This window comes from Acinetobacter sp. TY1, from assembly GCF_048551395.1.
GTDB lineage: Bacteria > Pseudomonadota > Gammaproteobacteria > Pseudomonadales > Moraxellaceae > Acinetobacter.
Genome location: NZ_JBLYZK010000003.1, coordinates 1 through 203,401, shown reverse-complemented (window position 1 = coordinate 203,401; position 203,401 = coordinate 1). Strand labels below are relative to the sequence as shown.

Genomic DNA, 203,401 nt, shown 5'->3' with positions numbered 1-203,401 from the left:
CCATGTGAGAGTAAGTCATCGCCAGCTTTTAAATCTAAAACACCCTCTGTCATAAGACAGAGGGTGTTTTTTATTGCTGATTAATAAAAGAAAAAAATAATAGTGATTAATAAAAATTAATAGGAAAATAAAAAGAAGAGCAAAGGATCTGCTTTTGTTATTATTGAAAGAAATTAAATGGCATTTAATTGGCGTCTAGCATGTTTAAGGGCTGTCCGAAGACCTTCTTCAAGTGTCGGATGATAAAAAGGTTTTTGTAAAATTTCATCAATGGTAAGGTCTTCTGAAATGATCCATGATAATAAATGAGCTAAATGTTCAGCAGCATCTACAAATAATTCGGCACCAAGAAGTTTGCATGAAAATTTATCTACGTAAATTTCAACAGCACCTTGATTTGTAGCACTGACTATAGCTCTACCTTGTTTTTCATAAGAAACAAAACCTGTAATAAAATCAATATTGTCATTTAAGAGTTGCTTATTACTTTGTCCAACAGTTGCCATTTGTGGCTGACTGAATAATATGCCAAGCGGTGTTAAAGTTTTAAGTGATTGAATATTTGGATAATTAAGACAATTATAAACAGCTAAACGGCCTTCATTTGCTGCTTCATGTTGAATAGGTGTAGCTGTATAGGCATCACCGACCACAAATATAGGGTAGTTAGCAAGCTGTTTATTTTGAGCATTGATAGGGAGTTGCTTTAAGTCTATAAATTTTTCATCAATATTCTTAAGATTCAATGTATTTAAATTACTTTGTCGTCCTGTCGCAGCTAATACATACTCAACAGTAATATTTTCATTTATATCATTTTGGAGATATTGAATATTAATGGTATCACCTGATTTTTTAATTGAATCGGGTAGAATTTCAAATTTGATATTTAACTCTTTTGATAGTTCTTCTTGAGCTAGTTTTTGTAATTGAGGGCTTGTTAATGAGCCAACTTTTCGGCTACGTGCAAATATTGTTGTTTCAACATTGAGGCGTGTAAGTGCTTGAGCTAATTCTAGGGCAATCACGCCACTGCCAATAACTGCAATCGATTTAGGGAGTTGTGGTAACTCAAAGATTTGATCTGATGTAATGAGTTTATTTGCAATTTCATCTTTTACTTGTTGATCAAAAATAGGTGTTGTTCCTACAGCGAGTATAAAACTTTTTGCTTGATATTTTTTATTATTTACTTGAATAGTATTTGGATCAATAAATGTTGCTTTACCTGAAATGCGATGTTTAGGATTCCATGAGTTGACATCTTTTAATGTTGCTTTTGTAAAACGATCACGCAGTTTTTGGACATGTTGCATTACTGCTGATGTGTCGATTTGACTTTCTGTGATTAAAGATAAATTATCGGCATGCTGAATATCATGCATTCGATTTGCTACAGAAATAAGGATTTTACTTGGCATACATCCGACTCGTGCACAGGTCGTATCCCAATCCCCATCATTAATAATTAAAATATTATCTGTTTTTTTGATGGCCTCTTTATAGGCCGCTATTCCTGCTGTGCCTGCACCAACAATAATGATGTCATACATAATTTAATCCATAATTTAGAAACATTTTTTAAACAGTTTTATGTTGAATATTTACACAGCATACGAACTGTGGTTACATAGCAGATATTTTACAAACTTCATTAAAACAAATTTATTGGGAACGAGCATAGCTGTTTGGGAATTTTTATGAAAAAAAAATTAGCGTTAAAATTATCTGCTATAGCAGTATCCACCGTTTTAGCTAGTTGTGGTGGTGGGGGAAGTGATGGTTATTTTGGTCAAGATAATAATACAGGTGGAAATCAAAATCCAGGTTCAACAGATGCTGTGGTTGCTGAACTCTTATCAATTGGTCAAAGTAAAAGTAGTTTAAATGCGGGTACTGAGGATAGCTTAGTTCTTACAATTCGTACACTTGATAAAAGTGGCGGTATTATACCGAAGTCGAATATAAAAGTAGAAATTGTTGATGCTCAAAATGCAGGTGCGAGTTTGAGTACCCCTACAGCTTTAGTCAGTGATGAAAATGGTATCGTTACAACTAATCTTGGGTTGGTGAGTGCAAATCTTAATTATAAAATGAACCGAACCATAACTGTAATTGTTACATCTGGTACGGTTAAGCAAGAAATAGTTATTCCTGTGAATGGTACGGTAGTTGATATTTCTTCTGATGTAAATCTTCTTGAAGAAGGACAAAATGCAGCAGTAACTGTTAAGGCTGTAGATGCAGCAGGTAAAGCTCTTGTTGGAGCAAAAGCATCATTAGTTGATGCGACAGGCGCAGAAGTATATTCTGCTGTTACAACTGGTCAAGATGGTAGTGCAACTTTTAAAGTTCCTTATGATAAAGTACGAAACTCTCCGAATCAGAAACTTGAGTTACTAGGTAAGATTACTGTTGATGGTAAAAATTTGTCAGTTTCTAATTTGTTGAGTGCAGGAGGTGTTACTTTAGCTGCGAACATTGCGAATAATGTTATTCAAACTGTATCTGACTCTAGTCCAGTTGGTGTGGGGATTAGTAAAAATATTATAGTTAAAGTTACAGCAGCAACTCAGGCAGAGCTTATAGGTAAAACGGTAAGTTTTGAAACAACCAATGGTACTATTACTCCATCTTCTACGATTACCAATATTCGTCAAGAAAGTGGTAAATGGGTTGGTGATGCTACAACGACTTTAAAAGGTTCAATTGCTGCTGTAGCAACAGTTTCAGCTCAATTTGGTAATGATATTGTTTATATTTCACAACAAATTAGTGCTGGTGCACCAAAAACAGTATCTATTCAGTCTGAGGCAAGTGTTTTAGCACCAGGTGCAAGTACTAAGGTAATTGCGCTTGTAAAAGATGCAAATGGCACTCCTATTCCAAACACCAAAGTAAATTTTACTGTTTTAAAAGATACTTCTTCTAATGGTAGAATTTCTCAACCATCTGCAATGACAGATTCAGCGGGCCGTGCAACCGTAATTTATACTGCTGGTTCTGCACAAACTCTTGGTGATGGCGTTGAAATTCAAGCAATCGCAAGCAATTCTTCAGCACCAGCCCCTGTATATTCTGAAAACTTATTATTAACAGTTTCAACACAGTCGGCATTTATTACAGTCGCTCAAAACCATGAAATTATAAAAGTTACAGGTGATAATACTTATTATTATAAAGAGTTTTCAGCCTCTGTTGTAGATACAGCTGGTAATCCAATTGCAAATCAAAAAATTAGTATTTCACTTGGCCTAAATAGTTTCTTAAAAGGGCAGTTCAAGTGGGTACGTGATTATAATTACGGTCAGGATGGCAGTGGTTCTTGGGCTTGGTTAAGTTCGCTTCAATGGTCTCGCGATTATATGACTTATGTTAATGGTATTTCAAAGCCAGTAGTAACTTATGTTGAATGTCCGAGTAATGAATTCCCAAATCCTGTTTCTATTTTAGCGGCAGATAATTCAATATTGGGTACAACAGGAAGCTTTGTGACCGATTCTCAAGGGAAGTTTGATTTTAAAGTTAGGTATAATCGAAATTACTCGAGTTGGTTACGTGTTAATTTGACTGCTTCCACAATTGTTTCAACGAAAGATAACAAGACAGCATTATCCTTTATGCCACCAGTTGCAGCAGATGATGTAGATGATATAGATGGTAAATGGCGTCCTGATATGGAAAGTCCATATGGCACAGATATTACAACGTGTTTAAATTATAAATAAGTTGAGTTGTATTAAAAAACAGCGCTTCGGCGCTGTTTTTTTTGGTAATACTCAAGGCTTAAAGTGCCGTACCCATACTAACACCTACGGTTGGACGTACATTCATACTGCTACACGCACTCAAAAGAACAATACTAAACATCACTAAAATTAACTTATTCATGGAGTAGACCTGCATTTTTTGCTTGATTGAATAATGTTGTTGATCTTGAACCACTTTTACAAATCATTAAAATAGGTTTCGGTAAGCTATTGTAATATTTTGCAAATTCAACCACATCTTGTTGCTGAACTCGTCCTGAAATCACAGGTTGATAAATTAAACTAATATGTGATTGTTCAGCAATATTACGCAATTGATGGGCTGTAACCAAATTACCCGCCTCATCATCAGGGCGGTTGACAATCACGGACTTAAACCCTTGTGACAGTAAACGATTAAATTTTTCATCCGTCATTTGTCCCGATACACTCACTTTTGTTGTGAGTGCGGTACTTTCATCGACATTTGCAAATATAGGTACAGTGTTAAATAGACTAAGACAAAGTAAGCATTGAGTCAGATGCTTAGTCATCTAATAGATCCATTTGTTTCGCTAGTTGGTATAAGTTATTTGAGCGATTTCCTGAACGGCAAAACATTAAAATAGGTTTTGGAAGCTCATTGAAATGATTGGCAAATGTGCGTACATCAACTTCACTGATCTGACCAGCAATAACAGGTTGATACACATAATCTAAACCTGCTGCACGAGCGGTTGTTTCAAGTTCTGCACTCGTTGGTTGTTCAGGTCCACCTTCCATGTCAGGACGATTATTAATAACCGATTTAAAGCCTTTTTCAACCACTTGAGAAATATGTTCAGGACCAATTTGACCTGCAAAACCGACTTGTTCGCTCATTTCATCACTCCAAAGTATGCATAAAACAATTATCTCTATATCATAACACTATGCCTTGAATTACATAGAACAGGCTAGGCAATCACAACTGAAAATAGACAAAAAATAATGCATGGAGTGCGTATGTATGATTATACGGTAGAGCCACTTTATATCGACAGCGGAAATGATGTGATTGCTGCAGATGTTTACCAACCGAAACAGATGAAAAGTCATGCTGTTATTCTCATGGCGCATGGATTTGCCGCACTCAGGCAGTTTAAGTTAATTCATTTTGCAAAGCGTTTTGCACAAGCTGGTTATGCTGTTGTCCTTTTTGATTATCGTTATTGGGGAGGCAGTACTGGACAACCAAGGGAGTTGATTTCTCTTGGTCGACAGCTTGATGACTGGCGTGCGGTGATCACAGCAGTAACAACTAAAAAACAACTTCATCATAAACAAGTGATTTTATGGGGAACGTCACTCAGTGGTGGCTACGTACTGAATCTTGCCGAGGAAACAAAAAGCGTCTGTGCTGTAATTGCTCAAGTGCCATATGTCGATGGTGCTGCAAGTGCCAAGGTTTACCCACTTCAACATCTTGCTAAAGCCTTAAAGCTTTCGAGTCAAGACTATATGGGGAGTAAAATCGGACTGAAGCCTGTGAGTTTACCTGTCGTACATCCCTATGATTTATGTTGTATTCCAACTAAGCAAAGTTTCAATGGCTTTATGTCGATTGTACATCCTGATTATTTTTGGAGTGGTGAAGTCCCTGCTCGAGTTTTGTTTAAATTACTACGCTATCGACCGATTCAGTTAGTTAGGCAGATCAATATTCCGATACTAATGATTGCTGCGCAGCAAGATAGTTTTATCCCCATCGAAGCAAGTCGTGAAGCTGCAACAAATATGGCACCTTTTGTGGAGTATCATGAATGGAAGATGAATCACTTTGATATTTATCATGGGCAATGGTTGGAAAAATCAATTTTGACCCAATTAGAATTTTTAGATCAGCAAACTGGAGTAAGCAGATGATTATTGTATGTCCTTCTTGTGGTGCCAAAAATCGTATCCCTGAAGATAAAATTGCATCAAGTCCAACCTGTGGACATTGTCATCAAGCCCTGATCCCATTAGCACCGATTGAGCTAAATGAGCAAAATTTTAGTCATTTCATTAGTAACAGCGATTTACCTGTCATTATTGATTTATGGGCAGAGTGGTGTGGTCCATGTAAAATGATGGGACCGCATTTTGCTGAAGTTGCTAAGCATAATCCGAATGTGGTTTTTGCTAAAATTGATACAGAGGCTAATCCACGTTTGAGTGGTGCTTTTAATATTCGTAGTATTCCAACATTGGTTTTAATGAATAAAACGACTGAAGTTGCTAGAATAAGTGGTGCGTTACGTGCTAACCAATTACAAGAATGGTTAGATCAACAATTGAATGCCTCTCATTAAGACCGGCTTGGAGTTATTGTGTCAGATTCTCATGAAAAACCCGAAGGTACATTGTCTTTACAGACAATTGCTATGCCAGCAGATACCAACTGGAGTGGTGATGTATTTGGGGGATGGATTGTTTCACAAATGGATTTGGCAAGTGCAATTCACGCAGAGCGTTTCAGTAAAGGACGTTGTGCAACAATTTCAATCAATGAAATGACTTTTCTTGTTCCTGTAAAAGTCGGTGATGTGATTAGTTGTTATACAAAAATTTTAAAAGTGGGCAATACTTCAATTCAAATGCAAATTGAAGTTTGGGATAGCCATGATGATTCTCGCCCTGCAAAACGTGTTACAGCAGGAGTATTTACCTTTGTTGCTGTAGATGTTGCGGGTAATAAGCGTCAAATTCCTGAAGCATCTAAACAAAGTTTTTTAGCATCACAAAATGTTTAAAAGCTGATGATTAAACATAAAAAATCCCAATATTGTTTGGGATTTTTTATGTGTCTTAATTTGAATTAAAACATTGTATTTTTATTTGCAGCTTCTACTGGAACCTCTTGTTGAACATCCCAATGTTCGACAATTTTGCCATTTTCAATTCTAAAAATATCAACAACAGCAACACCAGGATCTTGTGCATTTTGTGTCGAATGTACATGTAAAAAGACCAAATCACTTTCGGCTACTGCACGTTTAATGACACTTTTCGCGTTAGGATTTTCCTTAAAATAGCCTGTAAAATATTCTACAAAAGGTGCTTTACCATCGGGTACATGCGGATTGTGTTGAATATATTGCATACCAATATATCGATCAGCATAGTCTTTCACTTGATGTTTGAGAAAGACGCCTTCATAAAAATCTGTGACTATTTTCTTGTTCTGCTCAGCCAATTGTGTTGCGGAGATTGCATTTAATGTTGTCGTTGTGACCGCTGTTGCTGATTGATTAGGGGTTTGGCTACAAGCCGTCAGCATTAAAAAAGGACTTAAAATAAGACCAAGTGTAAGCCATTTTTTAGAATATTGGATTGACATGAATATGCTCAAAATGATGTAAATTTAGCATCATTTTGAGTGAATCAAGTATATTTCTATAGTGAAGAAACGTCACTGATTTTAAGTAATTTGGTAATTTTTACACTTACTTAAAAGTAAGTTTTATTTACATTTATTCATTTTTAAGATGGTTATTTATTTTTTAAACGGTCTTTTGACACCCAAGCCCAAACCATTTCACCTTTAACTGGTTCTTGACCTGATTCATCAGTAATGGTTACAGCAACAATCGTTTCACCTTTTTCTGAGGTTTGCATATCTTTGATCTGTTCTGCTGTAAGTGTCGCAACGGCTTGCATATCACCTTTAGATGGGCGTTTATAGTCCATGTGTAGGCTTTTGATCAGGACAATTGAGGTATCAGGGACATTCATTGCAGCAACAAAACCTGTAGCGGTTTCTGCAATTAAAGCCATTGCAACGGCATGCAATTGACCAATATGGTTTTGCATAGCACGATGATTCTTAATTTCTACAACAACTTTAGAAGAAGTGACTTCTATATATTTAATATTGGCTGAACCGACCATAGGTACGACTCGACCAAACGCTTTACTCCACAGTGTACTACGTACACCTTTTGGAAATTTTGAAGTTGCCTTAACAAGTTTGGCTAAACGATTGGTCTGAGTCATATTTGTACCTATGCGATCATTAAGATCTTAGTCCTTAAAGTTATTGAACTGTAATGGCACACCAAATTGTTGCTCTCTTAAGAAAGCCATTACTTGTTGTAAGGTATCGCGTTTTTTATCAGTTACACGAAGTTTATCCCCTTGAATAGAAGATTGCACTTTGATGCCGCTTTCTTTAATGGCTTTATTAATTTTTTTTGCGGTATCAGAGTCAAGACCATCTTTAAGTTTGATGACTTGAATCACATTTTTACCTGAAGCGGTCATTTTTTGTGGATCAAGCGCTTGAATATCAATTTTACGTTTAAAGAAATTATTTTCTAGCATGGTATACACCTGCTCACACTGAAATTCACTTTCAGTGGTAATTTTAATTTCTTTGTTTTTCTCATTGATATCAATAGAAACATCCTGACCACGGAAGTCAAAACGGGTTGCAATCTCCTTTTGAGTGTTTTGAACCGCGTGATTAACTTCAAAAATTTCCAATTCTGAAACAATATCCATAGAAGGCATGATTTTGACCTTTGCAAAGTGAAAGAATATCTGAGATGCTAGGGATGTTTTCTTCATTTGCCAAGTGTTGTTTACATCAAAGGAGTGCACAATGATCCGCAAGCAAGAAATTACAACATTTGAGTTCCCAGAAAATGCGATTATTTGGGATGTTCGTGACGCAAAAGCCTATGCTGAAGGTCATATCAAAGGTGCTGTTCATCAGCCTATTGATAGCTTGAGTTCAGATAGCTTGACTCAGGTGGAGGCGGATCAGTCAATTTACATTCTGTGTGGCGGCGGCAGTAAAGCGCCCCGTGCAGCTGAAAAATTAGAAACGATAGACGCTTCACGTGATTACGTGATTTTGATGGGTGGCACACGTGCAGCACGTGATGCAGGATTACCCCTCGAATCATAAGTATGAAAAAAAGCGCCGAAAGGCGCTTTTTTATGGTCAAAATAAAAAATATTTATTGTCTAATTGCCTGACGCATTTTTTTAAAACGAAACGGTGTTAAATATTTCCATAATTTTTCAGGTATAGGGCAAGCTTCATTTAAAATCATTGTTGCCAAAACCTCACTACATAAGGGTGAGTAGAGAAAACCTTTTGATCCTAAGCCAGCCAAAGTATAGATTTCATTATCGCTGTTGAGTTTTCCTAATAAGGGGAAATAATCAGGTGTTTGTGCTCGTATGCTTGCACGCCCTTGCCATTCAGAGATTGGTGTCAGTGTTTGTGCATAGTCAGGAAAGACAGTATGCAGAAGCTCATAGTTGTGTAGGTGGTCATTTTCAAGTACATCCGTATCATCACGACCAGGTGAAAAGGATGCACCTAAAATCATTTGTTGATCATTCATTTGCATGCAATAACCACCATAGCTATATGTGGTATGCATCTTTAATGATTGCTTTGTATTATTGAACCAACTGACCTGACCACGAATTGGTTTTAACGCAGGATAATGTTCAAAGAAGATTCCACTTTGATGGGCTGTACAGACAATTACGTGATCGGCAAGCGGATAATCTACAGTGCTGATGTTATCAATATTTTTTGCTTTTAATTTGAGTTGAGTATTATCTTGTTTCTGTATGCCAATAATTTCAGCTTGAATTAGTGTGATATTTGGATGGCTCAGAATCTCATCTCGTAGCAGATACGGAGAAATTGCACCTGCTTGATGGAATGTGACATTTGCATAGTCAGTTTTTAAATCAGACGGTTCAACATGTAATACATCATCGGGATAGTCATTTGCGATTGCCACAGCATCTTCATGATTTTTGAGTGAAATTTGATGAATAGACAATGGGCGAAATGCTTTGAAGGTTGCATAGTGGCATAAGGCATATTGCCAACTCACGGTCATGAGATGCTCATCAATATTTTTAATATTGCCAAGTTTTGGATTCAGTATCGCCATTGGATTACCAGATGCACCTGCTAATGCTGCAGTTTGCTCGTAAATGCGTACCTGATGTCCACGTTGTGCAAACACCCATGCACAGCTTAAACCTGCAATGCCTGCGCCTATAATCGCAATATGGCGTTGTTTCGGTTGAACTGATATTTGGTGATCTTGAATGAAATCAGTATTTAAGTTTTCTGGTTTTTGCCAAATGGCTTTGAGCATTTCACGTTTGTGTTTAAAACCACGAGGACGACTAACGGTAATACCATGATCACGCAAACCACGTTTGACGACACCTGCAACGCTAAAGGATGAAAATGTCGTACCATAGCCCGACAAACGAACAATCTGCATGAGTATATTTTCTTCCCAAAGATCAGGGTTGCAGGAGGGGGCAAAACCATCGAGAAACCAAGCATTGACCGTTGTCGTCTTAATCATTTGTGGAAAAACATCATGTGCATCGCCCAACCATAGATCAATTGAAAAGCGATGTTCAGGGAAATTTAGGCGATGGCAGCCTGCAAGTGGTAAGGGGTATTGTGCAATAAGTTGATCTGCGAATGGTTTGAGTTCAGACCATACATTTAATGCACGAATCAAATCATCTTTATTCAGTGGAAATTTTTCTACAGAAATTACATGTAGATGACTATTATTGTTAGGTTTGAGCTGTTGCCACATTTGCCATAAAGCCAAAATATTTAAGCCTGTGCCAAACCCTATTTCTCCAACACAGAAATAATCGAAAGACTGAAGTTGTGTTAAACGTTCAGCAAGATCATTGCCATTGAGAAATACATGGCGACTTTCAAGTAAACCATTGTCTTTAGAAAAATAAATATCGGCAAACTGACGAGAATAAGGAATATCAATTCCATCGATGGTTTGCCAATCGAGCTCGGCAGTTTGAATGGGATGTGACAACGCAGATTAACCTTTTAGAAGATGTGTCGCCGTGGATTTACCACTGACGACGACGTTTGGTATAAACATAACTTGCAATGAGGAAACCGAGTACAACACCAACAACAATGGTTGCTGCGCCGTACAAAAACATTTGCGCACTTTGTTCACTTTGCAGTACTTGAACTTGTACGCCTAAATTATCATTTTTCAGTTGTAATTCTTGATTCTGAGATAAAGCTTCGAGGTTGGCTTTTTCGAGTTGTTGTAAGCGTGTTGCTTGATCTTTAACTAAAGCTTTGGCTTTGGCCTCGATGGATGCTTTTTCCCGAATAATCTGTTCAGCAGTTAGGGGTTTATTTTCTTGTGTTTGAGCCTGTTGTTGCGTTGAACTTTTTGCTCCTGCAACCGCCGGTAAAATTTCAGGTTTATAAACTTGCTGTGTGACTGTGGCAGGTGGAGCAGTTGCAGTCGTCGCTTGTGGAGCGGGTGCTGTATTTTGCGCAACGGGTTCTGCCCAAGCAAATGAACTGATCAGCGCAAAGCCGATAATACTTTTGACTACGAACTGCATTACTTTTTATCCTTTAGGAAGCGCTTTGTTGAATGGCTTAACATCAACATGGCTATAAATGCCTTCTTTAACAAAAGGTTCATCCTGTAACCAAACATCGAGTGCTTCACGACTGTCAAAATCAAGAATCATCGTACTGCCATAAAAACCTGCTTGTGGGTTTTCACGGTCTTTTGGCATTGCACCTGCAACAATCACACGACCTTCAGCATCTAATTTTTCTAGACGAGCAAGATGTTGTGGACGAACTGCGAGGCGCTTTTCAACAGTACCTTCTTGATCGGTACAGGTAATTACAAATAAAGGCATCTTTTTTCCCTGAATCTTATTGTCAACGGATTATTCTTCAGAAACTTTGAAGTGTTTTCTGAGTAAAACAAACTGGATAATGATAAAGGAAAACATCACCCCCATGTCACCAAATGTTGTGAAATTTACCCATATAGCATGGTCTTTTGATGGGTCAGGATAAATAAATCCGAAAAAGCAATGTAGGAATGCCATGAAGCTGAATAATCCAACCCATGCCCAATTGAGTTTTTTCCATCCTGTTGCGGAAAGATTAAGCACAGTTCCCATCATGCGTTGCACAAGTGGTTTCTTTTCCTTACCAATCATCGGGCTGATCATAAAGGCAAGTGAAAAGGCTAAATTGAGAAAAATTGCTTTATAAATCATGAAATCACCATCACGTAAAGCGAGGGTCAATCCACCAAAAATAAAGGTACTGACTAAAATCAATAATTGTGGTTTTTCAAGTTTAAATTTTTGTGACACAAATAAATAAAGGTAAACAATTAATGTAGTGACCATTAATGCGAGGGTTGCTACCAAAATATTCTGATTGTCGACAACACCTGTAATGCCGACTTGCGCCAAGATGGCATGGCTTTGTTCGGGCTCTATTAACTTATAGACGGTAAAGAATATGATTATTGGTAAATAATCTAAAAATGCTTTCATGTTAAAATATCAAACTGTCCAGGTGAATAACGTAGTATAGAAGATGCAAGGCGTAGATTTACATACACATAGTAATATTTCTGATGGAACTTTGACTCCTGAGTTACTCGTTCAGGCTGCAATCGAAAAAGGTATTCATACCCTTGCTTTGACTGATCACGATACCATGGATGGCTTAAAAATCGCTGAACAGGTTGCAAAAAATCAACCAATTCAGATCATTTCAGGGGTTGAGATTTCAAGCCAGTGGTCACGACCTGCGACCCAAAAAAGTTATGGTGTGCATATTGTTGCCTTAAACATTAAAAATCCTGAGCCATTACAAGCACTTTTAGAAGAACAGAAAAAAATTCGTGCTGAACGTGCAAAGCAGATTTGTGATTTATTGACTCCTTTAATTGGTTTCGATATTTATGCAGATGTGATTGCTAAAGTAGATGGTGAAGCAGATCGGATTACTCGAACACACATTGCAAAAACCTTGGTAGATAAGGGGGTTGTGGCACGCCCACAACAGGCTTTTGATAAATATATTAAAGAAGGCAAAAAAGCCTATGTAAAGTTTGATGGTTTAGGGTTAGAAGAAACCATCAAAATCATACATGAAAGTCAGGGTTTTGCTGTTTTGGCACATCCAACGCGTTATGATTTATCTGCAACCAATATTCGTTATTTGATTGAAATTTTTGCTCAATTTGGCGGAGATGCAGTTGAACTTCCACCTTATATAGAAGCTGCTTCAACTCGTCAAATGGTCGATCGAATGATTGAACAGTTTAATTTAAAAGTTTCAGTTGGTAGTGATTTTCATGGTGACAATATGCCATGGATTAAATTGGGAAATATTCCCAAAGTCAAAGAAGGTCAAGTGGGAATTTGGGAGAGTTTTAGTTAAGTAACCAATATTACGCATATCGCAAAATATATTTCTATAAATATTTATTCTTGTAAATTTACTTGGCAGAGTCTTACATCAACAATTTAAATTTAGGAATTAGCCTTTCGCAGAAGGTCATTTTACGAAACGGTCTTTCTGATTCGGCAAAATGAGCCGTGAAACTAAGCAAGGAAACCATCTGGCGAAGTTTCACGGCTCAACTCATGTCTTAAACAAATTCGGATGCCCTTATCTCTTATCTAAATTCATCAAGTAGCAAAACATAAGCTCTCTATTACTGCATAACATTATTTATAAAAGATTATGGTCTTGCGCTTGAATAGGTGGCGGTGTTGGTTTACCTAAAGTACCGAGCAACTCAATTTCAATAGTACGAACCATTGCATCAAGTGGTAAGTCATTACTTTGAGTACCAAAAGGCTCTTCAATTTCTGAACTGAGTGCATCTAGACCTAAAAATGTATATGCCAAAATTCCAACCAATAAGGGCGTTGCCAGCCCAAGTAATGATCCTAAGCTAAATGGCAACATAAAGCAGAAAAAATACACTGTTCTGTTGAGCAAAACAGAATAAGCAAAAGGTAAGGGGGTGGTTGCAATACGGTCACAACCTGTTTGTACTAAACTTAATTCAGAAACATGATTATTCATTTGAGTATAAATAATATCGGAAATTTCACCTTCTTTGAGTGCTTGCATTAACTCCCAATGAATCAGACTGAGTGTGTATTGTGGTGCATTATTTTGTTGATATAACTGCACTAAAGCTTGACGACTCATGCCACTGGTTTCAAGCAAGACATCTGAGCTCACCGTTTGATGGCGTAAGCGATCGCGTAAAACATTGGCAAAAACAATAACATGTTGGATTACCCGCTCACGACGACCTTGCGGTAAAATACGACAATCACGGTCAAAATGGCGTGCATTGGCAATGAGTAAACCCCAAAGTTTACGAGCCTCCCACCAACGGTCATAGCATGCTGTATTTTTAAAACCGAGAAAAATTGACAGTACAACACCAATCAGAGTAAATCCTGCTAGTGGGATCTCTGGAAAACGGTATAAATTAATGTACTCAATTCCGCCGACAATTGCAGAAATCAGCATGACGACACCAAGTGGCGGTAGAACTTTTGGAAGAATCGTTCCACGCCATGAGAATAATAGTTTTAAGGTGTCGTTTTGATCACGAACAATCATGGGTCTTGAATCTTTGAATTTTAGCTGATCTTCACCGCTTCATTACGACTTGTCAATATCATTTACTTAGAAATACTTATGTCGCGATTAAGTTATGTTCGGCAAAAGAAAAACTATGTTCACGGCTGATAATCAGATGATCAAGTAAATTAATTTCAGTCAGATGACAAGCCTTAAGAATATGTTGTGTCAGAACTAAATCTTCCTTTGAGGGGACAGCTAAACCTTGCGGATGATTATGTGCGATCACGATATGCGTAGCATGTTGCGAAATGGCATAACGCAAAATTTGATTGATAGAAATATTGCAATAATTTACTGAACCAAAAAATAGCTTCTTAAAGTGTAGTTTACGCAATTGGCTGTCTAAGCATAAAACAGCAAAAACCTCTTGTTGTTCACCTAAAAGCTCATACCGTAAATAATCGGTAATCAGGTCTGAACGGCTTAAATCAGTTGGTTGATTTAAATGATGTTGTAAATAACGTCGACCTAATTCTTTGACTGCCATCAATTGCGAATATTTTGTGGCAGCAATACCATGAAATTGGCTGATATCTTCAAGTGAAGCATCAAAGACGGCATTGAGCGAACCAAAGTGTTGAATCAAAATACGTGATAATTCCACTGCAGAATGTTGTTTTGAACCCGAACGTAGAAATATAGCAAGAAGTTCGGCATCTGAAAGGCTATTTGCACCTTGTGCCAATAAACGCTCACGTGGGCGTTCCTGTTCAGGCCACTGTTTAATAGATTGGTGTTCTGTATTGCTCATTGAATTATTCATTATTATTCACTGTTTTAATTTATTTTACTTTTTAATTTTCCCAAGTGAATGTCTTGGGCTAAGCTATATTTAATGATATTGTGAGCGCCACTGCAACAGAAAGGTAGCCTGATCGTGAGTTTCGATCTCAGTGTATTTGCAAATAAAAATATTATTTTAGCTGTTACAGGCGGTATTGCAGCGTATAAAAGCGCAATTCTTGTACGACGATTAAAAGATTACGGCTTTAATGTACGTGTGGTCATGACACAAGGTGCACAAGCCTTCATCACGCCCTTAACTTTCCAAGCTTTGTCAGGTAATCCTGTACATACGACGCTACTCGATCCTGAGGCTGAAGCAGGCATGGGGCATATTGAGCTTGCTCGTTGGGCAGATTTGGTTTTGGTTGCACCTGCGAGTTGCGACACGATTGCAAAATTTGCAGCAGGCTTGGCGGATGATTTACTCAGTACGTTATATTTAGCCACCAAAGCACCGGTTTGGGTTGCTCCTGCAATGAATCAACAAATGTGGGCGGCAAAACCAACACAGCGCAATTTGAATACGCTGATTGAAGATGGTGTACATGTCATTATGCCAGAAGCAGGTTCACAAGCCTGCGGTGATGTTGGATTGGGGCGTATGCCTGAACCTGAACAATTGGCAGATCAAGTAAAAGATTATTTTCACCAAGCACAGCGTGCCATTGCTGAAAAATTTGGTTTACTTGCAGGTAAAAAAGTGACCATCACGGCAGGACCGACCCGAGAAGCGATTGATCCCGTACGTTATATTTCCAATCATAGTACAGGGAAAATGGGCTTTGCGATTGCTGCAGCATGTTATGCTGCAGGTGCAAAAGTTACGTTGCTAGCAGGGCCTGTCAGTTTAGATACACCGAATGGCGTACGCCGTGTCAATGTATCTTCAGCGATTAAAATGCTTGATGAAAGTCTGCATCAGCTAGAAGATGGTTGTGATATCTTTATTGCAACGGCAGCAGTTGCTGATTATCGTGTGGCTGAAGTTGCAGAGCATAAAATTAAGAAAGCGGGTGATGAGTTAGCGGTTTCTCTCATTAAAAATCCTGATATTGTCGCAACGATTGCACAACAAGAAAAACGTCCATTTATGGTCGGTTTTGCCGCAGAAACACGCAATGTTGAAGAATATGCTGCAGGGAAATTGGTGGCAAAAAAACTTGATATGATTGCGTGTAATGATGTTTCACGTAAAGACATTGGTTTTGCTTCAGATGAAAATGCAATGACGGTCTTTTTTGCTGAACAATATCAGATGGAAAAACGTGATCTAGAAAAAGCCTCTAAACAAGAGATTGCACAGCAATTGGTTGAAGCCATTCATGATGCCTTACATCATGAAATTGACCCTGTTTAAGGCAAAGTTTATGATCGGATAATGTTTGATTAAAAATGCAACGATTTCGTTGCGTTTTTAATGTGCTATACATTATGTTTATAGCCTAAAATTGAATGTGAAAAAGAATATAAACCCACTTAGGATATAGTCCGCCGAATTCTTTATAAGAGAAAATTGGTACTGATCAGGAAGAATCTAAAATGATTAAAAAGACATTCATCACAGCAATATTATCAAGTTCATTATTTTTAAGTAGCTTTAGCTTTGCAGCAAGTCTTGAACATAATATGGAAACCTTGGCGAAAAACTATAAAGCATTTAACAAGGCTGAAAATTCAGTAGATGCCTCAAAAGCATTAGATAATATGCGAGTAGCAGCAGTCGACTCAAAGAAAGTGAAACTAAAAACACAAGATAAAAAAGCAGTGACTTCAGATGCGCTATATGACCAAATTGTCACACAGATTGATAAAACGAAAGGCTTTGTCACAGCAGGGCAGTTGGAACAAGCTAAGGTTGAAGGAAAAAAGATTGCTGCAATTCGTGATCAAGGACATCATATTTATCACAATCATTAATATATAAATCACTATTGATCGGAAGTATACGATTCATAGTTTAGGCATCTAAACTGTGAATTTTTCTTTTCAGCATTATTTTTTATAATTAGTAAAAGCTATTAACTGTAAACAAGCAATCGCACTATCAATTATGAGCATAAAAATAGAGCTCCAAAATAATTGTGGGTATTCGATGGAGTGATAAAGCGTATTGAGTGGGCTCAATTGGAAAAATGGATACATATCTATATGCACAAATGCATCGAATAAAATGTGACTGAAACTTCCAATGAGTGCACTAAAATATGCAATTCGCCATGAAATTTTGCAGTTGGTATTTAAAAAGCCTTAGAAACCATTTGGAAATTGGCTTAATGATAAGGGGAGAAATACTTCAAATAAGCAATGTACCACTAAATGATGCGTATATAGATGTAAATATTGCCAATTATAGACTATCCCCAATAAAGGCTCTATATCCATGAGCACTTGTGTACTAGCAAAAATCATTAAGCTGAAATGATGTTTTACAACAGTTTTATGCAAGTTCTAGTTCCCAAGTGCAGTGGTGTAAAAGGCATGATCATTCATATTTTGTGTAGTTAAATAGAATATAGGATGAATGTACGATGTGGGTTGTGAACTCTAAATGAAGTTTACATATTCATGTTTCATTAACAGATTTAGTTATTTTTTATTTGATGATTTACATTCAAAAAGACCGCAACAAGTGCGGTCTTTTCATTTTCGGCTAGGTCACTGTGAACTGAATCTAGAGCTTAAAATTAAGCTTGACCTTCAGCAGCAGCGCCTTGAGCACGTTCCATATTTGCTTCGAACTCAGCATCAAAATTGATTGGTGTCAAAAGCAATTGAGGGAAGCTACCTTTAGTCACAAGATCATTTACCGCTTCACGAAGGAATGGGAATAAAATGTTCGGGCAGTAAGCACCAAGGATGTAAGGAAGACGCTCTTCTTCTACACCATCAACCAAGAAAATGCCGGCTTGAGTTGCATCAACAATAAATGCAGTCTCACCGCCATTGTTTGCTTGAACCACAACTTTCAAAGAAACTTCAAAGTGTGTTGGATCAACTTTTTCAGCAGCTGAAGATAAGTTGATGCTTAACTCTGGTTGCCATTCTTTGGTAAAAACATTTGCGCCTGGAACTTCAAAAGATAAGTCTTTTGCATAAATACGTTCTAAAGCTAATTGTGGTTGTTGCTCTTCACTCATTATTTAATCCTTAATATTTTACAAAGTGATTTTTGTGGCTTAAGCCAATAGATCGTTGAGTTTGCCTTCTTTTTCTAAAGCATAAAGTTGGTCAAACCCACCAATGAACTGATCATTAATAAAAATTTGTGGCACAGTACGATGATTGGTTTTTTTCGTCAATTCAAGGCGTACTTCAGGCTCTTCCTTATCCAAATTGATTTCGGTATAAGCAACACCTTTACGCTCAAGGAGCTGTTTTGCACGAACACAGTATGGGCAGAAAGTTGTAGAATACACTTTTACTTCAGCGGTCATGTTTTGACTCCTTAATTATGCTTTTTTGGCTTTTACTAAAGGTAAACCTTGAGCTTTCCAATTACTAATACCACCATCAAGACGGTAACTGTCAGCATGACCAACTTGTTGCAAAGCTGTGCCTGCAACTTGTCCCATATTGCAAATAAATACAAGTGGGCGTTCAGCTGACTTTAACTCTTCAATATGACTTGCAATTTGGCTGTAGGGAATATTACGGCTGCCACTAATATGACCTTCACGGAAATCTTTAGCATCACGTAAATCAATCAGCATGGCATTTTTAGCTTTAACTAAAATACCCAGAGATTGTGCGGAAATTTTACGACCATTACGTTGTCCTTCAAAAACGAAAAACAAAACAATCAATACAGCTAAAATACCAAACAGAAAGGGGTGATTCCCCATAAATTCGAACCAACGTTCCACAATTCACCTAAATTACAATTCAAAACTGCGTTGAGTATAGCGTATATATATGGTGATCAAAAACTTTGCTTCAAGGTCACCACATAAGAAAATTAATTTTTTTGTTGCGCTTCTGCAATTTCATCAATCAGTTTCAGATAACTGTCTAAACGTCTTGGTAAAATTTCATGATTTGCAACGGCTTGTTTGATCGCACATTGTTTTTCATGTGTATGCGTACAATTACGATATTGGCAATGCCCAAGCAAGTTGGTGATTTCACGAAAACCATTGTTAATTTTATCGGTATCTAAATGCCACAAACCAAACTCACGGATTCCTGGTGAGTCAATGAGCGCACCATTTTCACCAAAACGAATGAGTCGTGTCGATGTTGTGGTGTGTTGTCCAAGTGCTGAGTTTTCAGAAATAATATTGGTTTTCTGATCGGCATTAGGGATGATGGTATTAATCAGTGAGCTTTTACCTACACCTGACTGTCCAACAAAAGCAACAGTTTCACCATCAATACGCTGTTGAAGTTGACTTAAATCACCATTGGACTGTGTCAGCATAACTTCATAACCCAAATCTCGATATTCCTGTACCAATTGGAGGAGAGGATCTTGATCTTTGAGTAAGTCGGTTTTATTGAGGACTAACAATACAGGAATATCTGCATCGGCACATGCCACTAAATAGCGGTCAATCAGCGTGGGTGCAGGGTCAGGTAGTACAGCAAATACAACCACAATTAGACTGATATTTGCTGCCACTGGTTTGACTTTATGGTAACGGTCGGGGCGAGTCAGCAAAGATGTCCGTGAGTGAATGGCCGTAATAATACCGAGTCCCGTGTTTGGGTCTGCTTGCCATGTGACACGGTCACCTGTTACCAATAACTCAAGATTGGTACGGGTGTGACAACGCCAAACGCTGCCTAGCTCAATCGGTTTCCAAAATGGTTCAGGTTCACCCTCAGCAACAACAGGTTTAAGTGGATGTTCATCGGGCACAGACAAGGCTTGAACCTCAAGTTGTCGTCCATAATGTTGTACCACCAAACCTTCCAAATCGTTGGATGTATCGACATCTTCTTGGCGGTTTTTCTGCTGTTTTTGAATGCGTCGTTGCTGCTGTTCTGTCAAACGACGCTTACGAATTAAAGCCATTCATACCCTGATTAAAGCGTGAAAATCAAAGGGCAAAATAGCATGATGGGCGAATGAATTACAGCGAAGATACAATAAATTTGCTACTATTACGCTTTATCGTTGAATAAGATTGCACAATATGAGCAGCACTCCAGATACCCGCTTGATTTGGATTGACCTTGAGATGACAGGTCTAGATACTGACAATGATCGAATTATTGAAATTGCGACTATTGTAACGGATGATAATCTAAACATCCTTGCGGAAGGTCCTGTGCTTGCAGTGCATCAATCTGACATTATTTTAAATGCCATGGATGAGTGGAACACACGTCAACATGGTCAGTCAGGTCTGATTGAACGTGTACGCCGTAGTAAATTGAAGGCTGAAGATGCTGAACAACAAACGATAGAATTTTTGAAAAAATGGGTCAGCCCAAAATCATCACCAATGTGTGGTAATTCAATTTGCCAAGACCGCCGTTTCATGCATCGTTTAATGCCTGAACTTGAACAATTTTTCCATTATCGTAACTTAGATGTTTCTTCTGTGAAAGAGCTTGCAAAACGCTGGCGTCCAGAAATTATGAGTGGTTTGAAGAAAAATGCATCACACTTAGCGATGGATGATATTCGTGATTCAATTGCTGAATTAAAATATTATCGTCAATATTTTTTTATTACAAATGATGACTAAAACTTGATTTGGTAAAGAAAAAGAGGCGCACAGCGCCTCTTTTTCTTTACATTTTTCAATTCAAATTTTTAAGTTATACTCGTGTATATCTTTAAACAGCTATTTAAAAAGTGGCGGTGAAAATGACCGTTACAAAAAGAAGCAAGCTCTTCATGAGTTTGCCGAATATTCGATTTATAATCCTTCTATATTTTAATTATTACAAAGAGTTGAGATATGCAAAGTAATAACCCTATTTTAACCCGATCGGAAACTTATGCTGATTATAGTCAGCCAATGACCGTGCAGGGTGCTATACAAAAATCTATTTTACTCACTGTGATTGCAGCAATTGTGGGTATCGCATTTTATGTGTACTGTTTTGCAACAACCAATGTCGGTATGGCAATGACAGGTGCAATTGTTGGTGCTGTCGGAAGTTTGATTTTAGGTTTAATCACAACTTTTAAGCCCAATACTGCACGTATGCTTGCGATTCCTTATGCATTATTTGAAGGTGCATTTTTAGGTGGTATTTCAATTTATTTTCAAATGAAATTCCCAGGTGTACCTTTACAAGCATTACTTGCAACATTTGTAACGAGCTTGGTGATGTTTGGTCTGTATAAATTTAAGATCATTCGCGCGACTGCTAAATTTAAAGCAGTCATTATGTCTGCATCAATCGCCATCTTTATTGTGTTCCTTGTACAAATGGTCATGCGTCTTGCATTCGGTTCAAGCATTCCTTATTTGTTTGAAAGTAATTTGCTAGGTATTGGTTTTGCTGCATTTGTTGCAGTGATTGCATCATTTAGTTTGATTTTAGACTTTGATTTGATCGAATCTGCGGCTGCACAACGAGCGCCAAAATCATATGAATGGTTATGTGGTATTGCACTGCTCGCAACACTCGTTTGGATGTACTATTCATTCTTACGTTTAATTGGTTTATTGAGTAGTAATGACTAATCCATTGTACTAGTGTAGATATTTAAAAAAGCTTTCCTTGGAAGGCTTTTTTTATGGGTGTAATACAGGAACTTTGATGTTTTTAGTAAACTTTTGAAAAAAGATGCATTATGCAATTTTGTTCTGTGTCTAGACTTGGCATTATGCATGCAAACTTTTTCGAGTGAAAATTTCATGGCACAAGGACTTTTAGCGGGTAAGCGCTTTTTAATCGCAGGCGTTGCAAGTAAATTATCTATTGCATTCGGTATTGCACAAGCATTACACCGTGAAGGTGCAGAGTTGGCATTTACCTATCCAAATGAAAAATTAAAAAAACGTGTCGATGATTTTGCTGAACAATTTGGTTCAACATTGGTTTTCCCGTGTGATGTTGCCAATGATGCAGATATCGATAATGCATTTTTAGAACTTGCCAAGCATTGGGATGGCCTAGATGGTGTCGTGCATTCAATTGGTTTTGCACCTGCGCATACACTTGATGGTGATTTTACCGATGTTACAGATCGTGAAGGCTTCCGAATTGCACACGACATTAGTGCATATAGTTTTGTTGCTATGGCACGTGCGGCAAAACCATTATTATTGGTTCGTCAGGGCTGTTTATTGACATTGACTTATCAAGGTTCAGAAAGCGTGATGCCAAATTATAACGTGATGGGCATGGCGAAAGCATCGCTTGAAGCAGGCGTACGATACCTTGCATCAAGCTTGGGTGAAGAGGGTATTCGTGTCAATGCAATTTCTGCGGGGCCAATTCGTACTTTGGCAGCATCAGGCATTAAATCGTTCCGTAAAATGTTAGATGCTAATGAAAAAATTGCACCCCTTAAACGCAATGTCACCATTGAAGATGTGGGTAATGCTGCGCTTTTTCTTTGTTCACCATGGGCAAATGGCATTACAGGTGAAATTTTATATGTCGATGCGGGCTTCAATACCGTGGGCATGAGCGTATCAATGATGGATGCAGATTAAAGTTTATAAAGCTTTAGCTGTATAAAACCCGATTTAGACTTTATAGTTTAATTCGGGTTTTCTTTTACGTGAATGTAAGCCAAATTTTATAAAAAGATGTATACAGCACTTTAAAAATAAATCATTCACCCAATAAAAACTATATTCAAACCGCCGTGACACAGTTACTCTATTCCTCATCAGTTTTTACTTTGCTCAACCTACTTGGCTTAACTTGCTTAGTTCAATTTACTCAGCTCAATGCGATTGAACGTTGTATTTTTTAGTTTTTGAATTTGCAAGTGTGAGCTGTTGAAATCTGTCTTAGCTGTGCCGTTCTTTTTAAGTTGTATTGCGCTTTATTTAAGGAAAAATCATGACCCGTGTAGCACGCTATCATGCAGATCGTACCAATCAAAAATTGTATTTTGCACGACTCGCATGCCAACAAGCAGAGCAGAGTGAGCATGTACAACAGGTGCAGGCTTTTCGTGAATCGGCTGTATTTCACTTGCATGGTGCAGTTTTAGCATTTTTACAAGAATTGGTACGCTACTATCGTTTAAATGATACGGCACCGACTTTAAAATCGATTGAAGAACTCATGGCTGTTAAAGGTCAAATCTCACCTGAAGTCGCTGTTATGCAACAATTGGCAAAATCAGGTTTTATTGCAGAATTAAAACGTGCATATCGCATGTGCCAATATGCACCTGAACCGAGTGCACCTGAACCTGAAGATGATACATCATCAAACTTAATTATTAAAGTGACACAAACACCGCAAGCATGGTTGCCCGATACTAAAATTTTACGTGAGTGGCATCGTGACTTGACGCAACTAATTGACGGTTTTCGTAACGAAATGGTCGAATTCTAAACTTTCTGTATGCTAGACTTGAAAAAGACCAAGCAGCACCGATATAAAGTATTCACACAGTGCAAAGTGCATTTGGTACTTTGTCCCATGTTGAGCATGGAGGGACTATGTCTATAGAGCAGTTAAAAGAGTTATTTGGCAGTCAGGAAGCAATTCTTGAGCTTGTTCAGCTAGAAAGTGGCGAATTGGCTCTACGTAATTCTGGCTCTGAAAGCACACCTTTAGTGACCATACAATTTAATGATGACATCAAGGCATTATTGGGTGATCAGACGCCTGTGATTGCTCAGCAGATGATTCAAGCTGCATTGTATGCACTCATGGAAAAACAGACAGGGCAGTGGGAAGCAGAAGTTGTTGATGAGCAACCCATTCACTTTAGTTAATCGATAGAATAAAAAAACGCATCAGATGGTGCGTTTTTTATTGAACAATATATTTATTTGAGCTTAATGCGTTGGCTCATGATGGTGGGCAATTTGAATTTGATTCAAAATATAATTGCTCATATTTTTTGCCATTTCCTCTTTTGCATAATACACATCCCCAATATTTTCCCGACGAATGACTTCTGCCTCTTCCTTACTTTCAGCGCAGACCAAAACTTGAATTTTGGGATTGAGTAATTTAGACGTATCGACAATTTTATGAATATCTAAAATATCCATTGGCGAGATAACCAAAAGGCGAGCGTGTTGAATATGGGCTTGAATGAGTACACCAGGTTCAGTTGCACGGCCCGAAACCGCAGCAATTCCTTTTTCACGTAGAGCTTCAACTTTTTCACGGTTTTCTTCGGCAATGACCACTTTGATACCATCATCCATGAGCGTCTTGGTCACACGACGACCGACTTCACCATAGCCAATCATGACCACCTGATCACGTAGATAATCTTGAGAAACTTCATCAGGTAACATGGCTAAAGGATCACCACTACGTTCAAGTAAACGTGCTAAGTGTGAACGCTCACGAATCCAGTTTTGTACAGGCTCAATTGCTGAAAATAAGAATGAATTGAGGGTGATAGAAAATAATGCACCTGCAAGAATCAAATTTTGTCCATCAAGACTGAGTAAGCCTAAAGAAACCCCCAATGTTGCCAAAATAAAGGAAAATTCACCAATTTGCGCTAAACTCGCACCAACGGTTAAGGCTGTATTGAGCGGATAGCGAAAAAATAAGACCAATGCCATTGCAGCAAGTGTTTTACCAATCATAATGATGGCAATTACAGCGATAATATGAAGCGGTTGCTCAATTAAAATTCTTGGGTCAAACAACATGCCGACTGAAACGAAGAATAAAATCGAAAAAATTTCACGAAGTGGTAGCGTTTCTTCTTCTGCACGATGGCTGAAATCTGACTCTTTGACGACCATACCTGCAAAGAATGCCCCCAAAGCCATCGACACGCCAAAAACGGCATAAGAGCCATAAGCAATCGATACAGCAGCGGCAACAACGGTGAGAGTGAAAAGTTCTCTTGAGCCTAAGCGTGCGACATATTGCATGATTAGAGGAACAAGTCGTTTACCGATAATCAACATAAAGGCAATGAAGCCTGCCACTTTAAGCAATGTTATACCAAGTGTCAGCCAAATATTTTCATTACTGCCATGACCTTCAAGCGCATGACCACCTAAAAGTACCGCAGTCGCAGGAAGGAGTACTAAGACTAAAACCATCACAAGGTCTTCGACAAGCAACCAACCGACAGCAATTTTACCATTGACCGAATTGAGTAACCCTTTGTCGCCTAGTGCTTTAAGAAGAACAACAGTACTCGCACACGATAAGCTAAGTCCAAAGACCAATGCTGAGCCGAAACTCCAACCCCAAAAATGCGAAACTGCCATACCTAATAGGGTTGCAACTGTAATTTGTAAAATAGCACCAGGTAAGGCAATACGCCGAACTTGCATTAGATCGTTCAGTGAAAAGTGCATACCAACACCGAACATTAAAAACATCACGCCCAATTCGGCAAGCTGATTGGCGAGGGCAATGTCTGCAACAATACCAGGAGTATTGGGGCTGATGATGATCCCTGCAACAAGGTAACCAATCAGTGGGGGGAGGCGTAAACGAGCAGCGATATAGCCAAAAATGAGGGCAATACCAAAACCAACTGCAAGCAAAATAATCAGATCTACATCATGTGGCACTAAACGCTCCTTAAAAATAGGTAGGAAAAGTGAAAGATAAGAACTTTAAGCATAGAAAATGCCAAAGGAATGCTAGAATTTTAACAAGCTGAGTAAAAAAAGTGCAAAAAAAACGACCCAAAAGGGTCGTATTTTTTAAGAAAACTAAAATTATTTAATTTTAGCTTCTTTGAAGATCACGTGTTGACGGATTTTTGGATCAAATTTTTTGATTTCCATTTTTTCCGGCATAGTACGTTTGTTCTTAGTGGTAGTGTAGAAATAACCAGTACCAGCAGAAGAAACTAAGCGAATTTTATCACGCATGGTTCAGACTCCTTAGATCTTTTGACCTTGAGCACGAAGGTCAGCAAGAACCTTTTCAATGCCCAATTTGTCGATAATACGCATACCTTTTGGAGTTAAACGAAGACGTACAAAACGTTTTTCGCTTTCTACCCAAAAACGGTGGTGGTGCAGGTTCGGCTCGAACCGGCGCTTAGTTTTGTTGTTGGCGTGTGAGACGTTGTTACCAACGACTGGACGCTTGCCGGTAACTTGGCAAACCTTAGACATGGTGTAACTCCATTGATTGAGCCAACAGCAATTCTGTGTGGCCAGTCAAAAATAAACGGATGATTTCATTCAGGGGCGTTTTATACCAAAATTCCGCTTAAAAGACAAGCGGAATCGGCTAAAAATTAGCATGACCTTATTCAATAGATCATACCTTGATCAAGTTAGCGCAGGAAGGTTTTCTCTAAAATACGATTTAGAGGTTTGTCATACGGCGGCAAAATGAACTTTAAGCTAAAAAGCTTAGGAATGGACATTACAGAACGTTCGTGCGATAAACTAAAGAAACCTTCAGGACCATGATATTTACCCATACCTGAAGCACCAACGCCACCAAATGGTAGATCGTCTTGTGCAACATGAGTGAGTACGGCATTTTGACCAAAGTGCCCCGAATGCGTGCGTTGCGATACATAATCGGCGCGCGCATTATCAAAGTCGAAGTAGTATAATGCAAGTGGACGCGGACGGCTATTAATAAAGTCAATTACATTGTCAATTTGATCATATTCCATGATTGGTAGAATTGGACCAAAAATTTCATTCTGCAAAATTTGCATATCAGGAGTCACACCTGTGAGCAACGTTGGCGCAATTTTCCGCACAGTTTCAAGATTTTCATTTTTAGGATTGATTGATGTAATTTCAGCACCTTGCGTTTGTGCATCTTCTAAATAACCTTGAATTCGCTTGTACTGTTTATCATTAATAATAGACGTATAGTCATTGTTATCACGTAGGCTTGGATACATGCTACTTGCAATATTTTTAAACTGTCGCATAAATTCGGCAGTTTTACCTTTTGGTAAGAAGATATAGTCAGGTGCAACACAAGTTTGACCTGCATTCCAAAGCTTGCCAAAAGCAATACGCTGAGCAACTTCTTTCATATCGCTTGATGGGTGCACGATAACAGGTGACTTGCCACCGAGTTCCAAAATGACAGGCACGAGGTTTTCAGCCGCCGCAGCCATGACAGTTTTACCGACATTGGTTGATCCTGTAAAAATAATTTTGTCAAAAGCCAAATGACTAAAAGCATCGGAAATTATGCCACCACCTGTCACCACAGAAACGAGTTCTTGTGGGAATGCTTCAGATAAAATATTTTCAAGCACATAACCAAAGTTCATTGATGAGCTTGAAATTTTGATCATGGCATGATTACCTGCAGCCAAGGCACAAATGAGAGGGCCTACTGAAAGTAGAAGCGGATAGTTCCAAGGTGCAATAATGCCAATAACACCCAGAGGTTGATATTGTACCCATGCTTTTGCAGGCTGATGTAAAATACCAACATGACGCTTAGATGGTTTCATCCAATCGGTTAAATGCTTGCTATAATATTTAACCTGTTCTAAACATGTTAGTAGTTCACCAATTTTGGTTTCATTGACTGAACGGTTTCCATAGTCCTTATTGATTGCATCTGCAATCTGGTCTTGATATTTTACCAAAACTTTTTTTAGTCTTGCTAAACGTTCAATACGTTCTTTGGCTGTCGGGACAGGATATCGTTGATATGCTGATTTCTGTTGAGCCAATAAATCATGCATACGCTGGATTTCTGGCGCAAAGGGAGTCATTGAGTTTGTTTTTGTTTGACTGTTCATGACAAACACCATTTACTAATAGATAATTTAATATATTTTTTAGAGTAAATACTCTAATTAGTCAAGTCACTTTAATGTTAGCAAATGCTGACGATTGAAAATGGTATCAAGATGTCAAGCTCCAAAACATTGAAAACGAAAGATCGAATTTTGCAGATTAGTCTGCAACTTTTTAATGAGCGTGGCGAGCGCTCGGTCACCACAAACCATATTGCTGCTGAGTTAGGCATTAGTCCGGGCAATCTGTATTATCACTTTCGTAATAAACAGGAAATTATTAAAGAGTTGATGTCGCAGTACCAAATGGAAACGATGGAGATGCTTTCATTGCCTGATGACCGGGCAGTCAACGCAAATGATAAGATTCGTTATTTTCAGGTATTGAGTAGTCAGTTGTGGGCATATCGTTTTTTACATCGTGATGTTTATCACCTTGTTGAAAATAACGAAGACTTTCGCAAAATTTATCCAAAATTTGCAGGTCAGGTCATGCAACAAGGGCAAAAGATTTATTTAGCTTTTGTTGAGGCGGGATTAATGCAAATGACCCATTCTGAAATTGAAGCTTTAATTATCAATATTTGGATTGTGCTGACCAATTGGACCAATTTCCTTTATATGTCTGGGCATTTAAATGATTCAAATCATTTGGATGAAAAATGGGCATGGCAAGCATTGCGTCAAATGGTTTTCCTCGAAGGCCCGTATTTACGAGGTGAAAGCCGTGCAACTTATGAAAGATTGCTCGATAGTTTTGGTACTTCTGATCTTTTTGCGAGTCTATCAACCTCGAAAGAAGACTGAAATGTATTGTAATATTGAAAGCTGGTAAAAAAGCGTTAGAATAACCGGCTGTTTTTAAATTTATATATAAGTGATATTTAACCAAATGAACATGACCACTGCCAATACTGCACGTTTACTCATTACTTGTGAAGACAAGCCGGGCATCGTACAGGCTGTATCGAGCTTTTTGTATCATCAGGGAGCAAATATTACTGCGCTTGATCAATATGCAACAGAAGCTCAGGGCGGACGTTATTTCATGCGCGTTGAGTTTGAACTTGATGGTTTACAAACTCGTAGAGAAAGTTTGACGCAAACGTTTGCTGCTAATGTAGCAGAGCGTTATGCCATGCAATGGCGTTTAGCTTTGGTCAGTGATGTGAAAAAAGTCGGCATTTTGGTGTCGAAAGTTGATCATGCTTTACTTGAGTTATTGTGGCGTCATTCTCGTGGCGGTTTACCGTGTGAAATTACCAAAGTAGTTTCGAACCATGAAGCTTTACGTGAATCTGTAGAGAACTTCGGAATTCCATTTGAAGTTGTTGCAGTGACCAAAGAAAATAAACGTGAAGCTTATGCGCAAATTGACGAATTAATGCAAGGTAATGATTTACTTGTACTTGCGCGCTATATGCAGATTCTTGATGAAGAGTTTGTACAAAAATGGGAAATGAAAGTCATCAATATTCATCATTCATTTTTACCTGCATTCGTGGGTGCTAATCCATATAAGCAAGCGTATGAAAAAGGTGTAAAGCTTATTGGTGCAACAGCGCATTATGTTACGGCTGATTTAGATCAAGGTCCAATCATTGAACAAGACGTAGAACGTGTAAACCATGATTTTACTGTTGAACAATTACGTGAATTAGGTCAAGACGTAGAGCGTAATGTGTTGGCACGCGCTGTGAAATGGCATCTTGAAGATCGTATTATTGTAGATGGTAATAAAACAGTTGTTTTTCAGTAGTTTGTAGTTTTTTGATGTGAAAAAGGGATGCATAAAGCATCTCTTTTTTTGTTTTTAATTTGGAAAAACAATACAAAGTATTGTAAAAAGTAGTTGCAAATGAAAACACTTCTCATTTATCATTAGCGTAGTTTAATTGTTCAAACCGATGATTACGATTAGCAAAAACATTTGCTGATATTCTCAGATTTAGGTATTCAGATTCATATGAGTCAATCTTCCACAGCAAATCTTCATTCCTCACAATTGTTGAAGAAAAAAGTGTTGCCTGCGCTTATTGCCGTTGTAATCGGTCATATGGGCGTATTATGGGCAGTCGGTCAGTTAAAAACAGTTGACTTAAAACCTGTGGACAAGAAACCCATTAGTGTTAAATTATTAAAAATTCAAGAAGAAGCACCGCCGCCTCCGCCCCCACCACCGCCAGTACAGCAAAAGGTGAAGCCTGAGCCGAAACCAGAGCCTATTAAGCCGCAACCTGTGATCAAGCCAAAAGTGATTGCACAAAAACCACAAGAAAAAGTGGAAAAGGCGATTCATCAGGAAGATCCTCTAAAGAAACAGCGTGAGTTAGAGAATCAGCGGTTGCGCGATCAACAGATTCAAGATAAACAATTACGTGACCAGCAAATGCGTGATCAGGCTGAACGAGATCGTTTAAAGCGTGAGCAAGACGATAAAGCTCGTCAGCAACGTGAACAAGATGAAAAAGCCCGTCAACAACGTGAACAAGATGAGAGAAATCGCCAGAGCCAAAACCAAAGCCGTTCAGTCGGAAAAGGTGATATTTCTTGGCGTTTTAAACCAAAAATTGACCCTGCGGCATTAAGTAAATACTTAGCCAAGGGGCAAGTGGTAAGCGTAGAACTACATTTCTATGCCAATGCCGATGGTTCTGTGAAGAATGTGAAAATGGTGAAAGGTTCGGGAGATGCAGGTTTAGATGCATACATTCTTGGACAAGCACGTAAAGCACAATTTTCACCGTATAAAGTTGATGGTGTAAAAGTACCGTTTGATGTCGGCCAAGACTATACGTTGAAAGGTCAGTAACAGATTAAAGATTTTTAAAAATCAGGAAATGAATATGAATTTTTCAGTTTATTGGCAACATGCGGATGCAATCAGTAAGACACTGTATTTTGTACTGTTGGCGATGTCGATTGCGACTTGGACGATCTTTGTTCTACGTCTAATGGGAACACGTCAGTTAAAACAGGTTGCTCAAACACAATTGACTCAAGCGGTCAGTAAGTTAAAAGCAAAACTTGCACCATTAAGTTTTGATCAACGTAAAGCCGTTGCAGAACAAGCTTTGTTACGTCAAATTTCGACTGAAAAAGCATCGGCTGAAAAAGGTGTTTCTGTACTAGGTACAATCGCATCACTTGCACCCTTTGTAGGACTATTTGGTACAGTTTGGGGTATTTTTCACGCCCTTGTTGCTGTCGGTAAAAGTGGTCAAGCAGGCTTAGCACAAGTGGCAACGCCTGTCGGTGAAGCTCTAATTATGACTGGTCTAGGTCTTGCAGTTGCGATTCCGGCTGTATTGGCTTATAACATTTGTATGCGCTTCAATCGTTCATTGGCGATTGAATTACAAGATCATGCACATGGCTTGCTTATTGATACTATGTTGCAACAAGATTCTTCAGCACAGAAAGCTGAAACAGTAAGTACTGAAAAAGGTTTAGTTGGGGGTCAAGTTTAATGGCTTTTCAATTGGGTGATGACAACGATGCAGGTATGAATGAGATGAACCTTATTCCCCTGATCGATATTATGCTGGTTTTGATGATTATCTTTCTGGTGACTGCAACCGTTGCTAACCCATCAATTCCATTAACTTTGCCGAAAACAACAGCAGATATTGTTGATCAGCCTCAAGAGGCGGTGACCATTAGTATTAATGCTAAAGGTGATGTGGCTTGGGGTGAAGAAATCATTACGCTTGATGAATTACAAAAGCGTTTTGATGAAGCAGGAAAACAAGCAAGTAAACCACCTATTCAATTACGTGCAGATAAAGAATCTCGTTATGATATGGTTGCACAAGTAATGTCACGTGCAAGTGAAGCTGGTTTAACGGATATTGCATTTGTAAGTGAATAATTTGTTAATGAATAATTGAGTGCCATAAACCGTAACTAAATTCATATAAATAAAAAAGCAATCCATTTGGATTGCTTTTTTATGGCTTAAATAAAGCGAATTATTCTTTGAATACTTATTAAAAAGAAAACTTATTCATCATTCTTTAATAAGTCATTAAATTTACTTCGTAACTTCATCAGTTTAGGTGGAATTGCAAAATTACAGTAACCTTGTGAAGGATTACGTGCATAAAAATTTTGATGATAATCTTCCGCAGGATAGAAGGTCGGTACAGGGCTGAGTTCGGTCACAATGTTTAAGCCATCAGCTTTGAGTGAATCAATATAATCGCTTGCTTGTTGCTGTTGTTGGGCATTTTCAAAATAAATCACAGAACGATACTGTGTTCCGACATCATTACCTTGACGGTTAAGTGTAGTTGGGTCATGGGTGGCAAAGAACACATCGAGTAGTTGTTTAAAATCAATTTGCTGATCATCAAAATTGATTTGAATGACTTCAGCATGTTCTGTATCGCCATTACAGATTTGTTCGTAGCTTGGGTTTTCGATACGACCACCAGCATAACCACTGATTACGTTCTCGACACCTTTCAGTGACAGAAAAACGGCTTCGGTACACCAAAAACATCCACCACCAAAAATTGCTTGTGCCATGCTTAAATCCTACTTTATATTTGGTTTTATCTTATAAAATACTGTGATAAAAAAACCTGAATCATCAGGTTTTTTTATCAATACGATTAGTTTGTGTTTGACTTGAATTGAAGTACAGGGTTGCCATGTCGATCAAGCAATTTTAATGTTTGACCATAGACTTGATAGCCTGCAACTTTATTTAAGGCTTCATTAAATTTGCTTGAAAGTTCTACCGTGTTTTGACACATCATTTTTGTAGATGCGAGCTGTCCTAGATTAATCTCATGTTTTTTGACGACATAGCTACCCATAATACGGTTACAACCATCTGCACCACTTAAGCGCTGTGTTGTCGCATCAAATTGTAAGCTCGGGCTGTTATGTGCTGTAGGGTCTACTTTGTATTCGGTTGCACCGATATGAGTCAGCGACCAATTTTTATTTTGCAATAATTCAAGGTTTTGTTGTTGAATGGTACTTTGTGATGTTACGCAACCTGTCATCAATAATGTCGTGGTGATTACTGTTGCAAGGGATATTTTTTTCAACATATTCATCTCGATTTAAAGTTGTATGTGTTTATATAACCATAAATATAGAACAAGTCACTTACTTTTTTATAGGCGGATATGTTGCATTTTATCTGTAACGATTAAAATGTGAGCTTGATCAATCCATTCAATGCAAATTTAATGTTCAAGCGAAATCAGGGGAAGCTGATTTACAGGTAAGCCTAAGCGTATGACTTTCGAAAAATTTTGGCTACTTGGATATTTAAAATGGCTAAATTCTTGTGTCCTAGGATTAAGATATGCGTGTTGATACCATTGTTTCATATCCCATTTTTTATCTAGCGCACCTAAGTCATACAAATAATTTGGTAAATAGCCTGAAACAAGCAAGCGATAATCACGTGGTAATTCATGTGGCTCAATGGCTTGAATCATATCAAAAACAAGCGTAGTACAATTGCTGGTAAGCGTATTATACCATTTAGGTTTTTCTCGTAATTCATCCGATTTTTTGAGATATTCTAAAAATAATTCTTTACGTTCTTTTTCTGCCATTTTGATTGGGAAAAAGTAAACTTGCTCACCGCGTACATTGGTACGTGTGTAAACAATATCTTTTTCATCTGCTGCGATGAGGCTGAGTTCAAATTGTCGAAAGAACCCGCCAATTGCAGAAAAACTTTCAGATTTCTCTTTACGAATTTCAAGTGAAAAGACCAAAGGTTTCTGATTTTTAAAGTCAAAGCTGACTAATGTATGGGCAATTTGAGGTCCCATCCAATAGGATGTCAAAATGTTAATCCCTTCAATTTCATTTAAATTGAAAGTTCGGGTATCCCATTGTTCATCAAATTCAGTTTCAGATTTCCAATTAAAATTACGAATGTTATGTAGCGTGACTACATCGCCATGTCGTTCATAATTGAGAATACGAGAGCCATCAGGACTCCAGTCTAAATTCTGATGAGCAGGAATGTTGAAATACCAAACTAAGCTAAGTGCAAAAGTGATGAGATAAATCAGAATATCTTTACGGCGACTAATAAAATGGGTGAAATAAACACCTAAAATACTCAGAGAAAAAACGATCCAAATGCCGATAAATATACGGCTCAGTAACCAACCACAGGGCTGTTGAACCCAGATGGCAAGACATAACCAAATAGAGGAAAGGACGACAAAAATACTAAAGAGAAAGTGCATGAGGCTCATGCCTAATGCACGAAGAAATATAGCTTTTCCAATGTGATTCATGTCTGTTTATTTTAATTAAAATGTGAGGCTATTTTCGGTAAGTTGCAAACTCAAAAGCAATAGCTGTTTTGTCATCAATATGCGACTCAGATGCAACTTTTTTAAATTCGGCTGGAATACTTGGATAAAAAACATCGCCATCAACATTTAAGTCTACATGGGTTAATTCTAAGCGATCGGCAAAGTGAATTGTTTGTTTAAAGATTTCACCACCACCAATAATAAAAATACTTTCAGGTTTTTCAGAGGCTAAAACATCGGGAATGGCTTGCTCTAAAGCATCTTCAATACTAGGTGCTGTTTTGACACTATCGAAAGTCCAATTTTGATCACGCGTAATGACCCAATTCACACGTTTAGGTAAGGCACGCCCCATTGACTCTAGGGTTTTGCGTCCCATAACGACAACGCCACCTTGTGTGATTTCTTTAAAGTGTTTGAGATCGGCAGAAATATGCCAAGGGAGATCATTATCTTTGCCAATACAATGTTGCTGATCCATTGCAACAACATGAACGATTTCAAAATTTTTAAAGGTCATATTTAGCTCGATTTTAATTCTAAATACCAACGGTGATCATTTGGTAGAAAGTCCCCCTTTTATAAAAGGGGGATTTAGAGGGATTATTTGATTTCGTAAATGAACAATCAAACCGCAACAGGGGCTTTAATACCTGGATGTGATTCATATCCGACAATTTCAATATCTTCAAATTTGAAATCGAAAATATCTTTAATTTCAGGATTTAGCTTTAATTGACAGAGTGACATCGGCTCACGAGTCAATTGTAATTTGGCTTGTTCAAAATGATTAACATATAAATGTGTATCGCCACCTGTCCATACAAAGTCACCAACGCCCAAGCCACATACTTGTGCAATCATGTGTGTTAAAAGGGCATAGCTTGCAATGTTGAACGGCACACCTAGAAAAACATCGGCACTACGCTGATATAGCTGGCAAGATAATTTGCCATCTTGCACGAAAAATTGGAACAAGGTGTGGCATGGTGGCAATGCAACTTGACCTGCTTCTTGTGGATTCCAACCTGACACAATTAGACGGCGTGAGTTAGGATTGGTCTTGATTTCATTGATCAGCCATTGAATTTGATCGAAACCATTGTCTTCATATAAGCCATTATCTTTCTTTTCTGCACCAAAGTTACGCCATTGGTGACCATACACAGGACCAAGTTCACCTTCAGGACGACCAAAACGTGCTGTTTGTTCTGCGGTAGACCATTCATCCCAAATACTGACTTTATTGTCTTTTAAATATTGGACATTGGTGTCGCCTTGAAGAAACCATAACAGCTCAATTACGATTGAGCGGAAATGTACTTTCTTTGTGGTCAATAACGGAAAACCTTGGCTTAAGTCAAAACGCATTTGATGACCAAATACAGAACGTGTTCCTGTGCCTGTACGGTCGCCTTTGTCGCCACCATTGTCAAGAATGTGTTGTAGAAGGTCTAAATACGCTTTCATAAATTTTCCAAATTAAAGATCACATACGACAAATTACGCCGTTTGTATACGATATTGTCATACTTCAGAATGACCTGTAAGTTTATACTAATTTGGAAAATTTTTTAAGCCACAGAACAAGAGTGACCATAATGAATATCGATTGGAATAGTACCTCTGCTCAACTACAAAGTTATAAAGATAAAATATTACAAACAGTTAAACCATCTATTGAAATGACATTAGCACCATCGCTCGATTTAACGTTATGGCAAAGTAAATTCGGTGGCTCACCTTATTTGCCAATGGGGCAAACTTATCCAAAAAGTGAAAGTGGTGATAATTTACAACTCCTAGCACAAATTAATTTCGCTGAACTACCTGAAAATACACAATATCCATCTACAGGCATACTGCAATTTTTTATTAATCCTTTTGATGATTTGTATGGTTTAGATTTTGATGATCAACAGAAGCAAGATGGTTTTCGTATTATTTTTCATGAAAAAATGACGCAAGATATCTCTCAATTGCAACAAGATTTTCCTATTTCAGAAATAGAAGACCTAGCAAGTCCAGTGGTAGGGCAATATGCGATTACGTTTACTACTTCTGAAAGTGTGATAGGAATGAATGATTTTCAATTTTCAGAAAAAATTGTCGATGTATATGAAACACTAGGTGATGATGAAGGTGAGGAGTTTGCAGAAGAATATGATGGATTTTATTCGAGTAATGGTCATCGTTTAGGGGGTTACCCATTTTTTACGCAGTCTGATCCACGTGAATATACCGATGTCATTAAACCCTATATCTTGTTGTTGCAGGTTGATACTGACGATAGCGATGGTGTTGAAATTATGTGGGGTGATTCAGGTGTCGGTAACTTTTTTATTCATCCAGATGACTTGAAAAAAGGTGATTTTTCTAAGGTGCTTTATAACTGGGATTGTTATTAAATTTTGTTGATTACTTATTGTTAGTAAAGTATTTGTTTAGCGTTTGATATAGACCTTGAGCAATACATTTGAAAATTATCATGAGCAAGCTATTTTTCATAACATAGTGAGAAGCCGATGTTTAATACATCGGCTTTTTTGTGGGAAAAATTAGGAGCATGTACAACAAAGAGTTGCAATGGATCAATAGTTGATAAAACTAAATGTGACTAAGCTGACATTCTAGTTGGCTGATTCTTTAGAGATATTAATTTAGTGGATTGGCTATATTATTTAATGGTTAATTTTTAGGCAAACAATAATAATACAGACAATAAAGAAATTAAGCGCTTTCAAACAATTAAAAGTCAATAAATGAGATTTATTCACAATTACATATTTTTTTACAAGTTAAGTCGTCACTTTTTAAGGTTCAATGATTAGTATGCTTTGCTTATTAAATGTAAAAGTGAGTTTTTAATAGTATGGAACTCATATTTTTAAGAGATATTTAGAGGTTGATGCATGATTTATGATCACAATATGGATGTTAATGAATACGTAAACCCTACATTGCAAGTTCATATTAGGTCACAAGATTCAAAAAATGGTTTTGATCCAGATGTTTTTTTAAAGGCTCAAGCATTGGAAAATTTTAAAACCCGTAATCGCGATTTTAAAGTCACATCATTGATTGATATTGATAAATTTACTCAAAAGTTAGTCAGTATGTCTCGCAGTACGACAGCACATCAATGTGCAAAATATGTCCGTATTGCTTTACAGTCCGCAGGTGCAAGCTTTAGTAGTCATCCTATTGCTGCTTCAGATTGGGGTGCAACACTTATGCAGATTGGTTATAAGCGTATTGAACCGTCATTTGATCAGCCACAAGAAGGCGATATTTATATTATCAAGAGTACCAGTCGTCATCGTTACGGACACATTGCAGGCTTTACAGGTTCGCAATGGGTGTCAGATTTTAGACAGCGTAGCCATGATGTCTATCGTGATAGTAGTGTTACGTATCAATATTATCGTTTGTAAAATAAAATATTGTGTATAGCGATTTAACCATTTGAATCATGGCGTGGACTTCGGTTTTCATAAATAGAAACAAGAAATAAACCGAGTGCGCAAAAGCCAATACATTGTAGAGCAGTATAGAGCTGATTGATTGTAGGAAGCATGAAAATCAGGATTGCAAGTATGACGAGTGGAAAGATGGATATAAGCCATTGAAGTGCTTGAGCATAATTATTATTTTGCCCAAGCTTCTGCTTATATTGATATAAAATATGTGTCGCGATACCTAAGGCAAGACTGATGATTGCAAAAACAGTCGGTAGTTTTTGAATTTCAGTACAATAAAAAATGACGGCACATGTTGCAATACATATCATCAGTTTAATTTGTCGTGTACAACGATCTGAATACCATAAATTCAATAACATAATAGAGAATTATACCTTTTCTAAGTTAAGCTTATTTTTGCTGTTTAGCGTTTGTATCTGGCGTATTTTTATGCAACAAAGACAGTGGTGAAAATAGGCAAACAGCAAGTGCCATGATACTAATACCAAGTGCACCCGGAATCAGAATTTCACCATTATTCATATTCTTAAAAATGAGTGCTAACAGTAAGGCAATCGGTAGCCAAGTCAACAAACGATAAAAAATACTGCGAAGATTATTGGCAAAAAAATGCAGTTTACAGTAGCGACAAATCAGATAAATAACGCCCGTACCTGCAAACAATAATATGTCTTGTAATGCCATAGGTTGCATAATGTAGAGTCCTACCGCTGCTGCAGCAATTAAAATGAGCAAGACTATTTTTTTGGCAACTGAGTTTTTCGGATCGAACCAGAATTCAAGCATGAGATTTATAAATCTTGATATTTAAAGCGAAGTTGGTGGAAACTGTAGCATAAAAAAAGGTGAAGCTTTACTTCACCTTGTAAATCGATTCTTAGAATACACATGAAATCGGTTTAGGTATTTTTGTGTGGACCCCAATCGAAAATCTTTTTCTGATAGGCATACCAAATCAGCCATAGACCAATCAAAATCATCGGTAACGATAACATCTGACCTTTGGTCATCCATCCTAATAGGATGTAGCCCTGATCTGCATCGGGTTCACGGAAGAATTCCATAAAGAAGCGTGCACAACCATAGCCCATTAAAAAGATTGCAGAAACCGCATAACGAGGACGAGGTTTAGCACTGTAGAACCATAAAATAATAAATAGGAGTAAACCTTCACAGAGTGCTTGATAAATCTGTGAAGGATGACGAATAAGCTGTGAAGGATCTGTTGGGAAAATCATACCCAAAGCAAAGTTCGGATCAGACACTTGGCGACCATAGAGTTCACCACCAATAAAGTTACCAATACGACCAAACATTAAACCTGTTGGGACACAAGGTGCAATAAAATCGAGGGTTTCAAACCAAGTTTTCTTATATTTGTGACACCACAAAAGCATTGCAATCATTACACCGAGGAATCCGCCGTGGAAGCTCATTCCCCCTGTCCATACTTTAAATAGCCAAATTGGGTCGGCTAAGAATTTGTGGAATTCATAAAAGAGCACATAACCAACCCGTCCACCGAGAACGACACCGAGTGCGCCATAGAAAATGAGATCTGAAACCATTTCAGCATTCCAGTTGTCACGTTGTTTGGCACGATACGTTGCTAGTCCCCATGCACATAAAAAAGCGAGTAAATACATCAGCCCATACCAATGGACTTGTAAAGGACCCAGCGATATCGCAACGGGATCAATATTTGGGTAGGTCAGCATTCCTGCTCCTCAGGATTTCTGTTTTGCACAGATTTTAGCTGAAAGTTGCTGAAAATGTTGTACATTCAATGTGTAAAGTGAATGGAATAAATTTATGTGCATTGTGGCATTTGCGTGGCAAGTTTTAGATGGTCTACCACTGTGTCTAATCTCAAATCGGGATGAGTTCTATCACCGCCCATCTTCGAAACTACATGTTTGGTCAGACAGTCCTGTGATTGCAGGGCAAGATTTACAGTCGGGTGGAACATGGATGGGCATCACCAAGCAAGGACGATGGGCGATTATTACCAATTTTCGTGATGGTGCAGACCAGCATAGCTATGTAACCTCACGCGGTGAAGTAATTCAGTCATTTTTAGAGTCCGATTTAACCCCGATTCGTTTTGCACAACAACTTGAATTGAAACAATGTGATTATGCAGGATTCAATCTATTTGTCGGTGATTTAGAACAAGCGGTGTATATGAGCAACCGTGGTGAAGCACCGCAAGTTTTAGCCAAAGGTGTTTATGTAGTGTCCAATGGTTTGATGTCTGAAGATTGGCAAAAAACGCAACATTTACGCAAACGCTTTACACAAGAGTTCTTACCAATACTACAACTCAGTGAGACATACGTTTCAGAAAAGGATATTCAAACAACTGTGTGGGATATTTTAGAAGATGAGCGTAAGGTCATTACTGAGTTATTGCCTGAAACAGGTATTAGTTCGGAAATGGAGGCTCTACTTTCATCAACCTTTATTCAAAGTCCGATTTACGGTACACGATGTTCTAATTTTGTCAGAATTGGGCATGAAAAAATTGATTGGATTGAGAAAACGCAGCAAGGTGAACATGCTGGAGAGTTAGTTTATTTTGAGCAAACATTACCTTCTCAATAAGAAGAAGTATTTGAATTATTCTTTCGAAACGTAAAAATGCCGATATGAAATCGGCATTTTTTATGAGTCTAGATCATCATTTTATTGAACATAAAGCCAGTATTACGCTTTTTTCACAACCGATGGAGTCACAGGATCAGCGGTAATATAACCAACTGAAGCTGCAAAGCCATTGTTATAGTTCTGATTAATTAACGGTGTTAGCTGATTTTTCACCACATTATGAATACTGCCCCAATCTCCCGCGTGTTGGAAGTTACTCATAATGTATGTCCAACCATTGATCGAATCGACAGCATGTAAACCTGTAGCTTCTGCACCTGCTGGAGTAGATAAAATACGGGTTAATGATTTGTCATCAACATTGTATGCCCATAAGAAGTTATTGACATGATTTCCGCTATCTTCACCAATAAACAGCGTGCGGAATGTTTCGGAGAATTTTAGATTATCAGGGCTTGCGATTTTGTCAGGATTGGCTGTATTGCCCAAAGCATCTGCAGAAATATCTTCACCCATGATCAACATGTGGCTTTGGTATGGCACCCATTCACTGTTCATCAGCGCATTGGAATGATCAACGATACTGCCTTTAAGATCATGTGCAAGGACGCCACCTGCTTTAATTGCTTTTTTAAATTTCACATTGTGCGTTGCAACCCAACTCGAAGTATTCTCAATCATTGAGTCTTGAATGTTTGCCAAAGCAGAGTAGGCAACTTTATCTTTGATATTGACGGTTGTACCTTCCATTTTGGTAAATGCCATACTACCGCCTTTGAGCGCAGCATAACGATGTGTTTCAAGGAACGCAGCAGCGAGTTCAATCTCTTCTTTAGTGAAACCGTTGTTGGCTTCTTTGAGTTTGACCCATAATTTTTTCTTGCTAAGTACAATTTGTGTATAGCCTGTTAGATCTTGCGGGGCTTCAGCCAAACTTTCCATGATGTTTTCAGCTTTAATACCACGAACATTGACTAAATTTTCAATGGTTTGACTATCGGTATGACCCAATTTAATCCATTGAATGGCAGCCGTTGATGTCTCATTCAGTTCAGATGTGTATTTCGCCACATACAGTGTGCCAGCGGAAAGGTCTTTTTCTTTATCTGCAATGAACATGAAGAAGCCACCATTGGTGTAGTCATCGCCCATAATTGCAGTACGGTTATCTGGCATGACTTGAATCAATTCATGTGAAATTCGACCTAAACAGAAATGTTTTTTTGCTGTTGCAGAGCCTTTACCGTCAAGTATGATTTCAGGTAAATGACCATAGTTATAGACATTTGCGCTGTTTTCATTGCCGTATAAATTTTGACTATAAGCTTTAAGCATGCTGAGTGAAGTGCCAATTTGGTCAAATGCATCAGGCTCGTATTCTTCACTCGACAAATGCGTATTCCATGGCGATAAACTTGCGCCACAAGTAATCCATAAGCCATGAACTTTGGACATATCTACATTGGCATATTTTTTAAGCTCAAGATGACCTGTTTTTTGATCTTGATTGAGTGTAAGCACTGCAATAGGTGAAGGCAGTTTACCGTACATGTCTCCACCAGCAAGGTCTTTAGACGTGTATTCAAATTGAACAACGTGAAAAACAGGGTTAGTTACACCTGTCACTGTAGCCCCAGCGAGGTGAATGAGTGAAGAACCATCGGGACAGTCTGAGAAAAATTGGCGTTCCTTACCAGCAACAGATTTATCAATAATTGGTTGATTATGAATATCATAATAACTACCGGCAATAATTTTACCGCCAGCTAAATGATCAACTTCAACACCAGTATTGAAAAATGCCTTATAACCTAGTGTGTATTCAGTTTTTGTATTGTCATCCCAAGTGACAGCAAGGGTAGATGCAACAGTTGTAGTTGCCATTGCTGCTGCATTACTTAAAGACGGTGCGGGCATTGCGGTAAATTTGGCTGATTTTAGTTTTGCAGCATTGATAGGCGGTGTGACAACTGCACTGTCTTTACTATCGTTACAACCTGCAAGCGTTGTTGCTGTTGCCATTGCCCCAAGTGGTAAAAAAGGAATACCTGCAAACCATTTTAAAACATCGCGTCGGCTAGGTTGGTGAGAAGTATTTGTCATGATTCATCCATTTTATGGTTTATGTACTTTTTGCGTTTTCATGATTGTATGGAGTGTAAGTGACATATTTTTTACAGTTTTACGTCAGTTTAAAGACAAAAAAACCCACTAGATTTCAGTGGGCTTTTTTTCTAGCATTTTTCCGAGGAGTAACCCGACTTCGAACAGCAACCACATCGGGATTGCGAGCATAATCATTGAAATGGCATCGGGTGGTGTTGCAAACATTGCAACAAAAAAACATCCTACAATAATGAAGCGTCTTTTTTTGACTAAGCTTTCAGTACTAACTAAACCGATTAAAATCAGCACTAAGGTAATAATTGGAATTTCAAAAGTTAGTCCAAAAACAAGAAAGAGCTTTAAACAAAAATTGAGATAACTGTTGATGTCTGTCATTGGTGCAACAGATTCAGGTGAAACACTAATAAAAAAATGCAGGATTGCTGGCAGAGTGATAAAATAGGCAAATGCGATACCCAAATAAAACAATATAATACTGCCGAATAATAATGGAACGGCTAATGTTTTCTCTTTTTCATAGAGCGCAGGTCGTATAAATGACCAAATCTGATAGATGATAAAAGGCATGGCAAGCACCAATGCAACGAACAAATTGAGCTTAAAGGGCGCCATAAATGTAGCAGTTACATCAGTTGCAATCATGGATGATGTAATAGGAAGTTGTCGGGTCAATGGTTCAGATAACCATTGGTATGTGGTATTACGAAAAGGCAATAAGCAAAAAAACAAAGCGAGTGTAATGCCGACAATTTTAAATAAATACTGACGCAATACGATTAAATGTTGCATGAATGGCATTTGATCAAGCGATTCATTTTTTAGACTTGTCGATGGGAGTTGATTCATACGGCAATCTTTAATGGAGAAATAGGGGATTGCAATGGTTCAATATTTGGAATCAATGCTGTATGTGTTGTGTGAGCGTTAGATTTAAAAGGAATATGCAGAGAATGTGCATTGACCCATCTATACGTCAATGTTGGTATTTGTTGGTCAGGTATCGTTTCTAATCGGCTTTCTGATGTACTTTCTGTTGATGGTGTGATCACTGTTGTGGAATCAGATGGCTGTTTCAAAGCATTCAATTGTTGTTCTAGACGACGCTCAAGCTCAGTAATACGATTGATTTCATTCTGCATTTCTTCACGGAATTCGGAAAGGCGTAATTCTTGATCAATTTCTGTTTGAAGATTGCCAATAAAGCGTTTGAATTTCCCATACCATTTTGCGACAAATCGTGCTGCATCAGGCAATTTTTCAGGCCCTAAAACAAGCAAGGCAATAATTGCAAATACGAGTAACTCTGAAAAACCGACATCCAGCATGGCTTCAATACTCCGTGTTGGCAGATTTTAAACTTAGTGTTTGATCTGTGTGTTGGCTTCAGGTGATGTTGTTGCTTGATGTTCAAGTGTGCGAGGTTCAGTCAGTGCAGTTGTATTCGCTTCATCTTCTTTAATCGATTTTTTAAAATCTTTTACTGCACCACCCACATCTTTGCCGAGATTTTTAAGCTTAGATGTACCAAACAATAAAATCACAACAATTGCAAAAATCACTACATGCCAAATTGAGAGTCCAGCCATTTTTCTATCTCCTATTTATTTGCTCCTATCTGAACAGTTCGATATGACATCGCTGTGACATTTATATTGCAATTTGGCGACAGTGAAATGGTTTAAATGAAAAGATCACGGTGAAATAGTCGGGGCGTGTTAGCATAAATAAGATGATATTGTGGAAGTGTAACGTGGCACTGTTATTTCCAATTTTGGCTTTTATTTGTGGTTTATTTCTTGCGTCTATCATGCAAGTCAACGAATTAAAGTCGAGCATGTCGATGCTCTTGGCTCGGTTATTTATTCCGATTGTGATTATTTACAATATGGTTTTTTATAAATCGGGAAGCATTGAGCTTATTCTTTTTTCTTTTTTATCATGCTTTATTCTGTTTTTTCTCTATCTACAATTATCCAAAGACCGCTTAGCTGCTTTGTGTTTTAGTTATACCAATATGGCGTGGCTCGGTTTTCCGATTGCAATCGCAATTTTTGGTGCAGAGCACAGTATGGTAATGATTCCACTGTATATCGGTGTGTCCATTTTTGGCAATTCATGGGCAGTAACATCTGTCAGTTCAGCAACACAATCCAAAGTATCGCTATTCAAAAAAATGTTGAGTTCGCCACCTATCATTGCATTGATTCTCGCAGGTTTTATTCGTTGTTTTGATGTGCAACAGTTTCAAAATCAAATTGTTGTTGAATGGATTTATACACTTGCTAAATGGTGTATGAGTTTTACAGGGATGTGCGTACTAGGTATGTGGTTACGTAAAACGAAAGTCTATTTAGGGGATGTACTGATCAGTGCAAAATTGGCTGTATTGAAAATGTTATGTGGTTTAGTGCTTTGTACTTTGGCATATTTTTTCTTGCCTATTTCGCATATTGAAAGCTATATCGGGGTGATGTTTTTACTATTTTGTTTACCTCCCGCTGCCAATATTGTCGCTTTGGAAACACATTATCAAGGGACAGGTATATCTGCAAAATATATTGCTTCAGGAACAATCGTGAGTTGTGTGATATGTGTGATGTATGGGGTAGTGGTACATCTATTATAAATTTTTATAGCGTTAAAAGAAAAGCCTCTTTCCCTTTGGATGGGATTGAGGGCTATATAGGACTTTATCCTGACCCTCTCCTATAAGGAGAGGGAATTTACGAATAAGTTTATTTCAAACTTGCCTTAAACAACTGCATGGCTTGACCACGATGGCTAATTTTATTTTTTTCGTCTTTACTCATCTCTGCACTTGAAATGCCCAGTTCAGGTAACCAAAAGAGTGGGTCATAACCAAAACCATTTTCACCACGAGCCTCTTCTAATACTTCACCTTGCCAAATCCCTTGGAAAATTTGAGGAAGTGGATCATCTGCATGTTGTACAAGTGCGAGGACGCAGACAAACATACCCTCAATAACGTCACCATCTTTACGTAGTGGTTTTAAGTTCTCAAGTAGTTTTATATTATTTGCTGAATCATCGCCGTGTTCACCTGCATAACGTGCAGAGTAAATACCAGGTGCTCCACCTAAAATGGGTACGCAAATACCAGAGTCATCTGCAATAGCAGGTTTACCTGAAATTCGGCTTGCATGACGCGCTTTAATAATCGCATTTTCAATAAAGCTCAAACCATCTTCAATTGCATCTTCAATATTGAGTTTTCCTTGAGGAATCACTTCAACAGGTAAATCCAACTCAGTAAACATCTTTTCAAATTCAGCAATTTTACCTTTGTTATTGCTTGCAAGTACTAATGTTCCTTGGGATAACCAGTTTTGTGCTGCCATGATCAAACTCGAATTTTTAAAAAGTACTTTATCTTAGTGCATTTGTGCTCGAAGGGTCTATGACTCAGTTTTGTTTTCTAGTTTAAGAAAATTCAAGTTATTGGAAAGTGTGGTTTTTTTCACAAATTATTTATATTTATTTAACTGGTTTTGTTAGTGCAACTTTTTTTGTTATTGATCTAAAAATAGATTACACAAGCAATTTCAGGTTGTTAAAATCAAATTTAAGCCTAAGAAATTTATGGATAAATTATGCTCAGCATGGCACAGTCTTATGTGGTAGGGATCGCAGAATGTCTGTTAATTGAACTCGCATGTGATGAATGTGCTTCGGAAGAAGAAATTTGTTTAAAAACGGGTGCAATTGTTGAAATGATTCTAAGCGATGAAGAACGTTATTGTTTGATCCAAAAGTTAGAAGAACGAAATCAGAATTATGCGGATAATCAAAATTTTCAGATTATTATCGAAAATATAACTAAGAGTTAAATAACTACATTATCCTTATCAATTAAATAAAGCACCTGAAGGTGCTTTATTTTTTTAAGCTCTATGATCTAAACGACAGAGATTTCATATCCAGTTTTTTTGGGATCAACTAAAATTTTGGCATGTAGCTCGGGATCACGAAGTGCAGAAAATGCATGTGTAACGCCCTCTAAGCCAACAATGCCTGTAATAAGTGGCGAACAATCAATTTTACCTTCTGCAATCATATGTAATGAATCTCGGAATTCTAATGGGGTATAACCCAAGACAAACTGCATTTCGATTTCTTTATTGATTGCAAGAGCAGGCTCAATACGATCGCTTTGCATGCAGACGCCAACGACAACAATTTTTGAAAATAATGGTGCACCATCAATAATATGTTGCAAGATACCTGGAACACCGACACATTCAAAAATAACAGGTCGTTTCGGTAAAGCGCCGAGTTTATCCGCGACACGCCATGCATGCCACCAAGGTACACCTGTCGCTTGAATTTTATTAAAAATACCTAAACCATAATTGAGTGCTTCAGCTGCATTTCCCAATAATCCAAGTTCTTTCCAATTTTCAAATGGTGAATTATTTGCAGGATTAATCAGAATATCTGCACCACATTGTTGAGCTAATCTTCTTCGATTTTCAGAGAAATCACTCGCAATAATTTTTTTTACCCCCGCAGCTTTGAGCATGAGGATAATACCTAAGCCAACAGGACCGCAGCCAATCACAATGGCAGGTTCATTGGTTTTTATACGACTGCGTCGAACAGCATGTAGTGCGACAGCCATAGGTTCAGTCATAGTGGCGTTGTCAGCATCTAAGCCATTGGGGACTTCAAACATTAGGCTAGATTGAACTAAAACTTGTTCTGCATACCCCCCTGATGCATTGGGTGAAAGCCCTGTAGACTGATACCCTAAATGATCAATATGTAAAAGTGGCATGGCGCAGACGAGCGAATCAATTTTAAATTTTCGGCGAGTTTTTGGACCATAATCAACAATTTTTCCGCAGAACTCATGACCCATAACAAATTTATCAGTATTTTTAGCGATGCCTTGGAATCCCACTTGAGTCGCTAAATTATGCATATGGTCGCAGTTGTGTTGCATATGTAAATCACTACCACAAACTCCACAGCGAATTACATCCAGTAAAACTTGCCCTTTTAAGGGAACAAGCTCTGTGATGTTTTCAATGCTCAATTCCGCGTTATGACATACAACAGCTTTCATATCCTTATCCTTTATTTTTATGTCAGTATTTTTAGAATGGCAGTTATTTTTAAATAAAAATATGACCCAAGTAGAGTAAATAGTCTTTTAAAAGATAAAAGTGTTGTTGTGTTCAATGTAGAAAAATAATTTTAATGGCATGACTTAAAATCCGTCTCGAATGATGATTTTAATCAAAAGTTTATTTTAATAAGGCAATAAAAAAAGCACCTTTCGGTGCTTTTTTAGGACTGGATAGAAGTGTGAATGCCCTGTAAAGGTTCAGCTTATTGTGCCTGAATCCATTTATCTGCACGATCACGTGCAGTACGCATTTGTTCAGGTGTCAAGTTTGCTGCCAAAGCAGTTTTCTTGGTTTCAGACATGTTAATGACTTTATTATCAAGCATGCCATCACGTGTTGAAAGCTCATACCATTGGTATGCACCCATGTAATTTTTCTTTTGCTCTTCCATCATCGCAAGGTTGAAGCTTGCACGGTTATCACCATGACTTGCTGCTTTTTCAAGATATTGACGACCTTGCGCTTCATTTTTAGAAACACCATCACCATCAATATACATACGACCCACATTTAGCTGTGCTGCCGTAATACCTTGATCAGCGGCAGACTTAAACAAGCTAAAAGCTTGCTTACTGTCTTTGGCAACGCCATTGCCTGTTTGATGACGAACAGCTAAAAAAAACTGCGCAGCAGGTTGCCCAGCTTTTGCGGCTTTTTGTAGGTCAACCACATTCATATGAGAATATTGTGCTGCCATTGCTGATGTTGATTTTTGTGGCGGAATATAGTCCGCATGGGCTTGAAAACTAAGCAGCCCAAAAAATAATGTACTGCCTACTAAAAGCTTCTTCATAGAGCGCTCACTCGATAGATTGCGACTTCGCCAAACAAATTCGGGAGATGTTTACTGAGTAAACTCCCTTGTTGGTTCCCATTTACAGCGAGTCGGTTAATAATATTTATATGATTTTCTGCACAGAGTGCTTCAAAGTCACGGAAGGTGCATAAGTGGATATTTGGTGTATTGTACCACATATACGGTAATGCTTCGGAAACAGGCATTTTCCCTTTCAAGGCAAGGAAAGAACGAGTCTTCCAATACGCAAAGTTCGGAAAGGTAATAATGGCTTGTTTCCCCACTCGCACCATGTCACGCAAAAGCACATCAGGTGCATCTACAGCTTGCAAAGCCTGTGCCATAACCACGTAATCAAACGATTGGTCAGCAAAACGACCTAAACCTAAATTTAGATCTTGTTGGATAATATTTAACCCTCGACTGACCGCAATTGCAATCTTTTCCTGATCAATTTCGAGTCCGTATGCCTGAATTTGATGTTTTTTGCTCATTTGTGACAGTAATTCGCCATCACCACAACCTAAATCGAGCACACTTGAGCCGGGTTTAATCCATTTTTCGGAGAGTTGTTGATCAATACGCATTACACTGTCTCCTGAGGTGTTGCTTCTAAGTGTTTCTGTCCACCCAAGAAGGCACGAAGTGTTTTGACATAGAGTGGGATGGGGAATAAGAAGGAATCATGTCCTTGTTCTGCATCTACATCTAAATAACTCACAGGTTTATGACTAGTAATCAGTGCATCAACAATTTCTTGTGAACGTTGTGGAGTAAAGCGCCAATCGGTTGTGAATGACACCACCAAAAAACGACATTTTGTATTCGACATCGCTTTGGTTAATGACAGTTCATATTCACGGGCTGGATCGAAATAATCCAAGGCTTTGGTCATAATTAAATAAGTATTGGCATCAAAGTTACGGCTGAACTGCTCACCTTGATAACGCAAATAGCTTTCGACTTGGAATTCCACATCAAAACCATACATAAATTTGCCTGATTTTAAATCACGACCAAATTTTTGTTTCATAGCTTCTTCAGATAAGTAGGTAATGTGACCAACCATACGTGCCAAAATTAATCCACGTTTCGGGTAACTATCTTGTTCTAAATAACGTCCATTGTGAAAATCAGGATCAGACAAAATTGACTGACGAGCGACCTCGTTAAAGGCAATATTTTGTGCAGAAAGTTTTGGTGCAGAAGCAATAATCACACAGTTTTTTAAGCGGTCAGGATAGTCCACAGACCATTGTAATGCTTGCATGCCCCCCAATGAACCGCCAATCACTGAATACCAAACATCAATACCTAAACGGTCTGATAGCATGGCTTGAGTTTTGACCCAATCACGCACGGTGACGAGTGGAAAATCGGGACCATAAGGTCGATTGTCATTTTCAGGATTTGGAGAAGTTGGCCCTGTAGAGCCGCTACATCCACCAATATTATTTAGTGCTACGACAAAAAACTCAGATGTATCAATGGCTTTTCCTGGTCCAATACAAGCATCCCACCAACCTGGTTTTTTATCATCTTCATGATGATAACCTGCGGCATGGTGATGCCCTGAAAGTGCATGACAGATCAAAATTGCATTGGATTTATCCGCATTGAGCTCGCCATAGGTTTCTACCATAATTTCAAAACGTGGCAGAACTCTGCCACATTCGAGTGCCAACGGCGCTTCAAATTGGAATTTTTGCGGGGTAACAATACCCACAGAATCTGCTGGAAAAGACACGGAGATAATTCGCCTTAAATGTATTGGAGGTCATGGACTTATTTGCCCTAAATGCAAAGAAAGGATACCACTTGGGGCATCCTTTCTAAAGTCATTTAACTGATATTACTTATATAGATCCTGCTTATACCGCAGCAGCCACTTGATCTTTTTTAAGTAATCCTTGATCAATTAAACGATTGGTTGCAGCAATAATCGCATCAATAGATGAGGTGACAATATTGTCATGTACACCCGCGCCAAATGCAGATTTACCTGCACCTTGAACTTGAAGCTCAATCAATGCCAAGGCTTTTGCATTTGCACCTGAACTGATACTTCGTTCTTCATAGTTCACCACATCAATTGGCAATTGAAGAGCATTTAAAATAGCAGAGATTGGACCATTACCTTCACCACGTAAATGTTGAATTTCACCATTCACAACTACATCAAGTTCAATGACCTGACTGCCATTTTCATCTGACAATTTATAGTTTTTCGTTGAATAATGTGCATCTTTGGCTGCAACATAAGTATTTGTGAACAAGTCCCAAATTTGTTTTGCAGTGACTTCGACACCTTCATCATCTGCAACTTGCTGAACCACTTGAGAGAATTCAACTTGTAAGCGACGTGGTAATACTACGTTGTAGTTCGCTTCTAACAAATAAGCGATACCACCTTTACCTGATTGTGAGTTGACACGAATGACTGCATCATAATCACGGCCTAAATCACGTGGGTCGATTGGTAAGTAAGGCATATCCCAAATTTCTTCATTTTTTTGGAACTCAAAACCTTTCTTAATCGCATCTTGGTGCGAACCTGAGAATGCGGTAAAGACCAAGTCACCCGCATACGGATGACGAGGGTGTACAGGCAAACCTGTGCATTCTTCAACGGTGGCAATGATTTCGTTAATGTTTGAGAAGTCTAATTCAGGAGCAACGCCTTGGGTATACATGTTCAAGGCAATAGCAGCAACATCTACATTACCAGTACGTTCGCCATTTCCAAACACACAACCTTCTACACGGTCAGCACCCGCCATGATTGCTAATTCAGACGCTGCGATACCGCAACCACGGTCATTATGGCAATGTACAGAAATGATCACACCATCACGGCGTTGTAAATTACGGTGCATCCACTCAATTTGGTCTGCATATACATGAGGACCTGAAACTTCAACGGTAGCAGGTAAGTTCAAAATCACTTTATTGTCCGCTGATGCTTCCCAAATTTCAGTCACAGCATCACAAACATCTTTAGCCACTTCTAGTTCTGTTGCAGAAAAACATTCAGGGCTATATTGGAAAATAAAATCTGTTTCGGGCTGCTTCGCTGCATACTCTTTGACTTTAGTTGCTGCATTGATTGCCAATTGTTTCGCGCCATTAGCATCAACATTCAATACTTTCTTACGGAAAGTTGGAGAGTTTGAGTTGTAGATATGCACAATGGCACGTTTTGCACCTTGTAAAGATTCAAAAGTACGTGCAATCAAGTGATCACGTGCTTGAACTAAAACTTCAATATATACGTCTTCAGGAATATGATTTTCTTCAATTAATTTACGCGTGAAATCGAAGTCCACTTGTGATGCAGAAGGAAAACCAATTTCAATATGTTTAAAACCAATTTTTACCAACATTTGGAACATTTTAAATTTTTGTTCGATGTTCATTGGCTCAAAAATCGCTTGGTTACCATCACGAAGGTCGGTACTCATCCAAATTGGCGCTTTATTGATTTCATTGTTTGGCCATTGACGGTCAGGCAAGTCCACACGTTGATACATGCGACGGTATTTTTTACTTGGATCAGCCAACATCATGAGGAACTCCTTGTGCAGTTTTGGTTGCTCGCTTTTGGGATAATAAAGGCAACGCACTACAAATATAGATTGTGTCTATTCTATCGATTTACAAGTACTTTTTCTGAACATATCGCCTAAAGTGGCATAATATTTTCAGTCTGATGACCGCACAATCGTTCGTTCAACAGTCTTGTAAGTGGGTATCTGTTATTTTTTATTCTAGGATAGTTTTCTCGAAAATAATTTCCTTAATTGCATGGATGTTTTTAAATTTCGGGAAAATATTCTGAATAATTTATAATTTTAAGAAAAATAATTCATATTTATAAGTTTTGTGTATTTGATTTTCGAAAAAATCAGTTTATTACCGATTTATTTAGATATGATTTTTAGATTTGAATAGCAGTAAATAGATGAAAAGAGCTTCATCTATTTTACGCTAGTATATTCGTTTTAAATTTTCACAATCAATGATCAAAATGGGACGTTTTATCTTTCTCTATTTTGATGTTTTAGATTTAAAGCTCAGCCCACTTCCGCATTAAATTATGATACATGCTCGTTAACTTAATCACTTCTTGATGGGTATCACCTAACTGCATACGTAATTTTTGAATAGTTTGATCTAAATCAAAAAGCATATGGCGTTCGGCATCATCTCGAATCATACTTTGTACCCAAAAAAATGAAGCAACGCGACAACCAGAAGTAATTGCGGTGACTTCATGTAAGCTGGTAGAAGGGTAGAGAATCATATCGCCTGCAGGTAATTTGACTTCGTGATAGCCATAAGTATCTTCAATTACCAACTCTCCACCTTCGTATTCATCAGGTTCACTAAGAAAAACAGTACAAGATAAATCAGTTCTTAGGCGTTCTTTTGTTCCCCGAATTCGACGAATTGAGTTGTCGACATGAAAACCAAAACTTTCGTTATTTTCATAACGATTGAATAGGGGAGGAATAATATCAAGCGGAATTGCAGCAGAAAGAAATAAAGGATGTTCACCCAAAGATTCTAAAATAATATTACTTAAATGATGCGTCAGTGGGTGATCTTCAGAAAGTTGTTGATTCTGTTTAACTGTCGCAGAGAGTGTTCCCGCTGTGACTTTGCCATTGACCCATTCGATTTTGTCCATTTCTGTTCGGAAGTATTGAACTTGTTCTTTGCTGAGTACCGTTGGAATATGGTGAATCATGACAACCTCGCTGAATAATGAGCGGAATAAAAATAGCCCCTGTAGACAGAGGCTATTTTACATTAAAACCCATAATGTATTTTAAAGACATAAAATAATTATGGGTTTATTTAAACTTAGTACTTAAAGTTTACAGAAAGTACTGCACTGCGACCTTCAGCCTCTGTTGCATAGTGTGATGCATAAGCTTTAGTGAAATAACGTTTGTCAGAAAGGTTGTTTACATTTAACTGTAAATCAACATTTTTGTTTACGTTATAACGAGCCATTGCATCGTAACGAACATAGCTTGGAACCCATTTTGTATTGGTTGCATTACCAAATACTTTGTCCATATATGTTGCACCACCACCAATAGTCACTTGTGGTAAAACAGCATAAGTTGTCCAAAGTGTTGCAGAGTTTTTTGCAACGTTTTGTACTTGGTTACCATTACTTGGGTTTTCTGCATAAATTGGTGCTGCAGTTGTACCAATATTGGTATAACCACCATCTACAAGTTCACTATCTAAATATGTATAGCCAGCCATTACTGCCCATTTTTCAGTAATATTACCTGTTACACCAAGCTCAATACCATCAACACGGGTTTCACCGATGTTACTTGTTGTTCCTTCAGTTGTTGTTGCACGTGTATTGGTTTTTTCGGTACGGAAAATTGCTGCAGTAAGATTGAGTTTATCATTCAGTACATCCCACTTTGTACCTAACTCATATGTTTTTACTTCTTCAGGTTTTAAATTATTAATTGCAGCTGTAATACCTTCTGAACCATCACCGCCATCAACGCCTACAGGGTTTGATGAAGTTGCATAGCTTGCATAAATGCTACTATTTTCAGTTGGTTTAAATGTTACGCCAGCCTGCCAGTTAATAAAATCTTTATCATTTTCAATTGCAACTTGGTCGCCTGCTTTAGCAGTCGGTTTCGTTGCTGTTACAGCGCTGTTGAGCGAACCATAAGTCATGGTTTGTTCTGTTTTATATTTATCCCAACGAACACCGAGATCTAATAACCATTGTGGGTGAAGTTCAATGTTGTCAAGGAAGTAAACTGATGTATTCTTACTTTGAATATTGTAAGAATCCGCGCCTACTGTACTGATTGAACCCATCCAAGTACCACGATTTGGATTTTGTACAGAAGTACACCAACCAGAAGTAATATCAGCAGGTTTACAGGCATTATGAGCTGCGCCTGTAGATGTTAAGCCATCAATAATATATTGAGTACGATCAGTTTCTTGATCAGAATATTCTGCACCCAAATTAAAACTATGTTTTAAAAAACCGGTGTTAAATTTACCTGTTAAAGCAAGTTGATCTGTAAATGTATCTGTATCAGCAACACGTGAGTTAGCACGTGCCCAAACATTACCCGTTAATGCGCCAGTTGCCGAATAAAAATTTCCTCTCGAATCATCAGGGTTAGTCCATAGATAGTCATTTTTCGAATTGTTATATACCGCTGTATTGGTAATTGTGAGATTATCTGTTAAATCATGCTCTAACTTAATAGTACCAATCTGATTTTCTTGTTTTTGGAAATCACGGTCTTTCCAACCGTAATATTCACCTTGTTTAACATCAATTGGTTTACCATTACCGTTAAATTTGGCATTTGCATTGGTTGCAGCAAAAGGATTGTTATATGGAATGCCTGAATCTGGTGTATCGTCAGATTTTAAATAGTAATAACCTAAAGTTGCACGTGTTGGTGTATCTAGACCAAATGTAATGCTTGGTGCAATACCAGCACGTTTGTACTCAGCACCGTCAGATTGACCCGCTTTTTCATTGTGATGACCCATTACAGCTACACGAGCAGCAATACCATTACCAAAATCTTTATTGCCGTCTAAAGTAATACGTTGATAATTGTCTGTACCTGAACCCACAGAACCTTCTAAAGAGTCACCTTTTTTAGCAACTTTAGAAATCATGTTGATACTACCGCCTGATGTTCCAGCACCGCCAAGGGCAGAGGCAGAACCTTTGGTAACTTCAACTTGTTCAATTGCAAACATTTCACGGTTTTGAGAAGTTGCATTGCGTACGCCATCGACATACATTGAACTTTCAGAGTTATAACCACGAATAAATGGACGGTCGCCATTTGGGTTACCACCTTCACCTGCACCCAAAGTAATACCAGGTACAGTACGAAGAGCATCACTCAAAGTTGTTATTTGAGTATCTTTTAAAAGCTGTTTAGAAATCACTAACACAGATTTTGGTGTATCGAGAAGAGGTGCTACAAATTTTGAATTTGCAGATTGTTCAACTTTAAAACTTCCCTGCGATGTAGCTTGTACTTCAATAACTGGTAATTTTTCTTGGCTGTCTTCCTGAGCCATTGCTGTTGACGCCATCACTGAAAGTGATGATGCGATTGCAGTGGTGATAATTTTTTTACGCGATTTGATAAATGACATTGATTAACTCACAAAGAGTAGTGCAAATTTGTATGCGAATAATAATGATTCTTATTTTATATTGCATCTTTTTAGAATTGGAATTGTCGATTCTCAAATAGTAAGAAAAAGGAAAAATTAATGAAATAATGTAACATAATGTTTTAAGTTAATGATTATTTGTAATTAAATAAAAACCCTAACAAAGTAGGATTTTTATTTAATTGGCTTTAATTTATTTTAAAAGTCATAAGATATTGATAACCAGTAGTTTCGACCTGGCAAATAAGTCCCAGACATACCTGAACCAATGACCATATAATCATAATAAGATGCAGGATCACCATTGGCATCTGTGTAGCTACCATTTTTGGTAAAGTCTTTATCTAACAAGTTATTTACAGCACCTGTAATACGGACATTATCAGAAAGTGAGTAATTTGCACCTAAATTAAATAAGTTGTACCCGTTCAGTTTATTGCCTGTTGCTTTATAAATTAATGCAGCATCACCTGAGGTTTGCTCAGTATTGTAGCGTTTACGTTCTGACTTATATTCGTGTTGCAACCAAACATCCATAGCAGGGTTGATGTGCCATGTCGATGTCATGTTAAAGGCATTTTTAGGTACATTACTTAAATAAGAACCTTTATTTTCACCCTTGGTAATTTCAGATTCCATATACGTGTATGCAGCTTTAATATCCCATTCAGGAATAATTTGATACTTTAAGCTCAGCTCAATACCTTTGGTTTCTGCTTCATCTGCATTGATGCTTTGTGAGAATGTATCTTGGGTGATGTGGGAACCATAGCTTACACAACCAGGTCTATTCGGGGTTGTTGTAAATGAACAGTTTAAAAGTTCTGGACCATCTGTAATCAGGTTGTCAATTTTATTGAAGAAGGCTGTAGTGGTGAGGTCTAAATTACCGTTGTTGTAGTTAAAGCCCAATTCATAGTTCAATGACTCTTCAGGCTTTAAGTCTGGTGAGCCAATTTGAAAGTTTGCACCCTGACCACTTACACCAATTACACCGTCATGTAATGCTTTTGGAGAAGGCGCTTTATAACCTGTGCTGACGCCACCTTTAAATGTCCAAGCATCAGAAGCATTCCAAACCAAATAGCCTCGTGGACTGAATTGACCGCCGAAACCAGAGTGATCTTCATAACGTCCACCAAAAGTGAATGCTAAATTTTCACGTAAACGCCATTCATCTTCTGCATAAAAAGAGTAGGAATCTTTATCAAATTCTGCACCAATACCTGCTAAATCATCTGCAACTTTAGCTTTTTTATATTCAGCACCCACCGTTAATATATGGTTTGCAATTGGGGCAATAATATGTGTATCAGCAACTAGATCGGTATTTTTCAAATTACGATCAGAACCTGCATAAGCATTTTGTGCAAATGTACCAGTTGGAATGGTTCGGCCTTTGGTTTCGGTTTCAGTTTGACTCACATAAGTGGACCATTTACCAAAACTGTAATCACCATCATGTCCTAAAGAATATTGTTCACGATTAAACTCTAACTCATCTTTATAACCACGAGCACGGCTTGGCGTATCTTGAGTTCCTAGACGGTCACCATCGTTACTATAAGTTTGGCTTGATTGAAAAGCATCAACCCAAAAGCTATTTTGGTCATTGAGTTTAAAGCTTAACTTTCCACCTAGATCATAGATATCTGCTTCAGATGGACGAGGATCACGACCTGATGTACCTGGAATACGTTCTGATTTTTGGCGATCTAAGAAGCTACCACGAAGTTGTAGACCTAAAATATTATTGATAAGTGGGCCATTGAGCACAAAGCTGGTTTTCCATGAGTCAGCTTCTTCTTTGCTTTCCATGTCATTACCACTGAGTGTGACATTACCTGTCCACTCATCGGTCACTTTTTTAGTAATGATGTTGATAACACCACCCATCGCTTCTGATCCATAACGAGTCGCCATTGGACCACGAATCACTTCAATTCGTTCAATCGCCGCTAAAGGAGGTAAAAAGCCGTTTGATGATTCACCAAAACCATTAGGTGTAACATCATCAGAGGTCGTTTGACGACGACCATCAATCAAAATTAGGCTGTATTTATTATCTAAGCCACGCATTTTGATATTTAAACCAGAAGTTTTCCCAATACCGTCACGGATATCAATACCTGGAATATCTGAGAGTAGGTCTGAAATGCTGGTTGCATTTTTCTTTTCAATGTCATCCTTCGTCACAATACTAATACTGGCTGGCGCATTTTTAATATCTTGCTCAAACCCCGAAGCGGAAACAACAATCGTGTCTAATTTACGTAAAGAATCAGGTTGAGCTGTGGTCTCTGCAAATGCAGATGTTGTGGTTATTCCAAGCAAGGCAATGGAAAGCGGACGAAGGTTGAACTTACTCATAAAAGAATTCCGTAATGGACGAGATAAATAAAATTTTGAAAAATAACAATATAAAATTGCAGACTAATACTAATGAGAATTTTTATCATTTTCAATTGAAATGTTATATTGTTATAAAAAAGATGACGAAGTCATTAGATATTGATAGATAAGTAAATGATGAAGTTTGAGTGCTTTAAATCTTTCGCTTTGTATATCGTTCATTGTTGTCATATAATATGACACTTTAAAAATTGCAATTACTATTTCTATATCGAGGAAGCCATGCAAGTAACTTCTGAAGCGGTTTCGGGCGTTGCCCGTCGTTTAACTGTATCTGTACCGACGAGCCGTGTGAACGAGCAATTTGAAGCTCGTTTGAAACGTAGTGCCAAAACTGTAAAGATCAACGGCTTCCGTCCAGGTAAAGTGCCTTTGAACGTTGTTCGTCGTGAATATGGCGCAAGCATCTATCAAGAAGTTGTGAACGATGTAATTCGTGACACAGTATTCGAAGCGATTCAACAAGAAAAAATCAATGCTGTAGGCATGCCAAACATTGATAAAGTTGAAAACAAAGAAGATGCTTTAGTTTTTGAAGCAACTGTTGAAGTTTATCCAGAAGTTGACGTAAAGTTTGACGGTTTAGAAGTTGAACGTAAATCAACTGAAATCAACGATAAAGATGTTGATACTATGCTTGAAAACCTACAGAAGCAACGCGCTTCTTGGGCTGAAACAAAAGGCATGGCGAAAAAAGACATGCAAGTAACTTTCGATTTCGAAGGTACACTTGATGGCGAGAAATTTGAAGGCGGTTCTGCTGAAGACTTCAAACTTGTATTAGGTTCAGGTCGTATGATCCCTGGCTTCGAAGATGGCATCATCGGTATGAAGAAAGGCGAAGAGAAAGTGATTGATGTAACTTTCCCTGAAGACTATCAAGCTGAAAACCTTGCAGGTAAAGCAGCTCAGTTCAAAATTACTGTGAAGCTTGTTGAAAAACAAAAACTTCCAGAAATTGATGCTGAATTCCTTAAAATCTTCGGTTTAACTGAAGAAGAAGGCGTAGAAAAATTAAAAGCTGACGTTCGTAAAAATATGGAACGTGAAGTGAAAAATGGTCTACGTAACCAAGTGAAGAGCGCAACTTTTGATGCACTTGTAGCTGCTAATGAAGTTGAAATTCCAGCATCTATGCTTGCTCAAGAAATTGACCGTCAACGTCAACAAATGATTCAGCAGTTCACTCAGCAGTTTGGTGCTCAAGGTGCGCAAGCATTTGACAGCAGCATGCTTCCTGATGACTTGTTCAAAGAACAAGCTGAAAAATCAGTTAAACTAGGCATTCTTGTAAGCAAATTATTGGCTGATGCTAAACTTGAAGTTGATCCAGCTCGTGTTGAAGCATATATCGATGATATGGCTTCTTCTTACGAAGATCCAACTGAAGTGATTGAATACTTTAAAAATGACAAGCAACAACGTGCGCAAATTGAAGGCGTTGTACTTGAAGATCAAGTTGTAGATCACATTCTTGCTTCTGCAAAAGTGACTGAAACACCTGTATCTTACGAAGAATTATTGAAAGAACAGCAAGCTCGCCAACAAGGCTAAGCTTCTGTAATTGAAAAAAAGGCGCTTCATGCGCCTTTTTTTATGCTGTATCAATTGTGTTAATCAACCTGAAATTAAAATGCTGATGTAAAAAATATCTAATATTTAATGGTGAATATTTTGCAATTTCAGTAATTATCCCTCATATTGTCATTATGAGTGAAGTAACAAAAATTCAGGAATAAATAAAGTATGTATGTTTCATCAATTGAAAACGCTTTAGTGCCAATGGTCGTAGAACAGTCTTCACGTGGTGAGCGTTCTTTCGACATTTTTTCACGTCTTTTACGTGAACGCGTGATTTTTTTAACAGGTGAAGTTGAAGACAATATGGCGAATTTAATTGTCGCACAAATGTTGTTTCTTGAAGCTGAAAACCCTGAAAAAGACATTCACCTTTATATTAACTCACCAGGTGGTTCCGTGACTGCAGGCATGGCAATTTACGACACTATGCAGTTTATTAAGCCCGATGTTGTGACGTATTGTATGGGTCAAGCCGCTTCTATGGGTGCTTTCCTATTGAATGCTGGTGCAAAAGGCAAACGTTATTGCTTAGAAAATGCACGTGTGATGATCCATCAACCGCTTGGTGGTTTCCGTGGTCAGGCATCTGATATAGAAATTCATGCCCGTGAAATTTTGTTCATCAAAGAGCGTTTAAACCGTTTAATGGCAGAACATAGTGGTCAAGATTTTGAAAAAGTGGCACGTGATACAGATCGTGATAATTTTATGACCGCTGAACAGGCAAAAGAATATGGTCTAGTCGACCAAGTTCTTTCAAAACGCCCGCAGCTATAAATTATTTGTAGGCGATTATTTATAAAGATTCAAAATTTGGAGTAAAAATGTCCGATCATCCTCAGGGACAAAAACATTGTTCATTTTGCGGAAAAACGCAGTCGGAAGTTGGAAAACTGATCGCAGGCGAAGACGCATACATTTGTAATGAGTGTGTCGATGTTTGCCTTGACCTCGTTCAGACTAGTCAACAAGTTGAAACAGGTGATTGGGCAAATCGTCCATTACCAAAGCCACATGAGATTCGTGCGGCGCTCGATCAATACGTGATTGGTCAAGATCTTGCGAAAAAGACATTATCTGTTGCGGTTTATAACCATTATAAACGTTTAAAAGTATCTCAAACGGGGCATAAGCCTGAAGATGGTGTTGAAATTGCAAAAAGTAATATTTTACTGATTGGGCCAACAGGTTCGGGTAAAACATTACTTGCACAAACACTTGCACGCTTGCTTGATGTGCCTTTTGCCATGGCAGATGCAACGACATTAACCGAAGCAGGTTACGTTGGTGAAGATGTTGAAAACATTGTACAAAAGCTTTTGCAAAAAGCTGATTATGATGTGGAAAAAGCTCAGAAAGGGATTATCTATATCGATGAAATCGACAAGATTACCCGTAAATCTGAGAATCCATCGATTACACGTGATGTGTCAGGTGAAGGTGTACAGCAAGCTTTGCTGAAAATGATCGAAGGTACGGTTGCTTCAATTCCACCACAAGGTGGGCGTAAGCATCCGCAACAAGAATTTATTCAAATTGATACTTCAAACATTCTGTTTATCTGTGGTGGTGCATTCTCAGGTCTTGAGCGTGTGGTACAACAGCGTCAGGAAAAAGGTGGCATTGGTTTTACAGCTGATGTGAAGAGCAAAGATGATACGAAAAAAGTCTCTGAATTGTTCAGTCAAGTTGAAGCAGCCGATTTGGTTAAATTTGGTCTAATTCCTGAATTTATTGGTCGCTTGCCTGTACTTGCAACACTTGAAGAGCTAGATGAAGAAGCGTTGATGCAAATTTTGACAGAGCCGAAAAATGCTTTAACGCGTCAATATCAGTATTTATTTGAAATGGAAAATGTTGATCTGTTGTTTGAAGATTCTGCATTACGTGCCGTTGCAAAACGTGCACTTGAGCGAAATACAGGCGCACGTGGTCTACGTTCTATTTTAGAAAATATTTTGCTTGAAACGATGTATGATTTACCAACACGTACAGATGTAGGTACGGTGGTGATTAATGAAGCTGTGATTAATGATAAAGCAGCACCGATTTATTTACCTGAACGTCAACCGAAAAAAGACAAACCGTCTGAAACCAAAGTTGATTTGAAAGTGATTGAAAGTAAGTCTGCTTAAAGGATTTCAATGCTTTAAGTTGCAATTCATCTGAAACGTGTAAAAAGCTTGGCTTTTTACACGTTTTTTTATGTTTAAAATGACATTGAAATGTTAAGCTCAATATGGAAAATAGTACTTTTAGATAACGAAAATAAAAAATACGCGGTGAGGGATAATCATGCGTTACTTAGGTTTAATGCTTTTAGTGGGTTGTGGGCTGAGTGCTTGTCAAAGCCATAAAACCGTAGAAAAGCAGCAACTACAAACAGGTCAGGTAGTTTCTACACTCGATCAAATTGATTATGAAAAAGAAGATTCTTTGGTTTCATCTAAACTCGATCAATACAAAGTTGGTAAATTTTCTGTAGGTTCTTGGGTTAATCAAGCACCAGGTCAATATTTCAAGTTGGTTAAACCACAAAATCCACAAGCTGCTGTGGTGTATTTTTATCGACCTGATAGTAAATGGAATCGGCAAGAGATTATTGCGACGAATTTCTTTTTGAATGGAAAACGTATTCCAAGCCTTATCAGTAATCATTATTATTGGGTTGAGTTAGCAGAGGGTGATTATAAGCTGAGTATGAGTCGTCCTTTGACCGTGGTTCATTTTCAAAAACCAAAATCTACTTTTTTTTCTGTCAAAGCAGGGCAACAATATTTTGTAAAATATGAAGAAGAACAGTTCCGTGGTGGACCAAATGGTGATGCGAGTCTGCTTAGAGTGGGACCGCTTATGCAGATGCCAACGCGTCAGGGTTTGAAAGAAATTGGTATGACTCAACTTAAAACGCCAGGACTCAATTTTGTCGGTGAGTTGGATAGCCAAGGGGAATTGGTTAAGGGTTCTGAAAAGATTGATAGTGGTAAATATCATGCAAGTGATGATGTACATACGACGGTACCATTTAAGCTTTGGAATCCATTGACTTGGTAAGTCGACTTATCATGAATTAGGTCAGTTGCGGTGATTTTTCACGTTGAAAAACAGAGTGTATATTACGCTCTGTTTTGCATTTAAGTTTTTTGACTATTGAGCTGCTTTTTGTAAGGCTTTAATTTTCTGCTGAATATCTTTAAAGTCTGCTTCTGTTGCCTGCATATTTTTCGTAAGGCGACTGTTAATGATTTTCATTGATTCCTGTGTCGCAAGCGGTGCTTTTGCTAAAATGGATTGTCCCATAGGGCTTGAGTAAAAGTTAATTTGTGCCTGAACTTCTTCAGCACTGTATACGTCTTTATAAATTTTCTGATAAATCGGCTGCATTTGTTCCCAAGCAATACTTTTTAGACTTTGCTGATACAGTTTGTCTGATAGTTCATTGGCAACAATTTGTTCTTGAGGGGAAAGTTTTTCATACCCCACAACGGCTTGAATCGTAAGATAGGCTTGCTGATCGAGTTGGGGACGAATTTGTTGAATTGTATTTTGCATCAATTGATTTAAATTCATAACTTTAAATAACTGCTGAATTTGTTGATCGCTTGCGGGTGCTGCAAAACTAAATGGACTCATCAAAAAAATTGACCCAATTAAAAACGGTTTTAAAAATTTCATTACAAGATGATTTTCCATGAGTATATAAGTATTTGGGTGTATTTTTAAATGCGTCATTTTTCAGCAGAATTTAAATTATTCTGTTGCTGTTAATGGCTGAATAATTGCTATTAGCTTAGTTTTAAAGGCTTCTTGGTATTCGGGTGTTGTCATGGACTGTTCTGATAATTGTGCTGTTTGAGTGTGAATTTCAGACATGACTTTGTTGGTTTTTTTATTAATAATTTGTCCCATTGGTGTGCTTAAAAAGGAAATATAGGCTTGGAGTTCCTCTTCGGTATAAGTCTTCTTAAAGGTTTCTTTAAATATTTGTATAAATTTAGGATTGTGAATCATTTGTTGATGCAGATCAGACAGTAAGGCACTGACCTGTAAAGCAGCATTCTGCGCATCAATATTCAGTGTTTTTGTCGCAGTGACTTGTTTAATCAGATCTTCAGCCTGTTGATCAAAATAGGGTTGCATGTCATGGGCAGATTGATCAAGTAACGTATTAAGCTCCGACAGTTGAATTAATTTGGTGACACTCTCTTCAGTTGCGGGAGAGGCGTAACATGCCATATTAAAACCACTAAAAGTCATCAAAAGTAAAACAGGTAAATATTGGAAGGAATACATTTTTATTCTCATTATTGTAAAAATAAAAAAAGCACTCTAATCATAGAGTGCTTTTTCATCAGAATTCAAGTTGAATCTGAAAATAATTAGAGATTATTTTGCAGCAGCATCAACTACATCAATCTTACCAATTTTCGCTTGCCAAATTTTTGGTGCAGTGGCATGAACAGAAGTACCATTCACATCAACAGCGACAGAAACAGGCATATCTTCAACTACAAATTTGTAGATGGCTTCCATCCCTAAGTCTGCAAAGGCAACAACTTCTGCTTGGCGAACAGCTTTAGATACAAGGTAAGCCGCGCCACCTACAGCCATTAAGTAAGTCGATTTGTTGTCTTTAATCGCTTCAATTGCTGTTGGACCACGTTCAGCTTTACCAATCATGCCGAACATACCTGTTGCTTCAAGCACTTGGCGTGTGAATTTATCCATACGTGTTGCAGTTGTAGGGCCTGCAGGACCAACCACTTCATCATTAATTGGATCAACTGGACCCACGTAGTAAATAAATTTACCTTTAAGATCTACAGGAAGTTCTTCGCCATTGTCGAGCATTTCACACATGCGTTTATGCGCAGCATCACGACCTGTATAAATTGTACCGTTTAAAAGTAAAGTATCACCAGGCTGCCATGAATTCATTTCTTCTTGCGTGATGTTATCTAAATCAACACGTTTAGAAGATGAAGAATCCCAAGTTACTTCTGGGTAATCAGATAATTTAGGTGCTTGAATGTGCGCAATGCCAGAACCATCTAATGTGAAGTGTGCATGACGAGTTGCCGCACAGTTTGGAATCATACCAACAGGTTTACCCGCAGCATGACATGGGTAATCTTTGATTTTAATATCAAGAACAGTCGTTAAACCACCAAGACCTTGAGCACCAATACCAAGAGCATTCACTTTTTCGAAGATTTCCATACGGAGTTCTTCAATTTTGTTTTCAGGTCCACGACGAAGAAGTTCGTCCATGTTAATTTCTTCCATGAGCGATTCTTTTGCAAGCATCATGGCTTTTTCAGCAGTACCACCAATCCCGATACCAAGCATACCTGGTGGACACCAACCTGCACCCATTGTTGGAACAGTTTTGAGTACCCAATCTACGATTGAATCAGAAGGGTTTAACATGGCAAGTTTAGATTTATTTTCTGAACCACCACCCTTAGCCGCAACAGTAATATCGACCTTATTACCTGGAACGAGTTTATAGTGAATTACAGCAGGGGTGTTATCTTTGGTATTTTTACGACCAAAAGCAGGATCAGCTAAAACAGATGCACGAAGTACGTTAGAGTTTTCTAAATAACCTTGGCGTACACCTTCGTTAATTGCATCATCTAGGCTTAAGGTTAAATCAAATTTAACGTCTAAGCCCACATCAACAAATACGTTGACAATACCGGTATCTTGGCAGATTGGACGATGTCCTTCTGCACACATACGAGAGTTAATTAAGATTTGTGCAATCGCATCTTTGGCAGCTTTGTTTTCTTCACGGTCATACGCACGACTCATTGCTTGAATAAAGTCTTGTGGATGGTAGTAAGAAATAAATTGAAGCGCATCCTTAACTGATGTGATCAAGTCATCTTGCTTGATAATAGTAGTCATACAAATATCTCTTGAGCGGGCTGATAGCTAGCGGGCTAAATTATAAGATAAAATGCAATTGTTTTGGGGCTTTTGAGTAAGCTTTGGGCGAAAGTTTAATGGTTTGTTGAATGAGTTTTGTCTGCGATGGGTTTTTATATTGACATCTGAATTGTGACAATATGACTGTAATATTTTATGAAAATGATATGGAATTATGGCATAAACCACATATTTTTATTATAACTTGTTGAAAATAAATGATATTGTATTTTTTGGGATATTTTATTATTGTCATAAATTTGTCATATAACTTTCACATAATAGTCTCATCAAAAATTGAGATGTGAAATATGACAATTTCAAGCATCCTAATGGTTGTAGGCTTTAGTGTTTATATTGCTGCAACTTGGATCTACGGTCAGAAAGAAGATCAAGCCTAACGCTTTATCTTCTTTTTTTATGTCTGATGGTTTTGCATATTTCTCTAATATTAAAAAACCACCTAATTTTTCAATTAGATGGTTTTTCTCAAAAACGAAAGCGTTTAAATCGTAGATTTACGCTTCTTGTTGCTCAGACTGAATCGCAGTTAAAGCGATGGTAAAGACAATATCATCGACTAAAGCACCACGAGATAGATCATTTACAGGTTTATTTAAACCTTGCAACATTGGCCCGACACTCACGACATTGGCAGAACGCTGAACGGCTTTATAAGTGGTATTGCCTGTATTTAAATCAGGGAAAATGAACACGTTCGCACGACCCGCAACTTGAGAATCAGGTGCTTTAGAGCGTCCAACACTTTCAACGGACGCTGCATCGTATTGAAGTGGGCCATCAATGAGTAAATCAGGGCGACGTTGTTTTGCAATTTCAGTGGCTTTGGCAACTTTCTCAACATCTGCACCTGTACCTGATGTACCCGTCGAGTAAGAAATCATTGCAATACGAGGGTCTATCCCAAAAGCTTTAGCAGAATCTGCAGATTGAATTGCAATTTCAGCCAATTGTTCAGCATCTGGATCTGGATTGATAGCACAATCTGCATAGACCAAGACTTCATCTGGCAACAACATAAAGAATAATGATGATACGAGTGAATAATTCGGTGCAGTCTTAATCAGTTGGAATGCTGGACGAACCGTATTTGCAGTGGTATGAACAGCACCTGAAACCAAGCCATCGACCTGATTGAGTGCCAACATCATTGTGCCAAGTACAACGGTATCTTGTAGTTGTTCACGTGCTTGAGCTTCGTCTAACTTACCTTTACGCATCTCGACCATTTGTGCAACGTAGTTTTCACGAATTAGATCAGGATCAATAATTTCTAAATCAAATGGAAGCTCGATATTACGTGCTTTAGCAATTTCAAGTACAGCTTCAGGTTTTGCAAGCAATACACATTGTGCAATACCACGAGATTGGCAAATCGCCGCCGCTTGAATGGTGCGTGGCTCATCACCTTCAGGTAAAACAACCCGTTTTTTAGCCGCAATCGATTTTTGTACCAATTCATGGCGGAATGCAGAAGGAGATAAGCGCGGTTTATAATCGCCATTCAAAACTTGAATCAACCATTCTTGGTTAATGTGGCTTGATACAAAACGGGTCACTTGATCAGCACGTTCAGTATCATCAACAGGAATTTCATTACTGAGATTTGCAAGTTGCTCTGCTGTGGCAAAAGTACTGAGTGGTGTATGTAAAATTGGCAGACCATTTTTAATTGCAGACTGGCAGAAATCTAAAACTTGAGTATTTGGTGCATGATGTTCAGTCAATACTAAACCAGCAAGTGGAACGCCATTATTGGTGGCTTGGCTACTTGCGAGTAATACATCAATGCGGTCAGATGCACTGATAATCAGCTCGCCTGCAATAAATTTGTGTAGCTCATGTTCAATGTTCGATGCAATTAAACTGCTGTGTAAAACACGGCGTTGTTTTGCTTTACCTTCATTGATCCAAGTGGCTTGTAATTGGGCTGCCAAATCAGAGAGACGTGGGACACTGAGCGTATCGCTAAAAGGAACTAAGCCAATGACGGGTAATTGCTCTGAACCGAGTTGTGGGCAAGTTTTTTGTAATTCAGCAGTAAATTTTATCGTGTCACTAATCAGTCTTAAATTCGGATCAATCGTTACAGGAATTTGTGCTGAATCTTCAGGCAGACCACGGGTACGCATGAAGAGTACGCCAACATTTCGTGCTGCAGATGAACCGCCAAAGTTACGTACTTGTGATTCAACTTTTTCAGCTGTGTGTGCAGGGCGATTAATATCAGCATTGCTGACAAAAATCACTTTTGCATCGAGGGCTTGCGCAAGTGATACATTTAAATCACTTGCAAATGTATCACGCGCTGTTGGCACTAAGCCTTCAACAATAATAATGTCATGTGCTTTAGCAATTTGACGATGTAGGCTGACGGCTTCTTCAAGTAACTCATCAACTTCATTGGTATTCAATGCTTGAGTAATTTTACTGTAAGCAATAGGCTCTACAGTTTTAGCATTTGAAATATGACGATAAAGTGCGGTAGTACGATCGGGTTGTGTATTTGCTTCTTGTGAAAAAGGTTTTAAAAAACCTGCTTTAACACCTTGGCACTCAAGGGCATAAACTAAACCTAAACATGCCGATGTAAGACCCACACCTTCGCCAGTAGGAACCAATAAAATTGTTTTCATAAGCTGCTCTTAAAACGGAAAAGCTAAAATTAAAATAATCAATAAATCAAAAGGTAATACAGCATAAGGCAAAGCGACTGTTAAACAGTCGCTACTCCAGATTCAGACTTTTTTATTGCCTGTTGTACCTCATGGTTAACAACATGCTCAGTTTCTTTTGCAATACGACCTTCTTCATCCGTTGGCACAACCCAAATTTGTGGACCTGTTCCTGTATCAATACGACCTTCAGTACCACGTTTTAAACCATCATTGTTTTCTTTGCTGAGGTTAAAACCAAAGTGTGGTAGGTAAGACATTGTTTTTTCACGAATATATGCTGAATTTTCACCAATGCCACCAGTAAAAAATAAGCCATCAATACGTGGTAAGCCACAACTAAGTGCTGCTAATGATTTTGCGAGGCGGTAGCAAAACACTTCAATCGCAAGGCTCGCATCTTCATTGCCTTGTTCAGAAGCTTCAATCAATGTACGCATGTCATTCGATAAATCAGAAAGACCTAACAAACCTGATTGGCTGTTGAGCATTTTATCAATTTTATAAATATCCCAACCCAAATTGCTTGCAAGGAAGCTGTGAATACTTGGATCGACATCACCACTACGTGTACCCATCACTACGCCTTCAAGCGGTGTAAGACCCATAGAAGTATCAACACTTTGACCATTCCAAATGGCACAAGTCGAGCTACCATTACCTAAATGTGCTGTTAACCAACCACCTTGCTTGAAGCTACCTGCAAGCTCTGAACCGCGTTCAGATACATAAGCATGGCTTGTTCCATGAAAACCATAACGACGTACATTATGTTGTGTATATAAGAACTTTGGTAATGCATAACGGTAAGCATGCGATGGCATAGTTTGATGAAATGCGGTATCAAATACAGCCACTTGTGGTAACTCTGGGAATAGACGCATAGTTGCATCAATACCAACTAAGTGGGCAGGATTGTGAAGTGGTGCCAGTGGCGTTGCTTCACGAATACGTTCTACAATTTCAGGTGTCAATAATTCTGCTTTGGTCAATGTGCCTCCGTGTACAACACGATGACCAATGGCTTGTGGTTTATATTGAGCAAGACGAGAAAGGATGGTTTCCAAGGCTTTTTCGTGGTCAGCATGTGGAATAGACAATTCCAACGGCTGATTCCCAGCAGTCACTCCTTTAATACGCGCCTCAGCAGAACCTAAGTTTTCTGCAAGTCCAAAAATACGATCTTCACGACGCTCTGAAACAAGCGCATATTTGATTGAAGAAGAACCGCAGTTAATTACTAATACTGATGTAGACACGTTTTATTACCCGAAATTGTAATTTGAAGTAGTCATCTTGTTGATCCATTGCTCTTTTTATTGATGCAATCTAGATCGTGTTTATGTTGTACCATGCGTTGTTTTTATAGCCTAGATAGACTTTAGGTGATTAGACTTAAGCATTATCGACTGCTGAATTATTAATACTTAAAATTTATCAGTTAATTGTTTAAAATTATCAATACTTTAACATTTAAAAATGATAAGCATTTACTTTCTTGTAGGGTTTTAGTGAAAACCCAATACCTAAACGAATTAAATATTGGTTAACTTTTAATTATATTTCAATGCTTAGCGGTTTATTGACGAATTTGTCCATCACCCAAAACGATCCACTTTTGTGACGTCAAACCTTCGAGTCCAACAGGCCCACGGGCATGAATTTTGTCTGTTGAAATACCAATTTCAGCACCTAAACCATATTCAAAACCGTCAGCAAAGCGAGTAGATGCATTGACCATAACAGAGCTTGAATCGACACGAGTCAAAAACTGACGTGCAAGGCTAAAGTTCTCAGTGATAATCGAGTCAGTATGGTGTGACCCATATTTGTTGATGTGCTGAATTGCTTCTTCTATGCCTGAAACAACTTTTACCGCAAGAATTGGTCCAAGATATTCTTCGTACCAATCTTCTTCACTCGCAGGTTTCACTGCAGCTCCTAAGATTTTTTGTACATCACGGCAACCACGGAGTTCCACTTGCTTTTCTGCATACAGTTCAGCAATGCGTGGTAAAAATTCTTCGGCAATTTTTTCGTCGACAAGGAGTGTTTCCATTGCATTACATACACCGTAACGATGTGTTTTAGCATTCAAAGCAATCGGCAGTGCTTTTTGCAAATCGGCTTGAGCTTCAACATAAACGTGACAGTTGCCATCTAAATGCTTAATTACAGGAATGGTTGCTTCATTGGTAATACGTTCAATCAGTCCTTTACCACCACGAGGCACAATCACATCCACATATTCAGACAATGTGATGAGTTGACCTACGGCAGCACGGTCAGGTGTATTAATCACTTGTACGCAGTTTTCAGGTAAACCTGAAACTTTTAATCCGTGTTGAATTGCAGTAGCAATTGCTTGGTTTGAATTTAAAGCTTCAGAACCACCACGTAAAATAATCGCATTGGCAGATTTGAGCGCAAGTGATGCCGCCTCAAGCGTGACGTTTGGACGTGATTCATAAATCATGCCAACAACACCTAAAGGAACGCGCATTTTACCAATTTGAATACCGCTTGGGCGGTAAGCCAAATCTGTAATTTCACCAATTGGATCAATCAGGCTAATCACATCTTTTAAGCCTTGTAGCATATCTTTAAAACGTTTGGGGTTCAGTTCAAGGCGATCAAGTAAGGCACTATCCAAGTTGTTTGTAAGCGCTTTTTCTATGTCTATTTTGTTGGCAGCGAGAATTTGCGGTTCATTCGCTTCCAAAGCAGTATAAATGGCAGATAATGCGTTATTTTTTACAAGTGTAGTTGCAGCAGCCAGCACACTTGCTGCCTGACGGGCTTGTTGACCTACAGTTTGCATATACTGTTCAATTGAATCTTGCATAGCCTTATATTTGATCGTTGAAAATATCTCTTTGATAGTAGCAGTGCGACTATAAACAATCTATGCCTATTCGGGAAGAAATGCGGAGTGGGTCAAATTTTGTAACGCTTTTTTTGCCAATATGACCGTTTTAATTGGATGAGCGGTCAATATAGTGATTGCTAAGAAATCTGACATCTGTATAGAATGAAAGCATATAGGATATTGATGACATATAAATTTTCGATATTTTTTGATCATTGGAAGAACAACTTAACTTGCAAAATAAAAAAATAAAGCAGGGATGGAGGTAGGAAATGAATTCCATTATCCAGATGGATCCAGAATTACATCAAAACTTCACAGGTTTTGGGTTTTTTGACATCTATCATAAGGGGAGTTTTAAGCAACCGGCACGAACTACGTGGATTGATGGTTGGAAAATCGAGTACATGGCAATTGCCGATCCAAGCACAATTCATAATACACCCATTGTGATTATTGGTGGAGCATTCCAAAACTTTAGCTCTTATAAATATTGTGTAGAACAATTTTTTGAAAGTGGTCCTGTCATCTTAATTGATTTACCTTCGATGGGCTCAAATCAGCAAATTACCAATGTCGACAGTGGTTTATCGGCAGGGACTCTAGAGTTGCCTGACTTATCTCGTATGCTCGGGCAGTGGTTAGATATTGTTGGCGTAAATAAAGTTGATGTTGTAGGGATTTCACTCGGCTCAGTGATTGCATCATTTTTTGCACAACAGCATTCAGAGCTTGTGGAAAAAATGATTTTGATGGGGGTGATGCAAGAAACCCGCAAAAGTTGGCGCATGTTACTTGAAGAGTCTTTAATGCTGATGAAAGAGCAGCGTATGGATGAATTCGGTCAAGCGGTGATTCTATATTTGGTCAATCATGCCAAACTCGATAAAACGCGTATGTCACCGACTGCAAAACGACTTTTCTTTAAGCAAATGGCTGAGTTCTCGGCAACTGAACAAGAACGTTATGAAATTAACTGCACACGTTTACTTCGGTTGAGTCAAGTGCCTGTACCACAGGTCAATACTTTGGTGGCGTGTGGTCAGTACGACAGCTTTACATTGCCGTATGAAAATGCAAAATTTGCACTACAATGTCCCGATGTTCAATTTGCCATGATTGCTAATGCCGATCATGTACCACAACTACAGCGTCGCAAAGAAACCATGACCTTATTTACCACCTATTTGAAAGGTGAGTCGATTCAAGGCTTAGATGGCATTATTAATTTGACTCGTGATCAAATGGAAAATATGGATCGCCGTGGTGAAGAGCGTATTCAAGTTCTACAACCAGAAAGCAAACTGACCCATCGTCATTTGTCGGATGTGATAGATGTAAATATTGTGGATATGAACTACTTTGGTGTGCTTTTACAGCTTGATCAAAAAGAATATGTTGAACAATATCCACGCGATTTAGCCTTGCATTTGAGTGATAAAGATGGTGAGTTTAGTATTGAATGTTTGATTTTTGATTGCTCTGCACAAGGTGTACGTGCTTTGTTTAAACATGGTAGTTTTGAAGTGGCAGATCGTTTACTTCGTTATATCCAAGCGCAGAAACAAGATGTAATGCTAGAACTAGATGTTGTTTTCTAATCTTTAAATTTTATATTTATTGAAAAGTTAATATAAAGCCCTCATTTGAGGGCTTTATATTTTTAAAATATTAACTTAAAGATCGTTAACTCATCGGGTTGGGGTGCTGGGCGTGAATCATCCATACCAAATCACCTGCATGTTGATCTTTCATCATTTCAGGATGTTCATCTATGGTCGTAGTAGTTTGTGTTCGGTCATCAAAATAAAATGTAGGTTGAATGACATCAACTGTATTAAAACCTGCCGTATAGAAAAATGAGCGAGCTTCATCAGGGGAAATGAAGTGGAATGTGAATGCGCTGCGAGAAATCACTTTGAGTAGTTTACTACTACTCCAAATGACTTTTGCTAAACGATTTTTGACTGGTTCAGGATAAATATCGGTCAGGTAATGTAAGGCTTTAAAGCCTTTGCCATAATGAGCAATCGATTGAATGAGTTGTTGCAATAATGGCTTAGTGAAGTAATTGATTAATCCCTCACTAATGACAACTAAAGGGCGGTTCTGATCAAAAACTTTAAATGCATTTTCGAAATCAGGGGTAAATAAATCGACGGATAAAAGATCGGGGCTTGTTGGATCGATTTGTTTTAAAGCCTGTTGTTTTTCCTGTGCCATATCGGGCAAATCAAGTTCACGATAATCAATATCAGGGTAGTGCTGTCTAAACCACCATCCACGAGGTGAAAGTCCTGCAGCAATTTCAAGTACTTGTAAATCAGGATGTTGTTGAATGAGCATAATTAGATGATCATCTAACATTTTGTGGCGTGCTTTCAATGTCGTCCGCATACTGCCACCGACATATTTTTCTGCCCAATTTTCGATAGGATTGGCAATCATTGCTAAAGTTTTACCTTTAGACGTAGCAAGTAAAGGATGCGATATACCCATTTGATACCAAATATAGCCGGTGTAATGTGCAGTAAATGAAATATGTCGGTGTTTAGACAGTTGTGGTTCGCTCATGGTTATCCTTCACTGATGCTTTTTGTCGATCAGACTGATCGAGCTATATCATTATTATTTCAATATCTTAATCTTAAGTGTTTTAACAGTTTATGTGTAAAAAAGGAACACCGAAGTATTCCTATTCTTTTTCAATTAAAGTTAAAGTGAATTTTTGAATGCTTCAATCACGTGTTTAACAGACTGCCATTCTGTGCCTAAATCTAATGTTTCACCAATTTGAATTTTAGGAATTTTGCCACGCATACGCTCTAAGCGTTCTTGATTCGGTAGTGGTAAATTTTCAATGCCTGCAAGTGCCACACAAGCCGATTCACGGTTATTACACACTAGGCCCATGTCACAGCCTGCATCTAAGGCAGCTCGAATACGTGCATCGGCATTGCCTGCTATACATGCAGCTTGCATACTTAAATCATCGGAGAATAGTACGCCATCAAATTTTAAGGTTTGACGGAGAATTTTCTGAATCCAAAAAGGTGAGAAACCAGCAGGGTTCGGGTCAACATTTTCATAAATTACATGTGCTGGCATAAGTGCATCAAGTTGTGGTTTGAGCTGAATAAAGCTTTGCATGTCTTGTGCATAAATTTCGTCATAACTGCGTGAGTCAATGGCTGCAGCAACGTGAGAGTCTGCTTTAACTGAACCATGACCAGGGAAATGTTTACCTGTTGTTGCCATACCTGCACGATGCATACCTGTCATAAAGGCTTGAGCAAGTGGAACAATATCCTGCACATTTTTGGCAAATGCACGATCGCCGATTACATCACTAATATCGTTGATGTCGAGTACTGGGGCAAAACTAAAGTCAATCCCGACAGCTAAGACTTCAATTGCCATAAGCCAACCGCATTGCTCCGCGAGTTGAATGGCTTTTTCAGGTTCAGTTAAGTAAAGTTCACCAAAATGCCCCATTGCAGGCAATAGAGTGAACCCTGTTTTTAGGCGTTGCACACGTCCGCCTTCTTGGTCAACGGCAATGAGAATCTCAGGGCGAACTTGACGCATGTGATCAGTCAAAGCCCGAACTTGTGCCAGAGATTTGATATTTCGTGTAAATAAAATCACGCCACCGACTTGCGGAGCTTGCAATAGTTCAATATCTTCTTGAGTAAGTTCTGTGCCTGCGATATCAAGCATCAATGCGCCGATCATAGGAAATCCGTAGTTGTATTTTTAAAAGGAAAACAATACCTGTATTTTGCAATGATTTGCTACATTTTGTCAGTACAGATTATGATAAAACTACACGACATAGACAGATAAAGTTGTTTAAGATTTTGAAACTGTTGAATTCAGATTAAAAAGCGACACCAAATTGGAAACTCCGAGAAGGATGCATTAACGAATTATGAAACTTCAGACAATTGCTTGCGCCGTTGCATTGGCAACCGGTGGATTATTTTTTTCACACACAATTACTCAGGCAATGGCTGAAACCACTACAGCTGTTGTTTCAGGGGTAATTCAGCCTACACAAGAACAAGCCTTAGTGACTCGTCAGCTTGCAACATTGGTCGATCGACAGCATTATTTAAATATGCGCCTTGATGCAACGACATCAGGGAAAATCCTTGATATGTATCTGGATAGCTTAGATCCTGAACATACTTTGTTCCTTGCATCGGAAGTACAAGACTATAAAAAACAGTATGGTACGACTTTGGGAGCATCGCTTAAAGCAGGGGATTTAAAAGGGCCTTATGCGATTCATGAACAATACCGTAATCGTCTAAAAGAATTTTATTCATTTATGTTGGCTGAGTTGAAAAAGCCACAAAATTTAAATCAATCCAATACATTTATTGAAACCGATCGTGAAAAATCGCCTTTCTTCAATACCAAAGCTGAGCAAGAAACGTATTGGCAGAAAATGTTGGTTTCACAGCTCATTAACTTGACGATTACCAAAGAAGAAGAGCAAGCCAAGCAAAAAGCATTAAAAGATGATCCATCTCTAGCCAATGGTCAAGATTTAACAGCATCAGAAGACTTAACACCAGTTCAAACATTGACTAAACGTTATACCCGTCAACTTGAGCGCATGGGGCGTGTGAAGAGTGATGATGTGCTTGAACGCATCTTAAACTCAATGACATTGACATATGATCCGCACAGCAACTACTTCCCACCGCTTGATGCGATTGAGTTGAATCGTCAAACGACATTGCAACTTGAAGGGATTGGTGTATCGATTCGTCCTGAACGTGGTAATGAAGATTTCACTAAAATTGAAACCATTGTTGAAGGCGGTCCTGCAAGTAAGTCAGGGCAGGTGAAATCGGGTGATCGCATAATTGGTGTGGCGCAAGATGGCGATAAAATGGTTGATGTGATTGGCTGGCCAAGTTCTGAAATTGTCGGTTTGATTCGTGGTAAGCGTGGAACGAAAGTGGCTGTGAAGCTCCTTGGTGCAGGTGCTTCTATGAATCAGGCACGTATTGTGATGTTGACCCGTGATGTCATTCAAGAAGAAGATGCGGGTGTACGCTCTCGCACTGTTGAAGTGATCCGAGATGGTCAAAAACATAAATTTGGTGTGGTAGAAATTCCATCGTTCTATTTGAACTATCGTGCACGCCGTGCTGGGGGAGAATATCGCTCTGTTGCCGAAGATACCAATAAAGCATTGCAATCTCTAGCTAGTCAAAAAGTGGAAGGGGTAATTATTGATTTACGTAATAATCCAGGTGGTTCACTAGAAGAAGTTGCCAAAATGATTGGTCAGGTCATCAAGGAAGGACCTGTGGTGCAAATTCGCGATGGCAATGGCAATGTTAGTGTCTTTGAAGATACCGATGGCGGTGCACAAACCTATGCAGGTCCATTGGCTGTATTGATTAACTTGGCATCTGCATCGGCTAGTGAAATTTACTCGGCTGCTATCCAAGATTATGATCGTGGCGTAGTGATTGGCAGTACAACAACAGGTAAAGGAACGGCACAGGTTCAGTTAGACAGTTTGGCTTATGGTCAGGCAACGTTGACGCAGCGTAAATTTTATCGTGTGACGGGTGGTAGTACGCAAAATAAAGGGGTGATTCCTGATGTTAAACTCGTCGATATTTATGACGAAGAGTTTGGTGAGCGTAAAGCGAAAAATGCGTTGAAATGGGACACTATTCCAACAGCACCATTTAAGCGTGAAGGTCAGATTCAACCTTATGTGCCAGAGTTATCGGTATTGTCTAAACAGCGTGTAGATGCTGATGTGCAATTCCAATATCTTAATGCGCGTAAAGCGATTGCCCAAATTTCTAAAGATCAAAAGCAAGTCGTGTTAGATATTACTCAGCGTAAAAAAGACTTAATTGAACTTGAGGATAAGACTTTGCAAGCTGAAAATGCACGCCGTAAGGTGATGGGGCAGAAGCCATATCCAAACTGGGAAAGCTATCAAGCCTCTATGGATGCTTTAGCAGAATCTCGTGCAAAAATGAAAGTAGCGCAACGTCCATCATTGCCTGAAGAAGAGACTTTTGTGACTGAAGCTGCCAATGTGTTAATGGATTTAGGGCAATTACAGAAAAAACACTAAAGTATTGATTAAGTAATATTAAATAAAGGGCATATTGTGATATGCCCTTTTTTTGCCTAATGTGAAAAAAACTTGACCTTCAATGAGATAGTGCTATTTTAAGGATATTCTAAATTCTATTAAATCAGGTGAACCACACGTAGCAATGTGTTGTTTTAGGATTTTTTAAATAACTTAAATAACAATAATGGGTTCATTTTGGGAAGTACATTTGTATGATTCATATGAGTTATGATAATGATTTGGTGATAGGTTCTGCCGTTGTTGCGGTCATCGTCTGCTATATCGCTATTTCATTGGAGCAACTTATTTACAATGTAAATAGTCCAAAACAACAAAAAATTCTGATGATTGCTAGCGGTATGATCTTTGGTCTAGCTATTTGGGCGATGCATTTTGTAGGTATGTTAGCCTGCCATTTACCAGAGGGTTATTCTTTTGACCCAGGTCTAACCATATTTTCTTACGTTATTGCTGCAATCACCTCGACTTTTGCCATTTGGTTAACCACACGAAATACCTTACCTTTAGGGCGCCTTATTTTAGGTGCTGTATTTATGGGTGGTGGTATTTCAGGGATGCATTATGTCGGCATGATGGGCTTAAACGTGCCGAATGAAGATATTCATTATGATGGCTTAATTGTTTTGTTTTCAATTCTTATTGGTATTAGTGGTGCTGGTCTTTCATTCTGGTTAGCATTTAAATATAAACAAGCAATTAACCATCGTGGACTTTTAAAGTTTGCTGTTGCTTGCATGATTGCTTTTAGTATTGTAGGCATGCATTACACAGGTATGGCTGGTGTTATTTTCCATACAGTTGAGAATCCAACAGCACTTGGGTTTAATTATGACGAAGGTCAAACCATGCTACTGGTTGCAGTGATTTTTGCAACGTGTTTGACATTGATCGCTGCCTTTGCCGTTGCTGTGCTTGAGTTAAGATTAGAAGAGCGTAATCATCAGCTTTTACTTGCAAATAAAGAATTAGAAAACTTAGCATTACAAGACAATTTAACCAAGTTGCCGAACCGTTTATTTCTGATTGATTACACCAATGCGTTGTTTATGGCGCATCGTCAACTCGAAGGGGACGTAGCTTTTGTCTATATCGATATTGATCGTTTCAAGTCGGTGAATGATGCTTTTGGACATCATATAGGTGATGAGTTATTGGTGAAATTGGCACAACGATTACATCATCAACTCTTAGCAAGTCAGAAGCTGATTCGTATAGGTGGTGATGAGTTTTTACTGATTATTGAAAATACAACGCAAGCGCAGACAGAAGAAATCGCTGCTGCACTCTTACATACGGTTCAAGAAGGTTTTAAAATTTCGGGCAAAGAAATTAATATTTCTGCAAGTATTGGAATCGTACTCTATCCAAAGCACGGCAATGGTTTACAAGATTTGCTAATCAATGCTGAAGCAGCCATGATGCAATCGAAAGAACAAGGTCGGAATACCTATAGTATTTATAATGATTCTATTGATAAGCAACAGTCTAATCGTAGTCAATCGAAACTGATTAATGATTTATATCGTGCAGTAGAAGAACATCAATTTGTTTTATTTTATCAGCCCAAATTTACTGCTGATTATAAAATTTGTGGTGTTGAGGCGCTTATTCGTTGGAAGCATCCAAATTTAGGTTTACTCGCACCTAGTATGTTTATTGAAGGGGCTGAGCAAACAGGATTAATCATTCGTATGGGCTATTGGGCACTTGAACAAGCATGCTCGCAATTACATGAATGGAAAGAAAAAGGTGTTGTTTTTTCTTCAGTCGCTGTAAATTTATCGGCTATTCAGTTTGAACATAAGCAATTAATTTGCCGTCTTGAAGCGTTAATTCAAAAATATCAAATTGCACCAGGTAGCCTGATTATTGAGATTACCGAATCGACCGCAATGCATCATATTGAAACGAGTATTCAAACCTTTGAAAAATTACGTGCTTTAGGTATTCGTTTGGCTATTGATGATTTTGGAACAGGGCATTCAAGTTTCTTGTATTTGAAAGATTTACCTGTCGATGAATTGAAAATTGATCGTGAATTTATTCGTAATTTGACACCAAATTCAAAAGAAGAAATTATTTTAGAAAGTATTATTCAGCTTGCTAAACGTTTAGGATTAGTGGTCACGGCTGAAGGCGTGGAAACGGAATTGCAAGCAGAAATATTGAAGCGTTTAGGCTGTCAGCAATTGCAGGGGTATCTTTTGGGTATGCCATTGCCTGTACAGCGTTTAGAAGAAAGTTATGCTGTAGTCACTTAACTAAAAATCTTGAATTGTAATTTTTATCATTTATTCAGCATGCACAACCATAATATACAAATCATTTTGCTGATCCGAATAGATCTATGCAGTAACTAAAAGAAACTAAAAATTTTATTTGAATCTGCTTAAATTTAGAACTTAGCACTTCACATCTACAATCAGGCGAAACCAATGTAAACATGCAAATCTACTGTCTAAAAACGACCGACAAGATTTTTCGTAGCAGAGTGGAATTCTGCTACAATATCGCCAATTTTATATTTGGATCATTTTTGATCCTTAAAGCTGCGTATTCGCAGTAGGTATTATGCATGAGCTTTAAAAATGAATTAGCAACGCAAGTTGCTCAACGCCGCACCTTTGCGATTATTTCCCACCCCGATGCGGGTAAAACCACCATGACAGAAAAATTGCTGTTATGGGGTAAAGCCATTCAAGTGGCAGGAATGGTAAAAAGCCGTAAATCTGATCGTGCGGCGACTTCGGATTGGATGGAAATGGAAAAAGAGCGTGGGATCTCAATTACCACATCTGTTATGCAATTCCCATTTAAAAATCATGTAATTAACTTGCTGGACACACCGGGACACGAAGATTTTTCGGAAGATACCTACCGTACATTAACAGCGGTTGACTCTGCTTTAATGGTGATCGATGGTGCAAAAGGTGTCGAAGAACGTACCATCAAATTGATGGAAGTGTGTCGTATGCGTGACACCCCCATTATCTCTTTCGTCAACAAAATGGACCGTGAAATTCGTGAACCATTAGAGTTATTAGATGAAATTGAAAATGTTCTAAATATTCGCTGTGTACCATTAACGTGGCCACTCGGTATGGGTAAAGACTTCGCTGGTGTATATAACCTGATTGAAAACAAGCTTTATGTATATAAGGCGGGCTTTGGCTCAACTATTACCGATATTGAAATTCGTGATGGCTATGACTACCCAGACATTCGTGAGAAAGTCGGTGATTTAGCATTTGCATCATTTGAAGAATCACTTGAACTTGTACAAATGGCAAATGATCCACTTGATCATGCTGAGTTTTTAGCAGGACGTCAAACGCCTGTTTTGTTTGGTACTGCACTTGGTAATTTTGCCGTTGATCATGTGTTAAATGCATTTATTCAATGGGCACCTGAACCGAAAGCTCATCCAACACATGAACGTATTGTTGATGCCAAAGAAGAAGGTTTTTCAGGTTTTGTCTTTAAAATTCAGGCAAATATGGATCCGAAACATCGTGACCGTATTGCATTTATGCGTATCTGTTCAGGTAAGTATGAAAAAGGCTTGAAAATGAATCATGTACGCTTAGGTAAAGATGTGCGTATTAGCGATGCATTGACATTCCTTGCGGGTGAGCGTGAGCAGCTTGAAGAAGCGTGGCCGGGTGATATCATTGGTTTACATAACCACGGTACCATTCAAATTGGTGATACGTTTACATCAGGTGAAAAGTTACATTTCACAGGTATTCCACACTTTGCCCCTGAAATGTTCCGCCGTGTACGTCTCAAAGATCCTTTGAAATCTAAACAATTACAAAAAGGTTTGAAAGAGTTATCTGAAGAAGGTGCAACGCAGGTGTTCATGCCACAAATCAACAATGATTTGATTGTAGGTGCAGTGGGTGTGCTACAGTTTGATGTTGTTGCGTATCGTCTAAAAGAAGAATACAAAGTTGATTGTATTTATGAGCCTGTAAGCATTAATACAGTACGTTGGGTTTCTTGTGATGATGAAAAAAAATTTAACGAATTCAAGAAAAAAGCCCATGACCAATTATCTTTAGATGGTGGTGGTCATTTGACGTATCTTGCACCAAGCCGTGTAAATTTACAGTTAATGCAAGAGCGTTATCCTGATATTCAATTCCGTTCAACTCGTGAACACTAATTTGTTCTAAAACGGTATTGAATATGGGTAGTAAAAACAGCTTCTTCGAGAAGCTGTTTTTATTTGAAAATAAATGTTTTATTTATGGATGAAGGTACTGCTATGCATATATCAGGAAAAGGACTCATACTTATTAGCATATTATTGTTAGTGGCGTGTGATTCGAAACAAGATCAATCAAAAAAAAATGCGCAAGAACAAGCCGAGTCAGAGCCTATACAAGTTGAAAATCCTGATGTATTGCCGTATTTGGATATGCAAGAGACGAAAGCGGATTATGCATTGCCATTTTGTGAAAAGAAAAACTGTATTGAAATTGAAATTCAAACGATTAAAACTCAAGATACTTGGTTAAATAAATGGATTGAAACACATCAGGCATGGGTTATTCAAAATCAAGTGGGTTTAAATCAAGAAATGACGCTACAACAAGCGGTAAATGCTTATATTAAAAAATCAGATGCTTGGGAAGCTGAATTTCCAAAAAATAAAGCCTATGAGTTGCACATGCAGACGCGTATTGCATCACAGCGTAATCAGTATGTGTTATTACAGGTTTCAGTTGATACGAAACAAGCAGAAGTATCAGTTAAAGCACGCCAATATTTATATGTGGCAGATCGTAAACTTAAGAAAAATTTAACGATTTTAGATGTGATTCAACCCCAAAAACAAAATGCATTAAATAACTTAATTCAGCAAAAGTATCAAGAGTGGCTTGATCAACAAGATATGTTAGTGAAGAAGTCTGCACCCAAAAAACTCTTTTGGGGGCAGTCGGATTGGTTCTTTGATGGAGAGGGTATCGGGCTACATTATCGTGCGGGCGAAATTAGTGAAGATGCGCCACAATTTGATATTTACCTCGATAAAGCACAGACACAGCAAATGTTGAAACCTGATGTTTTCCAAAAAATGTTTTAAGCAATCAATGTGCTATTGATAGCATGAAGCATACAAAACTCAATTGAAAGCAAGGTCATATACAGGATAGGCTTATAGAAGTAAAACGCTCTGTAAGATTCTGAAGGTTGGTAATGTTGATGAAAAAAAATGCTTTAGCTGTGGCAATAATGATGTCTGCATTTGCTATAACTGCTTGTCAGCCGAAAGCTGAAAAAAAGTCAGAGCCTGTTGAGCAGACAGCATCGGCAGTGCAGGATACAACTTTAAAATTACAAGGCGAAACTCAAAAAGTGCCTGTCATATTGCCTGAATGTAATGGAAATCGTTGCCCCGAATTTAGTATTGATCGTTTACAGACCAATCAGGTTTTTGTTGATCAACAGATTGATCAGGCAATTTTACAGAATCTTGAGCGTATGCTCGATATTGGAAAATTAAAACAAGACATTCGAGCAGAAAAAGATAAACAAAGTGCAATAACAGAAGTTGCAACATCGGCGAGTGACGTTGTTACGAATGTGACACCGGTGCAACAAATGGCAATAGAGATTAAACCCTATATCACTGCATTTTCAGGACTTGATAAAGAGTTAAAAACATTGGGTGCAAGTAGTCAAATTACCTTATCTATTAGCCCCAAAATTCTTACTGCAGAGGGTGCATTGGTAACGGTCGTTTTAAATACAAGTAATTATATGGGTGGAGCACATGGTTCATCATCACAAACGTATTATAACTTTGATTTAAAAACCCAAAAATTAGTCGCACTCAACGATATAGTACAATCAGGTCAAAAAGTACAGTTGGAAAAATTAGCTTATGAGGCATTTAAAAAATGGGTAAGAGATTCGCAACTTTCGACTAATCTTGAAGAATACGAGCAAGTGTGGAAATTTAAACTCAGCGATAATTATTATTTAGGAAAAAATGGTCTTATTCTTCAATATGGTGAATATGAAATTGGTCCTTATGTTGCAGGATTGCCACGTTTAGAAATTCCATATACTCAACTGAATAAAGTTTTGAAAAAAGAGTATTTACCTGAAAATGTAAATACTGATCAGCAAAAAGCTGCTTCTACAGTGATGCCGAATAAAGATAAAAGTGAATAGTGCAATTAAACTCTTTGATACACATACTCATTTTGATGTGCCTGATTTTGATCATGATCGGGTACAACTCGCACATCAAGCAAAAGCTGCAGGTGTTGAAGGCTTGGTTTTAATTGGATTTTTACATTCACGTTTTACTGATCTGATTGAAACTCAGCATTTTTTAAATCAATTGGAAAATGCACCGAAAAGTTATCTTGCTCCAGGTCTGCATCCTTTTTTCATCGATCAGCATGAAACTCCTTTTTTACATGATTTAGAACAAATTTTAAGAACTGAAAATTGCGTTGCTGTAGGTGAAATTGGTTTGGATACCTTTAAAAAAGAACATAAGCAACCTGAAGTATTTCAAAAGCAACAAGACTTTTTCTCCGCACAATTAGAATTAGCACAGCAGTTTGAAAAGCCTGTGTTATTACATATTTTACGTTCTCATGCAGATGCGATAAAAATATTAAAAAAGCATAAATTTCAACATGGAGGCATCGCTCATGCATTTAGTGGTGGTGTACAAGAAGCAAAAGCTCTGATTGCAATGGGTTTTAAAATAGGTGTAACAGGGCAAATTACCAATCCGAATGCGAAGAAACTACATAGCGTGGTTAAAGAAATAGGTCTAGAACATCTGGTTTTAGAAACAGATTGCCCCGATATGACACCCTTGTGCTGTCAAGCTTCACATGAGCGTAGAACTCGTAATACGCCTGTTAACTTGCCTTATGTTTTGGATGGTTTGGCTCAGGTACTAGATATGCCGTGTGAAAAGTTGGCAGAGCATCTTTGGCTAAATACAATGCAAGCATTACGGTTAGAAAATGATTAGATTTAAAATAAAATAGAATATTAAAGAGAGGTTAAAATGTTTAAATCTCGTCATTTTTCTTATTTGACTGGTCTACTTTTTTTTGTATTTTCGATAGCTACTCACGCACAGCCACAAGAAAAAATTTTAAAAAAAAATACACTCAATGCTCAGCAAAAAGTGCAGTTTTGCCGACAGTTTGAATCATTCTGTGTCAATGGAAAAGTCAGTAATTTGTTTCAGGTCGAAGGTCAAAAAAATCAATTTTATGTGATTGATGAATTAAGACTTGCGCATATTGATCTGCAAAATAATTTTAATTTATTAGAAATATGGGATTTTTCGACTTATCAACCACGCACTCAAAGCGCGCGTTGGGCGGTGTTTGAACAGAGTGATGATAATAAACAACTATCGATTTTCCCTAAATTGTTTCCTATTAATGAAAATGACTATGCTGTTGGGATTGTTCAAAAATGGCAAGAAGGCTATTCAGGTGGTGGCATGAATGAAGAGGTGGTCGATTTTTTACAATTAAAGGTAAAAAGTCAGTATCAACAAGTATTTCAGAACATTCCTTTGTCGATGTATCGGATGATTCGAGCTTGCTTTTCTGAGGAAGATTATCAACAGAGTCGAGGAAAATGCCATGATGAATACACCCTAAATAGTCAGATTTTTTATGTAAAGCCTTATACTTGGCGAGTGAAATATCATTATCAAGCAGATTACTCACCTACGTCTGATTCAGGAACTCGACCTATTAATCAATATAAAACCTATCTTTTGAATGACAATCGTGAGGATGCTATTCAATTACCTAAAGGATGGGATTAGCTTTATTAAAGGTGAATTTGCTAAAATAGATAAAATTTCTGTTTTGATAAACCACAATGACTGATTTGCACCAAGATGATGAATATGACCGCCGTTTTGCAGGTGTTGCTAAAATTTATGGGGGTGAAGCATTTAATCATTATGAAAAAAGTCATGTGATGGTGATTGGAATTGGTGGCGTTGGTTCTTGGGCTGTTGAAGCGCTTGCGCGTACGGGTGTCGGTGAATTAACGTTAGTGGATATGGATTCAATTGCTGCATCGAATATCAATCGTCAATTACCTGCAATGACATCGACTTTTGGTCATGAAAAAATTGAAGTGATGGCAGAACGCTGTCGTCAGATTAACCCGCGTATTAAAATTAATTTAATCGAAGATTATTTGAGTGCGGAAAATATCAAAGAAATTCTTGCTGAAACACCTGATTTAATTCTCGATTGTATTGATGATGTCAAAGCGAAATTAGCGCTGATGTTACATTGCCGTTTTAATAAAATTCCGTTGATTGTATCGGGTGGGGCGGGTGGAAAATTAGATCCGCTGAAAATTCGTGTCGCCGATTTATCAAAAACCGAACAAGACCCAATGTTAGCAAAATTACGGACGCAACTTCGTGGCATCGGAATTTGTAAAAAGCCAAAAGAAAAGTTTGGTATTATCTGTGTCTATTCAATTGATAATCCATTTTCAAGCGCAGATGTCTGTGCTAGTGCAGGATTACGTTGTGGTGGTTATGGTTCGGCAGTGGTGGTCACTTCTAGTTTTGCCATGGTGGCTGTGGCTGAAGTTCTGAAAAAGTTGGATCAGATAAAATTGAGAGAATAAGTGAAAAAATTAAATATTAAAAAAAATACAAACCCTAAAATCAGCCAAGAAGCACATGAATTGAATCAATATGCATGGATCAATGATGTGAGTGATTGGCAAGATTTAATGGGTGTTTATCAACAATTAAAACAACAAGTTGCACCCAAGAAAGTGCTGTTAATTTTAGAAGATATTGGACAATGCAACTATACGTCTATGCATGCATCTATGAATGATGCGTTGTATTTTGATCCATCTGAATATATAGGCGATGTGAATGGTGAGGAGGAAGATATTCTTTATGAAAATTCTCAGCCTCTGGCAATCAAATATTATCTTGAGCAATTGTCTAAAGCTGAAAATCAGGTCGAATTTAAAAACTTGAAAGCGAAATCTAAATATTCACAAGCAGATTTCGACTTGCTCATTCAAATACACGAACACCCTGAAAAGATTTTAGACTCAGCAATTGAAACTAAGTTGGTGAATGTAGAGCTAGAATCTGAAAAATTTGTCGCTCAATTGAATGGTTATTTTTCTTGTGATTTCAATCCAATGGAAAGTTTTTCATTAATCCAATACTTGGAAAAAAACTTTGCCTTTGAATATATTGGACTAGGGGCTAGTTTATTTTTCTTTATTAAAACAGCGCAATTTAATTCTATAAATAATCAGAAACTTATAGATGAATTAACTACAATTTATGGGTTTGATTCAATGATAGTGGATTTTTTAAAAAAGCATTTAATGACGCATGACTATTTGATTTTGCCGTATGTGGAGTCACTTGAAGTGTTTGAAGGATGTTTGGACTAAAAAATAAAATGGCTAATTACGAATTGAATTAGCCATTTTATTTTTAAATCACTGTGAAATCGCTTGCTCTTTAATATAATCCTCAGTACGTTTCATTGCTTCTTTTATATTCATAATGGCATTTTCAACATCGGCAAAGGTTTTGGCGTTACCACCACTTAAAGCCTGACGCCATTTACGTGCACCTGGAAGATTTTGGAATAAACCTAAAATATGACGAGTGATAATTGAAAGAGGTGCACCTTCTTGCATACGTTTAGCAATGTATGGCAACATTTGATCCATCATTTCAAAACGATCAGGTAAATCTAAATTCCACAATTGTCCAATTTCAGCTAATAGATATGGGTTGTGGTATGCCTCACGACCAATCATTACACCATCAACATATTTTAAATGTTCTTGAGTTTCAGCAAAGGTTTTAATACCACCATTGATTTCGATGAGTAAGTTTGGACGATCTTTTTTTAAACGATAAACATCTTCATAACGTAGTGGTGGAACATCACGGTTTTCTTTAGGCGATAAACCTTGTAGCAGGGCAATACGAGCATGCACAATAAAATTGTCACAGCCTGTTTTCGCAACAGTATCGACAAAGTGCAACATTTCTTCATAAGATTGCATGTCATCAATTCCGATACGGTGCTTCACTGTTACAGGAATATCAACTGCATTACGCATTTCGGAAATACATTCAGCCACTAATTCAGGCTCTGCCATGAGGCAAGCACCAATCTTATTATTTTGCACACGATCACTCGGGCAACCGACATTCAAATTAACTTCGTCATAACCCCAGTCTTGTGCCATTTTGGTACAAATTGCTAAGTCTTTCGGATTTGAGCCACCAAGCTGTAACACAATTGGATGTTCTTCATTGTTATAGTCTAAATGGCGATTTGCTCCACCGTAGATGATTGCACCTGTTGTGACCATTTCCGTGTAAAGAATGACGTTAGGATTAAATAAACGCGCAAAGAATCGGTAATCTTTGGTTGTCCAATCCATCATCGGCGCAACACTGATTCGTGGGGATAGTTTACTGTCAATGTTTGGAGTACTCAGCATTTTAAAATCTAACCTTTAATCAGTGTCTTGAATCTATTGAAGCTCGGGAGTGTAAATTCACAATAGTTTAAATACGATTTAATCATCGTTAATTTGGGGCGTATTTTAGCATAAATTGAACAATCGTTCATGGCGTTAAAACTTACAGATAAAAAGAAGCCGATGCATATGCATCGGCTTCTTTCATACATCGACTAAATTGCCGAAAGTATATTTTTAAACACTAGCAAGTGCCGCATTAAACGTCGCACTCGGACGCATTATTGCATTTACTTTCGCTGTATCTACAGCGTAGTAACCACCGATATCAACAGCTTTACCTTGTACTTCTGCAAGTTCTGCAATGATCTTATCTTCATTTTCAGCCAATGCTTTTGCAAGTGGTGCAAATTTAGATTTCAATTCAGCATCTTCGTCTTGAGCAGCGAGTGCTTCGGCCCAGAATTTCGCAAGGAAGAAGTGGCTGCCACGGTTGTCTAATTCACCTGTACGACGTGATGGTGATTTGTCGTTATCCAACAATTTACCTGTCGCTTGATCAAGGGTTTTAGCAAGCAATTTAGCATGAAGATTGTTTTCTTTAATGCCAAGCTCTTCTAAAGAAACTGCAAGCGCTAAGAATTCACCAAGTGAATCCCAACGTAAGTGGTTTTCTTCAACAAGCTGTTGTACGTGCTTAGGAGCAGAACCACCCGCACCTGTTTCATACATACCACCGCCCGCCATTAACGGAACGATTGATAACATTTTAGCAGAAGTACCCAATTCCATAATTGGGAATAAGTCTGTTAGGTAGTCACGTAAGATGTTACCTGTTACAGAAATCGTATCGAGACCACGAGCAACACGTTCAAGCGTATAACGCATTGCACGTACTTGAGACATGATTTGGATATCAAGACCAGTGGTGTCATGATCTTTCAAGTATTTTTCAACTTTCTTGATTAATTCATTTTCGTGTGGACGGTATGGGTCAAGCCAGAAGATTGCAGGCATGCCTGAGTTACGTGCACGAGTAACAGCAAGTTTAACCCAGTCACGAATCGGTGCATCTTTTACCTGACACATACGCCAGATGTCGCCTTCCTCAACGTTTTGCGACATCAATACTTCACCTGTTTCAAGGTCAGTAATGTTTGCAATACCTGCTGAAGAAACTTCAAAAGTCTTGTCGTGTGAACCGTATTCTTCAGCTTTTTGAGCCATTAAGCCTACGTTTGGTACTGTACCCATCGTACGTGGGTCAAAGTTACCATTCCATTTACAGAAATTGATCATTTCTTGGTAAATACGAGCAAATGTCGATTCAGGCATTACAGCTTTACAGTCGTAAGGTTTACCATCAGCACCCCACATTTTACCGCCACCACGAATCATTGCAGGCATAGAAGCATCTACAATCACATCGTTAGGTGAATGGAAGTTAGTGATGCCTTTCGCAGAATCAACCATTGCAAGCGCAGGACGATGTTCTTGGCAAGCATGTAAATCTTCGATGATTTCTTCACGTAAAGAAGTCGGTAAAGTTGCGATCTTTTCATAAAGACCAGCCATACCGTTGTTTACGTTAATACCCAGTTCATCAAACAATTTACCGTGTTTTTCAAATGCATCTTTATAATAAATTTTCACACAGTGACCGAATACGATCGGGTGTGAAACTTTCATCATGGTCGCTTTAACGTGTAAAGAGAACAAAATTCCTGCTTCTTTACAATCATCAAGTTCTTTTTCATAGAAATCGCAAAGCGCTTTCTTGCTCATGAACATTGAGTCAATGATTTCGCCATCAAGTAACGCAACTTTTTCTTTAAGAACAATGGTTTCACCAGTTTGGGTGATTAATTCCATTTTTACGTTACGAGCACGGTCAAGCGTCATTGATTTTTCACCATGATAGAAGTCGCCTTCTTCCATGTGAGAAACGTGAGTTTGTGACCATTGCTTCCACTCGCTCATAGAGTGCGGGTGTTTCTTAGCATAGTTTTTAACAGCAGCAGGTGCACGACGATCTGAGTTACCTTCACGAAGTACAGGGTTTACAGCAGAGCCTAAGCATTTGCCATAACGAGCTTTAATTGCTTTTTCTTCGTCAGTCGTTGGATTCTCAGGATAGTCCGGAATCGCAAAGCCTTTAGATTGAAGCTCTTTAATACATGCAGTCAACTGAGAAACAGAAGCACTGATGTTTGGCAATTTGATGATATTTGTGTCAGGATCTTGAGTAAGACGACCAAGCTCAGCAAGGTTATTCGGTACTTTTTGCTCTTCGCTTAGGTATTCATTGAATTCTGCGAGTACACGTATAGCTACAGAAATGTCAGTTTTGACAATTTCTACGCCAGCCGGCTTAGTAAAGGTCTCAATGATCGGCAGTAGTGAGTAAGTTGCCAATAATGGCGCCTCATCGGTCAGTGTGTAAATGATAGTTGACTTTCCACCAGCCATATATAGCCCCTTGCTTTAGATTGAGTTTGAAAGAACTGAACTTTTGGTTCAGTCCTGCGAACCACTTTGCTTAATTAAAACATTTAAAATCTTGGTGCGCTTAGCACTTCAGCCAAAGCAATATCTTGTTATATTGCCATCTAGCTGAAAAAATATACACATTAGTGTTGTTCGCCAATAGCTTTATTCTACTTGAAATTTAGTCTTTTTTCGAATCGAAAGATATTTGTCAATCTCTATAGTGACAAAATGTGAAGCAAATTACGTCAGTTAAGAATTTATACTAAACGTGATGATAAAATATATTTATCAAAAGATTCATGGCTTTATCACTAAAACAGTAGAAGTGGGAGTGCTATTGTTATTTTGTAGAGTGATAAACCAATTTTTTAGGACATGTTGGGTATCATAAAAATAAATCATCTATAGCTAAATTCTTTGCCTATTTACCTGCGATAAGTATTCAATAGCCCCTCAAAGAACTCTTGAGTTATAAGTTGTATTCACTTATTAAATAAGTGTTTTTATGTCTTAATATAAACATCACATCTGTATAAAATTACTATGTATTGAATTAAGTTTTCTATATTTAAAAAATTATAATGCTTATTTTCATAAATATTTTTATAAATTTTACGAAAAACAAAATAATTTGTGGTGTTCATCAGCTTTTTTATGATATTTGTTAAATAATTAGTCGTTATATGTTAAAACATGCTGTAAAGTTATGTAAGTAAAGTAAAGAAACTGTAAAAAGATTCAAACGTTCAATAATAATTCAAAGGTCAGTCTAAGTGAGGGCGTATGCAACTACATTTACTGGAAATAGGTGAGGCAGATCTTTTGAGTGCATGCCCAGTTGCATTGTTGTTAGGCGTTTTTACTGAAGATAATAACCTTGAGCGTTTTTTGCGTATTTCTCGAAAGATGTTAAATACGAAATATGCAATTTTAGCATTTGAAGATGAACCCTATGTTTGGTATTCAGATTCAAATGGTTTTAAAGCCTTTCATGCCAACCCCAATGCACAATTACATACTTATTTCGATAATGCTACGTTGATTGATTGTCATCATCATAATTATGCTTCATTTTCGCAACATGTCCATGACTTGGGTGCAGAGCATCAGCGGATTGTTGGTTTTGATTTAAGCCCTAAGTTGAAAGGATCCTTAGGGAAGGTCGTTTATTTTGATGATGAAAATATTGAGTTCGATACGGAAAGTGTTGCCTTAGTTGAAGATTTATCTGATGGCTTGATGAAGTGTTTAGAAATGAGCGTGGAAGCTTCAGAATTTAAAGAACTCTATGAACAACAAGCGGCGTTAAATCTAAGTAAAACTAAATTTTTTCAGATTATAGCACATGATTTGAGAGCACCTTTTCATGGTTTGCTTGGTTTCTCTGAAGTATTGGCGCAAGAGCGTGATACCTTGGATGAAGCAGGTGTACAAGATATTGCAGAATTTTTGCATGATACGGTACAGTCTACCTATAGTTTACTTGAAAGCTTATTAAATTGGGCAATGGCAGAGGGTGGGAACTTTGTTTATCATCCAATCAACTTTAAACTCAATCAGTTGGTTGATATCGTTTATGATGTTTTAAAAAGTTTCGCATATAAGAAAAATATTGAACTTAGTCACCATGTTCCTGCTGATTTGGCGGTATATGCTGATATGAATATGATGACGTCTGTCGTGCAAAATCTTGTTGCGAATGCATTAAAATTTACTCATATGGACGGTTCGGGTAAGGTAAGTATTCATGCACAACGTGTTGAAAATGGCATTGAGTTAAAAGTAACAGATTCGGGTTTGGGAATGTCAGCAACTCAGTTGGAGCATATTTTTGAACCACAAATCAAATTTAGCTTGAAGGGTACTAATGGTGAAGCAGGTACGGGTTTAGGACTTGTGCTGTGTAAGCGATTTATTGCTTTAAATCATGGTGAAATTTACGTGACTTCTAAAGAAGGCATAGGTACTGTTTTTAGCATAATTTTACCAGCAGCGGTTAATGAACATCAAACATTAGTCAAGGCTGAGGTGCATGAGCATCATTCCGTAGGTTAGTTATTTCTGCATTTTTTATGATTTAACATTCAGGAATTTTAGGGATGTATTTCATTAGCATATTTGTGCAATAAAAATAAAAAGAATATAGCGAAAATTGCCCCAATATTCACAGCAACTGATATAAATAACACTTCAATTGAAAGTACAGGTTTTTCAGATGAATACTGCACAATTGCAAAAAACATTACGTGCCAGTCAATATGCCGAACAAATATTAAATTTACATCAAAATACACTTGAGCAGGATGCAGCAGTACATCCTTTTGATCAGTCGCTTTCAACTGAAAAAATTCAATTATTGATACAACAAAGCCTTGTAGGACTTCAAGATGAAGCACAGTGGATGCAAGCACTTCGAGTATTACGTGCACGTTTAATGTTTCGTTGGATTTGGCAAGATGCCAATCAACAGACGGATGTGGTGACCTTAACTCGTGAGCTTTCAGATTTTGCCGATGCGTGTATTGTCGCAGCGAAAGAATTTGCACTTATTCCATTATTGGCAAAACATGGAGAGCCCATTGGTTATAGTGGAAAAGTACAAGATTTAATAGTTATTGCGATGGGGAAACTCGGTGCACAAGAACTTAATTTATCGAGTGATATTGACCTGATTTTTGCCTTTGATGAGCAGGGAGAAACCAATGGTCGAAAATGTATAGATGTACAGCAGTTTTGTATTTTGTGGGGGCAGAAGCTAATTTACTTGCTTGACCACATTACGGCGGATGGTTTTGTTTTTCGAGTAGATATGCGTCTGCGTCCATGGGGCGATGGTTCAGCATTGGCGATCAGTCATGTCGCTTTGGAAAAATACCTCAGCCAGCATGGACGTGAATGGGAACGCTACGCGTGGATTAAAGCTCGTATTATTACGGGGGGCGCTGAGGGCGATGATTTATTGGAAATGACTCGTCCATTTGTATTTCGTAAATATGTCGATTACACCGCTTTTGAAGCCATGCGTGAAATGAAAGCGATGATTGAGCGAGAGGTTTCTCGTCGAAATATTGCTGATGATATTAAGCTCGGCGCAGGTGGAATTCGTGAAGTTGAGTTTATTGTCCAAGTTTTTCAATTGATTTATGGTGGATCAAAATTAGAACTACAAGATCGTCAATGCTTGGTTAGCTTGAAACATTTGGGTGAAGTCGGCTTACTTGATGCTCAGGCAGTCATTGACTTAGAAGATGCTTATCTATTCTTACGTCGCGTAGAACATGCTATTCAAGCCCTTAATGATCAACAAACACAGTCTTTACCGACAGAAGATGATTTGCGCCAACGTCTGACAGATACTTTGGGTTTTGAAGATTGGGATACATTTATTGCTTTTTTAAATGAAAAACGTGGCAAAGTCATTTATCAGTTTGAGCATTTAATTAAAGAAAAAGGCTGTGAAACAACGGTTGAAAATTCAACTCAGCTTGAAAATCGTTTAGAGGCTATATTGGATGCGAATGCTAAAAATCTCATTCATGAATTCTGGTATGGGCATGCGATTAAAAAACTGCCTGCCAAAGCGGTACAGCGTTTAAAAGAGTTTTGGCCTTATCTAATTGAAGCAATTTTACAGTCTGACAAACCACAAATTGCATTGATGCGTTTAATGCCTTTAGTGGAATCGGTTATGCGCCGCACTGTTTATTTGGTCATGTTAATTGAGAGTAAAGGGGCATTACAGCGACTTGTCAAAATGGCAACGGTAAGTCCTTGGATTTGTGAGGAACTTACGCATTATCCAGTATTACTTGATGAATTTTTGTCGATGGATTTTGAGTTGCCACAACGACGTTATTTAGAAGACTCTCTACGCCAACAACTCCTTCGCATTGAAATTGATCAAGTTGAAGATCAGATGCGTGTTTTAAGACTATTTAAAAAATCTAATGTCTTAACAGTCGCTGCAAGTGATGTTTTGGCTGAAAGCCCACTGATGAAAGTATCTGATGCATTGACTGATATTGCTGAAGTTTCAGTGATTGCAGCACTTAATTTAGCTTATCAAACTGTGGCGAAACGACATGGCTATCCACTAGATGAAAATGGAAGACGTTGTTCGCTTGATCACTTAGCTTTTGTAGTAGCAGGTTATGGCAAGTTGGGTGGTATTGAATTGGGTTATGGTTCAGATTTGGATTTGGTCTTTATCCATGCCATGGATGAGCAAGCCGATACAGATGGCACGAAAGTCATTAGCGGTTTTGAGTTTGCTATGCGTGTGGCACAAAAATTTATGTCACTGATGACCACGCAAACGCTAGATGGTCGTGTTTATGAAATTGATACACGGTTACGTCCGTCAGGTGAGGCAGGCTTACTTGTCACAAGTTTGAAAGCATTTGAACAATATCAACTTAAAAGTGCATGGGTGTGGGAGCATCAAGCTTTGGTACGTGCTCGTTCAATTGCAGGTGAATTATCGTTAAGAGAAAAGTTCGAACAATTACGTTGCCGTATTTTGACTTTACCTCGTGATGAAGAAAATGTTCGAGTCGAAGTACTGAACATGCGCCAGAAAATGAAAGACCATCTTGGTTCATCAAAAGAGCAGAAAAAAGATGGTATTTTTCATTTAAAACAGGATGCAGGTGGTATCGTTGACATTGAATTTATGGCACAGTACATGGTGTTAGCCTGGAGTGGGACGAATCAAGATCTCGCCCATTATTCCGACAATGTAAGAATCCTAGAAGATGCTGGCAAGGCCGGTTGCTTACCAAGCAGCGACGTTACAGCACTGATTCAAGCCTATTTGAGTGAACGCGCCGAGAGCCATCGTCTAGCACTTGCAAATCATAATATGCAAGTGAGTGCAGCCGACTGGCACGATACCCGAGAGGTCGTTTGTAAATTGTGGCAAAGACTAATTGATCCAACTGCGACATTCGCATTGGAAAGTGAATAATTGTGTAAAAAAATTTGGAGTGTGTGGCATGAACTTGGCTGATCGTGATGGTTTTATTTGGCAAAATGGACAAATGGTTGATTGGCGTGAAGCAAAAACTCACGTCTTAACACATACTTTACACTATAGTATGGGTGTGTTTGAGGGTGTCCGAGCTTATGAAACTCCGAATGGAACAGCGATTTTCCGTTTAAAAGAACACACTAAGCGTCTATTAAATTCTGCAAAAATCTATCAAATGAAAGTTCCGTATGATCAAGCGACATTGGAGCAAGCCCAAATTGATGTTGTTCGTGAAAATAAATTAGCATCTTGCTATTTGCGTCCAATCATTTTCATTGGTTCTGAAAAATTGGGTATCGCTGCAACAGACAATACAATTCATGCAGTTGTTGCTGCTTGGAGCTGGGGTGCTTATCTGGGTGAAGAAGCAATGGCGAAGGGGATTCGTGTAAAAACGTCTTCATTTACCCATCATCATCCAAATGTGACCATGTGTAAGGCTAAAGCGTCAGGTAACTATACTTTGTCTATTCTTGCACACCAAGAAGTAGCACATTCTGGTTATGACGAAGCAATGTTACTCGATCCACAAGGTTATGTATGTCAAGGTTCGGGCGAAAACGTATTCTTAGTCCGTGATGGTGTGATTCATACACCTGATGTTGCTGGTGGTGCGCTTGATGGTATTACCCGTCAAACAATTATTACCATTGCTAAAGACTTGGGCTATGAAGTTATTGAGCGTCGTATTACTCGTGACGAATTTTATATTGGTGATGAAGCATTCTTTACGGGTACTGCGGCTGAAGTAACGCCAATCCGTGAATATGATGATCGTCAGATTGGTGAAGGTGTTCGTGGTCCAATTACAACACAAATCCAAAAAGCATATTTTGATGCGGTTCAGGGTAAAGACCCTAAATATGCACACTGGTTAACTTACGTAAAATAAGTTCATCGGTTAAGATAAAAAGGCGAAACGTGTTTTCGCCTTTTTTTATGAGTCAAACATCAGGAAAGGATCATGCATGCATATTGTCTATGCCAGTGATGGGAAAGCCGGGCACCGTTCACAGGCAGTCGGTTTGTTTAAAGCAATGCAACGCCAATATACTGATGAGGTGACTTTTGAAGAAGTTAATATTCAAGATTTACCGATTTTTTCATTATTAATGGGAATGTTGATTAAATCTTTTCGTGGTTTTTCTAAACAACCTGATTATATTTTTGGTGTGGGCAGTCATACTCAATTACGTGTTGTATTGCTAGGTAAAATTTATCGGCAAGCTAAAACTGTGATTTTGATGAAACCAAATTATCCATTTACTTGGTTTGATCATGTGATTATTCCAGAGCATGATGGTATTGCTGAAAATGGCAACGTGATTTTGACACAAGGGGCTTTAAATCCCATTATCAATGAGCAACGACATGTACCTAATCGAATTTTAATTGCTTTGGGCGGTTCATCTAAACGCCATCAATGGAATGAAGAAAAGGTTCTACATAGCCTGAAAAATATTGTGGACAATAATCTTCAGGCAGAATTTATTTTAACAACTTCTCGCCGCACACCATCTGAATTTTTGACACACTTAAAACTAGAGAGCTTTGCTGAAAACTTAAATATATTTCCTGTAGAGGAAACACCGCAAGGTTGGATTTTTGAAGAAATGCAAAAAGCTGAAGCCGTTTGGGTGACAGAGGACAGCGTGTCGATGATTTTTGAAGCATTGACAGCGGGTTGTCGGGTCGGTGTGATTGAAATTGATCGTTTAAAGCAAGATCGGATTACCAAGTCGATTGATCAGATGATTGAAAAAAAAGTGATTTCTAAGACAGAAAGTAATGCAGATTTACCACAAGCACAGACTTTTAAAGAAGCAGAGCGTGTGGCAACATATCTTTTAGCAAAATAATGGATTTTCACTGTGATTTATCTACTCATTCTACTATTGGTTTTAATGATTGCATTTAGTGTTAAATATGCATGGTGGAAACCTGCTGTAGATTGGAAGCGACCACGTGTATTGATGTATCACATGGTGCGTGAGCATATTGATGGTGCAAAATTTAATAAATTACGTGTTCAACCTGCTGCGTTTGAAAAGCAAGTAGCATGGATGAAAGCTGAAGGCTTTCATTTTGTCACCATGCAAGAGTTACAAGACAATTGGGGCAAGCATCCTGAGAAAACAGTTGCGATTACTTTTGATGATGGTTATCTCGATAATTTAGAAAATGCCTATCCAATTTTAGAAAAATATCATGCAAAAGCAACGATTTATGTTGTCGTTGATCGTCATGAACGTGATTGGTCAACCTATAAAAAAGCCCATCATAACAGCGGTGAATTAGCACGAGAGCCGAAACTTAATGATGAGCAGGTTCATTTTTTAGCTCAAAGTGGCATTGTTGAAATAGGTTCGCATACATTAACGCACGCTAATTTAGATAAATTATCTGATGCTGAGTGTTTGGTTGAACTGCGTGATTCTAAAGCTCAATTAGAGCAACTTACCCAAAAAACGGTGATGAGTTTTGCTTATCCTTTTGGTATTTATTCACAACGTGATGTTGAGACCGCAAGGCAAGTTGGCTATAGCAATGCTGTAACGACTAAGGAAGGCATTGATGCTGATTTACCTGATTTTATGCAGTTACAACGTATTAAAATTAGTGGTAAAGATTCAATGTTTGCCGTGAAATTACGTTTAAAGTTGGGTAAACGTAATTAATTACGGCGAAAATAAATCATAATGATTTTGTATTGAACTGTGTATATTGGCATCCGTTATTGAAACAAAATGGTTATTTATATGAGCAATCAAAAAAGTAAAGTTGCAATTTTATACATTGCAACAGGACGTTATACTGTTTTCTGGGATTATTTTTATCAATCTGCGGAGCGGAATTTACTCCCTGATTGTGATAAACATTATTTTGTATTTACAGATGATCAGGAATTATTAAATACTTCAGATACGCATAACGTCTCTTATATTTTACAAAATAAATTAGGATGGCCACACGATACATTAATGCGTTTTGATATTTTTTTAGGTATTAAAGATCAATTAGAAACTTTTGATTTTATTTATTTTTTCAATGCAAATACAGAAATATTGTCGCCAATTTATGCTCAAGATCTTTTGCCTCAAGCAGATACGGAGCAATTGGCCTTTGCAATACAGCCCCATGCTTTTCATAAAAATCGAAATAAATATACCTATGACCGAAATGTTTTGTCTAAGGCAAATATCCCTTTAAATCAAGGGAAGTATTATTTTACTGGTGCATTAAATGGTGGTCGGTCACATGCATATTTAGCAATGTGCAAAGAGCTAAGTTTAAATACACATGAAGATTTAAAAAATGATCAAATTGCATTGTGGCATGATGAAAGCCATCTCAATAAATATGCACTCAATCGAAAGGATATTAAAGTTTTACATCCATATTTTACGCGTGGTGAAAAAGAGCCTTGGAAAAAAAATGCTAAAGTGATGTTCTCCGATAAAGGGCATTATCGTTTTGGTGGGCATGCATATTTACGTAGTGAAACATCGCAAAAAATGAGTCAGTCAGATTGGGAACAATCAGCACATGCCAAACAGAAAGGCTTAAGCTTTAGAATGAAACAATATTTTGCATCCTTATGGATGTGAGGTGGATAGATTAGAATGGGCTAAAGTGTATTGGGTAATATTTTTTAGCTCATTAATAAATCATATTATTTTTTAGCGAATACTTTTTTGGGATGTAGAATATACAACCATAAAAGATATAAAAAATAATCGAAATGATTTAATTGAATCACAGGTGTGATTTGTAGGCTGTAGTGATTTTTATTAACGACTGACGTATCTGTATTGATATAAATCAAACCGAATTGTGAAGCAAAGCGTTCATAACGGTAGGGATATTTATTTTGTTGAATAACCGATTCAATCGCTAATGAATAGGAAACTGGACCAGTCGTATTGAGTACACCTTTACGACCAACATGATATTTCATTGGCGTATAGTGCTTTATTCGATAGATAACTTCATCAATTACAGCTTTTAAAAAGGGTGAGTTTGGCTTACAAATAATATTCCATTGTTGATATTCACCATGTTTTAAATGCTTTAAATGTTTATTAATACCGTAGCCTTGGTATTTTTGACCTTGTTCATTTTCCCAACCACAGATAACTAATTCATCTTGATCAGTTAATATTTCATTAAATGGCTTGGAACAAGAGCTTTTTAAATCGAGATATACACCACCTTCTTTATACATGAGTAAATATCTAAAAAAGTCAGAACGTGCAGCAGGATATTCCTTTTGAATAGACTGATAGATCGTCAGCATTTCTACATCATAATGTCGAGAAATATAGTCGACCATTATGGTTTCATCATAAAGATGATATTCCCAATCTAAATTTCTCTGACGCAGTTCAGCAATCGATTGCTTAATATTGTCAGGAATATTTGCTTCACCTTGTAAATAAATTTGATGAATGATTTTGGGAATAGCCATAAAAAGCCTTTCTTTACAGATGAAAGAGATTAAAAAATTAAATAATAGGTCGTCTAACTTGATCTAATTTTGAAAAATAAGTTTTCAGTTCATTGCTACGACTCGCCCACCATTTTTCAGGATTTCTTTTTGCAAGAATATAAAATAAAAACTCTTTGATGCTTTTTTGATTACGAGATTTTAAACTTTTCCAATAGGTTGAAAGAGCTTTTTTCTTTAGTAAATTTTGCTGAGTTTGATCTAATTCATGATCGTTTAAAAAATCATAAATGGTAAAAAACATATCATGATGTTGTTGGTTTAGGTTTTGAGAAAGACGATTATCCCCACGTTTTGTTTTGGTTTCTGCAACATCTAAAATGACAAAAACAGTCGGTGTTTTTGTGAAAAGCAGCTTTTTTGCAACAGCACCTAGCTGTAAAGCGAGTGATTCATCTTGGATGAATAACGATGCATTACATCCATTGGATTGTAACCATACTTCACGACTGCACATTACACACATTTCCATAATGTTATGTTGGATCATGTAGGTAAGTGGATTTTCTATAATTTGAGTATCCATTTTAGGATGTTGTTGCATTCCGGCTAAATCATAAATTTTTACTTTATTGCCATAAAACAAATCACAACTAGATTGTGTCATTAAATCTAAAATTTGCATTAAGCGATTGGGTGCAAGGACATCATCGGCATCCATAAAAAATAAATAATCGCCTTGAGCTGTATTTGCCCCTTGATTTAAACGGTTTGCAGGGCCTTTATTGTCTAAATTACGAATGATTTTAACTTTAGAATAGTGTTGCTCTAAATAGTTTGAATACTCAATCCACTGTGGATCGGTAGATGCATCATCAACTACGATAATTTCAAGTAATTCAACTAAATCAGGTTGTAAAGAATCAATGGTTCTCTTGAGCAAAGGACCTTTATTGAAATGAGTCAGAATGACGGAGATACATGGTGTATTCATGATGTCAGTTCACCTGTTTATATTTTAAGGTTTTGTTGAGCCATAAGAAGAACGTGTTTAAATGGCCTGTAAAACTATTTGTCGCGAGAAATTGAACTTGTACAAACTCAATATTATATTTTCTGCAAAAAAACATACGGTGATGTCCTTGATGCAATTTATCTTTTACACCCAGTCCACGACATAACATAATTGCCATAGGATGATTTTTATCATAGCCATGATCACGAAAGGATTGATCAATTTTATTGAAACGGTCTTGGCGTTGATCTTTTGGAACACCCCATTTGTTACGTTCGCTATAATTGTATGCAGTTTCTTCAGTCTTTAAATTGCGTTCTAAGTGGTTGTCAATGATATCGCTGAGGCGAATTTCATAACTTTGGAAAGAGGCATCTTGGTATTTTTTACGAATAGGTTTCAGCAGTCCTAAAACAGACAATTGAGGTGCACGTTGTTCAAAGACAATCCGAGTTGGATAATGGCTGAGCCCTTGTTTTTGAGCTTCGAGTAAAATATCTCGACCACAACCCAGTAGATCTGGGATATTTTTACTTTCTTTCCCGATCAATAGAATGACAGGGTCATGATAAATGTATGCAGATGGGGCTAAAGTTGCATCATTTAAGGCGAGCAATTCTTCAATTTTAATGTGATAAATATCCGAAGAAAAACCGAGTTGACTCATACCTAATCATTAAATCTATTAAAACAAGAATCATAGACGTGTTGACCTAAAAAATCTATGTATCCTTAACAATATGAATGGTATTTAGATCATCGAAATAGTATAAAATTTTACTTTAATTAAAGATGTTCCTGAGTTCGCCGGTGAAAAAGTATTTAATCAGTATTGAAAAAGAAGGTAGCCCTCGTTTGGCGGGATTTTTTGCCCAATCAACATTTGCTCAATATCAAACTGAATTTAAAAAAATTGGTGTGCGTGGTGCAGACTTACCAACAGCAGAATATTTTAAATTGGCAGTGGCTGGGCGTAAAAAAGCATTAAGCCCTGCTGAGTTAGGATGTACTTTATCTCATGTGACAGCATTTAAAGATTTTTTAGCTTCAGATGAACAATATGCATGTATTTTTGAAGACGATGCGGTTTGCCTTGATGATTTTGATCTAAATACTTTAGAAACTCAGGTGCAGGCATTGAATTTACCTGCTGAATTTTTATTAAGTATGGGCGGAATTCAGCTTAGAAGTAGTCATCGTGTGCGAGGTCATTTTTTAGATCAAAAAATTAATAATCGCTCAGTCTTAAAGTTACACCCCATTTATTTTGGGCGTTTATTTTATACCTATGCTTATATGATTGATCGGAAAATGGCGGAACTTTTACTGAGATATCATGAAATGCCAAAAGGCTGTGATCATTGGTCGCAATTACGAGATTACGATCCTAATTGCCAACTTTATGCGACATTTTTATTCAATCATCCTGAATTGGGTGAAGAAATGGTTGGGCAAAGTTATATAGAGCAAGAACGGAAATTATTGAAAAATCATGGTGAAGCTAAAAAATCATTTTTTACTCGATTCAAAATTTCATTGTTAAAACGCATTTATAAATATGCATTAAATCGTTATAAAGTTTAAGTAATTGATATGAAAAATGATTTAATTAACCTGTTTTCAACAGATGAAGAGCAAACACGGAAACTCAAAAAGTGGCATAAACAGCCATGGCGTACTTATTATTCTTTGTTTGTTTCAAAAGAAAAACGCAAGCAACAAAAGTTACAAGCCAATTTATTACAAAAAAAACATGTCGCAAAACTGTGGAATATTTTCTTAGAACAGTATTTTCAAAACAAACTTGAATACTTTCAATTAAAGCCTAAAAAAGAATTGTTGAATCAAAAAATTATTTGGCAATATTGGGGGCAGGGATTAGAACAGGAAAAATTACCTGATTTAGTTAAGCTCTGTTTCGCATCTGTTGATGAGTATAAAGCAGATTATCAGGTGATTCGTTTAGATGAACACACTATACGAGAGTATCTAGATTTACCTGATTTTGTTTGGGAAAAAAAGAAAAATCCACAGTTTAAGCCAGCATTTTTTGCAGATTTACTTCGTTTGGCTTTGCTTGATGTTTATGGTGGAGTTTGGATTGATGCTACAATTTTACTCACTGCACCGATAGAGCAAAAGCTTTTAAGCCAAGACTTTTTTATGTTTCATAGAGATGAAAAAGTACAAAATAAAGAATTTTGGCAAGAGTTCAATCAGGATTATTTTGGTTGGAATGATGAACATTATGTAAATGTTTTAAATAGTTTTATTGTTTCAAAATGCAGGAATAATATTGTTCATATTTGTTTGGATGTGATGCTAAATTATTGGAAAACTCAAAATAATATTCCACATTATTTCTTCTTTCAAATCATGTTTAATGAATTGATGAATCACTATTTGACTACGGAAAGTATGCAAATTTTGGATGATACGAAGGTTCATCTTTTGCAAATAATACAAAATGATCGCTTTAATCAGGAGCAATATGATTTAATTTTAAAACAAGTGGGTATTCATAAATTGAATTATGTCAAATTATTGCAACAGAAATCTTATTATGAGCACTTGTTATCTATTTATAAGATATAGATATAATGTATCGTGATATAATAGGAAAATCTTAATCTTTTGCGTATATCTTTGCGATTTAGTTTTGAATGGAGATTTTGAGTCTATATTTTATGATGATGAAAAAACCACTTGTATCCATTATAACTCCTTGTTTTAACAGTCATTCAACAATTATTGAAACAATAAGGAGTGTAAAAAATCAGTCATATCAAAATATTGAGCATATCGTTATTGATGATGGCTCGACAGAGCCAATTAAAAATGTAATTCAAACTTATTTATCGAATATTATTTTTTTACAACAAGATAATATGGGAGTTTCCGCAGCTCGGAATAATGCTGTAAAGCATGCTCAAGGTGAAATTTTAGTTTTTTTAGATGCAGATGACTTAATTGATTCTACATATATAGAGAAAGTTGTACAGTCCTTTGAACTTCAGCCAAATATAGCAATGGTCGCTTGCTATGTATCCGAGATAGGACGTTCAAAAAATAAAATTAAAATCAAACCTTTTTGCCAAGAATCATTTTATTATCACAACAACTTATTTCCGTCTATTATTGCAGTTTCAAAAGTATTGTTTGAAAAAGTTCAAGGCTATAATGAAAATTTAAAAGTGTGTGAGGATTGGGATTTATATTTACGTATTTCTCAAATGAATGCAAAAGTTCATGTGATTCCTGAGTATTTATTTTTTTATCGAAAACATAAAGATCTTTCAAGCTTAACGGATTTGATGGGTCGAGATAAAGATACGGTTCATAAAGCATATTATTCTTTATATCAAACACATCAAGATTTTTATGATCAAAAACTACTTTCGCCCCTAAATGTGGCTTATTTGAAAATTAAATCAGATAAAAGAGTTAATAAAGTATTTAAAGTTTTGAAATTTGTGTTGCTATTGTTGTTATTTTTGAGCTGTACTCTACTTGGAATAAATGATTTAAATATGGTTAATTTAACGTTTAATATTTTAATTATTCTGACTTTGTTATTGCTATTTATTTTTATTGTGCGCGCTGAAAATAAGTTGAAAAAATTTGATATTAAAAATATCCCTCATATTGATTAAATTGGAATATTGGGGAGTTTTTTATTTATTGAGAAATTGGATCTCATTTAATTATTTAGCATTTAGGTAAAGTCTTGAAAAAGTATTTAATTAGTATAGAGCAAGCTGGTAGCCCTCGTTTAGAGGCTTTTTTTAATAATGTAACCTTTCAAAAGTATCAACAAGAGTTCCAAAAATTTGGTGTCATTGGTGCAAACTTATCAACAAAGCAATATTTTCAATATGCTGTTGCAGGTAAGCAAAGACCTTTAAGTCCAGCAGAGCTGGGGTGTACGCTCTCACATGTGCAGGCTCTACAAGACTTTTTATCCTCAGATGAAAAGTATGCATGTATTTTTGAAGATGATGCGATAAGTATTCTCGACTTTGATTTAAATGATCTAGAGCAAGAGGTTGAAGCTCTAAATTTAAAAGATACTTTTTATTTGAGTTTAGGTGGTATTCAGCTTAAGGTGAATCAAAAAGTAAGAGGTCATTTTTTAACAGGGACACTCAAGAATAAAAAAGTTTTGCATGTTAATTTATTATATATCCGTCGTTTTTCCTATGCATATGCTTATGTTATTGATCGTAAAATGGCTGAAGTATTTTTGAAGTATCATGAGTCACCAAAAGTGTATGATCATTGGGGGGAGTTATATGATGAAAATAGCCATATTCATTTTTATGCAACACATTTATTTGATCATCCTGAATTAGATGAATGTGCAGCGGGGCAAAGTTATCTTGAGTTAGAAAGACAAACTTTACAATATAAGAATAAGAAAGAGAAAAAGAAAAATATTTGGGGGCGCTTAAAAATTTCTTTAATTAAGCGAATCTATAAAATGACGCTAAAAAAGTATAATTGAATTTCAAATAATCAATTGAGCTAAATAAATAGTGATCAATTTGATATTTATTGAGCTCATCATTATTGAGATTGTAAATGTGAATTTCTAATATGAAGTTTTTCGATAATGATAAAACTCATCAATGTTGCAACTACTAAAAAATAAATGAAAGTTGTAGAGAGAAAAAATAAATAATATTCAGTTAGTCCACAAACAGCATAGAAAAAAGTAAAAACACTTCCAGAGATAGCAAGCATTTTAATTTTTTCATTGGCGCAGAATATATCTTTTAAAAAGAAAAAGAAGGGAATTAATAAGGTTACAAGTAATCCAAATAGCCCTAATATGCCATGTGCTGCTAACTCATTAAAATAAATACTATGAAGGTGTTGATAACATTCAGGAATCTTGCCTTGTTTCGCTAATTTGCAATTATTATCTTCAATTCCATATAAACTTATACCTAGTATAGGTTTTGTCTTAAATAATTCTATGCCACTTTTCCATAAGACTAAACGTGTGCCTGTACTATTTTGATAACTTTGGTTTTTGATTAAAGCAGTATCATTATTTAAGTCCGAAATTCGATTTTTTAGGGGGGAGTTAGCGAGTGAAATATTGATAACAATAAACATTAATATAGCAGCTAAAAAAACGAAACATTTTTTGGTTTGTTGTTTAAAGTAGAGTAAAAATATAAAGCTATAAATAAAAGGTAAAGCTAACCATGTGCCTCGCGTACCATGTAAAATGAGTGTGAACATGGAGAGTAAACTCAATGCTAAAAATAAATATGAAGACTTACTTTTTAAATAAAATGAATAGCATAGAGTTACAATGCTTAATGATATTAAAGTAATATCATAGCTAATAATCGGATTGAAAAACTGAGATAAATCTCCTCGATTAAAGTCGAGTAAAATATTAAAATAGGAAACATAGAAAAATGTAATACAGCAAACAATCAATAAAATATTATAAAATATTTTTGGCGTAAATTTATTGTAATAAAATACTGTAGGAAGTGTCATAAATGCTATAAACCAAAAATATTGATCTATTAGTCGTTTATAAGTTTTTAGGTAACCTTGGTTCGGAATATTTTCAAAACGATCTAATACATAATAACTCAGTGTACAGGTCAAAAGACTGATGCTACAAAATATAATAAGAGAGATATTAGGTTTTATGAATTGCTTGTTCTTTAAATGGTAGAAATAAAAAAGTACAAAAATAATTGAAATATACCAAAGACGGAATTTTTCATTCAAAATATAATAAATAAATAAAGCTAAAAATAGAACTGAAATAAATAGACTAGACTTTGCTTTAGTCAAAGTTTCTAATTCAATTTTTAGCATAAAAAACACCTAGAGTTAATCTTTAGGGATTGCTCTGATTACGTATCAATTTAAATGTATTGGAATAAAATTTAGGTGATTAGATTAGTGATTATCCGCATTACCTTTCAACACAAGGTAAATTAAAGCGGTAATAATCAGGAATCCTGCTAAAAAACTGCTTGTACTGAAATATACAATACGTTGATAGGTATCTAAGTTAAACAGTTGATGATTTAAAATGTAGCGCATAAAACCCCATTGTGCGACTGAGAACACAATAAGAATAATGGTATGACGAAGAACAGCAGGGCGCATAGCCATCAGGTTTTACCTCAAAGATTGATCACGTTATTATGCCATTTTTGCGAATTAATCTCAATTGAATACGAAATCAAGCAAATATATAAAAATAGCGAAGTCATTGATCAATTCGCAGTTAAAAAATTATTTTCTGTATATATTGATGTCGTCTGAGGTTTTACGAAAACGTTTATATGACCAAATATATTGCTCAGGGGCAATATCAATCATTTTTTGTATTTCAGCATTAAGTGTATCGACAGAAAGTTGTAAATCTTTAGATAAAATATCTTCTGATAAAGGGTGGCAGATAACCGAAAAATGTTGAGAGTTGTGAGTATCGCGAATACAACTTAAACCAATAACATGACATTGCGTTTTACTTGCGAGTTTAGAAACAAGTGTACTTGAAAGGGCATGTTGTCCATAAAAATTAGAGAAAATTCCACCTGATGGTTTTGGGACATGATCAGGTAAAATGACGGTAAGCCCACCTTGTTTCAAGTGTTTAAAAATAGCCCGAATACCTGTTTCATCCGTCGGGACAAGCGTAGCGTTAAATTTTTCTCGAGCTTCTAAAACGTAACGATTTGCACCTTTGACTTTATTGGGTTTATACATGATAACAGGGGCTGCATATACATTGAGCCATGCATTAAGTAATTCCCAACTGCCCAAATGGGGCACAACAACAATCACACCTTTTTGATTGGCAAGGGCATCGGTAAAAAAATGCTCGCCTTGAACATCTTTGAGTAAACTTAAACTATATTCGGGTGACATTCCCCAACATTTAATAAATTCCACATAAGTCAGGCATTGGCTTCGAATACTTTTTTTAACTAAATCGGCATGATCTTCAGCAGATAATTCAGGATAAGCAATTTTAAGATTAATAGATGTAACACGCTTCATGGATGAATTGAAGCTGCTGAGAATGAGAAATACAAAACTTGCGATAAGCTGTAAAAATGATAAAGGAAGTAATGCGATCATTTTTAAAAGAATGTACATAAGAATTGAGTTCAGCCGAATGATAGGTATAGGTGTGCTAAGATTTTGAAAATTAGAGTAGATAGAATATCTTATTTTCGAGTATGGTGATCATATATGAAGTGCTTTGTGAAAGCTTTATTAAAAAGCATCAAGTGATCAATAATATAAAAATAGTCAAACACTTATCTATGTCTAAGCGTGAAAAATATCATCAATTGAAATAATTATTGTATATAGATCATATAGAAAAGTACTAACAATATAAAAAAACCCTGCATTTAAGCAGGGTTTTTATATCAGAGGCTAAAATTATTTAACTTCTTCGGCTTTTGGTTTTTCACGTAAGCGAATACCTAAGTCACGCAATTGATTTGGTTCAACTGGTGCAGGTGCTTGAGTCAATGGACATTCAGCAGTTTTGGTTTTTGGGAATGCAATCACGTCACGGATTGAAGATGCACCCGTCATTAACATGACCAAACGATCAAGACCGAATGCCAAACCACCATGCGGAGGCGCACCGAATTTCAATGCATTCAACAAGAAGCTGAATTTTTCTTCCGCTTCTTCTTCATTAATACCTAAAGCTTCAAAAATAGCTTTTTGCATTTCTAGGTTGAAAATACGGAGTGAGCCACCGCCAACTTCAGTACCGTTCAAGACCATGTCATAAGCGACTGAAAGCGCAGCACCAGGATTATTCTTTACTTCTTCAACGCTTGATTTTGGTAGCGTGAATGGATGATGAACAGATGTCCATTTGCCATCGTCAGTTTCTTCGAACATTGGGAAGTCAACCACCCAAAGCGGTGCCCATTCACACGTTGAAAGTTTCATGTCGTGACCGACTTTGATACGTAAAGCACCCATTGCATCATTTACAACTTTTGCTTTGTCCGCACCAAAGAATACGATATCGCCATTTTCAGCACCAACACGTTTTAATAAATCAAGTACGATTGGTTCGATAAATTTAACGATTGGAGATTGAAGACCTTCAATACCTTTTTCAAGTTCATTGACTTTAATATAAGCCAAACCTTTCGCACCGTAGATACCGACAAATTTAGTATATTCATCAATTTGGCTACGTGGAAGCGCGCCAGCACCTGGTACGCGAAGCGCAACAATACGACCTTTAGGATCTTTAGCAGGGCCTGCGAATACTTTGAATTCAACGTCTTGCATCATGTCTGCAACGTCAACCAACTTCAAAGGAATACGCATATCTGGTTTGTCAGATGCATAGTCACGCATTGCATCGTTATATGTCATGCGAGGGAATTTATCGAACTCAACGTTAAGAAGTTCTTTGAACATCTTCACGGTTAAAGTTTCCATCAAATCCATAATGTCATCGTCACTCATGAACGATGTTTCAACGTCGATTTGAGTAAATTCTGGCTGACGATCCGCACGTAAATCTTCGTCACGGAAACATTTAGCGATTTGGTAATAACGATCAATACCGCCAACCATCAACAACTGTTTGAACAATTGTGGTGATTGTGGAAGTGCATAGAAGCTACCGTTAGATACACGACTTGGCACTAAATAGTCGCGTGCACCTTCAGGAGTAGCACGTGTCAAAATTGGTGTTTCAACGTCTAAGAAACCATTGTCTTCGAAATAGTTACGAATAAGGTTAGTTAATTTAGAACGGAAACGTAAGCGATCTAACATTTCAGGACGGCGAATATCAAGGAAACGATATTTCAAACGTACTTCTTCTGAAATGTTGGTGTTTTCATCATTCAAAGGGAATGGCGGAGTTTCAGAAGCAGCAAGAACTTCAATGTCTTTGCCTAATACTTCAATTTGACCGCTAGTAATATTTGCATTTTCTGTGCCTTCGTAACGACGACGTACACGGCCTGTAATTTTTAATACGAATTCTGAACGTGATTTATCTGCAGTTGCAAATGCTTCTGGGGTATCTGGATCGATAACCACTTGAACAAGACCGTCACGGTCACGCATGTCAAGGAAGATTACACCACCGTGGTCACGGCGACGATGTACCCAACCGCATAATGTTACAGTTTGGTCAATTTGGGCTTCGGTTAAAGAACCGCAGTAATGAGTTCGCATCATAGCGTTAAAAATCCAACTATATGGGTTAAGGAAGCGAATACGTAAACAGCGTATCGCCTTTAAAATGTAATGTCAGATTATGCATCTTTGAGCGTTCAGGCTCAAGGATAAGATCGAAAAACAACGGAATTTAACATTTATATGCTTTGAATCAGATCAGTATTTTGCTTCGTTTTAAAATAAATTATTCTTTAAAAAATTGTTTTCGATCAAGCCATAGAAATACGATACAACCTAAAGAGAAACAGAGTAGTGAACCACGAGCAAAACCATTGAGAAAAAAGCCGATCAAGGTGTATAAATCTGCACTGTGTGGATTAAATCCTGTATATTTTGCACGTAAAATATAGGTTGCAGAACCTGCGAAAAAGGAGAATAAAAAGAGAATAAAAGCAAAGTTAAACACTTTTTTCGATGTGATGTTGGGTTGTCTAAAATTAGAATAATAATGTAGTGACATCCATAATAAAAAAGGCAAAGCGATAATTGATGTACCGATTTGTAGAACACGATGCATTGGGTAAATGTGTCCCATGATCGGAACTTCACGAGCTAAAAATGCATGAAAAGCAAAGGTTCTGAAGTCTAAATGGGTTAAACCATCCCAAATAATATGTGTGGCTGTGCCGAGTAAAATCGCCAAAATCATGCCGCATAAAAACTTAAATAAAGTCATGGCTGAATGAATATTCAGTGGAGCATGTATCCCAACTAACTTAAAAAGCATTGGGCGATAGAGGTAATACCATAAAAAACAAAACAGTAATCCAACCCATAAATCAGGATGAACCAAACCTTGCCATTGGTGATTTAAATGGATTTCTTTTTGTACTAAAATTCTATAAAAATCAGGCGTCATTGTACCGATTGCTAATGCACCGATGGGTAGACGATTACCTGTCAGTTTAGAAAGAGGCGGAGCAAGTACAGCATGTGAAAAAGTAAAAGGCATTGATGTCTATCGTTACAGCATGATTTTGAATTGATTTTATACAAAATTAAAATTAACACTGTTTTTTATTGCAAATAAAGTGAAATGTTATAATATAACATTTTAAAAATACTGAGCTATGAGAGCCTTGTATGTCATTTTCTAAAAGTGCCTTGACACTTTCGATCACCACAATTTTAGCTTCAACTACGTCTACACTTCTTTGGGCAGATGAAGAAATACCATCTTCTCAGTCAATAAATAAGCTTGAGAGTATCACCATAACTGCGCATCCCCTTGATCAGACCGATGCCGATTTTGGCGTAGCGGATCAAAATATTTCACGTGAAAAACTACAAGAAAGCGGTACAACGTTAGGTGAAGCACTGAAAAATGAACTGGGGATTCATTCAAATAGTTTTGGCTCAGGTTCAAGTCGTCCTGTCATACGTGGGCAAGAAGGTGCACGTGTTAAAGTTACGCAAAATGCCACAGAAACGATGGATGTTTCAAGTTTATCGCCTGATCATGCAGTGACTATAGATCCGCAACTGGCGCAAAAAATTGAAGTGATTCGTGGACCATCGACTTTGCTTTATGGTGCAGGTTCTGTCGGTGGTTTAGTCAATGTAACTGATACGAAAATTCCAACACAGATGCCTGAAAATGGTTATGAAGGCAATGTTGGATTACGTTACAACAGTGGCAATGATGAAAAAATGACTCATGCAGGCACTACCGTTGGCTTAGGTTCAAACGTGGCTTTACGTGTAGAAGGCTTAAAACGTGATGCCAATGATTATATAGCACCGAATTATTTCCATGATCATGACGGTGAGTTAGAAAAAGAAAAACGTGTAGGCAATACATTCTCAGAGTCTGAAAACGTCAATGTTGGATTGTCATGGATTAGTGAACGTGGCTTTGCAGGTGTGTCTTATAGTAACCGTCAGGACAAATATGGCTTACCAGGTCATAGCCATGAATACGAGTCTTGTCATCCTCATGGTGATCACTTGCACTGTGGTGGTGATGATCATTCAGGACATGATCACTCTGGGCATGACCATGATGAAGATCATGCACATGAAAATGGCCCATGGATTGATATGAAAACAGAACGTTATGATTTCCGCTCAGAGTTGAATGAACCTTTTACAGGTTTTAAAAAGTTACGTGCTCAAGCAAGTTATACCGACTATCAACATGATGAAATTGAAGGTAGCGAAGCAATGACGACCTTTAAAAGTAAAGGTTATGAAGGGCGTATCGAGTTAGTCCACAATCCTCTTGCGAAATGGGAAGGCGTTTGGGGTATTCAAGCGAGTCAGCAAAAACTTGATGTCACAGGTGAAGAGGCAACACTTGCACCGAATGAAACACAAAAATACAGTCTGTTTGGTGTAGAGCATCGTCAATTTGGTGATTTCCATGTGGAATTAGGTACACGTTTGGATCATCAAAAAGTAGATGTAGACTCTGAACAAAAAGACTTTGATGGCAATGCATTTTCGTATTCAGGTGCGGTAAATTGGGACTTTAAACCGAACTATAAATTATCATTGGTTGGTTCTCATCAAGAGCGTTTACCGTTGGCGCAAGAGTTGTATGCCCATGGTGGACATTTTGCTACCAACACTTATGAGCTTGGCAATGATGGCCTAGACAATGAAAAATCCAATAATGTTGAATTAGGTTTACATTATGACGATGATAAACTCAGTTATCATGTTCATCTTTATCACAATTGGTTTGATAACTATATTTATGCAAAAACATTAGATCAGTATGAAAACTTCCGCTTGATCGAATATAGCCAAGACAAAGCAAAATTCTACGGTACAGAAGCTGAAGTAGCTTATCAATTCAACGATATTTATAAAACAAGTCTTTTTGGCGATTATGTTCGTGGAAAAATTGATAGTGATAATGCACCGCGTGTCCCTGCAGGACGCTTAGGTACACGGATCAATGCAGATTTTGATGATCACTGGTCAGGTTCAGCAGAGTATTCGCATGTGTTTAATCAAGATAAATTTGCCGCTTATGAACATGAAACCCAAGGCTATAATATGGTCAATATTGGTTTGGCCTATAAGTATCCATTGGCAGATCGACAAGAAGCCAAAGTCTTTTTTAATGCCAATAATTTACTTGATGAACAAGTCTATGAGCACAGTTCATTTTTGTCCAATATTCCGCAAATGGGACGTAATTTTGTCATTGGTGTAGATTATAAGTTCTAATTATTAGGATTTATTCACCAAATCATCATTGAAAAATAAAGCAATTCGACCTAGTCTGCTATTAACAGATTAGGTTTTTTTCTATGCGTATCTTTAATAAAATTCAGCATAAACTGAATTGGTCAAAACGACGTTATGTCGGTGTGTTATTAGGCTTTTTTGCATTTGGTTATTTGGCGTCAGCTGTTTATCACACAGTTAAACCAATGCATGAGGGGCTTAATTTCACAGGACCATTACGTCATGCCAATGTACAGTTTCTGGTAGATCAGACGTATATCGATATGCAAGGAAAACAACAGATTGATCAACAGATTTTTGATCAGGTATTACAACTGATTAAAGAAGCTAAAAGCACGATTGTGATTGATATGTTTTTATTTAATAAAGAAGTGGGCAATTCTAAAATTCCACAACGAGAACTGACAGAGCAACTTACACAAGCTCTAATTAATCAGAAAGTAGTCAATCCAACGCTTGAAATAAAATTTATAACAGATCCGATCAATTCCGTATATGGCGGGATTCTGCCTGAGCAATATCGTCAATTACGTCAGGGTGGCATTGATGTGATTGAAACCAATTTGACGCCATTACGTGCATCTAATCCTACGTGGTCAGGGCTGTGGTATTTGTGCTGTCAAGACTTAGGAAATAATCCTGAAAAAGGTTGGTTAAATAATCCTTTTGGTAAAGAGCCAATCACGCTTCGAAGTTATTTCAATTTATTCAATTTTAAAGCTAATCATCGTAAAACCATTGTTGTTGATACCGATGCAGGATGGAAAACCATAGTAACCTCAGCCAATCCACATGATGGTAGTTCACGCCATTCTAATGTTGCTTTAATGGTGACAGGTGCTATTGCAACAGATGTACTTAAATCTGAACAACCCGTTGCGATGCTATCAGGTGGTACGACACCATTTGTTGCTATAGGGAACATGGAGGGTGTTAAGACTGATCCACAGGTTCAAGTATTGACTGAAAAAGCCATCTATGAAGCCATTTTAAAAATGCTGAGTACGGTAAAATCGGGCGATAAGATTGATTTAGCCATGTTTTATTTATCGGAACGTCAGATTATTAAAGGGTTAATTTCTGCCAAAGAAAAAGGTGCTCAGGTTCGAGTGCTACTTGATCCAAATAAAGATGCATTTGGTCGGCCAAAAAATGGCATTCCTAACCGTCAAGTGGCTTCGGAGTTACATGAAGCTGGTGTCGATGTGCGTTGGTGCAATACGCAAGGCGAGCAATGTCACAGCAAAATGATTGTGAAACGTAATGCCCAATCGGCTGAGTTAATTTTAGGTTCAGCCAACTTTACCGCACGGAATTTGAAAAATTATAATTTAGAAACTGATTTACGTGTCCTGGGAAAACCACAACAGCAAGTTTTTGTTGATGCCGAACAATATTTTAATACCGCATGGTCGAACTTAAATGGTCGTCAGATGAGCGTAGAGTATTCAAAATTTGCAGATGAATCTACGTTTAAGTATGGCGTGTATAGATTTATGGAGTGGAGTGGTTTGTCGACTTTTTAATGACTTTACCCTAATCCTCTCCTATAAGGAGAGGGAAAATACCTTCTCTAGCTGAGAAGATTGGGATTAGGGCTTTTAAAATTAATGATGAGGATTTGGTGGAACTACTGCATCCAAATCCTTATCGGTCATTTTATCAAGTTCATGTAAGTCTGTTTTTATTTTCCATTGATCAATATTTTCAACAGGTTTTGGCAGACGAGCTTCAAGCCAATCACAGACCACATCAGGTGGAAAGTCGACATGATTACACTGAATGACCCACGCTAAAAATTGCTTTGCTTCACCGTTCATATATGGAGGAGGGGAAACAGGTAAAAATTGAGTCGGTAGGCGTTCATTCTTTGAAATGTAATTTAAGACATGACCGAGTTCTTGAACGGTTTGCCATGCAAGCGGATGATCGATATTGATCTGAAATTTAAACCACCACGCCTGTTTGTCATCTGAACCATAGCTATCAATAAATGCTTCCTGCACACTTGGAACTTTGCAAAAAAATTGATGAAGACGGTCAAAATTCAGTTCAGCCACAGTACAGCATCCATCCAATTAAAAAATATATATTAGCAGAAAGACAGCTTATTTAATCTGACCTAAGTATGACAAATTTGAGTAGTGCTATAATTTGTATATTATTTATTCATTATTTATCTTAAATTAGGTTTTAAACTGTCTAGATTGAATCAGGAGTGGAAAAGACAATGAACAAAAGCATCATACAGTCAGCACTTATGTTGATGATTGCTACAGTGTCTGTTTCAGTGGTGGCAGATAATAAATGGGGTGGATATAAGTCGGTAGAGCGTCATCAGCATTCTGCACCGTATACATCGTCTTATCAGGGTAATGCAACACCATATGGGCATCCATTTACACAGACGTATCCTGTTAATCCACCAAATTATCACGGAGGAGGTCATTCACAATATCCTACTCGACCACTGCCAAATTATCCTAGTCAAGGCTATCCAAACCATAGTTATCCATCTTATCCAAGCTACCCACCACAAAATGGTGTGACGATTATTTATAATCATCAATTTCCAACCAAAACAGAATACTCAGGAAATAGCTACGGTTATGTGAATGGTGATGGTGGTTCAATACAAAGTTCAGAATATACCTTAATTACTGATTGGCGCCGTTATGGATTGCCCGATCCGCAAGTGGGCATGCATTGGGTTTATCAAAATGGGCGTTATGTGCAAATTCCAAATGGACGATAAAATGGAATGATTTTCCTTGATATTGAAAGCGCTCTCTTTACGTAAAAAGGGAGCGCTTTTATTTTTAAGCCAACTCGTCATCTTCAGGGCGTGGCGTTTTGCCGTGAGGTAGGGGTTTTTCTGAGTGTTTGTCTCGTATAACCGATGGATAAGTCCAAGATGCATATCGCACCACCAAAATGGCAATCGCTAAAATGAGGATAGAACCTGTAATAATAACTTGGCTAATATCGGCTTTATGGTTGTGTTGAATATCTGAAATAAGTAATCGAGTGAGTGCTGTGATGGCGATATAAATCAGAAAACGTACAGGCATGTGATTGGTTTTAAAGTAAATACCAACCATCGCACCCAACTCTAAGTATATGAATAACAATAATATATCATCAATGCTGGCATATTGTTTAACGGTTAAAATTTCGAATATGGTATGAACTGCTGACCATGCGATCATACAGCCAATAATAAATAGGGCAATGTAGTGAAAAGCTTCTACTGCAATATTGCCAAACTTGTCGAGGAGGTTTTCTATTTTCTCTATACGTGGGTCTTTGTTCATTTTATCCTCCAATATGTGCTTTTACGGTTTACGAAAATATCTATAGTAAAAAGCATGCAAGTTTCATGCACATGAAAGGCAAATGAAGAATCTTTGATATATTTTATGAGCTTCTTGATGTTAGTTTTAATATCGTTATTTGGATGGTGATTGAGAATAAAAATGTATTTACCTACTCATTTTCAACAAGAAAATATGGCTGAACTTTTTACTTTAATTGAAAAGAATCCTTTAGGAACTTTGATTGTAGTGCATGATGGTGAAATTGAGGCCAATCATATTCCTTTAGCATTAGATTGTTCAGTTGGAGAAAGTGGCATTTTGCGTGGACATATTGCCAAAACGAATCCTTTATTTGAATTATTGGAAAATGCTCAATCTGCCTATGTGATTTTTCATGCTGATCAAAATTATATTTCGCCAAATTGGTATGAAGGAAAACAAGAGCACCATCGAGTTGTACCGACGTGGAACTATAGGATAGTACATGTCAAAGGAATAATTCGTAAGGTGAACGATGAAAAGTATTTACGTGGTATTTTGGCACGATTGACTCGAACTCATGAAGCAACACAACCGATTCCGTGGAAAATGGGTGATGCTCCGAAGGATTTTATTGAAGAACAGTTAGAGAAAATTGTTGCGATTGAAGTTGAGATTGAATCGATTGTTGGTAAGTTTAAAGTTAGTCAGAATCGGTCGAAACAAGATGTTGAAAATATAGAAAAGGCTTTGGAAAATTTAAACCCTAAAATGGCGCAGTCAGTGAAGAAATATTTTCCTCAATAGATTGTAATGAAGATAAATGTATTCAACTGCTAAAAAAATGCCCAAATAATTGGGCATTTTTTATTTTAAATTAAGCTTATGATTGTGTTGTGAAATAGCCTTCACTGAAGTCCATAATCACTTCAGAACCTGCTTTAATTTTCATAATACGTGAACTTAAATCAGGCAAGATACGTTGAATGAAGTAATGTGTAAGCGCAAGTTTGTCTTGATAGAACTGACCTTCTTTGTCTTTTGCAGCATTGGCAATTTTTGCAAACATATACGTGAAGCTCAGTAAACCTACAGCATGTAGATAATCTACGGCAGCAGCATTTGAGTACTCAGGATTTTCTTTTGCACGTTCAAGAACAAATTGAGTAATCATATCTACTTCAGTTGCAACATCTAAAGTTGCATCTTTAATGAAATTTAGGCTCGTGTCTAAATCATTGGCAAAATCACGGATTTCTTCAATGTATTCAGCAATGAATTCACCGTTACATTTAATGGTTTTACGACCAATTAAATCTTGTGATTGAACGCCATTTGTACCTTCGTAGATTTGTGCAATACGCAAGTCACGTACACATTGCTCCATCCCCCATTCACGAATAAAGCCGTGGCCACCGAAAACCATTTGCGCATCAATTACTGCATCAAATGCTGTATCTGTTAAATATGCTTTTGCAATTGGTGTTAAAAGTGCAACACGGTTATTTGCTGCTGCAACCGCTTCAGGATCAGTTGAGAATTTTGTAATGTCTAATTGTTGGCCGACATAGACTGCAAATGCACGAGATGCTTCATTGTTTGCACGAGCATTGAGTAACATACGGCGTACATCGCCATGAACTAAAATGCTATCTGCTGGTTTCTCAGGAGATTTAGCACCTGTTGGGCTACGACCTTGTAAGCGATCAGTCGCATATTGTGCTGCATTTTGGTAAGCATATTCAGAGGCACCAAGACCTTGAATACCCATAGACAAGCGCTCGTAGTTCATCATAATGAACATCGCAGCTAAGCCTTCATTTTCTTTACCAACGAGGTAGCCTTTAGCAGCATCAAAGTTCATCACGCAAGTTGCAGAAGCTTTAATCCCCATTTTGTGTTCAATAGAACCAGGACCTGCTGTATTGCGCTCACCTAACGAACCGTCAGCATTAACAATAAATTTCGGTACGATGAATAACGAAATACCACGAGAACCCGCAGGTGCATTTGGTGTTTTTGCAAGTACGAGGTGGATGATGTTCTCAGAAAGATCGTGGTCACCACCCGTAATAAAGATTTTAGTCCCTGTAATATTGTACGTACCATCTGCATTTGGTTCAGCTTTGGTTTTGATAATACCCAAGTCAGTCCCTGAATGTGGTTCAGTCAAACACATCGTACCTGACCATTCACCTGTATACATTTTAGGTAAATAAGTTTCTTTTTGTTCTTGTGATGCATAGCTGTTTAACGCCATACCTGCACCCACAGAAAGAAGCGGATAAAGCATAAATGAGGGATTAGTTGCAAATAACATTTCATCTGACAGCACAGTCAGCATTTTTGGCATTGCCTGACCGCCCCATTCTTCATCAGCACCTAAGCCAATCCAACCGCCTTCAGCGTATTGTTGGAATGCGGCTTTAAAGCCAGCAGGTGTTGTCACTGCGCCATTTGCAAATTGAGCACCTTCTTCATCGCCTGAACGGTTTAAAGGCAGGGTTACATTTTGCGCAAATTTTGCCATTTCTTCTAAAATAGCTTCAGCAGTAGCAGCATCGACATGCGCTAAATTTTCATTTGATTGCCAGAATTGTTCTGCATTGAAAACATCATTCAGGATGAATTTCATATCCGCAAGAGGAGCGTTATAAATTGGCATATTGGTTCACCTATTGGTTTTTTGAATCGGATGACTTTAAATCAGTTTAATTGAACAGCATCAAAGCAGTCAGGAGATTTAAGGTAATTTATGTGACTATTTATGAAGAAAAAGGATAAAGAAAAAGGACCGTCAAAGCTATGACCGTCCTTTTCTATTTCTGTACTCAAGAGTGCAGAGTTTTGGTGTGTTTGTTCAAAAAACGACTTAGAATGCGAAGTCTTCTGGGCTTAGTGCCATGAGGGGATCAAGACCGCCTGCAATTACGTCTACATGTGAACGAACACGTGGAAGAATCTTTTTGAAGTAGAAGCGAGCAGTAGTTACTTTAGCCGAATAGAAACCAGTTTCAGTAGAACCTTCTGCCAATTTTTGTTGCGCAAGAAGTGCCATACGAGCCCATAGGTATGCAAGTGTTACATAGCCTGAGAAGTACATATAATCGACTGCGGCAGCACCCACTTCGTCAGGGTTTTGCATTGCTTTCATACCAATTTGCATCGTTAAGTCACCCCACTCTTTATTGAGTGAAGCAAGTGGCTCAAGGAACTCTTTCAAATCAGCATTGTCTTTGTTTGATTCGATAAATTTGTGCACAATTTTCGTGAAGTCTTTCAACATCGCACCTTGTGTACCCAATACTTTACGACCTAACAGATCAAGTGCTTGAATTTCAGTTGTACCTTCGTATAAGCAAGAGATACGTGTATCACGTACAATTTGCTCCATACCGTGTTCTGAAATAAAGCCGTGACCACCGAATACTTGTACGCCGTGTTTTGCAGACTCTGAACCTGTTTCAGTTAAGAATGCTTTTGCAATTGGCGTTAACAATGACAAGATATTGTCAGCAAATTTACGTTCTTCTTCAGTTTCACCTTGTTCAACGATATCTGCATATTGAGACAAGAAGTAGACCAATGCACGACCGCCTTCAGCAAATGATTTTTGCGTCATCAGCATGTTACGTACAGCAGGGTGAACAATGATTGGATCTGCTTCTTTTTCAGGTGATTTCGGACCTGAAAGTGAACGCATAGCTAAACGATCTTTCGCATATGCAAGCGCACCTTGGAAAGATGATTCAGAAGCTGTTAAACCTTGTACAGCAGTACCAATACGCGCAGTATTCATGAATGTGAACATTGCATGTAAACCACGGTTTTCAGGGCCAATTAAGAAGCCTTTTGCATTATCAAAATTGATGACGCAAGTTGCATTTCCATGAATACCCATTTTGTGTTCAATTGAACCACAACGTACAGCATTACGTTCGCCAATTGAACCATCAGCATTCACGTTGAATTTTGGTACGATGAACAGTGAAATACCTTTAGTGCCTTTAGGCGCGCCAGGTAAACGTGCAAGTACGATGTGGATGATGTTATCCGCCATGTCGTGTTCACCAGCAGAGATAAAGATTTTCTCGCCAGAAATTGCATAGCTACCATCAGCTTGTGGTTCAGCTTTAGAGCGGATAATACCAAGGTCAGAACCTGCGTGAGATTCTGTTAAACACATGGTACCTGTCCATTCACCTGAAACAAGTTTCGGTAAATACGTTTCTTTTTGTTCAGCAGAACCATGATGCTCAACGGTACGCACCGCACCATGAGAAAGACCAGGGTACATACCCCAAGACCAGTTTGCAGAACCGACCATTTCAGAAATCGCAGTACCCAATGAACCTGGTAGACCTTGACCACCATGTTCTTCAGGAACAGAAAGAGAAGGGAAACCAAGCTCTACATATTTATCATACGCAGCTTTAAAGCCTGTAGGTGTTGTTACAACGCCATCATTCCAAGTACAACCTTCACGGTCGCCGACTTGGTTCAATGGTGATAATTCATTTTCACAAAAATCTGCACCAGCTTCTAAATATTGGTCAACCAATTCACGGCTTACGGTGTCCTTGAATGCAGGGAGTTTTGCATAATGTTCTTCAGCATTTAATAATTCATGCAAAACGAATTGCATATCGCGTAAGGGTGCTTTGTATTGTGGCATATCGTTTTCCTCAATACTGGTTAAACCAGATTTATAATCTTAATAAATATTGATGACGTATCATTAAAAGAGATACATCTAAGTTCCGTTACATCGTGCAACATCTTATAGTCAGGTACAAGTATTTCATGTTGTTTTCACCGTGACTATGAAGTCAATAAAAACTTCAAATGTTGCAAAATTGCATTGAGTGTAAATGGTTTATATGAAAAAAGAACAATTGGAATGTTCCAATTCGTAAAAAGATATGTCCAAAAAAAATCGCTCAAATTGAGCGATTTTTTGCTTTTCAGATTTAAATTTTACGATGCTTTTAGTGTAGCCGTTGATGCAACAGGTGCAGACGCGGTATTTTGTGCTTTCGGTAATGGGTTAAATTTTACAACACATGTACCGTCAACAGTTTGTTCGCCAAATTTAACTTGTACAGTTTTACCGTTGCTTTGACCTTGGCAAGCTTTGAAAATAGCTTGTTGTTGCACTTGACGTTGTGCAAGGCGTTGGTCAAATTGTTTCGTCAATTCAGCACGTTTTGCATCAGTTAGCATTGTATCTTGGTTCATCCCACCATGATGCATTCCATGGCGCATATGATCTGGGCGTGGTGTATTTGCATCGTCACGCATGTTTTTACGCATTTCTTTCATTGCTTTACGGTCAGCTTTGAAAATCATGTTACATGTACCATCAACACTTTGTTGACCCACTTTGACTTGAATGGTTTGACCGACAGTTTTACCATCACAAGCTTTTTGAATTTGCTCACGCATCTCTTTACGTTGCGCATGCATTTGTTTCATTTCTTCACGTTGTTCTGGTGACATTTTGTTATGGTGTTGATTGTGATCTTGACGATCCATCATACGACCATGATGATCATTTTTTGAACCTTGAGTTGATTGGCATGCGGTTAAAGCCCCCATGCTGATAACACTTGCTGTAACGAGTACGATTTTTGTCATTGCTTTCATTGTTACTACTCCAATGAATATTTTAAATTATGTTGATGGAGTTAAGATTAAATAATAATGATGTAGAAACAATGGAGAGAATTTTGAATCCGTGTTGAGTACAATGGAAAAATGAGAAGAAAAATGTGAGATTGTTTTGAAAATACGCCGTGTCCCCATCGCATTACGCTTGTTCCTGACAGTACTGTTAACAACATTACTGATTACGACAGCAAGTATGGGGGTTTTGCATTGGACAATGCAAAAGAACTTTGCCAAATATGTTGCCGATGTCGAGATGCAGAAGCTCGATCATCTCATTGATAATTTGGGCGGTGTTTACGGTATTTATCAAGACTGGGGTAATGCAGTTCAAGCACAAATTTTTCAAATTGAAGGTGATGCTGCACCCGATGATTATGATAAGTTGTCGCGTTGGTGGTTACGTCGACAGTATGATATTGCCTTACAGCAACGTTATTTTAAAGAACATACTTTACTTACGCCAATGACAGCGCAAGGTACCTTGTCTGAACAACAAAAAATGGATCAGGAAGAGTTGCGTATTCTCGAAGAGAACCTACCTTCCGAATATCAACCATTTGAAGGATTGAAGTTTCCGCTTAGTGAAAATCAAAGTTTATTTAGACCGCCTGAAAAAAATAAAGACAGTAAATCATCGACACAAACTATGATTTCACTCGATCAAAAAGATGGTAAGAAACGGTTCATTTCTATGCCTGACCGTTTAGGTTTAAGTTCGCGTTTATCTTTGTATGATGCACGTCGTCAATTTATTTTAGGCGAACCTGCGGGAGATCAGGTGTCGTATCGTCCAATTAAAGTCAATGATAAGGTAGTTGGCTATCTGGGCTTGAAACCCGTTTTAGATCAGGATGATGCGCTAAGTATTAATTTTTTTAGTAATCAAAAGCGTTATTTAGTCTTGATCTATATTCTGACTTTCTTAAGTAGTTTAGTGGCTGCATTATTATTGGCAACCTATTTTAAAACACCAATTCAACGTCTTTTAAAAGCTACGCAAGAATTGACTAAGGGTAATTTTCAGCATCAGGTAATTGTGAACCGTAATGATGAACTTGGAGATTTATCGACAGAGTTAAATCACTTAGCAACTATTCTAGATCAACACGAAAATTCACGCCGTCAATGGGTGGCAGATACCTCACATGAACTCAAAACGCCACTTGCTGTGTTACAAGCGCAGATTGAAGCGATGCAAGATGGTATTCGTAAACCTACTCCTGAGCATTTTGATGCAATGCTACGTCAGGTTAGCAGTCTGAAGAAACTCACTCAAGATTTGGCAGATTTAGCACAAGCCGAAGCGCAACAATTGAATTGTTATTTTGCTGCGGTAAACCCTTGGTCGGTGATTGTGCAAGAAGTTGAAAACTTTAAGCCGAAATTTGAGCAAGCAGGCTTGAGTGTACATGCGCAAGGCGAGGGGACAATATTACAACTGGATGTTGACCGCTTTAAGCAAATTATGGTCAATTTACTGGGCAATAGCATTCGCTACACCGAAGCCGGTGGTGAAGTGCAGATTCATACACGCCAAGATGCTCATAGTTGGTCAGTCATTGTGGATGATAGCCCATTGGGATTAGATGATATTCAATTGAAAAAACTCGGTGAGCGTTTTTATAGGGTGGATGATTCTCGAACTCGCAGTACAGGTGGTACAGGTTTAGGCTTGGCATTGTCATGTAAAATCGCACAGGCTTTAGGTGGTACATTACGTTTTGATCATTCGCCATTGGGTGGATTACGCTGTATTTTGACCTTTCCCAAACAACAGCCCTGAATTAATCATTGTATAAAAGGAAAAATCACGCATGAAACATATTATGCTAGTAGAAGATGAAGTGGAACTTGCACAATTGGTGCGTGATTATCTTGAGGCGGCTGGTTTTGAAGTCAGTATGTTTCATGATGGTCAGGAAGCTTATGACAGCTTTCAGCAACGCAAACCAAGCTTGATGATTTTGGACTTGATGGTGCCTCGTATGGATGGTTTGACCATGTGCCGTAAAGTTCGTGAACAGTCCGATTTACCCATTATTATGGTGACCGCACGTACTGAAGAAATTGATCGTGTACTCGGGCTCAATATGGGAGCAGACGATTATGTCTGTAAACCTTTTAGCCCGAAAGAATTGGTTGCTCGCGTACAAGCAGTTTTACGTCGTTTAGAGCGTAAAGCAGAACCTGAAGATCATAATCTTTTCCGTATGGACAAAGCACAACAACGTATTTGGTATCAACAAAAGTCGTTGAACTTAACACCAACTGAATTTCGTTTATTGGAATTATTTTTAGATCATGTCGGGCAGGTTTATTCTCGAGCACAGCTTTTAGACCATATTAACCCTGAAAGTTTTGATGTGGCTGACCGTGTTATTGATAGTCATATCAAAAACTTAAGACGTAAAATATCAGAAGCTGCTGAAACAGGGAATCGTCATGAATGGATTCAAGCTGTATATGGTGTAGGCTACCGTTTTGAGTATCCTGAAGATAACTTCTAAAGCTAGATTGCTTTTTTGTGGATAAATATAGGTTTATCCACAAAAAATATAGATAAATAGACATCACTGAATTTTTACGTGTAAATAAAACAATAGATCATAAAAAATTAAATACTTATTGTATTGAAGAGTGAATTTCTAACGCTTGTTTTTGTACTTTTGTGAGTGTTTTTACCACCAATTCATAAGATGTGCTGATCAAATCTTCGAGTAATTCTTTGGAAATTTGCTCACCTTCATAAACTGAAATCCAATGCCGTTTATTCATGTGATATCCCGTGTGAATCGATGGATAAATATCACGTAACATATCGCCGTTTTCAGGTAGTACTTTTAAATTGATAAATGGCTGACCTTGTAATGTCGATGTCAGTAAAAATACTTTATTCATGACTTTAAAGACGGGAATATCCTCGCCGAAAGGATAGCTTAGTTCCGCTTGAGCTAAAGTCTTTGCAAAACGTAGCGCATATTGCTGAATATCATTTCCTGTCATGATGAGCTCCTATTATTTTCTAAGGATAAATTTCGATGGCTGTTCCATCATCAACGAGTTTCCAAATTTCATCCATATCGACATTTCTAACGGCTATACAGCCCCAAGTCCAATCACTTTTGGGTAAATATTGCATTAAACTTGATAATTTTTGAACTTGTGCTGTGGTTGCTGAACCATGAATCATTACATCGCCACCTGCTGAAACACCAAGCTGATCCGCTTTTCTCTTATCTTTTTCATTTGGATAAGAAATGTGGAGTGATTTATAAAAAGCACTTTGAGGATTGCGCCAATCGAGTGTATAGCGTCCTTCAGGTGTTTTACCGTCACCTTCTTGAACTTTGTGTCCAAGTGGATCAAAGCCAAGTCGCATGACATAACTGCGAATAATGTGTTCATCATGTAGAAGTTGAACTCTACGTTCAGCTTTATATACTTTGACTTCAGTAATAGGACTGTTTTGCCGAATTTTTTGTATTTCACTTACTGTTAAATTTGGGAGGAATTGCGCAGTGTCTGTTGTGGGGATATATTGAGCATATTTTTGATAAGCATAAACACTTAAAATACTGAGTGTCATTAAACCAAAAAGAAGAAATATCATTTTTTTATTCATAGGTGTTTTTTATACAGAGGCTTGTGTTTTATTTTGCTTATTTGAAATATTAAATGCCATAGTGACTTTGTGTAGTATATTGAGAATTGATTGTTTATTAAAAATTAAATTAATTTAAGTATTTAATAAAAATAATAAATAAATGATAATTTATACAACATTTTATTGAGTTTTTGCCAAATAAGCTATATTTTGAGCGGGCTTTATATTTATAAAAATGATTTTATTAAAAAGAGGGATTTCTGATGTTATTTAAAAAAACATTATTAGTAGTTATGTGCAGTACAGTGATGGTTGCTTGTGGTGGTGGTGGGTCATCATCTGGAGATAGTTCAACAAGTGGTGGTAATGGTAATGTTGTTGTTCCTACATCGGATTTAGATAAAGCGAAACAACTCATTGATACAACGAAAGCAATAATTTCTTATTATGATGGTTTTGAAGATATTGCAGACAATTATAAAACCCCAGTAACAGTGATTAATGATACGGCATTAGATTTAAGTCGTGGAACAGGAATGGTTCTACTTCTTGCTGAACTTGCTTTGGAAGATGCAAAAGGACAATCAAAATCATATAATGCTGATGCATTAGAAGCTTTACTTAAGCAAGATGCAATTAACAATGATTATCCAATTGAATATGATTTAAAAAATAACACTCTAAATATTCAAGTGACAGCAGGTTCTGTTCAAGTAACTGGTTCAACTGATGTTGCTTATTGGGATGGTTTCAAGGATGGTATTTCTTGGGATTGGAGTAATTCACAGTGGTGGATAAATAAAGGTAATTTTATTTATACAAACCAAGCAACGGTGAATGTAAATAATGTTGTGATAGAAGCGCCTTTTGTTTCCAATCAAAAAACATATAACTTTAAAATTGCGAAAGGTGGTGTGATTGATATAACCAATGTAGCTAAACAAAAAGCAAAATTTAGTTTTACAGAAGATAGTACAGCACAGTTAGTTTATGCTGTTTCAAATACAATGAATAATCAAGAAACTTTACCAACAACAGCGGCATTAACATTAAAAGGTTTAGTTTTTGAAAGTGCCGATGTGAAAGCGACATTAAGCGAGGTTTCATCAGAAGCTAAACAAGCCCAATTTAAAAATGGTGTTGAAACTGCCGAACAGTTGATTCCATATAAATTGACTTTGAAAGGTCAAGTTGCTTATCTAAAAGAAGTACTAAATTTAGATGTAACATTTAAGCTCAATAATGATTTATCTAAAGCTATTGATATGAGTGCTGGTGAAACATCAACAAGCTTTATCAATGCAGATTTGGTAGTCAAACTTGATGGTAATCTCAAAGGTGCAAATGCAGCACCAACACCATTTAGTATTGGGATTACAGCAAAACGTGCTGAATATACTAAAGGCAATGCAACTGTTGCATTGGCTGTAGATAAAAATGCATTAGATATTGAATTAACTGCAACGGATATTGATAAAGAATCACCAATCGTGAGTGGTTTAATCAAACATAAAAATGGTGCATTTGTACAGGTTGCAGATGTACAAAAATTTACTTCTGCAGATGTGAAAGTCGGCAGTACAAGTTATGGCACTATTACGAAAAATTCATCAGATCAGTATGTGACTAAATTTATTGATAATACGATTACTTACATTACTCCTTAAAATCTGACTTGAGAGAAGAGGACAGCATATGCTGTCTTCTTTCAAATTGAATGAAAAAAAATCTTATATTTTTAATGCTGTGCCCAACATGGGTATATGCGGAACAGTCTGTTCGTCTTTCTGTCAATGCTGAACTTTATAGTGAACCAGTATCTGTACATGCTTTTTTAGATGATTGGGAAACTTCGAATCTAAAAAAAGGAAAAAATGCTTTTGCTTCAGGGAAAATGAAACTTGAAACCCAAAAAGACAATTGGACATTGGGTTGGGTATGGAGTTATGACTATCAACTAAATTTTAGTGAAGACATGGCAAAGTTGTATTACCAAATTGAAAATGATCAACTTATTGATGGTAACAGGCGCTATGATTTAGAACTCGAAGCGCAGCATGTTGATACGGTTGGAACACGATTTGCCTATGATTGGAACATGGGCTCAAATTGGAAAGTTACAACAGGTGTAACAGCGCTAATTGGTCGTCATTATGTTGATGGAAATTTTAAAGCTACAGGTCAAACAACAAATATGACCGAGCTTATGGATCGTGTTGATTGGCTCAATGGGTATTTAGATTATAGTTACGATAAACCTGCACTCAAAGAAGATGAATTGGGTTGGAATGGTAAGACCAATAAAGGTTATGGTTATAGTTTTGATTTAGGTCTGGCAGGGAAGATTGGTCAAAATTGGTCGGTCAATGTACAGCTTGAAGATGTATTGGCGCATCTTTATTGGGACAATGCACCTTTTACACGTTATTCACTCTCATACGATCAAGACGGTCGCCCGCGTATGAATATCGCAGGGCAACTAAGTACAACAAAAGAATATAAGCAAAAGTTACCTTATAAAATAACCTCTGAGATTCGTTATAAACCAGAAACTCAACCATGGAGCTTGAGCCTGAGTAGCTTTTCTAATGAATATTTAACTTTAGCTCAATTGAATGGGTTTTGGCAGACTGAGCCTATAAAATACGGTATTCATATTGAACCACAAACACAGTCTTTAGGTTTTTCTGCACAACACAAAAATATTGGCTTTAAATATATGGCAGATGATCTTGCAACAAATGATGCGCATCGCTTTAGTACGTATTTATATGCACAATATTTTTGGTGAGAACCATAGAATTGAAGTTCATTTAGGTGTGTTGAGTTGTTAAGAAGAACAACTCACCATTACTTCAGGTACATCACTTGGCAAGGGGGCGAGGTCTTTTGCACATTCCAAATCAGGTTGCTTAGTAAAAGGCTGACTGAGTAATTTAAACAGTCGATCGACTTCTGAAAAATCACCGCGTTCAGCATGTTCAATTGCTTTTTGTGCCATGTGGTTACGCAGAATATAAATAGGATTGGCTTTAAGCATTTCAGCATCCAATTCACCTGTATTTTGATTTTTACGAATATTTTCATACTGAGTAAAAAAGTCTTCAAACTGACGACGATCAATACAATCATCTTTAATAGCTTCGTATTGTTTATTTTGCATACGAGTAAAGCTGTCGGTGTAATCCAGTTGCTCACTTTGTAGAATTCTTAAAAAAGCCATTGCACAATCGAAACTGTCTTTATGGAAAATTGGTAGACCTATTTTCTGACATAGACCATGGGTATAATTTTCTAAAAATGTCGGTTCAAAATGCTCAAGACAATTGGCTAAATCTGTTTTGAATTGTTCTTTAGTTTCAGGTTGGGTAAGTGGAATTAAATTATTTAACCAATTCCACAAATTCCAATGTGCCATACTCGGCTGATTTTGATAAGTATAACGACCATTATAATCACTATGATTATTGATCCAATTTGGACGGAAGCGTTCCATAAAACCGTATGGACCAAAGTCCAAAGTTGAACCTGTGATATTTAAATTATCGGTATTCATCACGCCGTGTGCAAAACCGACTAATTGCCATTTTGCAATCATCACAGCCGTATTTTGAATGACTTTAGTGGCAAAAGCTAAAATAGGCTGCTCTGCTTCTAAACATTCAGGATAGTGCCATTCGATACATTTTTGAGTAAATTCTTTCAGTAATTCAGGTTGATATTGATTGATCCACTCAAAATGTCCTAAGCGAATATGACAGTCTGAAGTACGGAGCATCATAGCACCAAGCTCTAATTTTTCACGCTGTACACCTTGAGCTGAAGATGTAAACCCAACCGAATTACTCGAAGGTACACCAAGTGAATTGAGTGCATGACCGGCTAAATATTCACGAATGACCGAGCGTAAAACTGCACGACCATCACCCATACGGGAGTAGGGGGTTGAGCCCGCACCTTTTAAGTGTAGGTCTATCGTATGCTCATTTTTATTTAAAATTTGTGCGATGAGTAAGCCTCGACCATCGCCCAATTGTCCTGCCCATTGTCCAAATTGATGTCCTGCATACACCATTGCGAGTGGGTGAAATTCAGGAAATGTTTTTTGTCCGCTACAGATTTCAATCCATTGTGTTTTGTCTTCATCAGACCATTGTAATTCATCCGCCAATGTTTCGTTGAAATGTCCTGCTTTTGCACCTTTGAGCGGTGAAGGCATTTGCTCATGGTAGAGTTTTGGATTGAGTGATGGATAGCGTGGATTGAATTTCATAACAGAACATCAGCAAGGCTTTGCTGAAACTATAGCAAAGTTTAAAAATGGATTCGATGGTTCAAGTGTTGTATTCACATAGGCTTAATCTACAATGAATAACTTTGCCCCATTTTCTGTAGATGAGCGATGTGCTTCAGCATGATCTGCAACTTGATAACTCATTCCTGCTGTGAGTGTAAATATACGGCCATCTTCAAGTTCGGTGTGTAATTCACCTTCTAAGCAAAGGAGGATATGACCTTTATAACACCAATGGTCTGCTAAGTAATTTTCTGAATATTCAACCATTCGCACACGAATATTGTCAAATTGTTGAGTACGCCAAAGCGCATATCCGTGTTCACCTTCATGGCGAGTTGTAGGGATATTTGTCCAATTGGTAATACCAAAAGGAATATGATTGATATTCACTTTGTTCTCTTTTATTTTGAAAAGTTTAAGGTAAAAGAAAAGCTCCATTTCGGAGCTTTTCAATATTCATTAAAATTAAACAGTATTCTTTTTAATGCCACGCATCAACGTTTCTAAACGATCACGATGGAAAGCAAGTTTTTGTTCAACCAATTGAAAATCAACTTTAAGTTTGACATCCATTTGGTGAATCTTTTCAGCCACAGACGCTTTCTTCGCTTGAAGTTCTTGCTCTTTTAAAGCAGCCCAATCATTAAGCGTATGCGTAAAAGCTTCATATTCTTGTGAAACTTTGTGCTTCATTGCAAGAATGTCAGCATTGACATCATGACCATATACAGCAAGATCCTGTTGGGCATATTTAAAGCGCATCGCAAGTTCAGCTTTTTTGATATTAAAGCTAGGAATACGACGTAAATTTTTGGCTAAACCCAATTTAGAGCAAGACCAAATCAGCCATTTTGTTGGGTCATATTGCCACCATTTAACCCCATTACGATAGTCATATTGGAAAATGTGATGGTAGTTGTGGTAACCCTCACCCCAAGTCGCAATCGCAAGGACGAAATTATCACGCGCTGTATTTTCATCTGTATAAGGACGTTTGCCCCACATATGACACAGTGAATTAATAAAGAATGTAACATGGTGACTGAAGATTAAGCGCAATAAACCACCTAATAACAATACACCCCACATATCACCAGTTGCCCAACCAATTGGCAATAAAATACCTGCATGGACTGCAATAACCAATGGAATGTAGTATTTATCTTGGAACATCACGACTTTATCATTCAATAAATCGGGCGCATTTTTATAGTTTGAACCACCAGATGGATAGTTACGAAGCATCCAACCAATGTGCGCGAACCAAAAACCATTGTTGATTGAATACGGATCTTTTTCCACATCATCAACATGACGGTGATGGGTACGATGACCTGAAGCCCAGAAAAGAATACTGTTCTGAACGGCAAAGGTTCCCATAATCATTAAAATAATTTTTAATGGCAGTGTTGCTTCATAGGCACGATGCGCCCATAAGCGGTGATAACCCGCAGTAATGCCTAGACTACTTACACCAAGCAGTACAAACAAACTGATCCAAGCAGCTACGCTAAAATCATGATGCCACGCATAAAGTGGAATGGCGACCACAGCAACAATAGGAAGAAAAACTAGAGCAAAAACAGCGATCCAGTTAATCGGGGCTTTGGGTAGGGGAGCATTCATCTCCAACAGCACTCCTGAGAACCTTGCATTAAGGCTAAAAGTCAAAAATATAGTTTCTGTTTTCAGGCTATATATGACCACATATTAACATGAGTGAATAGGGCTTCACTATGATTAGTGTACATCTGTATTGTATAAAACAGTAACAGAATAAAACATAGATTTTAAGGGTTTGATCGAAAAAAAAGAATGACACTAAAGTCAGTAGATACGGAAGTGTTTTTTATTCAATTGAAATCCTATAAGACTGTAGAATTGAACTTCAATCCTATTGTTTATTAATTTAATTTATATAAAAAAATAGGCTTTTTGTGCAAAACAAAAGTATTTATTTGATTTGTTCTAACGCTATTTGCATCATTTTCGGAAAGTCAGTGATCAGCCCATCAATTTTTAGGTTACGTAAATGTTTGGCTCGTTCAATATCATTCACTGTCCATACACTGACCGCTAAACCTGCTTTTTGTGTTGTTTTGATTATCTCATCTGTTGCCAACTGATTCATCCAACCGATTTGACAACATTGTAATTCTATAGCTTGTTCAATGGCTTTTTCGCCAATGTCATTTTCTATGAGTAAGCCATGTTTAAAATGGGTGTTTTGAAGGATTAATGCATGATGAATTTTAAGGTCAAAACTGGTGATTACGGCTGTATGCTCAAAGCCTTTGAGTTGTTGTTGTAATTCGGCAATTAATTTTTCAGCTTGTGCTTGAGTATCTACTGCTTTGACTTCGACTTCAAGATGATCAAAGTCATGCATGATGTTTAAGCTTTGGCGTAAGGTTGGTGTTACTTGCTTTTCCCAATCCATCCAAATATTGGCTTGATTGTAGGCTTCGAATTGAGTGCTATCTAGTTGGTAGAGTTTTTGATCTATGCCAGTGGTTCTGAGGAAGTTATCATCGTGCATAACAATTAACGCATCATCTTTGAGTTGCCGTACATCAAATTCGACTGCACGGATGCCTAAGTCATGGATATATTGAAATCCACCGAGTGTGTTTTCAGGTGCTTCTCCGCGCGCACCACGATGTCCGATGATTTTCATAATGAACTCTATTTGCTTTTTTTCTAACTAAAAGTATAAGTTGAACATAACCGCATATTGTATTGAAACGTTAAATGAATTTTAAAAAGTATCGGGTACTATATTTGCACCGCAAGAGTATAAAGGGGAGGAGATCCCTCCCTAGCCCTCGCCTAAGAGGAGAGGGAACTTTTATTGTATATTTAAGCAAAATTAGATCAAATCGTCTCATTAATATTTTTTTGCCAAAGCACTTCGCTACCACCTTCCGCACGTTGTAATGCACGAGATGCAACAAAGAACCAATCAGATAAACGATTGAGTAATTGCAAAGCTGTAGCTTGAATATTTTGATCACGACTGTGTACTGTCATTAAGCTACGTTCTGCGCGACGACATACAGAACGTGCTTGATGCGTATAGCTACACACCAATGTTCCTGATGGCAAAATGAATTCTTTCAACATGGGTAAATCTTCATTCATTTTGTCAATTTCGTTTTCCAAATAGTCAATCGCAACTGATTGTAATAAATGATAATTGGGAATACACACTTCACCGCCTAAATCGAATAACCAATGTTGAATCAGGCTCAGTGATTTATCCCAAGGTGCTTTATCTGCAATGGCACTCACCGCAATTTGGGAACGCAATACACCGACAATAGAATTTAGTTCATCGACATCGCCTAAAGCATCAATGCGAAAATCATCTTTAGCTACGCGTGAGCCATCGCCCAAACCAGTCGTTCCTGAATCGCCTGTACGAGTATAAATTTTACTTAAACGGTGACCCATAATGTTTTTCCTTAAATTGCTAATTTATTTGTCTAGAGACGAAAAAGGATAATGCCATGTACATGACATTATCCTAAAATTTTATGTACTTAGATTGTGCTTTAAAATCTTAGCATTTATCTTAATACTTAAATGTCACACCTGCCGATGCAAGACGACCACCATTCACATAGTAGTAACCATTACTATACGATGTGGTTTTGTATTCGACATCGCCAATGTTTTGAATATTTGTGAAAAGTTTAACATTTGGATTTACATTCCAAAAAGCATTCACATCAACTGTTGCATAGCCTGAAACACTGCTATTTTTCGGTTTAGACTTTGCCGATACAGATGTGCTAATGCCATATACGTCGTTTTGAATTCCTGTCGTAAATGTCAAACTTTGACGTGAACGACGTGCGAGATCTTTATCTGTTTCTTTGTCTTTTGGCTGTACATAAGCATAAGACAAGTTGGCAAATAAATCGTCATTTGCCCAATCTAAATTGAACTCACCACCTGTAAAAGTAGCTTTTTTAACATTATATAAACGACCTTCGTAAGTGATAGGATCAGTTACATAAGTAATCAAATCATCGACTTCATTACGATAAGCCGAAATGCCTGCTTTTAAATTATCCGTAATTTTTTGATCTAAACCAATTTCATACGACATGCTTTCTTCAGCTTTGAGATCAGGATTCCCCCCCCAACTTAAAGCATATAAATCGTTATTGGTTGGCGCACGGAATGCTGTACCAATATTGGTATAGACGCTCGTAGAAGGTAAAACTTGATAGCGAGCAGCAGCTTGACCAACAGTATGTGTACCAAAGGTTTCATGATCTTCGACACGAAGACCCAATTGTGTATGAAGTTTTTCAGTCTGATATTGATGTTGAACAAAGTAACCCGTACTTTCGACTTCTTTGTCGTAATCTACACCATAAAAACCACTTCCTGACACAACATCAGATTCAATATTTTTGGTTGCGACACCTGCTAAGATATTTTGTGTTGGCGTAAATTGCCATTTAGCAGTCAACTCGGCTTCTTTAGTGGTGTTGAAAATTGAATCATTTGAGTCATTTTGCTCTAAGTCATCTTTGAATTGTGACAAACGAGCATTTACTGAAAGGCTATCATTGACATTGATACGACCTTTAAGATTAATCACTTCATTTTTAAAATCTTGTGAAACATTTTTAAGACCAATCAGATTCCAATTTGCATCATTGATACCATCAACATAAGTTGCAGTACCTTGGTTTTCTGAATAGTCAACAGAAGCTGCATAGCGTTTTTTATCAATACCGAATTTTGCACTTATGCCTTTTTGATCATAAGCGCCTGCTTTGACATTACTGTCTTTAAAATCGGTAACTTGTGTACCATCTGATTCAAGACGTTGTCCGCGAATTTGGGCATATACACCATTTTCAGCAAGGTCAGCACCAATAACCGATTTATAAGTATTGTGTTCGCCAATTTCACCTGTAACAAATGCACCTGTTTTTTCAGGTGTTTTTGACACTAGCTGAACAACACCACCAATTGCATCTGTACCATACAATACAGATGCAGGGCCTTTAAGGACTTCAATTTGTTTGATGTCCGTGGTATCAATAAAGGCAAGTGAAGCTGAACCTGCTGAACCAGTATTGAGACGTACGCCATCACGTAGGACAAGGGTATGCGTTGAATTTGTGCCACGGGTGAAAATTGATGCTGCTTGACCATAACCGCCATATTGCATCATATCAATTGATGCATCGCTCATGAGCAAGTGAGGTAATTCGGCAATTGGCGATTGTTCTAAAATATGAGGTTCAATAATTGAAATGCGTGCAGGAATATTTTCAATTTTTTCTTCAGAGCGCGTCGCTGTAATTACAATAGGTTGTAATTTGGCTGAGCTATTTACAGAAGATTCAGCAGAAACAGTAGTAGAAAATCCCATTGCAATCGCAATAGCACCTACAAGTGCGGTAGGTTTAAAAAGAATAGACATGATATGCTCCATACATTCACTCCCCGTGAATGATTGGTGGATGGGCACAACAGGCGGGTATCCGGACTTAAATATAAATATTGCATTGCAATATTGACATATCCACCTTCCCACAAAAAAATTGCAGTGGTGTAAATCTTATGACTTATAACGATATGCGGTTCATTTTACCGTTGCGGGGGCAGTGTCGGATTTCCACCAACTTCCCTAAAGCTAAAAAGCTTCGCTTGCTGTAAGTGGGCGAAGTATAAAGTTTGCGGAACATTTAAACAATGTCCTTTCGATCAGATGATAGAAACCATAAGTTTGTACTTAAAGTTGGATTCCATCTACTGAAAAATACACTATAAAATTGATTGATCTAGAATAATAATCAGACTGAACTACACGCAAGTTTAAAAAATTGGATTACAATGGTTCGCCTTGATATTCTCTATATGGCGATGTAACCCATAAAATCAGAGCGTTGAATATGCGTACCCGTGCCAAAATTTGTGGTATTACTCGAGTACAAGATATAAAAGCGGTGGTCGATGCAGGCGCAGATGCCATTGGTTTTGTATTTTTTCCACCGAGCCCACGTAGTGTCAATAAAGCCGAAGCAATTGCATTGGTACAGGCAGTTCCTACTTATGTGCAAGTGGTGGGTTTGTTCGTTAATGCGACAGCAGATGAAATTGCCGAAATTCTGAAAGATGTACATTTAGACATTTTACAGTTTCATGGTGATGAAAGCCCTGAACAGTGTCAGCAGATTGCCAATCACGTTAGGAGACGTTGGTATAAAGCGATTCAGGTTAAACCTGATGTGACTAGTGCTGAAATGATCGAAACGATTCATCAATACCAACAAGTAGGTGCGAGTGCTATGTTACTAGACGCATGGCATCCTGAGCTCAAAGGTGGCACAGGGCATCGTTTTGATTGGACACAGTTCCCAAAACTCGATATTCCTTTAATTTTGGCAGGTGGTTTAACACCTGAAAATGTTGAAGATGCGATTCATACCACAGGTGCTTATGCCGTAGACGTAAGTGGTGGGGTAGAATCAAGCAAAGGTATAAAAGACCAACAACTCATAGAACGCTTTATGCAAGGAGTCCAACGTGGATCAGCAAAGTAATCAACAAGATAATTTACAAGATCAAGTGATTGACTATACCCAATTTCCTGACAAAAACGGGCATTTTGGTATCCATGGTGGACGTTTTGTATCAGAAACTTTAATGGCAGCACTTGAGGATTTAGAAAAACTCTATTTCCGTATGAAAGATGATGCACAGTTCTTGGCAGAGTTCGACCGTGATTTGGCGTATTACGTTGGACGCCCAAGTCCGTTATATCATGCAGAGCGATGGTCAAAAGAGTTAGGTGGTGCGCAAATTTATTTGAAACGTGAAGACCTTAATCATACAGGTTCTCACAAAGTGAATAACACCATTGGTCAGGCGTTGTTGGCTAAACTTTCAGGTAAAAAACGTATTATTGCCGAAACAGGTGCAGGTCAACATGGTGTTGCTACGGCAACAATTGCAGCACGTTTAGGTCTTGAATGTGTCGTGTTCATGGGTGCAGAAGATGTAAAACGTCAAGCCATGAATGTGTACCGTATGCGTTTACTTGGTGCGACGGTTGTACCTGTAGAAAGTGGCTCTAAAACGTTAAAAGATGCGATGAATGAAGCAATGCGTGATTGGGTAACAAACGTAGATTCGACGTATTATGTGATTGGTACAGTGGCAGGTCCACATCCATACCCACAATTGGTTCGTGATTTCCAATCGATTATTGGTCGTGAAGCACGTAAACAAATTCAAGAGCAAGCAGGTCGCTTACCTGATGCCCTTGTAGCATGTGTGGGTGGTGGTTCAAATGCGATGGGCTTGTTCTATCCATTCTTAAATGATCAAGATGTGAAAATGTATGGTGTTGAAGCGGCTGGCTATGGCATCGAAACGGGTAAACATTCTGCACCATTAAATGCAGGTCATGTTGGCGTACTTCATGGTAACCGTACTTATTTGATGTCTGATGAACAGGGTCAGATCATTGAAACGCACTCAATTTCAGCAGGGTTGGATTATCCTGGTGTTGGTCCTGAACACAGTTTCTTAAAAGATATGCATCGTGTGGAATATGTACCAATCAATGACAATGAAGCGTTACAAGGTTTCCGTGATTTAACACATATTGAGGGAATTATTCCTGCGCTTGAAAGCTCACATGCAATGGCATACGTGACGAAACTTGCACCTACGATGTCGAAAGATCAAATTATTATTGCGACTGTTTCAGGTCGTGGAGATAAAGATTTGATGACCGTTGCGCGTATTGATGGCGTAGAAATGGTTGACATGTAAGGATTCAATATTCCCCCTTTTATAAATGTGAGGAATATTGTTTCTAAAGAGTGGGTTTTTAAATGAGTTCCTCTAAATCTCCCTTTAAAAAGGGGGATTTTTATTTTTAAGGATTGAAAATGTCCAACTTATTTATGGTTATGCTCGGTGGTCGTCATGCACGAGCAAATACAGAAGTGCATGATGTGGTTTTCGCAATCGGTGATACCTTACAAGAGACCTACCCTCAATTAAAAAATGTATGGTTTGGTGAAAAGAAAGGTTTACATATTGATGCATGGATGCAAATCAATGCTGTACAAGGTGAAGGAAGACATTATCAAATCCAATTTGCAGATACACAGCCAAATTTACATGATGAAAAACTTTGGCTGATTAATTTAGGAGGCTATGATGCTCGTGAATTTGGTGAATTGCATCGCTATATTTTGATTGTTGCTCCAAGTTCAGATTTAGCAAAACAACGAGGTAAAGCGTACTTTGCAATGCATTGGCAAAAACAACATACAGATCGTGTACTAGAGGTAGATGATTGTTTACCCATAGATTGCATTGGCGGGCGCTACATTAGACTACTTGAAGGTCAATTTTTTCCCAATCAATGGGAAAATACTTACTTATGTGTTGATTAATTTATACTTAAGTCGAGTTGCTTTTTACAAATTAAAAATATTTATTAAGAACTAAATTACAATAACTTGGGATGTGTGTATAAATTTCAAACATTAATTTACAAAAAATAGGCGTAAGCTACATGTAAGACACATAAAAATATTAAGGTTGATACATAGCCATGTATTACTCATTTATCTCTAAATCAGTTTGTTGTGCTTTGGGAAGCTTCATTTTAGGTGCTTCTCTTAGCCATGCCGCTGATGCATTTAGCCCAGAAAGTCCATGGATGCTGGGTGATTGGAATGGTCAACGTACCGCATTGAAGCAAAAAGGTTATGATTTTAACTTTGGCTATACTGGGGAGTTGGCAACGCTATTGGATTCTAAAGAGCATTCAAGCAATGGTACTGAATACGCTGACCAATTTGCGATTGGTACGCATATCGATTTAGAAAAAGTCCTTGGTTGGAAAGACACCGAAGCACAAATTACCGTGACTGAACGTAATGGTCGTTCGCTTTCTCAAACCTCTGATGCACTTAATGGTCATTTAAGTTCATCACAAGAAGTTTGGGGACGAGAACAAACTTGGCGTTTAACTGATTTTTGGATCAAGAAGCAATTTCTCGATCAAAAGTTAGATGTCAAAGTTGGACGTTTTGGTGAAGGCGAGGATTTTAATAGCTTTGATTGTGATTTCCAAAATTTAGCTCTGTGTGGTTCACAAGTTGGTAACTGGGTTGGTGATCAATGGTACAACTGGCCTGTGAGTCAATGGGCTGCTCGTTTGAAATATAATATTAACCCTGAAGTTTATGCTCAAGTTGGTGTTTATGAATATAACCCTGAAAATCTTGAGCGTGGAAAAGGTTGGAATCTCAGTACCGATGGTTCAAAAGGCGCAATTATTCCAGCTGAAGTGGTTTGGCAGCCAAAAATAGGGAATAAAAGCCTCTCTGGTGAGTATCGTCTAGGATATTACTACAGTACCGCAGATGCTGACGTAATTAAAAACTCAAATGAAACTGATCACAAACAAGGTGGATGGGTCGTTGTGAAACAACAACTTACTGCACATCATGGTGATACTTCTCGTGGTTTAACTGGCTTTATAAACTTAACGTTGCATGATTCAAAGACCAATGCAGTTAGTGATATGCAAAACGTTGGCTTGGTCTATAAAGGCGCATTTGATGCTCGCCCGAAAGATGAAATTGCAATGGGCTTTGCACGTATTAGCATGAATGATGATGTCAATGATGCAAATCGTGTTAACAACACTATTGATGCACGTGGTTTACAAAGTGAAGAATACGATGCCGAAATTTATTATGGCTTCCATGCGACAAACTGGTTAACAGTTCGTCCAAATATTCAATATATTCGCCATGTTGGCGCTTATAAAAATGGCGAAAATACATGGGTTGGCGGCATTAAATTTCAAACAGCATTCTAATTTTTAGATGGCAGGTATTTGAGTTTGGTCGCTCTATCTTTTATGTCAAATGATGATCTTTAAGTTAGATCGGTTAGATAGCTGTTATCTAAAAATTATAAAAGGTGTCCATAGTTGAGTTGTCTCAATATGGGCTTTTATAAGTCTTAAAAATAGGTGGTCATTATGAATACTCCATCTTCGGCAGGCTCAGTACTGAGAACCATTGCAGCAATTATTGCTGTAATCATTGGTTTAGTACTTCTGCTTGGAGGGATTTATCTTGCAGTGCTTGGTGGGTCTTGGTACTACATCATTGCAGGTTTACTCTTCATTGTTACAGCAGTTTTATTGCATAAATTAAAAAGTTCAGCACTGATTGTATATTCTGCACTTGTTCTAGGTACAGTCGTATGGGGATTGTGGGAAGTTGGTTCAGACTTTTTTGCTCTCGCACCACGATTAGATATATTGGGCGTATTTGGTTTATTCTTATTAATTCCTGCGGTTACTCGTGGATTCCGTGAAACTAAAAGTGCAAAAATTGCATTAACAAGTACATTGGCAATCACCATTGCAGTGATGGTCTATTCAGTTTTTAATGATCCGCAAGAAATACGTGGCACTTTAACCACGAAACAACCGACTCCTGCTTCAATTGAAGGTATTGCTGATGGCGATTGGCCTGCTTATGGTCGTACTCAATCAGGTTTACGTTATTCACCACTCACTCAAATTAATGAAACGAATGTCAAAGATTTGAAAGTTGCTTGGGAATATCATACGGGCGAGTTTAAAACTGAGAATGATTCAGGCGAAACCACCAATCAGGTCACACCAATTAAAGTTGGAAACAATGTTTACTTGTGTACCACTCACCAACGGTTGGTTTCTCTTGACCCAACAACAGGTAAAGAGAAATGGGTATATGATCCAAAACTTAAATCTGACAATACATTCCAACATTTAACGTGTCGTGGTGTTTCTTACTACGATGCAAATAATACAGTTGGCTTTGCTACAAGTTTACAAGCTAAAAAATCATCTTCTACAGAATGCCCTAAAAAAGTCATTTTACCTGTCAATGATGGCCGTATTGTTGCAGTTAATGCTGAAACTGGTAAAGCCTGTTCTGACTTCGGTCATAATGGTGAAGTTGATTTACAAAAAGATATGCCATTCCCTTATCCAGGTGGTTATATCCCAACATCTCCTCCTGTTGTCACTGGTACAACCATTATTATTGGTGGTTCGACTACAGATAACTTCTCAACTGAAGAACCTTCTGGTGTGATTCGCGGTTATGACGTAAATACAGGTGAGCTTCTTTGGGTTTTTGATACGGGTGCAGAGAATCCAAATCAGATCCCTGCTCCAGGTCAAAAATATGTTCAAAACTCACCGAATGCTTGGGCACCGTTGGCTTATGATGCAAAACTAGATATTGTTTATGTGCCTACTGGTGTTGGTACGCCTGATATTTGGGGCGGAAACCGTACGGAATTACATGAACGTTATGCAAATTCTATGCTTGCAATTAATGCAACTACGGGTCAATTGATTTGGAATTTCCAAACAACACACCACGATTTGTGGGATATGGATGTACCTGCGCAACCTACTTTAGCCGATATTAAAGATAAAACAGGGCAAACTGTTCCTGCAATTTATGTATTGACTAAAACAGGAAATGTTTTTGTTCTAGACCGTCGTACGGGTAAAGCAATTATTCCTATCAATGAACGTCCTGTACCACAAACAGTGAAACGTGGTCCGCAAACCAAAGGTGAGTGGTATGCTAAAACTCAACCATTCTCTGACTTCAACCTTGCGCCTAAAGATAATTTAACTGATAAACAAATGTGGGGTGCAACCATGTTTGATCAGTTGATGTGTCGTGTTTCGTTCCATAAATTAAATTATGATGGAATTTATACGCCACCTTCTGAAAATGGAACTCTCGTTTTTCCAGGTAACTTAGGTGTATTTGAATGGGGGGGGATGTCACTCAATCCTGACCGTCAAATTGCTGTAATGAATCCAATTGGCTTACCATTTGTTTCGAAACTGATTCCACAAGATCCAAATCGTGAAAAAACGGCCAAAGGTGCAGGTACAGAGGCTGGTGTTCAACCAATGTATGGCGTGCCTTACGGCGTTGAAATTAGTGCGTTTCTTTCACCATTTGGTTTGCCATGTAAACAACCTGCATGGGGTTATGTTGCTGGTGTCGATTTAAAAACGCATGATGTTGCTTGGAAACGTCGTATTGGTACAATTCGAGATAGTATGCCAGGTATTCCATTACCACCATTTAAAATGGGTGTACCAATGTTGGGTGGTTCAATTTCAACTGCGGGTAATGTGATGTTCGTAGGTGCAACTCAAGATGATTACATTCGTGCGATCAATGTCACTAATGGTGATGAACTTTGGAAAGGTCGTCTACCAGCAGGTGGACAAGCAACACCAATGACGTATGAAAGCAATGGTAAACAATACGTTGTAATCATGGCTGGTGGTCATGGTTCATTTGGTACCAAAATGGGTGATTCTATCGTTGCTTATGCATTGCCTGACAAATAATAATTCTCTTTAGTGATATATCCAAAAAGTCTGATTCGTCAGGCTTTTTGTTTTCAGCTAAAATTGTAGAATTTTTTTTGAAAATAACAGTAATGCGTATAATGCAGACAAGACAGAACCTGATATCTAAAAAGATAATAGCATTGTAAGTAAAGGTCACCTCAAATTTTAGATGCAGAATAAACAAGGGACATATCGGGCGTATTTCTTTAAAAATACTTATCATAAAAAATCATAAGTAATGAATAAAAACATCAATAATCTGTATAAAATGACAATTTAAGATGAAAGTGTTGCTAATCAAGTCTTTGATGAATGCTTATCAATAAAACCGTTATAAAGTATGGAAAAAAAACATTTTATTGATAGATGAAATCTCGTTATATTGTGCATCGTTATAATGAATCTACTAGCTGTACGCCATGTATTTATATACTGATTTCGATCAACAACTGATCAATGAACGTGTTGCCCAATTCCGTGATCAAACGGAACGTTATTTAGCGGGTAAACTCACAGAAGACGAGTATCGCCCTTTACGTTTACAAAATGGACTTTATGTGCAACGTTATGCACCGATGCTTCGTATTGCAGTTCCTTATGGTTTGATGAACTCAAATCAGTTGCGCAAAGTCGCAGAGCTTGCAAAAGAATATGACCGTGGCTATGCACACGTATCAACACGTCAGAATATTCAGTTTAACTGGCCTGCGCTAGAAAACGTCCCTGATATGTTGGCTGAGCTTGCAACGGTTCAAATGCATGCTATTCAAACCTCAGGAAACTGTATTCGTAATACCACAACGGATCAATATGCGGGTGTTGTAGCAGGTGAAATTGCTGATCCACGTGCAACCTGCGAATTGATTCGCCAATGGTCAACTTTCCATCCTGAGTTTGCATTTTTACCACGTAAATTTAAAATTGCAGTATCTGCTTTAGAAGAAACAGATCGTGCTGCAACTGCATTTCATGACATCGGTGTCTATATCGTACGTAATGAAACAGGCGAGATGGGCTATAAAATCAAAGTGGGTGGTGGCTTAGGTCGTACTCCAATTATTGGTAGCTTCATACGTGACTTCTTGCCACGTGAAGATTTAATTGCCTATTTAGAAGCGGTATTGCGTGTGTATAACTTGCATGGTCGCCGTGATAATAAATATAAAGCACGTATCAAAATTTTAGTTAAAGCTCTGACGCCTGTTGTCTTTGCTGAAAAAGTTGAAGCTGAATTTGCTGAAACCATTAAAACTTTGAAAATTCAGCCTGAAATTTTGGAAAAATTAGACGAAGAATTTACACCGTTTGATTATCAAAATTATGTAGATGAAGATTTTACTGCACAGTTTGCAGAACATCCAAAATTCAAACAGTGGTTTAACATCAACACCAATGCCCACAAAGTTGCAGGTTATCGTATTGTGACGATTTCATTGAAACGTACAGGTGTTGCACCGGGTGATATGACCACTGAAGAAATGAATTTGATTGCAGATCTTGCAGATAAATATACTTTCGGTGAATTACGTACTACACACGAACAAAACATTTCTTTGGTCGATGTACCACAAAAAGATTTGTTCGAATTGTGGCAAATCCTTGATCAAAATAACTTAGCTCGTGCGCATATTGGTTTTATTACCGATATTATTTGTTGTCCGGGTGGTGATTTCTGTTCATTGGCAAATGCAAAATCAATTCCAATTTCAGAAGCGATTTCACGCCGTTTTGATGACTTAGATACCATTTATAACTTAGGTAAACTTGATCTTAATATTTCGGGTTGTATGAATGCCTGTGGTCACCACCATGTGGGTAATATTGGTATTTTAGGCGTAGATAAAAAAGGCGCAGAATTTTATCAAATTACACTTGGCGGTAATGCGGATCACGATGCATCGATTGGTGATATTCTCGGTCCATCATTTGCAGCAGACGTTGTACCTGATATTGTTGAAGAAATTTTAAATACCTATTTAGATTTACGTGCAGAAGGCGAAGAGTTTATCGAAACTTACCGCCGTGTCGGCATTCAACCATTTAAGGAGCGCGCATATGCTTAATACAGCACTTCAAGTCCTCTTTAAAGATGGCTCAATTGCAGACAATACTTATCAAGTGATTGGTGAAGATGGTGTATTACCGCAAGGTGATGTGGTTTTAACTGTTGAGCAGTTAGATCAAATTGGCAATATTTCAGGTAAAAAAGCACTCTATATTACTGTAGATGCTTCACCTGAAACCAATGCATTTCCGTTGGATCAGCTTGATGCAATCTTTATTGAATTTGCAGGCTTTAATGATGGTCGTGGTTACTCGTTTGCTGCATTGTTACGCCGTCAAGGCTACCAAGGCGAGCTTCGTGCAACAGGCGATGTTTTTAAAGATGTCTTGAATTATATGAAGCGCTCAGGTTTTGATACTTTCGTAATTAAAGAAGGTAAAGATATTCAAGAGGCTGCTGCAGGTTTGAATGATTTTAAAAATCCGTACCAAGCATCTACTGCTGTTGATAAAGCAAGTTATCAAACAGGTGCTTAATTCTGTTTGATCACTAAAAGCCTGCATAATGTAGGCTTTTTTATTTTGTGTGTTGAAGAAAGATTTAGATATTTTTATATAGTTAATGATGCTCTATTTTGGTGCGTGCTCATGTAATATGGAGTTACCTAAGTTTAAGGCTATAGGTTTATTGTTTTCGGAATATTCAAAATAAAAGTTCATACCTGATTTAAAAAGGTTCGGCATTCACTTTTATTTTTAGTCTTTTTATTTACTAAGTGACATCATTTTTATGCAAAATTCTATTCGTATTGGTATTGCTGGTTATGGCAATCTTGGGCGTGGTGTTGAAACTGCGATTCAAAAAAATCCAGATTTACAATTAGTCGGTATTTTTAGCCGTCGTGAACCAAAAATGGTTTCTCCATGTTTTGTGGAAACGCAAGTTTATGCTATGGATTCATTAAGTGATTTCCAAGATGAAATTGATGTTTTAATTTTATGTGGGGGCTCTAAAGATGATTTGCCACAACAAGGTCCGATTCTAGCGAGTCAGTTCAATACAGTAGATAGCTTTGATACGCATGCCCGTATTCCTGAATATTTTGCTGCGGTAGATGCACCTGCGATTGCTAATAAAAAAACAGCGATGATTTCAATTGGTTGGGATCCAGGGATGTTCTCAATTAACCGTTTATTTGGTGAAGCCTTATTACCTGACGGGGAAACGTATACCTTTTGGGGGAAAGGCTTAAGCCAAGGGCATTCAGATGCAATCCGTCGTATAGATGGCGTGAAAGCAGGCGTGCAATATACGATTCCATCGAAAGATGCGATTGAAAAAGTACGTAGTGGTATGCGTCCAACTTTAACGACTAAAGAAAAACATCAACGTGAATGTTATGTGGTACTTGAAGATGGTGCGGATGCAAAAATAGTCGAACAAGCGATTGTAACCATGCCAGATTATTTTGCAGATTACGACACGACTGTGAATTTTATTGATGGAGCGACATTGAAACAAAACCATCAAAAAATGCCACATGGTGGTTTTGTGATTCGTAGTGGTAATACGAGTGATGAACAGAATCAAGTGGTTGAGTTTTCATTAAAATTGGAGAGTAATCCTGAATTTACTGCGAGCGTATTGGTTGCGTATGCACGAGCATGTTATCGCTTGAACCAAATGCAACAGTATGGTGCGAAAACAGCATTTGATGTTGCGCCAGGTTTATTGTCGATGAAAAGCCCAGAACAATTACGCAAAGAATTACTTTAAGACCATTATTGAAAACTGAGTAGAATGCCGAATGAAAATTCGGCTTTTTTATTGAAAAATATTTGAAAAAGTTAATCACTACAATTTTTTTTAGTCCTCGGCGTTCTAAATTTGCAATGTTCTATGTTGTAAAACTGCCTACTTCTACAGCATGAATCTCTGCATAATTAATAAAAATAATTTATGGTGAATGCAATGTTGAATCAAAGCACAGGTGATCTTTCGCTACTCAAAGGTTGGAATGCAACCTTGCCGAATACGGATGTTATGCCCGTGATGTTTCTCGGACATGGTTCGCCAATGAATGCAATACAAACCAATGAATTTACACGCACTTGGAATAGTATCGGTGCCGAATTGAAAACGCAGCCTACAGCAATTCTATGTATTTCTGCACATTGGTTGACGCAAGGTGGGACGGCTGTCACTGCAATGCAAATGCCGAAAACCATTCATGATTTTGGTGGCTTTCCACAAGCACTTTTTGATGTGCAGTATCCTGCGCCAGGAAATAAATCTTTAGTGGATGCAACCATTGATGAAGTAAAAAGTATTCAAATTCACCAAGACCACGAATGGGGCTTAGACCATGGAACATGGAGCGTGCTTTGTCATGTGTTTCCACAAGCAACCATTCCCGTTGTTCAACTGAGTATTGATTATAGTCAAGGTGCGCAATATCACTATGATTTAGCCAAACAACTTTCCCAATTACGCCGTAAGGGTGTGTTAATTGTGGCAAGTGGTAATCTCGTCCATAATTTAAGGTTGATTCCGCGCGGTCAAATGAATGATTATTATGGTTTTGATTGGGCTTTAGAAGCCGATGCGAAAATGCAGAAATTTCTTTTAGAACATGACCATCAATCATTGATTAATTGGGATAAGCAAGGGCAAGCGTTTCATTTAGCCATTCCAACACCTGATCATTATTATCCAATGATTTATGCACTTGCATTGCAAGAAGATAAAGATGAGTTAAGTCTTTTTAATACGCAGGCTGTCGGCGGCTCAATTACAATGACTTCATTCCGTTTAGATCAAAATTGATGATGATCTGAAAATATTGAATTCTAAAATGTCTAAGTGAATAAAAAGGTGAATGTTAAAGTTCACCTTTTTATATGCAATATTTAACTTCTATTTAACATTACGAGTTTTTAAAAGGACGTTTATTTTTAAAATAAGGGTGTATCAATAAATTTATAGAAGAACATTGTACCGAGTGTGGGCTCAAATAATAACGGGACTAAAAAACCATAAGCCGCACCCGTAATATGAGCACGATGTTCAATTGAAGGTGAATGTCCTGTACGAAGCGCATAAAAACTATAACAAAGATAAATGGTACCAAAAACAATCGCTGGTATTGGAATGAAAAAGAGGTAAATCATGCTCCATGGGTCGAATAGAATTGCACTAAACAAAACTGCATTGACTGCACCAGATGCCCCTAAGCTACGGTAAGCATTGAAATTTCTATTGTGTAAATAACCAGGAATTGCCGCAATAATAATTGCACTACAATAAAAAAGGACAAAGCCCATGCCATGTAAATAGTCTCTAAAAAACCACTCTACATGTCGCCCAAAGAAATACAACGTAAACATATTAAAGAAAAGATGAACGCCGTCATTATGAATGAATCCATGTGTGAGAAAGCGGTCATATTGTCCATGTTTAATGGCTGATATATTAAAAATCAGTCGATTCATAATATTACGATGTTGCCATGCCGCAATGGAGGTGAGAATCGTAATTAAAATAATCAGTAATGTGTGACTTAAGCCTGTAATCATTTTTGTCGCAAGAGAGTTATTTTCTTTACACTATAACCGATATTTTGCACAGTCCATAGGCTGTGGTTAGTCAAAATTATATTGAAAATGCCAGTTTATTCAGCGTTAAGTTGGCAATTGACCATCCATTTAATGCCAAATTGATCGGTGAATGCTCCATATAAAGCTCCCCAAAATGTTTCTGCTAAAGCCATTTCAATTTGACCGTTTACGGATAGTTTTTGAAATAAACGTCTAGCTTCTTCGACCTCATGTGCCTCTAAGTTGATTGAAATATAGTGATTATTACCTTTGCTGAAAGAGGGATGGCTTTGTGCACAAAACTGTTCAGTGGTATCAGAACCCATCAATACGGTAAATTCATTAATGGGTAGTGAAATATGTAAGAGATAATCTTGCTCATGTTCAGAAACTTGTACATCAGGTAGTTCTGAATAACGTTTGAGAAAAGAAAACTCACCTCCAAAAACGGATTGATAAAAAAGAAAGGCAGCTTCGGTTTCACCTTGGAAATTGAGATAATGATTAAGTTGCATGGTAAGCCTTGTTTATTGTTTTGAGGCATTTAATTTAGCAGAATAAATCTTAAAAAAAGATGAATCTTATGTATTTAAATGTGAATGGGAAATAAGAATATAAAAATTATAAATATAAAAAATCCCTCAATGGGCGAGGGATTTTTTATAGCAGTTTTAATTTAAAAATAAATTAAAGAATTTCAATCGCTACTGCAGTAGCTTCACCACCACCGATGCACAGCGCTGCAATACCTTTCTTACCACCTGTACGTTTTAATGCATGGATCAGTGTCAAAATAATACGTGATCCTGTAGAACCAACTGGATGACCAAGCGCACATGCGCCACCATTAATGTTGACTTTTTCAGCATCAAGTTTGAACTCATCCATTGCTGCCATAGTCACCATTGCAAAGGCTTCATTGATTTCCCAAAGGTCAACTTCTTGTGCATCCCAACCTGTTTTTTTCAAAACTTTTTCAATTGCGCCCACAGGTGCAATAGTGAATTCTGATGGATGCTGAGAATTTGATGCGTAGGCCACAATTTTTGCCAATGGTTTTAAACTTTTAATTGCAGCATGATCGGCTGTTGTAAGTACCAATGCAGATGCACCATCTGAAATTGAACTTGCATTGGCAGCGGTAATCGTACCGTCTTTGGCAAAAGCAGGGCGTAAGGTTGGAATTTTTTCAATATTGGCATTGAAAGGTTGTTCATCTTTATCAATAACCACATCACCTTTACGACCTGATACGGTTACAGAAACGATTTCATCTGCAAAATAACCTTCGGTAATCGCTTTTTGAGCACGTTGTAAAGAACGAATAGCAAATTCGTCCATTTGCTCACGTGTATAGCCACGGGTATTTGCCATGTCTTGCGCAAAAGAGCCCATAAGACGACCCGTTTCAGCATCTTCTAGTCCATCAAAGAACATATGGTCTTTCACTTCGCCATGTCCCATACGATAACCTGAACGTGCTTTTGGCAAGATATATGGTGTATTGGTCATCGACTCCATGCCACCAGCAACAATTATATCTGCTGAACCAGCTTTGATCGCATCAGCCGCTTGCATGACGGCTTTCATACCTGAACCGCATAATTTGTTAATGGTTACAGCACCGGTTGAATCAGGTAAGCCCGCTTGACGCATTGCTTGGCGTGCTGGACCTTGTTTTAAGCCTGCAGGAAGAACACAACCCATAATGACTTCTTGTACATCATTAGGTTGTAATCCCGCACGAGCAACAGCTTCTTTAATGGTTACAGCGCCGAGTTGTGGTGCTGTGACACTTGTAAGGCTACCTTGGAATCCACCCATTGCTGTACGGGCACCATTAACAATGACGATGTCAGTCATGATTTGTCTCTCCTAATGTGTTGTTGTTTCCATCTTAAACGCTAGCAGTATATTGCAATTTACTCAGGATAAAAGTCCGAACTAAATCGAGAAACTGAACCCATGGGTTCTAATTGCATTTATCAGATTTATCAATACGAACGTGGCCCATTGGACTCACTGGATAGTAATTATATTGCTGTTTATCATTAAAACTACAATAGTGGAATCCGCCCGCTGCACCACGTGGTAGACCTGTATCACCTTGGAAGGTGAGGGTATTTTTAGTATTGGTGGCATTGTTGATAAAGCGAAAAGTACCATAACGAATTTCAGTTTTCAGCGTAGAATAAATTATTTCATTATTGTCAATTATTTTATTGTTATTAGTGTCTGAGAAAATAATTATTCCGTTGTGCCATTGGTTGATTTCACACTTTTCCATGTGTTCAGATGAGCACATTACAACTGTATTATGATGAGTAGAAGCTTGAGTCTTAGCTAAAGCGACTTGTTGGCGGACGAGTGCAGGTACTCTATTTAGCTCTAAGTTTTCTTGTAATTTGTGATACATCGGCAGTGCAAACGTCGCAATAATGCAGAGTACAGCAATAGTGATGACAAGCTCAATCAACGTAAAAGCACGTTGTTTATAATATAAGTACATGTTTTTATCCAATTTATTTTTTATAGTTCTTTAACTAATTTGCTTTTTAATTTATATTTGTTATCGAAGGCTTTCATAATAAAATATTTATTACTATCGCTTTCGATTGCTGTTAAAATACAGTGATTAGGAAGACTAAGCTATAATCGTTATAAAATTGAGTAAAAAATTACCGAATTACAACGGAAATTGTAAGTAATTTTGTCAATAATTTGCTTGATTAAAGTTATCAAGCACTTGGAAAATTTGCTAAGTGTTTGTATGATTCAACGTGAGTAGCTTAAAAATAATACTGGGGTATAGATAGAAAGCTTATCTCAGGAAGCCGAAATATTTAGGCTGAGCTTGAACAACAATTGTTATCTCTGGAGGATATCCATGAAATTGAGTCGTATCGCACTAGCTATGCTTGTTGCTGCACCTTTAGTTGCAGCTAATGCTGGCATAACTGTAACCCCATTAATGGTTGGTTATACTGTCCAAGACACTGATCATAACAACAATAAGTTAACTTCTAGTGCTGAACTACAAGACGATTTATTCGTTGGTGCTGCACTTGGTGTTGAACTTACGCCTTGGTTAGGCTTTGAAGCTGAATATAATCAAGTTAAGGGTGATTTAGACGGTAATACTGGTGGTGCTGAATACAAGCAAAGTACTATTGCTGGTAACTTTTATGCTACTTCTGATTTGATCACTAAAAATTATGATAGCAAAATCAAACCTTATGTATTGTTAGGTGCTGGTCAAACTAAAACTGATTTTGGTTCATATAGTCCTGATGATAAAAAAGATACTATCGGTAATGCTGGTGCAGGTGTATTTTGGCGTTTGAACGATGTTCTTTCTCTTCGTACAGAAGCTCGTAGTACTTATGACTTTGATGAAAAATACTGGCGTTATACAGCTTTAGCTGGTCTTAACGTAGTTCTTGGTGGTCACTTGAAGCCTGCTGCTCCTGTAGTAGAAGTTGCTCCAGTTGAACCAGCTCCAATGCCTGTTGCTCCAGCTGAGCCAGTTGTTGAAGATTTGAACATGGAACTTCGTGTGTTCTTTGATACAAACAAATCAAACATCAAAGATCAATACAAACCAGAAGTTGCGAAAGTAGCTGAAAAATTAGCTGAATTCCCGAATGCGACTGCTCGTATTGAAGGTCATACAGATAACACTGGTCCACGTAAGTTAAACGAACGTTTATCTTTAGCTCGTGCTAACTCTGTTAAATCTGCACTTGTAAATGAATACAACGTTGATGCTTCTCGTTTGTCTACTCAAGGTTTCGCTTGGGATCAACCGATTGCTGACAACAAAACTAAAGAAGGTCGTGCTATGAACCGTCGTGTATTCGCGACGATTTCTGGTAGCCGTACTGTAGGTCAATAATCATTTCGATGATTAATGATTGAAAAAAAGCGACTCAAATGAGTCGCTTTTTTTTTTGCTTGATTTTTAGAAAATAGTAAAAAAAATTAAGTTATTTGTACGCGATATAAAGCCAATAAAAAAGCCACTCTCAAGTGACTGACTTCTTTATTGAATCAAATGAAGAGGGGAATCTTAGCTAAATTCACCTACTGAGCGTTCTTTTGCCCATTCTCGTAAAATAAATTTTTGTAATTTACCTGTTGAGGTTTTTGGAATATCTCCAATTACTACATCTTTAGGTACTTTGAATCGTGCTAAGTGCTGCTTACAAAACTCAATTACATCTTCAGGTGTGGTTTTAGCACCTTGTTTAAGTTCAATAAAAGCACATGGAACCTCTTGCCAACGTGGATCAGGTTTTGCAACTACAGCAGCAGTCATAATGGCAGGATGGGTATAAAGTACTTCTTCGACTTCAAGGGATGAAATATTTTCACCACCTGAAATAATAATATCTTTTGAGCGATCCATGATTTTTGCATAGCCATCAGGTTGGCAAACAGCAAGATCACCTGTATGAAACCATCCACCTTTAAAGGCATCTTCAGTGGCTTGGGTATTTTTTAAATAACCTTTCATTACAATGTTACCACGGAACATGATTTCTCCCATGGTTGTGCCATCATTGGGAACGGGTTGCATGGTTTCAGGATCAAGTACACGCATACCATCTTGTAGCGGATATGGGACACCCTGACGTGAGTGCAATTGGGCTTGCTCTTGAATGGAAAGCTCACTCCAACCTGCTTGTGAAGCACAAAGTGCAGATGGACCATAGGTTTCAGTTAAGCCATAAACATGATTCACTTGTACACCAATATGATGCATGCCTTCAATAATTGCCGCAGGAGGTGCTGCACCCGCAACCATTACTTCTACACGATGATTAAATTTAATTTGTTGTGCTTTTGGTGTGTTGATCAGCATAGAAAGTACAATAGGTGCACCGCAGAAATAATCAACTTTGTGTTGATCAATCAATTGATAAACAAGTATAGGATCGACTTTTCGTAAGCAAATATTGGTACCGCCATTCGCAGCAATTGTCCAAGCAAAACACCAACCATTACAATGGAAGAGTGGGAGTGTCCATAGATATTTACAGCGTGGGGTCATTCCACAGGCAATAATATTACTTGCAGCATTAATATACGCACCACGATGGTGATACACCACGCCTTTTGGATTACCCGTTGTACCTGATGTGTAGTTCAGGCTAATCGCATCCCATTCATCATTAGGCAACTTCCATTCAAAATTTTCATCACCTGCTTGGAGCCAATCTTCATATTGAATCTGACCAATGCTGATTGCTGTTGCATGATTTTCATATTCAACATCAGCAACATCAATCACGAAAATTTCTTGTGAAACTAGAGCTAGTGCTTCTTGAGCTACCGCTGCAAATTCAGGATCGACCAGCAAAACTTTAGATTCTGCATGCTCAATCATAAATGCAAGCGTTTTTGCATCAAGGCGAGTGTTGAGTGTATTGAGTACTGCGCCTGCCATGGGTACAGCAAAATGTGCTTCAATCATGGCTGGAATATTGGGCAATAAAACTGAAACAGTATCATTTTTACCAATCCCCAATTTTTGCAATTGATCTGCAAATTGGCGACAGCGCGTATAAGTATCGCGCCATGAAATACGGCGCTCACCATGAATAATCGCATCCTGATATGGATAAATGTATGCAGCACGTTCTAAATAACGCAAAGGCGATAATGCAACAAAATTTGCTGCCGTGCGAGGTAATTCATCGTAAGCACTAACCATGTTAAACTCCATCTATATTTATTGTATTTCCATGTTTAAAAGATATGCATTCTTTGATGCGAATGCATTTATTCTTTAGTCGGGTGTATCTTTTATGTTGAAATAATGAGAGATTTTATGTGTAATAAAATATCAGGTTTTATGTTTTAAGTTTATGATATTTATGGTTATTATTTGTATTTAATAAGTTGGTTAATGATGTCGATTGATCATGGTTTAAAAAACTGAACTAAGCAGTTTAGTTTTTTTATAATTTAATGGTGCTTCTCCCGTCCATTTTTTAAATGCCCGTCTAAATTCACGTAGTTCACTAAAACCCAATTGCGTACTAATGTCAGTAATAGAGCAGTTTTTATTCATTAATTGCATTGCTTTATCTTGTAAAACCTCTTGACGAATACTCTGAAAATTTAGACCTTCAATCAGTAGAATTCGGCGTAGTTGTCGTTCGCTGATCTTAAAAAGTTGTGCAATGTGCTCCATATTTAAGCGTTCAGGTAAATGTTGTTCAATGAGATGATAAATTTTTTGATGGTAATCAGCTTGATTTATCTTTTGAAAAGAAGCATAAGTTTGCTCGCAAATTTGAATCGCTGCCATATAGTTTGCAGGGCTGTGACTATTTAAGGGATGACTTAGAATATTGGCATCAAAACGAATACAGTTTCGAGCTGCATTGAAGCTGATCGGACAGTTAAAAATATCTTGATAAAGCGAAATATTCTCAGGGGCTGCATAACTTAACTCAATGCTCAGTAAACTCTTGTGCTCCCCAATCATGCTTTTTAAAAAAGTGGTAATACTTGCAAGCACTTCATCACAGAAAAAAGGCAGAAGAAAAGCATTGGGCTGTCGTTCGGTAACAGTCAGTTCTAAAATTTGATGGTTAATTTGAACGTGTAAATCGAGTGCGCTTCCTGAAATAGGATGGTAATGCAGGCCAAGGTTTAATGCCTCTTCAATATTTCTACATGAGCGCATGGTAAAGCCTAAAATTCCCATTGAAATTAATGCTTCATTACTACCAATCAGTAAACCTAGAGGTAATTTGGGGTCATGGTGCTCTACCGCACGTTGAATGATGTGACTGATGGTTTGGAAATCAAGGAAACCTTCACCTTGGCGAAGTTGATTAAGATGAATATCTAGCCCATCAAACCATGAAGAATAATCGAGTTGATGTTGTTCAGCATAATGAATTAAGCCTGAAATGAGTGTAGGAGGCATGAAATGTGTTTGATTTTTATGTAGATGATGATATGGCATGTGTCCGATTTGCCCCCTATTTTTATGATAGTTTCCCCTATTGTATATTGCATAAATCTGCTTAACTTTCAATCAGGATTTATGGGTTTAAAATATCAGGGATGGTCTATGTATCATGTGGGTTGGAATAAACAAGAAATAAAAATTGAGCCAACAGGTTATGCAATGTTTGGTTATGGTATGTGGACGCATCGTGCAACAACAAAAAGAACCGCACTTTATGCACGAAGTTTTAGTATTCAAGATGCATCTGGGCAGCGTTTATTATTGTGTTGTGTAGATTTGGGCTGCATTACTTATGCGATGCGTCAAGGGGTAGTACAGCAATTACAACAACAATTGGGAACAGCATTTCAAGAGAGCTATTTCGCTTTGATGGCAACACATACACATTCAGCACCTGGTGGTTGCAGTTTTGAGGCTTTATATAATATGCCGACACCAGGATTTGTTCCTGAGTATTTACAAGCGATAGTGAATTCGATTGTTGAGAGTGTTGTTCAAGCAATTGCATCTGCACAAGATACTGAAATTCGTATGACATCTACGGCATTTTTGCCTGAAACTCCTGTGGCATGGAATCGTTCATTGCAGGCATATAACCGAAATACAGATGTTGAACAAAAAACTGAGCAGCAAACCCATTTAGCTATTCAACGTGAAATGCAATTACTCGGGTTTTATCGGCAAGGAAAATTACAATCGTTCATTTCGTTCTTTGGTGTGCATGCGACTTGTTTAGGGAATACCTTAAATGCCCACGATGGTGACAATAAAGGTTATGCCGCTGCATTTGCAGAACAGCAATTACTGCAATTGACTCAATCTGATGATGCTATAGCTATTTTTGCACAGGCGACAGCGGGGGATGTATCCCCACATTTTCATGGTGAAAATCAGTTAAAAATTCGTCAAAAAATTAAAGGCGAGCAAGAATATTTATATGCCCAGAAAAATGGACAATATCAGGCAGAACAAGCCCTTCAAGCTCTAAATGTTGAAAATACACAACTTATTGAGGGAGGTATTGATGCAATCCTAATGTATAGCGATTTGGCTAATGTTGAAATTTCATCTGAGTTTGCATTTGGACAATTGGGGCAGAAAACGAGTCAGCCGTGTCACGGTGTCCCTTTTTTTGCAGGAACACCTGTGGATGGTTTGGGTGCGCCAAAAGCGATTATTCATATCATGCATCTTGCTTCTAAAGCATTGCGTATAAAGCGTTTAAAAAATACAACCTCTGCTGAATATGAAAAGCACAAAGCGCTGTATGCATCGCAAGGGGTGAAAAATATTGTGATTGAAGCAGGTGATCATCGGCTTTTAGGGAAATCTTTGGATGTTGTTCCAAGTATTTTTGATCCTGTAATTGCTGAGATGAATCGTCAATATAAAGCAGGAGCAATTAAAGAAAGTTTATTGGTTCCACAGGTTATTCCTTTACAAATAATAAAAATTGGGCGATTTAGTCTGATTTGTTGTGCGGGTGAAATTACTACAGTGGCAGGTGCACGTTTAGTACAAACAGTGAAACAGCAATTATCGACTTCGGTAGATCAGGTTTGGTTGGCATCGTATTGTAATGATTATATGGGCTATATCACAACGTATGAGGAATATCAGCAACAAGCCTATGAGGGTGGTCATACTTTATATGGTCAATGGACACATGCAGCATTTCAGACAGTTTATCAACAACTTGCTCAGCAATTTAGTATACCTCAAGAGCAACGGCACTATGATGCAGTCACTCGCCCAAAAGACGTAATCAAAGCTGAATTAGACTTACGCACCAATCGGGGTAATTCTAAAACAGCCGTCACTCAAAATTGATATCAAGATGAATAAACAAAGCCATCCGCAATATCCACATCGTAGGAAAATAAGGGCTAAGGAGTAGCCAATGAGCATATTAAAAAAATATACATGGAACAATTGGTCGGGATTTCAAATATCAAATCCACAGCAAATTTTTAAACCGCACAATATTGATGAACTCAAAATCATTGTCCGAGATCATGACAAAATTCGTGTCGCAGGGGCAAGCCATTCATTCACGCCTTTAGTGGCAACAGATGCAACTTTATTGTCACTTGATCACTTATCAGGTGTAGAACATGTTGAACAAGAACAATGCACAGCAACAATATTAGCAGGGACTCGACTGTATGATTTAGATCAATTTTTACAGCCACTGAATCAATCGTTGATGCAACAAGGCGATATTGATCAGCAAAGTTTAGCTGGTGCCGTGTCAACAGGAACACACGGTACAGGCGCAGATTTGTATTGTATTTCAGGTTATGTAGAGCAGTTTGAATTGCTCACAGCATCGGGTGAATTGTTGCAATGCAGTCCTACGGAAAATAGCGATATTTTTAATGCAGGACGAGTATCGCTCGGCAGTCTAGGGATTTTGACCAAAATTACTATGCAAAATAAGCCACGTTATAAACTCAAAGAGCATATGAAACTCTGTCCTGTGACCGATATGCTGACGAATATTCAACAATGGAAAACCGAGCATCGGCATATTGAATGTTTTGTCTTTTCACACAATGCTCAACTCATGTTGAAAACTTTGGATATGACTGATGAGGAAATTCAACCTCGCAAAGAATCTTGGCCATCGGAAGATGGTTTACTGACGATATGTTCTGAAATAAGTAAAGCCTTTCCATCGGCTAATCCGTATTTGCAAAAATTATTAGGTGTCTTTGTAAAACCGACGACTTTTATTGATTGGTCGAGTCAGATTTTTCCAACACCACGCAATACACGTTTTAATGAAATGGAATATCAAATTCCTGTCGATCAAGGTTTAGCGTGTTTGCAAGAAATTTTAGCGGTGATGCGAAAGCATAAAGTACAGACTTTTTTCCCTTTGGAATTTCGCTTTGTGAAAGGTGATGATATTTGGTTGAGTCCTTTTTATCAGCAAGATTCGATCTCCATTTCAGTGCATCAATACTATAAACAAGATCCATATTTGCTATTCAATGTTATTGAGCCGATATTACGTAAGTATCAAGGGCGACCACATTGGGGCAAAATGCATACGCTAAATCATCAACAATTACGTGAGCTATATCCTAAATGGGGTGATTTTATGCAGATTCGTGAACAGCTTGATCCAAGTAAAAAGTTTTTAAATCCATATTTACAAAAGCTATTTTATAGTCAATAACTGTTAAAGAAAATTATAGAAAATAACGAGGGAAATGAAATGGTTAAAAATGCTCAAGCACATGCCTTTTTTCAACAATTAAATCAGGATTTGCGTCATTCAGCATTCGGTTTACCTCGTTTAATTCTAGATGAGGATCAACTTAAACGAAATATACAGCATGCAGAGCAACAGCTACATAAAAATAAGCATTTAAAACCACGTTTGGTAGTGAAGTCTTTAGCGAGTTTACAACTTCTGCAAACTGTCGCTACACATTTTCAAACACAACGCTTTATGGTATTTCATTTACCGCAAATTTTACCCATTTTAGAAAGCTTTAGCTCGGCAGATGTATTGATGGGGAAGCCTATGCCTGCAAGTACTGTTGAATATTTTTATCTGAGATTTACATCTTGGAATACTTCAAATATTCAATGGATTGTCGATACACCACAGCGTTTAATTGCTTATTTGGATATCGCAAGGCGTTATGCTGTAAGGTTACAGATCAATATTGAAATTGATGTGGGATTACACAGAGGGGGAGTATCAAGTGCACAAGAATTGGTTGCACTGTTGAAAATCATAGAAGCACATCCTGAACAGCTTAAATTCAGTGGTCTAATGGGCTACGATGCACATGTGACCAAACTACCTTCTATTATCAAAAAAGCCGATGTGGCATATGCTGAATCACAGCAAATTTATCAACATTTTATAGAAATTATTCAAGCACAATTTCCGCAGCTTTGGCATGAGGAACTTTGTTTAAATGGTGGTGGTAGTCCAAGTTTTAATTTTCACGTGAAACAAAGTGTTTGTAATGATCTATCTTTTGGTTCAATGTTACTCAAACCAAGTGATTTTGACAGTACACATTTAGAAGCGTTAAAGCCCGCCTTATGGATTGCTAGTCCAGTGCTAAAAGTGCTTGAAAATACAGAATTACCAGGAATGCCATTGCTGAGTAAATTACCCCATAAAGATAAAGCTTTATTTATTTATGGTGGATATTGGATGGCAGATTATGTTTATCCGAAAGGAGCGCATCCACATTTGTTGTACGGACGAAGTTCTAATCAAGAGTTAGTGAATGTTTCAAAAACAACTCAAATTGATGTCGATGATTATGTTTTTTTAAGACCAACGCAAAGTGAAGCAATTATTCCGCAATTTTCTCAGCTTTATTGTTATAAAAATAATGTTTTTGAAGCATGGGAAACTTTTAGAGAGTAATTGTTATCATTGAGGCGAAACATATTTAGAGATGACTTTAATCGATTTTTTTTAAGAATAGCTAAGGGTAAGATGTAGCTAATGGTTTATCAAACTGCATTAAAGGTGTAAAATTCTACGGACTTTAATTTTGTTCCACCGATTTTATCTTTTGAGCTCGTCTCGATCATAATCTCGCGGTGACATGCTCCATGGTACGGGGCATCACTCCTTAAGGATTTTTTATGCCTATTATCACATTGCCAAATGGCGATCAAAAAAGTTTTGACCAAGCTGTTTCTGTTATGGAAGTAGCACAGAGTATTGGACCTGGTCTTGCAAAAAATACAGTTGCAGGAAAAGTAAATGGTCGTTTGGTTGATGCAAGTGACCTCATTACCGAAGATGCTACGCTTGAAATTATTACACCTAAAAATCAAGAAGGTGTGGAAATCATTCGTCATTCATGTGCTCACTTGGTAGGTCATGCAGTAAAACAACTTTTCCCAGAAGCTAAAATGGTGATTGGTCCTGTCATTGAAGAAGGTTTCTACTATGATATTTGGATGCCACGCCCATTTACTTTAGATGACATGGCTGCAATCGAAGAGCGTATGAAAAAGCTCATCGATCAAGATTATGACGTTATCAAAAAAATGACTCCTCGTGACGAAGTGATTGCAGAATTCACAGCACGTGGTGAAGAATACAAATTACGCTTGATTGCCGACATGCCTGAAGAAACACAAATGGGCTTGTATTACCATCAAGATTATTTAGATATGTGCCGTGGTCCGCACGTTCCAAATACTAAATTCTTAAAATCATTCAAACTCACTAAAATCTCTGGTGCTTACTGGCGTGGTGATGCGAAGAATGAGCAACTACAACGTATTTACGGTACAGCTTGGGCAGATAAGAAAGAATTAGCTGCATATGTAAAACGTATTGAAGAAGCTGAAAAGCGTGACCATCGTAAAATTGGTAAAGCTTTAGACTTGTTCCATATGCAAGAAGAAGCACCAGGTATGGTGTTCTGGCATCCAAATGGTTGGACAATTTACCAAGTACTTGAACAGTACATGCGTAAAATTCAGCAAGACAATGGCTATCAAGAGATTAAAACTCCACAAATTGTAGACTTTACGTTGTGGGAAAAATCAGGTCATGCTGCAAATTATGCAGACAACATGTTTACGACACATTCTGAAAGCCGTAATTATGCGGTTAAACCGATGAACTGCCCATGTCACGTTCAAGTGTTTAACCAAGGTTTGAAGTCTTACCGTGATCTTCCAATTCGTTTAGCTGAGTTTGGTTCATGTCACCGTAACGAACCATCAGGTTCACTACACGGCATTATGCGTGTACGTGGCTTTACTCAAGACGATGCGCATATCTTCTGTACGACTGAACAAATTGGTCAAGAAGTTGCAGATTTTATTGCATTAACTTTGGATGTCTACAAAGATTTTGGTTTTGAAGATGTACAAATGAAATTGTCGACACGTCCTGAAAAACGTGTGGGTGATGATAAACTTTGGGATGTTGCTGAAAAATCACTTGAAGATGCATTAAATGCAGCAGGTTTAGATTGGGAGCTTCAACCAGGTGAAGGTGCATTCTATGGTCCAAAAATTGAATTTTCACTTAAAGACAGCTTAGGTCGTGTTTGGCAATGTGGTACAATTCAGTGTGACTTCAACTTACCATTACGCTTAGATGCATCTTATGTAACTGAAGATAACGATCGTGACCATCCTGTGATGTTGCATCGTGCAATTCTTGGCAGTTTTGAGCGTTTTATTGGTATACTGATTGAACATTACGCAGGATTCATGCCACCTTGGTTATCACCAATGCAAGCATGTGTCATGAATATTACCGATTCTCAAGCGGTTGCATGCGAGTCAGTGGTCGCAAAACTCAAAGAAAATGGAATTCGAGCAATTTCAGACTTGAGAAATGAGAAAATCGGCTTTAAGATTCGTGAGCGTACTTTAGAACGTATTCCATACTTATTGGTTCTTGGTGATCGTGAAGTAGAAGAAGGTACTGTAAATGTTCGTACCCGTTCTGGACAAAATTTAGGGACTATGTCAGTTGATGCATTTATTGACCTAGTGAAAGTAGCCGTAGCCGAACGTGGCCGGTATATTGTGGAGTAAGAAAGATTAAACAGCCTGACCGTAACCAACAACAAGGTGCTAAAAGCAATCGCCCTGCATTAAATGATGAGATTAAGGCTAAAGAAGTCCGTCTTGTTGCCGCAGATGGTGAACAAAAAGGTATCGTTTCACTTGCTGAAGCGCTACGTGCTGCTGAAGAAGTAGATCTTGACCTTGTTGAGATTGTGGCAAATGCAGAACCACCTGTTTGTAAAATCATGGATTTCAACAAACATTTATTTGATCTGAAGCAAAAACAGAAAGATGCTAAAAAGAAACAGCATCAGGTTCAGGTCAAAGAGATTAAGTTGCGTCCTGGTACTGACATTGGTGACTACAATATCAAGCTGCGTGCTATTCTTCGTTTCTTAGAAGAAGGTAATAAAGTCAAAATTACTTTACGTTTCCGTGGTCGTGAAATGGCTCACCAACAAATCGGCTTAGCTCAATTGCAAAAAATTGAAGCTGATGTTGCTGAGTTTGGTATCGTTGAGCAATCACCAAAAATGGAAGGTCGTCAAATGGGTATGTTACTTGGTCCTAAAAAGAAAAAGTAATCGCTCTTTGATTTAAAAAAAGCACTGCATAAGCAGTGCTTTTTTTATAGCCTTTATTTTAATTCAGGTGAAGCAAGTTGTTGTGTTACTTTTCGGCTAATTGGAATATGCCGAGGTAACTTTTCTTCAGGAATAATACGTTTCAATTCTATTTTTAACAAACCATGATCATAGTCTGCTCGTTGTACTTCAATATGTTCATCTAAGCGTAAAGATAGTTTAAATGAACGATCAGAAATACCTTTGTGTAAAAATTCAACCGTCGTATCTGACTTTTCTTCAGTTGCTTTACCTGTAATAGTGAGCACTTGGTTTTCAAGATTGATCTCAATTTGATCTTCAGTAAAACCTGCTGTAGCCACAACTATACGATAGTTATTGTCACCCGTTTTTTCAATATTATATAGCGGATAATTTGATACTTCACTTTGCATAGCATAATCGAACAAGTCATTGAGTCGGTCAAAACCAATACTACGACGGAATAATGGGCTGAGACTTAAATTGCTCATTGATAGAACCTCCTAAAATTAGCAAAGTTATATAAATAATATTTTTGTCTCTGCATTTGCAGAACCTACAGCAATTATTGCTGTACTTTAAATATAGGATTGCTTTTTTAGATTTCAAGAAAAAAATTAAAAAAAATAAATTTTCTTAAGAGTGGGTTGTTAAATGGAAGAATTAATTAGAATAAATTCTACTGTTTATTGTAATGAAACATGCTATAACTAGCGATAAAGTTCAATAATGTGATGTAAAAAACGATAAAGGCAAAAGGTAACCAACATGATTGATTTATATTATTGGGGTACACCCAATGGTCATAAAATTACGATTGCTTTAGAAGAAATGGGGCTTGAATATCAAATATTTCCCATCAATATTTTAGAGAATGATCAATTTCAACCTGATTTTTTACGGATTTCTCCAAACAATAAAATTCCTGCAATCGTCGATCAAAATGGTCCCAATGGTGAGCCGATTTCTGTGTTTGAATCGGGTGCAATTTTACAATATTTAGGTCGTAAAACAGGTTTGTATTATCCTGAAAATGAACAAGACCGTGTTGAAGTTGAACAGTGGTTAATGTGGCAAATGGGTGGTTTTGGACCTATGCTTGGGCAGAATCATCATTTTGGAAAATTCGCCAAAGAACAAATACCATATGCGATTGATCGCTATGTAACTGAAACAAAAAGACTCTATGCTGTGCTGAATAAACAATTGATTGGTCAAAAAAATGTAGCAGGGGAATACTCGATTGCGGATATGGCAATTCTTCCTTGGGTGCTACGTCATGAATGGCAACAGATTGATCTTGATGATTATCCTTATGTGAAAGAATATGTCGAGCGTTTAACGGCACGTCCTGCGGTGCAAAGAGCATTATCCATAAAAGTTTAGTAAATATTTTGTGTTAAAATTAAAAACCACTTTGAGTGGTTTTTTTTTAGATTCATGATGATTGATCGGTAGGTATTGGTGATGAAAGATTTCTTTTTAAATTTTACGAAAATTTTAGAAACCAATTCAAAAATTTATTGGAGTATTATTGCTGGTATTGTTGCCTGTTTAATTTTATATATTGCTGAAATTATTCATATTCAAAGTGTTTATCCACATATTTCATCACAAGATCCAACGATAGTTCGTACTATCCTTGACTCAATTGCACAGCGTTATCAATGGGTGCGGATCGGAGCGATTCTAATTGCATTGATTGCTTCAAATATTCAGTATCGTAAAACGAAAAAAATGCTCAACTTATGATGTGTAGATAACAATGTTGGATAAGGAAATGAAGGTGACGTAAATATTTTTTGGACATTTCTTTATTTCCTTTGAATGCTTAATCGTTACAGTGAGTTTTTATCGTATTTTACAATACCAATGCGGTATTTGGGGTTCATTATTTTTCTCTTAATGAGCATTTTATGCTTAACTTTTTATCTTGTTGTTTTTTTAATTATAAATTTAAATAAAAAAGTTGAGCCTATTAATAAAGTATTTATTCATGAAGGTTTATACTGAAATTAATACCATAAAATTTTTTGCCACCATGATTTCTCTTGTATTTTAGGAATAATGACAACAAAGGGCTGTTCTACATTGAAATCAGATGCGATACCATTTTTCGTATAGGGTTTAAATTTCGCTTTATGGACTTGTTCTGTCACATACTGATCGAGTTGACTCAATCCTGAACTTTTAAGAATATAGATACTTTTAATTATTCCTTCTGAATTAGCGTTTATTCTGATAGTAAGCTCATAATTTCCTGTGGGAAAGTTAAATAAGTCATGGTTTTTTAAATGCGGTTTTTGCAACCACTGAACTTGTTCATATGTGACAATTTCAGCTTTTTGAGAGTATTCATTGGCTATGCTTGATGTTGATAAAGCGACTAAAAGTATGGTTAAGAAAATTATTTTATACATTTTGAGGATAATCTCTTTTGTTTTATGTCTTTATGATCTCAAAAAAGTAAGTTGATTACGATGGCTTATTTCTTATTATTCCTTTCTGCTTTTGGTGCAGCAACTTTACTTCCTTTGCAATCTGAAGCCATATTGGTTGGGCTTTTGTGGCAAGACCACTATTCTGTTGCTTTATTATTGATTTGTGCATCTGTTGGAAATATTTTAGGTTCATGTGTGAATTGGTTTTTAGGTTTACGCATTGAGCGTTTTAAAGATCGAAAATGGTTTCCTATTTCAGAAAAGAATATGCTGAAAGCTGCTGTGATTTATCAAAAATATGGCTTTTGGTCATTATTGCTGAGTTGGACTCCGATTATTGGTGATCCAATTACGCTAATTGCAGGTTTATTCAAAGAAAATTTTTGGCGTTTTTTATTGATTGTTGCTGTAGCAAAAACAGGCAGATATATATTTATCTACCTGATATTTTTAGGCATTTTCTAGAGTGATTTGTTTTTAATGACAATCATCCATTTTGAACTGAATTTCATCTTTTAACGTATGCTTTTTATACATCCATAGCGTTGATGCAGTACGTTTTAACTCAACTTTACTGTTTGAAAGGGCATTGTAAACAGCTTGATCAATCGCATTTACACCTGAAAGTTTTTTCAATTTAACTTGCGTTACTTCACCTTGCTTATTGACCTTAAATTTAAATTTCACAGTACGATCTTTAAATTTTAAAAGAGTTTGATCTAGGCTTAAGCTCGGTTGTTGCGAGTATTTAAATGCTGTTGATTTATCTTTGGACTGCCTATGCCAAACTTCTGAGTTGAAACTATATTTACATACAGCATTACTTTGAGTTTGATCAGTCGCATCTTTTAAACGAAGCGTAAATGTTTGATAACCCACAATAGATTTTTTATTGCCATTTTCTTGATGTGGTTTAACTTCAGCTTGTTCTACTGCGCGAATCAGTTTTTGATCGAGTGCTTTAACACCTGTACTTTCTTGAATATCAGCATCAGTGACATGACCTTGTTTATTGGCTTTTACACGAATAATTGCAGAACGATTTTGTCCTGAGAGCTCTGAGCTGTTGTATTGAATGCGTGGAAATTGAGTCCATTCAATACGTGTTGTGAGATGTGTAGACTCAGCCGTAATGGTTTCAGGTTCAAGTTTTTGTAACTGACTTGAGTCTGCTGCATGTGCCAAGCTAAAAGCACTGCTTATAGATAAAAGCGTAAGTTGAATGAGTTTTTTCATGTTGATATTCACAGAGCACAGACCGATGCAAAACATGTCAGGTTTAAAATGCCGTCAAGTATTTCCTTAAATGAGAATGATCGCAATAGAAAATTATGTATTGCCAGTTTTTAATCATTATTTTACACATGAGTTGACAGTACACCTTAAAGGTCTTTATCGGGGTGTTCAGCTTGAGTAATATCAAGTTTAAATAAGTCAGAAGTCTTCATCCAACTTAAAACGACAACAGCAATGGTCATACAACCACCAAAAACTGTAGCGGCAATTGTTCCCATGTATTTTGCTGCAAGTCCCGATTCAAAAGCCCCAAGTTCATTGCTACTCGATACAAACATACCATTCACAGCAGCCACACGACCCCGCATATTTTCAGGCGGATAAATCTGTAAAATGGTTTGACGAACAACCACTGAAATACTATCGCAAGCGCCAGTCATGGCTAAGGCAAATAAAGATAACCAAAGATAATTTGAGAATGCAAAAATGAGGGTAAAGACACCAAATCCAGCAACAGCGAGGAGCATATTACGCCATGCATGATGTGTAGGTGGAAATTTGGTTAGCGCAATCATGGTGACCAATGCACCAATAGAGGGAGCTGCACGTAAATAGCCTAAACCTTCAGGCCCAATTTTTAAAATATCTTCAGCAAAAATAGGCAATAAGGCAATCACACCACCAAACAGAACTGAAACTAAATCAAGAGAAATTGCCCAAAGAACAATTTTAGTTTTCCAAATAAACCGAAAGCCTTCACTTAAACTGTCTTTTAAATTGCTGTGTTCTATAGGCGGGAACATACGTTTAGAAAGCAAAGAAATTAAAATAAAACAAACACTCAATAAGACTGCAACAGACAGCAGGCTTGTTTCACGTCCAATTCCTGCAAGCATGAAACCACCCAGCATTGGACCAATGATTACGCCACTTTGCCAACCAATGGTTGTCCATGTTGCCCCATTGGCATACAGTTCACGAGGGATTAAAAAAGGCTTTAAAGAAGTCGCGGAAGGATTGTAAAAACCACGAATGGTACCCAAGCCAAAAATTACTGCATAGATACCTAAAGAGAGGGTACTTACAGCAATTTGCCCATGATCGAACTGATGAAACAGCCACCATAAAATTAAAGGCATGGGAACGGCGAAAAATAGACAAATTCTCATAATCATTTGTTTATTAAATTTATCTGCAAAATAACCACCCCAAAGAGACAAAGCAATAAAGGGGACGGCTTCAGCAAGTCCAATGAAACCAAGTGTTAATGGGTCTTTAGTAATTTGATACAAAGAATAAGCAACAATGATTTCTTGGATCAAAATTGCAAGCGTCAGACAAAATTGATTGATTGTAACAATCGAAAAATCACGATAACGAAGTGCGGCAAAAGCGTCATGTGCAGTGTTCATATTGGTCTTGTTTTATCATGATGTGACGATTATAAAGATTTTATTATATTTGGCTTAACATATTCCTGAATTTAAGATCGGAAATTACGCTAAACAAATGTTGAATGGCATCATGTTTCGCTTTTGTTTTAAGCAAAGATCCTTTAGAATATCGGCTCCCTTACCTGCAGGTCGTCATCGCAATGGTGCGAACGTTCCGAACAGGTGTTCAAAAGAGGTTGTTATGCCTAAGATGAAAACTCGCCGTGGTGCAGCTAAACGCTTTAAAGCGACTGCTAACGGTTTCAAGCGTAAACAAGCGTTCAAACGCCACATTTTGACCAAAAAATCTGCTAAGCGTATTCGTCAATTACGCGGCTGTGTAATGGTTCACGTGAGTGACGTTGCTTCAGTTCGCCGTATGTGCCCATACATCTAAGGAGATTTATAAATGGCTCGTGTAAAACGTGGTGTACAGGCGCATCGTCGTCATAAAAAAATTCTTGCTCGTGCTAAAGGTTACTATGGCGCTCGCTCACGTGTTTATCGCGTAGCGTTCCAAGCAGTAATCAAAGCGGGTCAATATGCTTACCGTGACCGTCGTCAAAAGAAACGTCAATTCCGCGCTTTGTGGATTGCACGTATCAATGCTGGTGCTCGTCAAAATGGTTTGTCGTACAGCCGTATGATCGATGGCTTGAAAAAAGCTCAAGTGATCATCGACCGTCGCGTACTTGCTGACATCGCTATGCATGACTCAGTTGCATTTGCTGCTTTAGCTGAAAAAGCTAAAGGCGCATTAGCTGCTTAATCATCTTTGATGATTAAAAAAGACCGCTTTTTAGCGGTCTTTTTTATTTTGGTATCTCAACCTTATATTGATTCTGGAAATTTCTCAGTATGAGCTTCTCCCAGACGCCCTAAATACTGCACATTTTTACCCTTAATCCATACAAAATATCCAATACATCCAGCAAGGTAAGTGAGTTCTTTGAATTGTGGATACATAACTTGTCCAGATTGAGCACCTGCAATTGCCTGTTTGATTTTCTGTAGATCAAAATGTAGTGTAATTTCAGTAATTTCAGTAATTTCAGTAATTTCAGCCTTGAAGGAATGACGGATAAATTTACCATTGGGGAAATAATATGTGGTTTCGCCACAACGATAATCGACAAAATAGGATTCAATACCAATAGCGATTAATTGCTGAATAACATCACCGAAATGAATTTCACCTGTATTAGATTTTGTGAAAACAGATTGTATGGTATGAAGTTGAATCTGGCTGAAGTCTTTCATTTGAATTGCTCTATATTATGTTGATTTTATATGGATACTATTTGTTTTAAATGACTATAGGAGACAGTTGAATGCGTAAACAATACCATTTTCGCAAAGTCGGTGATAACACTTATATTTGGGATGTACATCGTTTGGTTGAATTAACGCAAGACCTGTCTGTAAAATCAGTTTTATTGACTGAAATTCAAGAACTTCATGAAGCTTATTGGTTTCCTCAAGGTTCTCCAACGACACAGCAAATTATTGAACATATTCAACTCATTCAGGATGCGGATCTTAGTTACCCAATTATTTTATGTATAGATGGGCGTGTGATGGATGGTATGCATCGAGTAGCAAAAGCTCAATTGCAAAAAGATACTCATATTCATGCAGTACGTTTTAAGCATATGCCTGAGCCTGATTTTATCAATGTTGATGAAGGTGATTTGGATTATGATGAATAGAAGTGAGAATGTTTGAGTAAAAATTACACAATATTAACAGTAAAAGGTTATCACTTTAATACGTACTCGCATACATTAGAGATAACATAAAAATAATCGTGCTAGGAAAAAACATGCGTGTAGACATTCATGGCGTACAGCAGGGCACAATTGAAGTGGAACTAATGCTCTTGCCTCGCATTGGTGAAACCATAAGGGTGATGTATGGTGCGGATGCAGAGGTCACAGGTGAGGTGATAGGGTTAGAGCATTACATTAATCAACATGCTAATGATCATAGTGTTATTTTAACAATTCGCCCAATTATTTAATGTGAATCGTATTAAGTTGTTTTAAATCAAATAAAAGTAGCTAAAATGGGCTCCTTTTTTATGTGTATATATTTATAAAAATGATGAAAAGAATAAATGTTATTGGGACATCGGCATCTGGAAAAACCACATTTTCTAGAAAATTGGCAGAAAGATTAAATTTAACTCATATCGAATTAGATAATTTATTGTGGTTAGATGATTGGCAGGAAACTCCTGATTTTGAATTTTTCCAGAAAATTGAACAAGCTATCGCTTTTGCTGATATGGATCCGACGAAACAGGGGTATGTGATTGATGGAAATTATAGTCGTACAACACATTTGACTTGGAAGGCAAGCGACACTGTAATTTGGCTTGATTTACCATTTTATCTCAATTTATTTCAGTCTTTACATCGTGCATTTGGTCGGGCACTGAGCCAAAAACCATTTTGGGAAAATTCAAATAATACTGAAAGTTTTTCCCGAATGTTTACACGTGATTCTATTGTTTTATGGATGATTAAAACCTATAAAAAGAACCGAAAAAAGTATATTGATAAAATGAATGATCCTCAATTTGTGCATGTTCAATTTATTCATATTACAACGAGAAAGCAGATGAGACAGTTTTTAGAAAATTTGAAATGATGTAAAACGAGATGAATTGAAGGCGAGATGAATTAAGGGTGAAAGATGGGTGATATTCAATTTTTAAAAGAATTGCAGGAAAACGTTCGCAAAGGGCAACAATATAAATATCTATACTTTTGGGGACATACGCAAAAAGTACAGGATCTGATTGATAAAAGCTGTTTTAGTCAGTGGTTTCCTGCAAAATTTGAGGTTAAAGGTGTGCAATATCAAAATACAGAACAGTATATGATGGCACAAAAGGCAAAGCTTTTTGCGGATGAAAAGATTTTCCAAAAGATATTACAAACAGAGAATCCTGAGAAGATTAAGATACTTGGGCAACAGGTTAAAAATTATGAGGATGATGTTTGGAAGAAACATCGCTATGCGATTGTCGTCGACGGAAATTTAGCAAAATTTTCTCAGAATGAAAACTTAAAACAATTTTTATACAGTACCCATGAGCGTGTATTGGTTGAAGCCTCTCCAGTTGACAAAATTTGGGGCATTGGCTTGGCTGCGAATCATGAACATGTCCAAAATCCGTTGTTGTGGGATGGATTGAATTTATTAGGTTTTGCCTTAATGGATGTTAGAAAGCAACTCTTTTAATTTCTGTTGCTCTCTTATTGCTATTAGCGAATGTAAGATAAAATTACAAACCAAAATAGTAGGCGCAGACGCAAATAATAATCGTCAATAAAATTAAAGGAATAACTCCATATTTTGCTGATTTGACTTCAAGGTGAGCACTTGATTTTGGTGAAACTTTTGGTTTCGATGAATCCGAATCAAATGGAGAGGTAATTTCTTTGGGTGTTAAACGTGCAGTTTTATAGTGATTGGCAACTTTCACAATAAACTTCGCCATTAAATCATCTAATTTTTGCGAAAAATGTCGTAAATTCAATTGCTCATCGGGTGTGAATACAGTGCCATCCTCATGATAAGGGTGTTGGATTTTTTGTGTAATAAATAATGATAATGCATCTAAGCGATGCAAACTTTCATGCGCATAATCAGCTTGATAATCGGTAGGTAATAGTGACATTTTTACATTGTTTGGATTAAAGCTTGTAGGACTTAGAGAGGCTTGAGTTGAATGATCTTCGCTTGTGTGCACTTGTTTTGAAGTCAATGTCGATGAATTAGAGCCACTAAAAGGTAAATGTAAATTGGCAGGTGGTGTGAAATCTTGAGCAAATTTACTATTAAAAAGCTCATTGTCTGTATATACCTGAATATCATCCCAATTTGGTTGTATTAAATCTTGTTCTACACGTTTGATGAGTTTGCTATTTAGTTCAAAACGCCAAAGTGACTCGAAGCGGACATTGCTTCGTTGTGATGTGGGTACATCAAAATCATTGTCTGCTTGATACCATTCAGCTAGTTCTTTACCGAAAATCCATGCGGATTTTTTTTGTTTGTCATGGCTGACAATAAAATGTGTGATAGGTAAAAGTTCAACATTGCTATTCGGATTTTTTTCATCATTTAAAATAGATGAGTTGTGCAGACTGAGTTTGTATACGCCTTGCTTTTTTAAGCCCTCTAGCCAAATTTGAAAATGCTGTGCTAATAAATGTTGACTGATTAAATCTCGAAATGCAAAAGCATGCTGATTAAAAATGGCATGATCGACCCAATGGCTAAAACTTATATTTTGAGTGAGGTATTCATTGCCATAACTCACAAGCGTAAGTTGCTGTTTCCAAATTTGATCGAGTGCCATTCTTATAAATCTCTATAATGAGATTGTTATTTTATACACTTTATAATTTAAATTTCTAGCACTGCAACGTAAATCTAGATGGAAAAAATGCGCTTAAGTTCTCAGGATGATTGAATATTTGTTGTCAGATTGAGAATGAGTGCTCAAAGTGGGATGGTTCCTCGGTATTTTCCTGTGTTTGGTCTTCATCCTATTGCATAAAAACTGTTAGAATAAAGGGTTATATTATTTTTTCTAAATTGTTGCTTTGAGAGTTACTATGTCATTGGAAGCCCTGACCACTGAAGCGCTCGCTGCGATTGCAGCAGCTCAAGACCTTGCGACACTCGATCAAGTTCGAGTGCAATTTACAGGGAAAAAAAGCCAACTTGCTGAGCAGTCAAAATCACTCGGTAAAATGGATCCTGAGCAACGTAAAGTCTTTGGTGCGCAAATTCACGCTGTGCGAGAAGCGATTACTGCTGCATTGACTGAACGCCAGACAGAATTACAAAAAGCAGCGTTAGAACAAAAACTTGCAAGTGAAATGATCGACATTACTTTGCCGGGTCGTGGTCAAACTGTGGGTAGTATCCACCCTGTAACTCAGGTTCAGGAGCGTATTTGCCAATTCTTTACCAAAGCAGGTTTTTTAGTTGCAACGGGTCCTGAAGTTGAAGATGACTATCATAATTTTGAAGCATTGAATATTCCAGGACACCATCCTGCACGTGCAATGCATGACACATTTTACTTTGATGTAAATCATTTATTACGTACGCATACTTCGGGTGTACAAATCCGTACCATGGAAACACAACAGCCACCAATTCGTATCGTGTGTCCAGGTCGTGTATATCGTAATGACTCGGATCAAACGCATTCACCAATGTTCCATCAAATCGAAGGTTTGTATGTTGCAGAAAAGACGAGCTTTGCTGAATTAAAAGGCTTACTTGTGAATCTACTCAATGAATTCTTCGAAAAAGATTTAAAAGTTCGTTTCCGCCCATCTTACTTCCCATTTACAGAGCCAAGTGCCGAAGTGGATATTATGGATGAACGTGGTAAATGGTTGGAAGTTTTAGGTTGCGGTATGGTGCATCCAAATGTACTACGTGCAGCAGGCATTGACCCTGAAAAATATACAGGTTTTGCTTTTGGTTTAGGTGTAGAGCGTTTTGCAATGTTGCGTTATGGCATCAATGACTTACGCATGTTCTACCAAAATGATGTGCGTTTCTTACGCCAGTTTGCTTAAACAGATTTTTTATTCATCTTCTCGTAATTATGAGAAAAGGATGAAACGAATTATTTTTTAGATTTTATAAATTCCCCTAAATCCCCTTTAAAAAAGGGGGACTTACATCCCTGAACTGGAGTAAGGATTGCTCTCTTTTTAAAGAGGGCTAGGGGGGTTAAGGAAATGAATGTATGAAAATTAGCGAAAATTGGCTTCGCACATGGGTTAATCCTGCAATTGATAGCGATACTTTATCCAATCAACTGACTATGTTGGGTTTAGAAGTTGATGGTATGGATCCTGCAGCAAAACCATTTACAGGTGTTGTAGTTGGTGAGGTACTCACCGTTGTTCAACATCCTGATGCAGATCGTTTACGTGTTACCACGGTCAATATCGGTTCGGGTGAGCCATTACAGATTGTATGTGGTGCACCAAATGTGCGTGTAGGTATGAAAGCACCTGTAGCAACTATTGGTGCGGTTTTGCCAGGCGATTTTAAAATCAAAAAAGGTAAACTTCGTGGTGTTGAATCGCAAGGTATGCTATGCGGTGCTTCTGAAATTGACCTTGAAGATAAAATTGATGGTCTTTTAGAGTTACCAAGCGATGCACCTGTTGGTATAAATATCCGTGAATATCTAAATTTAGATGATCACGTGATTGATATCAGCATTACGCCAAACCGTGGTGATTGTTTCAGTATTCGTGGGATTGCACGTGAAATTGGTGTAATTAACCAATTGCCTGTGACTGTACCTGATATTAAACACGTTGTTGCAACTATTACTGATGAAAAGAAAGTTGTAATTTCAACAGACGGTTGCCCACGTTATTTGGGTCGTGTAATTAAAAACGTCAATACTAAAGCGTCGACACCAGTATGGATGGAGCGAGCTCTTGCACGTTCAGGGATTCGTCAGCATAGTATTTTGGTTGATATTACCAACTATGTGTTGATTGAATTGGGTCAACCTCTACATGCCTTTGATGGTGATAAAGTTCAGGGTTCAGTTCAAGTTCGTCAAGCAACGGCTGCGGAAAAATTAACATTGCTCAACGAGCAAAAAGTTGAATTGTCTGAAAAAGTAATGGTGATTGCAGATGATGCAAAAGCCTTGGCAATTGCAGGCATCATGGGGGGGATATCTTCTTCTGTGACCGATGAAACCACTGAAATTTTCTTAGAGTCTGCATTCTTTGCTCCGCTTGCAATTGCAGGTCGTGCACGTAGCTTTGGTCTACATACCGATGCATCACAACGCTATGAACGTGGTGTGGACTTTGAATTGCCAATGATTGCAATGCATCGTGCATCACAATTGATTAAAGAGCTTGCAGGCGGTGAGTTCGGTCCAATTACCGTTGCGGAACAAGCTGAGTTACTTCCGACTCGTGAAGCGATTGAATTAAATCAAGCTCAAGTTGATCAATTGTTAGGTTATCAGGTTGAATCAGACTTCATTACCGATGCATTGACTCGTCTAGGCTGTACAGTGACTGTTAAAGCTGTAGGTGAATGGACAGTGGTTCCACCATCACATCGTTATGATATGACTATTTACCAAGATTTGATTGAGGAAGTGGCACGTATTCACGGCTATGACAATATTCAAATGAATCTACCTGTAATTGATGTGAAACTTGCAAAACATCAAGATCAATTTGAATTGCCACAATTGCGTCAAACTTTAGTGACTTTGGGTTACCAAGAAGCAATTAGCTTTAGCTTCTCTGATTTAAAACTTGAAAAACAATTGAATCCATCAGTAAATCCATTGGCATTGGCAAATCCAATCTCAAGTGATTTAGCAGTGATGCGTTCAACACTACTTTCAAGTTTGATTCCATGTGTTCAGTATAATATTAACCGCCAACAAAGTCGTGTACGCTTCTTTGAGTTAGGCTTACGTTTCGATTATCAAAATGCAAAAAATATTGATGATCTAAAGCAAATCCCAACTTTGGCAATGATTGCTGTTGGGGCAAAAACTGCTGAATCTTGGCATGGAAAGCCGCAGTCTATGGACTTCTTCGATTTTAAAGGTGAAGTGGAAGAACTTTTAGGCGCTGCGCGTGTACAAGCAGATTATGTTCGCTCAACACGTGAATGGTTACATCCAGGTCAGTCTGCTGAAATTTTAGTCGCTGGAAAATCAATTGGTTATCTAGGTCGTTTACATCCATCACTAGAGGATGAACTTGATTTAGGTACAACTTGGGTTGCGGAACTCGATCAGTTGGCTGTTTTGCAAACTTATGTATCTAATTTTACAGAATTATCACGATTTCCATCGGTTAGACGTGATATTGCGCTTTTAATTAGTGATAATATTAATGTTAGTGAAATTCAGCAACTTATCGGAAAAGCGGGCGGAGAGCTTTTAGACTCATCCTGGTTATTCGATGTGTACACTGGTCAAGGTGTTGAAAACGGCAAACGCTCACTTGCATTTGCATTGTTATGGCAACACCCATCTCGTACGCTCGAGGATGCTGAAATTAAGTCCGGTATGGATCATATTATTCAAGTGTTGGAAAGCACTTATCAGGCGACATTGAGGGCCTCATGACAGCATTAACAAAAGCAGAAATGGCTGATCATTTGAGTGAGCTTACGAGTTTAAACCGTCGTGAAGCGAAGCAAATGGTTGAATTGTTTTTTGATGAAATTAGCCAAGCATTAATTGCTGGTGAACAAGTCAAACTTTCAGGATTTGGTAACTTTGAGCTGCGTGACAAGCGCCAGCGTCCAGGTCGTAATCCAAAAACTGGGGAAGAGATTCCAATTTCAGCACGCCGTGTTGTGACATTTCGTGCAGGTCAAAAATTTAGACAGCGTGTGGGTACAGAACAGGAAGATTAATTTTTTCTAGTATGTTTCTCTATACAGAAGCTTCAGGTAATTCGTTACCTGAAGCTTTTTTATACTTGTAGATTTCAGTAATCTAAATTTGATAGTGAATTTGTTACTTGAGTTGTGAATAGGGTTACTGGTTGATCTCGTGGTTAAAGCTTGAAGGGTATTGCTGTGTTTATTTAATTCTTTGAATATTATTATTTATTTGGATGGTAATATTAAAATTGAGGTATAAAAAAAGAGAACCAAAGGTTCTCTTTTTTGATAATAATCTAAACGATTATTATTGAGCAGCAGAAGCTGGAGCAGCGTCAACAGCAGAAGCTTCAACTGGAGCAGAAGCAGCTTCAACAGCAACAGAAGCAGCTTCAACAGCAGCAGAAGCTTCAACAGCAGCTTCAGAAGCAGCTTCTACAGCTTGAGATGCAGCAGCAGTAGCATCAGTAGCAGCTTCTTCAGTTTTTTTAGCACAACCAACGAAAGCTAAAGTAGTAGCAACTGCAGCAGCAATAGCGATTTTTTTGAATAACATGGCATCACTCTCATAAATATTAGAGAAAAAAAAACCCAGGTTAGCCTGTTTTTTGCTTTTGCATGAGCAGTCTAACTGGTATGTCAGTATGCTATCACTGTATATTTTGAATTTCTACTGGCTAGATGAAAAAAAGTAGAAATTTTGATGAAAAAATGACATATTTTTAACAGTAAATTACAATTGAAAAGTTATTCTAGATTGGAAGGTTGATAGTAAGTGATTAAAAAATAAGTTAAAAATATAGATAATGTATTGAAAAATCATCACTTTGTAATTTTAGATACAGGGTTTTGATGAAAATGTGTACTTATGTAACTAATGTCAACCAATAAAAAAGCCACTTATTTGAGTGGCTTTTTTTGAGATTTAAAAAATTAATTTGCAGCTTTACGTTTCATTTGATCAAAGAAATCATCATTTGTTTTGGTTTCTTTCATACGATCAAGCAAGAACTCCATTGCAGCTAGTTCATCCATTGGGTGAAGTAGCTTACGTAGAATCCAAACTTTACGTAGATTTTCTTCGCTCATGAGACGCTCTTCACGGCGTGTACCTGATTTCTTAATGTTCATGGCTGGGAACACACGCTTTTCAGCAATGCGGCGATCAAGCGTAATTTCTTGGTTACCTGTACCTTTGAATTCTTCGTAGATCACTTCATCCATTTTACTGCCAGTTTCAATTAGGGCGGTAGAAATGATGGTTAGTGAACCACCTTCTTCAATATTACGTGCAGCACCGAAGAAACGCTTAGGGCGTTCAAGTGCATGTGCATCTAAACCACCAGTAAGCACTTTACCTGATGTTGGAATCACAGTGTTATAGGCACGTGCTAAACGAGTGATTGAGTCAAGTAAGATGACAACATCTTTTTTATGCTCAACCAAACGTTTTGCTTTTTCGATCACCATCTCAGCAACCTGAACGTGACGAGCAGGAGATTCATCAAATGTTGATGCAACAACCTCACCACGAACAGTACGTTCCATTTCCGTTACTTCCTCTGGACGTTCATCAATAAGAAGAACAATAAGGAAGACTTCTGGGTTATTACGAACAATCGATTGCGCGATGCTTTGTAATAACATTGTTTTACCCGCTTTAGGCGGTGCAACAATAATAGAACGCTGACCTTTACCAATCGGTGCGATAAGATCGACAACACGTGCAGTTAAATCTTCAGATGAACCATTACCCAATTCCATCACAAGTTGCTCTGTTGGGAAAAGTGGTGTTAAGTTTTCAAATAGAATTTTATTGCGTGAGTTTTCAGGTGTGTCGTAGTTAATTTGGTTAACTTTTAATAGTGCAAAATAGCGTTCGCCTTCTTTTGGTGGGCGAATCGTACCTGTAATGGTGTCACCTGTGCGTAGGTTAAAGCGACGAATTTGTGACGGACTTACGTAAATATCGTCTGGACCTGCAAGATATGAACCTGCAGCAGTACGTAAGAAGCCAAAACCATCAGATAAAATTTCCAGTACACCATCACCGAAAATTTCTTCACCATTCATGGCATGACGTTTTAAGATGGCGAAGATAATATCTTGTTTACGGTTACGAGCCATTCCTTCAAGGCCCATAAACTCAGAAATTTTAATGAGTTCGCCAATCGGTTTTTTCTTGAGTTCAGTTAAATTCATAGGTGATCAGATTGATATAAGAATGTGTGGTACACAGATAGATAAGAAAGGAAGCAAAAGTCGTCCGCAGATCGAAAAACGAGCAGCAATTGTATGTGCACAATAACAAAACTCAGATTTCAAATAATTTTTTCGAGGAGAAAAAGTGTAATACAATTTCTATTGCCGAGCGGCGTCTTATGTGTTGTCTTTTAAGGAACTAGAAATGTAACTTTGGATTCCTTGATGAAAGAATATAAGTGAGATCAAGTGATTTGTCAATTTTCTGCTCAAAAAAATACGCTATCGAGGATAGCGTATTTGAAAAACCGATTGATTTACAAATTAGATGTTGTCATCTATGAATGCAGTCAATTTTGATTTAGGTACAGCACCGATTTGTTGGGCAACAACTTCACCGTTTTTAAACATCAATAATGCAGGAATATTACGGATGTTATAGTTCACAGCAGTTTCTTCACATGCAGTCACGTCAACTTTAACGATTTTTACTTTACCTGCGTATTCGTCAGAAAGTACTTCAAGTACTGGTGCGATTGCTTTACAAGGCGCACACCAGCCAGCCCAAAAGTCAACAATGACAGGGATGTCAGACTGTAAAACATCTGCTTCGAAGTTTGCATCAGTTGTATTTACGATATTACCAGACATGGATTTGGCTCCAAAAATTGAAAAGATGTATCTATGCTATGAATATAAGTATTACATAGTCATCTTTAACTATGTAGGGGATGTTTGAAATTTTCGTCTTTTAGGGTGACTTTGTCCAATTGATGCTCACGATACTGGTTATCGGATTCATCTCTATTGTCATACAAATGTCATATATGTATAAAAAATGGGAGACTGTTAAATTGTGTGCATAAATGGCTTTTAAATTGCATGTATGTGAATTAATCTAAGCAACAATTCTAAATGAGTTTGTACAAATCATGTCTGATTTTTTGATTGATGAAGAGTTACTTGCAGCCATAGATATGGGATCAAACAGTTTCCATTTGGCGATCGCCCGTGTAGATCATGGTGAAGTAAAAAAAGTTGCTTCGATGTCAGAAAAGGTTCAGCTTGCCGCAGGGTTAGATGAAAATAAAAATTTAACAGAAGCTGCACAGCAACGTGGTTTGGCATGTTTAGCACGTTTTGTTGGGCGTTTGAGTTCAGTACAGGCCAATCGCTTGCGAATTGTAGCGACCAATGCATTAAGACAAGCCAAAAATGGACAAGAATTTATACAAAAAGCGGCAGAAATTTTACCCAAGCCGATTGAAATTATTGCAGGTCGTGAAGAAGCCCGCCTGATTTATTTGGGTGTCTCACATACTATGGCGAACAGTGGTCGTCGTTTAGTGATTGACATTGGTGGTGGTTCGACTGAACTGATCATTGGTGAAGAGTTTGAACCTATTCATACTGAATCATTACAAATGGGCTGTGTTGCTTATACAAAAGCGTATTTCCCTGAGGGTGAAATCAGCCCAAAAGATTTTGATAAAGCTGTGGTTGCCGCACGTAAAGAAATGTCAGGTATTGCTAATACGTATAAGGCTGAAGGTTGGGATACGGTTGTTGGTTCGAGTGGCACAATTAAGGCATGTCGTCAGATTTGTATCAATATGGGTTGCAGTGATGATCAAGAAAGCCTGACTCGTCAAGGCTTGGATAAACTCAAAGAGAAATTGCTGAAGTTTAAACATATTTCAGATATGGATTTTGATGGCTTAAAAGAAGATCGTCGAGCGGTACTACCTGCGGGCATCGCTATTTTATATGCTATTTTTGAAGTCTTAAATATTGATAAATTGATTTACTCCGATGGCGCATTACGTGAAGGTGTGATGTATGACCTATTGGGACGTTTTCAGCATGAAGATATCCGTGATCGTAGCGTACAAGCAATGATGGGGCGTTATGGTGCAGATCCAAAACAAGCTGAACGCGTGGTAAGCACCGCACAACATTTGTTTGATGGTGTTGCGACAAAACTGAATCTGAATAGTGATGATAGTGATTTATTACGTCGTGCTGCATATTTGCATGAAATTGGTCTAGCCATCAGTCATAGTGGATACCATAAGCATAGTGCATATTTACTACAGCATTCTGATATAGCCGGTTTTTCACAAATTGATCAAAATTATTTGTCACATTTGGTCGCTCATCATCGCAGAAAGTTACGTAGCGATGCGCGAATTGATGCGCTCAGAGTCGGTGGAAACAAGCTTGTTTATCTTTGTCTCTTGTTAAGACTTGCTGTTTTACTCAATCATAGTCGAAGTGATGAGATGCTTCCTGCCATTGAATTACAGGCAGTGAATGAGCAACAATGGCAACTCAGTGTTTCCGGTGATGCCAAACAATGGCCTTTGCTTATAGCGGATTTGCATGATGAGCAAGTACAGTTTAAGCATTGGGATATTGAGCTGAGTATTCATTCGGAACAGTTTATCAATTAACAACTGATTGAAGAGTTATCTTTCGGTGAATCAGGGATCATTCTCGAGTTATGAAAAGTAAAGCTGCCCAGTCTAAAGCCTGGAAAACGGTTCAAATTGCACGTCATCCAGAGCGTCCACAATTTCTAGATTATGTCGGTGATATATTCACTGAATTTGATACATTGCACGGCGATCGTGTGTATGGTGATGATGGTGCAATGATTGGTGGATTGGCTCGCCTTGATGGTCAGCCAGTGATGGTCGTAGGACAACACCGTGGTCGCAGTACCCGTGAGAAATTGCAACATAATTTTGGGATGAGTAATCCTGAAGGTTACCGTAAAGCACAGCGTTTAATGGATATGGCTGAGCGTTTTAATTTACCTGTTTTTACTTTTATTGATACCATGGGTGCATACCCTGGTGTTGGTGCAGAAGAGCGTGGTCAAGCAGAAGCAATTGCGACAAGTCTTGCGCAACTTTCAAGTTTGAAAGTGCCTGTAATTGCAACGGTATTGGGTGAAGGCGGTTCTGGTGGTGCCTTAGGTATTGGTGTTGCAGACCGTGTGATTATGCTCTCTCATAGTATTTACTCTGTAATTTCACCTGAAGGTTGTGCATCTATTTTGTGGAAAACAGCTGAAAAAGCAGAACAAGCAAGTGAAGCTTTGGCTTTAACAGCAGATAAATTGCAAAAAATGGGCATTGTAGAATACGTTGTCGATGAAGGTGAAGGTGCACATTTACATCCTGAGCAAATTATGGATCAGCTCAAAGCTGTGCTGAAACAGGCGCTAGAAGAATTACAACCGATGAGTGCTGAAGAACGATGCGAAGCACGTTACCAACGTTTAATGAAATTTGGCAGCGACAATTCAGGACTGACACTCTAAGTCAGTACAGTCGATTCACCGACCAAACAACCTTCCTGATTGGATGCAGTGGCGGCATGGATTCCATGCTGCTTCTGCATTTAATGTCTGCGCTTTTTCCGCGAAAAGTCCGTGCAATCTATATTAATCATCAACTGCAAAAAGTCAGTGATGTGTGGGCGATTTTTGTACAAGAACAATGCCTAAAACTAAACATTCCTTGCATCATTCAAAATGTTGATGTGCAGCAGGGTAATCTTGAAAATCAAGCACGAGAAGCACGTTATCAGGCTTTTGCCAAGCACCTAGATAAGGGTGAAATTTTAGTTTTAGCACATCATCAACAAGATCAAGCTGAAACTTTACTCTTGCGCTTACTTTCGGGTACAGGCGTTCAAGGAATGGCGGCGATGCGAAGTATCGATGTTCAACAAAAAATAGATCAGGATATTCACATTTGGCGTCCACTATTGAATATCTCTCGTGAGCAGATTTGCCAATGGGTACAACAATCCGATATTCAGTATGTTGATGATCCGACAAATTTAGATACACACTATGATCGTGCATGGTGTCGGCATGAATTGTGGAAGATTTTGCAAAGCCGTTACCCCAAAATGCAACAGGCTTTGGCAAGAACGACTGTGCTTATGCAAGATGCTGATGAAATCTTAAATGAAGTTTTACAGCAAGATTTGGCAAAATGTGGCGATGCAACACAACTTGATTTAACCGCCTTTTTACAATTATCGAAAGCAAGGCAAAGGCAATTCTTATCTGCTTGGATGAGAGGTGATGAGCAATATCGTCCAACTTTTGATATGGTAGAACGCCTACAACGTGAAGTGATTGAAGCACGTGAAGATGCTCAATCGGCATTGCACAATCATGGTTTTTATTATGTACGCTATCAGGGCATATTGTATCGTTTAACTGAAGATGTATATTTAGCTGAACGGAAAAATAACGTGCTACAGCATACGAATATTATTTTTAAACTCAATACCGTACAAAAATTAATAGCAGGGCAGTTTCATATTGAGAATGTATTTACGAATCTTATTGGGCAAGATCAACAAATTGAAAAAAAAATAATAATGGGATTAAGTCCTTTATTATTAGGGAAAAAATTACAGCTCACACAGCGCCAAGGTGGTGAGAAAATTCATCTATATGGACGTGTCGGCAGTTGGCCGTTGAAAAAAGCTATTCAACAAGCACATATTTTTCCATGGATGCGTCATACAATTCAAATATTGAGCATAGATAATGTTATGCTTGGGGTCTTTACGCCAAAAGGTTTCTGGCTTGCGCAATCTGAGTATTGTGTTGAGGCTGGATGGCAACCAACGTTGATCTCCTGTTTTTAAAAATCCAGTTTATAAATCATGGTCGGGTGTGTTTCATGGGTACAGCTTTAAATTGTAATATTGGTTTCATCGGTGGTGGTAATATGGCACAGGCATTGATCGGTGGTCTGATCAGCCGTGGTTTGCCTGCTACTCGCATCACAGTTTCAGATCCTGTTGATGTGATTCGTGAACGATTACAGGAAAAAGATGTTCATGTTACTAGTGATAATATTACTGCAATTCAAAATGCCGATGTCGTTGTTTTGGCAGTAAAACCACAAGTCCTGAGTCAAGTGCTAAAACCACTTCATGGTTTGCTTGATGATAAATTAATCATTTCGATTGTGGCGGGTGCAGAGATTAAAACTATTGCAGACCTGACCAATGCTACTCGTATTGTCCGTGTGATGCCAAATACACCTGCATTGGTACAAACAGGTGCGCATGGTATGTATGCACATGAAAACGTGGATACTCAGGATCGCGATCTTGCTAGTCAAGTTTTGGCGGCTACAGGTTTAACGCTTTGGGTTAATACGGAAGCACAAATTGATGCAGTCACAGCGGTGTCAGGTTCAGGTCCTGCATACTTTTTCTATATGATGGAAAGTATGATTCGTGCAGGTCAAAACATGGGACTAGATGAAAAAGTTGCAACAGCATTGACCTTGCAAACAGCTTTAGGTGCGGCACAGATGGCGATTACAAGTGCAAGTTCACCTGCTGAATTACGTAAAAATGTCACATCACCGAATGGTACAACGCAAGCGGCACTTGAAGTTTTTGATCGTGCCCAAATCTCTCAAAATATTCAGACTGCACTTGCTGCTGCACAAAAACGTAGCCAAGAACTTGCACAAGAAATTAGCAATAACAGTAAGTAATTAATTGAATTAGGAACGCTCCAGTATGGGTATAGATTCTGCTCAGATGTTTGGCATTGTGATAAACGTAGCCATTTTGCTCGTATTTTTCCGTTTTTTAACGCAATTGGCGATGGTGAGCCCATATAATCCAGTTGTGTTGTCAACTGTGAAAGCGACTAAAATTGTCGATATTTTTGGTCGTATTTTTCCTACTTTAGCGAAAGGACGTGTTAATACTGCGGCATTGGTATTAATCATTATTTTGTATTTGCTTAAAATGTTTGGTGTGATGTATTTAAGTGGTCATATGATCACAAGCCCTGTGCATCTGCTCATTTTAACTTTTGTCAGTATGATTCAAGATTTGATTCGCTTCTGTAGAATTTTAATTTTTGCGACTATAATTTTGAGTTGGGTGGTAATGTTTACCCAATCTCGATCACCTTATATTGAAGTAATTCAAGAGCTTGCAGAACCATTGTTGGCACCATTCCGCCGTTTGTTGCCGAATATGGGTATGATTGATTTATCTCCAATTTTGGCGTTCTTGGCATTGATGATTGCTGAGCGATTGATGGATGAAGTTGCACGTACATTGTTGATTGGTTTTTAATTCATTCTAAAAATATGAATGAAGACATAAAAAAGGACTCTTTAACGAGTCCTTTTTATGTCTAAATTTTAATATTGGATTATAGGTGTTTTAATGTGCTTCATCCCAGTTTTTACCTTTACCCACTTCAACCAAAAGCGGTACAGATAAGGTAACAACTTTTTGCATGACATCTTGAATTTTTACAGAAATTTCATCTGCAATGTCTTCATCGACTTCAAAGACCAATTCATCGTGTACTTGTAAAAGCAGTTTTGCTTGATTTTTTGGCAAAATTTTATCGACTTCAATCATTGCCATTTTAATGATTTCCGCAGCAGAACCTTGTAATGGTGCATTAATTGCAGCACGTTCAGCACCTTTACGAACCATCATATTACTGGCTTTAATATCAGGCGTATACAAACGGCGACCTGTAATCGTTTCAACAAAACCTTGTTCCAACGCAATCTGACGGGTACGTTGCATATATTCATAAATACCCGGATAGCGATGGAAGTATTGCTTAATATAGTTTTGTGATTCTTCACGGGTGAAGCCAAGCTGACGGATTAAACCAAACTCAGACATACCATACAGTAGACCAAAATTTACTGCTTTAGCTTGACGACGTTGATCTGAAGTTACATCTTCAAGGGCAACACCCAAAACTTCTGAAGCAGTACGACTGTGAACATCTTGACCATGGTTAAAAGCATGAACGAGAGCCTCATCTTGTGAAAAATGAGCCATTAAGCGCAATTCAATTTGAGAATAATCGGCTGCAAGTAAGATGCGTCCTTCAGGCGCAATAAATGCTTGACGAATTTGACGACCAATATTTTCACGAACAGGAATATTTTGTAAGTTTGGATCTGTAGAAGACAAACGACCTGTTGCAGTCAAAGCTTGATGGTAGCTTGTATGTACACGTTGTGTTTCAGGATTGGCTTGTTTAAGTAAGCCATCTGTATAGGTGCTTTTGAGCTTGGTTAGACCACGGTATTCAATGATAAGTGCTGTAATCGGATGGTCAATTTTTTCTAAAATGGCCTCTGAGGTACTGTATTGACCTGTCGCAGTTTTTTTACCGCCTTTTAGTCCCATTTTTTCAAACAGTACTTCACCGACTTGTTTAGGTGAAGATACATTGAAACTTTCACCTGCAATTTCAATAATTTGGTTTTCAAGATCTTGAATGGTTTCAGAGAAGCTAATACTCAATTGATCGAGGAATTTTAAATCGAGTGCAATGCCGTTTTCTTCCATACGTGTTAGAACACTTGCAACAGGCACTTCAATGTTATGTAAAATGCTTGAAAGCTCAGGTAATTCCTTCAACTTACGATCAAGTACTTCGTATAAGCGGTAGGTAACATGTGCATCTTCTGCTGCATAGTGTGCAGCCGTTTCAATCTCAATTTGATTAAACGTTTTTTGTTTTGCACCTTTACCTGCAACTTGTTCAAATGTCGTAGTTAAATGGCTTAAATAAACACGCGCAACATCATCCATACCATGACGGGTTGCAACTGAATTGAGCACATAAGATGCCAACATGGTATCAAAGTACCAACCTTGTAAATGGATACCATGATTTTCAAAAATATGTGCATCATATTTTAAATGATGCCCAATTTTCTCAACGCTAGTATCTTCTAAAATCGGTTTTATTTGCTGAATAATGGCTTCACGATTCAACTGTTCAGGTGCACCTTCGTAATTATGTGCAAGTGGAACGTAGTAAGCATCTTTTGCATCAAAAGCCACTGAAAACCCAACCATTTCAGCAACACGGTAATCTAAACTTGTTGTTTCAGTATCAATCGCAAAACGTTTTTCTGTACTTAAGCGTTGGAAAAGCTGTTCCCAATCGGCTTGAGTCAGTATTGTGTGGTACTGTGCTACCCCTAAGAGATCATCATCACTTGTACTTTGGGCTTGATCGGTAATAGGTCTTGCTTCTGTGGTTGGTTCAGTTTTTACAATTTGCGTAGATGCTTGTTTGTAAACTGCTCCATTTGGATTGTTCGGGTGGTCAAGGGATTGTAATTGATTACGAAACTCTAATTCGGTGTAAAGGTTGCGCAATACATCTACATTGGGGTCAGTGAGTTTTAAATCTTCATAAGTGATATTGAGATCAAGATCAATCACAATGCTGGCAAGTTGATGATCAAGTGCAATACCTTCAACATTGTCTTTTAAGTTTTGACCAACTTTACCTTTAATATTATCGACATTTTCTAAAATGCCACCAATTGAACCATATTCATTTAATAGTTTTGCTGCTGTTTTTGCACCGACCCCAGGTACACCACGAATACCATCTGATGCATCGCCCATCAGGGTTAAATAGTCAATAATTTGATCGGGACGTACGCCAAACTTTTCAATTACCCCATTTACATCCATGGGTTTATCTTTAAAGCTATCTTCCAAAGTCACTTTGTCCGTGACCAACTGTGCCATGTCTTTGTCACCTGTCGAAATCAGGACTTGATGACCTGCGGCTTCGGCACGTTTTGCTAATGTGCCAATAATATCATCGGCTTCTGCACCAGGAAGCATATGCAATGGAATACCCAATGCACGAATGAGCGCATGTAGATAGGGGATTTGCTGTGCAAGTTCATCTGGCATACTTGGACGGTCACCTTTATAAATCGGTGAAAGTTCATGGCGGAAGGTTGGCTCTGGCGTATCAAAAATCACCGCCATATGCGTAGGTTGAATTCGGCGCATCAATTTTTGAATTGCAGAAATCGCACCACGGATCGCATTGGTCTGTAGTCCAGTCGATGTCGTTAACGGTGGGAGTGCATGAAAGGCACGAAATAAAAAGTAAGACCCATCGACTAATACAAATGGTGGCATTGATGATTTCTCAAAATAATGAAGCTAGGCATAGTTTACATGAGTTTGGATAAAAATGAGCTCAGGGTGACGGGAAAGGTCGGATGTACTATGATGCTATGATTCAAAATGAATGACTGATCTTTCTTTTTAATTCAGGATAGTCCATGCAATCACAACAAGAAGAACACAATACAACATCGAACATGGAGTCGGGTATAAGTCCCCAATATTCAGCTATACCAAATGACTATGGTTGGTTGACTAAACTCAATTTTTTGGTTTTAGCATGTTTTGGGATGGCTTTCCTGATTTTAGACGATGAGCCGAGATGGATTAGTGCAGTCGGATTATTTTTTTGTTTTATGTTGATTTTTGTCTTGAATGCTTTGAGTAAGCAACAACACATGATCTTGTTCCAACAAAGGCAAATTCAAGATTTATTGCAAGTACAGCGGTTGAATACAGCTAAAGAATTGAATAAAGAGAAATCCTCAGACCTTCTCAAAGCTGAAAGTAAAGAATTAGAAAGGTATGAACAAAATATTCATGTTCAAATGCTGGAACAGATGGAGTCAGATCATTTTGATCAAGTCTTTACACCAAATAATGGCGCAGAAGTTTTACATGATTCAGTTTTATCGGATCAACAGAATATTTCCACAACTTCTAGTTTAAATCCTTCAAATTTAGCAGATGCGAATGAAGAAGGTAGTTATGTAAAAGATGATTTTGTGAAAGCAAGTGATTACATAGAAGATTCACAAGTACGTTATGCAGAGAGTCAGTCACAACAAGCAGAACACAATGCACAATCTATAAACCAATCTGATCAAAGTAAAGAAAGTACCTTATTAAAAGACCTGAAAGGTATGACTTCGCTATGGAGTGCTTTTGTTGAATGGTTCAAAGGTGGAAATAGTATTGTCCGTATCGCTATTATCATTTTATTGATTGGGGTGATTTTACTATTACGTTTTGCTAGTGAATATTGGCAACCGACATTAAGTACAAAATTAGCAGGCATTGCTGTTGCAGGTGGCGTACTGACCGCAGTCGGGTATTGGCTACGCAACAAACGTTATGGTTATGCGATTAGTGTGCAAGGTGCGGGCTTAGGAATTTTATTCCTTGTTTTATTTAGTGCTTTTAAGCTCGCTGTTATCACTTCTGTCGCACTGAGTTACGGTTTACTCATTGGCTTGCTCGCCGTGACATTATTACTTGCTTTGAAACAAAATGCACTGATTTTGGCATTTATAGCCCTTGGAAGTGGTTTTATTGCGCCGTTTATTTTAAATACAGGCAGTAATAATATACCTGCACTGTTTAGCTATTATCTTGCGTTAAATATAGCTTTAGCCGTGATTGCTTTCTTTAAACCGTGGCGTATCTTAAATACCATTTCATTGCTTGCAACCTTTGGTGTCGGTGGACTGAGTATTTGGCTCAAAGCACAACCTGAACAATATGCTATGTTGAGCATATTGGTTTGGCTACATTTTGCTTTATATTTGTTTGTTTCAATTCGTTACAGCCAAAATATTGCACAGTATAAAATTGCTTTTAAAAACATACCATTGATAGATACTGCATTGATTTTTGCCACACCATTTATGGCGTTTACCTTATATGCAGGCTTGGTCTATCACAATCAGACAGCATTGAGTGTTGCAAGTGCAGTATTGGCATTGGTGTATTTTTTGGTGGGCTATGTCTTACATAAGAAGTCACAAGCTTTGACATTGTTGATTCAGAGTTTTTACGGTTTAGGATTAACTTTCCTTGCACTCATTTTGCCTTTTGCTTTTGATGCCCAATGGACGAGTACAGGGTGGGCAGTACAGGCATTGGCACTGATTTGGATGGGTTGTCGTCATCATTTAAAAAATAGTGTGTTGTATGGTTTAGTTTTACTTGGGGCCAGTAGTGCTTTTTGGCTGAAAAGCATTTTATTTGATGGAAACTTGAGTGTACTTGCTGTGTGTTTCCTGACTTTAGCTTATTTAGCAAGTGCTTATATTTTTAGCACACCTGAGCTGAATGAAAAATTGATCAATCATGATGTTGGTATAGATCATATTGATACAGAAGATGCCGTTGCAACGCCATTGGTACAGCAAATACAAAATAGTGCATTTTTAAGCAAGATGATGCAGTCTGCAACACTCGGAAGTTTGTTGATCTTACAATTTGTCGTTGTGTTGTATTGTTTTATGGTGGATCAAAATGATGTGCTCGTTAAAAATGCTGAATTAATGGCAGTCTTGACACTTGCATCAACAGTCATCGCTGTGCGTGTTTTTCAAGTTCAGCAACTGTCTAAAAATATGCAATTGTTTGCAGGTTGTGCGCTGTTTTACTTTGCCATGATTCCACTGGTTTTATGGCAGACCGATATCATTTCAATATGGTGGACATTGCAAGCATTAAGTATGCTAATTATCACGTGTTTATACGCTGTTCCATCTATACGAAATGCCTCTACAGTTTTGTTGTGGGCGAGTGCTATTTGTGCAATATCTGCTATTTTCGGTGAGCAAAATTTACGTTATATCGTCGTAGTTTTATTGATTATAGTCAACACATTTATTGCGTATTGGTTATGGTATAAAGTCAAACCTGCATCCACTCAGATTGATCGAACAAGTGCCTGTTTGAATCTTAGTTTGTCATTCATTTTTGTTCCATATGTGTTGTATAAAATATGCGATTTGATGCAATGCGATTTATACAGTATCGCTTTGCCATTGTTGTTGTGGTGGGGCATTCTTACATTAATTTATTGCTTCAAACATCAAGTGCTTGATCAAATTTGGTTGTCACTGAGTATTATTCTTTTATTTATTGGTGTGAGTGAAATTGCAGTATTGAGTGCTTTTATTACAAAAAACTTTCAGTTTTGGACGATTGAACCTGTCTATCAAATACCGATGTTAATGACTATTGCCTTGTGGTTTATGGTCTTTATCTTCTGTCTAAAAGTTTTCACTAAGCAAATGAAGTTATTCTTAAAACAGTTCTTTATGTTGCTTGCTGTTTTGTTGATGGCAGTCTTTGGTGGATTGTTGGCATCGAATCAACTCGCATTTATTCCAATGCTGTTGTTATTGCCTGTTGTTGTCTTATTAGCATCGTTAAAAGTGAAGCCTTTACAGTTTGTACAGCCTTATTGGCAGGGCAATATCAGTATTGTCCTTGTTGGTGGTTTGAGTGTATGGCTCATTAGTCTATTGCAAAATGGACAATGGAACTTGCCGTATATCACTTTACTCAATCCGATGGATGCTTTAAGTATCGGCATTTTTGTGATCTGTATTTTTGCGATGAAACCATTAATACAAACGCAAGGGCGTGAACTACAAATTGCCAATATGGCAATCATGATTGTGACAGGTCTAATGCTGATCAGCAGTGTGATGTTGCGTAGTTTATATCACTATATGAACTTGCCTTATTGGTCGGTTGAGGCTTGGCAGAATGGTACAGTTCAAGCAAGTTTAACGATTCTTTGGGTGGTACTAGCACTGATTTTGACCACCTTTGCGAGCAAAAAGTCGTTACGTCATGTGTGGATGCTCGGCATTGCTGTATTGGCTTTGGTGATTGCAAAATTAATTTTCTTAGATTTGTCACACACACATACCATTACACGCATTGTTTCCTTTATTGGTAGTGGTTTGGTGATGTTGGTGATTGGTTACTTTGCACCGTTACCGCCTGCACAAAAAATTGTTAACCAATTGGCTGAAGATGGTGACGAGAGTAAAGACCAACCTAAAAATTAGAAATGTTGTTGTAGAAAAAGACAATCCATAAAACAAAAAAAGGATGGCATGATCACCATCCTTTTTTTATGTTTAGATCAAAATTCTAAAATTTATAACTTAGGTTCACGCTTAATTTCTTGTGTATTGGCATAACGATCTAAATCTTCATCGGTTAATGGTTGTTGAGGTGTTGGACGATCTACAAAACCAATTTTAGGGACTGGAATCTCAATTTGATTATCTACAAAGCGGTTACGAATTAGCTCATGAATTTCATCTTTCACTTGTAAATAATTATTTTGCTTACACCAAAGGGCAAACGTGATCTCAATCGAAGATTCAGCAAAAGAAGAAACCGTGACACGAGGCTTAGGGTCGGCTAAAACCAATGGATAGGCTGTGGCAATATCAATCAGCACGGAACGCACTTTATTGATATCTTCATTAAAATTGATTGGTACAGTGAGTGTAATCCGTCGAATCGGAAACTTTGATAAATTATGGACGGGGGCACGAATCAGTTGTTCGTTTGGTAAGCGTACGTAAACATTGTCCATAGTGAGTAATTTTACCGATAATAAGTCAATTGAAATAACTTCACCTTCAATCGTATGACCACGAATGAGGGTAATTTGAATGGTATCGCCAATTTCAAAAGAACCTTCACCAATAAGGAATAAACCACTAATTAAATTTGATGCAGAGGTTTGTGAGGCAAAACCCAAAGCAACGGTTAAAATCCCTGCTGCGCCTAAAAATACACTGAGTTTAAAACCAGCCTCTTTCAGGCTAGTCATTACAAAAATCATGAAAATAAAGTAAAAAATACCACGTCGCCATACAAGACGTTGATGGGCGTTAAATCGGACGCCAATTGTGCGAATAAAAGCATTAGAAATGAGACGGGCAAGAAAAAAACCAATCACACATAAGACAAGTGCAACTAAAATTTCACTTAACCGATCTGTATTGATATTGGTAAATACACCTTTAAAGCTATCGAAAATATCTTTAGGAATCGTTGAGTTGGACATGTGGGACTCCTAAAAAAATGAATCGAACATATTAAATAATGCACCACCTGGTGCACGAGGTGGATGTACGTAAACAACTTCACCTGCAAGTGGTGGTGTACGATTTTCAATTTTAATTCGAGATGGACGATCACTTCCTTCGTATAACACTTTAATTTGTGATGTCCATAAACGACCTGTACTTTCACTATAAAACAGAGGTAGTGCAGGAACAGGAACATTCATACGGTCAAAGCGTAATTGATGGCTGCTGACATTATGAAAATCAATTGGTGTCACTGCACGAAAAGCGCGAGGACGCAGTAGCTTTAATTCGGTTCGACCATCAACAGAAGTGGCATAACACATGTCACCCGTACGATGATCTGGACCAAACCATGTATCTTTTGGCTGAATGACGGGAATATCGAACAATGGCTCTTTTTGTGCCTGAACATAGCCTGAAATCCACAGTGGGGTACTAATATACAAAGTCCCTCGTTGCCCTGCGGGAATATAAATTGGATCGACAGGACGAATCACCACAGAGCGATCCGCAAGCCGTGGTAACAACTGAAACGTATTATGTGTTTCACGGAACATATAGCGTTCAACATGGACAGGCTGTGGAAAGGCAAAATTAACATCTTGAATGCTATGCCATTGTTGCTCATAGTCGTACTGAAATTGCGGACGATAATATTCCAGTCGCCATTCCTGTAAACCACGGGTCAAGCGAAGCATCATCGAGCCAAATTGCCATGCTTTGGATTGATGGAGCTCAAAATGCTGATCGCCCCACCATTTTAAATTGGGCAATTCAGGTTCAAGAAGTTCATTCGTTGTCAACAAAAGTGCCATTCCTATATTGAATTCTTTTAAAAAACAGGCTTCACGCTGTCATGCGCATAGCGTACACTCAAAGCAATTTTAATCATTAATATAACTTGTAATGCAAGCACTGAAACAATTACAAATACCTTATAGTTTTGCGAAACGACACGGAGTGTTGCTACGTTACGAAGGCGATCAAGTCTTTATTGTTCGTCGTCAGGATACTGCACAAATTGCGATTCAGGAAGCACGCCGTTACGTTGGACGTGTGGCACAGTATCAATTATGTTCAGATACCGATTTTAACAATATGCTGAGTTCAAGTTATGCAGGTGAAACGGGTGAATCACAACAAGTTGCCGCAGGTTTAGAAGATCATCCTGACTTACTTAGCCTTGCTGATCAAGTGCCAGAAACTGAGGACTTGATGGATCAGGAAGATGATGCACCAATCGTTCGTTTAATTAATGCATTATTGTCCGAAGCAATTCGTGTGAGTGCATCCGATATTCATATCGAAGCTTTTGAAAAGAAACTTTCGGTTCGCTTACGTGTCGACGGTCAACTACGTGAAATTGTTCAACCACGCCGTGAGCTTGCACCGCTTTTGGTTTCACGTATTAAAGTTATGGCAAAACTTGATATTGCTGAAAAGCGTGTGCCGCAAGATGGTCGTATTTCTTTGCGTCTTGCAGGGCGTGAGGTCGATGTCCGTGTGTCAACATTGCCATCTTCGCATGGCGAGCGTGTAGTTATGCGTTTGCTCGATAAGCAAGCAGGGCGTTTGAACATGACTCATTTGGGTTTGATGAAACCTGATTATGATCGTTTAACGCAGTTGGTACATCGTCCGCATGGGATTATTTTGGTGACTGGCCCTACAGGTTCGGGTAAAACCACGACGCTTTATGCTGCACTTTCTGATTTGAACGATGGATCTAAAAATATTTTGACCGCTGAAGATCCAATTGAGTATCAACTCGAAGGGATTGGGCAAACGCAGGTCAATACCAAAGTAGATATGACTTTTGCTCGTGCGTTAAAAGCCATGCTTCGCCAAGATCCTGATGTGGTGATGGTCGGCGAGATTCGTGATTTAGAAACGGCTGAAATTGCAGTCCAAGCGTCTTTAACAGGTCATTTAGTATTGTCAACGCTACATACCAATACAGCTATTGGTGCGGTAACTCGTTTAAAGGATATGGGAATTGAACCATTTCTTTTGGCCAGTTCTCTTATTGGCGTAATGGCACAGCGTTTGGTGCGTACTTTATGTTCACACTGTCATACGTTCCGTGAAGCCGATGATTTTGAAAAAGATATTTTTAAAAATGTTACAACGGAACATACTTTGAAGTTACCTGTACCACAAGGTTGTGATCATTGCTCACATACAGGGTTTACAGGTCGTACTGCGATTTATGAAATTGTTCCTGTTGATGAAGCGATGCGCCGTTTAATTCATGGTCATGCAGCAGAGTACGAGCTTGAAGAGTATGCACGTCAGCAAACGGGTTCAATCCGTGATGATGGTTTACGTAAGGTGTTGGTAGGTAAAACTACGATGGAAGAGGTTTTACGTGTGACGAATGAAGCTGCAGAGTGATGTGTTTGTTTACTGTTCTAATTAAAGTTGTGGGACAATGATTAAATCCTATGTGTGAAACGTAAGAAATCATTAAAAAAGCGCAATCGGTGGAGATTGGGCTTTTTGATTTAATGTAAAATATTGATTAATCACATTTAAAATTTTGTTTCGCATAAGTGTATTGTGCTGGTTTTAGCAAAATTTACATATAAAAAGAGTTTCCTGAATGATTGGAAAAATTGCTACTTTGGGTCGCTAAAATTTAACATTTTTATATTTATTTACTAAATTTTTCCCAATAATTCAATTTTTTAGAAATTAGCTACACTAAAAATAAATTTGGAACATGTAAGGCAAGGCTTTTCCCCGTACTACAAGATTGGATATATAGATCAAATGAGGTTGTAATACTGGGGTCAATTTGAGCATGTACTCCAAAAACTTGTTTGAGCTGTTCTATGTAATACGTAATAAACTCTATTTCACTATCAAAACTCGATAGACTTCTTAAATTACCCTGAAAATTTTGTAGACTACTCATATCGGGTGGAATATTAAAACATGTTACATCTACGCTAAAAGACATAATTTGATACATTTCAGGTTGAATAATTTTTTGCCCATTTTTTTCAATTTCTTTAAAAAATAGTTCAATTGGAATGAGGTAGAGTAATGTTTCTAAACCATCAAACATTGAGAATATAAGGCTATTATTGATCAATATTTTCTTCGAAACACCTTCTAAACTTCGTTTTTCTATTTCCTTATAAATCACATCCATTTGTTTCAATGGTCGCCCATCAACTTCAAATTGAATAAAGTAATCAGCGATTCGATTCAGAAAAAGCATTTCCCCTGTTCCCGCTATTGCTCCTCGACTCCAGAGTTTTATTTTTTGTACCTCATCATGTGCCAAGTGCAATATTTTTGTTTCTACATCATATGTCATTGCTCTTTTATCCGCTGCGATCAGAATACAGTCATCTAAATGTGCGGCAATAATCATAGTCATGTTTCAATTACTCCAATTTTTGTTATTTTATGATAAATTAATTGAATCAATTCACATAGAGCAATAATAATGGCTGGTGGTTCTCGTATTGTTATCAATGATCAAGGGATTACCATCTCTACAAACGGAAAAATTATTTTTCAAGCAGGACAACATAAATTTGAAGGCGGACAGAAAGTAAACGTCCAATTACCTCAGATGCCAGATGCACAGAATCCCTATGTCCTACAATACCTCGTTAAAAATAAAGAAAATATAGCAGTATCCAATAAGCCTTATATTTTAATGGATGAAGACGGTAATATTCAGCGTGGCTTAACCAGCGATGATGGATTTATAAAACTCAAAACAACCCCATCGGCCCAAACTATCGTCACAAGAATAATGATGAATGATGTTGAAGAAGCCAACGAAGAAGAAACAGACGAAGAATAGGTTTGAGATATGCACTACAGTCGTTTAAAACTTACAGTACAAGCACCTTTAAAACTAAAGGATTTAACTTGTAAGTTTGTCGTTATTAATAATAATACCAAGAAAAAAATTGAGTTTGAAGAACGATTTAATGAGCAAGGTTTAACTGGATGGACTGAAATTTATAATTTGAATACTAGTTTAATTTATGAAGTTTATTTACGTGGAGAAATTCTTCAAAAAATTTCTGTAAAACCATATAAAGATAAAAAAACACATAGCGCTTTTACTATCAAAGTAACAGCTGAAATGACGAAAAATTTAAAAGAAAACATTAAAGAAATTTATTTAAATGATGGTGAAGTTGCTTGGTATTTAATTAAAAAGACTGAAACCATGCTCCATTGGGCGAAAAGAGTGTTTAAAAAGTCTTTGATTGCTTCTGACTGGGACATTCTTCGAGCAAATAATCCCCATATATCCAATATGGCACCAATTCGATTACTAACACCAGGAATGGTGGTTGTTCTTTCCAACTCAACAACAGCAAAAGAGCTACCACAATATAAAAAAGATGCTCAAGAAGCCCAAAAAAACTTAGAACAAATGAAAAAAGACAAGGACTTCGATGCTGAGTTCTTTGCCCAAAACTATGAGTTTTTTTATGATGCCCTTAATGACAGTAGAACTGAAATAACCAATACAAATATTTTTATAAATAATGATCATCCTTTAGTTCAGAAATTTGATAATACACAAAATGATAGTGGTATCGCATGGGGAACAATCGCAAAGGGAGGGATTGATGCTGCTATGAGTTTTTCAGATGGGGCAACAAAAAGAATATATAAAATACATGGCGAATTAGCGTTAAAAATGGCAGAAGAAAAAGCAAAGGGTACTTCTTTAGCGAATCCTAAAAACTTTAAAGCTTTTAGAAAAAAATATTCTAATTTATATGATGAGCTAAATAGAGAATCCAGAAAAAATTTATTCAAATGGGATCAATCAATTAAGACCAATAATATGAGGCGTATAATTAGTCAATCATCTTTAGCTAGAGGCGCAACTTACAAGGGTGGCATAAAAGGTTATATCGACAAAATGAGTGAAGTTGGGAAAATGAGTAAATCTATAAAAGGTGGAGGATATTTGTTTCTAGCTTTAGATATTTACAATGCAGGTGATGCAATTGTAAATGCTAAATCTCAAGAAAAAGTAAGAACTACCGTCGTGGAAAGCTCTAAAATTGCTGGTGGTCTCGGAGCTGGAGCTGTAGTAAGTTTTATTGTTGTAGGTCTTGCAACAGGCGGAACAGGTTGGGTTGCTCTAGGTGTTGCCGCTGGTGTTGGCGCTTTAGCAAGTTGGGGATTTAGCGAAGGAGCAGGATTTGGGGCGGGTTATATTTATGATAAAGTGAGCAATAGAAAATGAAACACTTCTTCAATGTACTAACTACAGACTATATATTTACTTTTTTTGTGTTTGGATTTGTATTTTTATTTATTTTCTTTTTATGTTCATTTTTCTTATATGTCTATATAAATATTAATTTAAAAAATATATGTAAAATTATAGTTGATGATGAAATGTGGTATAGAGCACCTTTAAGTCCCTTAACATTTCATTTATTAAGTGCATTGCCAATAGTTTTTGGGAAAGAATATTTAAATATTAAGTATAATATTAAATTTAAAAAACTATACTCAAAAAATTATTATTTTTCGCTCAATGAAAGTGAATTAAAGGAATTAATAAATAAATACCCCATTTTTTTTTATACACAATATTTCATTCTATTTTCAGGTGTTTCATTTATTTTTTTTATAGGTATAGCTACAATTTTAAGTAAGTTTTTATAAAAATACATTTAAATCCTAGACGAGTAGAGTGAAATCGAGTTAGGAGAGCTAGTTGTTAGAAAAGACTATGATTTTTTTAATGATTAATGAGAATAAAATATAATGAATAAACTCTTATTGTTCATAGAAATAATGCCATTAATATTTTTGTGTATTGTTTTTTTCATTCTTTTTTCTGTTTTTTATAGTTCAATATATTTATATCTCTTATAATTTAAAGGGTATCTGTAAAATTATTTTTGATGATAAACTGTATTTCAAACTTCCTTTAGAACCTTTTAATTCTTACTTTTTAAGTTGTCTACCATTAGTTTTTTGGAGAGAAACTCTACATATAAAAAAAGGAGTTAATTTTAAAAAACTTTATGGACAACAATTTTATTACCTAATAAATAAAAATCAACTGAATGAGATGCTAATAAAGTATCCTAAATTATTTTATATTCAATACATAATTTATGCATCAAGCATCTTGTTTTTTTTATTTGGTGGACTTGCTTATATTTTAGATAAATATTTTTAAAAACTAAATTACATTCTAAAAATGCGACTATAACTCTGTCGTGGTTTATTCTTTAAAATTACTCACTTTTATTTCTAAAACCTGTAATTGTTTGATCAGAGCTTTTTTTTATCTTGAAGTTCCGTAATTGTTCGCTCAATTTATTTACTAATCTTACTAATTTGTTTAAGTTCTCATTTCTATTTTGGTTGCAGGCTCTTGATTGCTTTCTTGATGTTTTGATTGTCCTACCGTGTTACTACAACTGCTTGCGTAAATAGACTTAACTCAGTAATCATGACTAGATAAACATAATGGACATTATGTTTAATAATTTTATTAGAAATCAATTAAAGTGTCTATATTATAATCAAGAAGCCGACTAGAAAAAAAATCGGCTTATTTGAAGTAAAGCTATTCTAATGTTTGATTTGAAATCAAACAATTACATTCAAAGTCACATCAATATTGCCACGTGTTGCATTTGAGTATGGACAAACAATATGTGCAGCATCAACTAGTTTTTGTGCTTCTGTTTGCTCCAAACCTTCTAAATGAATATTTAAAGTCACTTGAATCCCAAAACCTGTTGGAATAGGGCCAATACCGACATCACCTTCAACAAAAACATCAGGCGTAATTTTCAAATGATCACGATTAGCTACAAACTTCATTGCACCTAAGAAACATGCAGAATAGCCCGCAGCAAAAAGCTGTTCAGGGTTAGTACCACCACCTGCACCGCCCATTTCTTTAGGTACTTTCAACTGAATATCTAAAATACCATCTGAAGATGTTGCACGACCATCACGACCACCAGTTGCTTTCGCATGTGCGGTATAAACCACCTTTTCTAAAGACATTTTTATATCCTAAAATATTTATTTGAAACACTATCCTGTATTAAAATGCAGAATTAATAAGCAGTTTTTTTGTAAATATAATGTCTAAATAAAAAAGAATTAAAGTGGACCTGTATTATTTCTAAAATCAATCAGATATTGCCCATTTTTTTGCTTTTGAATCTGACTAAAAGAAAAGGTTTGAGGCATTTCTTCTGTACCTTTAAGCATGTATTCAGTATTGATTTTAAAGGTCTTGGATTTTTTAAATTGTTGCTCTAAAGCAGTAATACCATCTAAATAAAACTCACGATCATCTTGTTGAAAATAAACAGCAATTTTACGTAACTCTTGAATTAAACAACTTTGACAAAGTGTATGATTTTTTTCAATATAGGTTGAATTTAGCATAAGCTGAATGTTGAAACCATAAGATTCACAACCAACATGTTCAAGTCGTATAGTTTGCTTATTTTCGAGTTGTGCTGTTTCTAAGCCATATAAAATAGGGAAATCATCAGTCGTATTTTTAATTGAAAATGTATGATTCTGAACTTTATTCTTTAAAAGTACTGGTTGGGCTAAACCTCGAACACATTCTGTTTCTGAGTTTTTTTTTGCAATTGCATACAGATCATTTGATTTTGCAAATACCGAGCCACAAGTGAACGAAAGAAATACAGGTATAAGGGGTAAAAATATTTTCATTGTTATCGCTTTAAAGTTGCAATGAAAATATTAAAAATGAGTTCATGAAAAAACTCAAGACTTACGTTTTACTTTATTTAAAACTTTAGAGTTGAATTAATTGTCGATGTTGCATAAGTGGCATTGATGCACGTATGGTATTTTGTTCTTCTAAATCAAAAGGTACAGTTAAAAGTCGGGTACCTTCATTATCTGTAATTTGTAAAATTTGTCCACGGGAGTTGGTTGCTCCTGCATGCCCCCAAGTTTGGCGCTTTTCACCATGCCAACCTTGCTGCGCTGCGCCTAAAACTTGACATTGACTATCCATAGCGCGTGCTTGGAGTAATAACTGCCAATGCATTTCACCTGTTGTATGGGTAAAAGCAGCAGGGGCAGTCAAAATATTTGCACCATGCGATCTAAGCATCAGTGCAAGTTCAGGAAAGCGTAAGTCATAACACACCATTAAGCCAATATTGCCAAAGGGTGTTCTTGCCACAACGACATCTGTACCAGGTTCAAAAAACTTAGATTCTTGATAACCACCGACTGCGTCACCAACTTGCACATCAAACAAATGAATTTTGTCATATCGTGCTTCGGTGCGTTCAGGGCTAATACATAAGCTCACAGTACGAACACGACCATCTTCAATGATTGAACCATCAGGACGAAAAGGGCATGGGAGAGTACCCGCAACAATCCAAATTTGATGTCGATACGCTAAGTGTTCAAGACGTTGTTGAAATTCTTCGAAACGCTCAGCTGTATCGCGTTGTTTACCAGCGGCGAAACAAACAAAATTCTCAGGGAAAACAACCAAAGATGAACCTAAAGCTTTACTTTTTTGAATCAATGATTCAATGACCATGAAGTTTGCTTCAATGTCATTTTGAGAATTCATTTGAACAACGGAAAGTAAAGTCATGCTCTATCCTTGAAATATTTTGGAAGAATAGTTAAGCATTTTGCTTATCAGCAGATATACAGTCCATCGTATCTTGCTGTTTTTCAAGTTGCTTCACCAATGGCTCAAACATATTTTGATTATTTTCATTGAGTTTCATGAGTGTTCTATGTGCATCTAATACCGTGCATAGCATTGTATTGTTTGTGATGTTGTCATCAATCAGTGCTTTAGTACAGACATTAGGATCACCACAGTAATTTAAAATGACAAAAACTTGCCCTAGCCCCATGCTATTGGCTAGAGTAGAAATATCGGGATTTGTAGAGAGCATTACTGCTTGAACATGGTGGATTTGTCTAAGTTTTAAGCCTAGTTTAGCCAAAATACCTAAAACAGTACTGTCAATAAAAGTAGTTTGGGTTAAATCAACAAGTGCGCCGGTAACGTTTTCTTGCTGTTCAATTCTCGCCAAAAGTTTGTCTAAGCTTATACAAGACTGGGCTCGCACTTCACCAATGAGTTTGAAGATATGCGTTCCATTCAAGCTTGCATATTCAACATGACCTGTTGACATATAAATGCCATTTGAAGAAAAGGATTTGAAAATTATCACATAGCGCAACTCGATACTCAAGCATTTGCATAGGTATAAATAGTCTATAGTGATGTAGGTTATTGATTATAAATCTAATTCATTCTTCTGAGGCTGAGGATGGCAATATCATCCGCAACGTGATCTGGTGCACGGAATGATTGATTTTGCAAATGATAGACCAGTTGAGCGAACTGTTCATTCAAACCGCCACTATATGGTTCGAGTGCACCATCGGAGCAAATAATGAATCGTGCATGCTTAGTCAATGTTGTCGTAAATTCTTCAACTTCGAGGTCTTCTGTTAGACCTAATGGAAAGCTACTGGTATTTAAAACACGAGGGGCTTGATTTGGTTCAAAGATAATAGGTGGAGGATAATGACCTGCACTAGACCATTTTAAGGTATGGGTTTCGAGGTTTAGCGTACCTGCAACCATTGTAATGTGTTTTTCAATATTTTCTTGAACTAACATACCATTGAGTTTTTTGATTAATTCTCGTGGTGTTTTAGAGCGACCATGAAATGCAGCCATCCAAGAAGTGAGGAGTGAGCTTGTTACACCATGGCCAGAGACATCAGCAAGATAGAAAATAATTTCTTTATCGCTTATTTTCCAATAATCATACCAATCACCCGATAAATAAGCCGAAGGTTTAAATAACGTTTCAACTTTATAATTGAGTAACTCAATTGGATTAGGGAGTAATTTTTTTTGTAGTTCCGCTGCAGAAGGTAAATCACGACTATCTTGATTGCGTTTATATTGAGCATCTATTTTTTGTAAAGATTGTTCAGGATCGTTTGGTAAACGATTCCAAATCCATCCTGCCAATGCACCCAATTCCCACGCTTGAGAAAGTTCAGAACCTTCGTTTTCATGCGCAATAACAACAGTAGGTAAAGACCATTGATGTTCTAAATAGTCATGTACATCCGCAATTGCAACAAGTGTAGAGTCACATTGCCCAAGATCTTCGATGCGGATCATTTCTAAACTCGGAAGTGCATTTAGAACAGCATCTAAATGGGGAATCAGTCGAGTGGGTTGAATGAAATACATAGAATGAAATTAAAAACCTGAGCGTTGTAAAATAAATATATTAGACGATGTCAAATCAATCGCCAAGTATTGGCGTAAAACAAAAAAATTTACGCCAACATTAGCTAAATCGTATTTCTTAAAATAGTGTAAGAAAATATTCAATTATTTTTTTGAATTGCTATCTACGTCACTGTCGTCATCCTGCTCATCAACAAAAGAAACAGTTTCTTCACCATTCCCTTTTTTCTCAGCAATTTTAAATGCTACACGTTGTAGGTAAATGTCACGAATAGATGCGTACCTATCACCTTGTAAGACTTTATCTACATCAAGTAAGTTCGATCGGGCATCAATAGCACTCATTATTGTATGCCCCCAAGCTAATTCAGTTTTATCATGATCACCTAAAATGTAGGTCATCGGTTTAGCATAACCTTCAACTGGATAGTCTAAAGCTGCACGAAACGAACTTGGCCCCATAATAGGTAACATTAAATAAGGGCCACTTGGTACGCCATAGTAGCCTAAGGTCATTCCTAAGCTTTCTTCTTCTGTAGGTAATCCAAGACGACTTGCAGGATCAGCCAAGCCTAAAGATGTCACTGTATTAATAGTAAAACGGCCCAATGATTTTGCTGCACGGCTAAAACGACCTTGGGCGAGTTGATTGACGGCATTCCATGGTTCAGACATATTTTTACGGAATAAACGATATGAGCCACGAACTTCACCAGGTACTTTTTCTGAGTATTGAACTGCTAAAGGACGAGCAATATTACGATCAAGCATGTCATTAAAAGCAAATACCTCACGGTTTAGCGGTTGCAACGGATCTTTAATGCTGTCGTCTTGTGCAGCATTTGCATCAACTTTTAAGTTTTCTGCTTTAATATTTTTCAAATCTTTCAACGCATCAAGACGCGGATGTTTATTATGTTCTGTTGTGTTTACCACATCTGTTGGTATAGGTTCTACAGCATCGTTTTCAGCTGAATCACTTATTGCTTCAGAAATGATAGCATCTTCTTGCGCGAAAGCGGGTGCAGCGAAAGCAAGAGAAAACATACTTGCCCATAAAAAATTAAAACGATGCATAGGAATCCTTTTTTGCAATTTTCTTTGCCATAATGATTGGATTAAAAAGAGTTAAAACTATATTAACAGGTGTAAACCATAATGTATTAAAACAAATATGGTTAAAAAGTGTGAATAAATATGATAAATGGGTATAAAACAACCACTCAAACACGAATTAAGAAAATAATTTAAAAAAGGTATTGCGTGGTATAAAAAATACTGTAGAATGCACATCCATCGGCGGTGATGAAGATTAAAACTTCTTGAGAAACAAGGACTTGATTGAATTGATTAAGTTTGGTTTTGAAAAGAAAGTTTAAAAATAATATTCATTACCTGTTGACTTTTTAGAGATAGAGAGTAATATAGCCGACCTAGCTTGATGATGACGAATCATTGAGAAGATCATTAAGAATATATGAAGAACAACTTGTGTGGATTTTTACTGGTTAAT

At 37.5% G+C, this 203,401-nt stretch carries 189 protein-coding genes and 1 riboswitch; of the genes, 92 read left to right on the top strand and 97 right to left on the bottom strand.

The window, feature by feature from the left end; all coding sequences use genetic code 11:
• Window positions 1–173 precede the first annotated feature (173 nt).
• Window positions 174–1,553: a dihydrolipoyl dehydrogenase gene (locus tag ACK2M2_RS03560; protein ID WP_419346139.1), complete on the bottom strand. Its 1,380-nt coding sequence runs from the start codon at window positions 1,551–1,553 to the stop codon at window positions 174–176.
• 147 nt (window positions 1,554–1,700) lie between these two features.
• On the opposite strand from ACK2M2_RS03560, the gene ACK2M2_RS03555 reads away from it, so the two are divergent.
• On the top strand, window positions 1,701–3,728 hold the full coding sequence (locus ACK2M2_RS03555; protein WP_409510211.1) for an Ig-like domain-containing protein: 2,028 nt from the start codon (window positions 1,701–1,703) through the stop codon (window positions 3,726–3,728).
• 155 nt (window positions 3,729–3,883) lie between these two features.
• Here the strand turns inward: ACK2M2_RS03555 and ACK2M2_RS03550 are convergent, their stop codons facing one another.
• The gene (locus ACK2M2_RS03550; RefSeq protein ID WP_419346138.1) at window positions 3,884–4,303 is read right to left on the bottom strand and encodes a beta-lactamase hydrolase domain-containing protein; all 420 of its coding nucleotides are present in this window, start codon (window positions 4,301–4,303) and stop codon (window positions 3,884–3,886) included.
• The gene (locus ACK2M2_RS03545; RefSeq protein WP_409510213.1) at window positions 4,296–4,631 is read right to left on the bottom strand and encodes a TIGR01244 family sulfur transferase; all 336 of its coding nucleotides are present in this window, start codon (window positions 4,629–4,631) and stop codon (window positions 4,296–4,298) included. The genes ACK2M2_RS03550 and ACK2M2_RS03545 overlap by 8 nt, the downstream gene beginning before the upstream one ends.
• A 123-nt stretch (window positions 4,632–4,754) precedes the next feature.
• Between ACK2M2_RS03545 and ACK2M2_RS03540 the strand changes: the two genes are divergently transcribed.
• From ACK2M2_RS03540 to ACK2M2_RS03530, 3 genes are all read left to right on the top strand, one after another.
• Window positions 4,755–5,654 carry an alpha/beta hydrolase gene (locus ACK2M2_RS03540; protein WP_419346137.1) on the top strand — a complete coding sequence of 300 codons (900 nt, stop codon included), beginning with the start codon at window positions 4,755–4,757 and terminating at the stop codon, window positions 5,652–5,654.
• Window positions 5,651–6,082 carry a thioredoxin TrxC gene (trxC, locus tag ACK2M2_RS03535; protein ID WP_419346136.1) on the top strand — a complete coding sequence of 144 codons (432 nt, stop codon included), beginning with the start codon at window positions 5,651–5,653 and terminating at the stop codon, window positions 6,080–6,082. The genes ACK2M2_RS03540 and trxC overlap by 4 nt, the downstream gene beginning before the upstream one ends.
• Window positions 6,083–6,154: 72 nt before the next feature.
• Complete coding sequence (locus ACK2M2_RS03530; RefSeq protein WP_419346144.1) at window positions 6,155–6,523, top strand: acyl-CoA thioesterase; 369 nt, start codon at window positions 6,155–6,157, stop codon at window positions 6,521–6,523.
• Window positions 6,524–6,588: 65 nt separating this feature from the next.
• On the opposite strand, the gene ACK2M2_RS03525 is transcribed toward ACK2M2_RS03530, so the two are convergent.
• The 3 genes from ACK2M2_RS03525 to ACK2M2_RS03515 form a co-directional block, all read right to left on the bottom strand.
• Window positions 6,589–7,110: an ester cyclase gene (locus tag ACK2M2_RS03525; RefSeq protein WP_419346135.1), complete on the bottom strand. Its 522-nt coding sequence runs from the start codon at window positions 7,108–7,110 to the stop codon at window positions 6,589–6,591.
• A gap of 152 nt (window positions 7,111–7,262) precedes the next feature.
• Entirely contained in the window at window positions 7,263–7,766 is a 504-nt protein-coding gene (locus tag ACK2M2_RS03520; RefSeq protein ID WP_419346134.1) for a DUF4442 domain-containing protein, read from the bottom strand.
• Window positions 7,767–7,793: 27 nt separating this feature from the next.
• The gene (locus tag ACK2M2_RS03515) at window positions 7,794–8,282 is read right to left on the bottom strand and encodes a YajQ family cyclic di-GMP-binding protein (protein WP_409510219.1); all 489 of its coding nucleotides are present in this window, start codon (window positions 8,280–8,282) and stop codon (window positions 7,794–7,796) included.
• 91 nt (window positions 8,283–8,373) lie between these two features.
• Between ACK2M2_RS03515 and ACK2M2_RS03510 the strand changes: the two genes are divergently transcribed.
• Window positions 8,374–8,682, top strand: coding sequence for a rhodanese-like domain-containing protein (locus ACK2M2_RS03510; protein ID WP_409510220.1), 309 nt, complete (start codon window positions 8,374–8,376; stop codon window positions 8,680–8,682).
• 52 nt (window positions 8,683–8,734) lie between these two features.
• On the opposite strand, the gene mnmC is transcribed toward ACK2M2_RS03510, so the two are convergent.
• The 4 genes from mnmC to ACK2M2_RS03490 are packed head-to-tail and all read right to left on the bottom strand — an operon-like array spanning window position 8,735 to window position 12,125.
• On the bottom strand, window positions 8,735–10,609 hold the full coding sequence (mnmC, locus tag ACK2M2_RS03505) for an FAD-dependent 5-carboxymethylaminomethyl-2-thiouridine(34) oxidoreductase MnmC (RefSeq protein WP_419346133.1): 1,875 nt from the start codon (window positions 10,607–10,609) through the stop codon (window positions 8,735–8,737).
• A gap of 37 nt (window positions 10,610–10,646) precedes the next feature.
• Complete coding sequence (locus ACK2M2_RS03500) at window positions 10,647–11,162, bottom strand: hypothetical protein (RefSeq protein ID WP_409510222.1); 516 nt, start codon at window positions 11,160–11,162, stop codon at window positions 10,647–10,649.
• A gap of 6 nt (window positions 11,163–11,168) precedes the next feature.
• A complete protein-coding gene (locus ACK2M2_RS03495) occupies window positions 11,169–11,471 on the bottom strand; it encodes a YciI family protein (protein ID WP_409510223.1) in 303 nt (100 codons plus the stop codon).
• A 30-nt stretch (window positions 11,472–11,501) separates the two neighbouring features.
• Window positions 11,502–12,125: an inner membrane-spanning protein YciB gene (locus tag ACK2M2_RS03490; RefSeq protein WP_409510224.1), complete on the bottom strand. Its 624-nt coding sequence runs from the start codon at window positions 12,123–12,125 to the stop codon at window positions 11,502–11,504.
• A 43-nt stretch (window positions 12,126–12,168) separates the two neighbouring features.
• Here ACK2M2_RS03490 and ACK2M2_RS03485 point away from each other — a divergent pair, with 43 nt between their 5' ends.
• Window positions 12,169–13,020 carry a PHP domain-containing protein gene (locus ACK2M2_RS03485; protein ID WP_419346132.1) on the top strand — a complete coding sequence of 284 codons (852 nt, stop codon included), beginning with the start codon at window positions 12,169–12,171 and terminating at the stop codon, window positions 13,018–13,020.
• A 294-nt stretch (window positions 13,021–13,314) separates the two neighbouring features.
• On the opposite strand, the gene ACK2M2_RS03480 is transcribed toward ACK2M2_RS03485, so the two are convergent.
• Together ACK2M2_RS03480 and radC are read right to left on the bottom strand one after the other, a co-directional pair.
• Window positions 13,315–14,226: a bestrophin family protein gene (locus ACK2M2_RS03480; protein ID WP_409510226.1), complete on the bottom strand. Its 912-nt coding sequence runs from the start codon at window positions 14,224–14,226 to the stop codon at window positions 13,315–13,317.
• Window positions 14,227–14,302: 76 nt separating this feature from the next.
• Window positions 14,303–15,001 carry a RadC family protein gene (gene radC / locus ACK2M2_RS03475; protein ID WP_419346131.1) on the bottom strand — a complete coding sequence of 233 codons (699 nt, stop codon included), beginning with the start codon at window positions 14,999–15,001 and terminating at the stop codon, window positions 14,303–14,305.
• A gap of 126 nt (window positions 15,002–15,127) precedes the next feature.
• Here radC and coaBC point away from each other — a divergent pair, with 126 nt between their 5' ends.
• Both coaBC and ACK2M2_RS03465 read left to right on the top strand, forming a co-directional pair.
• The gene (coaBC, locus tag ACK2M2_RS03470; RefSeq protein ID WP_409510228.1) at window positions 15,128–16,393 is read left to right on the top strand and encodes a bifunctional phosphopantothenoylcysteine decarboxylase/phosphopantothenate--cysteine ligase CoaBC; all 1,266 of its coding nucleotides are present in this window, start codon (window positions 15,128–15,130) and stop codon (window positions 16,391–16,393) included.
• Between the two features lie 182 nt (window positions 16,394–16,575).
• The gene (locus ACK2M2_RS03465) at window positions 16,576–16,953 is read left to right on the top strand and encodes a cytochrome b562 (protein ID WP_409510229.1); all 378 of its coding nucleotides are present in this window, start codon (window positions 16,576–16,578) and stop codon (window positions 16,951–16,953) included.
• Between the two features lie 767 nt (window positions 16,954–17,720).
• Here ACK2M2_RS03465 and secB read toward each other — a convergent pair.
• The 4 genes from secB to rsgA form a co-directional block, all read right to left on the bottom strand.
• Window positions 17,721–18,173, bottom strand: a complete 453-nt coding sequence (gene secB / locus ACK2M2_RS03460) for a protein-export chaperone SecB (RefSeq protein ID WP_409510230.1) — start codon at window positions 18,171–18,173, stop codon at window positions 17,721–17,723.
• 39 nt (window positions 18,174–18,212) lie between these two features.
• A complete protein-coding gene (gene grxC, locus ACK2M2_RS03455) occupies window positions 18,213–18,470 on the bottom strand; it encodes a glutaredoxin 3 (RefSeq protein WP_409510231.1) in 258 nt (85 codons plus the stop codon).
• 15 nt (window positions 18,471–18,485) lie between these two features.
• Window positions 18,486–18,899, bottom strand: a complete 414-nt coding sequence (locus ACK2M2_RS03450) for a rhodanese-like domain-containing protein (RefSeq protein ID WP_409510232.1) — start codon at window positions 18,897–18,899, stop codon at window positions 18,486–18,488.
• Window positions 18,900–18,991: 92 nt separating this feature from the next.
• Window positions 18,992–20,050 (bottom strand): small ribosomal subunit biogenesis GTPase RsgA, encoded by a 1,059-nt coding sequence (gene rsgA / locus ACK2M2_RS03445; protein ID WP_419346130.1) that lies wholly within the window; start codon window positions 20,048–20,050, stop codon window positions 18,992–18,994.
• 121 nt (window positions 20,051–20,171) lie between these two features.
• Here rsgA and orn point away from each other — a divergent pair, with 121 nt between their 5' ends.
• The 5 genes from orn (at window position 20,172) to ACK2M2_RS03420 (ending at window position 23,903) form a co-directional block, all read left to right on the top strand.
• Window positions 20,172–20,729 (top strand): oligoribonuclease, encoded by a 558-nt coding sequence (gene orn / locus ACK2M2_RS03440; protein WP_409510234.1) that lies wholly within the window; start codon window positions 20,172–20,174, stop codon window positions 20,727–20,729.
• Window positions 20,730–20,945: 216 nt separating this feature from the next.
• Entirely contained in the window at window positions 20,946–21,680 is a 735-nt protein-coding gene (locus ACK2M2_RS03435) for a Bax inhibitor-1/YccA family membrane protein (RefSeq protein ID WP_419346129.1), read from the top strand.
• 174 nt (window positions 21,681–21,854) lie between these two features.
• Window positions 21,855–22,658, top strand: coding sequence for an enoyl-ACP reductase FabI (locus tag ACK2M2_RS03430; RefSeq protein ID WP_419346143.1), 804 nt, complete (start codon window positions 21,855–21,857; stop codon window positions 22,656–22,658).
• Window positions 22,659–23,013: 355 nt separating this feature from the next.
• Window positions 23,014–23,517: a DUF6586 family protein gene (locus tag ACK2M2_RS03425; RefSeq protein WP_419346128.1), complete on the top strand. Its 504-nt coding sequence runs from the start codon at window positions 23,014–23,016 to the stop codon at window positions 23,515–23,517.
• 107 nt (window positions 23,518–23,624) lie between these two features.
• Window positions 23,625–23,903 (top strand): hypothetical protein, encoded by a 279-nt coding sequence (locus tag ACK2M2_RS03420; protein ID WP_409510237.1) that lies wholly within the window; start codon window positions 23,625–23,627, stop codon window positions 23,901–23,903.
• Between the two features lie 63 nt (window positions 23,904–23,966).
• Here the strand turns inward: ACK2M2_RS03420 and ACK2M2_RS03415 are convergent, their stop codons facing one another.
• The 4 genes from ACK2M2_RS03415 to ACK2M2_RS03400 form a co-directional block, all read right to left on the bottom strand.
• The gene (locus ACK2M2_RS03415) at window positions 23,967–25,685 is read right to left on the bottom strand and encodes a cation:proton antiporter (RefSeq protein ID WP_419346127.1); all 1,719 of its coding nucleotides are present in this window, start codon (window positions 25,683–25,685) and stop codon (window positions 23,967–23,969) included.
• Between the two features lie 150 nt (window positions 25,686–25,835).
• The gene (gene rpmG / locus ACK2M2_RS03410) at window positions 25,836–25,991 is read right to left on the bottom strand and encodes a 50S ribosomal protein L33 (protein WP_001205031.1); all 156 of its coding nucleotides are present in this window, start codon (window positions 25,989–25,991) and stop codon (window positions 25,836–25,838) included.
• Between the two features lie 12 nt (window positions 25,992–26,003).
• Window positions 26,004–26,240 carry a 50S ribosomal protein L28 gene (gene rpmB / locus ACK2M2_RS03405; RefSeq protein WP_409510239.1) on the bottom strand — a complete coding sequence of 79 codons (237 nt, stop codon included), beginning with the start codon at window positions 26,238–26,240 and terminating at the stop codon, window positions 26,004–26,006.
• A gap of 164 nt (window positions 26,241–26,404) precedes the next feature.
• On the bottom strand, window positions 26,405–27,853 hold the full coding sequence (locus tag ACK2M2_RS03400) for a coniferyl aldehyde dehydrogenase (protein ID WP_419346126.1): 1,449 nt from the start codon (window positions 27,851–27,853) through the stop codon (window positions 26,405–26,407).
• Between the two features lie 111 nt (window positions 27,854–27,964).
• Here ACK2M2_RS03400 and ACK2M2_RS03395 point away from each other — a divergent pair, with 111 nt between their 5' ends.
• From ACK2M2_RS03395 to ACK2M2_RS03375, 5 genes are all read left to right on the top strand, one after another.
• On the top strand, window positions 27,965–28,657 hold the full coding sequence (locus tag ACK2M2_RS03395; protein WP_409510241.1) for a TetR/AcrR family transcriptional regulator: 693 nt from the start codon (window positions 27,965–27,967) through the stop codon (window positions 28,655–28,657).
• Between the two features lie 85 nt (window positions 28,658–28,742).
• On the top strand, window positions 28,743–29,609 hold the full coding sequence (gene purU / locus ACK2M2_RS03390; RefSeq protein WP_409510242.1) for a formyltetrahydrofolate deformylase: 867 nt from the start codon (window positions 28,743–28,745) through the stop codon (window positions 29,607–29,609).
• A gap of 207 nt (window positions 29,610–29,816) precedes the next feature.
• Complete coding sequence (locus ACK2M2_RS03385; protein ID WP_409510243.1) at window positions 29,817–30,662, top strand: energy transducer TonB; 846 nt, start codon at window positions 29,817–29,819, stop codon at window positions 30,660–30,662.
• 34 nt (window positions 30,663–30,696) lie between these two features.
• Window positions 30,697–31,320, top strand: a complete 624-nt coding sequence (locus tag ACK2M2_RS03380; protein WP_409510244.1) for a MotA/TolQ/ExbB proton channel family protein — start codon at window positions 30,697–30,699, stop codon at window positions 31,318–31,320.
• Window positions 31,320–31,721, top strand: a complete 402-nt coding sequence (locus ACK2M2_RS03375; RefSeq protein WP_409510245.1) for an ExbD/TolR family protein — start codon at window positions 31,320–31,322, stop codon at window positions 31,719–31,721. Before ACK2M2_RS03380 ends, ACK2M2_RS03375 begins: the two co-directional genes overlap by 1 nt.
• A gap of 131 nt (window positions 31,722–31,852) precedes the next feature.
• On the opposite strand, the gene msrA is transcribed toward ACK2M2_RS03375, so the two are convergent.
• The 5 genes from msrA to thyA all read right to left on the bottom strand — a co-directional run bounded on the left by msrA (window position 31,853) and on the right by thyA (window position 35,619).
• Window positions 31,853–32,380 carry a peptide-methionine (S)-S-oxide reductase MsrA gene (gene msrA, locus ACK2M2_RS03370; protein ID WP_419346125.1) on the bottom strand — a complete coding sequence of 176 codons (528 nt, stop codon included), beginning with the start codon at window positions 32,378–32,380 and terminating at the stop codon, window positions 31,853–31,855.
• 86 nt (window positions 32,381–32,466) lie between these two features.
• Window positions 32,467–32,913, bottom strand: a complete 447-nt coding sequence (locus tag ACK2M2_RS03365; RefSeq protein ID WP_419346124.1) for an META domain-containing protein — start codon at window positions 32,911–32,913, stop codon at window positions 32,467–32,469.
• Between the two features lie 138 nt (window positions 32,914–33,051).
• Window positions 33,052–34,128: a DUF4105 domain-containing protein gene (locus ACK2M2_RS03360; protein ID WP_419346123.1), complete on the bottom strand. Its 1,077-nt coding sequence runs from the start codon at window positions 34,126–34,128 to the stop codon at window positions 33,052–33,054.
• A gap of 28 nt (window positions 34,129–34,156) precedes the next feature.
• Complete coding sequence (locus ACK2M2_RS03355; RefSeq protein WP_409510249.1) at window positions 34,157–34,669, bottom strand: dihydrofolate reductase; 513 nt, start codon at window positions 34,667–34,669, stop codon at window positions 34,157–34,159.
• Between the two features lie 107 nt (window positions 34,670–34,776).
• Window positions 34,777–35,619: a thymidylate synthase gene (thyA, locus tag ACK2M2_RS03350; protein ID WP_409510250.1), complete on the bottom strand. Its 843-nt coding sequence runs from the start codon at window positions 35,617–35,619 to the stop codon at window positions 34,777–34,779.
• A gap of 131 nt (window positions 35,620–35,750) precedes the next feature.
• Here thyA and ACK2M2_RS03345 point away from each other — a divergent pair, with 131 nt between their 5' ends.
• Window positions 35,751–36,557, top strand: coding sequence for a YwqG family protein (locus ACK2M2_RS03345; protein WP_419346122.1), 807 nt, complete (start codon window positions 35,751–35,753; stop codon window positions 36,555–36,557).
• Window positions 36,558–37,061: 504 nt separating this feature from the next.
• Entirely contained in the window at window positions 37,062–37,583 is a 522-nt protein-coding gene (locus ACK2M2_RS03340; protein ID WP_419346121.1) for a CHAP domain-containing protein, read from the top strand.
• 23 nt (window positions 37,584–37,606) lie between these two features.
• Here ACK2M2_RS03340 and ACK2M2_RS03335 read toward each other — a convergent pair whose 3' ends face one another.
• The 3 genes from ACK2M2_RS03335 to lgt form a co-directional block, all read right to left on the bottom strand.
• Window positions 37,607–37,990 (bottom strand): hypothetical protein, encoded by a 384-nt coding sequence (locus tag ACK2M2_RS03335; protein WP_419346120.1) that lies wholly within the window; start codon window positions 37,988–37,990, stop codon window positions 37,607–37,609.
• Between the two features lie 31 nt (window positions 37,991–38,021).
• Window positions 38,022–38,417: a hypothetical protein gene (locus ACK2M2_RS03330; protein ID WP_419346119.1), complete on the bottom strand. Its 396-nt coding sequence runs from the start codon at window positions 38,415–38,417 to the stop codon at window positions 38,022–38,024.
• Between the two features lie 113 nt (window positions 38,418–38,530).
• Window positions 38,531–39,349, bottom strand: a complete 819-nt coding sequence (lgt, locus tag ACK2M2_RS03325) for a prolipoprotein diacylglyceryl transferase (protein WP_409510255.1) — start codon at window positions 39,347–39,349, stop codon at window positions 38,531–38,533.
• A gap of 94 nt (window positions 39,350–39,443) precedes the next feature.
• On the opposite strand from lgt, the gene ACK2M2_RS03320 reads away from it, so the two are divergent.
• A complete protein-coding gene (locus ACK2M2_RS03320; protein WP_419346118.1) occupies window positions 39,444–40,235 on the top strand; it encodes an NRDE family protein in 792 nt (263 codons plus the stop codon).
• Window positions 40,236–40,337: 102 nt separating this feature from the next.
• On the opposite strand, the gene ACK2M2_RS03315 is transcribed toward ACK2M2_RS03320, so the two are convergent.
• The 4 genes from ACK2M2_RS03315 to ACK2M2_RS03300 all read right to left on the bottom strand — a co-directional run bounded on the left by ACK2M2_RS03315 (window position 40,338) and on the right by ACK2M2_RS03300 (window position 43,951).
• A complete protein-coding gene (locus tag ACK2M2_RS03315) occupies window positions 40,338–42,341 on the bottom strand; it encodes a PhoX family protein (RefSeq protein ID WP_419346117.1) in 2,004 nt (667 codons plus the stop codon).
• A 108-nt stretch (window positions 42,342–42,449) separates the two neighbouring features.
• On the bottom strand, window positions 42,450–43,211 hold the full coding sequence (tatC, locus tag ACK2M2_RS03310) for a twin-arginine translocase subunit TatC (RefSeq protein ID WP_419346116.1): 762 nt from the start codon (window positions 43,209–43,211) through the stop codon (window positions 42,450–42,452).
• Window positions 43,208–43,690 (bottom strand): Sec-independent protein translocase protein TatB, encoded by a 483-nt coding sequence (gene tatB, locus ACK2M2_RS03305; RefSeq protein WP_419346115.1) that lies wholly within the window; start codon window positions 43,688–43,690, stop codon window positions 43,208–43,210. Before tatB ends, tatC begins: the two co-directional genes overlap by 4 nt.
• A 33-nt stretch (window positions 43,691–43,723) precedes the next feature.
• Window positions 43,724–43,951 carry a Sec-independent protein translocase subunit TatA gene (locus ACK2M2_RS03300; RefSeq protein ID WP_409510260.1) on the bottom strand — a complete coding sequence of 76 codons (228 nt, stop codon included), beginning with the start codon at window positions 43,949–43,951 and terminating at the stop codon, window positions 43,724–43,726.
• A gap of 164 nt (window positions 43,952–44,115) precedes the next feature.
• Here ACK2M2_RS03300 and ACK2M2_RS03295 point away from each other — a divergent pair, with 164 nt between their 5' ends.
• Window positions 44,116–44,991 carry a permease gene (locus ACK2M2_RS03295; RefSeq protein ID WP_419346114.1) on the top strand — a complete coding sequence of 292 codons (876 nt, stop codon included), beginning with the start codon at window positions 44,116–44,118 and terminating at the stop codon, window positions 44,989–44,991.
• Between the two features lie 109 nt (window positions 44,992–45,100).
• Here the strand turns inward: ACK2M2_RS03295 and rdgB are convergent, their stop codons facing one another.
• A complete protein-coding gene (rdgB, locus tag ACK2M2_RS03290; RefSeq protein WP_409510262.1) occupies window positions 45,101–45,724 on the bottom strand; it encodes an RdgB/HAM1 family non-canonical purine NTP pyrophosphatase in 624 nt (207 codons plus the stop codon).
• A 252-nt stretch (window positions 45,725–45,976) separates the two neighbouring features.
• On the opposite strand from rdgB, the gene ACK2M2_RS03285 reads away from it, so the two are divergent.
• Window positions 45,977–46,213: a hypothetical protein gene (locus ACK2M2_RS03285; RefSeq protein ID WP_409510263.1), complete on the top strand. Its 237-nt coding sequence runs from the start codon at window positions 45,977–45,979 to the stop codon at window positions 46,211–46,213.
• A 68-nt stretch (window positions 46,214–46,281) separates the two neighbouring features.
• On the opposite strand, the gene ACK2M2_RS03280 is transcribed toward ACK2M2_RS03285, so the two are convergent.
• The 8 genes from ACK2M2_RS03280 to ACK2M2_RS03245 form a co-directional block, all read right to left on the bottom strand.
• Window positions 46,282–47,451 carry a zinc-binding dehydrogenase gene (locus tag ACK2M2_RS03280; RefSeq protein WP_419346113.1) on the bottom strand — a complete coding sequence of 390 codons (1,170 nt, stop codon included), beginning with the start codon at window positions 47,449–47,451 and terminating at the stop codon, window positions 46,282–46,284.
• Window positions 47,452–47,717: 266 nt separating this feature from the next.
• Window positions 47,718–48,308, bottom strand: coding sequence for a tetratricopeptide repeat protein (locus tag ACK2M2_RS03275; protein ID WP_409510264.1), 591 nt, complete (start codon window positions 48,306–48,308; stop codon window positions 47,718–47,720).
• The gene (gene metW / locus ACK2M2_RS03270; protein WP_409510265.1) at window positions 48,305–48,898 is read right to left on the bottom strand and encodes a methionine biosynthesis protein MetW; all 594 of its coding nucleotides are present in this window, start codon (window positions 48,896–48,898) and stop codon (window positions 48,305–48,307) included. Before metW ends, ACK2M2_RS03275 begins: the two co-directional genes overlap by 4 nt.
• Window positions 48,898–50,058 (bottom strand): homoserine O-succinyltransferase MetX, encoded by a 1,161-nt coding sequence (gene metX, locus ACK2M2_RS03265; protein ID WP_409510266.1) that lies wholly within the window; start codon window positions 50,056–50,058, stop codon window positions 48,898–48,900. Before metX ends, metW begins: the two co-directional genes overlap by 1 nt.
• Window positions 50,059–50,182: 124 nt before the next feature.
• On the bottom strand, window positions 50,183–51,877 hold the full coding sequence (leuA, locus tag ACK2M2_RS03260) for a 2-isopropylmalate synthase (RefSeq protein ID WP_419346112.1): 1,695 nt from the start codon (window positions 51,875–51,877) through the stop codon (window positions 50,183–50,185).
• A 500-nt stretch (window positions 51,878–52,377) separates the two neighbouring features.
• Entirely contained in the window at window positions 52,378–53,061 is a 684-nt protein-coding gene (locus ACK2M2_RS03255; RefSeq protein WP_409510268.1) for a Fe2+-dependent dioxygenase, read from the bottom strand.
• 116 nt (window positions 53,062–53,177) lie between these two features.
• A complete protein-coding gene (locus tag ACK2M2_RS03250) occupies window positions 53,178–55,496 on the bottom strand; it encodes a TonB-dependent receptor (protein WP_419346111.1) in 2,319 nt (772 codons plus the stop codon).
• A gap of 219 nt (window positions 55,497–55,715) precedes the next feature.
• Window positions 55,716–57,887, bottom strand: a complete 2,172-nt coding sequence (locus ACK2M2_RS03245) for a TonB-dependent receptor domain-containing protein (RefSeq protein ID WP_419346110.1) — start codon at window positions 57,885–57,887, stop codon at window positions 55,716–55,718.
• Window positions 57,888–58,151: 264 nt separating this feature from the next.
• On the opposite strand from ACK2M2_RS03245, the gene tig reads away from it, so the two are divergent.
• The 4 genes from tig (at window position 58,152) to ACK2M2_RS03225 (ending at window position 62,564) form a co-directional block, all read left to right on the top strand.
• On the top strand, window positions 58,152–59,483 hold the full coding sequence (tig, locus tag ACK2M2_RS03240) for a trigger factor (RefSeq protein ID WP_409510271.1): 1,332 nt from the start codon (window positions 58,152–58,154) through the stop codon (window positions 59,481–59,483).
• A 192-nt stretch (window positions 59,484–59,675) separates the two neighbouring features.
• Window positions 59,676–60,287: an ATP-dependent Clp endopeptidase proteolytic subunit ClpP gene (gene clpP / locus ACK2M2_RS03235; RefSeq protein WP_409510272.1), complete on the top strand. Its 612-nt coding sequence runs from the start codon at window positions 59,676–59,678 to the stop codon at window positions 60,285–60,287.
• A gap of 47 nt (window positions 60,288–60,334) precedes the next feature.
• Entirely contained in the window at window positions 60,335–61,645 is a 1,311-nt protein-coding gene (gene clpX, locus ACK2M2_RS03230) for an ATP-dependent Clp protease ATP-binding subunit ClpX (RefSeq protein ID WP_409510273.1), read from the top strand.
• A gap of 160 nt (window positions 61,646–61,805) precedes the next feature.
• Complete coding sequence (locus ACK2M2_RS03225; protein WP_419346109.1) at window positions 61,806–62,564, top strand: DUF2846 domain-containing protein; 759 nt, start codon at window positions 61,806–61,808, stop codon at window positions 62,562–62,564.
• A gap of 93 nt (window positions 62,565–62,657) precedes the next feature.
• Here the strand turns inward: ACK2M2_RS03225 and ACK2M2_RS03220 are convergent, their stop codons facing one another.
• The 6 genes from ACK2M2_RS03220 to ACK2M2_RS03195 all read right to left on the bottom strand — a co-directional run bounded on the left by ACK2M2_RS03220 (window position 62,658) and on the right by ACK2M2_RS03195 (window position 70,985).
• Complete coding sequence (locus ACK2M2_RS03220) at window positions 62,658–63,143, bottom strand: DUF2059 domain-containing protein (RefSeq protein ID WP_419346108.1); 486 nt, start codon at window positions 63,141–63,143, stop codon at window positions 62,658–62,660.
• A 117-nt stretch (window positions 63,144–63,260) separates the two neighbouring features.
• Window positions 63,261–63,803 (bottom strand): DUF2059 domain-containing protein, encoded by a 543-nt coding sequence (locus ACK2M2_RS03215; RefSeq protein WP_419346107.1) that lies wholly within the window; start codon window positions 63,801–63,803, stop codon window positions 63,261–63,263.
• Window positions 63,804–63,896: 93 nt separating this feature from the next.
• The gene (locus ACK2M2_RS03210; protein ID WP_419346106.1) at window positions 63,897–65,423 is read right to left on the bottom strand and encodes a fumarate hydratase; all 1,527 of its coding nucleotides are present in this window, start codon (window positions 65,421–65,423) and stop codon (window positions 63,897–63,899) included.
• A 539-nt stretch (window positions 65,424–65,962) separates the two neighbouring features.
• Window positions 65,963–68,101, bottom strand: coding sequence for a phosphate acetyltransferase (pta, locus tag ACK2M2_RS03205; RefSeq protein ID WP_419346105.1), 2,139 nt, complete (start codon window positions 68,099–68,101; stop codon window positions 65,963–65,965).
• 80 nt (window positions 68,102–68,181) lie between these two features.
• Window positions 68,182–69,399 carry an acetate/propionate family kinase gene (locus ACK2M2_RS03200; protein WP_419346104.1) on the bottom strand — a complete coding sequence of 406 codons (1,218 nt, stop codon included), beginning with the start codon at window positions 69,397–69,399 and terminating at the stop codon, window positions 68,182–68,184.
• A gap of 320 nt (window positions 69,400–69,719) precedes the next feature.
• Entirely contained in the window at window positions 69,720–70,985 is a 1,266-nt protein-coding gene (locus ACK2M2_RS03195) for a glutamate-5-semialdehyde dehydrogenase (RefSeq protein ID WP_419346103.1), read from the bottom strand.
• Between the two features lie 296 nt (window positions 70,986–71,281).
• Between ACK2M2_RS03195 and ACK2M2_RS03190 the strand changes: the two genes are divergently transcribed.
• Complete coding sequence (locus ACK2M2_RS03190) at window positions 71,282–72,610, top strand: alpha/beta fold hydrolase (RefSeq protein WP_419346102.1); 1,329 nt, start codon at window positions 71,282–71,284, stop codon at window positions 72,608–72,610.
• Between the two features lie 85 nt (window positions 72,611–72,695).
• Here the strand turns inward: ACK2M2_RS03190 and ACK2M2_RS03185 are convergent, their stop codons facing one another.
• Together ACK2M2_RS03185 and nagZ are read right to left on the bottom strand one after the other, a co-directional pair.
• A complete protein-coding gene (locus ACK2M2_RS03185) occupies window positions 72,696–73,583 on the bottom strand; it encodes a class I SAM-dependent methyltransferase (protein ID WP_419346101.1) in 888 nt (295 codons plus the stop codon).
• A 141-nt stretch (window positions 73,584–73,724) separates the two neighbouring features.
• On the bottom strand, window positions 73,725–74,744 hold the full coding sequence (gene nagZ, locus ACK2M2_RS03180; protein ID WP_419346100.1) for a beta-N-acetylhexosaminidase: 1,020 nt from the start codon (window positions 74,742–74,744) through the stop codon (window positions 73,725–73,727).
• Window positions 74,745–74,940: 196 nt separating this feature from the next.
• On the opposite strand from nagZ, the gene ACK2M2_RS03175 reads away from it, so the two are divergent.
• The 9 genes from ACK2M2_RS03175 (at window position 74,941) to ACK2M2_RS03135 (ending at window position 86,601) form a co-directional block, all read left to right on the top strand.
• The gene (locus tag ACK2M2_RS03175; protein ID WP_409510284.1) at window positions 74,941–77,127 is read left to right on the top strand and encodes a carboxy terminal-processing peptidase; all 2,187 of its coding nucleotides are present in this window, start codon (window positions 74,941–74,943) and stop codon (window positions 77,125–77,127) included.
• 215 nt (window positions 77,128–77,342) lie between these two features.
• Window positions 77,343–79,412, top strand: a complete 2,070-nt coding sequence (locus ACK2M2_RS03170) for an EAL domain-containing protein (RefSeq protein WP_409510285.1) — start codon at window positions 77,343–77,345, stop codon at window positions 79,410–79,412.
• Window positions 79,413–79,726: 314 nt separating this feature from the next.
• Window positions 79,727–81,319, top strand: a complete 1,593-nt coding sequence (locus ACK2M2_RS03165) for a peptide chain release factor 3 (RefSeq protein WP_409510286.1) — start codon at window positions 79,727–79,729, stop codon at window positions 81,317–81,319.
• A gap of 84 nt (window positions 81,320–81,403) precedes the next feature.
• Window positions 81,404–82,243, top strand: coding sequence for a hypothetical protein (locus tag ACK2M2_RS03160; RefSeq protein WP_419346099.1), 840 nt, complete (start codon window positions 81,404–81,406; stop codon window positions 82,241–82,243).
• Between the two features lie 113 nt (window positions 82,244–82,356).
• Entirely contained in the window at window positions 82,357–83,337 is a 981-nt protein-coding gene (locus ACK2M2_RS03155; RefSeq protein WP_419346098.1) for an RsiV family protein, read from the top strand.
• Entirely contained in the window at window positions 83,330–84,160 is an 831-nt protein-coding gene (locus ACK2M2_RS03150; RefSeq protein ID WP_409510289.1) for a TatD family hydrolase, read from the top strand. Before ACK2M2_RS03155 ends, ACK2M2_RS03150 begins: the two co-directional genes overlap by 8 nt.
• Before the next feature lie 36 nt (window positions 84,161–84,196).
• A complete protein-coding gene (locus tag ACK2M2_RS03145) occupies window positions 84,197–84,976 on the top strand; it encodes a hypothetical protein (protein ID WP_419346097.1) in 780 nt (259 codons plus the stop codon).
• A 56-nt stretch (window positions 84,977–85,032) separates the two neighbouring features.
• Window positions 85,033–85,803 carry a tRNA threonylcarbamoyladenosine dehydratase gene (locus ACK2M2_RS03140; RefSeq protein ID WP_419346096.1) on the top strand — a complete coding sequence of 257 codons (771 nt, stop codon included), beginning with the start codon at window positions 85,033–85,035 and terminating at the stop codon, window positions 85,801–85,803.
• Window positions 85,804–86,601: a hypothetical protein gene (locus tag ACK2M2_RS03135; protein WP_419346095.1), complete on the top strand. Its 798-nt coding sequence runs from the start codon at window positions 85,804–85,806 to the stop codon at window positions 86,599–86,601.
• 48 nt (window positions 86,602–86,649) lie between these two features.
• Here the strand turns inward: ACK2M2_RS03135 and dusA are convergent, their stop codons facing one another.
• Entirely contained in the window at window positions 86,650–87,672 is a 1,023-nt protein-coding gene (gene dusA / locus ACK2M2_RS03130; RefSeq protein ID WP_409510293.1) for a tRNA dihydrouridine(20/20a) synthase DusA, read from the bottom strand.
• A gap of 216 nt (window positions 87,673–87,888) precedes the next feature.
• Window positions 87,889–90,120 carry an NADP-dependent isocitrate dehydrogenase gene (locus ACK2M2_RS03125; RefSeq protein WP_409510294.1) on the bottom strand — a complete coding sequence of 744 codons (2,232 nt, stop codon included), beginning with the start codon at window positions 90,118–90,120 and terminating at the stop codon, window positions 87,889–87,891.
• An 804-nt stretch (window positions 90,121–90,924) separates the two neighbouring features.
• Between ACK2M2_RS03125 and ACK2M2_RS03120 the strand changes: the two genes are divergently transcribed.
• From ACK2M2_RS03120 to ACK2M2_RS03095, 6 genes are all read left to right on the top strand, one after another.
• Window positions 90,925–92,196, top strand: coding sequence for a sensor histidine kinase (locus ACK2M2_RS03120; protein WP_419346094.1), 1,272 nt, complete (start codon window positions 90,925–90,927; stop codon window positions 92,194–92,196).
• Window positions 92,197–92,335: 139 nt separating this feature from the next.
• Complete coding sequence (gene glnE, locus ACK2M2_RS03115; protein ID WP_409510296.1) at window positions 92,336–95,107, top strand: bifunctional [glutamate--ammonia ligase]-adenylyl-L-tyrosine phosphorylase/[glutamate--ammonia-ligase] adenylyltransferase; 2,772 nt, start codon at window positions 92,336–92,338, stop codon at window positions 95,105–95,107.
• A gap of 28 nt (window positions 95,108–95,135) precedes the next feature.
• Window positions 95,136–96,062 carry a branched-chain amino acid transaminase gene (locus tag ACK2M2_RS03110; RefSeq protein WP_409510297.1) on the top strand — a complete coding sequence of 309 codons (927 nt, stop codon included), beginning with the start codon at window positions 95,136–95,138 and terminating at the stop codon, window positions 96,060–96,062.
• A gap of 76 nt (window positions 96,063–96,138) precedes the next feature.
• Window positions 96,139–97,029 (top strand): ELM1/GtrOC1 family putative glycosyltransferase, encoded by an 891-nt coding sequence (locus tag ACK2M2_RS03105; protein WP_419346093.1) that lies wholly within the window; start codon window positions 96,139–96,141, stop codon window positions 97,027–97,029.
• A gap of 12 nt (window positions 97,030–97,041) precedes the next feature.
• A complete protein-coding gene (locus ACK2M2_RS03100) occupies window positions 97,042–97,848 on the top strand; it encodes a polysaccharide deacetylase family protein (protein WP_419346092.1) in 807 nt (268 codons plus the stop codon).
• A gap of 81 nt (window positions 97,849–97,929) precedes the next feature.
• The gene (locus tag ACK2M2_RS03095; protein WP_419346091.1) at window positions 97,930–98,778 is read left to right on the top strand and encodes a family 6 glucosyltransferase; all 849 of its coding nucleotides are present in this window, start codon (window positions 97,930–97,932) and stop codon (window positions 98,776–98,778) included.
• Between the two features lie 65 nt (window positions 98,779–98,843).
• Here ACK2M2_RS03095 and ACK2M2_RS03090 read toward each other — a convergent pair whose 3' ends face one another.
• From ACK2M2_RS03090 to ACK2M2_RS03080, 3 genes are read right to left on the bottom strand one after another with little or no spacing between them, the layout of a single operon-like run.
• Window positions 98,844–99,668, bottom strand: a complete 825-nt coding sequence (locus ACK2M2_RS03090) for a glycosyltransferase family 32 protein (protein ID WP_419346142.1) — start codon at window positions 99,666–99,668, stop codon at window positions 98,844–98,846.
• A gap of 7 nt (window positions 99,669–99,675) precedes the next feature.
• Window positions 99,676–100,611 (bottom strand): glycosyltransferase family 2 protein, encoded by a 936-nt coding sequence (locus ACK2M2_RS03085; RefSeq protein WP_419346090.1) that lies wholly within the window; start codon window positions 100,609–100,611, stop codon window positions 99,676–99,678.
• A gap of 4 nt (window positions 100,612–100,615) precedes the next feature.
• Window positions 100,616–101,299: a hypothetical protein gene (locus tag ACK2M2_RS03080; RefSeq protein ID WP_409510302.1), complete on the bottom strand. Its 684-nt coding sequence runs from the start codon at window positions 101,297–101,299 to the stop codon at window positions 100,616–100,618.
• Window positions 101,300–101,442: 143 nt separating this feature from the next.
• Between ACK2M2_RS03080 and ACK2M2_RS03075 the strand changes: the two genes are divergently transcribed.
• The 4 genes from ACK2M2_RS03075 (at window position 101,443) to ACK2M2_RS03060 (ending at window position 105,136) form a co-directional block, all read left to right on the top strand.
• Window positions 101,443–102,216: a glycosyltransferase family 25 protein gene (locus ACK2M2_RS03075; protein WP_419346089.1), complete on the top strand. Its 774-nt coding sequence runs from the start codon at window positions 101,443–101,445 to the stop codon at window positions 102,214–102,216.
• A gap of 9 nt (window positions 102,217–102,225) precedes the next feature.
• On the top strand, window positions 102,226–103,227 hold the full coding sequence (locus ACK2M2_RS03070; protein WP_419346088.1) for a capsular polysaccharide synthesis protein: 1,002 nt from the start codon (window positions 102,226–102,228) through the stop codon (window positions 103,225–103,227).
• A 92-nt stretch (window positions 103,228–103,319) separates the two neighbouring features.
• Complete coding sequence (locus ACK2M2_RS03065; protein WP_419346087.1) at window positions 103,320–104,285, top strand: glycosyltransferase; 966 nt, start codon at window positions 103,320–103,322, stop codon at window positions 104,283–104,285.
• Window positions 104,286–104,359: 74 nt separating this feature from the next.
• Window positions 104,360–105,136 carry a glycosyltransferase family 25 protein gene (locus ACK2M2_RS03060; RefSeq protein ID WP_419346086.1) on the top strand — a complete coding sequence of 259 codons (777 nt, stop codon included), beginning with the start codon at window positions 104,360–104,362 and terminating at the stop codon, window positions 105,134–105,136.
• A gap of 62 nt (window positions 105,137–105,198) precedes the next feature.
• Here ACK2M2_RS03060 and ACK2M2_RS03055 read toward each other — a convergent pair whose 3' ends face one another.
• The 5 genes from ACK2M2_RS03055 to ACK2M2_RS03035 all read right to left on the bottom strand — a co-directional run bounded on the left by ACK2M2_RS03055 (window position 105,199) and on the right by ACK2M2_RS03035 (window position 110,803).
• Window positions 105,199–106,479: an O-antigen ligase family protein gene (locus ACK2M2_RS03055; protein ID WP_419346085.1), complete on the bottom strand. Its 1,281-nt coding sequence runs from the start codon at window positions 106,477–106,479 to the stop codon at window positions 105,199–105,201.
• An 84-nt stretch (window positions 106,480–106,563) separates the two neighbouring features.
• On the bottom strand, window positions 106,564–106,782 hold the full coding sequence (locus ACK2M2_RS03050; RefSeq protein ID WP_409510308.1) for a hypothetical protein: 219 nt from the start codon (window positions 106,780–106,782) through the stop codon (window positions 106,564–106,566).
• 123 nt (window positions 106,783–106,905) lie between these two features.
• Entirely contained in the window at window positions 106,906–107,775 is an 870-nt protein-coding gene (locus tag ACK2M2_RS03045; RefSeq protein WP_419346084.1) for a lysophospholipid acyltransferase family protein, read from the bottom strand.
• A gap of 291 nt (window positions 107,776–108,066) precedes the next feature.
• Window positions 108,067–109,851, bottom strand: a complete 1,785-nt coding sequence (aspS, locus tag ACK2M2_RS03040) for an aspartate--tRNA ligase (protein WP_409510310.1) — start codon at window positions 109,849–109,851, stop codon at window positions 108,067–108,069.
• Between the two features lie 184 nt (window positions 109,852–110,035).
• Window positions 110,036–110,803: a DUF4184 family protein gene (locus tag ACK2M2_RS03035; protein ID WP_419346083.1), complete on the bottom strand. Its 768-nt coding sequence runs from the start codon at window positions 110,801–110,803 to the stop codon at window positions 110,036–110,038.
• Between the two features lie 131 nt (window positions 110,804–110,934).
• Here ACK2M2_RS03035 and znuD point away from each other — a divergent pair, with 131 nt between their 5' ends.
• Both znuD and ACK2M2_RS03025 read left to right on the top strand, forming a co-directional pair.
• Window positions 110,935–113,028, top strand: a complete 2,094-nt coding sequence (gene znuD, locus ACK2M2_RS03030; protein ID WP_419346082.1) for a zinc piracy TonB-dependent receptor ZnuD — start codon at window positions 110,935–110,937, stop codon at window positions 113,026–113,028.
• Window positions 113,029–113,111: 83 nt separating this feature from the next.
• Window positions 113,112–114,575 carry a phospholipase D family protein gene (locus tag ACK2M2_RS03025; protein ID WP_419346081.1) on the top strand — a complete coding sequence of 488 codons (1,464 nt, stop codon included), beginning with the start codon at window positions 113,112–113,114 and terminating at the stop codon, window positions 114,573–114,575.
• Window positions 114,576–114,656: 81 nt separating this feature from the next.
• Here the strand turns inward: ACK2M2_RS03025 and ACK2M2_RS03020 are convergent, their stop codons facing one another.
• Window positions 114,657–115,109: a hypothetical protein gene (locus tag ACK2M2_RS03020; protein ID WP_419346080.1), complete on the bottom strand. Its 453-nt coding sequence runs from the start codon at window positions 115,107–115,109 to the stop codon at window positions 114,657–114,659.
• Window positions 115,110–115,279: 170 nt separating this feature from the next.
• Here ACK2M2_RS03020 and ACK2M2_RS03015 point away from each other — a divergent pair, with 170 nt between their 5' ends.
• Window positions 115,280–115,804 carry an RcnB family protein gene (locus ACK2M2_RS03015; protein WP_419346079.1) on the top strand — a complete coding sequence of 175 codons (525 nt, stop codon included), beginning with the start codon at window positions 115,280–115,282 and terminating at the stop codon, window positions 115,802–115,804.
• A 64-nt stretch (window positions 115,805–115,868) separates the two neighbouring features.
• Here ACK2M2_RS03015 and ACK2M2_RS03010 read toward each other — a convergent pair whose 3' ends face one another.
• The gene (locus ACK2M2_RS03010; protein ID WP_419346078.1) at window positions 115,869–116,363 is read right to left on the bottom strand and encodes a phosphate-starvation-inducible protein PsiE; all 495 of its coding nucleotides are present in this window, start codon (window positions 116,361–116,363) and stop codon (window positions 115,869–115,871) included.
• Between the two features lie 162 nt (window positions 116,364–116,525).
• On the opposite strand from ACK2M2_RS03010, the gene ACK2M2_RS03005 reads away from it, so the two are divergent.
• Window positions 116,526–117,152, top strand: coding sequence for an FMN-binding negative transcriptional regulator (locus ACK2M2_RS03005; RefSeq protein WP_409510317.1), 627 nt, complete (start codon window positions 116,526–116,528; stop codon window positions 117,150–117,152).
• Between the two features lie 76 nt (window positions 117,153–117,228).
• Here ACK2M2_RS03005 and ACK2M2_RS03000 read toward each other — a convergent pair whose 3' ends face one another.
• The 3 genes from ACK2M2_RS03000 to ACK2M2_RS02990 form a co-directional block, all read right to left on the bottom strand.
• Window positions 117,229–119,010 (bottom strand): acyl-CoA dehydrogenase C-terminal domain-containing protein, encoded by a 1,782-nt coding sequence (locus ACK2M2_RS03000; RefSeq protein ID WP_409510318.1) that lies wholly within the window; start codon window positions 119,008–119,010, stop codon window positions 117,229–117,231.
• Between the two features lie 207 nt (window positions 119,011–119,217).
• Window positions 119,218–121,020 carry an acyl-CoA dehydrogenase C-terminal domain-containing protein gene (locus tag ACK2M2_RS02995; protein WP_419346077.1) on the bottom strand — a complete coding sequence of 601 codons (1,803 nt, stop codon included), beginning with the start codon at window positions 121,018–121,020 and terminating at the stop codon, window positions 119,218–119,220.
• Window positions 121,021–121,322: 302 nt separating this feature from the next.
• The gene (locus ACK2M2_RS02990; protein ID WP_419346076.1) at window positions 121,323–121,991 is read right to left on the bottom strand and encodes a hypothetical protein; all 669 of its coding nucleotides are present in this window, start codon (window positions 121,989–121,991) and stop codon (window positions 121,323–121,325) included.
• A gap of 136 nt (window positions 121,992–122,127) precedes the next feature.
• On the opposite strand from ACK2M2_RS02990, the gene baeS reads away from it, so the two are divergent.
• Together baeS and ACK2M2_RS02980 are read left to right on the top strand one after the other, a co-directional pair.
• Entirely contained in the window at window positions 122,128–123,798 is a 1,671-nt protein-coding gene (baeS, locus tag ACK2M2_RS02985) for a sensor histidine kinase efflux regulator BaeS (protein ID WP_419346075.1), read from the top strand.
• 31 nt (window positions 123,799–123,829) lie between these two features.
• Window positions 123,830–124,522: a response regulator gene (locus tag ACK2M2_RS02980; protein ID WP_409510322.1), complete on the top strand. Its 693-nt coding sequence runs from the start codon at window positions 123,830–123,832 to the stop codon at window positions 124,520–124,522.
• 115 nt (window positions 124,523–124,637) lie between these two features.
• Here the strand turns inward: ACK2M2_RS02980 and ACK2M2_RS02975 are convergent, their stop codons facing one another.
• Both ACK2M2_RS02975 and ACK2M2_RS02970 read right to left on the bottom strand, forming a co-directional pair.
• Window positions 124,638–125,018: an MmcQ/YjbR family DNA-binding protein gene (locus ACK2M2_RS02975; protein ID WP_419346074.1), complete on the bottom strand. Its 381-nt coding sequence runs from the start codon at window positions 125,016–125,018 to the stop codon at window positions 124,638–124,640.
• A 19-nt stretch (window positions 125,019–125,037) separates the two neighbouring features.
• A complete protein-coding gene (locus tag ACK2M2_RS02970; RefSeq protein WP_409510324.1) occupies window positions 125,038–125,637 on the bottom strand; it encodes a L,D-transpeptidase family protein in 600 nt (199 codons plus the stop codon).
• Window positions 125,638–125,882: 245 nt separating this feature from the next.
• Between ACK2M2_RS02970 and ACK2M2_RS02965 the strand changes: the two genes are divergently transcribed.
• Together ACK2M2_RS02965 and ACK2M2_RS02960 are read left to right on the top strand one after the other, a co-directional pair.
• Window positions 125,883–127,286: a hypothetical protein gene (locus ACK2M2_RS02965; RefSeq protein ID WP_419346073.1), complete on the top strand. Its 1,404-nt coding sequence runs from the start codon at window positions 125,883–125,885 to the stop codon at window positions 127,284–127,286.
• A 50-nt stretch (window positions 127,287–127,336) separates the two neighbouring features.
• Window positions 127,337–128,410, top strand: a complete 1,074-nt coding sequence (locus tag ACK2M2_RS02960) for a hypothetical protein (protein ID WP_419346072.1) — start codon at window positions 127,337–127,339, stop codon at window positions 128,408–128,410.
• A gap of 39 nt (window positions 128,411–128,449) precedes the next feature.
• Here the strand turns inward: ACK2M2_RS02960 and ACK2M2_RS02955 are convergent, their stop codons facing one another.
• The 6 genes from ACK2M2_RS02955 to ACK2M2_RS02930 all read right to left on the bottom strand — a co-directional run bounded on the left by ACK2M2_RS02955 (window position 128,450) and on the right by ACK2M2_RS02930 (window position 135,365).
• The gene (locus tag ACK2M2_RS02955; protein ID WP_419346071.1) at window positions 128,450–129,892 is read right to left on the bottom strand and encodes a protein adenylyltransferase SelO; all 1,443 of its coding nucleotides are present in this window, start codon (window positions 129,890–129,892) and stop codon (window positions 128,450–128,452) included.
• 84 nt (window positions 129,893–129,976) lie between these two features.
• Window positions 129,977–130,306 carry a DHCW motif cupin fold protein gene (locus ACK2M2_RS02950; RefSeq protein ID WP_409510328.1) on the bottom strand — a complete coding sequence of 110 codons (330 nt, stop codon included), beginning with the start codon at window positions 130,304–130,306 and terminating at the stop codon, window positions 129,977–129,979.
• Between the two features lie 75 nt (window positions 130,307–130,381).
• The gene (locus tag ACK2M2_RS02945; RefSeq protein ID WP_419346070.1) at window positions 130,382–131,542 is read right to left on the bottom strand and encodes an acyl-CoA desaturase; all 1,161 of its coding nucleotides are present in this window, start codon (window positions 131,540–131,542) and stop codon (window positions 130,382–130,384) included.
• Window positions 131,543–131,870: 328 nt separating this feature from the next.
• Window positions 131,871–132,593, bottom strand: coding sequence for a glycerophosphodiester phosphodiesterase (locus ACK2M2_RS02940; protein ID WP_419346069.1), 723 nt, complete (start codon window positions 132,591–132,593; stop codon window positions 131,871–131,873).
• Window positions 132,594–132,790: 197 nt separating this feature from the next.
• The gene (locus ACK2M2_RS02935; protein ID WP_419346068.1) at window positions 132,791–133,369 is read right to left on the bottom strand and encodes a cob(I)yrinic acid a,c-diamide adenosyltransferase; all 579 of its coding nucleotides are present in this window, start codon (window positions 133,367–133,369) and stop codon (window positions 132,791–132,793) included.
• Window positions 133,370–133,490: 121 nt separating this feature from the next.
• A complete protein-coding gene (locus ACK2M2_RS02930; RefSeq protein WP_419346067.1) occupies window positions 133,491–135,365 on the bottom strand; it encodes a TonB-dependent receptor plug domain-containing protein in 1,875 nt (624 codons plus the stop codon).
• A 34-nt stretch (window positions 135,366–135,399) separates the two neighbouring features.
• Window positions 135,400–135,611, bottom strand: a riboswitch (cobalamin riboswitch).
• A gap of 226 nt (window positions 135,612–135,837) precedes the next feature.
• Between ACK2M2_RS02930 and ACK2M2_RS02925 the strand changes: the two genes are divergently transcribed.
• The 9 genes from ACK2M2_RS02925 (at window position 135,838) to ygiD (ending at window position 147,195) form a co-directional block, all read left to right on the top strand.
• Window positions 135,838–136,488: a phosphoribosylanthranilate isomerase gene (locus tag ACK2M2_RS02925; protein ID WP_419346066.1), complete on the top strand. Its 651-nt coding sequence runs from the start codon at window positions 135,838–135,840 to the stop codon at window positions 136,486–136,488.
• Window positions 136,472–137,725, top strand: a complete 1,254-nt coding sequence (gene trpB, locus ACK2M2_RS02920; protein WP_409510334.1) for a tryptophan synthase subunit beta — start codon at window positions 136,472–136,474, stop codon at window positions 137,723–137,725. Before ACK2M2_RS02925 ends, trpB begins: the two co-directional genes overlap by 17 nt.
• A 119-nt stretch (window positions 137,726–137,844) precedes the next feature.
• Window positions 137,845–138,357, top strand: a complete 513-nt coding sequence (locus tag ACK2M2_RS02915; protein ID WP_419346065.1) for a DUF1543 domain-containing protein — start codon at window positions 137,845–137,847, stop codon at window positions 138,355–138,357.
• A gap of 161 nt (window positions 138,358–138,518) precedes the next feature.
• A complete protein-coding gene (locus ACK2M2_RS02910) occupies window positions 138,519–139,796 on the top strand; it encodes a carbohydrate porin (protein ID WP_419346064.1) in 1,278 nt (425 codons plus the stop codon).
• A gap of 165 nt (window positions 139,797–139,961) precedes the next feature.
• Window positions 139,962–142,361, top strand: a complete 2,400-nt coding sequence (locus ACK2M2_RS02905) for a glucose/quinate/shikimate family membrane-bound PQQ-dependent dehydrogenase (protein WP_409510337.1) — start codon at window positions 139,962–139,964, stop codon at window positions 142,359–142,361.
• Window positions 142,362–142,783: 422 nt separating this feature from the next.
• Window positions 142,784–144,427, top strand: a complete 1,644-nt coding sequence (locus ACK2M2_RS02900; RefSeq protein ID WP_419346063.1) for a nitrite/sulfite reductase — start codon at window positions 142,784–142,786, stop codon at window positions 144,425–144,427.
• Entirely contained in the window at window positions 144,420–144,905 is a 486-nt protein-coding gene (locus ACK2M2_RS02895; RefSeq protein WP_419346062.1) for a DUF934 domain-containing protein, read from the top strand. Before ACK2M2_RS02900 ends, ACK2M2_RS02895 begins: the two co-directional genes overlap by 8 nt.
• A gap of 253 nt (window positions 144,906–145,158) precedes the next feature.
• Window positions 145,159–146,145 carry a diaminopimelate dehydrogenase gene (locus ACK2M2_RS02890; RefSeq protein ID WP_419346061.1) on the top strand — a complete coding sequence of 329 codons (987 nt, stop codon included), beginning with the start codon at window positions 145,159–145,161 and terminating at the stop codon, window positions 146,143–146,145.
• Window positions 146,146–146,340: 195 nt separating this feature from the next.
• A complete protein-coding gene (gene ygiD, locus ACK2M2_RS02885; protein ID WP_409510341.1) occupies window positions 146,341–147,195 on the top strand; it encodes a 4,5-DOPA dioxygenase extradiol in 855 nt (284 codons plus the stop codon).
• A 128-nt stretch (window positions 147,196–147,323) separates the two neighbouring features.
• On the opposite strand, the gene ACK2M2_RS02880 is transcribed toward ygiD, so the two are convergent.
• The 4 genes from ACK2M2_RS02880 to ACK2M2_RS02865 form a co-directional block, all read right to left on the bottom strand.
• Window positions 147,324–147,944, bottom strand: a complete 621-nt coding sequence (locus ACK2M2_RS02880; protein ID WP_409510342.1) for a rhomboid family intramembrane serine protease — start codon at window positions 147,942–147,944, stop codon at window positions 147,324–147,326.
• A 95-nt stretch (window positions 147,945–148,039) separates the two neighbouring features.
• Window positions 148,040–148,480 (bottom strand): VOC family protein, encoded by a 441-nt coding sequence (locus tag ACK2M2_RS02875; RefSeq protein ID WP_409510343.1) that lies wholly within the window; start codon window positions 148,478–148,480, stop codon window positions 148,040–148,042.
• Window positions 148,481–148,652: 172 nt separating this feature from the next.
• The gene (locus ACK2M2_RS02870; RefSeq protein WP_419346060.1) at window positions 148,653–149,828 is read right to left on the bottom strand and encodes a thiolase family protein; all 1,176 of its coding nucleotides are present in this window, start codon (window positions 149,826–149,828) and stop codon (window positions 148,653–148,655) included.
• Window positions 149,829–149,937: 109 nt separating this feature from the next.
• Complete coding sequence (locus tag ACK2M2_RS02865; RefSeq protein ID WP_409510345.1) at window positions 149,938–150,474, bottom strand: Tfp pilus assembly protein FimT/FimU; 537 nt, start codon at window positions 150,472–150,474, stop codon at window positions 149,938–149,940.
• Window positions 150,475–150,852: 378 nt separating this feature from the next.
• Between ACK2M2_RS02865 and omp38 the strand changes: the two genes are divergently transcribed.
• The gene (gene omp38 / locus ACK2M2_RS02860; protein ID WP_409510346.1) at window positions 150,853–151,860 is read left to right on the top strand and encodes an outer membrane protein Omp38; all 1,008 of its coding nucleotides are present in this window, start codon (window positions 150,853–150,855) and stop codon (window positions 151,858–151,860) included.
• A 174-nt stretch (window positions 151,861–152,034) separates the two neighbouring features.
• Here the strand turns inward: omp38 and ACK2M2_RS02855 are convergent, their stop codons facing one another.
• Window positions 152,035–153,681: an acyl-CoA synthetase gene (locus ACK2M2_RS02855; RefSeq protein WP_419346059.1), complete on the bottom strand. Its 1,647-nt coding sequence runs from the start codon at window positions 153,679–153,681 to the stop codon at window positions 152,035–152,037.
• Between the two features lie 216 nt (window positions 153,682–153,897).
• On the bottom strand, window positions 153,898–154,947 hold the full coding sequence (locus ACK2M2_RS02850; RefSeq protein WP_419346058.1) for an AraC family transcriptional regulator: 1,050 nt from the start codon (window positions 154,945–154,947) through the stop codon (window positions 153,898–153,900).
• A gap of 108 nt (window positions 154,948–155,055) precedes the next feature.
• Between ACK2M2_RS02850 and ACK2M2_RS02845 the strand changes: the two genes are divergently transcribed.
• The 5 genes from ACK2M2_RS02845 to infC all read left to right on the top strand — a co-directional run bounded on the left by ACK2M2_RS02845 (window position 155,056) and on the right by infC (window position 162,059).
• Window positions 155,056–156,783 carry a neutral/alkaline non-lysosomal ceramidase N-terminal domain-containing protein gene (locus ACK2M2_RS02845; RefSeq protein ID WP_419346141.1) on the top strand — a complete coding sequence of 576 codons (1,728 nt, stop codon included), beginning with the start codon at window positions 155,056–155,058 and terminating at the stop codon, window positions 156,781–156,783.
• 70 nt (window positions 156,784–156,853) lie between these two features.
• Complete coding sequence (locus ACK2M2_RS02840; protein WP_419346057.1) at window positions 156,854–158,137, top strand: D-arabinono-1,4-lactone oxidase; 1,284 nt, start codon at window positions 156,854–156,856, stop codon at window positions 158,135–158,137.
• Window positions 158,138–158,176: 39 nt separating this feature from the next.
• On the top strand, window positions 158,177–159,355 hold the full coding sequence (locus tag ACK2M2_RS02835; RefSeq protein ID WP_409510350.1) for an alanine racemase: 1,179 nt from the start codon (window positions 158,177–158,179) through the stop codon (window positions 159,353–159,355).
• Between the two features lie 224 nt (window positions 159,356–159,579).
• Window positions 159,580–161,502, top strand: coding sequence for a threonine--tRNA ligase (gene thrS / locus ACK2M2_RS02830; protein WP_419346056.1), 1,923 nt, complete (start codon window positions 159,580–159,582; stop codon window positions 161,500–161,502).
• A gap of 5 nt (window positions 161,503–161,507) precedes the next feature.
• On the top strand, window positions 161,508–162,059 hold the full coding sequence (infC, locus tag ACK2M2_RS02825; RefSeq protein WP_409510394.1) for a translation initiation factor IF-3: 552 nt from the start codon (window positions 161,508–161,510) through the stop codon (window positions 162,057–162,059).
• A gap of 53 nt (window positions 162,060–162,112) precedes the next feature.
• On the opposite strand, the gene ACK2M2_RS02820 is transcribed toward infC, so the two are convergent.
• Entirely contained in the window at window positions 162,113–162,571 is a 459-nt protein-coding gene (locus ACK2M2_RS02820; protein ID WP_419346055.1) for an Hsp20 family protein, read from the bottom strand.
• 277 nt (window positions 162,572–162,848) lie between these two features.
• Here ACK2M2_RS02820 and ACK2M2_RS02815 point away from each other — a divergent pair, with 277 nt between their 5' ends.
• On the top strand, window positions 162,849–163,466 hold the full coding sequence (locus ACK2M2_RS02815; RefSeq protein ID WP_409510353.1) for a glutathione S-transferase N-terminal domain-containing protein: 618 nt from the start codon (window positions 162,849–162,851) through the stop codon (window positions 163,464–163,466).
• An 81-nt stretch (window positions 163,467–163,547) separates the two neighbouring features.
• Complete coding sequence (locus tag ACK2M2_RS02810) at window positions 163,548–163,832, top strand: hypothetical protein (RefSeq protein ID WP_409510354.1); 285 nt, start codon at window positions 163,548–163,550, stop codon at window positions 163,830–163,832.
• 263 nt (window positions 163,833–164,095) lie between these two features.
• On the opposite strand, the gene ACK2M2_RS02805 is transcribed toward ACK2M2_RS02810, so the two are convergent.
• Window positions 164,096–164,500, bottom strand: a complete 405-nt coding sequence (locus ACK2M2_RS02805; RefSeq protein WP_419346054.1) for a TonB family protein — start codon at window positions 164,498–164,500, stop codon at window positions 164,096–164,098.
• Window positions 164,501–164,560: 60 nt separating this feature from the next.
• On the opposite strand from ACK2M2_RS02805, the gene ACK2M2_RS02800 reads away from it, so the two are divergent.
• Window positions 164,561–164,986 (top strand): YqaA family protein, encoded by a 426-nt coding sequence (locus tag ACK2M2_RS02800; protein ID WP_409510356.1) that lies wholly within the window; start codon window positions 164,561–164,563, stop codon window positions 164,984–164,986.
• 12 nt (window positions 164,987–164,998) lie between these two features.
• On the opposite strand, the gene ACK2M2_RS02795 is transcribed toward ACK2M2_RS02800, so the two are convergent.
• Window positions 164,999–165,757, bottom strand: coding sequence for a TonB family protein (locus ACK2M2_RS02795; protein ID WP_409510357.1), 759 nt, complete (start codon window positions 165,755–165,757; stop codon window positions 164,999–165,001).
• Between the two features lie 146 nt (window positions 165,758–165,903).
• Window positions 165,904–167,169, bottom strand: coding sequence for an MFS transporter (locus ACK2M2_RS02790; RefSeq protein ID WP_419346053.1), 1,266 nt, complete (start codon window positions 167,167–167,169; stop codon window positions 165,904–165,906).
• Between the two features lie 223 nt (window positions 167,170–167,392).
• Between ACK2M2_RS02790 and rpmI the strand changes: the two genes are divergently transcribed.
• Together rpmI and rplT are read left to right on the top strand one after the other, a co-directional pair.
• A complete protein-coding gene (rpmI, locus tag ACK2M2_RS02785) occupies window positions 167,393–167,587 on the top strand; it encodes a 50S ribosomal protein L35 (RefSeq protein ID WP_004278281.1) in 195 nt (64 codons plus the stop codon).
• Between the two features lie 12 nt (window positions 167,588–167,599).
• Window positions 167,600–167,959 (top strand): 50S ribosomal protein L20, encoded by a 360-nt coding sequence (rplT, locus tag ACK2M2_RS02780; protein WP_004723060.1) that lies wholly within the window; start codon window positions 167,600–167,602, stop codon window positions 167,957–167,959.
• A gap of 62 nt (window positions 167,960–168,021) precedes the next feature.
• Here the strand turns inward: rplT and ACK2M2_RS02775 are convergent, their stop codons facing one another.
• The gene (locus tag ACK2M2_RS02775; protein WP_419346052.1) at window positions 168,022–168,450 is read right to left on the bottom strand and encodes a DUF1398 family protein; all 429 of its coding nucleotides are present in this window, start codon (window positions 168,448–168,450) and stop codon (window positions 168,022–168,024) included.
• 71 nt (window positions 168,451–168,521) lie between these two features.
• On the opposite strand from ACK2M2_RS02775, the gene ACK2M2_RS02770 reads away from it, so the two are divergent.
• The 4 genes from ACK2M2_RS02770 to ACK2M2_RS02755 all read left to right on the top strand — a co-directional run bounded on the left by ACK2M2_RS02770 (window position 168,522) and on the right by ACK2M2_RS02755 (window position 170,439).
• Window positions 168,522–168,899 carry a hypothetical protein gene (locus ACK2M2_RS02770; RefSeq protein WP_419346051.1) on the top strand — a complete coding sequence of 126 codons (378 nt, stop codon included), beginning with the start codon at window positions 168,522–168,524 and terminating at the stop codon, window positions 168,897–168,899.
• Window positions 168,900–169,012: 113 nt separating this feature from the next.
• Entirely contained in the window at window positions 169,013–169,210 is a 198-nt protein-coding gene (locus ACK2M2_RS02765) for a hypothetical protein (RefSeq protein WP_419346050.1), read from the top strand.
• Between the two features lie 83 nt (window positions 169,211–169,293).
• Window positions 169,294–169,842 (top strand): adenylate kinase, encoded by a 549-nt coding sequence (locus ACK2M2_RS02760; RefSeq protein ID WP_419346140.1) that lies wholly within the window; start codon window positions 169,294–169,296, stop codon window positions 169,840–169,842.
• 45 nt (window positions 169,843–169,887) lie between these two features.
• On the top strand, window positions 169,888–170,439 hold the full coding sequence (locus ACK2M2_RS02755; protein ID WP_419346049.1) for an NADAR family protein: 552 nt from the start codon (window positions 169,888–169,890) through the stop codon (window positions 170,437–170,439).
• A gap of 43 nt (window positions 170,440–170,482) precedes the next feature.
• On the opposite strand, the gene ACK2M2_RS02750 is transcribed toward ACK2M2_RS02755, so the two are convergent.
• Window positions 170,483–171,562 (bottom strand): hypothetical protein, encoded by a 1,080-nt coding sequence (locus tag ACK2M2_RS02750; protein WP_419346048.1) that lies wholly within the window; start codon window positions 171,560–171,562, stop codon window positions 170,483–170,485.
• 259 nt (window positions 171,563–171,821) lie between these two features.
• Here ACK2M2_RS02750 and pheS point away from each other — a divergent pair, with 259 nt between their 5' ends.
• The 3 genes from pheS to ACK2M2_RS02735 all read left to right on the top strand — a co-directional run bounded on the left by pheS (window position 171,822) and on the right by ACK2M2_RS02735 (window position 175,650).
• On the top strand, window positions 171,822–172,802 hold the full coding sequence (gene pheS / locus ACK2M2_RS02745) for a phenylalanine--tRNA ligase subunit alpha (RefSeq protein WP_419346047.1): 981 nt from the start codon (window positions 171,822–171,824) through the stop codon (window positions 172,800–172,802).
• Window positions 172,803–172,975: 173 nt separating this feature from the next.
• Entirely contained in the window at window positions 172,976–175,357 is a 2,382-nt protein-coding gene (gene pheT / locus ACK2M2_RS02740) for a phenylalanine--tRNA ligase subunit beta (protein ID WP_419346046.1), read from the top strand.
• The gene (locus ACK2M2_RS02735; RefSeq protein WP_004723042.1) at window positions 175,354–175,650 is read left to right on the top strand and encodes an integration host factor subunit alpha; all 297 of its coding nucleotides are present in this window, start codon (window positions 175,354–175,356) and stop codon (window positions 175,648–175,650) included. The genes pheT and ACK2M2_RS02735 overlap by 4 nt, the downstream gene beginning before the upstream one ends.
• Before the next feature lie 277 nt (window positions 175,651–175,927).
• On the opposite strand, the gene ACK2M2_RS02730 is transcribed toward ACK2M2_RS02735, so the two are convergent.
• The 3 genes from ACK2M2_RS02730 to trxA form a co-directional block, all read right to left on the bottom strand.
• Window positions 175,928–176,176 carry a hypothetical protein gene (locus tag ACK2M2_RS02730; RefSeq protein ID WP_409510367.1) on the bottom strand — a complete coding sequence of 83 codons (249 nt, stop codon included), beginning with the start codon at window positions 176,174–176,176 and terminating at the stop codon, window positions 175,928–175,930.
• 377 nt (window positions 176,177–176,553) lie between these two features.
• The gene (gene rho / locus ACK2M2_RS02725) at window positions 176,554–177,822 is read right to left on the bottom strand and encodes a transcription termination factor Rho (protein ID WP_409510368.1); all 1,269 of its coding nucleotides are present in this window, start codon (window positions 177,820–177,822) and stop codon (window positions 176,554–176,556) included.
• A gap of 324 nt (window positions 177,823–178,146) precedes the next feature.
• Window positions 178,147–178,473, bottom strand: a complete 327-nt coding sequence (gene trxA / locus ACK2M2_RS02720; protein ID WP_409510369.1) for a thioredoxin — start codon at window positions 178,471–178,473, stop codon at window positions 178,147–178,149.
• 281 nt (window positions 178,474–178,754) lie between these two features.
• On the opposite strand from trxA, the gene ppx reads away from it, so the two are divergent.
• Genes ppx through ACK2M2_RS02695 form a run of 5 tightly spaced genes read left to right on the top strand, consistent with a single transcriptional unit; the run spans window position 178,755 to window position 183,960 of the window.
• Window positions 178,755–180,275, top strand: a complete 1,521-nt coding sequence (gene ppx / locus ACK2M2_RS02715; RefSeq protein ID WP_419346045.1) for an exopolyphosphatase — start codon at window positions 178,755–178,757, stop codon at window positions 180,273–180,275.
• Between the two features lie 50 nt (window positions 180,276–180,325).
• Window positions 180,326–181,150 (top strand): acetyl-CoA carboxylase carboxyltransferase subunit alpha, encoded by an 825-nt coding sequence (locus ACK2M2_RS02710; RefSeq protein ID WP_409510371.1) that lies wholly within the window; start codon window positions 180,326–180,328, stop codon window positions 181,148–181,150.
• On the top strand, window positions 181,087–182,499 hold the full coding sequence (gene tilS / locus ACK2M2_RS02705; RefSeq protein WP_419346044.1) for a tRNA lysidine(34) synthetase TilS: 1,413 nt from the start codon (window positions 181,087–181,089) through the stop codon (window positions 182,497–182,499). Before ACK2M2_RS02710 ends, tilS begins: the two co-directional genes overlap by 64 nt.
• A gap of 35 nt (window positions 182,500–182,534) precedes the next feature.
• Entirely contained in the window at window positions 182,535–183,365 is an 831-nt protein-coding gene (gene proC / locus ACK2M2_RS02700) for a pyrroline-5-carboxylate reductase (RefSeq protein WP_409510373.1), read from the top strand.
• 25 nt (window positions 183,366–183,390) lie between these two features.
• Window positions 183,391–183,960, top strand: a complete 570-nt coding sequence (locus ACK2M2_RS02695) for a YggT family protein (protein WP_419346043.1) — start codon at window positions 183,391–183,393, stop codon at window positions 183,958–183,960.
• A 90-nt stretch (window positions 183,961–184,050) separates the two neighbouring features.
• On the opposite strand, the gene polA is transcribed toward ACK2M2_RS02695, so the two are convergent.
• A complete protein-coding gene (gene polA / locus ACK2M2_RS02690) occupies window positions 184,051–186,816 on the bottom strand; it encodes a DNA polymerase I (RefSeq protein WP_419346042.1) in 2,766 nt (921 codons plus the stop codon).
• Between the two features lie 146 nt (window positions 186,817–186,962).
• Here polA and ACK2M2_RS02685 point away from each other — a divergent pair, with 146 nt between their 5' ends.
• Window positions 186,963–190,583 carry a DUF2339 domain-containing protein gene (locus ACK2M2_RS02685; RefSeq protein ID WP_419346041.1) on the top strand — a complete coding sequence of 1,207 codons (3,621 nt, stop codon included), beginning with the start codon at window positions 186,963–186,965 and terminating at the stop codon, window positions 190,581–190,583.
• Between the two features lie 92 nt (window positions 190,584–190,675).
• Here ACK2M2_RS02685 and ACK2M2_RS02680 read toward each other — a convergent pair whose 3' ends face one another.
• On the bottom strand, window positions 190,676–191,599 hold the full coding sequence (locus tag ACK2M2_RS02680) for a mechanosensitive ion channel family protein (RefSeq protein ID WP_409510377.1): 924 nt from the start codon (window positions 191,597–191,599) through the stop codon (window positions 190,676–190,678).
• A gap of 9 nt (window positions 191,600–191,608) precedes the next feature.
• Window positions 191,609–192,439 carry a hypothetical protein gene (locus ACK2M2_RS02675; RefSeq protein ID WP_419346040.1) on the bottom strand — a complete coding sequence of 277 codons (831 nt, stop codon included), beginning with the start codon at window positions 192,437–192,439 and terminating at the stop codon, window positions 191,609–191,611.
• Between the two features lie 91 nt (window positions 192,440–192,530).
• On the opposite strand from ACK2M2_RS02675, the gene gspE reads away from it, so the two are divergent.
• The gene (gene gspE / locus ACK2M2_RS02670) at window positions 192,531–194,018 is read left to right on the top strand and encodes a type II secretion system ATPase GspE (RefSeq protein WP_419346039.1); all 1,488 of its coding nucleotides are present in this window, start codon (window positions 192,531–192,533) and stop codon (window positions 194,016–194,018) included.
• Between the two features lie 304 nt (window positions 194,019–194,322).
• Here the strand turns inward: gspE and ACK2M2_RS02665 are convergent, their stop codons facing one another.
• On the bottom strand, window positions 194,323–195,012 hold the full coding sequence (locus tag ACK2M2_RS02665) for a hypothetical protein (RefSeq protein ID WP_419346038.1): 690 nt from the start codon (window positions 195,010–195,012) through the stop codon (window positions 194,323–194,325).
• Between the two features lie 69 nt (window positions 195,013–195,081).
• On the opposite strand from ACK2M2_RS02665, the gene ACK2M2_RS02660 reads away from it, so the two are divergent.
• The 3 genes from ACK2M2_RS02660 to ACK2M2_RS02650 are packed head-to-tail and all read left to right on the top strand — an operon-like array spanning window position 195,082 to window position 197,288.
• Window positions 195,082–195,447, top strand: a complete 366-nt coding sequence (locus ACK2M2_RS02660; RefSeq protein ID WP_419346037.1) for a hypothetical protein — start codon at window positions 195,082–195,084, stop codon at window positions 195,445–195,447.
• Window positions 195,448–195,456: 9 nt separating this feature from the next.
• Complete coding sequence (locus ACK2M2_RS02655; RefSeq protein WP_419346036.1) at window positions 195,457–196,860, top strand: hypothetical protein; 1,404 nt, start codon at window positions 195,457–195,459, stop codon at window positions 196,858–196,860.
• Window positions 196,857–197,288: a hypothetical protein gene (locus ACK2M2_RS02650; protein ID WP_419346035.1), complete on the top strand. Its 432-nt coding sequence runs from the start codon at window positions 196,857–196,859 to the stop codon at window positions 197,286–197,288. Before ACK2M2_RS02655 ends, ACK2M2_RS02650 begins: the two co-directional genes overlap by 4 nt.
• A 939-nt stretch (window positions 197,289–198,227) precedes the next feature.
• Here the strand turns inward: ACK2M2_RS02650 and ACK2M2_RS02645 are convergent.
• The 6 genes from ACK2M2_RS02645 to ACK2M2_RS02620 all read right to left on the bottom strand — a co-directional run bounded on the left by ACK2M2_RS02645 (window position 198,228) and on the right by ACK2M2_RS02620 (window position 202,965).
• Window positions 198,228–198,653 carry an organic hydroperoxide resistance protein gene (locus tag ACK2M2_RS02645; RefSeq protein WP_409510385.1) on the bottom strand — a complete coding sequence of 142 codons (426 nt, stop codon included), beginning with the start codon at window positions 198,651–198,653 and terminating at the stop codon, window positions 198,228–198,230.
• A gap of 99 nt (window positions 198,654–198,752) precedes the next feature.
• Window positions 198,753–199,340, bottom strand: coding sequence for a hypothetical protein (locus ACK2M2_RS02640; protein ID WP_409510386.1), 588 nt, complete (start codon window positions 199,338–199,340; stop codon window positions 198,753–198,755).
• An 85-nt stretch (window positions 199,341–199,425) separates the two neighbouring features.
• Complete coding sequence (locus tag ACK2M2_RS02635; RefSeq protein ID WP_409510387.1) at window positions 199,426–200,250, bottom strand: carbon-nitrogen hydrolase family protein; 825 nt, start codon at window positions 200,248–200,250, stop codon at window positions 199,426–199,428.
• A gap of 31 nt (window positions 200,251–200,281) precedes the next feature.
• Window positions 200,282–200,806 carry an anti-anti-sigma factor GigB gene (gigB, locus tag ACK2M2_RS02630; protein WP_409510388.1) on the bottom strand — a complete coding sequence of 175 codons (525 nt, stop codon included), beginning with the start codon at window positions 200,804–200,806 and terminating at the stop codon, window positions 200,282–200,284.
• 113 nt (window positions 200,807–200,919) lie between these two features.
• A complete protein-coding gene (gigA, locus tag ACK2M2_RS02625) occupies window positions 200,920–201,888 on the bottom strand; it encodes an RsbU family protein phosphatase GigA (RefSeq protein WP_409510389.1) in 969 nt (322 codons plus the stop codon).
• A gap of 144 nt (window positions 201,889–202,032) precedes the next feature.
• Complete coding sequence (locus ACK2M2_RS02620) at window positions 202,033–202,965, bottom strand: VacJ family lipoprotein (protein ID WP_419346034.1); 933 nt, start codon at window positions 202,963–202,965, stop codon at window positions 202,033–202,035.
• Between the last annotated feature and the right edge of the window lie 436 nt (window positions 202,966–203,401).

What these genes read in the sequence shown, in the direction of transcription:
- ACK2M2_RS02790 (WP_419346053.1), bottom strand. Translation starts at nt 167,169, where the DNA reads ATGAACACTGCACATGACGCTTTTGCCGCACTTCGTTATCGTGATTTT.
- ACK2M2_RS03140 (WP_419346096.1), top strand. Translation starts at nt 85,033, where the DNA reads ATGACTGATTTGCACCAAGATGATGAATATGACCGCCGTTTTGCAGGT.
- ACK2M2_RS03385 (WP_409510243.1), top strand. Translation starts at nt 29,817, where the DNA reads ATGAGTCAATCTTCCACAGCAAATCTTCATTCCTCACAATTGTTGAAG.
- ACK2M2_RS02930 (WP_419346067.1), bottom strand. Translation starts at nt 135,365, where the DNA reads ATGTCTATTCTTTTTAAACCTACCGCACTTGTAGGTGCTATTGCGATT.
- rpmG (WP_001205031.1), bottom strand. Translation starts at nt 25,991, where the DNA reads ATGCGTGATAAAATTCGCTTAGTTTCTTCTGCTGGTACTGGTTATTTC.
- ACK2M2_RS02880 (WP_409510342.1), bottom strand. Translation starts at nt 147,944, where the DNA reads ATGATTACAGGCTTAAGTCACACATTACTGATTATTTTAATTACGATT.
- ACK2M2_RS02815 (WP_409510353.1), top strand. Translation starts at nt 162,849, where the DNA reads ATGATTGATTTATATTATTGGGGTACACCCAATGGTCATAAAATTACG.
- rpmI (WP_004278281.1), top strand. Translation starts at nt 167,393, where the DNA reads ATGCCTAAGATGAAAACTCGCCGTGGTGCAGCTAAACGCTTTAAAGCG.
- rplT (WP_004723060.1), top strand. Translation starts at nt 167,600, where the DNA reads ATGGCTCGTGTAAAACGTGGTGTACAGGCGCATCGTCGTCATAAAAAA.
- ACK2M2_RS02935 (WP_419346068.1), bottom strand. Translation starts at nt 133,369, where the DNA reads ATGGGTCACCGTTTAAGTAAAATTTATACTCGTACAGGCGATTCAGGA.
- rho (WP_409510368.1), bottom strand. Translation starts at nt 177,822, where the DNA reads ATGAATTTAACTGAACTCAAGAAAAAACCGATTGGCGAACTCATTAAA.
- ACK2M2_RS02990 (WP_419346076.1), bottom strand. Translation starts at nt 121,991, where the DNA reads ATGAAAGCAATGACAAAAATCGTACTCGTTACAGCAAGTGTTATCAGC.
- ACK2M2_RS03425 (WP_419346128.1), top strand. Translation starts at nt 23,014, where the DNA reads ATGACCCGTGTAGCACGCTATCATGCAGATCGTACCAATCAAAAATTG.
- ACK2M2_RS03210 (WP_419346106.1), bottom strand. Translation starts at nt 65,423, where the DNA reads ATGACTACTATTATCAAGCAAGATGACTTGATCACATCAGTTAAGGAT.
- ACK2M2_RS03500 (WP_409510222.1), bottom strand. Translation starts at nt 11,162, where the DNA reads ATGCAGTTCGTAGTCAAAAGTATTATCGGCTTTGCGCTGATCAGTTCA.
- tatB (WP_419346115.1), bottom strand. Translation starts at nt 43,690, where the DNA reads ATGCTGGATGTCGGTTTTTCAGAGTTACTCGTATTTGCAATTATTGCC.
- ACK2M2_RS02805 (WP_419346054.1), bottom strand. Translation starts at nt 164,500, where the DNA reads ATGTATAAAATAATTTTCTTAACCATACTTTTAGTCGCTTTATCAACA.
- pta (WP_419346105.1), bottom strand. Translation starts at nt 68,101, where the DNA reads ATGAAAACAATTTTATTGGTTCCTACTGGCGAAGGTGTGGGTCTTACA.
- ACK2M2_RS03055 (WP_419346085.1), bottom strand. Translation starts at nt 106,479, where the DNA reads ATGCTAAAAATTGAATTAGAAACTTTGACTAAAGCAAAGTCTAGTCTA.
- ACK2M2_RS02800 (WP_409510356.1), top strand. Translation starts at nt 164,561, where the DNA reads ATGGCTTATTTCTTATTATTCCTTTCTGCTTTTGGTGCAGCAACTTTA.
- ACK2M2_RS02645 (WP_409510385.1), bottom strand. Translation starts at nt 198,653, where the DNA reads ATGTCTTTAGAAAAGGTGGTTTATACCGCACATGCGAAAGCAACTGGT.
- ACK2M2_RS02865 (WP_409510345.1), bottom strand. Translation starts at nt 150,474, where the DNA reads ATGTACTTATATTATAAACAACGTGCTTTTACGTTGATTGAGCTTGTC.
- ACK2M2_RS02940 (WP_419346069.1), bottom strand. Translation starts at nt 132,593, where the DNA reads ATGAAAATCATCGGACATCGTGGTGCGCGCGGAGAAGCACCTGAAAAC.
- ACK2M2_RS02905 (WP_409510337.1), top strand. Translation starts at nt 139,962, where the DNA reads ATGAATACTCCATCTTCGGCAGGCTCAGTACTGAGAACCATTGCAGCA.
- ACK2M2_RS03525 (WP_419346135.1), bottom strand. Translation starts at nt 7,110, where the DNA reads ATGTCAATCCAATATTCTAAAAAATGGCTTACACTTGGTCTTATTTTA.
- ACK2M2_RS03510 (WP_409510220.1), top strand. Translation starts at nt 8,374, where the DNA reads ATGATCCGCAAGCAAGAAATTACAACATTTGAGTTCCCAGAAAATGCG.
- ACK2M2_RS03245 (WP_419346110.1), bottom strand. Translation starts at nt 57,887, where the DNA reads ATGAGTAAGTTCAACCTTCGTCCGCTTTCCATTGCCTTGCTTGGAATA.
- ACK2M2_RS03160 (WP_419346099.1), top strand. Translation starts at nt 81,404, where the DNA reads ATGGATGAAGGTACTGCTATGCATATATCAGGAAAAGGACTCATACTT.
- gigA (WP_409510389.1), bottom strand. Translation starts at nt 201,888, where the DNA reads ATGTATTTCATTCAACCCACTCGACTGATTCCCCATTTAGATGCTGTT.
- ACK2M2_RS03025 (WP_419346081.1), top strand. Translation starts at nt 113,112, where the DNA reads ATGCGTATCTTTAATAAAATTCAGCATAAACTGAATTGGTCAAAACGA.
- ACK2M2_RS03155 (WP_419346098.1), top strand. Translation starts at nt 82,357, where the DNA reads ATGTTGATGAAAAAAAATGCTTTAGCTGTGGCAATAATGATGTCTGCA.
- ACK2M2_RS03530 (WP_419346144.1), top strand. Translation starts at nt 6,155, where the DNA reads ATGCCAGCAGATACCAACTGGAGTGGTGATGTATTTGGGGGATGGATT.
- ACK2M2_RS02710 (WP_409510371.1), top strand. Translation starts at nt 180,326, where the DNA reads ATGAAAAGTAAAGCTGCCCAGTCTAAAGCCTGGAAAACGGTTCAAATT.
- ACK2M2_RS03125 (WP_409510294.1), bottom strand. Translation starts at nt 90,120, where the DNA reads ATGGCTGGTGGAAAGTCAACTATCATTTACACACTGACCGATGAGGCG.
- ACK2M2_RS03175 (WP_409510284.1), top strand. Translation starts at nt 74,941, where the DNA reads ATGAAACTTCAGACAATTGCTTGCGCCGTTGCATTGGCAACCGGTGGA.
- ACK2M2_RS03000 (WP_409510318.1), bottom strand. Translation starts at nt 119,010, where the DNA reads ATGCCAATTTATAACGCTCCTCTTGCGGATATGAAATTCATCCTGAAT.
- ACK2M2_RS02870 (WP_419346060.1), bottom strand. Translation starts at nt 149,828, where the DNA reads ATGACTGACATCGTCATTGTTAATGGTGCCCGTACAGCAATGGGTGGA.
- ACK2M2_RS02850 (WP_419346058.1), bottom strand. Translation starts at nt 154,947, where the DNA reads ATGCCATATCATCATCTACATAAAAATCAAACACATTTCATGCCTCCT.
- ACK2M2_RS03495 (WP_409510223.1), bottom strand. Translation starts at nt 11,471, where the DNA reads ATGCCTTTATTTGTAATTACCTGTACCGATCAAGAAGGTACTGTTGAA.
- ACK2M2_RS03275 (WP_409510264.1), bottom strand. Translation starts at nt 48,308, where the DNA reads ATGAAGAAGCTTTTAGTAGGCAGTACATTATTTTTTGGGCTGCTTAGT.
- ACK2M2_RS03335 (WP_419346120.1), bottom strand. Translation starts at nt 37,990, where the DNA reads ATGTTATTGAATTTATGGTATTCAGATCGTTGTACACGACAAATTAAA.
- ACK2M2_RS03145 (WP_419346097.1), top strand. Translation starts at nt 84,197, where the DNA reads ATGTTTAAATCTCGTCATTTTTCTTATTTGACTGGTCTACTTTTTTTT.
- gspE (WP_419346039.1), top strand. Translation starts at nt 192,531, where the DNA reads ATGCAAGCACTGAAACAATTACAAATACCTTATAGTTTTGCGAAACGA.
- ACK2M2_RS03250 (WP_419346111.1), bottom strand. Translation starts at nt 55,496, where the DNA reads ATGTCATTTATCAAATCGCGTAAAAAAATTATCACCACTGCAATCGCA.
- tatC (WP_419346116.1), bottom strand. Translation starts at nt 43,211, where the DNA reads ATGAATCAACTCCCATCGACAAGTCTAAAAAATGAATCGCTTGATCAA.
- ACK2M2_RS03380 (WP_409510244.1), top strand. Translation starts at nt 30,697, where the DNA reads ATGAATTTTTCAGTTTATTGGCAACATGCGGATGCAATCAGTAAGACA.
- ACK2M2_RS02840 (WP_419346057.1), top strand. Translation starts at nt 156,854, where the DNA reads ATGAGCATATTAAAAAAATATACATGGAACAATTGGTCGGGATTTCAA.
- ACK2M2_RS03080 (WP_409510302.1), bottom strand. Translation starts at nt 101,299, where the DNA reads ATGAGTCAACTCGGTTTTTCTTCGGATATTTATCACATTAAAATTGAA.
- ACK2M2_RS02810 (WP_409510354.1), top strand. Translation starts at nt 163,548, where the DNA reads ATGAAAGATTTCTTTTTAAATTTTACGAAAATTTTAGAAACCAATTCA.
- ACK2M2_RS03035 (WP_419346083.1), bottom strand. Translation starts at nt 110,803, where the DNA reads ATGCCTTTTACTTTTTCACATGCTGTACTTGCTCCGCCTCTTTCTAAA.
- ACK2M2_RS03005 (WP_409510317.1), top strand. Translation starts at nt 116,526, where the DNA reads ATGTATTTACCTACTCATTTTCAACAAGAAAATATGGCTGAACTTTTT.
- ACK2M2_RS03110 (WP_409510297.1), top strand. Translation starts at nt 95,136, where the DNA reads ATGAACTTGGCTGATCGTGATGGTTTTATTTGGCAAAATGGACAAATG.
- ygiD (WP_409510341.1), top strand. Translation starts at nt 146,341, where the DNA reads ATGTTGAATCAAAGCACAGGTGATCTTTCGCTACTCAAAGGTTGGAAT.
- ACK2M2_RS02890 (WP_419346061.1), top strand. Translation starts at nt 145,159, where the DNA reads ATGCAAAATTCTATTCGTATTGGTATTGCTGGTTATGGCAATCTTGGG.
- ACK2M2_RS02640 (WP_409510386.1), bottom strand. Translation starts at nt 199,340, where the DNA reads ATGAAAATATTTTTACCCCTTATACCTGTATTTCTTTCGTTCACTTGT.
- ACK2M2_RS02975 (WP_419346074.1), bottom strand. Translation starts at nt 125,018, where the DNA reads ATGACAGGAAATGATATTCAGCAATATGCGCTACGTTTTGCAAAGACT.
- ACK2M2_RS03300 (WP_409510260.1), bottom strand. Translation starts at nt 43,951, where the DNA reads ATGGCTGGACTCTCAATTTGGCATGTAGTGATTTTTGCAATTGTTGTG.
- ACK2M2_RS03065 (WP_419346087.1), top strand. Translation starts at nt 103,320, where the DNA reads ATGATGATGAAAAAACCACTTGTATCCATTATAACTCCTTGTTTTAAC.
- ACK2M2_RS03520 (WP_419346134.1), bottom strand. Translation starts at nt 7,766, where the DNA reads ATGACTCAGACCAATCGTTTAGCCAAACTTGTTAAGGCAACTTCAAAA.
- ACK2M2_RS03095 (WP_419346091.1), top strand. Translation starts at nt 97,930, where the DNA reads ATGAGCAATCAAAAAAGTAAAGTTGCAATTTTATACATTGCAACAGGA.
- ACK2M2_RS02855 (WP_419346059.1), bottom strand. Translation starts at nt 153,681, where the DNA reads ATGGTTAGTGCTTACGATGAATTACCTCGCACGGCAGCAAATTTTGTT.
- ACK2M2_RS03375 (WP_409510245.1), top strand. Translation starts at nt 31,320, where the DNA reads ATGGCTTTTCAATTGGGTGATGACAACGATGCAGGTATGAATGAGATG.
- ACK2M2_RS02665 (WP_419346038.1), bottom strand. Translation starts at nt 195,012, where the DNA reads ATGACTATGATTATTGCCGCACATTTAGATGACTGTATTCTGATCGCA.
- ACK2M2_RS02635 (WP_409510387.1), bottom strand. Translation starts at nt 200,250, where the DNA reads ATGACTTTACTTTCCGTTGTTCAAATGAATTCTCAAAATGACATTGAA.
- ACK2M2_RS03395 (WP_409510241.1), top strand. Translation starts at nt 27,965, where the DNA reads ATGTCAAGCTCCAAAACATTGAAAACGAAAGATCGAATTTTGCAGATT.
- ACK2M2_RS03320 (WP_419346118.1), top strand. Translation starts at nt 39,444, where the DNA reads ATGTGCATTGTGGCATTTGCGTGGCAAGTTTTAGATGGTCTACCACTG.
- ACK2M2_RS03560 (WP_419346139.1), bottom strand. Translation starts at nt 1,553, where the DNA reads ATGTATGACATCATTATTGTTGGTGCAGGCACAGCAGGAATAGCGGCC.
- tilS (WP_419346044.1), top strand. Translation starts at nt 181,087, where the DNA reads ATGCGAAGCACGTTACCAACGTTTAATGAAATTTGGCAGCGACAATTC.
- ACK2M2_RS02955 (WP_419346071.1), bottom strand. Translation starts at nt 129,892, where the DNA reads ATGAAATTCAATCCACGCTATCCATCACTCAATCCAAAACTCTACCAT.
- znuD (WP_419346082.1), top strand. Translation starts at nt 110,935, where the DNA reads ATGTCATTTTCTAAAAGTGCCTTGACACTTTCGATCACCACAATTTTA.
- ppx (WP_419346045.1), top strand. Translation starts at nt 178,755, where the DNA reads ATGTCTGATTTTTTGATTGATGAAGAGTTACTTGCAGCCATAGATATG.
- ACK2M2_RS03330 (WP_419346119.1), bottom strand. Translation starts at nt 38,417, where the DNA reads ATGCTTGAATTCTGGTTCGATCCGAAAAACTCAGTTGCCAAAAAAATA.
- ACK2M2_RS03465 (WP_409510229.1), top strand. Translation starts at nt 16,576, where the DNA reads ATGATTAAAAAGACATTCATCACAGCAATATTATCAAGTTCATTATTT.
- ACK2M2_RS02795 (WP_409510357.1), bottom strand. Translation starts at nt 165,757, where the DNA reads ATGAAAAAACTCATTCAACTTACGCTTTTATCTATAAGCAGTGCTTTT.
- ACK2M2_RS03185 (WP_419346101.1), bottom strand. Translation starts at nt 73,583, where the DNA reads ATGAGCGAACCACAACTGTCTAAACACCGACATATTTCATTTACTGCA.
- nagZ (WP_419346100.1), bottom strand. Translation starts at nt 74,744, where the DNA reads ATGATCGGCGCATTGATGCTTGATATCGCAGGCACAGAACTTACTCAA.
- orn (WP_409510234.1), top strand. Translation starts at nt 20,172, where the DNA reads ATGAGCAGCACTCCAGATACCCGCTTGATTTGGATTGACCTTGAGATG.
- ACK2M2_RS02965 (WP_419346073.1), top strand. Translation starts at nt 125,883, where the DNA reads ATGTTATTTAAAAAAACATTATTAGTAGTTATGTGCAGTACAGTGATG.
- ACK2M2_RS02730 (WP_409510367.1), bottom strand. Translation starts at nt 176,176, where the DNA reads ATGTTATTCAAAAAAATCGCTATTGCTGCTGCAGTTGCTACTACTTTA.
- ACK2M2_RS02660 (WP_419346037.1), top strand. Translation starts at nt 195,082, where the DNA reads ATGGCTGGTGGTTCTCGTATTGTTATCAATGATCAAGGGATTACCATC.
- trxA (WP_409510369.1), bottom strand. Translation starts at nt 178,473, where the DNA reads ATGTCTGGTAATATCGTAAATACAACTGATGCAAACTTCGAAGCAGAT.
- ACK2M2_RS03480 (WP_409510226.1), bottom strand. Translation starts at nt 14,226, where the DNA reads ATGATTGTTCGTGATCAAAACGACACCTTAAAACTATTATTCTCATGG.
- secB (WP_409510230.1), bottom strand. Translation starts at nt 18,173, where the DNA reads ATGAGTGAAGAGCAACAACCACAATTAGCTTTAGAACGTATTTATGCA.
- trxC (WP_419346136.1), top strand. Translation starts at nt 5,651, where the DNA reads ATGATTATTGTATGTCCTTCTTGTGGTGCCAAAAATCGTATCCCTGAA.
- ACK2M2_RS03045 (WP_419346084.1), bottom strand. Translation starts at nt 107,775, where the DNA reads ATGTACATTCTTTTAAAAATGATCGCATTACTTCCTTTATCATTTTTA.
- polA (WP_419346042.1), bottom strand. Translation starts at nt 186,816, where the DNA reads ATGCCACCATTTGTATTAGTCGATGGGTCTTACTTTTTATTTCGTGCC.
- clpP (WP_409510272.1), top strand. Translation starts at nt 59,676, where the DNA reads ATGTATGTTTCATCAATTGAAAACGCTTTAGTGCCAATGGTCGTAGAA.
- ACK2M2_RS03280 (WP_419346113.1), bottom strand. Translation starts at nt 47,451, where the DNA reads ATGAAAGCTGTTGTATGTCATAACGCGGAATTGAGCATTGAAAACATC.
- ACK2M2_RS02775 (WP_419346052.1), bottom strand. Translation starts at nt 168,450, where the DNA reads ATGAAAGACTTCAGCCAGATTCAACTTCATACCATACAATCTGTTTTC.
- ACK2M2_RS03555 (WP_409510211.1), top strand. Translation starts at nt 1,701, where the DNA reads ATGAAAAAAAAATTAGCGTTAAAATTATCTGCTATAGCAGTATCCACC.
- ACK2M2_RS02695 (WP_419346043.1), top strand. Translation starts at nt 183,391, where the DNA reads ATGGGTATAGATTCTGCTCAGATGTTTGGCATTGTGATAAACGTAGCC.
- ACK2M2_RS02650 (WP_419346035.1), top strand. Translation starts at nt 196,857, where the DNA reads ATGAAACACTTCTTCAATGTACTAACTACAGACTATATATTTACTTTT.
- ACK2M2_RS03545 (WP_409510213.1), bottom strand. Translation starts at nt 4,631, where the DNA reads ATGAGCGAACAAGTCGGTTTTGCAGGTCAAATTGGTCCTGAACATATT.
- ACK2M2_RS03225 (WP_419346109.1), top strand. Translation starts at nt 61,806, where the DNA reads ATGCGTTACTTAGGTTTAATGCTTTTAGTGGGTTGTGGGCTGAGTGCT.
- ACK2M2_RS03315 (WP_419346117.1), bottom strand. Translation starts at nt 42,341, where the DNA reads ATGACAAATACTTCTCACCAACCTAGCCGACGCGATGTTTTAAAATGG.
- ACK2M2_RS03420 (WP_409510237.1), top strand. Translation starts at nt 23,625, where the DNA reads ATGTCTATAGAGCAGTTAAAAGAGTTATTTGGCAGTCAGGAAGCAATT.
- ACK2M2_RS03105 (WP_419346093.1), top strand. Translation starts at nt 96,139, where the DNA reads ATGCATATTGTCTATGCCAGTGATGGGAAAGCCGGGCACCGTTCACAG.
- ACK2M2_RS03085 (WP_419346090.1), bottom strand. Translation starts at nt 100,611, where the DNA reads ATGAATACACCATGTATCTCCGTCATTCTGACTCATTTCAATAAAGGT.
- ACK2M2_RS02960 (WP_419346072.1), top strand. Translation starts at nt 127,337, where the DNA reads ATGAAAAAAAATCTTATATTTTTAATGCTGTGCCCAACATGGGTATAT.
- rdgB (WP_409510262.1), bottom strand. Translation starts at nt 45,724, where the DNA reads ATGGCAGCACAAAACTGGTTATCCCAAGGAACATTAGTACTTGCAAGC.
- ACK2M2_RS02760 (WP_419346140.1), top strand. Translation starts at nt 169,294, where the DNA reads ATGAAAAGAATAAATGTTATTGGGACATCGGCATCTGGAAAAACCACA.
- ACK2M2_RS02945 (WP_419346070.1), bottom strand. Translation starts at nt 131,542, where the DNA reads ATGAATGCTCCCCTACCCAAAGCCCCGATTAACTGGATCGCTGTTTTT.
- omp38 (WP_409510346.1), top strand. Translation starts at nt 150,853, where the DNA reads ATGAAATTGAGTCGTATCGCACTAGCTATGCTTGTTGCTGCACCTTTA.
- ACK2M2_RS03170 (WP_409510285.1), top strand. Translation starts at nt 77,343, where the DNA reads ATGATTCATATGAGTTATGATAATGATTTGGTGATAGGTTCTGCCGTT.
- ACK2M2_RS03515 (WP_409510219.1), bottom strand. Translation starts at nt 8,282, where the DNA reads ATGCCTTCTATGGATATTGTTTCAGAATTGGAAATTTTTGAAGTTAAT.
- ACK2M2_RS02820 (WP_419346055.1), bottom strand. Translation starts at nt 162,571, where the DNA reads ATGAGCAATTTAAGTCTCAGCCCATTATTCCGTCGTAGTATTGGTTTT.
- ACK2M2_RS02970 (WP_409510324.1), bottom strand. Translation starts at nt 125,637, where the DNA reads ATGAATAAAAAAATGATATTTCTTCTTTTTGGTTTAATGACACTCAGT.
- ACK2M2_RS02735 (WP_004723042.1), top strand. Translation starts at nt 175,354, where the DNA reads ATGACAGCATTAACAAAAGCAGAAATGGCTGATCATTTGAGTGAGCTT.
- ACK2M2_RS02925 (WP_419346066.1), top strand. Translation starts at nt 135,838, where the DNA reads ATGCGTACCCGTGCCAAAATTTGTGGTATTACTCGAGTACAAGATATA.
- ACK2M2_RS02755 (WP_419346049.1), top strand. Translation starts at nt 169,888, where the DNA reads ATGGGTGATATTCAATTTTTAAAAGAATTGCAGGAAAACGTTCGCAAA.
- metW (WP_409510265.1), bottom strand. Translation starts at nt 48,898, where the DNA reads ATGCGTATTGATCAACAACTCTCCGAAAAATGGATTAAACCCGGCTCA.
- tig (WP_409510271.1), top strand. Translation starts at nt 58,152, where the DNA reads ATGCAAGTAACTTCTGAAGCGGTTTCGGGCGTTGCCCGTCGTTTAACT.
- ACK2M2_RS02765 (WP_419346050.1), top strand. Translation starts at nt 169,013, where the DNA reads ATGCGTGTAGACATTCATGGCGTACAGCAGGGCACAATTGAAGTGGAA.
- purU (WP_409510242.1), top strand. Translation starts at nt 28,743, where the DNA reads ATGAACATGACCACTGCCAATACTGCACGTTTACTCATTACTTGTGAA.
- ACK2M2_RS02910 (WP_419346064.1), top strand. Translation starts at nt 138,519, where the DNA reads ATGTATTACTCATTTATCTCTAAATCAGTTTGTTGTGCTTTGGGAAGC.
- thyA (WP_409510250.1), bottom strand. Translation starts at nt 35,619, where the DNA reads ATGAAAGCGTATTTAGACCTTCTACAACACATTCTTGACAATGGTGGC.
- ACK2M2_RS02875 (WP_409510343.1), bottom strand. Translation starts at nt 148,480, where the DNA reads ATGCAACTTAATCATTATCTCAATTTCCAAGGTGAAACCGAAGCTGCC.
- leuA (WP_419346112.1), bottom strand. Translation starts at nt 51,877, where the DNA reads ATGATGTTGGCTGATCCAAGTAAAAAATACCGTCGCATGTATCAACGT.
- ACK2M2_RS03195 (WP_419346103.1), bottom strand. Translation starts at nt 70,985, where the DNA reads ATGCAAGATTCAATTGAACAGTATATGCAAACTGTAGGTCAACAAGCC.
- ACK2M2_RS03070 (WP_419346088.1), top strand. Translation starts at nt 102,226, where the DNA reads ATGAAAAATGATTTAATTAACCTGTTTTCAACAGATGAAGAGCAAACA.
- ACK2M2_RS03550 (WP_419346138.1), bottom strand. Translation starts at nt 4,303, where the DNA reads ATGACTAAGCATCTGACTCAATGCTTACTTTGTCTTAGTCTATTTAAC.
- gigB (WP_409510388.1), bottom strand. Translation starts at nt 200,806, where the DNA reads ATGTCAACAGGTCATGTTGAATATGCAAGCTTGAATGGAACGCATATC.
- ACK2M2_RS03400 (WP_419346126.1), bottom strand. Translation starts at nt 27,853, where the DNA reads ATGAACAGTCAAACAAAAACAAACTCAATGACTCCCTTTGCGCCAGAA.
- ACK2M2_RS03220 (WP_419346108.1), bottom strand. Translation starts at nt 63,143, where the DNA reads ATGAGTCCATTTAGTTTTGCAGCACCCGCAAGCGATCAACAAATTCAG.
- ACK2M2_RS02980 (WP_409510322.1), top strand. Translation starts at nt 123,830, where the DNA reads ATGAAACATATTATGCTAGTAGAAGATGAAGTGGAACTTGCACAATTG.
- ACK2M2_RS02845 (WP_419346141.1), top strand. Translation starts at nt 155,056, where the DNA reads ATGTATCATGTGGGTTGGAATAAACAAGAAATAAAAATTGAGCCAACA.
- ACK2M2_RS02770 (WP_419346051.1), top strand. Translation starts at nt 168,522, where the DNA reads ATGCGTAAACAATACCATTTTCGCAAAGTCGGTGATAACACTTATATT.
- ACK2M2_RS03345 (WP_419346122.1), top strand. Translation starts at nt 35,751, where the DNA reads ATGAATATCGATTGGAATAGTACCTCTGCTCAACTACAAAGTTATAAA.
- ACK2M2_RS03430 (WP_419346143.1), top strand. Translation starts at nt 21,855, where the DNA reads ATGGCACAAGGACTTTTAGCGGGTAAGCGCTTTTTAATCGCAGGCGTT.
- thrS (WP_419346056.1), top strand. Translation starts at nt 159,580, where the DNA reads ATGCCTATTATCACATTGCCAAATGGCGATCAAAAAAGTTTTGACCAA.
- ACK2M2_RS03360 (WP_419346123.1), bottom strand. Translation starts at nt 34,128, where the DNA reads ATGAATCACATTGGAAAAGCTATATTTCTTCGTGCATTAGGCATGAGC.
- ACK2M2_RS02675 (WP_419346040.1), bottom strand. Translation starts at nt 192,439, where the DNA reads ATGGCACTTTTGTTGACAACGAATGAACTTCTTGAACCTGAATTGCCC.
- ACK2M2_RS02685 (WP_419346041.1), top strand. Translation starts at nt 186,963, where the DNA reads ATGCAATCACAACAAGAAGAACACAATACAACATCGAACATGGAGTCG.
- ACK2M2_RS03285 (WP_409510263.1), top strand. Translation starts at nt 45,977, where the DNA reads ATGCTCAGCATGGCACAGTCTTATGTGGTAGGGATCGCAGAATGTCTG.
- ACK2M2_RS02915 (WP_419346065.1), top strand. Translation starts at nt 137,845, where the DNA reads ATGTCCAACTTATTTATGGTTATGCTCGGTGGTCGTCATGCACGAGCA.
- ACK2M2_RS03365 (WP_419346124.1), bottom strand. Translation starts at nt 32,913, where the DNA reads ATGTTGAAAAAAATATCCCTTGCAACAGTAATCACCACGACATTATTG.
- ACK2M2_RS02895 (WP_419346062.1), top strand. Translation starts at nt 144,420, where the DNA reads ATGCTTAATACAGCACTTCAAGTCCTCTTTAAAGATGGCTCAATTGCA.
- ACK2M2_RS03010 (WP_419346078.1), bottom strand. Translation starts at nt 116,363, where the DNA reads ATGAACAAAGACCCACGTATAGAGAAAATAGAAAACCTCCTCGACAAG.
- ACK2M2_RS02680 (WP_409510377.1), bottom strand. Translation starts at nt 191,599, where the DNA reads ATGTCCAACTCAACGATTCCTAAAGATATTTTCGATAGCTTTAAAGGT.
- ACK2M2_RS03435 (WP_419346129.1), top strand. Translation starts at nt 20,946, where the DNA reads ATGCAAAGTAATAACCCTATTTTAACCCGATCGGAAACTTATGCTGAT.
- ACK2M2_RS03190 (WP_419346102.1), top strand. Translation starts at nt 71,282, where the DNA reads ATGAATTCCATTATCCAGATGGATCCAGAATTACATCAAAACTTCACA.
- ACK2M2_RS03215 (WP_419346107.1), bottom strand. Translation starts at nt 63,803, where the DNA reads ATGTATTCCTTCCAATATTTACCTGTTTTACTTTTGATGACTTTTAGT.
- lgt (WP_409510255.1), bottom strand. Translation starts at nt 39,349, where the DNA reads ATGCTGACCTACCCAAATATTGATCCCGTTGCGATATCGCTGGGTCCT.
- ACK2M2_RS02655 (WP_419346036.1), top strand. Translation starts at nt 195,457, where the DNA reads ATGCACTACAGTCGTTTAAAACTTACAGTACAAGCACCTTTAAAACTA.
- dusA (WP_409510293.1), bottom strand. Translation starts at nt 87,672, where the DNA reads ATGCTGAGTACTCCAAACATTGACAGTAAACTATCCCCACGAATCAGT.
- ACK2M2_RS02620 (WP_419346034.1), bottom strand. Translation starts at nt 202,965, where the DNA reads ATGCATCGTTTTAATTTTTTATGGGCAAGTATGTTTTCTCTTGCTTTC.
- ACK2M2_RS03165 (WP_409510286.1), top strand. Translation starts at nt 79,727, where the DNA reads ATGAGCTTTAAAAATGAATTAGCAACGCAAGTTGCTCAACGCCGCACC.
- ACK2M2_RS02835 (WP_409510350.1), top strand. Translation starts at nt 158,177, where the DNA reads ATGGTTAAAAATGCTCAAGCACATGCCTTTTTTCAACAATTAAATCAG.
- ACK2M2_RS02995 (WP_419346077.1), bottom strand. Translation starts at nt 121,020, where the DNA reads ATGCCACAATACAAAGCACCCTTACGCGATATGCAATTCGTTTTGCAT.
- ACK2M2_RS03050 (WP_409510308.1), bottom strand. Translation starts at nt 106,782, where the DNA reads ATGGCTATGCGCCCTGCTGTTCTTCGTCATACCATTATTCTTATTGTG.
- ACK2M2_RS03485 (WP_419346132.1), top strand. Translation starts at nt 12,169, where the DNA reads ATGCAAGGCGTAGATTTACATACACATAGTAATATTTCTGATGGAACT.
- ACK2M2_RS02900 (WP_419346063.1), top strand. Translation starts at nt 142,784, where the DNA reads ATGTATTTATATACTGATTTCGATCAACAACTGATCAATGAACGTGTT.
- pheS (WP_419346047.1), top strand. Translation starts at nt 171,822, where the DNA reads ATGTCATTGGAAGCCCTGACCACTGAAGCGCTCGCTGCGATTGCAGCA.
- grxC (WP_409510231.1), bottom strand. Translation starts at nt 18,470, where the DNA reads ATGACCGCTGAAGTAAAAGTGTATTCTACAACTTTCTGCCCATACTGT.
- aspS (WP_409510310.1), bottom strand. Translation starts at nt 109,851, where the DNA reads ATGATGCGAACTCATTACTGCGGTTCTTTAACCGAAGCCCAAATTGAC.
- radC (WP_419346131.1), bottom strand. Translation starts at nt 15,001, where the DNA reads ATGAGCAATACAGAACACCAATCTATTAAACAGTGGCCTGAACAGGAA.
- ACK2M2_RS03490 (WP_409510224.1), bottom strand. Translation starts at nt 12,125, where the DNA reads ATGAAAGCATTTTTAGATTATTTACCAATAATCATATTCTTTACCGTC.
- ACK2M2_RS02750 (WP_419346048.1), bottom strand. Translation starts at nt 171,562, where the DNA reads ATGGCACTCGATCAAATTTGGAAACAGCAACTTACGCTTGTGAGTTAT.
- proC (WP_409510373.1), top strand. Translation starts at nt 182,535, where the DNA reads ATGGGTACAGCTTTAAATTGTAATATTGGTTTCATCGGTGGTGGTAAT.
- ACK2M2_RS03540 (WP_419346137.1), top strand. Translation starts at nt 4,755, where the DNA reads ATGTATGATTATACGGTAGAGCCACTTTATATCGACAGCGGAAATGAT.
- rpmB (WP_409510239.1), bottom strand. Translation starts at nt 26,240, where the DNA reads ATGTCTAAGGTTTGCCAAGTTACCGGCAAGCGTCCAGTCGTTGGTAAC.
- msrA (WP_419346125.1), bottom strand. Translation starts at nt 32,380, where the DNA reads ATGGCACAAGCAATTTTTGGTGGTGGATGTTTTTGGTGTACCGAAGCC.
- ACK2M2_RS03355 (WP_409510249.1), bottom strand. Translation starts at nt 34,669, where the DNA reads ATGACCTTTAAAAATTTTGAAATCGTTCATGTTGTTGCAATGGATCAG.
- ACK2M2_RS03120 (WP_419346094.1), top strand. Translation starts at nt 90,925, where the DNA reads ATGCAACTACATTTACTGGAAATAGGTGAGGCAGATCTTTTGAGTGCA.
- ACK2M2_RS03015 (WP_419346079.1), top strand. Translation starts at nt 115,280, where the DNA reads ATGAACAAAAGCATCATACAGTCAGCACTTATGTTGATGATTGCTACA.
- clpX (WP_409510273.1), top strand. Translation starts at nt 60,335, where the DNA reads ATGTCCGATCATCCTCAGGGACAAAAACATTGTTCATTTTGCGGAAAA.
- pheT (WP_419346046.1), top strand. Translation starts at nt 172,976, where the DNA reads ATGAAAATTAGCGAAAATTGGCTTCGCACATGGGTTAATCCTGCAATT.
- rsgA (WP_419346130.1), bottom strand. Translation starts at nt 20,050, where the DNA reads ATGGCTTTAATTCGTAAGCGTCGTTTGACAGAACAGCAGCAACGACGC.
- ACK2M2_RS03340 (WP_419346121.1), top strand. Translation starts at nt 37,062, where the DNA reads ATGATTTATGATCACAATATGGATGTTAATGAATACGTAAACCCTACA.
- ACK2M2_RS03255 (WP_409510268.1), bottom strand. Translation starts at nt 53,061, where the DNA reads ATGATTCACCATATTCCAACGGTACTCAGCAAAGAACAAGTTCAATAC.